188 protein-coding genes and 5 pseudogenes (1 of these 193 only partly in view) are annotated in these 217,448 nt (G+C 70.4%); 83 read left to right on the top strand and 110 right to left on the bottom strand.

Annotation, left to right across the window (positions count from 1 at the left end; genetic code table 11):
• The 3 genes from IF11_RS0125370 to IF11_RS0125360 form a co-directional block, all read right to left on the bottom strand.
• Positions 1-660, bottom strand: a 660-nt coding sequence (locus IF11_RS0125370) for a discoidin domain-containing protein (RefSeq protein WP_030354044.1), incomplete at its 3' end; no start/stop codon positions are given.
• A 186-nt stretch (positions 661-846) separates the two neighbouring features.
• Positions 847-1,638 (bottom strand): TetR/AcrR family transcriptional regulator, encoded by a 792-nt coding sequence (locus IF11_RS0125365; protein WP_051746194.1) that lies wholly within the window; start codon positions 1,636-1,638, stop codon positions 847-849.
• Between the two features lie 80 nt (positions 1,639-1,718).
• The gene (locus IF11_RS0125360) at positions 1,719-4,154 is read right to left on the bottom strand and encodes an RICIN domain-containing protein (protein ID WP_037728468.1); all 2,436 of its coding nucleotides are present in this window, start codon (positions 4,152-4,154) and stop codon (positions 1,719-1,721) included.
• 283 nt (positions 4,155-4,437) lie between these two features.
• On the opposite strand from IF11_RS0125360, the gene IF11_RS0125355 reads away from it, so the two are divergent.
• Both IF11_RS0125355 and IF11_RS0125350 read left to right on the top strand, forming a co-directional pair.
• Positions 4,438-6,504 (top strand): SpoIIE family protein phosphatase, encoded by a 2,067-nt coding sequence (locus tag IF11_RS0125355; RefSeq protein ID WP_030354041.1) that lies wholly within the window; start codon positions 4,438-4,440, stop codon positions 6,502-6,504.
• Positions 6,505-6,649: 145 nt separating this feature from the next.
• A complete protein-coding gene (locus IF11_RS0125350; protein WP_030354040.1) occupies positions 6,650-10,072 on the top strand; it encodes an AfsR/SARP family transcriptional regulator in 3,423 nt (1,140 codons plus the stop codon).
• Positions 10,073-10,074: 2 nt separating this feature from the next.
• Here the strand turns inward: IF11_RS0125350 and IF11_RS0125345 are convergent, their stop codons facing one another.
• From IF11_RS0125345 to IF11_RS0125330, 4 genes are all read right to left on the bottom strand, one after another.
• A complete protein-coding gene (locus IF11_RS0125345; protein ID WP_051746193.1) occupies positions 10,075-10,992 on the bottom strand; it encodes a siderophore-interacting protein in 918 nt (305 codons plus the stop codon).
• 63 nt (positions 10,993-11,055) lie between these two features.
• Positions 11,056-11,940 (bottom strand): substrate-binding domain-containing protein, encoded by an 885-nt coding sequence (locus IF11_RS0125340; protein ID WP_030354038.1) that lies wholly within the window; start codon positions 11,938-11,940, stop codon positions 11,056-11,058.
• Positions 11,941-12,081: 141 nt separating this feature from the next.
• Positions 12,082-12,741, bottom strand: coding sequence for a response regulator (locus IF11_RS0125335; RefSeq protein ID WP_030354037.1), 660 nt, complete (start codon positions 12,739-12,741; stop codon positions 12,082-12,084).
• A 2-nt stretch (positions 12,742-12,743) separates the two neighbouring features.
• Entirely contained in the window at positions 12,744-13,805 is a 1,062-nt protein-coding gene (locus IF11_RS0125330; RefSeq protein WP_078490909.1) for a HAMP domain-containing sensor histidine kinase, read from the bottom strand.
• 226 nt (positions 13,806-14,031) lie between these two features.
• Here IF11_RS0125330 and IF11_RS0125325 point away from each other — a divergent pair, with 226 nt between their 5' ends.
• The 3 genes from IF11_RS0125325 (at position 14,032) to IF11_RS0125315 (ending at position 16,557) form a co-directional block, all read left to right on the top strand.
• Positions 14,032-14,322 (top strand): DUF3040 domain-containing protein, encoded by a 291-nt coding sequence (locus IF11_RS0125325; RefSeq protein WP_030354035.1) that lies wholly within the window; start codon positions 14,032-14,034, stop codon positions 14,320-14,322.
• A gap of 450 nt (positions 14,323-14,772) precedes the next feature.
• Positions 14,773-15,258: a cation:proton antiporter regulatory subunit gene (locus IF11_RS0125320; protein ID WP_030354034.1), complete on the top strand. Its 486-nt coding sequence runs from the start codon at positions 14,773-14,775 to the stop codon at positions 15,256-15,258.
• Positions 15,259-15,264: 6 nt separating this feature from the next.
• On the top strand, positions 15,265-16,557 hold the full coding sequence (locus tag IF11_RS0125315) for a cation:proton antiporter (protein ID WP_030354033.1): 1,293 nt from the start codon (positions 15,265-15,267) through the stop codon (positions 16,555-16,557).
• A 142-nt stretch (positions 16,558-16,699) separates the two neighbouring features.
• Here IF11_RS0125315 and IF11_RS0125310 read toward each other — a convergent pair whose 3' ends face one another.
• Positions 16,700-17,275, bottom strand: coding sequence for a TerD family protein (locus IF11_RS0125310; RefSeq protein ID WP_030354032.1), 576 nt, complete (start codon positions 17,273-17,275; stop codon positions 16,700-16,702).
• 161 nt (positions 17,276-17,436) lie between these two features.
• Between IF11_RS0125310 and IF11_RS0125305 the strand changes: the two genes are divergently transcribed.
• Both IF11_RS0125305 and IF11_RS0125300 read left to right on the top strand, forming a co-directional pair.
• Positions 17,437-17,889 (top strand): BlaI/MecI/CopY family transcriptional regulator, encoded by a 453-nt coding sequence (locus tag IF11_RS0125305; RefSeq protein ID WP_030354031.1) that lies wholly within the window; start codon positions 17,437-17,439, stop codon positions 17,887-17,889.
• Between the two features lie 4 nt (positions 17,890-17,893).
• Entirely contained in the window at positions 17,894-18,877 is a 984-nt protein-coding gene (locus IF11_RS0125300; RefSeq protein WP_030354030.1) for a M56 family metallopeptidase, read from the top strand.
• A gap of 47 nt (positions 18,878-18,924) precedes the next feature.
• On the opposite strand, the gene IF11_RS0125295 is transcribed toward IF11_RS0125300, so the two are convergent.
• From IF11_RS0125295 to IF11_RS0125240, 11 genes and pseudogenes are all read right to left on the bottom strand, one after another.
• Positions 18,925-20,520 (bottom strand): SDR family oxidoreductase, encoded by a 1,596-nt coding sequence (locus IF11_RS0125295; RefSeq protein ID WP_030354029.1) that lies wholly within the window; start codon positions 20,518-20,520, stop codon positions 18,925-18,927.
• Positions 20,521-20,640: 120 nt separating this feature from the next.
• Positions 20,641-22,080, bottom strand: coding sequence for an FAD-dependent oxidoreductase (locus tag IF11_RS0125290; protein WP_030354028.1), 1,440 nt, complete (start codon positions 22,078-22,080; stop codon positions 20,641-20,643).
• Positions 22,081-22,368: 288 nt separating this feature from the next.
• Positions 22,369-22,779 carry a PTS-dependent dihydroxyacetone kinase phosphotransferase subunit DhaM gene (locus tag IF11_RS0125285; protein ID WP_030354027.1) on the bottom strand — a complete coding sequence of 137 codons (411 nt, stop codon included), beginning with the start codon at positions 22,777-22,779 and terminating at the stop codon, positions 22,369-22,371.
• On the bottom strand, positions 22,776-23,381 hold the full coding sequence (gene dhaL / locus IF11_RS0125280) for a dihydroxyacetone kinase subunit DhaL (RefSeq protein WP_030354026.1): 606 nt from the start codon (positions 23,379-23,381) through the stop codon (positions 22,776-22,778). Before dhaL ends, IF11_RS0125285 begins: the two co-directional genes overlap by 4 nt.
• A 100-nt stretch (positions 23,382-23,481) precedes the next feature.
• Positions 23,482-24,474, bottom strand: coding sequence for a dihydroxyacetone kinase subunit DhaK (dhaK, locus tag IF11_RS0125275; protein WP_030354025.1), 993 nt, complete (start codon positions 24,472-24,474; stop codon positions 23,482-23,484).
• Between the two features lie 315 nt (positions 24,475-24,789).
• Positions 24,790-25,062, bottom strand: a pseudogene (locus tag IF11_RS0125270) (aldo/keto reductase); the annotation flags it as partial.
• 121 nt (positions 25,063-25,183) lie between these two features.
• Complete coding sequence (locus IF11_RS0125265) at positions 25,184-25,648, bottom strand: RpiB/LacA/LacB family sugar-phosphate isomerase (RefSeq protein WP_030354023.1); 465 nt, start codon at positions 25,646-25,648, stop codon at positions 25,184-25,186.
• Between the two features lie 339 nt (positions 25,649-25,987).
• Positions 25,988-26,998 carry a LacI family DNA-binding transcriptional regulator gene (locus IF11_RS0125260; protein ID WP_030354022.1) on the bottom strand — a complete coding sequence of 337 codons (1,011 nt, stop codon included), beginning with the start codon at positions 26,996-26,998 and terminating at the stop codon, positions 25,988-25,990.
• A 246-nt stretch (positions 26,999-27,244) separates the two neighbouring features.
• Positions 27,245-28,012, bottom strand: coding sequence for a glucose 1-dehydrogenase (locus IF11_RS0125250; protein WP_030354020.1), 768 nt, complete (start codon positions 28,010-28,012; stop codon positions 27,245-27,247).
• A gap of 106 nt (positions 28,013-28,118) precedes the next feature.
• On the bottom strand, positions 28,119-28,322 hold the full coding sequence (locus IF11_RS0125245) for a cupin domain-containing protein (protein WP_051746192.1): 204 nt from the start codon (positions 28,320-28,322) through the stop codon (positions 28,119-28,121).
• Between the two features lie 67 nt (positions 28,323-28,389).
• A complete protein-coding gene (locus tag IF11_RS0125240) occupies positions 28,390-29,235 on the bottom strand; it encodes an SDR family oxidoreductase (RefSeq protein ID WP_030354018.1) in 846 nt (281 codons plus the stop codon).
• A gap of 270 nt (positions 29,236-29,505) precedes the next feature.
• Here IF11_RS0125240 and IF11_RS0125235 point away from each other — a divergent pair, with 270 nt between their 5' ends.
• From IF11_RS0125235 to IF11_RS0125215, 5 genes are all read left to right on the top strand, one after another.
• Complete coding sequence (locus IF11_RS0125235) at positions 29,506-30,375, top strand: helix-turn-helix domain-containing protein (RefSeq protein WP_030354017.1); 870 nt, start codon at positions 29,506-29,508, stop codon at positions 30,373-30,375.
• Between the two features lie 237 nt (positions 30,376-30,612).
• Positions 30,613-31,725, top strand: a complete 1,113-nt coding sequence (locus tag IF11_RS0125230) for an NADH:flavin oxidoreductase/NADH oxidase (protein ID WP_030354016.1) — start codon at positions 30,613-30,615, stop codon at positions 31,723-31,725.
• A 174-nt stretch (positions 31,726-31,899) separates the two neighbouring features.
• On the top strand, positions 31,900-32,886 hold the full coding sequence (locus tag IF11_RS0125225; RefSeq protein ID WP_240627647.1) for an NADP-dependent oxidoreductase: 987 nt from the start codon (positions 31,900-31,902) through the stop codon (positions 32,884-32,886).
• Between the two features lie 135 nt (positions 32,887-33,021).
• Positions 33,022-33,744, top strand: coding sequence for a nitroreductase (locus IF11_RS0125220; RefSeq protein ID WP_030354014.1), 723 nt, complete (start codon positions 33,022-33,024; stop codon positions 33,742-33,744).
• 74 nt (positions 33,745-33,818) lie between these two features.
• Positions 33,819-34,883 carry a zinc-binding dehydrogenase gene (locus IF11_RS0125215; protein WP_030354013.1) on the top strand — a complete coding sequence of 355 codons (1,065 nt, stop codon included), beginning with the start codon at positions 33,819-33,821 and terminating at the stop codon, positions 34,881-34,883.
• Positions 34,884-35,214: 331 nt separating this feature from the next.
• On the opposite strand, the gene IF11_RS0125210 is transcribed toward IF11_RS0125215, so the two are convergent.
• The 5 genes and pseudogenes from IF11_RS0125210 to IF11_RS0125185 form a co-directional block, all read right to left on the bottom strand.
• Positions 35,215-35,745, bottom strand: a complete 531-nt coding sequence (locus IF11_RS0125210) for an NAD(P)-dependent oxidoreductase (RefSeq protein ID WP_276311290.1) — start codon at positions 35,743-35,745, stop codon at positions 35,215-35,217.
• Positions 35,702-36,073 (bottom strand): DUF2255 family protein, encoded by a 372-nt coding sequence (locus IF11_RS0125205; protein ID WP_037728464.1) that lies wholly within the window; start codon positions 36,071-36,073, stop codon positions 35,702-35,704. Before IF11_RS0125205 ends, IF11_RS0125210 begins: the two co-directional genes overlap by 44 nt.
• Positions 36,074-36,142: 69 nt before the next feature.
• On the bottom strand, positions 36,143-37,120 hold the full coding sequence (locus tag IF11_RS0125200) for an aldo/keto reductase (protein WP_030354010.1): 978 nt from the start codon (positions 37,118-37,120) through the stop codon (positions 36,143-36,145).
• 79 nt (positions 37,121-37,199) lie between these two features.
• Positions 37,200-37,522: pseudogene (locus IF11_RS0125190) on the bottom strand (aldo/keto reductase); the annotation flags it as partial.
• A 25-nt stretch (positions 37,523-37,547) separates the two neighbouring features.
• Positions 37,548-38,315, bottom strand: coding sequence for an SDR family NAD(P)-dependent oxidoreductase (locus IF11_RS0125185; protein WP_030354008.1), 768 nt, complete (start codon positions 38,313-38,315; stop codon positions 37,548-37,550).
• 869 nt (positions 38,316-39,184) lie between these two features.
• Between IF11_RS0125185 and IF11_RS0125180 the strand changes: the two genes are divergently transcribed.
• Positions 39,185-40,051: an MmyB family transcriptional regulator gene (locus IF11_RS0125180; protein ID WP_030354007.1), complete on the top strand. Its 867-nt coding sequence runs from the start codon at positions 39,185-39,187 to the stop codon at positions 40,049-40,051.
• 128 nt (positions 40,052-40,179) lie between these two features.
• Here IF11_RS0125180 and IF11_RS0125175 read toward each other — a convergent pair whose 3' ends face one another.
• The 5 genes from IF11_RS0125175 to IF11_RS0125155 form a co-directional block, all read right to left on the bottom strand.
• The gene (locus IF11_RS0125175) at positions 40,180-41,316 is read right to left on the bottom strand and encodes an XdhC family protein (protein WP_030354006.1); all 1,137 of its coding nucleotides are present in this window, start codon (positions 41,314-41,316) and stop codon (positions 40,180-40,182) included.
• A 197-nt stretch (positions 41,317-41,513) separates the two neighbouring features.
• A complete protein-coding gene (locus IF11_RS0125170) occupies positions 41,514-43,706 on the bottom strand; it encodes a xanthine dehydrogenase family protein molybdopterin-binding subunit (protein ID WP_030354005.1) in 2,193 nt (730 codons plus the stop codon).
• A complete protein-coding gene (locus tag IF11_RS0125165; RefSeq protein WP_030354004.1) occupies positions 43,703-44,683 on the bottom strand; it encodes an FAD binding domain-containing protein in 981 nt (326 codons plus the stop codon). The genes IF11_RS0125170 and IF11_RS0125165 overlap by 4 nt, the downstream gene beginning before the upstream one ends.
• Before the next feature lie 12 nt (positions 44,684-44,695).
• Positions 44,696-45,346 (bottom strand): (2Fe-2S)-binding protein, encoded by a 651-nt coding sequence (locus IF11_RS0125160; protein ID WP_030354003.1) that lies wholly within the window; start codon positions 45,344-45,346, stop codon positions 44,696-44,698.
• Between the two features lie 675 nt (positions 45,347-46,021).
• The gene (locus IF11_RS0125155; RefSeq protein ID WP_037728461.1) at positions 46,022-46,903 is read right to left on the bottom strand and encodes a helix-turn-helix transcriptional regulator; all 882 of its coding nucleotides are present in this window, start codon (positions 46,901-46,903) and stop codon (positions 46,022-46,024) included.
• A gap of 100 nt (positions 46,904-47,003) precedes the next feature.
• On the opposite strand from IF11_RS0125155, the gene IF11_RS37910 reads away from it, so the two are divergent.
• Both IF11_RS37910 and IF11_RS42290 read left to right on the top strand, forming a co-directional pair.
• The gene (locus tag IF11_RS37910) at positions 47,004-47,519 is read left to right on the top strand and encodes a cyclophilin-like fold protein (protein ID WP_133243238.1); all 516 of its coding nucleotides are present in this window, start codon (positions 47,004-47,006) and stop codon (positions 47,517-47,519) included.
• A gap of 267 nt (positions 47,520-47,786) precedes the next feature.
• Positions 47,787-48,745 (top strand): annotated as a pseudogene (locus tag IF11_RS42290) (metallophosphoesterase); the annotation flags it as partial.
• Between the two features lie 146 nt (positions 48,746-48,891).
• Here IF11_RS42290 and IF11_RS0125135 read toward each other — a convergent pair.
• Positions 48,892-49,785, bottom strand: a complete 894-nt coding sequence (locus IF11_RS0125135; protein WP_030353999.1) for a helix-turn-helix domain-containing protein — start codon at positions 49,783-49,785, stop codon at positions 48,892-48,894.
• 478 nt (positions 49,786-50,263) lie between these two features.
• Here IF11_RS0125135 and IF11_RS0125130 point away from each other — a divergent pair, with 478 nt between their 5' ends.
• From IF11_RS0125130 to IF11_RS0125115, 4 genes and pseudogenes are all read left to right on the top strand, one after another.
• A complete protein-coding gene (locus IF11_RS0125130; RefSeq protein WP_338119905.1) occupies positions 50,264-51,445 on the top strand; it encodes an aldo/keto reductase in 1,182 nt (393 codons plus the stop codon).
• Positions 51,446-51,864: 419 nt separating this feature from the next.
• Positions 51,865-52,086 carry a hypothetical protein gene (locus IF11_RS43005; protein ID WP_338119906.1) on the top strand — a complete coding sequence of 74 codons (222 nt, stop codon included), beginning with the start codon at positions 51,865-51,867 and terminating at the stop codon, positions 52,084-52,086.
• Positions 52,087-52,101: 15 nt separating this feature from the next.
• Positions 52,102-52,263: pseudogene (locus tag IF11_RS43000) on the top strand (GTP cyclohydrolase I); the annotation flags it as partial.
• A 29-nt stretch (positions 52,264-52,292) separates the two neighbouring features.
• Entirely contained in the window at positions 52,293-52,673 is a 381-nt protein-coding gene (locus IF11_RS0125115; RefSeq protein WP_030353997.1) for an ArsC/Spx/MgsR family protein, read from the top strand.
• Between the two features lie 76 nt (positions 52,674-52,749).
• Here IF11_RS0125115 and IF11_RS0125110 read toward each other — a convergent pair whose 3' ends face one another.
• Complete coding sequence (locus tag IF11_RS0125110) at positions 52,750-53,427, bottom strand: helix-turn-helix transcriptional regulator (protein ID WP_030353996.1); 678 nt, start codon at positions 53,425-53,427, stop codon at positions 52,750-52,752.
• 271 nt (positions 53,428-53,698) lie between these two features.
• On the opposite strand from IF11_RS0125110, the gene IF11_RS42285 reads away from it, so the two are divergent.
• Together IF11_RS42285 and IF11_RS0125100 are read left to right on the top strand one after the other, a co-directional pair.
• Positions 53,699-54,151, top strand: a complete 453-nt coding sequence (locus tag IF11_RS42285; protein WP_240627648.1) for a hypothetical protein — start codon at positions 53,699-53,701, stop codon at positions 54,149-54,151.
• 112 nt (positions 54,152-54,263) lie between these two features.
• On the top strand, positions 54,264-54,830 hold the full coding sequence (locus tag IF11_RS0125100; protein WP_030353994.1) for an Rv1733c family protein: 567 nt from the start codon (positions 54,264-54,266) through the stop codon (positions 54,828-54,830).
• Positions 54,831-55,272: 442 nt separating this feature from the next.
• Here the strand turns inward: IF11_RS0125100 and IF11_RS0125090 are convergent, their stop codons facing one another.
• The 8 genes from IF11_RS0125090 to IF11_RS0125055 all read right to left on the bottom strand — a co-directional run bounded on the left by IF11_RS0125090 (position 55,273) and on the right by IF11_RS0125055 (position 64,060).
• Positions 55,273-56,775 (bottom strand): CehA/McbA family metallohydrolase domain-containing protein, encoded by a 1,503-nt coding sequence (locus IF11_RS0125090; RefSeq protein ID WP_030353993.1) that lies wholly within the window; start codon positions 56,773-56,775, stop codon positions 55,273-55,275.
• A 215-nt stretch (positions 56,776-56,990) separates the two neighbouring features.
• Positions 56,991-57,443 (bottom strand): hypothetical protein, encoded by a 453-nt coding sequence (locus IF11_RS0125085; protein ID WP_240627649.1) that lies wholly within the window; start codon positions 57,441-57,443, stop codon positions 56,991-56,993.
• A gap of 204 nt (positions 57,444-57,647) precedes the next feature.
• Entirely contained in the window at positions 57,648-58,553 is a 906-nt protein-coding gene (locus IF11_RS0125080; protein ID WP_030353991.1) for a M56 family metallopeptidase, read from the bottom strand.
• On the bottom strand, positions 58,550-58,915 hold the full coding sequence (locus IF11_RS0125075) for a BlaI/MecI/CopY family transcriptional regulator (RefSeq protein ID WP_030353990.1): 366 nt from the start codon (positions 58,913-58,915) through the stop codon (positions 58,550-58,552). The genes IF11_RS0125080 and IF11_RS0125075 overlap by 4 nt, the downstream gene beginning before the upstream one ends.
• Before the next feature lie 58 nt (positions 58,916-58,973).
• Complete coding sequence (locus IF11_RS0125070; RefSeq protein ID WP_030353989.1) at positions 58,974-61,103, bottom strand: heavy metal translocating P-type ATPase; 2,130 nt, start codon at positions 61,101-61,103, stop codon at positions 58,974-58,976.
• On the bottom strand, positions 61,096-61,497 hold the full coding sequence (locus IF11_RS36930) for an ArsR/SmtB family transcription factor (protein ID WP_240627656.1): 402 nt from the start codon (positions 61,495-61,497) through the stop codon (positions 61,096-61,098). The genes IF11_RS0125070 and IF11_RS36930 overlap by 8 nt, the downstream gene beginning before the upstream one ends.
• Before the next feature lie 161 nt (positions 61,498-61,658).
• Positions 61,659-62,891, bottom strand: coding sequence for a styrene monooxygenase/indole monooxygenase family protein (locus tag IF11_RS0125060; protein WP_030353987.1), 1,233 nt, complete (start codon positions 62,889-62,891; stop codon positions 61,659-61,661).
• A 140-nt stretch (positions 62,892-63,031) separates the two neighbouring features.
• Complete coding sequence (locus IF11_RS0125055) at positions 63,032-64,060, bottom strand: sodium:calcium antiporter (RefSeq protein WP_240627650.1); 1,029 nt, start codon at positions 64,058-64,060, stop codon at positions 63,032-63,034.
• A gap of 504 nt (positions 64,061-64,564) precedes the next feature.
• Here IF11_RS0125055 and IF11_RS0125050 point away from each other — a divergent pair.
• From IF11_RS0125050 to IF11_RS41015, 3 genes are all read left to right on the top strand, one after another.
• Positions 64,565-66,829 carry a heavy metal translocating P-type ATPase gene (locus IF11_RS0125050; RefSeq protein WP_051746189.1) on the top strand — a complete coding sequence of 755 codons (2,265 nt, stop codon included), beginning with the start codon at positions 64,565-64,567 and terminating at the stop codon, positions 66,827-66,829.
• Between the two features lie 147 nt (positions 66,830-66,976).
• The gene (locus tag IF11_RS0125045) at positions 66,977-67,615 is read left to right on the top strand and encodes a class I SAM-dependent methyltransferase (protein WP_030353984.1); all 639 of its coding nucleotides are present in this window, start codon (positions 66,977-66,979) and stop codon (positions 67,613-67,615) included.
• Between the two features lie 10 nt (positions 67,616-67,625).
• Positions 67,626-68,315 carry a hypothetical protein gene (locus IF11_RS41015; protein WP_157848446.1) on the top strand — a complete coding sequence of 230 codons (690 nt, stop codon included), beginning with the start codon at positions 67,626-67,628 and terminating at the stop codon, positions 68,313-68,315.
• Here IF11_RS41015 and IF11_RS0125040 read toward each other — a convergent pair.
• The 7 genes from IF11_RS0125040 to IF11_RS0125010 form a co-directional block, all read right to left on the bottom strand.
• Complete coding sequence (locus tag IF11_RS0125040; protein ID WP_240627657.1) at positions 68,217-69,716, bottom strand: NRAMP family divalent metal transporter; 1,500 nt, start codon at positions 69,714-69,716, stop codon at positions 68,217-68,219. The two genes, IF11_RS41015 and IF11_RS0125040, sit on opposite strands and share 99 nt — an antisense overlap.
• 488 nt (positions 69,717-70,204) lie before the next feature.
• Complete coding sequence (locus tag IF11_RS0125035; RefSeq protein ID WP_244888242.1) at positions 70,205-71,599, bottom strand: magnesium transporter MgtE N-terminal domain-containing protein; 1,395 nt, start codon at positions 71,597-71,599, stop codon at positions 70,205-70,207.
• A 3-nt stretch (positions 71,600-71,602) separates the two neighbouring features.
• Complete coding sequence (locus IF11_RS42275; RefSeq protein ID WP_030353981.1) at positions 71,603-71,812, bottom strand: hypothetical protein; 210 nt, start codon at positions 71,810-71,812, stop codon at positions 71,603-71,605.
• A gap of 18 nt (positions 71,813-71,830) precedes the next feature.
• Positions 71,831-72,208 (bottom strand): VOC family protein, encoded by a 378-nt coding sequence (locus IF11_RS0125025; RefSeq protein ID WP_030353980.1) that lies wholly within the window; start codon positions 72,206-72,208, stop codon positions 71,831-71,833.
• A 476-nt stretch (positions 72,209-72,684) separates the two neighbouring features.
• A complete protein-coding gene (locus IF11_RS0125020; protein WP_030353979.1) occupies positions 72,685-74,019 on the bottom strand; it encodes an ABC transporter substrate-binding protein in 1,335 nt (444 codons plus the stop codon).
• Between the two features lie 82 nt (positions 74,020-74,101).
• On the bottom strand, positions 74,102-75,073 hold the full coding sequence (locus tag IF11_RS0125015; protein WP_030353978.1) for a carbohydrate ABC transporter permease: 972 nt from the start codon (positions 75,071-75,073) through the stop codon (positions 74,102-74,104).
• Positions 75,074-75,076: 3 nt separating this feature from the next.
• On the bottom strand, positions 75,077-76,003 hold the full coding sequence (locus IF11_RS0125010) for a carbohydrate ABC transporter permease (protein ID WP_030353977.1): 927 nt from the start codon (positions 76,001-76,003) through the stop codon (positions 75,077-75,079).
• Positions 76,004-76,188: 185 nt separating this feature from the next.
• Here IF11_RS0125010 and IF11_RS0125005 point away from each other — a divergent pair, with 185 nt between their 5' ends.
• Both IF11_RS0125005 and IF11_RS0125000 read left to right on the top strand, forming a co-directional pair.
• On the top strand, positions 76,189-77,280 hold the full coding sequence (locus tag IF11_RS0125005) for a LacI family DNA-binding transcriptional regulator (RefSeq protein ID WP_030353976.1): 1,092 nt from the start codon (positions 76,189-76,191) through the stop codon (positions 77,278-77,280).
• Between the two features lie 249 nt (positions 77,281-77,529).
• On the top strand, positions 77,530-79,281 hold the full coding sequence (locus tag IF11_RS0125000) for a glycoside hydrolase family 35 protein (RefSeq protein WP_030353975.1): 1,752 nt from the start codon (positions 77,530-77,532) through the stop codon (positions 79,279-79,281).
• Positions 79,282-79,368: 87 nt separating this feature from the next.
• On the opposite strand, the gene IF11_RS0124995 is transcribed toward IF11_RS0125000, so the two are convergent.
• The 3 genes from IF11_RS0124995 to IF11_RS42270 form a co-directional block, all read right to left on the bottom strand.
• Positions 79,369-81,420: a glycoside hydrolase gene (locus IF11_RS0124995; protein WP_051746187.1), complete on the bottom strand. Its 2,052-nt coding sequence runs from the start codon at positions 81,418-81,420 to the stop codon at positions 79,369-79,371.
• A gap of 139 nt (positions 81,421-81,559) precedes the next feature.
• Positions 81,560-82,999, bottom strand: a complete 1,440-nt coding sequence (locus IF11_RS0124990; protein ID WP_030353973.1) for an RICIN domain-containing protein — start codon at positions 82,997-82,999, stop codon at positions 81,560-81,562.
• Positions 83,000-83,247: 248 nt separating this feature from the next.
• The gene (locus tag IF11_RS42270; RefSeq protein WP_240627652.1) at positions 83,248-83,688 is read right to left on the bottom strand and encodes a hypothetical protein; all 441 of its coding nucleotides are present in this window, start codon (positions 83,686-83,688) and stop codon (positions 83,248-83,250) included.
• 13 nt (positions 83,689-83,701) lie between these two features.
• Here IF11_RS42270 and IF11_RS42265 point away from each other — a divergent pair, with 13 nt between their 5' ends.
• Entirely contained in the window at positions 83,702-83,962 is a 261-nt protein-coding gene (locus IF11_RS42265) for a substrate-binding domain-containing protein (protein ID WP_051746185.1), read from the top strand.
• A gap of 46 nt (positions 83,963-84,008) precedes the next feature.
• On the opposite strand, the gene IF11_RS0124980 is transcribed toward IF11_RS42265, so the two are convergent.
• Genes IF11_RS0124980 through IF11_RS0124970 form a run of 3 tightly spaced genes read right to left on the bottom strand, consistent with a single transcriptional unit; the run spans position 84,009 to position 87,343 of the window.
• Positions 84,009-84,833, bottom strand: a complete 825-nt coding sequence (locus IF11_RS0124980; protein WP_030353972.1) for an HpcH/HpaI aldolase/citrate lyase family protein — start codon at positions 84,831-84,833, stop codon at positions 84,009-84,011.
• A gap of 30 nt (positions 84,834-84,863) precedes the next feature.
• On the bottom strand, positions 84,864-86,120 hold the full coding sequence (locus IF11_RS0124975; RefSeq protein WP_030353971.1) for an SLC13 family permease: 1,257 nt from the start codon (positions 86,118-86,120) through the stop codon (positions 84,864-84,866).
• Entirely contained in the window at positions 86,105-87,343 is a 1,239-nt protein-coding gene (locus IF11_RS0124970) for a CaiB/BaiF CoA transferase family protein (RefSeq protein ID WP_030353970.1), read from the bottom strand. The genes IF11_RS0124975 and IF11_RS0124970 overlap by 16 nt, the downstream gene beginning before the upstream one ends.
• Before the next feature lie 112 nt (positions 87,344-87,455).
• Here IF11_RS0124970 and IF11_RS0124965 point away from each other — a divergent pair, with 112 nt between their 5' ends.
• The 6 genes from IF11_RS0124965 (at position 87,456) to IF11_RS0124940 (ending at position 92,097) form a co-directional block, all read left to right on the top strand.
• Positions 87,456-88,349, top strand: coding sequence for a LysR family transcriptional regulator (locus tag IF11_RS0124965; protein ID WP_030353969.1), 894 nt, complete (start codon positions 87,456-87,458; stop codon positions 88,347-88,349).
• 56 nt (positions 88,350-88,405) lie between these two features.
• On the top strand, positions 88,406-88,978 hold the full coding sequence (locus IF11_RS0124960; protein WP_051746184.1) for a MaoC family dehydratase: 573 nt from the start codon (positions 88,406-88,408) through the stop codon (positions 88,976-88,978).
• Between the two features lie 279 nt (positions 88,979-89,257).
• The gene (locus tag IF11_RS0124955) at positions 89,258-89,626 is read left to right on the top strand and encodes a BlaI/MecI/CopY family transcriptional regulator (RefSeq protein ID WP_030353967.1); all 369 of its coding nucleotides are present in this window, start codon (positions 89,258-89,260) and stop codon (positions 89,624-89,626) included.
• A gap of 197 nt (positions 89,627-89,823) precedes the next feature.
• Complete coding sequence (locus IF11_RS0124950; RefSeq protein ID WP_030353966.1) at positions 89,824-90,864, top strand: C40 family peptidase; 1,041 nt, start codon at positions 89,824-89,826, stop codon at positions 90,862-90,864.
• A gap of 247 nt (positions 90,865-91,111) precedes the next feature.
• The gene (locus IF11_RS0124945) at positions 91,112-91,600 is read left to right on the top strand and encodes a DUF4396 domain-containing protein (protein ID WP_030353965.1); all 489 of its coding nucleotides are present in this window, start codon (positions 91,112-91,114) and stop codon (positions 91,598-91,600) included.
• Positions 91,601-91,761: 161 nt separating this feature from the next.
• On the top strand, positions 91,762-92,097 hold the full coding sequence (locus IF11_RS0124940; RefSeq protein ID WP_030353964.1) for an antibiotic biosynthesis monooxygenase family protein: 336 nt from the start codon (positions 91,762-91,764) through the stop codon (positions 92,095-92,097).
• A gap of 103 nt (positions 92,098-92,200) precedes the next feature.
• On the opposite strand, the gene IF11_RS0124935 is transcribed toward IF11_RS0124940, so the two are convergent.
• A complete protein-coding gene (locus IF11_RS0124935) occupies positions 92,201-93,094 on the bottom strand; it encodes an MBL fold metallo-hydrolase (RefSeq protein WP_030353963.1) in 894 nt (297 codons plus the stop codon).
• A gap of 190 nt (positions 93,095-93,284) precedes the next feature.
• Here IF11_RS0124935 and IF11_RS0124930 point away from each other — a divergent pair, with 190 nt between their 5' ends.
• Entirely contained in the window at positions 93,285-94,163 is an 879-nt protein-coding gene (locus IF11_RS0124930) for a LysR family transcriptional regulator (protein WP_030353962.1), read from the top strand.
• A 159-nt stretch (positions 94,164-94,322) separates the two neighbouring features.
• Complete coding sequence (locus tag IF11_RS0124925) at positions 94,323-95,318, top strand: helix-turn-helix domain-containing protein (RefSeq protein WP_030353961.1); 996 nt, start codon at positions 94,323-94,325, stop codon at positions 95,316-95,318.
• Positions 95,319-95,720: 402 nt separating this feature from the next.
• On the opposite strand, the gene arsB is transcribed toward IF11_RS0124925, so the two are convergent.
• Both arsB and IF11_RS0124910 read right to left on the bottom strand, forming a co-directional pair.
• A complete protein-coding gene (arsB, locus tag IF11_RS0124915) occupies positions 95,721-96,857 on the bottom strand; it encodes an ACR3 family arsenite efflux transporter (RefSeq protein ID WP_030353959.1) in 1,137 nt (378 codons plus the stop codon).
• Positions 96,854-97,168: an ArsR/SmtB family transcription factor gene (locus tag IF11_RS0124910; RefSeq protein ID WP_030353958.1), complete on the bottom strand. Its 315-nt coding sequence runs from the start codon at positions 97,166-97,168 to the stop codon at positions 96,854-96,856. Before IF11_RS0124910 ends, arsB begins: the two co-directional genes overlap by 4 nt.
• Positions 97,169-97,305: 137 nt before the next feature.
• On the opposite strand from IF11_RS0124910, the gene IF11_RS0124905 reads away from it, so the two are divergent.
• The gene (locus tag IF11_RS0124905; RefSeq protein WP_030353957.1) at positions 97,306-97,722 is read left to right on the top strand and encodes an arsenate reductase ArsC; all 417 of its coding nucleotides are present in this window, start codon (positions 97,306-97,308) and stop codon (positions 97,720-97,722) included.
• A gap of 36 nt (positions 97,723-97,758) precedes the next feature.
• Here the strand turns inward: IF11_RS0124905 and IF11_RS0124900 are convergent, their stop codons facing one another.
• The 9 genes from IF11_RS0124900 to IF11_RS0124860 all read right to left on the bottom strand — a co-directional run bounded on the left by IF11_RS0124900 (position 97,759) and on the right by IF11_RS0124860 (position 111,264).
• On the bottom strand, positions 97,759-100,080 hold the full coding sequence (locus IF11_RS0124900) for an FdhF/YdeP family oxidoreductase (protein WP_240627658.1): 2,322 nt from the start codon (positions 100,078-100,080) through the stop codon (positions 97,759-97,761).
• 118 nt (positions 100,081-100,198) lie between these two features.
• The gene (locus IF11_RS0124895; RefSeq protein WP_037728452.1) at positions 100,199-100,711 is read right to left on the bottom strand and encodes an SRPBCC family protein; all 513 of its coding nucleotides are present in this window, start codon (positions 100,709-100,711) and stop codon (positions 100,199-100,201) included.
• 353 nt (positions 100,712-101,064) lie between these two features.
• A complete protein-coding gene (locus tag IF11_RS0124890; protein WP_030353954.1) occupies positions 101,065-102,288 on the bottom strand; it encodes an SGNH/GDSL hydrolase family protein in 1,224 nt (407 codons plus the stop codon).
• On the bottom strand, positions 102,285-104,723 hold the full coding sequence (locus IF11_RS0124885; RefSeq protein WP_206300638.1) for a glycosyl hydrolase family 95 catalytic domain-containing protein: 2,439 nt from the start codon (positions 104,721-104,723) through the stop codon (positions 102,285-102,287). The genes IF11_RS0124890 and IF11_RS0124885 overlap by 4 nt, the downstream gene beginning before the upstream one ends.
• 160 nt (positions 104,724-104,883) lie before the next feature.
• A complete protein-coding gene (locus tag IF11_RS0124880; RefSeq protein ID WP_030353952.1) occupies positions 104,884-106,746 on the bottom strand; it encodes an alpha-galactosidase D in 1,863 nt (620 codons plus the stop codon).
• Positions 106,747-106,880: 134 nt separating this feature from the next.
• Positions 106,881-107,702, bottom strand: a complete 822-nt coding sequence (locus tag IF11_RS0124875; protein WP_030353951.1) for a carbohydrate ABC transporter permease — start codon at positions 107,700-107,702, stop codon at positions 106,881-106,883.
• Positions 107,703-107,800: 98 nt separating this feature from the next.
• Positions 107,801-108,745, bottom strand: a complete 945-nt coding sequence (locus IF11_RS0124870) for a carbohydrate ABC transporter permease (protein WP_030353950.1) — start codon at positions 108,743-108,745, stop codon at positions 107,801-107,803.
• A gap of 21 nt (positions 108,746-108,766) precedes the next feature.
• Entirely contained in the window at positions 108,767-110,080 is a 1,314-nt protein-coding gene (locus IF11_RS0124865; RefSeq protein ID WP_030353949.1) for an ABC transporter substrate-binding protein, read from the bottom strand.
• Positions 110,081-110,088: 8 nt separating this feature from the next.
• Entirely contained in the window at positions 110,089-111,264 is a 1,176-nt protein-coding gene (locus IF11_RS0124860) for an ROK family transcriptional regulator (RefSeq protein ID WP_037728449.1), read from the bottom strand.
• A 179-nt stretch (positions 111,265-111,443) separates the two neighbouring features.
• Between IF11_RS0124860 and IF11_RS0124855 the strand changes: the two genes are divergently transcribed.
• Complete coding sequence (locus IF11_RS0124855) at positions 111,444-113,576, top strand: alpha-galactosidase (RefSeq protein WP_030353947.1); 2,133 nt, start codon at positions 111,444-111,446, stop codon at positions 113,574-113,576.
• 59 nt (positions 113,577-113,635) lie between these two features.
• Here IF11_RS0124855 and IF11_RS0124850 read toward each other — a convergent pair whose 3' ends face one another.
• Positions 113,636-114,502, bottom strand: coding sequence for a helix-turn-helix domain-containing protein (locus IF11_RS0124850; RefSeq protein ID WP_030353946.1), 867 nt, complete (start codon positions 114,500-114,502; stop codon positions 113,636-113,638).
• A gap of 200 nt (positions 114,503-114,702) precedes the next feature.
• Here IF11_RS0124850 and IF11_RS0124845 point away from each other — a divergent pair, with 200 nt between their 5' ends.
• Positions 114,703-115,740 (top strand): alcohol dehydrogenase catalytic domain-containing protein, encoded by a 1,038-nt coding sequence (locus tag IF11_RS0124845; RefSeq protein ID WP_030353945.1) that lies wholly within the window; start codon positions 114,703-114,705, stop codon positions 115,738-115,740.
• A 13-nt stretch (positions 115,741-115,753) separates the two neighbouring features.
• Here IF11_RS0124845 and IF11_RS0124840 read toward each other — a convergent pair whose 3' ends face one another.
• Positions 115,754-116,371 (bottom strand): TetR family transcriptional regulator, encoded by a 618-nt coding sequence (locus tag IF11_RS0124840; RefSeq protein WP_030353944.1) that lies wholly within the window; start codon positions 116,369-116,371, stop codon positions 115,754-115,756.
• Between the two features lie 167 nt (positions 116,372-116,538).
• On the opposite strand from IF11_RS0124840, the gene IF11_RS0124835 reads away from it, so the two are divergent.
• The 3 genes from IF11_RS0124835 (at position 116,539) to IF11_RS0124825 (ending at position 119,970) form a co-directional block, all read left to right on the top strand.
• The gene (locus IF11_RS0124835) at positions 116,539-117,285 is read left to right on the top strand and encodes an NADPH-dependent F420 reductase (protein ID WP_030353943.1); all 747 of its coding nucleotides are present in this window, start codon (positions 116,539-116,541) and stop codon (positions 117,283-117,285) included.
• Positions 117,286-117,443: 158 nt separating this feature from the next.
• Positions 117,444-119,036, top strand: coding sequence for an SMI1/KNR4 family protein (locus tag IF11_RS0124830; protein WP_240627653.1), 1,593 nt, complete (start codon positions 117,444-117,446; stop codon positions 119,034-119,036).
• Positions 119,037-119,181: 145 nt separating this feature from the next.
• Positions 119,182-119,970, top strand: coding sequence for a COG4705 family protein (locus tag IF11_RS0124825; protein ID WP_240627654.1), 789 nt, complete (start codon positions 119,182-119,184; stop codon positions 119,968-119,970).
• A 124-nt stretch (positions 119,971-120,094) separates the two neighbouring features.
• Here the strand turns inward: IF11_RS0124825 and IF11_RS0124820 are convergent, their stop codons facing one another.
• From IF11_RS0124820 to IF11_RS0124780, 9 genes are all read right to left on the bottom strand, one after another.
• Complete coding sequence (locus tag IF11_RS0124820) at positions 120,095-121,204, bottom strand: glycoside hydrolase family 19 protein (protein ID WP_030353940.1); 1,110 nt, start codon at positions 121,202-121,204, stop codon at positions 120,095-120,097.
• Positions 121,205-121,489: 285 nt separating this feature from the next.
• Positions 121,490-122,179 carry a DUF1775 domain-containing protein gene (locus tag IF11_RS0124815; protein ID WP_240627655.1) on the bottom strand — a complete coding sequence of 230 codons (690 nt, stop codon included), beginning with the start codon at positions 122,177-122,179 and terminating at the stop codon, positions 121,490-121,492.
• 98 nt (positions 122,180-122,277) lie between these two features.
• Positions 122,278-122,700, bottom strand: coding sequence for a hypothetical protein (locus IF11_RS0124810; RefSeq protein WP_157848445.1), 423 nt, complete (start codon positions 122,698-122,700; stop codon positions 122,278-122,280).
• 429 nt (positions 122,701-123,129) lie between these two features.
• A complete protein-coding gene (locus IF11_RS0124805; protein ID WP_030353937.1) occupies positions 123,130-123,534 on the bottom strand; it encodes a hypothetical protein in 405 nt (134 codons plus the stop codon).
• Complete coding sequence (locus IF11_RS0124800; protein WP_030353936.1) at positions 123,531-125,597, bottom strand: heavy metal translocating P-type ATPase; 2,067 nt, start codon at positions 125,595-125,597, stop codon at positions 123,531-123,533. Before IF11_RS0124800 ends, IF11_RS0124805 begins: the two co-directional genes overlap by 4 nt.
• 169 nt (positions 125,598-125,766) lie before the next feature.
• Complete coding sequence (locus IF11_RS0124795; RefSeq protein WP_051746182.1) at positions 125,767-127,308, bottom strand: hypothetical protein; 1,542 nt, start codon at positions 127,306-127,308, stop codon at positions 125,767-125,769.
• Between the two features lie 244 nt (positions 127,309-127,552).
• Positions 127,553-128,110 carry a GNAT family N-acetyltransferase gene (locus IF11_RS0124790; RefSeq protein ID WP_051746181.1) on the bottom strand — a complete coding sequence of 186 codons (558 nt, stop codon included), beginning with the start codon at positions 128,108-128,110 and terminating at the stop codon, positions 127,553-127,555.
• A 136-nt stretch (positions 128,111-128,246) separates the two neighbouring features.
• On the bottom strand, positions 128,247-129,062 hold the full coding sequence (ddaH, locus tag IF11_RS0124785) for a dimethylargininase (protein ID WP_030353933.1): 816 nt from the start codon (positions 129,060-129,062) through the stop codon (positions 128,247-128,249).
• 140 nt (positions 129,063-129,202) lie between these two features.
• Positions 129,203-129,694 carry an Lrp/AsnC family transcriptional regulator gene (locus IF11_RS0124780; RefSeq protein ID WP_030353932.1) on the bottom strand — a complete coding sequence of 164 codons (492 nt, stop codon included), beginning with the start codon at positions 129,692-129,694 and terminating at the stop codon, positions 129,203-129,205.
• Between the two features lie 229 nt (positions 129,695-129,923).
• Between IF11_RS0124780 and IF11_RS0124775 the strand changes: the two genes are divergently transcribed.
• Complete coding sequence (locus IF11_RS0124775) at positions 129,924-131,819, top strand: LamG-like jellyroll fold domain-containing protein (protein WP_030353931.1); 1,896 nt, start codon at positions 129,924-129,926, stop codon at positions 131,817-131,819.
• A 76-nt stretch (positions 131,820-131,895) separates the two neighbouring features.
• Here IF11_RS0124775 and IF11_RS0124770 read toward each other — a convergent pair whose 3' ends face one another.
• Both IF11_RS0124770 and IF11_RS0124765 read right to left on the bottom strand, forming a co-directional pair.
• Positions 131,896-132,309 carry a hypothetical protein gene (locus IF11_RS0124770; protein WP_051746180.1) on the bottom strand — a complete coding sequence of 138 codons (414 nt, stop codon included), beginning with the start codon at positions 132,307-132,309 and terminating at the stop codon, positions 131,896-131,898.
• Positions 132,310-132,478: 169 nt separating this feature from the next.
• A complete protein-coding gene (locus tag IF11_RS0124765; RefSeq protein ID WP_030353929.1) occupies positions 132,479-133,132 on the bottom strand; it encodes an N-acetylmuramoyl-L-alanine amidase in 654 nt (217 codons plus the stop codon).
• A gap of 250 nt (positions 133,133-133,382) precedes the next feature.
• Between IF11_RS0124765 and IF11_RS0124760 the strand changes: the two genes are divergently transcribed.
• Positions 133,383-133,997: a GNAT family N-acetyltransferase gene (locus IF11_RS0124760; protein WP_078490907.1), complete on the top strand. Its 615-nt coding sequence runs from the start codon at positions 133,383-133,385 to the stop codon at positions 133,995-133,997.
• Positions 133,998-134,094: 97 nt separating this feature from the next.
• Here IF11_RS0124760 and IF11_RS0124755 read toward each other — a convergent pair whose 3' ends face one another.
• From IF11_RS0124755 to IF11_RS0124740, 4 genes are all read right to left on the bottom strand, one after another.
• Positions 134,095-134,709 (bottom strand): DUF305 domain-containing protein, encoded by a 615-nt coding sequence (locus IF11_RS0124755; RefSeq protein ID WP_030353927.1) that lies wholly within the window; start codon positions 134,707-134,709, stop codon positions 134,095-134,097.
• A gap of 117 nt (positions 134,710-134,826) precedes the next feature.
• On the bottom strand, positions 134,827-135,294 hold the full coding sequence (locus IF11_RS0124750) for a DUF6153 family protein (protein ID WP_078490906.1): 468 nt from the start codon (positions 135,292-135,294) through the stop codon (positions 134,827-134,829).
• A 101-nt stretch (positions 135,295-135,395) separates the two neighbouring features.
• A complete protein-coding gene (locus IF11_RS0124745; protein ID WP_078490905.1) occupies positions 135,396-136,460 on the bottom strand; it encodes a FecCD family ABC transporter permease in 1,065 nt (354 codons plus the stop codon).
• Positions 136,457-137,548, bottom strand: coding sequence for a FecCD family ABC transporter permease (locus tag IF11_RS0124740; protein ID WP_030353924.1), 1,092 nt, complete (start codon positions 137,546-137,548; stop codon positions 136,457-136,459). The genes IF11_RS0124745 and IF11_RS0124740 overlap by 4 nt, the downstream gene beginning before the upstream one ends.
• 115 nt (positions 137,549-137,663) lie before the next feature.
• Between IF11_RS0124740 and IF11_RS0124735 the strand changes: the two genes are divergently transcribed.
• On the top strand, positions 137,664-138,725 hold the full coding sequence (locus IF11_RS0124735) for an ABC transporter substrate-binding protein (RefSeq protein WP_030353923.1): 1,062 nt from the start codon (positions 137,664-137,666) through the stop codon (positions 138,723-138,725).
• 100 nt (positions 138,726-138,825) lie between these two features.
• On the opposite strand, the gene IF11_RS0124730 is transcribed toward IF11_RS0124735, so the two are convergent.
• On the bottom strand, positions 138,826-139,410 hold the full coding sequence (locus tag IF11_RS0124730; protein ID WP_030353922.1) for a TMEM165/GDT1 family protein: 585 nt from the start codon (positions 139,408-139,410) through the stop codon (positions 138,826-138,828).
• A gap of 455 nt (positions 139,411-139,865) precedes the next feature.
• Here IF11_RS0124730 and IF11_RS0124725 point away from each other — a divergent pair, with 455 nt between their 5' ends.
• Positions 139,866-140,495, top strand: coding sequence for a COG4315 family predicted lipoprotein (locus tag IF11_RS0124725; RefSeq protein ID WP_063759223.1), 630 nt, complete (start codon positions 139,866-139,868; stop codon positions 140,493-140,495).
• Positions 140,496-140,714: 219 nt separating this feature from the next.
• On the opposite strand, the gene IF11_RS0124720 is transcribed toward IF11_RS0124725, so the two are convergent.
• Positions 140,715-141,644, bottom strand: coding sequence for a DUF2382 domain-containing protein (locus tag IF11_RS0124720; protein WP_030353920.1), 930 nt, complete (start codon positions 141,642-141,644; stop codon positions 140,715-140,717).
• A gap of 339 nt (positions 141,645-141,983) precedes the next feature.
• Here IF11_RS0124720 and IF11_RS0124715 point away from each other — a divergent pair, with 339 nt between their 5' ends.
• The 5 genes from IF11_RS0124715 (at position 141,984) to IF11_RS0124695 (ending at position 145,968) form a co-directional block, all read left to right on the top strand.
• A complete protein-coding gene (locus IF11_RS0124715; protein ID WP_030353919.1) occupies positions 141,984-143,057 on the top strand; it encodes an NAD(+)/NADH kinase in 1,074 nt (357 codons plus the stop codon).
• A 10-nt stretch (positions 143,058-143,067) separates the two neighbouring features.
• Complete coding sequence (locus IF11_RS0124710; protein WP_051746178.1) at positions 143,068-143,634, top strand: DUF6328 family protein; 567 nt, start codon at positions 143,068-143,070, stop codon at positions 143,632-143,634.
• A gap of 121 nt (positions 143,635-143,755) precedes the next feature.
• A complete protein-coding gene (locus IF11_RS0124705; RefSeq protein WP_051746177.1) occupies positions 143,756-144,421 on the top strand; it encodes an ArsR/SmtB family transcription factor in 666 nt (221 codons plus the stop codon).
• Positions 144,422-144,427: 6 nt separating this feature from the next.
• Positions 144,428-145,156, top strand: a complete 729-nt coding sequence (locus IF11_RS0124700) for an SRPBCC family protein (RefSeq protein WP_030353916.1) — start codon at positions 144,428-144,430, stop codon at positions 145,154-145,156.
• Between the two features lie 137 nt (positions 145,157-145,293).
• Positions 145,294-145,968 (top strand): HAD family hydrolase, encoded by a 675-nt coding sequence (locus IF11_RS0124695; RefSeq protein WP_030353915.1) that lies wholly within the window; start codon positions 145,294-145,296, stop codon positions 145,966-145,968.
• Between the two features lie 43 nt (positions 145,969-146,011).
• On the opposite strand, the gene IF11_RS0124690 is transcribed toward IF11_RS0124695, so the two are convergent.
• The 3 genes from IF11_RS0124690 to IF11_RS0124680 all read right to left on the bottom strand — a co-directional run bounded on the left by IF11_RS0124690 (position 146,012) and on the right by IF11_RS0124680 (position 149,743).
• The gene (locus tag IF11_RS0124690) at positions 146,012-147,070 is read right to left on the bottom strand and encodes a PHP domain-containing protein (RefSeq protein WP_030353914.1); all 1,059 of its coding nucleotides are present in this window, start codon (positions 147,068-147,070) and stop codon (positions 146,012-146,014) included.
• A 355-nt stretch (positions 147,071-147,425) separates the two neighbouring features.
• Positions 147,426-148,079: an LAETG motif-containing sortase-dependent surface protein gene (locus IF11_RS0124685; protein WP_165840615.1), complete on the bottom strand. Its 654-nt coding sequence runs from the start codon at positions 148,077-148,079 to the stop codon at positions 147,426-147,428.
• A gap of 431 nt (positions 148,080-148,510) precedes the next feature.
• Positions 148,511-149,743, bottom strand: coding sequence for an aromatic acid exporter family protein (locus IF11_RS0124680; protein WP_030353912.1), 1,233 nt, complete (start codon positions 149,741-149,743; stop codon positions 148,511-148,513).
• A gap of 173 nt (positions 149,744-149,916) precedes the next feature.
• On the opposite strand from IF11_RS0124680, the gene IF11_RS0124675 reads away from it, so the two are divergent.
• Positions 149,917-150,468, top strand: coding sequence for a ferritin-like domain-containing protein (locus IF11_RS0124675; protein WP_030353911.1), 552 nt, complete (start codon positions 149,917-149,919; stop codon positions 150,466-150,468).
• A gap of 334 nt (positions 150,469-150,802) precedes the next feature.
• Entirely contained in the window at positions 150,803-151,021 is a 219-nt protein-coding gene (locus IF11_RS0124670) for a hypothetical protein (protein ID WP_030353910.1), read from the top strand.
• Between the two features lie 52 nt (positions 151,022-151,073).
• Here the strand turns inward: IF11_RS0124670 and IF11_RS0124665 are convergent, their stop codons facing one another.
• Positions 151,074-151,577 carry a GNAT family N-acetyltransferase gene (locus IF11_RS0124665; RefSeq protein WP_030353909.1) on the bottom strand — a complete coding sequence of 168 codons (504 nt, stop codon included), beginning with the start codon at positions 151,575-151,577 and terminating at the stop codon, positions 151,074-151,076.
• Positions 151,578-151,850: 273 nt separating this feature from the next.
• Here IF11_RS0124665 and IF11_RS0124660 point away from each other — a divergent pair, with 273 nt between their 5' ends.
• A complete protein-coding gene (locus tag IF11_RS0124660) occupies positions 151,851-152,600 on the top strand; it encodes a DUF4118 domain-containing protein (RefSeq protein WP_030353908.1) in 750 nt (249 codons plus the stop codon).
• Positions 152,601-152,651: 51 nt separating this feature from the next.
• Here IF11_RS0124660 and IF11_RS0124655 read toward each other — a convergent pair whose 3' ends face one another.
• Complete coding sequence (locus IF11_RS0124655) at positions 152,652-153,110, bottom strand: nuclear transport factor 2 family protein (protein ID WP_030353907.1); 459 nt, start codon at positions 153,108-153,110, stop codon at positions 152,652-152,654.
• 150 nt (positions 153,111-153,260) lie between these two features.
• Between IF11_RS0124655 and IF11_RS0124650 the strand changes: the two genes are divergently transcribed.
• The gene (locus IF11_RS0124650; RefSeq protein WP_030353906.1) at positions 153,261-153,815 is read left to right on the top strand and encodes a TetR/AcrR family transcriptional regulator; all 555 of its coding nucleotides are present in this window, start codon (positions 153,261-153,263) and stop codon (positions 153,813-153,815) included.
• A gap of 105 nt (positions 153,816-153,920) precedes the next feature.
• Positions 153,921-155,162, top strand: coding sequence for a D-mannonate dehydratase ManD (gene manD, locus IF11_RS0124645; RefSeq protein WP_030353905.1), 1,242 nt, complete (start codon positions 153,921-153,923; stop codon positions 155,160-155,162).
• A gap of 26 nt (positions 155,163-155,188) precedes the next feature.
• Here manD and IF11_RS0124640 read toward each other — a convergent pair whose 3' ends face one another.
• Positions 155,189-156,541 (bottom strand): DUF2252 domain-containing protein, encoded by a 1,353-nt coding sequence (locus tag IF11_RS0124640; protein WP_037728439.1) that lies wholly within the window; start codon positions 156,539-156,541, stop codon positions 155,189-155,191.
• Positions 156,542-156,795: 254 nt separating this feature from the next.
• On the opposite strand from IF11_RS0124640, the gene IF11_RS37895 reads away from it, so the two are divergent.
• From IF11_RS37895 to IF11_RS0124585, 11 genes are all read left to right on the top strand, one after another.
• Positions 156,796-157,692: a TetR/AcrR family transcriptional regulator gene (locus IF11_RS37895; RefSeq protein WP_051746176.1), complete on the top strand. Its 897-nt coding sequence runs from the start codon at positions 156,796-156,798 to the stop codon at positions 157,690-157,692.
• A gap of 4 nt (positions 157,693-157,696) precedes the next feature.
• Positions 157,697-157,939 carry a hypothetical protein gene (locus IF11_RS0124630; RefSeq protein WP_030353902.1) on the top strand — a complete coding sequence of 81 codons (243 nt, stop codon included), beginning with the start codon at positions 157,697-157,699 and terminating at the stop codon, positions 157,937-157,939.
• Positions 157,940-158,076: 137 nt separating this feature from the next.
• Positions 158,077-159,330: a methyltransferase gene (locus IF11_RS0124625; RefSeq protein ID WP_030353901.1), complete on the top strand. Its 1,254-nt coding sequence runs from the start codon at positions 158,077-158,079 to the stop codon at positions 159,328-159,330.
• A 139-nt stretch (positions 159,331-159,469) separates the two neighbouring features.
• Positions 159,470-159,865: a TOBE domain-containing protein gene (locus tag IF11_RS0124620; RefSeq protein ID WP_030353900.1), complete on the top strand. Its 396-nt coding sequence runs from the start codon at positions 159,470-159,472 to the stop codon at positions 159,863-159,865.
• A gap of 76 nt (positions 159,866-159,941) precedes the next feature.
• Positions 159,942-160,757 carry a molybdate ABC transporter substrate-binding protein gene (gene modA, locus IF11_RS0124615; RefSeq protein ID WP_030353899.1) on the top strand — a complete coding sequence of 272 codons (816 nt, stop codon included), beginning with the start codon at positions 159,942-159,944 and terminating at the stop codon, positions 160,755-160,757.
• Between the two features lie 42 nt (positions 160,758-160,799).
• Positions 160,800-162,746 (top strand): ABC transporter permease, encoded by a 1,947-nt coding sequence (locus IF11_RS0124610; protein ID WP_030353898.1) that lies wholly within the window; start codon positions 160,800-160,802, stop codon positions 162,744-162,746.
• 79 nt (positions 162,747-162,825) lie between these two features.
• On the top strand, positions 162,826-163,779 hold the full coding sequence (locus IF11_RS0124605; RefSeq protein ID WP_030353897.1) for a LysR family transcriptional regulator: 954 nt from the start codon (positions 162,826-162,828) through the stop codon (positions 163,777-163,779).
• 102 nt (positions 163,780-163,881) lie between these two features.
• Positions 163,882-165,045 carry an NAD-dependent formate dehydrogenase gene (locus tag IF11_RS0124600; protein WP_030353896.1) on the top strand — a complete coding sequence of 388 codons (1,164 nt, stop codon included), beginning with the start codon at positions 163,882-163,884 and terminating at the stop codon, positions 165,043-165,045.
• Between the two features lie 178 nt (positions 165,046-165,223).
• Complete coding sequence (locus tag IF11_RS0124595; protein ID WP_030353895.1) at positions 165,224-167,155, top strand: potassium channel family protein; 1,932 nt, start codon at positions 165,224-165,226, stop codon at positions 167,153-167,155.
• 124 nt (positions 167,156-167,279) lie between these two features.
• Positions 167,280-167,480 (top strand): hypothetical protein, encoded by a 201-nt coding sequence (locus IF11_RS0124590; RefSeq protein ID WP_030353894.1) that lies wholly within the window; start codon positions 167,280-167,282, stop codon positions 167,478-167,480.
• Between the two features lie 372 nt (positions 167,481-167,852).
• Positions 167,853-168,887: a phosphatidylinositol-specific phospholipase C domain-containing protein gene (locus tag IF11_RS0124585; RefSeq protein ID WP_030353893.1), complete on the top strand. Its 1,035-nt coding sequence runs from the start codon at positions 167,853-167,855 to the stop codon at positions 168,885-168,887.
• Between the two features lie 206 nt (positions 168,888-169,093).
• Here the strand turns inward: IF11_RS0124585 and IF11_RS0124580 are convergent, their stop codons facing one another.
• Positions 169,094-170,647, bottom strand: coding sequence for an ATP-dependent DNA ligase (locus IF11_RS0124580; RefSeq protein WP_030353892.1), 1,554 nt, complete (start codon positions 170,645-170,647; stop codon positions 169,094-169,096).
• 130 nt (positions 170,648-170,777) lie between these two features.
• Here IF11_RS0124580 and IF11_RS43255 point away from each other — a divergent pair.
• From IF11_RS43255 to IF11_RS0124565, 3 genes and pseudogenes are all read left to right on the top strand, one after another.
• A pseudogene (locus tag IF11_RS43255) lies at positions 170,778-171,071 on the top strand (oxygenase MpaB family protein); the annotation flags it as partial.
• Positions 171,072-171,237: 166 nt separating this feature from the next.
• Positions 171,238-173,568 (top strand): serine/threonine-protein kinase, encoded by a 2,331-nt coding sequence (locus IF11_RS0124570; protein ID WP_030353890.1) that lies wholly within the window; start codon positions 171,238-171,240, stop codon positions 173,566-173,568.
• Between the two features lie 113 nt (positions 173,569-173,681).
• On the top strand, positions 173,682-175,214 hold the full coding sequence (locus IF11_RS0124565; RefSeq protein WP_030353889.1) for a phytoene desaturase family protein: 1,533 nt from the start codon (positions 173,682-173,684) through the stop codon (positions 175,212-175,214).
• Between the two features lie 121 nt (positions 175,215-175,335).
• On the opposite strand, the gene IF11_RS0124560 is transcribed toward IF11_RS0124565, so the two are convergent.
• On the bottom strand, positions 175,336-177,216 hold the full coding sequence (locus IF11_RS0124560; protein ID WP_078490903.1) for a serine hydrolase domain-containing protein: 1,881 nt from the start codon (positions 177,214-177,216) through the stop codon (positions 175,336-175,338).
• Positions 177,217-177,436: 220 nt separating this feature from the next.
• On the opposite strand from IF11_RS0124560, the gene IF11_RS0124550 reads away from it, so the two are divergent.
• On the top strand, positions 177,437-178,543 hold the full coding sequence (locus tag IF11_RS0124550) for a calcium:cation antiporter (RefSeq protein ID WP_030353887.1): 1,107 nt from the start codon (positions 177,437-177,439) through the stop codon (positions 178,541-178,543).
• 59 nt (positions 178,544-178,602) lie between these two features.
• Positions 178,603-180,141 carry a fatty acyl-CoA synthetase gene (locus IF11_RS0124545; protein ID WP_051746175.1) on the top strand — a complete coding sequence of 513 codons (1,539 nt, stop codon included), beginning with the start codon at positions 178,603-178,605 and terminating at the stop codon, positions 180,139-180,141.
• A 21-nt stretch (positions 180,142-180,162) separates the two neighbouring features.
• Here the strand turns inward: IF11_RS0124545 and paaK are convergent, their stop codons facing one another.
• A complete protein-coding gene (gene paaK / locus IF11_RS0124540; RefSeq protein ID WP_030353885.1) occupies positions 180,163-181,449 on the bottom strand; it encodes a phenylacetate--CoA ligase PaaK in 1,287 nt (428 codons plus the stop codon).
• A gap of 189 nt (positions 181,450-181,638) precedes the next feature.
• Between paaK and aroQ the strand changes: the two genes are divergently transcribed.
• The 5 genes from aroQ to IF11_RS0124515 all read left to right on the top strand — a co-directional run bounded on the left by aroQ (position 181,639) and on the right by IF11_RS0124515 (position 186,996).
• Entirely contained in the window at positions 181,639-182,265 is a 627-nt protein-coding gene (gene aroQ, locus IF11_RS0124535) for a gamma subclass chorismate mutase AroQ (RefSeq protein ID WP_078490902.1), read from the top strand.
• Positions 182,266-182,357: 92 nt separating this feature from the next.
• Entirely contained in the window at positions 182,358-182,600 is a 243-nt protein-coding gene (locus IF11_RS0124530) for a DUF397 domain-containing protein (protein ID WP_030353883.1), read from the top strand.
• A gap of 105 nt (positions 182,601-182,705) precedes the next feature.
• On the top strand, positions 182,706-183,206 hold the full coding sequence (locus tag IF11_RS0124525; RefSeq protein ID WP_030353882.1) for a hypothetical protein: 501 nt from the start codon (positions 182,706-182,708) through the stop codon (positions 183,204-183,206).
• 149 nt (positions 183,207-183,355) lie between these two features.
• Positions 183,356-185,704 (top strand): glycoside hydrolase family 95 protein, encoded by a 2,349-nt coding sequence (locus IF11_RS0124520; RefSeq protein ID WP_078490901.1) that lies wholly within the window; start codon positions 183,356-183,358, stop codon positions 185,702-185,704.
• 185 nt (positions 185,705-185,889) lie between these two features.
• The gene (locus IF11_RS0124515; RefSeq protein ID WP_030353880.1) at positions 185,890-186,996 is read left to right on the top strand and encodes a baeRF3 domain-containing protein; all 1,107 of its coding nucleotides are present in this window, start codon (positions 185,890-185,892) and stop codon (positions 186,994-186,996) included.
• A 131-nt stretch (positions 186,997-187,127) separates the two neighbouring features.
• Here IF11_RS0124515 and IF11_RS0124510 read toward each other — a convergent pair whose 3' ends face one another.
• Together IF11_RS0124510 and IF11_RS0124505 are read right to left on the bottom strand one after the other, a co-directional pair.
• Positions 187,128-189,104 (bottom strand): N-acetylmuramoyl-L-alanine amidase, encoded by a 1,977-nt coding sequence (locus IF11_RS0124510; RefSeq protein WP_078490900.1) that lies wholly within the window; start codon positions 189,102-189,104, stop codon positions 187,128-187,130.
• 307 nt (positions 189,105-189,411) lie between these two features.
• Positions 189,412-190,542 (bottom strand): aminoglycoside phosphotransferase family protein, encoded by a 1,131-nt coding sequence (locus tag IF11_RS0124505; protein WP_030353878.1) that lies wholly within the window; start codon positions 190,540-190,542, stop codon positions 189,412-189,414.
• A 231-nt stretch (positions 190,543-190,773) separates the two neighbouring features.
• Here IF11_RS0124505 and IF11_RS0124500 point away from each other — a divergent pair, with 231 nt between their 5' ends.
• A complete protein-coding gene (locus IF11_RS0124500) occupies positions 190,774-192,267 on the top strand; it encodes a DNA-binding protein NsdB (RefSeq protein ID WP_030353877.1) in 1,494 nt (497 codons plus the stop codon).
• Between the two features lie 57 nt (positions 192,268-192,324).
• Here IF11_RS0124500 and IF11_RS0124495 read toward each other — a convergent pair whose 3' ends face one another.
• The 4 genes from IF11_RS0124495 to IF11_RS0124480 all read right to left on the bottom strand — a co-directional run bounded on the left by IF11_RS0124495 (position 192,325) and on the right by IF11_RS0124480 (position 195,956).
• A complete protein-coding gene (locus tag IF11_RS0124495) occupies positions 192,325-193,740 on the bottom strand; it encodes a PP2C family protein-serine/threonine phosphatase (protein WP_030353876.1) in 1,416 nt (471 codons plus the stop codon).
• 198 nt (positions 193,741-193,938) lie between these two features.
• Entirely contained in the window at positions 193,939-194,532 is a 594-nt protein-coding gene (locus tag IF11_RS0124490) for a TetR/AcrR family transcriptional regulator (RefSeq protein WP_030353875.1), read from the bottom strand.
• A complete protein-coding gene (locus tag IF11_RS0124485) occupies positions 194,529-194,891 on the bottom strand; it encodes a DUF1304 domain-containing protein (RefSeq protein ID WP_030353874.1) in 363 nt (120 codons plus the stop codon). The genes IF11_RS0124490 and IF11_RS0124485 overlap by 4 nt, the downstream gene beginning before the upstream one ends.
• Positions 194,892-195,122: 231 nt before the next feature.
• Positions 195,123-195,956 (bottom strand): endonuclease I family protein, encoded by an 834-nt coding sequence (locus tag IF11_RS0124480; RefSeq protein ID WP_030353873.1) that lies wholly within the window; start codon positions 195,954-195,956, stop codon positions 195,123-195,125.
• Positions 195,957-196,310: 354 nt separating this feature from the next.
• Here IF11_RS0124480 and IF11_RS0124475 point away from each other — a divergent pair, with 354 nt between their 5' ends.
• The 3 genes from IF11_RS0124475 to IF11_RS0124465 are packed head-to-tail and all read left to right on the top strand — an operon-like array spanning position 196,311 to position 201,252.
• On the top strand, positions 196,311-197,612 hold the full coding sequence (locus tag IF11_RS0124475; protein ID WP_030353872.1) for a ricin-type beta-trefoil lectin domain protein: 1,302 nt from the start codon (positions 196,311-196,313) through the stop codon (positions 197,610-197,612).
• Complete coding sequence (locus IF11_RS0124470; RefSeq protein WP_030353871.1) at positions 197,609-199,003, top strand: ricin-type beta-trefoil lectin domain protein; 1,395 nt, start codon at positions 197,609-197,611, stop codon at positions 199,001-199,003. The genes IF11_RS0124475 and IF11_RS0124470 overlap by 4 nt, the downstream gene beginning before the upstream one ends.
• A 17-nt stretch (positions 199,004-199,020) precedes the next feature.
• Positions 199,021-201,252: an RICIN domain-containing protein gene (locus tag IF11_RS0124465; protein ID WP_078490899.1), complete on the top strand. Its 2,232-nt coding sequence runs from the start codon at positions 199,021-199,023 to the stop codon at positions 201,250-201,252.
• A 114-nt stretch (positions 201,253-201,366) separates the two neighbouring features.
• Here IF11_RS0124465 and IF11_RS0124460 read toward each other — a convergent pair whose 3' ends face one another.
• Both IF11_RS0124460 and IF11_RS0124455 read right to left on the bottom strand, forming a co-directional pair.
• Positions 201,367-202,422: a tartrate dehydrogenase gene (locus IF11_RS0124460; protein WP_030353869.1), complete on the bottom strand. Its 1,056-nt coding sequence runs from the start codon at positions 202,420-202,422 to the stop codon at positions 201,367-201,369.
• A gap of 70 nt (positions 202,423-202,492) precedes the next feature.
• A complete protein-coding gene (locus IF11_RS0124455; protein ID WP_037728436.1) occupies positions 202,493-203,410 on the bottom strand; it encodes a LysR family transcriptional regulator in 918 nt (305 codons plus the stop codon).
• A 127-nt stretch (positions 203,411-203,537) separates the two neighbouring features.
• Between IF11_RS0124455 and IF11_RS0124450 the strand changes: the two genes are divergently transcribed.
• On the top strand, positions 203,538-204,437 hold the full coding sequence (locus IF11_RS0124450; protein WP_030353867.1) for an alpha/beta fold hydrolase: 900 nt from the start codon (positions 203,538-203,540) through the stop codon (positions 204,435-204,437).
• 82 nt (positions 204,438-204,519) lie between these two features.
• Here IF11_RS0124450 and IF11_RS0124445 read toward each other — a convergent pair whose 3' ends face one another.
• Positions 204,520-205,002: a hypothetical protein gene (locus IF11_RS0124445; protein ID WP_030353866.1), complete on the bottom strand. Its 483-nt coding sequence runs from the start codon at positions 205,000-205,002 to the stop codon at positions 204,520-204,522.
• 299 nt (positions 205,003-205,301) lie between these two features.
• Positions 205,302-207,020, bottom strand: a complete 1,719-nt coding sequence (locus tag IF11_RS0124440) for a PHP domain-containing protein (RefSeq protein ID WP_030353865.1) — start codon at positions 207,018-207,020, stop codon at positions 205,302-205,304.
• A gap of 509 nt (positions 207,021-207,529) precedes the next feature.
• On the opposite strand from IF11_RS0124440, the gene IF11_RS0124435 reads away from it, so the two are divergent.
• On the top strand, positions 207,530-208,303 hold the full coding sequence (locus IF11_RS0124435; RefSeq protein WP_030353864.1) for a polysaccharide deacetylase family protein: 774 nt from the start codon (positions 207,530-207,532) through the stop codon (positions 208,301-208,303).
• 31 nt (positions 208,304-208,334) lie between these two features.
• Here the strand turns inward: IF11_RS0124435 and IF11_RS0124430 are convergent, their stop codons facing one another.
• Positions 208,335-209,288 (bottom strand): hypothetical protein, encoded by a 954-nt coding sequence (locus tag IF11_RS0124430; protein WP_240627542.1) that lies wholly within the window; start codon positions 209,286-209,288, stop codon positions 208,335-208,337.
• 211 nt (positions 209,289-209,499) lie between these two features.
• On the opposite strand from IF11_RS0124430, the gene IF11_RS0124425 reads away from it, so the two are divergent.
• Positions 209,500-209,817 carry a UBP-type zinc finger domain-containing protein gene (locus tag IF11_RS0124425; RefSeq protein ID WP_051746173.1) on the top strand — a complete coding sequence of 106 codons (318 nt, stop codon included), beginning with the start codon at positions 209,500-209,502 and terminating at the stop codon, positions 209,815-209,817.
• Between the two features lie 59 nt (positions 209,818-209,876).
• Here the strand turns inward: IF11_RS0124425 and IF11_RS0124420 are convergent, their stop codons facing one another.
• From IF11_RS0124420 to IF11_RS0124390, 7 genes are all read right to left on the bottom strand, one after another.
• Positions 209,877-210,629, bottom strand: coding sequence for a VOC family protein (locus IF11_RS0124420; RefSeq protein WP_030353861.1), 753 nt, complete (start codon positions 210,627-210,629; stop codon positions 209,877-209,879).
• 185 nt (positions 210,630-210,814) lie between these two features.
• A complete protein-coding gene (locus IF11_RS0124415) occupies positions 210,815-211,354 on the bottom strand; it encodes a DUF4232 domain-containing protein (protein ID WP_030353860.1) in 540 nt (179 codons plus the stop codon).
• A 172-nt stretch (positions 211,355-211,526) separates the two neighbouring features.
• On the bottom strand, positions 211,527-213,191 hold the full coding sequence (locus IF11_RS0124410) for a serine/threonine-protein kinase (protein ID WP_030353859.1): 1,665 nt from the start codon (positions 213,189-213,191) through the stop codon (positions 211,527-211,529).
• Between the two features lie 44 nt (positions 213,192-213,235).
• Entirely contained in the window at positions 213,236-214,342 is a 1,107-nt protein-coding gene (locus tag IF11_RS0124405; protein ID WP_030353858.1) for an ABC-2 transporter permease, read from the bottom strand.
• Positions 214,343-214,415: 73 nt separating this feature from the next.
• Complete coding sequence (locus IF11_RS0124400) at positions 214,416-215,255, bottom strand: sulfite exporter TauE/SafE family protein (protein ID WP_030353857.1); 840 nt, start codon at positions 215,253-215,255, stop codon at positions 214,416-214,418.
• An 82-nt stretch (positions 215,256-215,337) separates the two neighbouring features.
• On the bottom strand, positions 215,338-216,630 hold the full coding sequence (locus IF11_RS0124395) for an MFS transporter (RefSeq protein ID WP_030353856.1): 1,293 nt from the start codon (positions 216,628-216,630) through the stop codon (positions 215,338-215,340).
• 8 nt (positions 216,631-216,638) lie between these two features.
• Positions 216,639-217,448 carry the 3' portion of a PLP-dependent cysteine synthase family protein gene (locus IF11_RS0124390; RefSeq protein WP_030353855.1) on the bottom strand. It continues 306 nt past the right edge of the window, so only the last 810 of its 1,116 coding nucleotides appear in the window; the start codon falls outside the window, past its right edge; it ends in the stop codon at positions 216,639-216,641.

Raw genomic sequence — 217,448 nt, 5'->3', positions numbered from 1 at the left:
CGACTCCTGCTGACGGAAGATCTCGTCCAGCCTGCCCTGGATATTGGGCGTCGACGGATCGAAGACCACCACATTCGGCCCGAGATCACCACCGCCCGGGATCGGGTCGCTGCCGCCCGAGGTGCCGCCGAAGACCTGGAACTCCCAGAGCGAGTAGCCCCATTGGGTGGCGCGCGCGGTGCCGTACATCCGGACGTAGCGGGCGTTGCCCGAGACGGTGAGCGTTTCCGTGCCGCCGGGCCCGGTGGTGGTGGAGTACGCGGTGGTCCAGCTCGTGCCGTTGGTGGAGAACTCGACGCGGTACGCCGTGGCGTACGCGGTCTCCCAGCGCAGGACGATCTGACTGATGGCGGCGGTGGCGCCCAGGTCGACCTGGATCCACTGCGGATCGGACGCCGCGCTCGACCAGCGGGTCCCGTTGTCGCCGTCGACGGCCCCGGTGGCGGGGGTGCCGGCGTTCTCCTGGCTGGAGGCGGTCACGGGCTTGCCCTGGGAGAGCAGGGTGGGCGCGGCCTGGGCGGAGGTGCCGGGGATGAGGAGTAACAGGGACGCGATCAGGGTGGCCGCGAGGGAGGCGGCCAGTCCGCGTCGGCGCGCGGGTCGCCGACGCGCGGGCGAGGGTCTGCGGAACACCGGTGAGGCGAGCGGAGGAGCGTGCATGGGCAAGTCTCCTGAGTGTCGGGCAATGCGGGAGGCACGGTGGGAGAGAGCGCTCGGAGAGCGCTCTCTGAGTACCGGTGATGCTTCTCCCGTGTTTCGTACACGTCAAGAGTTGTGCGCGAACCCGCCGGGGCTGGTTCTATGGCGGACAGGAAATTACGGTCGGGGCACGGCCGTTGTGGGTATTCATGTCGCGTCTCGGGTGGGCGTCGGTTCAAGATCTGACGACGGGGGTGCGCCGGTGGTGTCCGGCGCGTTCGACACGCGCTCCAGCCACTCGCTCAGCAGTGTGGTCTCAGCGGTGGTCAGGGCCTTGGGCGGCGACTGCCGGACGAGTGCTCCCAGGCGTGCCGCGGCGGCCGGGGTGTCGGCGGGGGCCGGGCCGTCGGCGGAGGCCGTGGTCGCGTCCTGGGCCGCGGTCTCCCCGTACATCGCCTCCGGAGTGAAGACGGCGGCGTGCGCCGCGTCGCGCACCCGCCGTGACATATCGGGGTCCTTGAAGGTGGCGGGGCGGCCGACCAGCATCAGGGCCACACCGACATTCGCCGACATGACCATCTGGGCGGCGAGCTCGGGGGAGATCCGCAACTTGCCCTGGGCCGCGGCTCGTTCGAGATCGCGGGTGAGGATCTGATGGGCCTCCAGAGCGGAGGCCGGCGGCTTGCGCATCAGTGGGGAGTTCATCAGCCGGTACAGATTGGGATTCGCCAGCGCGAACGCCACATGGGTGTCCCAGCCGTCGCGCAGATCCTGGATCGGATCGGCTCCCGGCTGATGTAGGCGCTTGGTCGCCAGGTAGGCGTCGAAGCCATGGTCGACCACGGCGGAGAGGAGCCCCTCCTTGTCGCCGAACTGCCGGTAGAGCACCGGCGCGCCGACCTGGGCGGCCTCACAGACCGCGCGTGTGGAGATATCGCCGTTCGGCGACTTCGCCACAAGATCGGCGGCCGCCTCCAGAATGCGTGTGCGCGTGCTCATGGAAGAGATGCTATCAACCAGGGCGTAGCGTTGCTATCGCGGTGACGCGGGAATCGCTACGCCCCGGCCCGACCGTCCTGTCAGAGCAGCTTCCACAGGTGATCGTCCGTGCCGTTGTCGTCGAACTGGACCACCTGGGCACTGTTGGCGGTCGACATTCCGTCGACGCCCAGCACCTTCCCGCTGTGCTTGTTGCGGATGCGGTACCAGCCGTCGCCGCTGTCCAGCAGCTGCCAGAGATGGTCGTCGGTCCCGTTGTCCGCGAACTGCACCACCGGTGCGCTGTTGGCCGTGGACATGCCGTCGACGCCGAGCACCTTGCCGCTGTTCCCGTTCCGGATCAGGAACCAGCCGTCGCCCTCGTCGGTCAGCTGCCAGGCATGGTCCGCCGTACCGGAATTGTCGAACTGCACCACCCGGGCGCTGTCGGCCAGCGACATTCCGTCCACGGCCAGGACCTTCCCGCTGTGCTTGTTCTGAACGCGGTGGAAGGCGGGTTCGGGCGTCCAGGGACGGCCGTCGGGGTTCGCGGTCGGGAAAGTGGTGACACGGAGCCTGGCCGCTCCCATGGGGATGAGCGTGACCCGCTCCACCGCCGAGGTGCTACGGGCCGGGCTGTCCTGAACGGGAGTGACGACCCGCTGATTGTCCGCGACCCACTCGGTGATCCGGCGGGCGGGGGCGGTGATCCGGACCGGTGTGCCCTCCTGGGTGAAGGGATCGCCGGTCAGCGGACCGCTGTCGGCGGAGAACCGCAGATCCGCGGGCGGATCCGCGGGCCCGTCGGTGGCGAGGCCGTAGTTCCACGGCCCGCTCGCGTGCACGGCGAGTTCGGGGAAGTCGTCCGTCCCCGCGTAGCGCTCGTACCGTTCGCCGATCCGCAGGGAATAGGTCAGCGGGCCGTGGTCGATGCTGACGGCGCCGTGGTTGTCGTCCCAGCGGCGCACGGTCGTGCGCTGCGGCAGTCGCAGCGCCACCCGGTCACCGTCGCTCCAGGTGCGGTCGACCCGTACGAAAGCCGGGCCCGCTGGGGCGGCTGTCCGCCGCCCGTTGACGGAGAGTTCGGGCTGTTCGCACCAGCCGGGAATCCGCAGATGGAGCGGGAAGCGGAGAGGGCGCGGGGTGGAAATGGTGAGGGTGACCGTCTCCTTGAAGGGGTAGTCGGTGTCCTCGGTGACGGTGATCTCCGTGCCGTCGGCGACCTTCGCGCGGACGCGGCTCGCCGCGTACATCGCGGCGGCCAGCCCGCGGTCGGGGGTCGCGAGCCACAGCTCCTCGGTGAAGTAGGGCCAGCCCATGCCGTAGTTGTGCGGACAGCAGCGGTACTGGTCGACGCCGGGCTGGTACGACTGCATCGCGAAGCCGTTCTGGAACTGCCCTTGGTTCTTGCGGGAGTTGTCGAGATCGACGCTGTTGGCGGAGGTGATGTAGTGCACGCCCCGGCCCCAGGGGTCCGTGGCGGCCGGGAGCATGTTGAAGGCCAGCTCCTCGCAGCGGTCGGCCCACACCGGGTCGCCGGTGATACGGGTGAGCAGTTCATGGCTGGCCATGAACTCGACGATTCCGCAGGTCTCGAAGCCCTGCCGGGGGTCTCCGAATCCAGGCCTGGCGTTCTCGTCCCCCGCGAATCCGCCCCCGGGGAACTGGCCGTAAGAGCCCATGATGGTGGCGTAGTTGCGGTAGGTGGACCGGGTGAGCTCGGCGGACCCCGAGCGCAGGGCGTACTGCGCGGGCTCGCGGAAACCCTGCGCGATATTGACATTGTGCAGATCGGGGAAGTGGTCGACCCAGTTCGCGCCGTGCGTATGCATGGTGTCGGCCAGATCGAGAAGGAACGGCTCGCGGCTGCGGTTGTAGACCCACATGGCGATGTCGAGACCGTCGCCCCAGCGTTTCGAGACCCAGCTGGAGTTGAACGCCCCGGGGCCCTGCGCGTTCATATAGCGGAGGAAACGCACGAGGAACGGCACGATCCGCTGGTCGCCGGTGAACTCCTCGTGCGAGCGCAGCGCCTGGAGCAGCGGCAGATAGGGCCAGAAGTCGGGGCCGCCGTTGAGCGCGGTACGCAACCGGGTGGGGCCGAAGAAACCGTCCGGCCGCTGCGTGGCCAGGATCGCGTCGATCCAGCGGCGGCTCGTGGCGAGGGCGTCCCCGTCGCCGGTGAGCGCGGCGAGGCTGACGTATCCGCGCAGCCAGTAGGTGACTTCCTCCCAGCCGTCCTTCTCCGGGTGGACCCAGCCGGATTCGTCGAACCGCAGGAAGTGGGAGATCTCGGCGTAGCGGCCGAAGAGCCCGTCGAGGAGGAGGCGCAGCTGCCCCGAGAGCCAGCCGCGGGCCGTGACGCTGCCGAGGGGGAGCTTCTGGAAGGCGGTGGGGGCGAGCGGCGCTGCGTTCGGCGCGTACCAGCCGCCGCGTGCCGGAGCGACGGCGGAGGCGGAGGGCGCTAAGGGGCCGAGGAGGGCCCCGCCGCTGACCGCGAGGGCGCCGGTGTGCAGAAAACGTCGTCGGTCGAGCATGATCAGGGACTCCCATCCATGTCAGTGCCGAGCTGTACAACGTTAAAAAGAGCGGGAGTTGGCATCACAGCACGCGGCAGTCGCTCTGTCCAGGCGCGGGGCGGACGTCATACGACTGTCCGGCGCTCCGGCGACCCGGACCGGATGCGGTTCTACCGGTTCGCCCCGCATCTCTCGCGGCGTTTTGCCGGGAAAGTTACGCTACATGCGTTCGAGCGCCACGAAACTCAGTGAGGAGCCCGGCCGGCTGACCGGGCTCCCAGCCCACCTCCGGAGCGGGCGCATGGCAGGACGCGATCGGGACCGGGACCGGCCGGTGATCGGTGCGGACGAGAGACTCGCACTGAACCGCATGGGCAGCTTCGACTGGGACCTCGAAAGCGGGGCCTTCGAGCTCGATGCGGCGGGCCTCGCTGTGTTCGATCTGCGCCCCGACGAGTACGACGGCGTCGCCGAGACCCTGACCTCACGCGTCCCCCGCGAGGAGGGCCTGCGCCTGCAAGCCGTGGTGGACGCGGCGATCCGGAGCGGCCGGACCTCGTACGGCTCGTATTTCCAGCTGATGCGCCGCACCGGAATGCGGCAGTGGACCCATACGAGGGGCCGCATCCTGCGCGACGAGCAGGGCCGCCCGTACCGGATCGTCGGCATCGTACGGAACGCCACGGCGGACCTCTCCGAATTCACCGTGGTCAACCCGGCGGAAACGGGCCGTACGGGCATGACCGGCATGGTCCACAGCGCCACGGACGCCCTCTCCCGGGCGATCACCGTGGACGATGTCGCCGCCGCGCTGACGGGCGCGGGCGGTCTTGAGCACTTCGGCGCCGACGGACTCGCGCTCGGCCTGGTGGAGGGCGGCGCCCTGAAGCTCATCGCGCTGGCCGGCGAGTCCATCGAGGTGCTCGACGACCTGCGGCTCCACCGCCTCGACGGCTCCCTGCCGCTCGCCGAGGCGGTCCTGAACCAGCGGCCGAGGTTCGTCAGCTCACTGCGCGATCTGGTGGTCGACCGTTTCCCCCGCCTGCGGCCGTACGTCCGGGGCCTCGGCGCCAACGCGGCGGCCTTCCTGCCGCTGGTCGCCCAGGCCCGCTCCATCGGCTGTCTGGCGCTCTTCTACCGGCGGCGTACGCACTTCTCGACCGAGGACCGCAACATGCTGATGGGCCTGGCGGGCATCGTGGCCCAGTCCCTCCAGCGCGCCATCCTGTTCGACCAGGAGCGAGAGTTCGCCACCGGCCTCCAGGCGTCCATGCTGCCCCGCGACATCCCGGAGTTCCCCGGCGCCGAGATCGCGGTCCGCTATCACGCGGCCTGGAGCGGCAGAGAGGTCGGGGGCGACTGGTACGACGTCATCACCCTGCCCCGGAGCCGGGTCGGCATCGTGATCGGTGATGTCCAGGGGCATGACACACACGCCGCCGCCATCATGGGCCAGCTCCGTATCGCCCTGCGCGCCTTCGCGGGCGAGGGCCACGCGCCCGCGACCGTCCTGGCGCGCGCCTCACGCTTCCTCGCCGAGCTCGACACGGAGCGCTTCGCGACCTGCGTATACGCCCAGGTGGACCTGGCCACCGGCGGGATACTCGCCGTACGGGCCGGCCATCTCGGTCCGCTCGTCCGGCACAACGACGGCAGAATCGGCTGGCCCCATCTGCGCGGCGGACTGCCCCTGGGGTTCGCCACGGCCTTTGGACAGGAGGACTTCCCTGAGACCCGGCTCGACCTCGTACCGGGCGAGACCCTGGTGCTGTGCACCGACGGGCTGGTCGAGGAGCCGGGCAGCGATATCTCGGCCGGGATGGACGCGCTCGCCGAGATGGTACGGACCGGCCCCGGGCGGGCGGGCGCGCTCGCCGACCATCTCTCGGAGCGGCTGTGGGAGCGCTGGGGGACGGGCGACGATGTCGCGCTGCTCGTACTGCGCCGCCGCCCCGATCCCGGCACCGACCAGGCGCCCCGTCTCCACCTGTACGTCCACCAGGCGGACCCGGAGGGCCTGGTCGAGAGCCGTGCCGTGCTGCGCCAGGCGCTGGCGGACTGGGGGCTGGCCGAGCTCATCGACGATGTGGAGCTGGCCGCGGGCGAGCTGCTGGTGAATGTGCTGCTCCACACCGAGGGCGGCGCGGTGCTCACCCTGGAGGTCCTGCCGGAGCCGGTGCGCCGCGTACGTCTGTGGGTCAAGGACCGCTCCAGCGTCTGGCCCCGCCGCCGGGAGCCGGGCGAGGCGGCCACCTCCGGACGGGGGCTGCTGCTGGTGGACGCGGTGGCCGCGCGCTGGGGGGTCGAGCCGCGCGGGGACGGCAAGGCGGTCTGGTGCGAGTTCCGGCCGGAGAGCGGGCGGGTCTGAGGACGGCGGACGGGGCTGAGGGCGGCCAGGCATGGAGCGCTGCTCTTACGAAGCAGATGTCGGCGTACGGAGCTGAGGCGGCGAGGACGCGCAGGGCAGGCCTCAGCGCGGCGTCCCGCGTCCGGGCTGCGGGGACAATGGGCCTGTGACCTACCGCTATCGCGTGCTCGGCACCACCCGGGCCGTTCGACAGGACGGGACCGAGGTGCCGCTCAGCGGGGCGCGGCTGCGGGCGCTGCTGAGCGCGCTCGCCGCCGCCGGGGGCCGGGTCGTGGGCACCGGACAGCTGGCGGACCAGATCTGGGGCGAGGACGCGCACGCGCCCGCCGATGAGATCGCCGCTCTCCAGGCGTTGGTGGGGCGGGTACGACGGGCCCTCGGGAGCGCGGCCGTGGCCTCGGCGCCCGGCGGCTACCGGCTGAACGCGCAACGCGACGACATCGATCTCTTCCGCTTCGAACGGCTCGCCGCCGAAGGCACCGCGGCCCTCGGCGCCGGCGATGCCCGACAGGCGGCCACGGTGCTGGACGAGGCCCTGGCGCTCTGGGACGGGCCCGCGCTCGCGGACCTTCCCGGCCGGGACACCGACCCGCGGGCCGTACGCGCCGAACAGCGGCACGCGGAGGCCCGCCGCGCCCGGCTGGCCACCGACGTCGCGCGGGGCAGGCCGGAACAGGCCCTGGCCGGTCTCGCGGCCCTCACCGCAGGGCAGCCGCTCGACGAGCCGCTCCACGCGCTCCGTATCCGGGCCCTGCGTGCGGCAGGCAGGCCGGCCGAGGCCCTCCAGGCGTACGAGGAGATACGCACCCAGCTCGCCGAGCGGCTGGGCACCGGACCCGGCCGTGAGCTGCGCGCCCTGCATGCCGCGCTGCTGGCCGATGACGAGCCCGTGCCCACCGCTCCGGCGGCCTCGACGGCATCGGCCCCGGAGCCCGCCTCCCTGCCCGCTCCGGCCGGCCGGGCCGTCCCCGGCAATCTCCGGGCCCGTCTCACCTCCTTCGTCGGCCGCGAGCCGGAGCTGGCCGCGCTCGCCGCCGAACTGCCGGCCGCGCGGCTCATCACGCTGACCGGCCCCGGCGGCGCCGGAAAGACCCGGCTCTCCCTCGAAGCCGCCCGCGCGGCGGCCGGGGCATGGCCGGACGGTGTGTGGCTGGCCGAGCTGGCGCCCGTACGTGACCCCGCCGCCGTGGCCGAGACGGTGCTCACCGCGCTCGGCGCCCGCGAGACCGTGGTACGGGGCCCGGCGGCCGGGGACGGCGCGCCCCGAGACCCGCTGACGCGGCTCGCCGAGTACTGCGGACCGCGCCGGCTGCTGATCGTGCTCGACAACTGCGAGCAGGTGATCGACGCCGCCGCCGGGCTGGCGGAGACGCTGCTCACCGGCTGCCCCGGGGTGAGCGTGCTGGCCACCAGCCGCGAACCGCTCGGCGTGCCGGGCGAGTCCGTACGGACCGTCGGGCCCCTGCCGCAGGACATGGCGCTCCAGTTGCTCGCCGAACGCGGCGCCGCCGCCCGGCCGGGATTCCGTACCGCCGACGACCCGGTCGCGTGTGCCGAGATCTGCCACCGGCTCGACGGACTGCCGCTCGCCATCGAGCTGGCCGCCGCGCGGCTGCGCGCGTTCGAGCCGCGGCAGCTCGCGGACCGGCTGGACGACCGCTTCCGGCTGCTCGGCACCGGCAGCGGGGCCCGGACCGTCCTGCCGAGACAGCGGACCCTGCGGGCCGTCGTCGACTGGTCCTGGGAGCTGCTGACCGAGGGCGAACGGGCCGTACTGCGCCGTCTGTCGGTCTTCTCCGGCGGCTGCGCCCCCGCCGAGGCGGAGGCCGTGTGCGGGGAGAACGGCGAGGACGGGAACACGCTCGGGCTGCTCGTCTCCCTCATCGACAAGTCGCTGGTCGTCGCGGACCCCGGGGGCGCGGACGGTATGCGCTACCGGCTGCTGGAGACCGTCGGCGAGTACGCGGCCGAGCGGCTGGACGCGTCGGGGGAGCGGGCGGCCGTCGAGCGCCGTCATCTGGCCGCCTACCGTGAGCTGGCCCGTACCGGCGACCCGGAGCTGCGCGGTCCGCGCCAGGCCCGGCTGCTGCGCCGGTTCGAGCGGGAGCACGACAATCTGCGTACCGCGCTGCGCACCGCCGTCGACCGCGGGGAGGAGCAGGAGGCGATCTGTCTGGTGCTCTCGCTGAGCTGGTTCTGGCAGCTGCGCGACCACCAGCCCGAGGCCAGGGCCTGGTTCACCGCCGCCGCCGCGCTCGGTCCCGATCCCTTCCTGGCGCCCGTACGCCCTGCCGTACCGCTGACCGAGCCGTGCACGGCGCTCGCGCCGCCCTGGCCGGAGGAGCAGCTGTGGGAGGCGCGGCGTGGAGCGCGGCTGCTGGTGCTGGCGAGCGGCGGCGAGGCGGATGTCTCCGGGCCGGATGTCTCGGGGCCGGCCTGGCCCGGTACGACGGCGCGGCTGCGCGCGATCGTGGCGGCGTACCGCCCCGGACTGCCGCAGATCTGCCGCCAGCCGGGAACCATGTGGTTCATCGCCAAGCTGATGGTGGGGGACTACCCCGGGATCGGCGCGGCCCTGGACGCACAGGTGCGGGCCTGCCGGGAGCGGGGGAGCGGCTGGGATCTCGGGCTGGCGCTGATGCTCAGGGCGCAGCTGGCGGGCGGCCGTCCCGACGGGGCGGCCGGAGCGGCGCGTGACGCGGACGAGGCGCTGGCCCGGTTCGAGCGGGCCGGGGATCTCCACGCGATCGCCCAATCCCTCTGGGCGCGTGGTGAGTTGTACGAGTACCAGGGGCGGTACGAGGAAGCCGCCGCCGACTTCGCACGCGCCATGGAGAGCTGCGCTCCGATCGGTGCGTACGGCCAAGTGCCCCTGTTCAAGGCCCGGCTGGCGTCCGTACGCCAGGAGTCGGCGGGTGACCCGACTGCGGAACAGGCCGCCGAACGGCTGCTGGTCGAGGCGGTGGAGGAGGCCGCCGAGGCGGCGGGGTACGCCGAGGGTACGGCCCGGCTGCTGCTCGCCCGGCGCTATGGACGCACCGGCCGGACGGATCAGGCACGTACGCAGCTGCGCGCCCTGGAGGCGGGCGTGGCGGGAGAGGGTGCGGCGAGGGAAGGTGCGGCGGGGGAGAGCGCGGCGGCGGAGAGTGCCGCCTTCGCCGAACAGCCGTTCCTCGGTGGTGTGGTCGAGGGCATGCACGGCTGGCTGGACTGTCTGGAAGGGGAGTTCGAGCGGGCGCGGGAGCGTACCGCCCAGGCCGTACGGCGGCTGGACAGCCTGGCCTATCTGGTCACCCCGCATCTGATTATCCATCAGTTCCCTTGCGCGGCCTGGGCCAAGGCCCGGCTGGGGGCCGCCGAGGACGCGGCGCGGCTGCTCGGCGCGTACGCCCATCACCTCGCCCTGCCGGAGGGTTTCCGTCTCGGGACCCTTCCGTCCGTCCCGGACACGGAGATCCTCGCCAGAGCCGAAGCGGCGGTACGCGCGGCGCTCGACGAAGCGACGTACGCCCGCGCCCGCGGCGAGGGCGCCGGCCTCCCGGTGAAGGAGGCCGCCGCCCTGATCTGACGCTACGTCAGATCAGCTGCGTCCGACAGGCGTTCGCGCGCCTCCGCGAGATCCTCCTCCGTCGGGGCGTCGTCCTGGGCGAGGTCGAGCCGCCAGTAGCCGGAGAAGTGGACCGACCGCTTGTCGAGCCCGCGCTCTTCGACGAGATGACGCCGCAGCGCACGGACCGCGCCCGCCTCGCCGCCCAGCCAGGCGAGGACCGAGCCCGCCGGGAACTCCGCGGCGCGCACCGCCGCCACCAGCGGGCCGCCGCGCCCGGCGGGCGCCCCGCCGCGGTGCAGCCAGTGCACCGTCACCTCACCCGCCGTGTCGAACCGCTGCTCCTCCGTCGTGTCCACCACCTCGACATACGCCACCGCACGGGCGCCTGCCGGCAACGTCTCGACGAGGGTGCCGATCGCGGGCAGGGCCGTCTCGTCGCCGGCCAGCAGCAGCCAGTCGGTCGTGCCCAGCGGTACGGGTGTGGCGAAGTACGCGGACGGTCCGAACATGCCCAGTACGGCACCGGGCGCGGCCCTCCGCGCCCACGAGGTCGCGGGGCCCGTCCCAGCGCCGTCACCGTCGCCGTGGAGGACGAAATCGATGTCGATCGTGGCACGCAGCGGATCGTGCGACCGGACGGTATAGCTGCGCGTCCAGGGCCGCTCCTCCTCGGGAATCGCCTGGAACGCGCCGTACCACCGCATCACATCGCCGTCCGTACCGGCCTCCGGCAGCCGTGGGACACGCTGCCCCGGCCTCGGGAAGTACAGCTTCACCTGCTGATCGGGCCCGTCCAGCGTGAAGTCGGCGAGGGAGGGGCCGCCGAAAGTGACGCGGGCCATGTGCGGCGAGATCCGCCGGACCCCGGTCACTTCGACGGTCCGTACCGGCAGCGCCCGTGGTGCGCCGCCGCCTTGCTGAGGTGCGTTGTCTGTCATACGGGCAACGCTGGCAGCCGGCTCCTACACGCCACCGACAGCGCGCCTACACCGAGGACGCTCCTACGCGCCGGCCGCGTCGACGCCGTCCACGGCGTCAGCGACGGTGTGGAGGAACCGCGCGTGCGCGCGGTGGCTGCCCGGCGCTTCCGGGTTCCACGGCACGATCCGCGCCCGCTCCTCGATGGCGAGCCAGTGCGCGTTGCCCCGGAGCGCTTCGCGCGGCGCGGCGTTCGCGCGTACGTCCGCGAGCACGATGTCCGGCTCCAGCGCGGCCGCCTCGGCCCATTCGGCCGTACGCCAGTTGGCCCCGCCGCCCTCCTCGGGCTCGATCAGCGCCACCCCCAGTTCGCTGACGGCGCGTAGATCGGGCCAGGTCAGGGGCCGGGCCAGATACGCCGTTTCCGGTCCCGCCGCCGAGAGGGCCAGCACCCGGGGCGCGCGGGGGCGGGCCGCCGAGGCGCGCAGCCGGGCCTCCGCACGCTCCAGATCCTCCTCCGCGGGCCGGAGCGGCGTACGCAGCGAGCGGGCCAGCGCGGTGAACCGGTCCCTGATCCCGTCGAGCGAGCGATCCTTCCCCACATCGAGGACGACGACGGGCACCTGCTCCTCCAGATGCTTGGCCGCCTCCGGGTCGATGCCGTAGACCTGTCCGCCGCCGTAGCTGACGGCGACGACGAGGTCCGGCTCGGCCGCGAACAGGGCGTCCAGATCGAGGGCGCTGCCCGCGCCGAAGGAGCGCAGTTCGGCGAGGGGCAGCTCGCCCGCCTTCGCCGGATCGGGGGTGTCCCCGTCATGGTGGGATCCGAAGATCCCCAGGGGACGCAGACCGTGGTCCCAGAGGGTCGCGCCCGCCTGTATGTAGGCCACCACCCGCGTCGGGTGGCTTCGTGCCACGGTGAGATGGCCGCGGTCGTCAGTGAACTCCCAGCTGTTGCCCGGGTTCATGCCTCGCCTCGTTCCGCTCGTGTTGGTGCGGTGTCCTGGGCGTCGAATCCGTACGCGGGTTCGCACGGGCGCCACCCACTCTCTGCCCAGCACGGGGCGCGCGGACTCCCGCCGCGTGCCTACAGCGGTCCCGGCGCGGGGTTACGGCTCGATCAGACCGGCCCGGATCGCGTAGCGCGTGAGCTCCAGCCGGTCCCGCAGCCCGAGTTTCTGGAGGAGGTTGGCGCGATGGCGCTCGACGGTCTTGGCGCTGATGACCAGGATCCCGGCGATCTCCTTGGAGGTGTGTCCCTCGGCCACCAGCTTGAGGATCTCCTCCTCGCGGGGCGTGATGGCGCTGTCCGGGATGCTGTCGCCCTGTCGTACCCGGTCGAGGTAGTTACGGATCAGAGCGGTCACGGCCCCGGGATAGAGGAACGGTTCGTCGCGCATCGCGGCCCGGCACGCCTCCACCAGGTCCCGGTCGGCGACGGACTTGAGGACATAGCCGCTCGCGCCGGACTTCAACGCCTCGAAGAAATACTGCTCGTTGTCGTACATGGTCAGCATCAGGATGCGGATCTCGGGCTGGAGTCTGGCGAGTTCGCGTGCCGCCTGGAGGCCGGTCATCCGCGGCATCGCGATATCCAGGATGGCCAGGTCGGGCCGGTGGGCGCCGGCCATCTCGATGGCCTCCGCGCCGTCGCCCGCCTCGGCGACGACCGTCAGATCCGGTTCGTTGTCGAGGATCAGCCGGACTCCCCGGCGGACCAGGGCGTGATCGTCCGCCAGGAGGATGCGGGTCTGGGTGGCCTCGGGCATGGTCAGTCGCTCCCCTTGATCTCGTCGCTCCTGGAATTCTCGGAACTCCTGGAGCTCCGTTCGCTGTTGTCGATTTCGCCGCCGTCTCCGCTGTCTCCGGCGTCCTCCCTGATCGGCACGCGCAGCCGTACGTCCGTTCCGCCGCCGGTTCCACCGCTCCGCGCGCGGCCCCGCCCCACCGACAGCTCGGCGCCGATGAGCAGCGCCCGTTCGCGCATCCCGCGGATGCCCGCGCCCTCCGTCGCCGTACCGATCCCGCGCCCGTCGTCCCTGAGCCGCAACTCCACGCCCCCGGTGGTGCGCCGGAGCGTGATATCGACCTGCCGCGCGTCGGCGTGGCGCACGATATTGGTGAGACCCTCCTGCGCGACCCGGTAGAGCACCAGCTCGGCGTCCTCGCCCAGCCGGGGCAGCGCGCTGTCGAAGCCGCGCCGCACGGAGAGGCCGGAGTGCGTGGTGATCTCGCTGGTCAGCGCCTTGAGCGCGCTGATCAGACCCAGCTCCTCCAGCACCCCGGGGCGGAGCCGGCGGGCGATCCGGCGGATCTCGTCCAGACTGTCCCGGGTCGTCTCCTGCACATGGCGCAGTTCGTCGCGCAGCGGTACGGGCGCCCGGTCGGCGACGCGCTTCAACTCAAGCAGCACGGCCGTGAGCGTCTGGCCGATCTCGTCGTGCAACTCCTGGGCGATCCGGCGGCGTTCGGCCTCCTGGGCGGAGAGCGCGAGCCCGCTGCTGGCGGCCCGCTCGGCCTCCAGCCGGTCGAGCATGGTGTTGAACGTCCTGATCAGATCGGCGATCTCGCCATGCCCCGATACCGCGGGCCTGCGGCCGGGTCGCAGCAGATCGGTCGTGGTCATGGCCCGGGTGAGCCGTTGCAGCGGAGCGAGTCCGATCCGCAGCAGCGCGGCGTTGGCGACGAGCATGGCCGCCAGCCCCAGGACCATGATCAGGGCTTCCGTGAGCAGTACGGGGGCGGAAACGGTGACGGGACCGAGCAGCAGCAGGGCGGTGGCCGCGAACAGGACCGCGGCGTTGAGCAGAAAGATCCGCCAGAACAGGGACACGGAACGCGGCCTCCTCGCATTAGACGCCCCCTCACTATCGCCCGCCCGGAGAGAGCCGTCCGACAGCCGCCCCGCGCTCCCGCCCTCCATGGGGGGCGTACGCCCGCGTGTCTACATGTCGGCCACCCCCGGATTTGGGTGTCGGCTCCGATGGCGGCGGGGTGCCCCGGCGGGTGATCGTGTGAAGGAACCGAGATCGTGTGAAGGACCCGACGGGAGGGAACTCGTGGCAGCCTTCGAAGACCGGCGACTCGGCGATCTCGCCGCGCAGCTGCGCCAGGACGACCCCCGGTTCGCGCGCGCTCTGGAGACCGGCTCCCCCTGCCGTCCGCGTGAGTACCGGCACGGCGTCGCCTGGCTGCTGCTGGCCGTCGCGCTCGGCGGATTCGTGCTGGGCATCGTCGTGGGCCATGGACTTCTCATCGCCGGCGGACTGGTACTGGCCGGGCTGGCCGCCCATCTCTTCGACCCCGACCGGGGCCGCGTCCGGCAGGGCATCGCCCGCACTTCGGAATAGCCCTTCCCACACTTCCGAATAGCCCTTCAGAAATAGCCACTTTTCAGGGCGAACCGCTCTTTTCCTCCCGTAAAGCCCAATCGCCACATTTTATTTTACGTTAAAATGGTCGGCGGGTGACCAACGCTCCCTTGGTGTTGGTGTGCCCATGGCAGCGATTCTGGGCGAACGGTCGGTCACGCGGGGCTTGAGGGGGCGGTTTCCATATGCGCGCTCCCCTGCCTGTCCGCCGCGCCGGGTCGACTGACGCCGCGTCAGTACCGTCACGGGTGCCCTTACCGGAGCTTCCCGCACCGGCGCCTTCCGCAGCGGTGCTTCCGCACGGCGCATGACGCAGAATCCCTGTCCGGTGGTGGGCGGCGCACCGTCCCGCCCGACCGCCAGGCCGGCCCGTCCAAGGGGCCGCCGTGCCCGCACACCCTCACGCCACGCCCGCATGGAGCGTTCTCTATGGAGCCCACAGCTCACGTCAGCAAAACCGCCCTGCCCGGGGTCGGTACCCGCTACGACCTCAGCACCGAGGCGGGCAAGCATCTGTCGGTCGTCGTGCACCAGGACGGCCGGCGCATTCTCGCCTTCCACGATCCCGAGGACGACGACAACTGCCGGGACGCCGCGACGCTCGCCCCGCACGAGGCGACCGCGCTCTCCAAGCTCCTGACGCCCGATCCCGTCGCGCATCTGCACCAGCACCTCGAAATCGATCTGCTCACCGAGCACATCCAGATCACCAAGCGGTCCCCGTACGCGGGCCGGACGCTCGGCTCCGCCCAGGTGCGCACCCGTACGGGCGCCTCCATCGTCGCCGTCCTGCGCCGTACCGACGCCTTTCCCTCACCCACCCCGGACTTCCGCTTCGCCCTGGGGGACACGCTCGTCGTCGTCGGCACCCGGGAAGGCGTGGACGCCGTCGCCGAACTGATCACCGGAGGATAAGCGCCCGTGCACGAGACCACCGCACTGCTCATCGAACTCGGGGCCATCATCCTGGGCCTCGGGATACTCGGCCGGCTCGCGGGCCGAGTGGGCTTCTCCGCCATTCCGCTCTATCTGCTCGCCGGGCTCGCCTTCGGCCACGGCGGGCTGCTGCCGCTCAACGCGAGCGAGGAGTTCGTCGCCACCGGCGCCGAGATCGGCGTCATTCTGCTGCTGCTCCTGCTGGGGCTGGAGTACAGCGCCTCCGAACTCGTCTCCAACCTCAAGACCCAATACCCCTCCGGCATCGTCGACTTCGTACTGAACGCCGTACCGGGCGCCGCCGCCGCGCTGATCCTGGGCTGGGGTCCGGTCGCCGCGGTGGCCCTGGCCGGTGTGACCTGGATCTCCTCCTCCGGCGTGATCGCGAAGGTCCTCGGCGACCTCGGCCGGCTCGGCAACCGCGAGACGCCCGTGATCCTCGGTGTCCTGGTCATCGAAGACCTCGCCATGGCCGTCTATCTGCCGCTTCTCACCGCGCTGCTCGCCGGACTCAGCCTCGCCGGCGGGAGTCTGACGCTGCTGATCTCGCTCGGTACGGTCGGCGCCGTCCTCTATCTGGCGCTGCGTCACGGCCGGCTGATCAGCCGCGCGGTCTCCTCCGACAACCCGGAGATGCTGCTCCTGGTCGTCCTCGGTCTCACGGTCCTGGTCGCCGGAGTCGCCCAGGAACTCCAGGTCTCCGCCGCCGTCGGCGCGTTCCTCGTCGGTATCGCGCTCTCCGGCGAGGTCGCCGAGGGCGCGCACAACCTGCTCGCCCCGCTGCGCGATCTGTTCGCCGCCGTCTTCTTCGTCTTCTTCGGTCTGAACACCGACCCGGCCGCCATTCCGCCGGTCCTCGTACCGGCCCTGATCCTGGCGACCATCACCACGCTGACGAAGATCGGCACCGGCTGGTACGCGGCCAAACGGGCGGGAGTACGGACCGCCGGCCGCTGGCGCACCGGTGGCACGCTCGTGGCGCGCGGTGAGTTCTCCATCGTCATCGCCGGACTGGCGGTCGGGGTGGAGCCGAGGATCGGGCCGCTGGCCACCGCGTACGTACTCATCCTGGTGATCCTCGGCCCGCTGGCGGCCCGCTGGACGGAACCCTTGGCCCGGCGTCTTACGCGCAGGCCCGCGCCCGCTGCGCCCGCCCCGGCCGCTGCCGCCGCTGTGCCCGTATCGCCGGAGGCCGGGGTCGCCCCGCCCGTGGCGAAACCGCCCGTAGCGGAACCGCCCGCCACGGAAGCGAACGACGCGGCGCCCAGCCGCCCCTGAGCCCGGTCCTGGCTCCGCCCGGCGGGCCCGGCTCTGTCCGGACCCGGGCGGAGCTCAGACCGGTTCGGCTCCGGAAGACACGAAAACGGGGCACAGGACGCACGCCCTGCGCCCTGTGCCCCTGCGGTGCCGGTGCCGGGTGTCAGACCCCGACGCCGAAATCTGCCGCGATACCGGCGAGACCGGAGGCGTACCCCTGGCCGACCGCGCGGAACTTCCACTCGGCCCCGTTGCGGTACAGCTCGCCGAAGACCATCGCCGTTTCGGTGGCCGCGTCCTCGCTCAGGTCGTAGCGGGCCAGCTCGGCGCCGCCCGCCTGGTTGACCACCCGGATATACGCGTTGCGGACCTGCCCGAAGGACTGCCCGCGCGACTCCGCGTCATGGATCGACACCGGAAAGACGATCTTGGAGACCTCGGCGGGCACACCCGCCAGATTGACCTTGACCGTCTCGTCGTCGCCCTCGCCCTCACCGGTGAGGTTGTCCCCGGTGTGCTCGACCGAACCGTCCGGGCTGGTCAGGTTGTTGTAGAAAATGAAGTGCTGATCCGACGCGACCTTGCCGGACTCGTCGACCAGCAGGGCGCTGGCATCCAGGTCGTAGTCCGTGCCGGTCGTCGTACGGACGTCCCAGCCGAGGCCGACAAGGACCGCCGTCAGTCCTGGTGCCTCCTTGCTGAGCGAGACATTGCCGCCTTTGGACAGGGAAACTCCCACGCTGCTCCTCCTGAGCTGAGCCGAACCGGTGACCGGAACTGAAATCTACAGGACTGTAGAAGAGTCCGGGAGTGCCCCTCGTGCGAGCGCGGGGCACGCCGGGCTCAGTAGCATGGACGACCTGCCCCCGTGATGTGGCGGCGCGGCGGGAGGGAGACATCGTGAGGGTGCACGGCAGTCCGGACGAGCGTCCTCGCCGGCGCGGCCAGGGCGAGCTGGAGGCCCAGGTACTCGCCGCGCTGCGGCAGGCGCCGGGGCCCGTCACGGCCGCCTGGGTGCAGGACCGGATCGGCGGGAAGCTCGCGTACACGACGGTGATGACCATCCTGACCCGGCTCCAGGCCAAGCGTGCGGTGACGCGGGAGCGCGCGGGCCGCTCCTTCGAGTGGCGCGCGGCCTCGGACGAGGCGGGGCTCGCCGCCCTCCGGATGCGCAAGGTGCTGGACGGGGAAGCGGACCGCGAGGCCGTACTGGCGCGGTTCGTGACCGCGCTCTCGCCGGACGACGAACGGCTGCTGCGCGATCTGCTCGTCCTGCCCGAGGACGGCCCGGAAGCCGGCGCCGACCCCGGCCCCGACCGTGTTTCCGATGCCGAGGACGGGGCGGGGGCCTGACGGAATGGGGATGTTCGTCTTTCTGCCGCTCGTCCTGCCGCTGACCGCACTGCCCATCGCGCGCCTGGCCGAAGTCCATCTCCATCCCCGTGTCGCCACCCGGCTGCTGTCGGCGCTGGCCGGCGTCCTCGCGCTGTGCAGCACCCTCTGTCTGGGGCTGCTGGTGGTGGTCGGCACGGCGCAGCTGCCCGGCAATCCACTGCCCGACGGCTGGTCGGACCCGGAGGTCAGGGAGGCGGTCCCGTACGACGAGATAGCGGGCAAGGCGGCCATCGTTGCCCTGGCCGGGGTCGCCGTCAGCTGCGCGGCCGCCGCCGGACGCCACCGCCGGGTACGCCGCCGCGCGCACCGCGCGCTGGCCGGGCTGCCGGATGGCGAACTCGCCGTGCTGACCGACGACGCGCCGTACGCCTACGCGCTGCCCGGCCCCCGGGCCGCGTCAGGGCCCGCCGTCGGCTCCGGCGTCGCCGCGCGGGGGCGGATCGTGGTCTCCACGGCCATGCTCGCGTGCCTGGACGCTCAGGAACGTACGGCCCTGATCGCGCATGAGCACGCGCATCTCAGCGGCCGGCACCACCGGTTCCTGCTGGCGGTACGGCTCGCCGCGCGGGCCAATCCGCTGCTGCGGCCGCTCAGGTCGGCGGTCGCGTACACCACCGAGCGCTGGGCGGACGAGGAGGCGGCCAAGGTCACCGGCGAGCGCACCGTCGTGGCCCGCGCCATCGGCAAGGCCGCGCTGATCTCCCGGGCCACCCCCACGCCGACTCTGGCCGGTTTCGCGGCGTCGGGACCGGGGCCGGGACCGGTCCCGCGCAGGGTGGCCGCGCTGCTGGGGCCCGAGCCCTCGGCCGTCCGCTGGCCACCGATGTTCACGGCGGTGGGGCTGGCGGTCTGGGCGGCGGCTGCCGGAACGCTCGGCTCCGCCCTGTCCTCGGCGAACGCGACCGTCACGCTCTTCCTCGTACTGAAGGCCGCCACGCCCCTCTGACCGAAGCCCGCGCCCCTGTGACCGCGTCGATGCCGGTGCCCGCGCGGTCAGGTCCGCGCGGGCTCTCCGGCTTCGGCTTCGGCCCCGGCCGCTTCATGCGCCTCGGCCGCCCGCGCGATATTGCGGGCCATCCCGCCGAACACCACCGCGTGGAACGGCGAGACGCTCCACCAGTACGCGTGCCCCAGCAGCCCCTGCGGATGGAACAGCGCCCGCTGCCGGAACACCGTACGGTCCTGGTCGTCCCGGTCCACGCGCAACTCCAGCCAGGCGAGCCCCGGCAGCCGCATCTCCGCGCGCAGCCGCAGCAGCCGGCCCGGCTCGATCTCCTCCACCCGCCAGAAGTCCAGCGAGTCACCGACCCGCAGCCGCGCGGCGTCCCGTCTGCCCCGGCGCAGCCCGACCCCGCCGACGAACCGGTCGAGCCACCCCCGTACCGCCCAGGCCTGCGGGAACGAGTACCAGCCGTTGTCGCCGCCGATGCCCTCGATGACGCGCCACAGCGATGCGCCCGACGCGTGCACGGTCCGTTCGCGGCGGTCGGTGTAGAGGCTGCCGCCCGCCCAGTCGGGGTCGGTGGGCAGTGGATCGCTCGGCGCGCCCGGTACGGACGCGGACGACCAGCGGGTGGACACCCGCGCGTCCTGGATGCGCCGCAGGGCCAGTCCGACGGCGCGGTCGAACGGGATCGGACCTCCCGGCGGATCGGGGAGGTAGCGCGTGATGTCCCGTTCATGGCAGACGACCTCATGGCGCAGGGACTCCGCCAGCGGCCGGGCGATCGAGCGCGGGACCGGAGTCACCAGACCGATCCAGTGGCTGGACAGCCCCGGTGTCAGGACGGGCACCGGAAGGATGAGCCGCCGGGGCAGCCCGGCCACCGCCGCGTACCGGCGCATCATGTCCCGGTACGTCAGCACCTCGGGGCCGCCGATGTCGAAGGCCCGGCAGACCTCGGCGGGCAGCCGCGCGCAGCCCACGAGAAGGCGCAGCACATCGCGGACCGCGATCGGCTGGATGGACGTACGCACCCAGCTCGGCGTCACCATCACCGGCAGCCGCTCCGTCAGATAGCGCAGCATCTCGAACGAGGCGGACCCCGAGCCGACGATGACCGCGGCGCGCAGCACCACGGTCGGCACTCCGGAGCCGAGGAGGATACGGCCGACCTCGGCGCGCGAGCGCAGATGCGGGGAGAGTTCGCGCTCCGGGACCCCGGCCGGGGTGAGACCGCCGAGATAGACGATGCGCCGTACGCCCGCGGCCCTGGCCTGCTCCGCGAAGATCTCGGCGGCCCGGCGGTCCGTGGCCGCGAAGTCCCGTCCCGTACCCAGCGCGTGGACCAGGTAGTACGCCACGTCGATGCCGTCCATGGCCGCCCGGACCGACTCGGGGTCGGTCACATCGCCCCGTACCACCTCGGTACGGCCGGCCCAGGGGTGATCACGCAGCTTGTCGGGCGACCGGGCCAGGCAGCGCACCGTATGGCCCGCGTCCAGCAGTTCGGGCACCAGCCGGCCGCCGAGGTAGCCCGTGGCGCCGGTGACCAGGCAGCGCGCCTGCTCGCCGGATTCGAGGCCGGGCTCCGCGCTCGACGCCGCCCGCGCCGAGGCGGTCGGGAGGTCCGACTCGTCCGATGTCATGCGCCACACCCCGCTCCTGGAGTTTCCGTTCGCGTTCCTCAGGAGTGAGCCTGTGCCCGGAACGGACGGTCGGCAAGGCGGCGGCACACCCGCCGCCGGGGCCGACGGGACATCGCGCGCTTATACGGTCTCCGGCCGCCGCGGCGGATCCGCCGGTGCCGGCAGGGGAGGTCCGAACAGCACCGCGCGCGCCACTCGCGGCGCGAAGAGCCCGCTGACCGGCGCGGTCAGCGCGCACGCGGCGCGGAACGCCGCTCCGACCACCGGATCGCCGGGCGCGCGGTCCACCACCCGTGCGACATACCAGGCGCCGGGACGGTCCATCGCCCGCGTCCGCGCCGCGTTTCCGGTCGCCCCGGGCAGCTCCCTGTCGGCGCCGGCCGCGATGTCCCAGGCCTGGCGCGCGGCCCCGAGCACCGCCCGCTGTACGCGCCGGGTCGTCGGCGTACGGCGGGGGTCGGCGAGCGCGTCACGCAGCGCGAGCGCGCCGAGCGCGGCGACCGCCATGCCCTGCCCGTACACCGGATTGAAGGCGCACAGCGCGTCGCCGACGGCGAGGAACCCGGCGGGCCGGCGCCCGGGGAGGTCGTAGCGCCGCCGGACATTGGCCGTGGCGCGGAACGTGTGCGCGGCCGACTCCGGCTGGGCCTTCAACAGCCAGTCGTGCAGCACCGGATGGGGGAGCAGGGCAGCGAACTCGGTGAACGCGGCCTCGTCCGAGGGCGGTTCGCTGCCGCGCAGGCCGGAGAGCGTGACGAGATAGCGGCCGTCCTCGATGGGCAGGGCGACCGCACCGTGCGGCTCGCCACGGCCCGGGATGAAGTAGTAGCCGGGGCAGTCCGTCCCCTCGATGGACTCCGGCGCGCGATAGAGCCGGGTCGCGTAGGCGAGTCCGGTGTCCAGCGTCTCCTCGTGGGCGGGCTCGGCGCCGATCCCGGCCAGCCAGTCGGACGCGTGGGTGGCCCGTCCCGAGGCGTCCACGACCAGATCGGCGGTCATCGACCGTACGTCGAGACGGCCGCGGGTCCCGCGCTCGCGCAGCCGTACGCCCCGGACGCGGGCCGCGTCGCCCATCAGCCCCACGACCTCCGTGCCCTCCAGGAGCGTGATCCGCCGATCGGCCAGGACCCGGCGCCGGATGAGCCACTCCAGCACGGGCCGGGTGCCGGTGAGGAGATGGACGGTGGAGGGGGTACGTCGGTAGAAGCGGCCGTTCTGCCACTGCGCCAGGTCGCGCGGCATGCCGACCCGGGGCGCGCCGTGCTCGCGGAGTTCGGCCACGATCCCGGGGAGCAGTTCCTCCAGCGCCCGCCGGCCGCCTTCCAGCAGGACATGGGTATGACGGCTCTGCGGGACGCCCGCCCGGGGCTCCGGTCCTTCGGGCAAGCGGTCGCGTTCGACGACAGTCACCCGGTCCGCGTGGGCGCTGAGCGTCCGGGCCGTCAGCAGGGCCGCGATGCTCCCGCCGACGACCACGGCGTGGCGGGTCCGGCGGTCCGTGGAGCCGGCCCGTCCGTTCCCGCCGGCCGGGTCCGTCTCCACGTCCGCCACGTTCACCATGCTGGTCCCTCCCGGTCATGCCGGCGCCAACAGGGCTGTCGGCGCCGCCGATCCGTGAGGGTTCAGTATTCCTGCGAGGTGATGCGCGGATCACGGCGACTATGCGCCGTTTTCATCGCTTTCCCCGCCACGCGTCCGCGCGCCCACGCGTCAGCTCGGCCGGGTCGTCCCGGTACGCCGGCTCGCTCCCGGGTCATTTGCCGGGGCACTCACCGGCTCACTCGCCGGGTCATCCGCCGGGCACGCGCTCGGTCACTTGCCAGGGCACGCGCTCGGTCACTCGCCGGGTCATTCCTTGCGGTACTGGTACGCCTCCGCCGCCGCGGCGGCCACCGCGTCCAGGTCGCCGCCGGCCGAGGCGGTGACCAGCGCAGCCACCGCGCCCTCCACGAAGGGCGCGTCCACCAGCCGGGCGCCCTCCGGCAGTTCGTCCCCCTCGGCGAGCAGCGACTTCACCGTCAGCACGGCGCTGCCGAGATCCACCAGGATCGCGATCCCCGCCCCCCGGTCCACCTCCGCGGCGGCGGCCACGATCAGCTCTGAGCTGGTGCCGAGCCCGCCGTCCGGAGTGCCGCCCGCCGCCGCCACCGGAGCGGTCGCGCCGCCGCCCGCCAGCCCTTGCGCCAGCGCGGCGACGGCCACGGCGACCGGCCCGCTGTGCGACACCAGCACGATGCCCACCGGCGCCTCGATGCTCATTCCGTCGCCCCCGCCGTTTGCGCGAGCGCGCCGATCAGCAGGGCGGAGGAGGTGGCCCCCGGATCCTGGTGCCCGATGCTCCGCTCGCCCAGATAGCTCGCCCTGCCCTTGCGCGCCTGGAGCGGCACGGTCGCCAGTGCCCCTTGGTCCGCCGCTTCCGCCGCCGCCGCGAACGAGGTGCCGAGCGCCTCGACCGCGGGCTCCAGCGCGTCCAGCATCGTCTTGTCGCCGGCCTTCGCCCCGCCCAGCTGGGCCACCGCCGCCACCCCCGTACGCAGCGCCTCGGTCAGCTGCGCGGACGTCACCTCGGTGGCGTCGCCGAGTGCCTTGCCCGTACGCCGCAGCAGCGTCCCGTACAGCGGCCCGGACGCGCCGCCCACCGTGGAGATGAGCTGGCGCCCCGCCAGTATCAGTACGGCGCCCGGCCCGGCCGGCTGCTCCTTCTCCAGTACGGTCATGACCGCCCGGAAACCGCGCTGCATATTGCTGCCGTGGTCCGCGTCGCCGATGGCCGAGTCCAGCTCGGTGAGCCGGTCCGCCTCACGCTCCACGGCTGCCGCCGCCGCGGTCAGCCAGCCGCGGAAGAAGCCGGTGTCGAGCATCCGGCCGGGATTCTGATCGGTCACGTGATCTCCTCGCCCCGTGGGTCGTTCGCTGCCGACCCTGCTGTCCGTCCCTGCCGTGCCCGGTTCCCCTCGGTACTCAGCGGCCCCAGCGGAGCGCGGCGGTCTCCACCGGTGCGTCCCACAGCCGCAGCAGCTCCTCGTCGACCTGGCAGAGAGTCACCGAGCAACCTGCCATGTCGAGCGAGGTCACATAGTTGCCGACGAGCGTACGGGCCACCGGTACGCCCCGCTCGCTCAGGACCCGTTGCACCTCGGCGTTGAATCCGTAGAGCTCCAGCAGCGGCGTGCCGCCCATGCCGTTGACCAGAGCGATCACCGGGCTCGACGGGCGCAGATCCTCCAGGACCGCGTTCACGGCGAAGTCCGCGATCTCGTGCGACGTCATCATCGCGCGCCGTTCACGGCCGGGTTCGCCATGGATCCCGATGCCCAGCTCCAGCTCACCCTCGGGCAGATCGAAGGTCGGGCTGCCCTTGGCGGGCGTGCTGACGGCGGTCAGGGCGACACCGAAGCTCCGCGCGCTCTCGTTCACCCGCCGGCCGATCGCCTCGACCCGCTCCAGCGGCTGCCCCTCCTCGGCCGCGGCCCCCGCCAGCTTCTCGACGAACAACGTGGCACCCGTACCGCGCCGCCCCGCCGTATAGAGACTGTCGGTCACCGCCACATCGTCGTTGACCAGCACCTTCGCGATCTGAACGCCCTCGTCCTCGGCCAGCTCGGCGGCCATGTCGAAGTTCAGGACGTCCCCGGTGTAGTTCTTGACGATGAACAGGACCCCGGCCCCACTGTCGACCGCGGCGGCGGCCCGCACCATCTGATCGGGCACGGGGGAGGTGAACACCTCACCGGGACAAGCGGCGGAGAGCATTCCGGGCCCGACGAACCCGCCATGCAACGGCTCATGCCCGGACCCACCCCCGGATACGAGCCCCACCTTCCCCGCGACGGGCGCGTCGCCCCGTACCACCACACGGTTGTCCACATCGACGGAGAGCCCGGGATGCGCGGAGGCCATACCCCGCAGGGCATCCGCGACGACCGTCTCCGGCACATTGATGAGCATCTTCAAGGGTGCCTCCTAAGTAGAGTGGCGGACACGCCTCTGACCAGCGTTTTTGCAGGTCAGGTCACATGTGGGTTGCTCTGTGATCTCGGCGGTCCCAGGCGCTTCGAAGCGAGGTCCGGCGGTACTGATGCTGACTTTCCTGATGCATCGTCAGCTCCTGGTCGGGCGGTCGGGCGGCGGTTTGCCGCCCGGTTCCAGTATCGATCGAACCCGGCCAGGTGGCACGGCATACGACGTAATGGTGGGGAGGTGTATGCCTCTCCCTGGAGTCGTCCGCGCCGCGGATCGGTTTCACGTTGCTCAGCGTGAGGGGAAGCCGTAATGGGTGTGCGGCTTCGGCACCCGGACCGCACCCACAGCGCCGAGGTCGGCTGCGTGCTGGAGTTTGGCGAACTGCCAGGCGTACATCGAGGAGGCGCCGATGGTGCGGACCTTGCCGGCCTTGACGATGTCGTGGAGGGCCTCCATGGTCCCTTCGACCGGGGTCTCGTCGTAGCGGTGGATCTGGTAGCAATCGATGTAGTCGGTGCCGAGCCGGGTCAGGGAGGCGTCGATCTGTTCGAGGATCGCCTTGCGGGACCGGCCGTCGCCGCCGCGTCGGCCGACCTGTCCACTGTGCAATGACGGACGCGCTCACGCGCCTTCAGCGGTACCGGCCCGAGCTCAGGTACCCGGGAAGACGCACTGTCAGAACCGGCGTGCCGACTCCGTTTCACTGGTCGAGTTCGCGGGCCGACCTCAGTTCCAGTTCACGGAGCTTGGCGACCCGGCGGACGGTGTCCACGTCGTTGTCGAACCTCGCGCCGAGGAACGCCTCGATGACCGCGCCCGCCATCGCGGGACCGATCAGCCAGGCGCCCATCGCGATGGCGTTGGCGTCGTCGTGCTCGACGGCCTGGTGGGCCGAGTACACGTCGTGTCCGAGACCGCAGCGGATCCCGGCGATCTTGTTCGCCGCCATGAGGGCACCAGCGCCCGTACCGCACACGAGCACAGCACGGTCGGCCTCACCGGTACGCACGGCGTCGCAGGTGGCGAAGGTGATGTCGGGGAAATCGACCGGAGCGTCGCTGTCGGTGCCGCGGTCGAGCACCTGGTGACCGAGGCCCTCCAGGATTCCGCGTACGTGCTCCTTGAGCGCGTATCCGGCGTGATCGTTACCCAGAGCGATTCGCATAGGTCAGTCCTCGGGAGAGATTGGCGGGACAGATGGGTTGGCGGAGCTGGAGGAGCCAGGAAGGCGACTCCAACGACAGGAGGCCGGCCGAAGGGCTCCGTCATGCCGGAGTCCTTCGGCATCGGGCTGCTGGCGGCGAAGACAGGGGGCATGGGTATCCCCCGCTCATGACGCGGACGGCATGAAGCGATACGGGACGGCGAACACCCCCGGGGATGCCTGCTCCCTGATGCGTACAGAAGAACAGTTGTGGTGTGGAGGCAGGCAGGAGGAGGGCTGGGGCAGGGCAGGTTCGCTGCCCTGGCGGGCGAGCTGCTCAGTCCTGCCGACGAGGGCCGCTTACGCTTCCCCGCACGTCCCACCCGACGACGCGCGTACGACGAGACGTGCCGGCAGGACCACCGAGGAAGGCGCGCCGCCCTCGACGACGTCGAGGAGCAACCGCATCGCCGTCGACCCCATGGCCTCGGCGTCGTGCGACACGACGGTGAGTGGCGGGTCGAGTTCGGAGAACCACTCGATGTCGTCGAAGGCCACCAGGTCGACGTCCACGCCGATCCGCAGCCCCCGGCGGCGCAGCGTGCCGAGCGCCCCCACTGCCATGAGGCTGTCCGCGGCGAGCAGCGCGGTCGGCGGTCGCCCGCCGGACAGCAGTCTTTCCGCGGCCGTGTAGCCGCTCGCGGAACGGAAGTCCCCGGAGGTGATCAGCTCGGGATCGCTGTCGAGTCCGTAACGCCGGACGGCGTCCACGAAGGCATCGTGGCGGGCACGGCCGGTGGAGATGGAGAAGGGACCACCGATGTATCCGATGCGGGTGTGTCCGCGGTCGGCGAGGTGGGCGACAGCCTGGTCGATGCCGCCGGCGTTGTCGGTGGTAACACTGGGCACCTCGAATCCTTCGACGGTCCGGTCGACGAAGACGAGGGGCACCTTCGTGGCAAGGGCGCGCAGATTGGCGCTTCCCTCGCCCTGCGGAGCGATGATGATGCCGTCGACCCGCTGGGTCAGAAAGCTCTCCAGATAGGTGTCCTGCTGCCGGGGGTCCTCGTTGGCGTTGGCGAGCAGGGTGACGTACGACGAGCGCAGCGCGGCCTGTTCGGCCCCGTGCGCGACGTCGGCGAAGAACGGGTTGCGCACATCGGAGATGAGCAGTCCGACCGTCTGAGAACGGGCGGAGCGCAGGGAACGGGCGCGGGCGTCGGGCCGGTAGCCGAGATCTTCGACAGCGGCCCGGACGCGCTCGCGGGACTTGGCGGACGTGGAAGGGTTGCCGGAGAGCACTCGTGAAGTCGTAGCGACGGACACGCCGGCGCGCGCGGCGACGTCCTTGATGGTCACGGTGCTGTCCATGGGCCTCTCGATCGCGACGAGGGTTGTGTGGCACCTGCTGTCCGGAAACGATTCCGTGGAAACGATTCCGGTCAGGATCCTGAGGGCTTTCCCCGCAGTGCGTCAAGGGGTTGGACCGTTCTTCTGCGTCCGAGTGCGGTCATCGAGCGCCAGCTGTTCGCAGATCCGGCAACACGTCGTCGAGCAGCCGCAGTTGCCGGCCGACGTACTGATCGTCGGCCGGCTGTTGCGGACCTCATCCGTTGGTCAGTGAGCGGTGAAGCCGCCGTCGACCGGCAGAGCTACGCCGACCACGAGACTGGCGCCCGGGCTGCACAGCCAGAGAACGGCCGCGGCGATCTCGTCCGCGCGCCCCAGCCTTCCGATCGACTGCTCTTTCATGATCTCCGCCATGGCTTCGGCCTGGTTCTCGACCATGTCCGCGGCCATGGGAGTGTCGATCACTCCGGGGCATACGGCGTTGATCCGGATTCCCTTGGGTGCGTATTCGACTGCGGCGCTCTTGGTCAGGCCGATCACGCCGTGCTTGGACGCGTGATAGGCAGCGCGCTGCGGCATGCCCAGCAGCCCGCCCAGCGAAGAGCAGTTGACGATGACGCCGCTGCCTTGTTCCCGCATCTGGCGGAGCTCGTGCTTCATGCCGGCCCAGACGCCGCGCAGGTTGACCGCGTTCACGAAGTCGAAGTTCTCGGCCGGCTCGTCGGCCGCGTCCATCGGTGGCACTTGCACACCGGCGTTGTTGAACGCCATGTCCAGGCGGCCGAACGTCGTGACCGCGCGTTCCACCATCGCGGCCGTCTGGCTTTCGTCGGTGACGTCGCAGGTGACACCGATCGCCCGGTGGCCGTATGACGCCAGTTCCTCGGCCGCGGCCCGGACTGCGCCGTCATCGACATCCGCCAGCACGACAGCGGCGCCGGCCTCGGCGAAGGCCTGGGCTGTCGCGAGCCCCATACCGGACGCCGCGCCGGTGACGAGCGCCACCTTGTTCTCGAAGTTGTAGGTCGGGTTCATGGTGTGCGTAGCTCCAAACGCCGGCCGGCTTGGTGTCGACCAGTCAGAGAAGGGGCGTGGTGTGACATGCCGCCGCGCAGCTCGGGCCGGGGTCCGAGCCCCTGGATCAGCGGCGGGTGCTGCGGCGCGGGCCGCTGTACTCGTCGTCGGCCACGTGCTCGAACCAGCTGCTTTCCGGTCCCGCGTCGGGGCCGGGGTTCTCCCACAGGGCGAAGTGGGTCATGAACTGGCCGGGGGCGGCGCCGTGCCAGTGAGCCTCGCCCGGGGGCGTGTGGATGATGTCGCCGGGGTGAGCTTCGAGGAACTCCATCGTGCCTTCTTCGAAGAGTGCGGCCGCCGCTTCACGCGGCAGCGAGGCAGGCGGCCGCTCGGGGCGTTCAGGCGTGGGTGTCGTCGTAGCCCAGGTCGCCGCCGAGTTCGCGGGAGGCTTCGGCCTGGGCGAGGAGTTCCTGGGCCTTGGCCGTCACGCCTTCGATGGCGTCGGCGCCTGCGACGAAGCGCAGCAGGGGCTTGCTCTGGCCGGCGATGGTGAGCAGGGCGCGGGCGAGCTTGGCGGGGTCGCCGGTCTGCTGGCCGTTCATGCTCTTCCAGGCCGCGACGGTGGCCGTGGTGCGCTCGGCGTAGTCGTCGATGGTCGGCTCGGGCCAGATGGTGGAGCCGTCCACAAGGAGTTCGGTGCGGAAGAAGCCGGGCTCCACGACCGTGGTGTGGATGTTGTAGGGCTCGACGTCGTAGCGCAGGGATTCCATCCAGCCCTCGACACCGAACTTGGAGGCGGCGTACGCGACGCAGAACTCCTGGCCGATCAGACCGGCGGAGGAGGAGAGGGTGATGATGTGGCCGGCGCGCTGCTTGCGCAGGATGGGCAGGACGGCGCGGGTGACATTCATCGGACCGAAGAGGTTGGTCTCGATCTGCTGGCGCATCTGCGCGGGCGTGATCTCCTCGAAGTAACCGGCGAAGAAGTTGCCGGCGTTGTTGACCAGGACGTCGATGCGGCCGAAGCGGTAGACGGCGGCCCGCACTGCGGCCTCGGCGTCTTCCAGGCTGGTGACGTCCAGCTTGGTGACCAGCAGGTTGTCCTGGGGACCGCCGAGAGTCTTCTCGACCTCTTCGGGGCGGCGACCGGTGGCGACGACCTGGTGGCCGGCCGCCAGGGCCTCGCGGACGATGTCGGTGCCCAGACCACGTCCGGCGCCCGTGACGAGAATGACCTTGCTCATGAGTGTTCCTTTCAGATGCCGTATCCGACACCCGGTGTGGTGCGGTGACGATGCGTGGCGCAGCCAACGAGGCCATGTGTCCGGCCATCGGCGGGGCGATCAGGGGCGCAGCGGGGGTTTCCGATGCCCTGGCCGGTTCCTCCGCCCGCCTCATCGACTTTCGCACCTTCACCGACATTCGCAAAGGGGAGAATTCCTTACCCGGAGGAAAGGTTCCAGGTATAAATTCCTACCCCTCATTGCCGGTCGATTCGGTGTCACACTGGCGATATGACTCGCAACGCGCATCTCAACGAGCTGGGCGAGTTCCTCAAGACACGCCGGGCCGAACTGAGCCCCCGCGCGGTGGGCCTGCCCGAGACGGGCGGCCTGCGGCGGGTCAAGGGACTGCGCCGTGAGGAAGTCGCTCAGCTCGCCGCCATCAGCACCGAGTACTACACCCGCCTTGAGCAGGGCCGCATCCAGGCCTCGGGGCCGGTGCTGGCCGCTCTGGCGCAGGTACTGCGGCTGGACGACGACCAACGGGACTATCTCTTCGAACTCGCCGGCAAGGACCAGGCCCGGCCTCGCCGTCGTGCCGTGCAGAAGGTGCAGCCCACGCTGCAGCGCCTTTTGGACAACCTGATCGACACGCCGGCCATTGTTCTGGGCCGTCGTACGGACATCCTCGCCTGGAATTCTCTGGCCGCCGCCTTGATGTCCGATTACGCGGAAATCCCGGAGAAGAAAAGAAACCACACACGGATTCTTTTCACCGATCCCGCGATGAGGACGTTGTACGCGGACTGGGAGGAGGTCGCTCACACCACCGTGGCGCAGCTGCGGATGCAGGCCGCCAAGTATCCCGACGACCCCCGGCTGGCCGCCCTCGTCGGAGAGTTGTCGGTGCAGGACCCGGATTTCCGCCGTTGGTGGGGCGACCACCATGTCGCCGCCCGCACGATGGGCACCAAAATCTTCCACCACCCTGTGGCCGGCGAACTCACCCTCGACTGGGACACCCTCACCGCCGGCATCGACGCCGAGCAGCAACTCGTCGTGCTGACCGCCGAGCCCGGCACCCCTTCCCACGACGCGCTGCGCATCCTCGCCTCCTGGGCCACAAACCAACAGCAGCCCGTACCCGACACCACCACCTGACCACACCCGTATGGCCCAGCCCGCGACCGTCGAGGGAATGCGGCGCACCCGCCATCGGCGATCCATAACCACGTGGTCTGTCCTGCGCGAAGGCCGTGTCGTGGCGCACCGTCGCGTCACTGACACCTCTGGCGGCTCGCCCGCGCGCGGGCTGCCGGACCGTACGCAGCCCCCCGTACCCCCCAAGCCGTTGCCCGCCCCTGGGCCAGTACATCCCACATCGATGAGGAACCACCCGTGAGTACCCTGTTCACCTCCCTGGCCCTGCGGTCACTTGAGATCCCCAACCGCATCTGGACGTCCCCGATGTGCATGTACTCCGCCGCCTCGGACGGGCCGGAGACCGGGGTGCCGACCGACTTCCACCTCACCCACCTGGCCGGCCGGGCCGCCGGCGGCGCCGGGCTGGTGATGGCAGAGGCGACCGGGATACGGCCCGACGGGCGCATCACCCCCTGGGACCTGGGCCTGTGGAACGACCGCCAGCAGCAAGCGTTCGCCCGCATCACCGCAGCCATCCGCTCCCACGGGTCGGTCCCGGCCATCCAGCTCGGTCATGCCGGCCGCAAGGCATCCGTCGACAAGCCCTGGCTCACGGGCGGGTACATACCCGAGGCCGAGGGCGGCTGGCAGACGGTCGCGCCCAGCCCGGCGCCGTTTACCGGACGGTCGGTGCCGCACGAGCTCACGGTGGACGAGATCCAGCAGCTGGTACGCGACTTCGCCGAATCGGCCAAGCGCGCGCTGGCCGCTGGCTTCCAGGTGGTCGAGTTGCACGGCGCCCACGGCTTCCTGATCAACTCCTTCCTCTCTCCGGCCTCCAACCACCGCACCGACTCCTACGGCGGCAGCTTCGAGAACCGCCTGCGCTTTCCCCTTCAGGTGGTCGACGCCGTACGCCAGGTGTGGCCCGAGGACCTGCCGGTCTTCTTCCGCACGTCGGCCACGGACTGGCTGACCGAGAATCCGCAGGACGAGCGCGAGGGCTGGACCGGCGACGACACCGTCCGCCTCGCCAAAGAACTCCAGTCCCACGGCGTCGACCTGCTGGACGTGTCCACCGGCGGCATGGTCCCCGACGCGACGATCCCCGTCGGTCCCGGCTATCAGGTGCCCTTCGCCGCCCGGACGCGTGCGGCGACCGGGCTCCCCACCGGCGCCGTCGGCCTGATCCTGGAGCCCGGCCAGGCCGAGGACATCGTGGCCACCGGACAGGCCGACGCCGTCCTGCTCGGCCGCGAACTGCTGCGCAACCCCTACTGGCCCCAGCACGCCGCACTCGAACTCGGCGCCGAGCCCCGCTGGCCCGAGCAGTACGGCTACGCCGTCCGACGGCGCGGCAAGCGCTGAGAGGTGGGCCGGCTCCCGTGCAAGCCCAGGTAGCTCCGCTACAAGGGCTCCCGGCCGCCTTGCGATCACACGCACCGGACGCCGCTCCGACCGGGCAAACATTGCCGGTCGCGGCACTAGCCAAGGGGCGCCGGGTGAGCCGGCCGTCGGCACCCACGGAAGGAACACCTCCTCATGAGCACAAGGCAGTCCCCCTCCATGAAAGCGATCGGCCTCCACACTTACGGCGGCCCGGAAGTGCTGCACACCGTCGAGCTTCCCGAACCGCACGCCGGCCCCGGCGAGGTGCGGGTACGGGTACGTGCCGCCGGGGTGAATCCGGCCGACGCCATGCTCCGCGACGGCTCCCTTGCCGAGTGGTACCGGGATCTCGAACCTCCGTTCATTCCCGGCATGGACGTGGCGGGAACGATCGACGAGATCGCGGACGACGTCAAGGCCACGTACGGGCTGTCCGAAGGCGAGCCGGTGATCGGCATCGTCGACAATCACGGCCGTCACGGCGGCTACAGCGAGTACGTCGTCCTTCCGGCCGCGTCCGTCACACGTCAGCCGGCCGGCACGACGTTCCCCGAGGCGGCGTCGTTCCTGATGAATGCGCTGACCGCCCGGAGCGTCCTGGACGCCCTCGCCCTCGTGCCCGGCTCGACGCTGGTCGTCACCGGAGCCGGCGGCGCCGTCGGCGGCTACGTCGTCCAGCTCGCCGCCGCAGAGGACCTGCGCGTCGTCGCGGTGGCTTCGGCGCACGACGAGGAGTGGCTGCGTTCCCACGGCGCCGACATCTTCGTCGCGCGCGGCGACGACATCGCGCAGCGCGTACTGGACGTTGTGCCCGGTGGAGCCGACGCGGTCGCGGACGGCGCCATGCTGCACGACCGGATCGCGCCCGCGATCCGCGACAACGGCCAGATCGCGGTCCTGCGTTTCTGGGACGGCGATCCCGGCCGCGGCATCACCGTGCACCCCGTGAACGTCCGCTCGCGCGCAACCGACCAGCCGGCCATCACCCGGCTGCGCGAACAGGCCGAATCGAGGGAGCTCACCCTCCGAGTCGCGGCGACTCTGCCCGCCGACCGGGCTCCCGAGGCTCATCGGCTGCTTGGGAAGGGCGGCCTGCGGGGGCGGCTCATCCTCGAATTCCCGCCCGCAGTAGCCATGTGAAAGGCATCGCGGGAGTCCAGAGACCGAACGTCAGCCGGAAGGCGCCTGCCGCACGGCAACACGTGCGTACGTCCCATCGAGGCACGGGCATCGCCGTGCTGCCACCCCGTCCACCCCGTCCGCAAGAGGAGCATTGTGTCTGGCGACACCCTTTCCTTCGCCGAGGCCGTCCGGGCCCGTCACGCCGTTCGCGCGTTCCTGCCGGATCCGTTGCCCGCCGCGCAGATCCGCGGCGTGCTGGAGGACGCCCGGATGGCCCCCTCCAACTGCAACACCCAGCCATGGCAGATCCACATCGTCTCCGGCCGGCAGCGTGATCTGCTGAGCAAGGAGCTTCTGCGGGCCGAAGCCGCCGGTGAAGTGTCCGGCGACTTCACCTTCGACCAGAACGAGTACTTCGGCCCGTACGCACAGCGCTCCGGGCACCAGGCCAAGACCCGCAACGACGCCCTGGGTATCGCCCGGTCGGACCGCGAAGCACGCCGCGTGGCGGACCGGCGCAACTTCGCGTTCTTCGGCGCTCCCCACGTGGCCATGCTCTTCGCTCCCGCCTTCGGTGACGGCGTGCGCGTGGGCGGCGACATCGGCATCTACGCCCAGACCTTCCTGCTCTCCCTCGCCGCCCGGGGACTGGGCGGAATCCCTCAGACCGTGCTGGGCCTCTACGCCGACACCGTCCGCGATGTCCTGGACGTTCCCGACGACCTGAAGCTGTTCTTCGGCATCTCGTTCGGACACGAAGACCACGCGTCCCCGGACAACAGCTACCGCCTCGACAGGGTCCCGCCCCAGGAGAACGTCATCACCCACGACACCCCTGGCCTGTTCGACAACCACCCATCCCCCAACCCCGCCTGACCGGTGGCCGGTGGCCGACGGCGCTACGCCGGGCCGGCCGGACCCCGTGAAGACCACACGAAAGGAAGTGAGCCATGAAGGGCTACGTCATCCAAGAGAAGGGCCGCGCCGACTGGCAGGAGGTCCCCGTACCGGAGATCGGACCGTACGACGCCCTGGTCCGCCCGACCGCGGTGGCGACCTGCACGACGGACGTGCATCTCATCGACTCGCTCTCGCTCCCGAACGCGCTGGGCAAGGTCATCGGCCACGAAGCGGTCGGGGTCGTCGAACGCGTCGGCGACCTGGTCACCGACTTCGCCCCCGGAGACCGTGTCGTTCTTCCCGCCGGGCTGGCCGACTGGCGCCACCCTCGGGCGCAGCGAGGAGAGGGCAAGTTCCACCAGAGCAAGAGCCCCTACTTCTCCGACGACCCGACCAACGGCGGGTGGTTCTCCGAGCTGGTGAAGTGCTTCGACGCCGACTCCAACCTGGCGCACATCCCCGACGGAGTCACCGATGTCCAGGCCGTGTCCGTCGACGACATGGCAGCCACCGGATTCACCGGCGTCGAGCGGATGGAGATCCAGTTCGGTGAGGTCGTCGTCGTACTGGGCGTCGGGCCCGTGGGGCTGATGGGAGTGGCTGCCGCGGCGCTCCGAGGGGCCGGCCGCATCATCGCCGTCGGCTCGCGCCCGAACACGATGACCCTCGCCACGCGGTACGGGGCGACCGACCTCGTCGACTACAAGAAGGGTGACGTTTACGAGCAGATCATGACGCTGACCGGCGGCACGCAGGTCGACAGCGTGCTCGTCGCCAGCGGCGGCAACGCGAGTGACCAGATCGGCACGGCCATGAGACTCACGAAGTTCGGCGGCCACGTATCGGTGGTCTCGGGATTCTTCGACGACGAGACCGTGACCATCCCGATGAACGTCTGGAACTACGGAGTGATGGAGAAGTTCCTCACCGCGGCTCAGGCCAACCAGGGCAGGGACTACATGGAGCGCCTCCTGCTCCTCATCGCCAACGGCAAGCTCGACACCCAGCCCCTCGCGACTCATGTGCTGCACGGCTGGGACGCGGTCGGGCAGAGCCTCGAACTGATGCGCAGCCGCGACCAGACCGTCGTCAAGCCGGTGGTCATCGTCGGCTGACGGCAACCGTGAGGTGAACGCCGACCGGGAAGGCACGCGTGGCGCCCCCAGGCCTCCGGGCAGGCACCACGCCTGCACGCCGGCGTCGCCGCCACTGCCGGGGTGGAGTGCGGCTCGGCATCCGCGGTCCCTCGTGTGCCGGAGGGCGTCGGCGCCCACCGGCCGCGCGGCAGGCTCTCCAGGAATTCGAGGGCGCCGGGGAGCGCGGTGGTGGCGGCCGCGGCCTCGACCTCCAGGCGGTCGATCGCGGCGAGCGCGGCCGGTCGTTCCTCCGGGTCGCTCACCAGGAGCGCAACAGTGTCGGCCGATCGGCGGCCGTGCCCCATGGCGGTCACCTGCTCCGGAGGCAGGTCACGGGCCGATTGCGATAGCGGCCGACCAGTTCACGGGCGGCGCTCTGCATACGGACGGGTGGAAGCCCCTGGGCGAGGAGTGTCAGGTCATCGAGGACCATGTCGCCGATGGCCTGGAAGGCCTCCGGCATGCCGCCCGCACGATGTGCGGAGAGCACCAGACCGTCGAGATCGCGGACAGGGTCGTCAGCGGCGACCGGTTCCTCCGGCCATACGTCGATGCCGGCGAGCAGGCGCCCGCGCGCGACATGGGCGAGCAGCGCCGGGTAGTCGACGACCGGTGCGCGGCTGACCAGGACGAGGCGTGCGCTGTCCGGCAGCAGTTCGAGTTCGCGTTCTCCGATCAGATGGCGGTTTTCGTCCGTGACGGTGGCCAGCACGAACACGAAGCGGCTGCGGGACAGGGTCTCGTCCAGCGAGGCGGGCAGCACACCGTGTTCATGTGCCGCGGGGCAGTGGCGGGATTCAGCGGGGTGAGATGCGGACTGTCGCCGATTTCGGTCCGTCACCCCGCATGATCGGCACGGCTGGGCTGCCCGGGTACTTTTCCTCGTAGGCGGCGTCGACAGCGGTGTCGACGTCGCTGCCGACGGGTTCGAAGGTGACCTCGTAGTCCTTACCGGCAACGCGTACGCGACCGGCCTTCTGGCTGACGGCCGCCTGATACCACGTCGACCGCTGTCCGTTGGCGGCACGCACGTAGACATCGCCCTCGACGACGAGTGCCCAGGTCTGGGTCGGGGTGCCGTAGGTGGCGCCGTCCTCACGGAACGGGGAAACGAAGAGATCCGCGTTCTCGGCGATCGCACGAAGCTGTGTCCGGCTCCAGGAACTCATGCTGGTTCTTCTCTCAGGGGTGCGGGTCTGCTCTTCGGGCCGACTAGGTCCTGTCCGGCCGGACAGGACCTAGAAGTAGGTGGGCTCGCGCAGCACGTAGTGCTCCTCAAGCGCGGTCACCTCGTCGTCGGTGAGGGTGATGTCGAGCGCCGCCACGGCGGCGGGCAGGTGGTGGTCCTTGGTCGCGCCCACGATCGGGGCGTCGACCACCGGGTTCTTGAGCACCCAGGCCAGCGCGATCGTGGCCATCGACACTCCTCGGTCCTTCGCGATGCGCTCAACCGCGTCGATCGTCGGCTTGTCGCTGTCCTGCCACAGCGGGCGCCCGTCGAAGTCGGTGCTCGGGTTGTCCTTGCCTCGCTGGGTGTCGTTCACGCCCCACGGCCGTGCGACGACGCCCGCGGCCAGCGGACTCCACGGCAGGCTCCCGACACCCTGGTCGGCCAGCAGGGGAAACATCTCCTGCTCTTCCCCGCGCTGCACCAGGTTGTACTGGTCCTGCATGGAGACGAACGTCGTCCACCCGTTCAGCTCGGCAGCGTGCTGCATCTTGGCGAACTGCCACGCGAACATGCTCGATGCGCCGAGGTAGCGGGCCTTGCCCGCCTTGACCACGTCGTGCAGCGCCTCCATCGTCTCTTCGACCGGAGTCTGCGGGTCGAAGCGATGGATCTGGTACAGGTCGACGTAGTCGGTGCCGAGGCGGGTGAGCGACGCGTCGACCTGCTCCATGATCGCTTTACGGGACAGCCCGGAGCCTCCGGGGCCGTCGTGCATGTGCTGGTGGACCTTGGTCGCCAGCACGATGTCGTCGCGCCGCGCGAACTGTTTGACCGCCCGGCCGACGATCTCTTCGGAGGCGCCGAAACTGTAGATGTTGGCGGTGTCCCAGAAGGTGATCCCCAGGTCGAGTGCCTGCTGGAAGAACGGTGCGGCAGCCTCGTAGCCGAGGGCCCACTTCTCCCGGGATCCGTCGCCGAACCCCATGGTTCCCAGGGCGATACGGCTGATGGTGAGGCCCGAAGACCCCAGACGCGTGTGTTTCATTGCCTCCTCCTTCGAGGGGTACGGCGTCGGCGGTGAGGGGTCAGCGGTCGATGCTGGCCATGTTCGCCTCGTCGTGGCGCTCGCCCGAGGCCGGGGCGTTGCCGGCGCTGCTGTCCGTCACGCCGGGGCCGCCACCGGAGTGGGAGACGAGACCGAACTTCGTCGCCACGACGACGCCGTCACGCCGACCTTCGATGGCCTTGCCGACGATTCCTCGCTGTGGAAGGGGCCGTAGATCTCGGCGGTGTCGATGTGGGTGACCCCGAGGTCCAGTGCCCGGTGGATGGTACGGATCGACTCGTCGTCGTCGAGGCCACCGCCCCTCGTGTAGGTGCCGGCCATGGTCATGGCGCCCAGGCCGATGCGCGAGACATCGAGCCCGCCCAGTGATACGTGCTTCATCGCGTTCTCCTTGTCGTCGTGGTCCTCAGGCCTGGTCGGTGGGCATGACCCAGAGCTCGGCGATCGAGGCGCGCCGAGGCCGGGTCACGATGTAGGCGACGCCGTCGGCGATGTCATCGGGGACGAGGACCTCGGTCTGCTCGTAGAAGGTGCCGATCGCTTCGCGGACCTCGGGCTTGTGGTCGTTGTGGGAACCGAGTTCGGTGTCGACGCCGCCCGGCTCCAGGACACTGACGCGGACGTGCCGCTGGGTGACTTCCTGTCGCAGGGACTCGGTGAAGCCGTTCACGCCGAACTTGGTGAGGTTGTAGACGCCGTAGCCGTTCCAGGCGACGCGTCCGGCAATGGAGCTGATGTTGACGATGTCGGCGACCCGGCGCGGTCCGTCCTCAGCGGCCTCAAGCAGGTGGGGCAGGGCGGCGCGGGTGGTGTAGAGCAGGCCCTGGACGTTGATGGCGAGCATCCGCTCCCACTCCTCGACGTCAGCGCCGACGACGGGCCCGAGGAGCATGAGACCGGCGTTGTTGACCAGAATGTCCAGCCGTCCGAAGCGCTCGACGGTCTGCCGCACGGCGGCCTCGGCCTGGGTGCGGTCGGTGATGTCCGCCTCTACGACCAGGGCGGTGCCGCCGGCCTTCTCGATCTCGGCGGCCAGCTCTTCGAGACGGGCCTTGCGACGGGCCACGAGCGCCACAGAGGCGCCTCGCTCGGCGAGCCGGCGGGCGGTGGCGGCGCCAATTCCGCTGCTCGCGCCGGTGATGAGAGCGACGGTACCGGTCAGATTCGTTGCCATGGGTGCTTCTCTTTTCTGAACATATGAAATGAAGGAGTGAGCGGCGGGGCATCACGGCAGTCACCCCGGCCGACCGCGATTGGCGTAGGCATCTGGGCGGGGCAGTCGCGGCCGTTCCGACGGGAAGGCAGCGCCGAGCCGTCTCGTCCTTACCGGGGCCGCCGCGGCAGCGCCTCCCGACGCGGATGCTCCCCGGTCGGCCACCGGGGCAGATCGGGTCTGCGTCGCGCGTGCTCATTCGTTGTGCACGGACCGTTGCCTGTCTGATCCGGCGGGGTTATGACTCCCGGGGAGAAGAACGCCGGGCCGGCAACCGTCTTTCCGATCTGCGATGGGCACACATGTAACGGTGCCATCGCCTCCCGGACGCGACAATGGGAGAGATCTTTCCGGGTATAAAACCCTGCCCCCCAGCGAATTACCCGAAGAAGGGGGCTTGGCTGTCATGAACGCGGCTCCGCATCTCGATCGAGCGGCCGGGATCTTACGGCTCAGCATGTCGAGTCGAGTCCCGGGCCCGTGCGCCTGTACACAGTCCGTGCAATCGAGAACGCAGGATCGCTACAAGCCCTCGTGAACTGTGCCGCCGGCATCCGTCGCAATCCTCCGACCGCCCCGGCTGTCCAACGCGAGAGTTCAGTCAACCCCAAATGAATCCGCACGGGTGCAGGGGGCAGATTATTCGACCCGCATGTCGGTGGCTACGAGAATGCAGAAGGTATCGCGTCCCCTCGGATTTCCCCGTTTCCCTGATTACCACGACCGGAAAAATGGACACCGATCACGTACTGGAGACGCATGTTCCAGGTATAGATCTCTACCCCCCAGCCGAGCTGTGCAGGAGCGGCTTCCGCAGTACCGTGACCAGCATGAGCAGGGACGCACACCTCAGTGAGCTGGGTGAATTCCTCAAGGCCCGGCGCGCCGAGTTGAGCCCTCGTGCGATGGGTCTGCCCGAGAGCGGCGCCCTGCGGCGGGTCCCGGGCCTGCGCCGGGAGGAGGTGGCGCAACTGGCCGCGATCAGCACCGTGTACTACACGCGCCTGGAGCAGGGCCGGATCGAGGCCTCCACTCCGGTCCTGCTAGCCCTGGCCCGGGTGCTGCGTCTGGATGAGGACCAGCGCGATTACATGCTCCAACTGGCCGGGAAGGAGAACGCGCGGCCACGTCGGCAGGCGGCGCAGAAGGTCCGGCCCCCGACGCGGCGACTCCTCGACAATCTCACCGACACCCCCGCCCTCGTTCTCGGCCGCCGTATGGACATTCTCGCCTGGAATTCCCTCGCCGCCGCCCTGATGACGGATTTCTCCCAGATTCCGGAGGAGCATCGCAATTCTGTGCGACTGGTCTTCACCGATCCCGCTTTCAGGGAATTGTATGCGGACTGGGAAAGCTCCGCGCGTAACACCGTGGCATTTCTGAGGATGGAAGCAGCGGATAACCCGGGCGATCCGCGCATGACCGCACTCGTCGATGAGTTGTCCGAACGGGATCCTCAGTTCCGGGAGTGGTGGGCCGCCCGCCACGTGGCCCACCACTCGACGGGGACGAAGATCTTCCGCCATCCCGTGGCCGGCGACCTCACCCTCGACTGGGAGGCCCTCGCCTGTCCCACGGATCCCGACCAGCAACTCGTCATCTTGACCGCGGAGCCGGGCACTCCCTCCCACGAGGGGCTGCGTTTCCTCGCCTCCTGGGCCGCCAACCACGAGCCGAGTGCTGACGCCGCAAGCTGATCGTGACGTCATCCGGTCAAGGATCACCCTGCCACCTGTTGTACGAAGTTCGGCGCGAATTCTGTGCGAGGGGAGAACTTCCTTCTACGCGATGGGCATTCCCTGCTTTGCGGTGGGCAGGTCGCGCGTTATGCGGCCGGGGAAAGAGCTCCCGGCGCAGGGTGGTGGATGGGTCCGGTGCTGCGGGACAGGGGCAGGCCGGTGCCGAGGTGGGTGTGGGCGATGATCTCGGCGGTGATGGAGGTCGCTGTCTCCTCGGGGGTGTGGGCGCCGAGGTCAAGCCCGATCGGGGAGCGCAGGCGGGCCAGTTCATCGACGGTTACGCCGGCTTCTCGCAACGCCTTCAGCCGGTGGTCGTGCGTGCGCCGGGAGCCCATGGCGCCGACGTAGCCGACCGGGAGGCGGAGGGCCAGGCGCAGCAGGGGAATGTCGAACTTGGCATCGTGGGTCAGGACGCAGATCGCGGTGCGGGCGTCCACCTCGGTCTGCTCCAGATAGCGATGCGGCCAGTCGACGACGACATCGTCGGCGTGGGGGAAGCGGGCGGGGGTGGCGAAGACGGGGCGGGCATCGCACACCGTCACTCGGTAGCCGAGGAAACGACCGGCCTGGCTCAAGGCGTCGGCGAAGTCGACGGCGCCGAAGATCAGCATGCGGGGACGGGGCACGCGGGTGTGGACGAGCACGGACAGCTTCTCGGGGCAGGCGTCGGTGTCGCCGCCGACCTCGGTACAGGCAGTGCGGCCGGCCCGCAACAGTGCGCGCGCCTGTGCCGCCACTGCCCGGTTCACGGTCTCGCTGTCGAGGGTTCCGTGGTACGTGCTGACGTCACCGAGGAGGGAAAGGCCACGGCCGAGGAGATGCTCGGGGCCGTCCACGATCTGGGCGACGGCGGCGGGCCGGCCGCGTACGACTGCTTCGAGCGATGCGGTGAGATGGGACCGGTCCGCGGGGGTCACGCGATGCACCAGGACTTCGATTTCGCCGCCGCAGGTGAGGCCGATGGCGAAGGCGTCGTCGTCGGAGTAGCCGAACCGGGCTCGTGTCGGGGTACCGCGGTCCGCCAGCACCTGTTGGCACAGGTCGTAGACGGCGCTCTCGACGCAGCCGCCGGAGACGCTGCCGACTACGTGGCCGTCGGTGTCAACGGCGAGGGAGGTGCCGGGTGGCAGAGGCGCGCTCCCGCGGACCTGGACGACGGTGGCGAGGGCGAAGGAGCGGGCCTCGCGGCACCATTCGTAGAGCGTGTCCGCGATGTTCAGCATGGGCGGGTCTCCATGTGGCGGGCGACGTGAGAGATCGGTTGGGGCGGGCCGCCACCGAGTCGTCGGGGGTGAAAGTGACACGGCGGCGGCCCCAGAAGCCCGGCGGCGGACCGCGGTAAGCCGCCGGGCGGTCGTGGGGCACCCTGATGGCCGTCTCTCCATGAGCCGGCCACCCGGGTGCTCTGTCGGGCCTTTGTTCAGAGCAGGGCTTCGGCGGTGATGGGCAGCTCGCGGACGCGGCGGCCGGTGGCGTGGAAGACGGCGTTGGCGATGGCGGGTGCCACGCCGATATGGACGACTTCCCCGAGTCCTTTGACTCCGATGGGGGCGGCTTCGAGGTCCTCGCCGTCGATGAAGATCGCCCGCAGGTCGGGGATGTCGGCGTTGACGGGGACGAGGTAGTCGGCGAGGTTGGCGTTGACGATACGGCCGTCGCGGTGGTCGGTGACGGTGTGTTCCAGCAGGGCTGTGCCGATGCCGCCGACCATGCCGCCGAGCGCCTGGCTGTCGGCGAGCTTGGGGCTGATGATGCGGCCCGCGTCGCAGACACCGAGCATCCGCCGGACCCGTACCAGGCCCAGGCTCGCGTCGACGGCGACTTCGGCGAACGTCGCGCTGTAGGCGTACATCGAAAACCGGGACTCGCCGGGTTGGAAGGACCCGAGCGTTTCGAGGTGGGTGCGCTCATTGCGTGCCAGCAGCCGCTGGTAGGTCTCCCCGCGCACCGGGTTGTCCTTCACGTGCAGTCGGCCCGCGCGGACGACGATGCCGTCGGGATCCACGCCGTACAGCGGTGATTCCCGGTCTTCGACGGCGAGCCGGATCGCCTGCCGTCGCACCGTGTCGCAGCCGTCCTGGACGGCGGATCCGACCGTGCCCATGGTCTGTGAACCGCCGTGTGGAGGGGTCGGCGGCATGCGGGAGTCGCCGAGCCGGAAGGTCACGTTGCGCATCGTCAGTCCGAGGGCGTCCGCGGCGACCTGGGTCATGGAGGTGTAGGTGCCCGGGCCCATGTCGCTGGTCCCGGACTCGATCAGCGCGGTGCCGTCGGCGTCGAGCCTGACCCGGGCCTGCGCCGGACTCCGCAGGACGTCGTACACGCCGGTGGCCATGCCGGTGCCGATCAGCCAGTCACCGTCGCGGGTGGAGCGGGGTTTCGGGTTGCGGCGGTGCCATCCGAACTCGCGGGCGCCGGTGGTGTAGCAGTCGCGCAGCCGCCGGGTGGAAAACGGCAGCCCGCTGGACTCGTCGTCGTCGGGCTCGTTGCGCCGGCGCAGTTCGATGGGGTCGACGCCTATTTCGTGGGCGAGTTCGTCCAGCGCCGACTCGATGGCGAAGGAGGCGTTGGCGTAACCGGGACCGCGCATCCAGGTCGGCGTGTTCACGTCCAGCGGCACTCTGCGGTACGTCTGGCTGACGTGGGGCATGCTGTAGAGCATCCGCCCCGCGACCAGGATGGCCTCCGTGAAATCCTCGTAGGTCGAGGTCTCTGCTCTCACATCGTGGGTCATCGCGGTCAGGCGCCCGCGACGGTCGCTGCCCAGGCGCACGCCGTACTCGTACACGGGCCGGTACCCCACGGCGAAGTACAGCTGTTTGCGCGTCAGTACGAGCTTGACGGGGCGGCCCACCTCGCGTGCGGCGAGGGCCGCTACCGTGACGTTCGGCCACGTCCGCACACCGGTGCCGAACCCGCCGCCGACGAACGGCGAGATGACGCGCACCGACTCCGGAGGAAGTCCGAATACGGAGGCGAGTTCGTTCTGGGTGCCGAGCACCCACTGGGTCTTGTCCCACAGGGTGAGCCGGTCGCCGTCCCAGCGGGCGACGGTGGCCTGCGGCTCCATCGCGTTGTGATGGTTGCGAGCCGTCCGGTAGGCCATCTCCAGCCGTACGGCGGCGGATCCGATCGCCCCGTCCGCGTCGCCACGGGCATAGGTCGCGGGTTCGTTCGTACGGTCGCTGCCGCTCATATCGGTCGACGGGCTCTGCGCGTCGTAGCCGATCTTGACCAGGCTCGCTGCGTGCTGCGCGGTCTCCAAAGCCGTGGCCACGACGACGGCGACCGGCTGGCCGTGGAAGAGGACCTTGTCGTCCTGGAAGACCCGCAGCCGCCGGCCCGGCGGGTTGTTCAGGTTCGGGTCGTCACGGTAGGCGAGCCTGGGTGCGTTGAGGTGGCTGATGACCTTCAGTACGCCGGGCAGGGCGAGTGCTGCCCGGGTGTCGATGCCGGTGACGCGCCCGCGGGCGATGGTGCTGTCGACGACGACCGCGTGGACGGCACCCTTGATGTCGTGGTCGGCGGCGTACGTCGCTCTCCCGGTCACCTTCAGGCGTCCGTCCACCCGGGACAGCGGAGCGCCGACGGCTGCCTGGGGCTGCGGGCTCACTTCGTACCTCCTACGGTGCGCAGCTGGCGTTCGACGGTGCGTTTGAGGAGTGCGATCTTGAAGCGGTTGTGGGCCAGCGGGCGGGCGCCGTCCGCCGCCCGCTCGGCCGCTTGGGCCCAGAGCCGGGCCGAGGGCCGCTCGCCGACGAGGTGCTGCTCGACGGTGGGGAGCTTCCAGGGCACGGTGCCCACGCCACCGGTGGCGATCTTCGCTTCCCGGATCACTCCACCACGGATGTGCAGGGCGACGGCCGCCGAGGTCAGGGCGAACTCGTAGGACTGCCGGTCGCGGACCTTCAGGTAGCCGGACTTGAGAGGACGCGGGTGAGCCGGGATCTCCACGGAAGTGATCAGCTCGCCCCGGCGGAGCGCCTGTTCGCGGTCGGGGGTGCTGCCCGGACGCAGCAGGAAGTCCGCGAAGGGGAGGCTGCGTTCGCCGTCCGGGCCCATCAGGTTGACGGTCGCCTCCAGGGCGGCGAAGGCGACGGCGGCGTCGGAGGGGTGGGTGGCCACGCAGGCGTCGGACGTGCCGAGGATGGCGTGAGTGCGGTTGTAGCCCTCCCGTGCCGCGCAACCCGATCCTGGCTCACGCTTGTTGCAGGCGGCCGTCACATCGCGGAAGTAGGTACAGCGGGTGCGCTGCATGATGTTTCCGCCGATGGTGGCCATGTTCCGCAACTGGGCCGACGCGCTCAGCTCCAGCGCCTCTGAGACGACCGGATAGGTGGTGCGGACCTTGGTGTGGGCGGCGGCCTCGGCCATCCGCACCAGCGCGCCGATACGCAGACCGCCGCGTTCGGTGACGGTGACCTCGCGCAGCGGCAGATCACTGATGTCGACGAGGCTTTCGGGGCGTTCGACGGTCTCACGCATCAGGTCGACGAGGGTGGTGCCGCCGGCGATGTAACGCCCGCCGCGGCGGCCTGCGTTGAGGGCCTCGCGGGTGTCGGAGACCTTGGTGAAGGTGAAGGGATACACGGGGACCTGGCCTCATTTCCCGCGGGCGGTCTGCTCGACCGCGCGCACGATCTTCACGTAGCAGCCGCAGCGGCAGATGTTCCCGCTCATCCACTCCCGGATCTCTTCCGCCGAGCCGGTGTGGCCCTCCTGGATGCAGCCGACGCCGGACATGATCTGCCCCGGGGTGCAGTAGCCGCACTGGAAGGCGTCCTGCTCGACGAACGCCGCCTGGAGCGGGTGCAGTTCACCGTCCTCGCCGCCCGGAGCGAGCCCTTCGACGGTGGTGACCTCGGCGCCTTCCAGGCGCACTGCCAGCGTCAGACAGGAGTTGACCCGGCGGCCGTCGACCAGCACGGTGCAGGCGCCGCACGCACCGGCGTTGCAGCCCTTCTTCGAGCCGGTCAGGCCGAGGTGTTCGCGCAGCAGGTCGAGCAGCGAGGTCCGGTTGTCGACCGTGATGGTGTGCCGCTTCCCGTTGACCGTCAGCGAGACACGGCCGCTGGGGGTTGCTTCGGCGGCAGCCGCTTCCTCGACGCCCAGCGGGGGCGGCCCCGCGACCAGGCCGCCGGCCACGGCGATGCCGCCGACCGCGGTGGTCGTCGCGATGAACGTGCGCCGTGACGGCGCCGAGGCGGGCCCGGTGGGGGAAGGAACATCTGACTCGGTAAGTTCAGTTGACATGCGTACGCTTTCGGGTCGGCGGAAGGTCGTTAGCCTTATTCGTCGGCGTGCCCGGAGGCAGAACCCGCTTCGTTGTCATTGCCGGCGCGTATCCGGCCCTGTTTGTCAGATGCCTCGCAGGACGCGGCGCCAGGCCTCGGGAAATTCGCCCAGCTGACAGAGATGCGCGTGGCTGGTCATGACCGGCAGTTTGCCATCACCTGGCCCTCTCGTGGGGGGGAGAGTTTTCTGCCTGGATGTCTGAACACCAGGGTGGAATCCTTGGCCAATCTCTCTGTGGCACGAGCACCCGCGCGGGCTTTCCGGGGAGCTTTCCGCCGGCGGAATGCTCCGCACCTACCTGTTCGCATCCGCTCGACGAGAACTCCGAGCCCGGCTCCGGCCAGGCGCGAGCTGTGCAGGGCCGCTCGACGTTATTCGCGGGGTTCTGGACCGTAGGTGAGGAAAGATATTCCGGAACTACACCGGCGAACGAACCTCGACGAAGCACACGGAGATGTCCTCCACCGGCGGTTGCCCCAGCCCAGCGTCGAGGCTTGGTATTGGCCCGGTCGGCCGGTACCGCGCGCTACCTGGCCTACGCGCTGAACGGGACCGCCGTCACCGAACGTACGCCTCGACGGGACCCGTCGGGCGGAAAACCGGGCGACTCCTGCCCGCCGGTAGTCCCTGGTCTCACGCCTGGTCGGGTCTCGCCAGGGCGTCGGCCGGATCGTGGGTAGCGGCCCAGCCGGCGAGCAACCGCAGCGCGTCGTCGTTGGGTGAGCCCGCCTCGGCGCTGAAGACGACCAGGGCAAGCCCCGGGTCGGCGGCCAGGTCGAAGACCTCGTAGGACAGGTGCAGGACGCCGACGACGGGGTGGTGGATGTGCTTGAGTCCGGTGCGGTGCAGGTGTACGTCGTGTGAGGCCCAGCGGACCCGGAAAGCTTCGCTGCGGGTGGACAACTCCCCCACGAGATCGGTCAGTGCCCTGTTGTAGGGGTCGCGTCCGGCTTCGGTGCGCAGCAGGGCCACGCTGTTGTCGGCAGCCCGCTCCCAGTCGACCCAGAAGTCGCGGGCGCGCGGGTTGAGGAAGTTGAACCGGGCATGGTTGACCGGCCGGGCCGGTTCTGCGAACACAGGTGCGAACAACGCCTCCGTGAGGGGGTTCGCCGCGAGGACATCCAGACGTCCGTTGTGAACGAAGGCCGGCAACTCGCCCATCCCGTCGAGGACGCGTGCCACGCCGGGCCGGACCTTCTGGGCGGAAGGCTGACGGCGGGCACGGCGCGGGGCACCCGCGGCGCGGGCGAGATCGGCCAGGTGCGATCGCTCAGCGTCATCAAGCCGCAACGCTCGGCCGAGGGCATGCAGCACGCTCTCGGAGACGCCGCTGAGGTCGCCGCGCTCAAGCTTCGCGTAGTACTCGACGCTGACACCTGCGAGCTCGGCGACCTCGCTGCGGCGGAGGCCCGGCACGCGCCTGGTGCGGCCGTGGGGCGTCAGGCCGGCGTCTTCAGGGGTGATCCTTGCGCGTCGGGAGTTAAGGAAGGCTTTGACCTCTTCGCGGTTGTCCACGCCTTCAGCCTAGAAGAAGCCGGTCCGCGCAGAGGTGTGCTGTCAGTACACCTCTCAGCAGTGACTTCCTCGCCGAGCCGGCCTGAGATCGACTGGGACCATGAAGAAAGCTCTCGCCTCCGTGACCGGGGCGGCGACTGCGGTCGCCCTCGCCGCGTGCTCCTCCAACACAGTCGCCGACTCCACCGGATCACCCTCAGCGACCACCGAGGTCTCCTCGCCCGGGTCCCGCTCGTCCGCAGGCGCTGACGCGTCGGTGAACGAGGGCACGCCCATCACGTTCACGGTCGGAGACCGCACCATCAGGGCCAGGCTCAATAACAGTGATGCCGCCCGGGATTTCGAGGAAATGCTGCCGGTCACTTTGCCGTGGTTCCGGAACCTGGATATCGAGTACATCTCCGAGCTGTCCGACCCGCTGACCGAGACGGGGCCTTTCTATACCGATGTCCAGCCCGGTGACATTGTTTACTACAATCCACGTGACAGCGTGACCATCATCTACGAGCCGACCAGCTCAGTCCCGACCCTCACGAAGATGGGCGAGATCACATCTGACGTGAGCGTCTTCGAAGACCTTCCCGCGAACGTAGACATGCGGATCGAGGCCGGGTGACGCTCCACTTGTCCACGCGCCACGGCCGCTCATGCGGGTCCATCGGCCGTGATGCCGTCATCGCGAACCGAGCAACCAGGTAGAGAACTCTCCCTCCCACGCGGCGTGTGTCCAGTGCCAAGCTACGTACGACGCTGTGCCCCGCTCGGATGCGGGGTTCTGCGGGCTGGGCGCGCACTGCGTCGTGGCCCATGGGACACGGCTGTTATCAGGCCGTAGTGGGACTCATCGTCCCGAGGACGTCTCCAGGAAAGGGCCTGCTCGGCCGTGATTTTCGTCTTGATGCTCGTCAGACTCGTCGTGCTGGCGGCGTTCGGTGCGCTCCACTGGTACGCGTGGCGTCGCCTGGTGCGCGACACGATGCCCCGGGGCTCGCTCCAGCGGCGTGCCGGGAGCGTCGTTTTCGTGGCCGGGCCTCTGCTGACGGGCGGCACGCTGGTGGCCGAGAGACCCTGGGTCCCCTTCCTTCTCGAACAGATCCTGGCCTGGCCCGGATATCTGTGGATGGTTGTATTCCTGTACTTGCTGCTCACGCTGCTGGCGGGCGAGGCAGTCCGGCCTTTGCTGCGACGGTGGCTCGCACGACGGGACGCTGGAGCAGCTGCGAAGGAGCGGGCGCGCCGGTCCATACGGCCCCCTGTGGCGGGACGGCCCGGTGAGTCCGGGGCACAGCGGGGCGAGGAACTCGCCGCCGTCGGCCCGCGTCGGTCCCTGGCGGTAGCGCACGGCGGGTCCGGTACCGCGGGGGACACGCCGGAGCCCGTCGCGGTGGCCGAGCACCGGCGTGCACCGGCGTCCGCGCCTTCGCTACCCGGCCCGTCGGGCCTGTCCCGCCGCCTCTTCGTCTCGCGCGTCGTGGGCGGTACGGCAACGGCCGTTGCCGTCGGCACCGTCGGCTACGGGACCGCCAGTGTGCTGCGCGGTCCCCAGGTGAAACGCCTCACCATCCCGCTGGCCAAACTGCCTCGTAGCGCACACGGGTTCCGGATCGCTGTGGTAGCGACATCCACCTGGGCCCGATTCCGGGCCGCGGTTTCGCCCAGCGGGTCGTCGACACCATCAACGCGACCCAGCCCGACCTGATCGCCGTCGTCGGTGACCTGGTCGACGGCAGTGTCGAAGACCTCAGCCCGGCCGTCGAGCCGCTCGCCGGGCTGCGGGCTCGACACGGTACGTACTTCGTCACCGGGAACCACGAGTACTTCTCAGGCGCCGAGCCATGGGTTGGGATCAACCTTCTCGTCTTCCCACACATCTGCCGACGCTGTCGCAAGCCGACACGATCGAGGCCCTCTGCGGGAACGCGTCCGCGCAATGACCAGAAACCAGCGCGCGGAAGCACCGTCAGATTTCCGACAGGACAGTCCGGACGTCAGCGGCGCCTGCGGTCCGCACGCGGCTCGGCCAGAGCGTCGGTGGGCTGGTGGGTGGCGACCCAACTGGCGAGGACCCGAAGGGCGTCGTCGTGGGACGACCCGGCTTCGGCGCTCAGGGCGGTCAAGGTCAGACCGGGGTCGGCGCACAGTTCCATGGTCTCGAAGTTCAGGTGCAGGTCACCGACAACAGGGTGATGGAAGTGTTTGAGTCCGGTGCGGTGCAGGCGCACGTCGTGCGCGGCCCAACGGACACGGAACTCGTCGCTGCGGGTCGACAGTTCCCCGATGAGGTCGGTCATCGCCCTGTCGTACGGGTCGCGGCCGGCTTCGGTCCGCAGCACGGCCACGGTGTCGTTGGCGACCTGTTCCCAGTCGAGCCAGAAGTCGCGGGCACGAGGGTCGAGGAAAGCGAACCGGGCGTGGTTGGCCGGGCGGGCGGGGTCTGCGAAGAACGGTGCGTACAGCGCTTGGGCGAGGGGGTTCGCGGCGAGGACGTCGAGGCGCGCGTTGTTCACGAAGGCCGGCACCTCGGTCATCAGCTCAAGGATGCGCGCCACGCCGGGCCGGACCTGCTGCGTGGAGGGCTTGCGACGGGCACGGGGTGCGGGGCCGGCTGCGCGGGCGAGGTCAGCCAGGTGTGCCCGTTCGGCCTCGTCGAGCCGCAGTGCTCGGGCGAGGGCGTCGAGGACGCTGCCGGAGACGCCGCTGAGGTTGCCCCGTTCGAGTTGGGCGTAGTACTCGACGCTGATCCCGGCCAGGTCGGCGACCTCGTTGCGGCGCAGTCCGGGCACCCGCCGGTTGCGGCTGTAGTGCTGCAGGCCGGCCTGCTCAGGGGTGACCCTGGCCCGGCGCGAGCTGAGGAAGGCCTTGGCCTCGTCACGGTTGTCCACCACTCAAAGCTAGGCGGGATTCCAGGGACGTGGGGTGGGCTGTCAGTACACGTTCCAGCAGTGACTTCTTCACGCTCCCGGCGGCCGGTTGCATGGTCTGCACCGGGGGACACGGACGACACGGACGACACGGACGACACGGACGACACGGCATCTGAGGTTCAGTGATGGTTACCCAGCCGGGCCCTACACCCGTGCGGCGACGAGGCGAAGGACCGTACGACGAATACCGAGACCGCCCGGCCGGGTGATGTCACCTCGGCTGCGCACGCCCGCGTCGTCTACGAAGCGTCGGCCACGGCTGTGCCAACTGGCATCCCGCCTCAAAGGGGCCACGCCCATTCGGCATCTGCGTCTTCACACCAGGCATAACCGCAAAACCTACGTACGAAGGTGATCGCGGACCGCGCATCGGGTGAACGCTCCGCGAAACACTTTCGCCGATAGCCATTTCAAACCGCCAAAGAGGAGACCCGTTATGAAGAATCGCAAGCACGAAACAGAATCGAATAATCGAGATGGCGGCGCCTTCAGCCGCCGCAACTTCATGGCGAGGACCGGTCTCGTCGGGGCCGGGCTGGTCGTCGGAACATCGCTCCTGTCCGCCTGTTCGGATCAGTCCCCGGTCAGCAGCAGCCGGAGCAGTGAAAGCGCCACTCCCAAGGGCCGCGGAATGAAGACGCGAAAGCTCGGAGAAATGGAAGTGTCGGAAATGGGGGCCGGTGCGATGAGTATTAGTGCCAACTACGGGCCTCCTGCCGACATAAACCAGGGAATCAGGGTTCTTCGCGAGGCCCATGAAAGGGGTGTCACGTTCTTCGACACCGCCGAAGTGTACGGCCCGCACACAAGCGAGGAGTTGGTGGGGCAGGCACTCGCACCCCTCCGCGACGAGGTCAGGATCGCGACCAAGTTCGGCTTCGACAGCAAAGCGAAGAGCGGACTCAACAGCAGGCCGGACCGCATCAGGGAAGTGGTTGAGGGATCACTCAAGCGGCTTCGGACCGACCGCATCGATCTCTATTACCAGCACCGGGTGGATCCGGACGTGCCGATCGAGGACGTGGCCGGTGCGGTCAAGGAACTCATCGCGGAAGGAAAGGTTTTGCACTTTGGTCTCTCCGAGCCGAGTGCCAGAACAATCCGACGGGCGCATGCCGTTCAACCCGTCACGGCGATCCAGACGGAATACTCGCTGATGGAAAGGGACCCGGAGAAGAACGGTGTGCTTGCGATCTGCGAGGAGCTGGGAATCGGCTTCGTTCCGTGGGGGCCCATGGGAATGGGGTACCTCACGGGCACAATAAATGCCCGCTCAAAGCTGGATCCGAAAACAGACATTCGAGCAACATTCGACCGCTTCTCTCCGGAAAATCTGGCTGCCAACATGCCGGTCGTCGACCTGCTCAGGCGCATCGCGAAGAGTGAGAACGCGACGCCTTCCCAGGTCGCCCTGGCCTGGCTCCTCGCGCAGAAGCCGTGGATTGTTCCGATCCCGGGCACCCGGAACCCGAAGCACCTGAACGAGAACCTGGGCGCACTCAACGTTCAACTGTCACCCGGGGACCTCGGCGAAATCGAAACCGCTTTCGCCGGAATTGAAGTATACGGCGAACGCATGAATGAAATGCAGATGCAGATGGTCGACCAGACAGTGTGACCATCGGGCATCAACCTCGGCGGCCGCAGCGGCGTGTGCGGCGGACCCGGATGATATCGCCGGCTTCCGGGAGACTTCGCCGCTGCGGACCGATGCGATGGACCCTTCGGACCTTGATGTCCTGTTGCTCGTGATCGAGGGAACCGGGTGGCTCGGCACTGGTGCGAGCCGCCGGCCGATGGGGGCCCGGTCGGTGGTGTGGCTGCCCCGCGTCGCGCCGCGGGCTCTGACGGCCGGACCTGACGGGCTGGTCTGCCTCACCGTGTATCAACGGCGTCAATAACGGCGACCGCCTGCACACCGACGTCTCCGTCGGCTTCGGCACCCGATCGGCGCTCTGCCGGCCGGACCGTACGGACACCCGTTCGCACCGGCGGCAGCCACCGGCCCGGCCGACTCCCGCCCCCACGCCCCTGCACGTGGTTCACGAGACCGCCGGCATCGACCTCGCCGCCGCCGAGGACGCCGCACGCGACTTCCTCAATGCCCTCGGCGCCTCCACGGACAGCGAGAGCATGCAGGGCGCCCCCGGGCGGATGGTCCGCGCCCACGCCGAACTCGTCCTGGCCCGCGCCATTCCGGTCCGATGCCGCCCGCACGTCCGGGAACGCCTGACCAAACGGATCGCCGACTGGCTGTGATCCCAACTCGACCCCAAGGGTGTCGGTGTCATCATCGAGGTCGAACACACCCGCATGACCCTGCGCGGCGTCCAGGCCGGCGGCTCCTCCACCATCACCTCTACCCTGGTCGGACGGCTGCGCCACGACCTCGGCTCCCGGGCGGAGTTCCTCGCCCTGGGCGGCGTCAGCCACTGACCGTCACCGCGACCCCAAGGACCGGCCCCGTGGAAATCTGGATCAACCCCGCCTGCTCGAAGTGCACGTCGGCACTGTCCGTGCTGGACGCGGAGGGCGCCGAGTACACGGTGCGGCGCTACCTCCAGGACCCGCCCACCGTCGCGGAACTGGAAGAGCTCCTCACCCGGCTCGGGCTGGAACCGTGGGACATCGCCCGTACCGGCGAGATCGCCGCGACGGATCTCGGCCTTCACACGTGGAGCCGTGAGGCCTCCGACCGCACGCGGTGGATCACCGCCCTGGCCGAGCACCCGTCACTGATCCAACGGCCGATCATCACCGCCGACGACGGCACCGCCGTGGTCGCCCGGACCGACGCGGCCATCCGCTCCGTCCTGTCGCCGACGCCGGAGTCAGACCCCGCCTGACAGCTCCGGCGCACTGTCCGGCGGTGAGGAGTACGACCATGATCAGCGGTGCCACCCCCGATCGACCGGACAGGACCTAAGCGACAGGAACGGAGGTCAAGTGGGCCAGGCAGACCTCGGGTTGGGCGAACGGTTCGAGCCGGGTGGCGGCGACGGGGGCGCGTAGCTCCGCCAACGCGCCTTGCAGCATGCCCAGGTGGAGTGGGCACAGGATCTCCTGGAATTCCTCGGCGAGCTCCAGGAACGGGCAGTGGCGCAGACGGATGCTGGGGGGTGTCTCACCGTCGCCGCCGTCGACGGCCGGGTCGAAGCCCAGCTCCGCGAGCAGTCCGGAGACCCGCTCCACCGCTTCACTGTGGCTCACCTGATGGAACGGTGGGGCCGGGTCGATCAGGTGCCGCCCCCAAAGACGGCCCGTCTCCATGGCCGCGGGCCCGGCGTCCGGTCCTGTCGACGCGAGCTGGCTCAGCAGGATCCGTGCCAGCAGCTGGTAGCCGCGCTTCCCGCCACGATCCATCCCGCGGCGGGGAGCGTAGACGGTGCGAGGACGTCCCGGTCCGGAGGATTCCTCCCGCTCCCGCTCCACCGCTCCTTGGGTCACCAGTGCGTCCAGGTGGAAGCGGGCCGTGTTGGGATGTATCCCGACCCGCTCGGCGATCTCGGTGACGCCCAGTGGAGTGCCGGCATCGCGCAACGCGTCGAGCAACGCACGGCGGCGCGGGGTTTCCCGATCGCGCTCGGGCTCACGAGCCATGTCTGTCCCCACTTACCTTTCTTGCGGCAGTTCGGCGATGAACCGGACGAAAACCGGATGAACGAGACGAACGGATGGTCCCGCCCGGTGTGTCCCGGCGTTGCGCCGTCGGGCGAGCCGAGAGGGTCAAGAACTCGCTGTGGACCTGATGGTAATCCTCTGTCGTCGGCAGGCTGTTGGACGATGATCGCCCAGGTCGCGGCGTGCTCAGCGATCCCCACTATACATTTTTACTAATCGCACATGTAATAATGGTGCGAATCTGAACGGCATGAGAGGGGACGCTGTGACGCCGGCATCCGACGCGGACGCAGACGAGCCGCCCCTGGCCGAGCGAATCGCGGAGCCCACCCCCAGCGTGCTGTGTGACGTCCGAGAGTTGGCCGCTCTCCTCCCCGCTCCGGCCGGCGCCCTGTGGAAACTCGCCGAAGGCGGAAGGCAACTGGACGCCAACCTTGTGCACCTTCCGTCCCACCAAGGCGTCGAGGCCCATGCCGAAACGGAATTGGATGTCCTTCTCCTGGTCGTCGCCGGCACCGGCGTACTCGGAACCGCCGAAGGAACCGAGCCCCTCGCCGGGGGCACCCTGATCTGGTTGCCACGGGGAAGCGTCCGCGGTATCACCGCACACGCCGAGGGGCTTTCCTACCTCACCGTCCACCGACGCCGTCCCGGCATACAGATCCGACCGTCCGAGGATGGAGCACCCTCCCACGCCCACTGACGCCTGCGCGAGAGCATCCCTTCGCCCGCCCGCCCGCCTGCCTGCCCCCGCCGCCGAACGTACGCACGACGCGCGGCACATCACGTCAGTCTCCGCGAGAAGGAGTCCGGTCATGAGGACCAGCCGGAAGTTCTGGCGCTGGCGCCGAAACCCTCTCAAGCGCGGTACCGACCGGGCCGAGGCATGGGCCGTGCTCATCTCAGGTCTCTTGCTGGTGGTCGGTGCGCCCCTCGCCGGTGTGGCCACAGGCATGAGCGTGGCGGCATCGGGCCCCCGCCTCCCCGCGGACTGGTACAGCGTCTCCGCCGTTCTCACGCAGAAAGCGCCGGCGCCTGCGCCTGCGGACGAAGTGAGCCGCTCCGACCAGGTGCGGGCTACGGTGGAGTGGCGCACCGCGGACGGAAGCCGGCGCCGCGGACTCGCCTGGGTGATGCCCAACACTCCCGCCGGCCGTCATACCATCGTCTGGCTGGACGGCACGGACAGGATCCGGGACAGCCCTCACCGGGGACTACAGATGCGTGCCCTGGCCTTCGGCACCCTGGCCGCCACGGGAACGGCGGCCCTGGCCACGGCCGGCTTCGTACTCGTTCATGTCCGCCTGGCCAGGCGCCGCGAGTCGCAATGGGACCGCGAATGGCGGGAAGTCGGGCCGAAGTGGCGCCCCCATCGCACCTGAGCGACGGCTGAACCGGAAGACCGCTGCCGACTCAGGCTGCCTGCAACGGTTCCGCAGTTCCGCAGTTCCGTGAGGCTGGCCATCACCGCGGGCTTCGGCTACACCGCGCCGCTCTACGTCGGCGCCGGTATCCTCCTGACCTCCGTCATCGTCATGGCCGTTGCCGCACACCAAGCCAGGTCGCACCAGGCCGGGGTCACACCGAGCCAGGTCCCCCGCGCAGCAGACTGACCACTGCGGGTACAGCCGGATACGGGCGCGGATCAGCACGTCGCGGAAGTCCCGCCGGCCGAAGCCCTCTCCGCCGACCTCGGCGTGGAGATTTCCGACCGGCGGGCCGGGCCACCCGCCGGGTGGAAACGGCCGTGGCTACGTCGTCCCCGGAACGACTACCGCCGCGGCCACCGTCATCCGGTTACGCGCCTGATCGCTCGCGCGCTCCTCAGCGGACCTGGATGAAGACGGGGTTCGAGTAGAACCACAGGTCGTCCCAGGGGCTCTCCTGACCGTCCGCGAGCGGTTCGGCCTCGTCCGTACTCGTGCCGCGCACGCGCGCGTAGAGGTCGCTCTCCACATTGCGCAGGGTGTGCCGGATGACGTACTCCTTCCCCTGCTTGCGCCAGTCGCTCGGGCCGAACCGGGCCACCACCTTCGTGGTCGGGTTGGTGTCTGTGTCGAGGCTGGCGCTCGGCCCGGTGATCTGACCCACGATCAGGTCGACGCGCCGGACCTCCGGACGGTCACCGTTGGCGTTCTTGCCCTCCAGCGGCCGGAACTTGATCTCGATCTCAACGTCGGTACGGTTGCGGCGGCTTACGGTGAGAGTCTCGCCCATGGCGGCGTCGCTACCGCGGTTGCTCGCGGTCAGATCGAGACTGGTGATCAGATCCCCGGTCCCGACCCAGATCCGGCCGTTGCGGAGCCCGTCCATGATGTCGGCGTAGTCCTGCCTGGCCAGCACATGCGTCTTGCTGTACTCGCCCGGCCAGAAGTCCGAACCGCCGCGCGTCCAGTGCACATGCGAGTCCGATGTCGCGGTGATCCACCAGCGCCGGCCCTCACCGAGCAGCGCGTCCCAGAGTCCGCCGACGCGCGCCGTCATCTGGTCGAAGCCGCCGTGGGTGGGGTAGTTGCCGTAGCCGCCGCGCGCGCCGTCGTTGAGCGGGCCGGCCTGGTGGCCGGGAGCGCCCTCGAAGCCGACGTAGATCTCCGGTGCGGCGTTGTTGCCGTTGCGGAACTCCCGCGGTGTGTCCTGCCCGTACACACCGAGACCGGGCGCCGAGCGTGAGGCGTGGTGGGCGATCACCAGCGGCTTGCGCCTCATGTCCTTCGCGGCCTTGAGGAACTCGATCATCTTGGACTCGGTGTCACGGCCACTGTCGGTGGGGAACGCGTCGTATTTGGCGAAGCGGCTCTCCAGCTCGAACAACTGCTGTGCCTCGTCGCTGTGGTGAGGAATCATCAGCGTGTGGTGGTCCAGAGCCGGAGCGTCGAACTCCATCCCCCAGAACTGGAGGACCCCGGGCACGAGTACGCGCGAGCGCAGCAGGTCGGGGTAGGCCTGCTCCAGGTTGACCTTCGAGTGCGTCGGCCCGCCGTGGTCGGTGCACATCACCCAGCTGAGGCCGAAGTGCTTGGCCATGATCGCGTTGGTGACGATCGGGTAGACGGCGTCGGCACCCTTACGGAACGTCGGAGGGTTCGTCGACGTGTCGAACGCGCCACTGTACTCCGAGTGCACATGGTGATCGCCGGCCCGCCACACCCGGTTGCGGGAGTCGTCGGACTTCCCGCGCTCGCGGTCCTCGGCGTCGGCGGCCCACGCGGGGCCACCGCCCACCAGCGGGCTCGCGGCCGCCAACGTCGCCCCGACGCCCGCGAATTTGACCAGCCGGCGCCGCGAGAGCGCCGCGTACTCAGGATCTTCGCTGTTCCTGTCCTTCACGATGGAACCTCTCGTTCAACAGCTCAAGGGGGGCGATCACCGAGCCTGGGACAACAAACCGAACGCTGTGTGAACAGAGGCCGGGAGCATGGAAAACAGCCGTCTCCAGCACTCCTGAAACGCGCGCGACCTCACGTTGCCCCAGAGGCGTGCGCCTCTGCCCGACGATGGCCCACGGGCCGCACCGGCCACATGCGCGCACGGGCTGATTGCCTTCAGCCACTGGGACTTGAGGCCGCGGGCGAGTTCATGCCGCGCAGTTGCCGGAGGTCACCGCCGACCTTCGCACGGAGCCGCTTGAGGAGCTCCGGCTCGGCTCCGATGGTCCATCTCGGGCCGACGAGATAGGTGCCGCCGTACATGCTCGCGGCGTCCAGCCACGACCGTTGGAACTTCTCGGCCGGGAACGTCGTCACGATCCAGCTGCCTTGTGCGGTGGTGCATACCCCTTCGCGCAGTTCATCGGCCTCCATCCGTATATCGGCGTCGCAGCCGGTAAGGGAGGCGATCTTCTCAATGTCCGCGGGTGCGGCGGCGGGAGGGCTGTCGGCGCGCGTGCTGGGACGGGTGGCGCCCTGGGTGTCGGCAGGGGCTGTTGAGCAGCCCACGATGAGCGCAGGCAGGAGCAGGGCCGCGGTGTGTGCGCGGTGTGTACGAGCGGTCGTCACCGGTCGTCCCTCGTTTCGTGGGGTGAGTTCGGGGCGTGCCACGGGGTACGGGCGGGCACGGCCAACTGTTCATCCGATGAGGGGTGCGAAGGGGCGGGAGGCTGCCACGTACGCGGGTTGGGGCACCGCGCCGGTGCGGCGGAGGCACCGCCGGATCCGCCGGGCCCGGGTGGAGCCGGCGGACGGCTGAGTGTGTTCGGTCTGTCAGCCCAGCCCGGGAGGGCACGCGAGGAGCAGGGGGAGCAGGGGCGTCATGACGGCGGTAGCGGCCATGACCCCGCGGAGAGCTGGGTGCGCACACCGCGCCGGCCCCAGGATCCGCCGGAGCCGGACGAGCGCCGTAGGGCCTCCGGCGGACAACGTGCCGCGAGGTGCCGCGCCTCCTGACGCCATCTCGACCATGGCTGTGGCCAGCACCCCGTGCGGATAACTGCGCAGAGCCCGGTCGTCGGCGGCCATCTCCAGCAGAAGCGGAATCTGCTCACGGAGGTGCCGGGCCAACGGCAGCCGGCGAAAGACGGTGGCGAACGATTGGGCGGCGACGAGTACCAGGTGGTGACGGCAGGCGATATGCGCCCGCTCATGTTCGACCACAGCGCCGAGTTCCGCTCTGGAGAGCAGCTCAACCGCCCCTGTACTGAGGACGATCCTGGGACGGCGGCCCGGGAGACAGTAGGCGGCCGGTACCCCGTGGTCGATCACCGTGGCACGCAGTCCCGCCGACGGACGGCCGACCTTGTCCAGGATCCTGCGGTGACCGTTGCGCGCCCCGCGTGCGCGCAACGCGTGGAAGGCGAAACTCACCACGTGGGCGGCCACCACGACCGCCGAGGCGGCGATGCCGACACGCTCCACCGCTCCCGCGCCGGTGGTGGGCCCGATCCCCAACGCCACCTGGCACGAGTAAAGGATGCCGTGCAAGTGCGCCTGAGGGGTGGCGAGATGAAGCGCGGCAAGGGCGACGCACAGGGAGAAGGAGGCCGCGAACGCGATCCACACAGTCGCGGCGAGCGCGGGGGAGCGGTGCGGCCAGCTGCTCCGCAGCATCACACGCGGTGCGACCCAGCCAACGGCGGCCGCGTAACCCAGGAGCGCGGGAGCGGCGTTCATTCGGCCGTACGGTCGGCGGTCCTGAGCGCCTCGCGCAACGCGGCCACTTCCTCGTCGGTCATCCGCTCGACGAAGTACGCCAGAGCGGCCGGCCGGTCCTCGCTGGCTCCCAGCGCGTCTTCCATCAGAGCCGCCGAGTACGCCTCCCGGCTGCGCACCGGTGTGTAGAGCCAGGCACGGCCCTGCTTCTCCCGGGTCAGCCAGCCCTTGTTGTAGAGGATGGTGGCCACGGTCATCACGGTCGAATAAGCCGACGGCCGACGTGTGTTGATGTCGTCGACGACTTCACGGACTGTGGCGGGTCTGCCCCACTTCCACAGGCAGTCCAAGATCTCGGCCTCAAGATCCCCCAGCCACCGCATACCCCGTGTCCTCTCCGCAACCGCCTCCGCGTCAACGGCCATGATAGGCGTCGTCGGTTCACGAGTTGTCCACCGCCCAAGGGTGGGAATCGCAGGAATCACCGCAGCAGCCGCCCGCGGTCGACGGCGTGGCGACACTGACACTCAGGGGCAGCAGTGCCTTCCCGCCGCTGTCCGGCGCCGGTACTTGGGCGGGGACACGGGCGGGGACACGGGCGGTGGCCGTCGCCTGGTGCGGGGTGCGCAGTGGGGCATGACGCGGCAGGCGGTTCTTGCGTCCGGCGCGGATGCCGTTGCCGATGACCAGGACCTCGGCCAGCTCGTGGGTGGCGACCACGGCGGCCAGGCCCAGGACCCCGGTGGCGGCCAGTGGCACCAGGGCGGCCAGGATGGCGCCGGACATCAGAAGGTTCTGCGTGAAGATGAGGCGCGCGGCACGGGTGTGGGCGATCGCGTCCGGGAGGCGGCGCAGGTCCTCGCCCATGAGCGCGATGTCCGCGGCTTCGATGGCGACATCGCTGCCCATGGCGCCCATGGCCACACCGGCTTCGGCCGTGGCGAGTGCGGGGGCGTCGTTGATGCCGTCGCCGACCATGGCCACCGGGCCAAGGGCCTTCAACTCGCTGACGATCCGTGCCTTGTCCTGGGGGAGCAGTTCGGCGCGGACGTCGGTGATCCCGGCAGCGGCGGCTATCGCGGCGGCGGTGCGGGAGTTGTCGCCGGTGAGCATGACCACCGCCACGCCCTGACGCTTGAGCATGGCGACCGCTTCGGCTGCCTCGGGGCGGACTTCGTCGCGTACGGCGATGGCACCGAGCAGTTCGCTGTCGTGCTCGACAAGGACCACGGTGGCTCCGGCGTCCTGGAGTCGGGTCGCCTCGCCCGCGAGAACGCCCGAGTCGATGAAACCGGGCTTGCCCAGCCGGGCCTTGCGCCCGTTGACCGTGCCACGCAGCCCGTTGCCGGGGATCGCTTCCACGTCACTCCCGGCCGTCACCGCTGTGGTGCCGACGGCGGCGAGGACGGCTGAGGCGAGCGGGTGCTCACTGCGGGCCTCCAGCGCGGCGGCCACGGCCAGTACCCGGCCTCGGGCGACGCCCGGCGCGGCGGTCACCTCGATCACGGTGGGTTCGTTGCGGGTGAGGGTGCCGGTCTTGTCGATGGCGACGACCTTGACCTTGCCCAGGGCCTCGACGGCGGCGCCCCCCTTGATCAGTACGCCGGCCTTGGAGGCGGCGCCTATCGCGGCGACGACCGCGACCGGCACGGACAGTGCGAAAGCGCACGGTGCGGCGGCCACCAGCACCACCAGGGCCCGTTCGAGCCACACGCCGGGGTCACCGAACAGGCTGCCCAGCGCGGCCACGAGGGCGGCGAGCACGAGGACGCCGGGTACCAGCGGACGGGCGAACCTCTCGGCAAGGCGCTGGCTGGAGCCCTTGCGTTCCTGCGCCTCGTGCACGATGTGCACCAGGCGGGCGAGGGAGTTGTCCTCGGCGCCGGCGGTGACCGTGATCTCCAGTACGCCCGCGCCGTTGACGGTGCCGGCGAACACCTCGGAGCCGGGCCCGACTTCGACCGGCACCGACTCGCCGGTCACCACCGAGGTGTCCAACGCGCTGCGCCCGGACACCACCACACCGTCGGTGGCGATCTTCTCGCCGGGGCGTACCAGCAGGGCATCTCCGACGCGCAGATCGGCGGGGGCAACCTCGGTCTCGGCACCGTCACGCAGCACGGTCGCGGTGGGCGGCACCAGGTCCAGCAGGGCGCGCAGCCCGTGCTGGGTACGGGCCACGGCGTAGCCTTCCAGGCCCTCGGCGATCGAGAACAGGAACGCCAGCGTGGCGGCCTCACCGAACTCGCCGAGCGCCACCGCGCCGACGGCGGCGATCGTCATCAGCAGTCCGACGCCCAGCCGACCACGCAGCAGCGCGCGCAGCGTACCCGGCACGAAAGTGGCCGCGCCGACAGCCAGGGCTGCCAGCTCCAGGCTTGTGGCCCAGACACCGGACAGGAACAGAGAGACCAGAAGCAGCACGCCGGCGAGGGCGGCCGCCCGCAGTTCCCCGACCTGCCACACCGCGGCGGGTGCGCCGGGGGTCCCGGTGGCGTTCTCGTCGCGCGCGCCGGTGGTGTGCGCCGTGGTGCGGCTGCGGCTGTCGGTTCCGCAGCAGGCTTCAGCCATGACGTATCTCCGGATCCTCGGTGAGGGCCTCGTCAGCCGCGCAGGAGTAATCGTCCGGCGCGCACGTCTGCTCGGACGTGTCCTGGGGGTCGACCAGCAGCACCAGCGCGGCCAGGTCTGCCAGCGCGTGCGCGAGCTTGGGGTCGGCCAGTTCGTAGCGCACCCGGCGCCCCACCGCCACGGTGCGTACCAGGCCGCAGCCTCGCAAGCAGGACAGGTGGTTGGAAACATTGCCGCGGGTCATGCTCAGACGCTCGGCCAGATCCGACGGATACGCCGGCGCTTCCAGCAGAGCCAGCAGCAGCCGACGCCGGTTCTCATCCGCCAGCGCCGTGCCCACCCGGGCCAGCGCGGCCGCGTTCACCGCGACGGCGGGGCCGCTCGTATGACTCATCTCCATGGAGATGACGGTACAGCAGTTGCTGAATTAAGCACAGAGTGAATCAATGGTCTGCGGTAAGCGTGATCTGCGGTAAGGGTGAGCGATGCGGACGAGGGCGTTGATGATGCCGGAGGCGGCGACGGCGATCAGGCACCATCCGCTGTCGGTGGCGGTCAGCTGCCGGTGGCCGATGCGAGGTAGGCGTCGGTCGCGGCCGGGTCCGCGAGCCAGTTCGCGAAGTCGGACGGGTCGGCGTAGACGTTCGCGAACCGGCGGGCGACCGCCTCGTGGGTGACCGCCGCGGACAGGACTCGCAGCATGTGCTCGGGCAGGGGTTCCAGCATCATGCTGGTGAAGGCGGTGGTGTGCCGGGCGTGGTCCCAGAACACGTCGAACGTGCGCCGCATCCATGCCGGGTCGAAGGGCCCCTCGCCCTGTTCGAGGATCGCGTCGAGGTAGATGTCCGCACAGCGTGCCGCGTTGTTGGCGCCTTGTCCGGTGACCGGGTCGTTGACGACGACGACGTCCGCCATGCCGAGCACATGGGTGTCCGGGGAGAGGCGGGCGACCGGGTGCCGGACCGCGGGAGTGACCGCTCCGTACAGAGTGGCGTTGGAGTCGGTCGGCTCGGCCGCGGCGCAGAGCTCGTACTCCTGCGGAAGGAAGGCGCGCAGCAGGTCGAGGGACCGGGTGAGGTGGTCCTGCGGTGATGGACGGTCCTGCCAGCAGTCCAGCGGGCCGCCGGGCACGGCTTCCCACAACAGGGTGGTGCATGGGCCGCTGGTGGTCAGAGCCGGCTGGAGGAAAACCTCGCCCACACCCGGCACGACGTGAATGCGCACCTCGGTCCGCGCCGGGCTGCCGGGCGTCCGCACCCCGTGCAGATACACGCACGAGAGCGTGCGCAGCGGCCGGCCGAAGCGGGGCCGCCGGCTGTCGCGCGCGAAGATCTCCGCCAGCTCGCCCCGACCCGCCGCGACCAGCGTCAAGTCCCTTTCCGATGCGATCCGTTCGAGCTCTGTCGCATCGATCGCCCGATGGATGACCCGGCCACCCCTGGCCTCGAACAACTCCAGCCAGCCGGCCATCTTGACCCGTTGGTCGACGGACTGCTGTGGCTCGTCCAGCGGTCCGGTGAACGCCAGTGCTTCGGCGCCCGGGCCATCCGTGACGGTCGCCCGGATGGCCCGGACCACCGGTGCCTGCCGCTGCCAGAGGTTCAGCCCGGCCTCACGTTCGATCCGCAGCGCGGGCCCGAACATGGCCTGGGTCGACATCACCCGCCCCGCCCGGATCCGCCGTGCGTCACGGGCCGTGATCACGGTCACGTCATAGCCTCGCGCGAGCAGGCCGAGCGCGAGCTGGAGCCCGGCCTGCCCCGCCCCGACGATCGCGATCTCACGCATGCCGACTCCCTGATCACGGATACCAACGGGGACCGTGCCCAGTCCGCCACCGCGTGAACGATCGTCACGGCTCGGCGGTTACGACCGTAGGCGGAGCGCCGTGCAGGGCAGGTATACGTTGCTCGTTGCTCGTTGCTCGTTCAGGACAGGATCGGGATGAGTCCGACGGCGAAGACGAGGTAGAAGCCCGCCGCGACGGCGAGGCGCGCGGGCGTGAGCCTGTGAGCGCGCATGGTCAGCAGGAGATAGACGATCGCGGCCATGGTGATCAGACCGGACCACAACAGCGCACCGTCGAACTTCCAGGTGGTGAACAGCAGGCCCAGGCCGCTCGGCACCGTCGCCTGGATCATCATGGCGCCCGAGATATTGGCCAGCGCGAGCTGAGTCTTGCCCTGCCGTACCCAGATGACCGCGTTCATGATCTCCGGGAGCTCCGTGGCGATGGGGGAGAGCAGGAGCGCGGTCACCGCGGACGACAGCCCGAGCATCGGGCCGATGGCGTCCAGCTGCTTCACGAACAGCTGCGACGCGAAGAAGATCACGGCGAGCGTGGCCAGGGTCTGGGCCACCACCGCCCACGTGGCCGGGGAAGCGGCCTTGGGCTGGAACTTCAGCGGCTCCAGCTCCTCGTCCTCTCCGTCCGCCTCCCGTCCGCCGCGCATCTCCCGCCAGAAGTACGCCGCGTAGGCGGCGAAGAACACAATGCCCAGGACCGGCTTGAAGGCGAAGGCGACCAGACCGAGCGCGACCTTCACGATGAAGATCGGCAGGAACCACTTCTGGTCCTTGGCCAGCCGCTTCATGTCCTTCGCATCGCCCAGTGCCTCGTCGTCCGGGCCGCTCACCGGCCTGCCGGCTTCGGGCATGCCGGTGCCGGCCAGGACCTGCACGCGTTCCCTGCGGCGCTTGAGGAGCAGCATTCCGCCGGTGACGCCGTAGGCGACGGTGGCCAGCGCGAGGGGGCCGCCCATCGCCGCTCCGACACCGATGTTCTTGGCTTCTTCGGTGGCGCCCGTGGTCACCGCGACCAGGGTGACCACCGATTCGGGCAGCGCGGTGCCGAAGGCGGCGAGGATCGTGCCGACCGCCATCTTCCCGACGTTGAGGCGCGCGCCCAGCCACTCCACCGCGTTGACGAACCACTCGCAGGAGAGATAGATCGCCACCGCACACACAATGAGCAGTACGAAATGGATCACAGGTACCGTCCGGCTTCCCCGCACCGGCGGGGGCTTCGAGGACGGTCGGCGCGGGGAGCGGCGGAACGGCTTCGACCCCGCCGACGCGCACTTAATGTCGTCGACAAAGGGCCGAAGGTCTCGCCCGCCCGCATCCTCACGGATACGGGCCCGGCCACCGGGAACCCGGGGGTTCCAGTGTGTCGACGACCGGTTCGCGGGGCTACTCCCCTTCGCAGCGGCCCACTGTAGCCCACCACGCCTTCGAGCCGGAACGAAGGTCTGCCGGCCCTGCGTGGCCGGTACGGGACTCGTGAAGGCTACGAGGCGGATGAAGCCGAGCACCGGAACCGGTTCGTCCGTGGAGACGCGGTAGCACGCGGAGATCGGCCGGACAGGACCAGGGCGACGGCTGTGGCGCCCCGCCGGCGGGCAGGGCCTCGCGGTCGTCGCCCCCGCGGGCCGAGAATGGAACAGGAAGGAGCCCCCACCATGGCGACGACGGAGACCGGCACAGGCCACCCCGTAAAGCTGGCGATCACCGGTATGACCTGCGCCTCATGCGTGGCGCGCGTCGAGCGGAAGCTCGGCAAGCTGCCCGGGGTCAGTGCCACGGTGAACCTCGCGACCGCGACCGCGCATGTCACACGGGAGAGCCCTGACGTCGGGGTGGCGGAGTTGGTGGCCGCCGTCCAGGCCATCGGCTATGGGGCGGAAGTGGCCGGGGCCGAGGAGGAGGCCGCGGCGGCTGACACGGAGAGCGTGGCGGTCGACACGGAGAGCGCGCACATAGCCGGACTGCGTCGTCGGCTGATCGCCTCGGCCCTCCTGGGGCTGCCCGTGGTCGTCGTGTCGATGATCTCCGCGCTGCACTTCGCGGGCTGGGAGTGGGGCGCGCTGGCCCTGGCGACTCCGGTCGTCGCATGGGGTGCCTGGCCGTTCCACCGGGCAGCGGCGCTGAACCTGCGCCACGGGTCGGCGACGATGGACACCCTGGTCTCGCTCGGGGTGCTGGCCGCCTACCTGTGGAGCGCGGGCACCCTGATCGCGGGCGGCGCGCAGCTGTATCTGGAGGTCGCCGTTGTCCTGACCGTCTTCCTGCTGGCCGGCCGGTTCTTCGAGGCGCGGGCCAAGCGGCGGGCCGGGGACGCGATCCGGGCGCTGATGGACCTGGGTGCCAAGGACGTCGCGGTGCTCCGTGACGGCGGTGAAGTACGTATCCCGGTCGAGGAGTTGGCCGTCGGCGATCTCTTCGTCGTACGTCCCGGGGAGAAGATCGCCACCGACGGGGAGGTCGTCGAGGGCGCCTCGGCGGTGGACGAGTCGCTGCTGACCGGGGAGAGCGTGCCGGTGGAGGTCGAGCCGGGCGCGGCCGTCACCGGAGCCACCCTCAACAGCCACGGCCGACTGGTCGTACGGGCGACACGGGTGGGGGCGGACACCAAGCTGGCGCAGATCGCCGCACTGGTGGAGCGGGCGCAGACCGGCAAGGCCGCGGTCCAGCGACTGGCCGACCGGATCTCGGCGGTCTTCGTGCCGGTCGTCATCGCCCTGGCCGTCGGCACGTTCGCCGTCTGGCTGCTGATCGGGGCCTCCGCCGCCACCGCGCTGACCGCCGCCATCGCCGTGGTGATCATCGCCTGTCCCTGCGCGCTGGGGCTGGCCACGCCCACCGCGCTGATGGTCGGCACCGGGCGCGGCGCCCAGCTCGGGCTGCTCATCCGCGGCCCTGAGGTACTGGAGTCCACCCGGAGCATCGACACCGTCGTCCTGGACAAGACCGGCACCGTCACCGAGGGCAGGATGCGTCTGGTCGACGTCGTATCCGCCGAGGGCGAGCAAGCGGACGAGGTCCTGCGGCTGGCCGGTGCGCTGGAGGACGCCGGCGAGCACCCCATCGCCGCCGCGATCTCCGCCGCCGCCCGCGAACGGCTGGGCGATCTCCCGCCGGTGACCGGCTTCGCGAACACCCAGGGCCGTGGCGTGACCGGCCAGGTCGAGGGCCGCACCGTCTTGGCGGGGCGCGCTTCCTGGCTGGACGAGCAGGCGAAGCCCTTGCCCGCGGAACTGGCCGGCGCACGCGACAGGGCGGAGGCGGAAGGTCGTACCGTCGTCTTCGCCGCCTGGGACAGGCAGATACGTGGCGCACTCGTGGTCGCCGACACCGTGAAGGCGACCAGCGCCGAGGCGGTGGCCGACCTGAAGCGGCTCGGGCTCACGCCCATCCTGCTGACGGGTGACAACACGGCGGCGGCCCGCGCTGTGGCGGCCGAGGTCGGTATCGACACGGTGCTCGCCGAGGTCCACCCCGAGGACAAGGTCGCCGAGGTCCAGCGACTTCAGAGCGAGGGCCGGGTGGTGGCGATGGTCGGCGACGGCATCAACGACGCCGCGGCGCTGGCCCAGGCCGACCTGGGCCTGGCGATGGGTACCGGCACCGACGCGGCGATCGCCGCGTCCGATCTGACGCTGGTACGGGGCGACTTGCGGGCGGCGGCAGACGCCATCCGCCTTGCCCGCCGCACCCTTCGTACGATCAAGGCCAACCTGTTCTGGGCGTTCGCCTACAACATCGCCGCGCTGCCACTGGCCGCCCTCGGCTTCCTCAACCCGATGATCGCCGGAGGGGCGATGGCGTTCTCGTCGGTCTTCGTCGTCTCCAACAGCCTGCGGCTGCGCGGCTTCCAGCCCCTGGTAGCCGGCCCGCTCGAACGCCCCGACCAGAGCCGCACGGCCTGCGCCCTGACTCGTCAGTGAGGCCGCGTCCTCACAACGCCGGTACGGACAGAGCCCCGGGCGGAGCGGTGTTCGCGCGCCGCACTGGACGCCCCGTGAGGCGACTCCTAAGTTTGTCGGGTGAAACGGGCGGAGGCCCCTTCCGCCGCAGAACGAGGAGAGCGCGCCATGGCCCGAGCGATCTCGCACCCGCTGTTCGCCCGTATCTATCCGCGCATCAACGCCTTCGCCGAGGCGCACGGTTCCATCGATCACCGCCGGGAACTCCTCGCAGGCGTACGCGGCCGGGTGATCGAGATCGGGGCGGGTACCGGCGCGAACTTCCGGCACTATCCGTCCGAGGTGGAACAGGTCGTCGCGGTGGAGCCGGAGCCCAGGCTGCGCGCACTGGCCGAGCGTGCGGCCGCAGAGGTCACCCTGCCCGTTGACGTGGTGGACGGCCGGGCCGAGCACCTGCCGGCGGCGGACCACCACTTCGATGTGGCGATCATGTCGTTGGTGCTGTGCACCATCGCGGACGTGTCGGCCGCGCTCGACGAGGTGCTACGCGTCGTCAAACCGACCGGAGAGCTGCGCTTCTACGAGCATGTGAGGTCCCCGCGGCTCCGGCAGTTCCGGGTCCAGCGGACCGTCAACCCGCTGTGGCGACTGGCCGGTGGCGGCTGCAACCTCACCCGCGACACCGAACAGGCGATCACCGGGGCCGGGTTCACGGTCAAGGACATCCGCCGCTTCGACTTCCTCATCAACGGCCGGGCCGGCCTGGCGTCCCCCTCGATCATCGGGACCGCCCGCCCGTCCGGCTGAGCAGGGGCTCGTGCTGACCGTACCGACGGTCCGCGTCAGCTCCGACCTCGCGGACAGCACCCTCAATACCAAACGCCCCTGCCGGGATAAAACGCTTGAGTCGGGACTGCGGGACAATGGGGGAGTGGCGGAGGAACGGCACCGGGGTGTCTCGCGGCTCGGTCGGCATCGGGAGGGCATCGCCCTTTTGGCGGTGCTGGTGCTGGCCGTGCTGGCGGAGGTCGCCGTGAGCGTGGGGCCCGCGTCCGACCGGCCGCTGGTGGGGGTGGCTGTTTCCGGTCTGCTGGCTGTGGTGCTTGTGATCGGCATCGGTTGGCTGTGCGGCCACTGGTGGTACGTGGCGCGGCACCGTTCTCGGCCGGAGCGGGGCGGCGGGGACGAGGACGTGCGCTTCACCGACGAGGCTCTGGCGGGTTTCCCGTTCGCCGAGGTCAGCGAGCGGCTGGGACAGTGCGACACAGCCCGGATGAACCGCGTGTACTCCTCCTGGGTCCTCGCGAGCCATGGTCATGACGCGGAATGGATCGTCCGCTGTCTGGACGTACCCCTTGATGTCGCCGAGGTCCTGGTGGGAGCCGCGAACAGGAGGCTGCGGACCTCCTCAGGCGCCCCCGAGGCGGACCGCCTTGAAGAGCAGGAGCAGGACGCTGAGGATCAGGTAGCCGCGCAGCACCGTCATCCCCAGCCTCGTGCCCGGTGACCATCGCACGGGTTTGAGCAGTGTGACGGGTGGCATGCGCCAGGCGAGTTTGTCGGCGTGCGTCATGACCGGGGTCCGGGGCCGGGGCGAGCGGCGCCGGGCGGTGAACATGGTCGCCGCCGCGGTGGCCAGGCCGATGACCAGCGCGATCGCGAGCCATGTGACGAGACGGGCGACGTCAAGGGCCGGGAAGAGCGTGGTGGCCATCAGGGTGCCGGACAGCAGCAGCAGTACGGCGATGATGACGGTGGCGAGTGCGTTCAGCCACCGAGGGTTGACCCAGGGACCCAGGACCTCGGAATCGTTGCACAGCAGCAGAAGGAACACGCTCGCCGAGGGCAGCAGCAGCCCCGCCAGCGCCTGCACGGCTTCCGTGATGAGCCCCAGCGGCGCTCCGGGGATGAGGACGATGGCGGCGGCGACCAGGACCAGCAGGCTGTACGAGGTGTAGAACTGCTTGGCCTCGCGGAAACCGCGGTGCAGGGAGTGGCGGAGATTGAAGACATCTCCGAAGGCGTAGCTGGTGGCCAGGGTGACCGCCGCCGCGCCGATGATGCTGGCGTCCAGGAGGATGACGGCGAACATCGCCCCCAAGGCGTGCTCGTGCCGACCCAGTGCGTGCGCGATTCCGGCGGCGTCGGTGAAGTGGCCCTGTGCGCCGGTGCCCCGGACAGCGAAGTCGGCGACCATCATCAAGGCCGCCGCCCCGGCCACGACCACGAGGGCGCCGATGGCGGTGTCGGCGCGTTCGTATCCGATGAAGCGGGGGGTGATGCGTTTGTCGATCACGTTGGACTGCTGGAAGAACAGTTGCCAGGGCGCGACCGTGGTGCCGACGACCGCGATGATCAGCAGTACGGAGTTGCTGCTCATGCCCCCCTCGACGCCGGGGACGACGAAGTCGTGTGCGGCCTGTCCCCACCGGGGCTCGGACAGCAGCGTCAGCGGGACGAGCAGCAGGCTCAGCGCCATGAAGACGAACATCGCCCGTTCCCAGCGGCGGAAGGAACCGCTGGCCACCACCGCGATCAGGATGATGGCGGCGGCCGGTACGGCGACGTACCGCGACAGGCCCAGGTAACCGGCGGCCAGTGAGACACCGATGAACTCGGTGACGATCGTCAGAAAGTTCAGCAGGAAGAGATCACCGGCGCTGAACCAGCCCCAGAACCGGCCGAACCGTTCCATGATCAGCCGAGCGTGGCCCACGCCGGTGACCGCGCCCAGCCGTACCACCATCTCCTGGTTCACCACCAGAACCGGGATGAGCAGGAGCAGCACCCACAGCAGCGAGTATCCGTAGTCCTGGCCGGCCTGGGCATACGTGGACACGCCGCCCGCGTCGTTGTCACCGATCATGACGATGAGCCCGGGCCCGACAATCGCCAGCAGCGTCAGCATGCGCGTTTTCACACCGGGACGGCCGCCCTCACCGGCTGTGTTCGGGACGCGGCCGAGAGCTCCGCGGATCTCGTCCGGAGGGGCCGGGCCCCGTACCGTGCCGGGCCGTCTCCCCTCAGCGGCAGGCGGCAGAGGACGAGGGGCGGCTTTCTCCTGCCCGGTCTCGGCACGGTGCCCCGGCCGGCCCGGCGGACGGGACCGCTCCGGGGCGTGGGGCTGCTCCGGGGCGTGGGGCTGCCCCGGTTCCTCCGGAGGGTGGGGTCCTCCTTGTCTCTCCGGAGGGCTTTCGGCGGCGGCCGGGCGCTCCGGTGCGGCTGGGGTGGCGGGTCCCGGCGCCGGATGAGCGCCGTCGAGCGGACCTGCGTGGTCGGGGAGCTTCGGAGACGGAGGAGGCTTCGGAGACGGAGGGGGCTTGGGGGAGGGAGGAGGCTTCGGTGGCGGGGGCCGCTCCGGACGGTGATCGTCACCTTCGGGCGCTTCGTCCTCGCTCACGGGGAAGCGGGACTCTCGCGCTCGGGACGGCCCGGCGGACGCGGTGCGTGGCCACGTCGGCGCCAGTCCGACGGAATGATCACTTCCAGAACGTCATCGACGGTGATCACACCCAGGATCCGCTCCTCGTCATCGACGACCGGAACGGTCAGCAGGTTGTAGTCCGTCATCAGGAGGGCAACGTCCTCGATGTCGGTGTCCGGTACGACGCGCACCGGGTCGGCGTCCGCCAGTTGTTCCAGCCGTGCCGCCGGATCCGCTTGCAGGAGATCCACCAGCGTGACCGCCCCCGTCAGCCGATCTCCGTCGCCGATCAGGTACACGGTGGTCAGCACCTCGGGCTGCAGGGCACGTGATCCGCCCGCCTCCCGCAGCGCCTCGGCGGCCGTGATGCCGGGCGCCGCGGTGAGTACGTCCAGGGCCATCAGACCCCCGGCACTGGAGGGATTGAAGCCCATCAGTGTCAGCACTTTGACGCGCTGTCTGGCCGGCAACGCGTCGAGCACGGGCTGCCGCCGGGCCTGCGGCAACTCGTTCACAGCGTCCGTGGCGTCGTCGGCGCGCATCCGGGCGATCACCTTCGCGATCTCGGCGTCGGACCGCTCACGGAGCAGGCGGATCTGCGAATCAGGCTCCAGTTCCTCGAACACATCGGCTTCGAGCTCCGGGTCGCTGTGGACCGTCTGGAGAATCTCGTGGGACTCGGTACGACTGGCCTCTTCGAGGAGATCGGCGATGTCCGCCGGCTTCAGCCGGCCCAGCCGCCCGAACACACTCCTGACCCGGGCGGAACGCGCGTGACCGATGAGAGGCTCGAAAGACTTCCAGTCCCTCCAGTCCCTCCGGTCGTGCTCGCCGTCACCACCGCCGAACAGACGCGCGAGTCGCCGCGGCCGATGTGTGTTCAATCCGGTGACCACCAGGCCCTCGGACGTCCGCTCCAGGACGAGGTCGTAGGCCCGGACGAACTCGGCCGCCGGCACATCGATCACCCGATGGCCCAGAACATCCGCACGCAGCAGCACCTCCCCCTCACGCCGCTCGAAGCCGCCCAGGTTCACCCTCCGGCTGGTCAGTGTGATCCCTTCGGCCTCCCAGCTCGCCACCTGCTCCCCGGGGAGGAAGACCTCCCGCCCGCCCAGCCGCGCGACAAGACCCGTGACCAGTGGGTAATTCCGGCCCCGCAGACGCACGATGACATCGGAGAGACGGCCCACCGTCTCACCGCCTTTACCCAACAGCGGCCGACGCAGCAGCTCCGCCAGATACAAGTCGCGACCCACAAGCCCAACGTAGGCGCAGCGGCCGGAACCGCAATCGAAGACGCGGCCATCCAGCCCCCTCCTCACCTTCCCGCCGAACGGCGCGCGCCCGCGGCAGGGCGGTGTCACGGATCAGGCCGCTGCCTGATGCTCCATGGGCGGGGGATCGTCCTCCAGCCCGCAGGTCGTCAGGGCCTGGAGAAGCTGGGCGCGGATGTGGCTCCCGGTGGGGCGCTCGCACCGCAGGTGCACGGTGGCGCGCAGGCCCGCCATCCGGGCGCGCCACCGCCGCTCCACTCCGATCAGGGCGCCGCAGGCCACGCCGGTGGCGAGCCGGAGCAAGAAATACCTCCAGCGCCCTCAGTGCCGAACCAGGCAGAAAGGATGCCCCGCCGGATCCGCGTAGACGCACCAGCCCCGACCGTCGGCGTCGGCATCCAGCACGGTCGCGCCCAAGGCCAGAACCTTTTCGTGGGCCCGGTCCAGGTCCGGAACACCGAAGTCCAGATGGAACTGCTGAGGCCGGTCCGGGTCAGGCCACCGCGGCGGCCGGTAATCCGCTACCCGCTGGAAGGCGAGCACCAGACCAGAGGGCGAGTGCAGCGTCGCCCAGTCCTCGTCGAGCGCCCACCGACGGTCCTGCTGATTGACGGCGCCGCCGAGTAGAGACTGGTAGAACTCCGCGAGTTGCCCCGGATCGGGGCAGTCCAGTACCACGCACTGCAGGTCAGCGATCACGACCAGATCTTAAGCGGCCACCGGAAAGGGCCGCACGGACCTTGTGCGTGCCGAGCCCGCCCACGCCTCGCAGGTGCCCGTGGACCGGACTTCCCGCACGCGCCGGCGAAACGGTGACGATTTGTGTGCGAACTGCACAAGATATGAACTCTACTGGACAGGTCCATGCGTGTCCGCCCGTGGTTTGATTGCCTGGTAGGTGCACGGACAAGGGCGCACCGGCCGAACTCACCGAGCCGTTCAGCGCCGTTGGTGTGGACGTCATCCGCGCCTGACGTCCGGGACTCGTCGTCCCCGGGCCCTTGGCCCCTTCCTTTTACCGGCCCGTCACTCCTGGGTCCGGCCATTCGTGCGAGGTCGTAGCCGGAAGGCAGGACTGTCACCGAACCCCCGGCATGGGGCCGGTTGCGCGGATCGGAGCGTGAGCGGGCGGCCGTGCCGGAGGGGTCCGGTACGGCCGCTCGTTCATGAACGGGCTACTTGTTGACGCTGAACCCTTGGTCGGTGCCGTACTTGATACTCGCCCGCTGCCAGTCCTCCAGCCCCTTGCTCAGGGGAGTCGAGGAGATGTACGCCTTGCCCACGGTGTCGTTGAAGACGGAGTTCGCGTAGACCTGGTACGGCAGGTACGACCAGCCGGCGCCGACGTTGTTGGCCGAGTCCGCGAAGATCTTGTTGGCCTGCTGGCCGCCGAAGTAGGGGAACGCGGTCTCCAGGAACGTCTTCGACCCCAGGTCCGCCTTGGTGGCGGGGAACGAGCCCTGAGCGACGCGGGCCGAGGCGCCGGCGCCTGTGGTCGCGTACTCGATGAAGGCGTAGGCCAGTTCCTTGTTCTCGGCGGCCTTCGGTACGGCGAGGGAGCTGCCGCCGTTCTCGGCGCCGGCCGTGTCGCCCTTGGTCCACTGCGGGAGGGGGGCCACCCGCCAGTCACCGGAAGCGGACGCGACGCCCGAGGTGAAGTTGGCGGGCATCCAGGCGCCTATGGACAGCGTGGCGATGCTGCCGTCGGCCAGGCCCTTGTACCACTCGTCGCTCCATGAGGTGACCGGAGCGAGCAGGTCCTCATCGAGCAGCTTCTGCCAGGTGTTCGTGTACGTCTTGGTGCCGGCGTCCCCGAAGTCGATCGAGACGTCGGTGCCGTCGGTCTTGTAAGGGCGGCCCCCGGCCTGCCAGATGAGGCTGGTGGTGGCGCCCGCGTCGCCCGTGTCGTTGGTGATGAAGATCTTGGGGTCGGCCTTGTGCAGGGTGCGCGCCGCCTCGACGTACTCGTCCCAGGTGGTCGGGACCTTGGCGCCGTGCTTGTCGAAGACCTTCTTGTTGTAGAACAGCGCCATGGGGCCCGAGTCCATCGGCAGGGCGTAGATGGACTTGTCGTACTTCACCGCATTCCATGGACCGCTGGTGAAGGTCTTGTCGTACGCGGTCGCTCCGTAGCCGGCGAGGTCCTCCACGGACTTGCCGATGGCGAACTGGCCGAGGGCGTAGTACTCGATCTGCGCCACGTCGGGGGCGCCCGAGCCGGCGGCGATGGCGTTCTGCAGCGCGGTGTACTGCTTGTCGCCGGTGCCGGCGTTGACGAGCTCGATATCGACCTTGGGGTACTTCTTCTCGAAGTCGGCCGCCACTTTCTTCAGTGTGGGTTCCCAAGCCCACACCGTCACCTTTCCGCCCTTGTCCAGTGCGGACTTGACGTCCTCGGGGCCACCGCCGCCGTCGGCCGGGTCGGACGAGCCGCAGGCGGTCGCGCCGAGGGCCATCACGCAGGCCATGGCGACGGCACCGAGAAGCCGGCGGGTGCTGTTCGTTCTCATGGGTGGTGCTCCTGGTTCGGTATGCGGGTGGGAGAGGGGACAGAAGCGGGGAACGGGACGGGAAGAGCGGGTGGGGGCGGGGTCATTCCTTGACGCTGCCCGCGGCCAGGCCGGACTGCCAGTAACGCTGGAGCAGGAGGAAGATCGCGACGATCGGCACGATCGTGAGCAGGGAGCCGGTGATGATGAGATCGAAGACGGCCTCGCCGCCCGCCGTCTGTGCCTGGGCGTTCCAGGCGTTGAGCCCGAGCGTGAGCGGGTACCAGTCCGGGTCCTTGATCATGATCAGCGGCAGAAAGTAGTTGTTCCAGGTCGCGACCATGGAGAACAGCAGCACGGTGACCGTGCCCGGCATCAGCAACGGCAGTGCGATGCGGAAGAACGTACGCAGCTCGCCGGAGCCGTCGATGCGGGCCGCTTCGAGGAGTTCGGCGGGTACGGCCTCGGCGGCGAACACCCACATCAGGTAGAGCCCGAACGGTGAGATGAGTGAGGGGATGATGACGGCCCAGGGGGTGTTGGTCAGTCCCATACCGCTGAACATCAGGAACGTCGGCACTGCCAGGGCCGTGCCCGGTACGGCCACGGCCCCGATGACGACCGCGAACACGGCGCGGCGGCCGGGGAATTCGTATGTGGCGAGTGCGTAGCCGCCGAGGACGGCGAGGACCGTGGCGCCACCCGCTCCCACGGCGACGTACAGCAACGTGTTCAGCAGCCAGCGGACGAAGACGCCGTCGTCGTAGGTCAGCGTGCGGGAGATGTTGTCCCAGAGGTTGAAGTCCTTGCCGAACCACAGTCCGAAGGAGTCGAGCAGGCCCTTCTGGTCCTTGGTCGCGTTGATGACCAGCCAGGCGAGCGGGAGCAGTGTGTAGACGAGGACCAGCCCGACCAGGAGGGTGAGAGGGACGCTGGGGCGGGGGTTGAGCGGGGTGTGGGGGCGACGGCGGCGGGGCGGGACCGGGGCGCCGGCGGCGTGGGCCGTCCCGGGGGAGCCGGTCGGTTCCGTGGGGTCGGTGGAGTTCGAGGGGATGCTGGAGACGTGCGCGCTCATCGCTCAGCCCTTCCGCATGCCGCGCAGCTGGACGGCGTAGGCGATGATCGCGGTGATGACACCCATCACGATCGCCACGGTCGCTGCGTAGTTGTGCTGCTGGCCGGAGAAGGACAGCGAGTAGGTGTAGAGGTTGGGAGTGAAATCGCTCGTGATCGCGTTCGGGGCGAGCTTCTGCAGAATGCTCGGCTCGTTGAAGAGCTGGAAGCTTCCGATGATCGAGAAGATCGTGGCGATGACCAGGGAGCCGCGGATGGCCGGCAGCTTGACCGAGGTCACGACCCGCCACTCGCCGGCTCCGTCGATCGCGGCCGCCTCATACAGCGATCGTGGGACGATCTTGAGCGCGGAGTAGAAGATCAGCATGTTGTACCCCACGAACTCCCAGGTCACGATGTTGCCTATGGAGGCGAGCACGAGCGAGGGGGAGAGTGGGTCGGGCAGAGAGACGCCGAAGGTGTCGTTGATGTTGCCCACCAGGCCGAATCTGGTGCCGTAGATGAAGCCCCACATGAGGCTGGCGACCACGGCCGGCACGGCGTACGGCAGGAAGATCGAGATACGGAAGAAGCCCTTGCCGTACAGCCGGCCGCTGTCGATCGCGAGCGCCACCAGCAGCGCGATCCCCAGCATGATCGGCACCTGTACCGCCAGGAAGAGTCCGACCCTGGTCAGTGCTTCCCAGAACCGCGCATCGGTCAGCGCCTGGGTGTAGTTGTCCAGGCCCACGAACGACGTGCCACCGATCAACCGATCGCGGAATAGGCTCAGATACAGGGCGTATCCGATCGGCGCGAGGAAGACGAGCGCGAAGACGGCGACGAACGGACCGGCGAATCCCCAGCCGGCGAGGGCCTGCTTGCGGACGTGGAATCGCGCTCGTGGACGGGGTGGTGATACTGCCTTCGCGGGCGTCGGCAGGAGCGTCATGGCTGGTTCCTTGTGTCGGTGGGCCGACCGGTCCGTAGAGAGGGAGGGAGAGGGCCTTCGGGCCGGGAAGGGCCCGGCGGAGGCTGGCCCGATGGGAAATGTTTACGTAATCATCGGTAGCGTGATGGTGACACTCCCGTTGGGGGGCGTCAAGAACGAAGCGGTAGTGAACGGAAGGGATTTCGATGACGGAGAAGGACACGGCCGCTCTCGCGAAGACGGCCGACGGTGGGGACCGGCGCGCCGCGAAAGGGCGGCAGCGCCGCGTCTCGATGGCGGACGTCGCGCGGGTCGCCGGCGTCTCGTCGCAGACGGTCTCCCGCGTCTCCAACGGAGACCCGGCCGTCATCGAGAACACCCGGCAGCGGGTGCTGGACGCCATGAAGGAACTCGGCTACCGGCCCAACAGCGCAGCCCGCGCCCTCAAGCGCGGCGACTTCCGGACCATCGGCGTCATCACGATGAGCCTCTCAAGCACCGGCAATGTGCGGACCTTGGAGGCCATCGCGAGCTGCGCGTCCCGCGCGGGGTACGCGGTCACGCTGATCCCGCTCGACGCGCCGACCCAGGACAACGTCAGAGGAGCGTTCACGCGGCTCGACGAGCTCGCGGTGGACGCGGTCGTCCTGATCATGGAGGTGCATCTGCTCGACACGACGTCGCCGGCGCTGCCGCCTCATGTGAAGGTCGTCGTCGTGGACTCCGACGCCGGTGACCGGTTCCATGTGGTGGACACCGATCAGCAGGGGGGCGCGCGTACGGCCGTGCGGCATCTGCTGGAGCTCGGCCACGCCACGGTCTGGCACCTGGCAGGACCCGAGGAGTCGTTCGCGGCGGGCCGTCGCGAGGTCGCCTGGGAGGCGGCGTTGCGTGAGGAGGGGCGCGAGGTGCCGCCGCTGCTGCGCGGCGACTGGACCCCCGAATCCGGCTACGAGGCGGGCCTCCGGCTGGCGGAGGAGCCCGACTGCACGGCGGTGTTCGTGGCGAACGACCAGATGGCCCTGGGTGTGCTGCGGGCGTTGCACGAGCGCGGCAGGCGCGTGCCGGAGGAGGTCAGCGTCGTGGGTTTCGACGACATAGCGGAGGCCGCCTCCTTCATCCCGCCGCTGACGACGGTCCATCAGGACTTCGCCAAGGTCGGGGAACTGTGCGTCGACGCCGTTCTGCGGGAACTGCGCGGTGAGACGGTGGAGGGCGGTACGACGCTCGTACCGACCCGTCTGGTCGTCCGCCGGAGCACGGCCGCGTGCCCGCCGGACACCGCGGGGAAGAGGTGACGAGAACTGGGGCCGCGCGGGTGCGGCGGTGCCCCGGCTGCTCGCGTGCCGGGGTGGGTCCGGCCGGGTGTATTCGGGGAGATGCGGAGGAGCGCTGAGCATGGTGATGTTCGGAATCTCGGAAGGGGCTACGGCTCAGGGGCTTGCCATCACTGACGTGTTTACGTAAACATGCCTGTGAGGTACGGCTCCCCGCCGGTTCGCCACGCCTCCACCGTGCATCCCCCTTCAGCACAGGAGCAGCAGCACATGCCCGTTCTTCAGATCGACGACGGCGGATTCCGCCTCGACAGCGAACCCTTCCGGCTCCTGTCCGGCGGGCTGCACTACTTCCGGGTCCATCCCGCGCAGTGGGCCGACCGACTCCACAAGGCCCGCCTCATGGGCCTCAACACCGTTGAGACGTACGTCCCGTGGAACCTCCACCAGCCGCGGCCGGACCTGTTCCGCATGAACGACGGACTCGATCTGCCCGCCTTCCTCGATCTCGCGGCCGCCGAGGGCCTCCATGTGCTGCTCCGTCCCGGGCCCTACATCTGCGCCGAATGGGAGGGCGGCGGCCTGCCCTCCTGGCTGCTGGCTCAACGCGGTATCCGCCTGCGCACCCGCGACCCCCTCTTTCTCTCCGCGGTCGACGACTACTTCACCCGGCTTCTCCCCCCGCTCCTGCCCTACCTCGCCACGCGCGGCGGGCCGGTACTCGCCATGCAGGTGGAGAACGAGTACGGGGCCTGCGGGGACGACACCGCCTATCTGGAACACCTCGCCGGCTCACTCCGCCGGTGCGGTGTCGACGTACCCCTGTTCACCTGCGACCAGCCCGCCGACCTGGAGCGCGGCACGCTGCCGGGGGTCCTCGCGACGGCCAACTTCGGCACCCGCTCCACCCAGAACCTCGCCGCCCTGCGCGCACACCAGCCGAACGGCCCCCTGCTGTCGGCCGAGTTCTGGATCGGCTGGTTCGACCGCTGGGGCGGCCACCACGTGGTCCGCGACCCCGACCAGGCGGCCCGGGAGCTGGACGAACTGCTGGCGACCGGGGCTTCGGTCAACTTCTATATGTTCCACGGCGGCACGAACTTCGGCTTCACCAACGGCGCCAATGACAAGCACACTTATCGGCCCACCGTCACCTCCTACGACTACGACGCGCCTCTCGACGAAGCCGGCGACCCCACTGAGAAGTTCACCGCCTTCCGCGAGGTCATCGCCAAGTACGCGCCGGTCCCCGCCGGTCCCGTGCCCGCGCGCTCGGCCAAACTCGCTCTCCCCTCGGTGCCGTTGACCGAGAGCGCCGGCCTGCTGGACTGCGCTCCGGCCCTCGGGGACGCCGTCGAGTCCTCCCACCCGCTGACGATGGAACAGCTCGGGCAGGACTTCGGATTCGTCCTGTACGAGACCGTCCTGCCGGCCCCGGGGCCCGTGCTCCTTGAGCTGGAGCAGGTCCGCGACCGCGCTCAGGTCTTCCTCGACGGGCAGCCCGTCGGCGTGCTGGAGCGGGAGAACCACGAGCACGCCCTCGCCTTCACCGTGCCGCGCTCCGGCAGCGTCCTGAGCCTGCTCGTGGAGAACCAGGGCCGCGTCAACTACGGGCCCGGCATCCATGACAGGAAGGGGCTGCCGGGCAAGGTGCTGCTGGACGGTACGGAGCTCGCCGGCTGGACCAGCCGGCCGCTGCCGCTGACCTCCCTGGACGCGATTCCGTTCGCCGGCACCGCCACCGCACCGAGCGGTCCGCATTTCCACCGCGGCACCTTCGAACTGGCCGAGGTGGCGGACACCTTCCTCCACCTCGACGGCTGGACGAAGGGCAACGCATGGATCAACGGTTTCGCGCTGGGCCGCTACTGGTCCCGTGGACCCCAGCGGTCCCTGTACGTTCCCGGCCCCGTGCTGCGCGCGGGCACGAACGAGATCGTCGTGCTCGAACTGCACTCCGCCCACCGCGCGCGTACCGTCGACCTCCGGACGACGCACGACCTCGGCCCGACCGAAGAGTAGGGCCGGAGTCTTGGCACGGCACACGGCACACGGCACACGGCAACGGGCGCGGGCACCGACTTCAGCGTCGGTGCCCGGCCGTTCAGGTCAGCCCAGCCCGGGCTGCCGGTCGGTGCCGCCGTCGCCGGGGAGGGTCCAGGACTGATTGCTGCCCGTCGTGGGCTGGTAGACGCCGACGGGCGCTCCGTCGCCCGTGGCGGCCCCGGTGACGTCGAGGAGCTTGCCGGTGGCGTTGTTGATCAGTGTGGCGTGACCGTCGCCGGTGGTCGAGCGCATCCACTTCTGCCGGGCCGACGATGATCCGGGTGTGGCGAACCCGAGCACTTCTTCCGACGTCGCGAGGGCCTCGCCCGTCTTGACGTTGGTGATGCGGTAGGCGGCCGTGCTGCTCCAGTCGGCCGGGGACAGCTTGGTGAAGGTCCACCGCTGGGCGGGGTCGGAGGGGTCGGGAGTGCGCTGCACCGGCGTGCTCCTGCCGTTCACGGTGGCGACGGCGAGCGCCATCCCGCTGTTGTCGTTGACCAGTTGGCGGGGTACGCCGGTGGGAGCCGTGGTGGCCGCGGTGTTCACGCCGGCGACTCCCAGCAGTACGAAGGTCGTGACGGAACCGGCGCCGACAGTGACCTTCAGGGTTTTGCCCACCGTCGTGACGTCGCTCTCGCGCTGGAGGTTCTTGGTGGCGTCGGTGGTGTAGCGCTCGACGGGGGCGCTGCCGACGCTCCTGAACCCGTCGAGGTTCAGGGTGAGTTCCTGATCCGCGCCGGTGGGGTTGGTGTGGACGACGACGGCCCCTTGTCCGCCCGGGCGCAGCGCGGCCAAGGTGCCGTCGCCGTCGGTGTTGATGACGCGGGCGCCCGGACGGACGAAGCGGCTGTAGTTGGCCATCGCCCAGTACTTCTTGTTCTTGCGCAGCGGCTCGGTGGCGGCGTCCGCCGGGGTGAAGTCGGTCTGGATCAGGCCCCAGTTGGAGTTCTCGTGGGCCGGGGTCATGTTCTCGTAGTCCTCGATGGCCTGCCACAGCACCCAGGCCCGGGGTTCCAGCTCCCTGATGTCGTCGTTGATGCGATCGACCAGGTCGAGCGCGGGGCTCATGTCGGTGAAGCTCTGAGGGACGCTGCCACCGACGTCCACCTCGGACATCCACAGCGGGGTGGCCGCGGCCTTGGCGATGTCACGCACGCCGGTCCGGCCGTTCGTTCCGTAGGTGTGCGTGTTGAGCCGGCCGACGGCGTCGCGGACGGCTGGGACGTACGACTCCCAATTGGTGCGGAACAGTGCGGGGTTCGTCTCGTCCATGGCCGCGATCGGAGTGGTGATGCCCTTCGCGTCCAGCGTGGCGCGCAGTGTGGAGATCATGCGCGCCTGCGAAGCGGGGTCCCAGTGCGAACCCTCCTGGCGGCCGCCGGCGCGCCAGTAGTCGGTGTTGGGCTCGTTGACCGGGGAGAGGGAGTCGAATGTGACGCCGGTGGAGTTCTGCGCGCGCTGGAGGGCGCCGGAGAGATAGGCGGCGAACCGCTCGTACTGGTCGGAACGGAGATTGTCCTGCCGGCCGTTCACCGCACCGGAGACGCGCCCGCTGTTGGTCATGAAGTACGGGGCGGAGTTGGAGAACGCCTCGAAGGTCTTGGCGCCGCGCGCCTTGGCCGCGGTGAGCCACCAGCGCTGGTTGGCGTCGGTGTCCGGGTTCCAGTGGTCCGGGTCGGCCGGGTCCCACCAGTCGGGTGCCTCGGGACCGGGCCGGTTCCAGTAGCCGGGGACCGCCGCTCCAGCACGCATATAGGGGGCGGTCTCGGGGCTGTCGCCGCCACCGATGTTGTAACGGGCGATGGTGAACCCGAGCCCGTTCGCCCCGTAGAGGTCATCGGCCAGCCGGTTGCGCTGGGCGTCGGGCCATCCGCCGGTGACATTCGCGAACCAGGCGAGGGCGGTGCCCCATCCCTGGAACGGCGGCTGCTGGTAGCTGGGGTCGAGACGGACGGTCACCGTCCCGGCCGTGCTCGCGGCCGTCGCTGGAGGTCCGGTGAGGCCGGTGGCGGCGAGGGCGGCCGCGGCGCCGGCGGCGGCGAGGGCCGCACCGGGCAGGCGGAGACCGGGGCGAGGGCGGGGACGGGACGCTGATGGCTTGCGGGTGGGGAACACGTACTACTCCCTGGTCAGTGGGGGCTGTGCCGGGCGGCGGCGGGACCTGCTCCGAGGCTCCGCCGAGGCGCACCCCGCGCCGGGAGGCGCGGGGCACACGGGGTGACGCGGGGCTCCGGGCAGGGGAAGCCGGCGCCGGTCAGGAGGCCGACCGTCGCCACTTCTGGTTGTCACCGGTGTTGCACGTCCACTGAACGAGCGGTGTGCCGTCGGCGGTGGACTGGTTGGTGACATCGAGACACTTACCGCTGTGCCGGGCGGCGAGTTGTACGGTCGTGCCGGTCTTCCGCACGGTCCACACCTGGTCGGATCCCTCGTCGCAGGTGTACTGGACCACAGCGGCGCCGTCGCTCGTGGAGGCGCCGCGGACACCGAGGCACTTGCCGCTGTGGCGCAGCACGATCTGCACCGTGTCGGCGCCGCGGCTCTTCAGCCAGAACTGCTGGTTGACGGCGTTCGTGCCGCAGGGCCACTGGATCAGGGCGGCCCCGTCCGCCGTGGATCGGTCGGCGGTGTCGGCGCACTTGCCGCTGTGCACGGCCGTCAGCGTCTCCCACGTGCCGAGGCCTTGTACCCTGCCCGCCGCGGTGTCGATGCTGATCTGCGGGAAGTAGTCCATGCGCATCGTGGTCCCGGTGGGGAACTCCAGCGGCAGCCAGACGTACTGGGAGTCGTTGGCCGTGCCGCCCATGGAATTGCCCCAGCGGTCGCCCATGTACAGGTACGACGTGCCCGAGGTGCCCTGGACAGACAGGACGTACGCGGTCTGGGAACCGTAGGCCGTGGAGTCGCCGATGTCCCGCAGACCGCTCCAGGTGCCCGTGACGCTGGTCGCCGTGCCGTACTTCTGCTGGTTCGGCGACCAGCCGGTCGCACCGGAAGTCAGCAGGAAGTAGACGCCGTTGCGCTTGAACATGGCCGGCGCCTCGCGCCACTGGCCCGCCCAGAGCTTCTGGACCTGCGACTCCACCGCGGTGTAGTCGGACGTCAGCCGGTAGACGTGCAGGTCGGCGTTCTCGTTGGCGGCCGAGATCATGTACCCGGTGCCGTCGGTGTCGACGAAGGTGGTGATGTCACGGGACATGTGGCCCTGCGGACGGAAGCTGCCCCGCCAGGTGTAGTCACCGTCCACGGTCGAGGAGACCGCGACCGCGGCACGCGCCTCGGAGTAGTCGGTGGCGCTCTCCTTGTGCATCCACATCACGAACTGGCCGGTCGCGCTGTTGTACATGACCTTGGGCCGCTCGATGTTGGCGGACCGGAGCTCCGGGTCGGTGGCCTGGGTCAGGACGTGGTTGCGGAACTCCCACGACTTCAGGTCGGTGGAGCGATAGGCGGAGACGTACCGGAAGGAGTTGTCGGCGTTCCGGTTCTCGCCGAACCAGTAGTAGTACTGGCCGACCTTGACGACCCCGCCGCCGTGGGCATGCACGGGGTCGCCGTTCGGATCGGTGAACTGGGTGGCGTTGACGACGGGCACCGGGGCCGCCTGGGAGGTGCCCATGGCGCTGAGGAGAGACAGAAGGAGGGCGGACAGAACGGCGACAGCCATCACCGCTCCGGGGAGCTTGCGTCGCATGATCGCGTACCTCATGTCTGTTCGGTGGACAGGGCAGGACCGCGCGTCGGCGCAGGAGGAGCCGGCCGATGACGGGGGCGGCGCACACGGCGGTGCTGAAGTGCGCGCAGCGAGAAGAAGCCCGGGGGCAGAGCCCCCGGACTGCCGGGGGGTGTACGACCGCCGCGTTACCTCGGATGGATCGCCCTTCCATGTTCGCGTTAACACGAGCGGTTCGGGGGAGAGTTTGGGAGCGGTATCCGGGCCTGTCAAGGACTTTGGACAGGAACGCGCTGTCCGCGATGCAGACCCTCGGCTACCGCCCGGACACGGCGGCCCGCGCGCTGGTGACCGGCAGGTTCGGCGCCCTGGGTGTCGTCAGCTTCGACGTCGGCGCCCACGGCAACGCCAGGACGCTCGCCGCGATCGCCGACGCCGCGCGCGAGGCCGACTTCTCCGTGAACTTCATGGGCGTACGGGCGCAGACCGAAGCCGCCGTACGGCAGGCGTTCCAGCATCTGATGCTGCAGTCCGTCGACGGCATCGTGCTGGTCGAGTCGCAGATGCTCGACACCCCGTCCCCGCGTCTGCCGCCCACCATGCCGGTGGTCGTCGCCGACGGCGACACCGGACACCGCTACCCCCACGTCGACTTCGACCGGGCCCATGGCGCCCATAGCGTGCTCGCCCACCTGCTCGGCCTCGGCCACCGCACGGTCTGGGATGCGCGCGCTGCACGAGGCCGGTCGCGACGTACCCGGCGACATCAGCGTGGCCGGGTTCGACGACATGGCCGAGGCCGCGTTCTTCCAGCCGCCCCTGACCACCGTGCGCCCGGACTTCGATGTGGTGGGACGACACCGCGTCGCCCTGCTGCTCGACCAGATCGACGGCGCGACGGACGGACCGCGCCGGATGGCGGTGGAGCCCGCCCTCGTGGTGCGCGCCAGCACCGCGCCCCCGCCCGCCGGGCGTACGGCCTGAAGAGGGCGGCCACGCCCCACGCGGCGCCGCAGTCACAGGAGGCTTCTCATGCGCCGGCCAGGGACAGTACGTGCCGGGCTCGCCGCAGGAGCGGCAGATCGACCATCTGTCCGTCCACGCGTACCGCCGCGCCGTTGCTGTCACCCCCTGCCCGCACCACACGTCGAGCCCACCGGATCTCGTCGTCACCGGGCTGCCATGCACGGTGCACGGTGGCGATCTGACGCGGATGGACACACAGCCGGCCGCCGAATCCCAGGGCCCGGCTTCGTCTCGATGAGGATTCCAGGGCTTCCAGGTCATCCAGATGGGTGAAGACCCCGTCCAGCGGGGCCGGCAGGCCGGCCGCCCGTGAGGCGTTCACCAGGGCGGAGCGGGCCCAGAGCAGTTCCGGCTCGTCCGGCTCGGACGGTGTGATGCCTGTGTCGAGGGCGTAGTCGATGCTGCCGAACAGCATCCGTGCCACCTGCGGAAGACCGGCGATCGCCGCGGCCTCGCGCAGGCCGATCGCGTTCTCGACCAGCGCCAGCACGGGCATCCGGTGAGGAAGCCGCTCGATCACGGCGGCCACTTGCGGTGCGGTGGAACTCTTGGGGAGAACAACACCGCGCAGCGCCGTGCCCTCGGGAAGAGCGGCAAGAGCGGCGAGATCATCAGCATGCCAGGGGGTACCGACAGCGTTGACGCGCACCAGCCCGGGGCTGTGTGCCAGCCAGGCGACCGCCGCCTCGCGGGCCTGGGCCTTGCTGCCCTCGGGGACCGCGTCTTCCAGATCGAGCAGGACGGCGTCCGCACCGCTGGACGCGGCCTTGGCGAAGCGTTCGGGCCGGTCGCCCGGGACAAACAGCATGGTTCGCTCTGAGAACCGCATGATGGTTTCCTTTGTCAGGCCGGTCAGGGGTCAGATGACCACGAAGATGAGCCAGGCGCTGATGGGAGCCAGCACGCACACACCCGCTCCCCAGCGCAGCAGTCCGCGGTAGGCGTCATCCCGTTGGTGCTCAGGGGTGTTGGCGACGACCAGGGCACCGTTGGTGGAGAAGGGGCTGGCATCGACCACAGTGGCCGCGGTGGCCAGGGCGATCACCATGCCGGTCGTCCCGATGGCCCCGGAGGCGAGGAAGGGAACCGCCAGCGGCATGAGAGCGCCCAGAATGCCGGTGGTGGAGGCGAACGCGGAGACAACGCCGCCCACGTAACAGATGATCAGCGCGGCGAGCAGCGGCGCGCCGATCCCCGCGATCATCCGCCCCAGGGAGTCGACGACGCCCAGGCTCTGCAGGAGCGCGATGTAGGTGACGATCCCGCAGACCAGCAGGACCACGGGCCAGGCGATCTCCTGGGACGCCTCGCGGGCTGTGCGCCGGAACAACAGAGCCAGCGCGGCAGCGAGCGACAGGGCGAGAAAGCCGGTGTCCAGGGAGAAGACGGTGGTCCCCAGTACCAAGGCGAGCATCGCACCCAGTGTTGTCGCCTGTTCCGCTCCCAGCGTGACCGCGGAAGCTACGGGGCCTTCGGAGCCGGAGCCGGAGCCGGGGCCGGAGCCCGCCTGCTGTGGGGTACGCCGGCGCCCGAAGACCAGCTGAGTGACGACGCCGACGGCGACGTTGAAGGCGAACGTGCCGGCGAACAGCTGCCAACTGCTCGCGTGCAGACCATTGTTGTCGAGGGTGGAGTTGACGATCCCGCCCAGGATGCCGGTCGGCGCGAAACTGCCGGCCGCAGCCCCATTGACCGCCATCAGACCGACAAAGAGAGGGTTGACGCCCTGCCGCACGGCGAAGGTGATGCCGATGGGTGCGACGATGGCGACGGCCGCGGGAGACGCTGCCCCCGTCGCACACAGCAATGCGGCCAAGCCGAACAGGACCCAGGGCATGATGGCCAGGCGCTCGCCGGTTCGCCGCATGGCGGCATGCACCAGCCACTCCACGGTCCCGTTGACCCGCGCTATCCCGAACAGGAATGTCACCGCGACAAGGACGACGAACATCTCCGCGGGAAACCCGTCCAGCACCTGCTGGGGAGTGCGGCCCAGCCAGACACAGCCCAGCAAGAAGGCTGCCACCAGGGCCAGTACGCCCATGTTCAGTCCCCGCAGACTGGACAGTGTGAAGACGGCTGCGAGCACCAGCACGCCGATCAGTTCTGTGGGCATCGCGCACCTTCCTCACGCGTGCCGGCCCGGGAGGCGCTGAGCCAGCTGAGGACAGCCTCGGTGTGCTCGCCCAGCGCCGGAACGGGCCTCAGACGCGCAGGGCCGTCCGCTTCGCCGTGGAGGGTGACCGGCGGAATCAGCCCCGTCAGTGGTCCGACAGGGCTGTCGAAAGAAGCCCAGCGTCCACGCTCGCGCAACTGGGGGTGGTCACTGAACTCCCGTATGCCGCGCTGACGTGCGTAGGCGATCCGCGCCTCCTCCAAGCGGTTCACCAACTCCTTGCCGGAGAGGCTTGCCGCCATCTCGCGTACCAGCCCGTCGAGTTCGGCCCGGTGGGCCACACGGTCGGCGTTGCCGGTGAACCGGCTGTCATCGAGCAGATCTTTACGGCGCAGGACGGTCTCGCAGAACGAGGCCCACTCCCGCTCGTTCTGCAGCCCCAGCACGATGGTCTGCCCGTCCCGTGTGACGAAGGGACCGTAGGGAGCGATCGTGGCGTGGCCGGCACCTGTTCGTGCCGGCGCCGTCCCCCCGTAGCGGGTGTAGTACTCGGCATAGCCCATCCACTCGCCCAGCGCCTCCAGCATGGAGACCTCGATCTGGGACCCGCGGCCGGTACGGGTCCGTTTCAGCAGGGCGGTGAGGATGCCGGAGTAGGCGTACATCCCGGCGCAGATGTCGGCGATGGACAGGCCGACCTTCGACGGTGTGTCGGGGGTGCCGGTGATGGACAGCAGTCCGGCCTCACTCTGCACCAGGAGGTCGTAAGCCTTGCGGTCCCGGTAACTGCCGCTGCTGCCATAGCCGGAGATGTCGCAGGTGATCAGACGGGGATGGCTGAGAGCGAGGGCAGTGTGCCCGATACCCAGCCGCGCGGCGGCACCGGGAGCCAGGTTCTGGACCAGGACATCGGCCCGGTCGACCAGATCACGCAACTGCCGGTTGCCCTCCGGCGAGCGGACATCGATCTGCACACTCTCCTTGCCCCGGTTGAGCCAGACGAAATGGCTGGACATGCCGTGCACGGTACGGTCGTAGCCGCGCGCCAGATCACCACTGCCCGGTCGTTCGATCTTGATGACGCGCGCGCCCAGATCGGCGAGCTGCCGTGTCGCGAACGGGGCGGCGACGGCCTGCTCAAGTGATACGACGACCAGCCCGGCCAGCGGGCCGGTCGTGCCGTCGGGCGCAAGGCCGTCCTCGGGGGAATGCGGCTCGGACATGGGGTCCCTCCCATGGAGTCCTGATGGATGTGAGGACACTTTCCGGCCACGAGCGCCCGCTGTGAAATGACGAAACTCTCCACAGTCCATGCGCCAGGCGTATAGTCCGTGCATGGAGATCAGGGAGCTGCAATGGTTCACGGCGCTGGCCGAGTACGAACACGTCACCCTGGTCTCGGAGCGGATGAACATTTCCCAGCCGACACTGTCCCGGGCGATCAGGCGGCTGGAGGCCCGCGTCGGCGTGCCACTTTTCGACAGGCATCAGAACAGGTTGCGGCTGAACAAGTACGGCGAGGTCTTCCGCGCTCACGCCTTGCGTGCCATCGCTGAGATCGAGACGGCGGAGCAGCGCATCGCCACACTGGTCGACCCGGACGCGGGCACCGTGGCGCTCGGATTCCTGCACTCCTACGGGACCTGGCTGGTGCCCGAACTGCTCTCCGGATACCACTCCGTCGCCCCGCGGACGACGTTCGAATTGCGGGGCGATGCCGCCGACTCGGTGGTGGACGGTGTCCGGCGCGGGCGTCTGGACATGGGTTTGACCAGTCCGCGGCCGGCCGGGGACGACCTCGTATGGATACCGCTGAGGGAGGAGCCGCTGTGCGTCCTCGTTCCGGCCGGCCACCGCCTGGCCGCGCGGCGGCGGGTCAAGACGGCCGACCTGGCCGAAGAGTCCTTCGTCGCGCTGCAACCGGTCTTCGGTCTGCGCCAGATCACCGACAGGCTCTGCGCGGCTGCCGGCTTCACCCCGCGTGTCACTCTGGAAACCACGGAACTGAGCACCCTGCGCTCGCTGGTCGGGGTGGGCCTGGGCGTTGCCATCACGCCCACCACGGGCGGCCCGGTGGACCGGCGGGGCCCTGTCGTCGCGGTCGCCCTGGACGACGCGGAAGCCGTACGCACAGTAGGAGTCATCACTCCCGTGTCGGGTGTCCGCTCGCCCGTGGTCCAACGCTTCCTCGACTACGTCTGCTCCGCTTCCCATGCGCCGCACGCATAGTGCCGGTGAAAACTTTCTATTTCACAGACGTCTTCAGGACTCCGAACAATGAACGCATGACCACCCTGAGCCGCACAGAGGACACATCCGCACCGCAGCCCGTGACGGGCTGGACCGGCCGGTACTTCGAGGACTTCACCGTCGGGGACGTCTACCGGCACCCCCTGGGGCGCACCGTGCTCGAAACCGACAACTCATGGCTGACCCTTCTCACGCAGAACACCGCCCCCTTGCACTTCGACCGGCACTACTCAGCCGGAACACACTGGGGCAGACCACTCGTGGACTCCACCTTCACACTGGCACTGGTCACCGGACAGAGCGTGACCGACGTTTCTCAGCACGTGATGGCCAACCTCGGCTGGGACCGCGTACGCCTGCCCAATCCCGTGTTCGAGGGCGACACCATCTACTCCCAGTCCGAGGTCCTCGGGGCCCGGGAGTCGAAGAGCCACCCCGAAACAGGGATCATCACCGTTCGGACGATCGGCTACAACCAGACCGGCGTCATCGTCATCACGTTCGAGCGGACCCTGATGGTCTACCGCCGGGGCCATGGCCCCACCTTCGCCGCCGTGGAGCCCGTCTGGGACGAACGATCCCGTAAGGCAGCCGGCCTGGGTGAGTGATCCCGCCGCACGGCAGTTTGGAGCGATACGGCTTGAGCAGGACCGGCGCGCCGGACCGAACCGGCGGGTATTCCGTCGCCCTTGGCGATGACGAATGTCTTGCGCTCCAGTGGGGGCACACGTCGGGTCCGCGTGTTGGGCATGCCCCCCCCGCAACCCCCTCGCCGTGACCGCACGGACCCGGCGCCGACGCGTGCGTACTCCATGTCCGCGGGGACGCCTGACAGGCTCCCGTCTACTATGGTCTTGCGTACTCGACGGCGAAAGGAAACCAAGGGCATGCGGCGGCTGGGGGACCTTGAGGCGGAGATCATGGACCGCTTCTGGACATGGAACCGTCCGGCGACGGTGCGTGAGGTCGTCGACGACATCAACAGGGTTCGCCCCGTCGCGTACACCACGGTGATGACCGTCACCAACATCCTCTACTCCAAGGGCTGGCTGCTGCGCGACAAGCAGGGCCGCGCATGGTTGTACACGACGGTGCGCAGCCGTGAGGCTTATGCGGCCGCGCTGATGGAGGACGGTCTGGGTGCCAGCAAGGACCGTCCGGCGGCGCTGGTCCACTTCGTCGAGAACATGTCCGAGGACGAGGTCACGGCCCTGCGCAAGGCTCTGCGGAACGTAGGACGACAGGCCAAGCAGTGAACGCGGCCCCGCGCTCCGAGTCCAACTCCCTTGGAACTAAGTAACTTAGCGTTGTAGTATCCATGACCGTACCTTCGTGCGGTCGATCACCCGTCCGGGTGACGGCGGAGGTGTCGCCGTACTTACGCGTCGGGGCGGGTGCCGAGGTAGCAGGGTGCTGTCCCGGCAGGCGGCCGAGGAAGAAGGAGACCGCCTCAGTGGCGTCCCACCGTCGTCCTAAGCAGTCCAACCAGGCGTACGCGTCCGTGCTCACCGCGACAGCCGCGGCTGCCGTCGCCCTCTCCGCGCAGCCGGCTTCGGCCGACCCGCTGCCGGACCCCAATAAGAAGGGTGTCCAGGCCAAGGTCGACCGCCTGTACGAGCAGGCCACGCAGGCCACCGAGAAGTACAACGGGGCGAAGGAGAAGGCCGGTGAACTGCAGAAGCAGGTGGACGCGCTGCAGGACACCGCGGCCCGTAAGCAGAACGGTCTCAACGAACTGCGCAACCGGCTCGGTTCGATAGCCGCCTCCCAGTACCGGGGCGGAGGTCTGGACCCGTCGATTCAGCTCCTGCTGACCTCTGATCCGGACGGTTACCTTGAAAAGGCTTCCGCTCTTGATCAGTTGAGTGCCCGGCAGGTCGCCGCGATCGAGCAGTACCAGTCGCAGCAGCGCGCTCTTCAACAGCAGCGCAGCCAGGCGGCGGAGAAGCTCAAGGATCTCAAGGACACCCGCAAGGAACTCGGGGACAGGAAGAAGGAGATCCAGGGCAAGCTCGCGGAGGCGCAACGGCTCCTCAACACCATGACCGCCAAAGAACGGGCCTCACGGGCCGCCGAGGAGGAACGCGCGAACCGTTCCAGCGACCGGGTAAGCCTGGGAAACGAGGCCAGCGCCTCCCAGCGGGCCGCCGAAGCCTTCAACGCGGCCAAGAGCCGGGTCGGCCTGCCCTATGTGTGGGGGGCGTCGGGGCCGAATTCCTTCGACTGCAGCGGGCTGACCTCCTGGGCGTTCAATCAGGCGGGGGTGACCATACCCCGTACCTCGCAGGCCCAGGCCAACGCCGGTACCCGGATCAATTCCCTGAGCGCGCTCAAGCCCGGTGACCTCATCATCATGCGCACGGATCTGAGCCATGTCGGGTTCTATGCCGGAAACGGGCAGATCCTCCACTCCCCGAAGCCCGGCGCTCAAGTGCGCTACGAGTCGATCGCGCGGAGCGGCATGCCGTTCATGTGGGGCGTACGCATCGGGTGAACAGCGGCAGCACGGCAGTTGTGGCGGGCAGAGTCCCGTAGCGGAGGGGTACGGGCAGGGGCCCGTACCCCTCTGGTATGGGATCCATAGGAATCCGCCCTGGGTGCGCACAGTCACCCTTTCGAGATGTCCCTCACCCCTCATCGCCAGGTCCTCACCTCTTGGAGGTGCATACCCCATAGGGGTATAGTGACAGCCGTGCCCGGGAGACCGGCAGACCCGGCATGCCGCACAGGGGAGACAGGTCATGGAGCACTCCGCGCATCACGCGCACACCACGCACGAGCACGCCGCGCACACCACCACGACGTGGAGCGGTGCCGCGAAGGCGACGCTGCACTGCCTGACCGGGTGTGCCATTGGTGAGATCCTCGGCATGGTCATCGGTACGGCCCTGATGTGGGGGAACGTGTCGACGATGGTGCTCGCGATCGGGCTGGCGTTCGTCTTCGGATATTCCTTCACACTGTTCGCCGTGCGCCGGGCCGGGCTCGGGTGGAAGGCCGCGGTCAAGGTCGCGCTGGCCGCCGACACCGTGTCCATCGCCGTGATGGAGCTGGTCGACAACGGCATCATCGCGGCCGTCCCCGGGGCGATGGACGCGCATCTGTCCGACGCCCTCTTCTGGTCCGCGCTCCTGGGGGGCTTCGCCGTCGCGTTTGTGGTCACCACGCCGGTGAACAAGTGGCTGATCGGCCGCGGCAAGGGTCACGCCGTCGTCCACGCCTACCACTGAACTCGCCTGAGCCACCGGGACGTTGAGCGGGGAGGGCGGGTGCGACGCATGTCGAAGGGTTCGTTGCCGCACTGCCACAACGCCTACCACGGCGAGGCCGGGATGATGGCGAACGTGGCCTGCCGGGCCTGACCCGCGACGCGCTGAGGCAAGATGGAGTCATGAGCATCGTCAAGATCAATGTGCTGCAGGTTCCGGTGGAACAGCGTGAGGTGCTGGAGAAGCGCTTCGCGTCCCGCGCGGGGTCGGTGGAGAACTCCGACGGATTCGAGTGGTTCGAGCTGCTGCGCCCGGTCGAGGGCACCGACCAGTACCTCGTCTACACGCGCTGGCGCAGCGAGGCCGACTTCCAGGCATGGATGGAGGGTCCGATGAAGGCGGCCCACCAGCGCGGCGGAGACGGCTCCCCTCAGCAGAAGCCCGCGGCTTCCGGCTCCACTCTGTGGTCCTTCGAGGTGGTCCAGCAAGCCGCCCCCAAGGCCGCTGACAGCGAGTGACGCACTGAGTCGCAGGGCCCGAGGGCGGGGTGGTGACCGCGGCCGATCCCGCCCTCATGGAGGTCGGCTGCCGCATCTTCTGGTGAGGACCGGTGGCGTCGTCTCAGGCGGGGTGTTCGGAGCAGAGGCAGCCGACGCCCTTCTCGATCCAGTCCCGGCCGGCCCAGTCCGGGTGCCGCTCGATCATCAGCGCCGAGACCTCGTCGATGATCGTCCGCTCACTGACCGCGGAATCGCGGCGGATCCACGTCTCGTCACGCAGGAGCCGCAGGTAGTCGCGTACGTCCGCCAGCAGTTGCGGCCCGCCGACCTCGCCGTGACCGGGCACCACGACCTCCGCGCCCTCGGCTGCCAGGCGTCGCATCACGCTCAGCCAGCGGGTGCCCGAGACGTCGGTGTCGTACGGCGGGAACCACGGGAAGATGGCGAACTGACCGGCCTCCGCGAGGTCCCCCGTGAACAAGACGTCCGCATCCGGCACCCTGACCACCTGGTCGCCCTTGCTGTGCGCCCGGCCCGTGGCCCGTAGCCGCACGACCCGGCCTCCCAGGTCCAGGTCGTACGACTGCTCGTAGACGACATCGGGCTGTGCGAGCGTGACTCCCTCCAGCTGACGCGCGACCGGCTCGCCGAGTCCCTTGAACATGTCGATATAGCCGGGGCCCTTCACCTTCAGATCCTCGGCCTGGGCCTGGTTGATCAGGAACGTCGCCTCACCGGCGAAGGTCTGTGCGCCGAACGCGTGCTCGGGGTGAAAGTGCGTCGTGGTCAGGAAGAGCCGACGCCCCTTGGCGTAACCGGCCGCGAACTCCAGCACCTTTTCCGCGTTGCCGGAACCCATGCCCGTCTCGACGACCAGAACGGAGTCCCGGCCGCCGATGATGCCGATGTTCGGCACGAGCTGGACCTGCCGGTTCGGGATGACCACCAGGTCACGGGCGAGTTCCTGTATGTCAGTGACGTGTACGACGGGGTCCGGCATGGTGTGTTCGGCCATCGTGGCTCCTCGGTTGTGCTGACAATCGCGCCGCGCCCGGCGCCGGCACCTCGTACCAGCACCTTGTGCGGTGGCGTTCGGTACCTGTCGCGGCAGGTCGGTTCGCGTGGCACCAGTCCAGCGCGGCGGTGTCCGGGGCGTCCAACACCCGTTTCCCCGCCCCGATACCGTGCGGGTATCGTTGCTGCTGATGGACCTACGCACGCTGCGCTACTTCGTGGCGGTCGCCGAAGAGCTGCACTTCGGCCGGGCCGCCGTGCGACTCCACATGACCCAGCCACCGCTGAGCCGGGCCATCCAACAACTGGAGACCGACCTCGGCTGCACCCTGCTGCACCGCTCACCCAGCGGTGTCGCGCTCACCACCGCCGGGGCCGCGCTCTACGACGAGGCGCGCACCCTGCTGGCCCAGGCCGAACACGTCCGTACGCGGGTAACGGCCGTGGCGGGCGCCGCCACCCTCACCGTCGGCACGCTCGCCGACAGTGCCGAGCAGGCCGGTACGCGACTGGCCGCCGCGTACCGGCAACGCCACCCCACTGCTCGCGTCCGTATCCGCGAGGCCGACTTCACCGACCCGACCGCCGGACTACGGACCGGACTTGTCGACGTGGCCCTGACCCGGGCACCCTTCGACACCACCGGCATCACCATCCGCGTCCTGCGCTCCGACCCCGTCGGTGTGGTCCTGCGAGCCGACGATCCGCTCGCCGACCGCGAGAGTCTGCGCCTGGACGAGCTCGCGGACCGGCGCTGGTTCCAGCTGCCCGAAGGGACCGATCCCGCCTGGCGGGCCTACTGGAGCGGCCCCCCGGCCGCCGCCGAGCGAGGCGACGGCCCGGTCGTGCGGACGGTGCACGAATGCCTGCAGTCCATCCTGTGGGACGGCACCGTGGGCCTGACATCGCTCGCGCACGCCCTTCCCGAGGGCCTCACCTCCGTCGCCCTGACCGACAAGCCATCCAGCGACCTCGTCATCGCCTGGAACAGCACCGACACCAGCCCGCTCATCCGCTCCTTCGTGCATGTCGCCACAGCCGTCTACGGGGCGGCCCGAAAGACGACGTAGCGATGGACGGGCGGCGCCCGCCTGGCGGGGACTTCCGGAGGCTGTTGGCGAACGGCCTGGTCGGAGCCTTGTACGGATGTCTGTGCGGACCGTGGCCAGTGCCGGACAAGGTCCGGAAGTGACCTTGTCCGGCCATATGGATCTGGCCAGGATGTGGGCATGCGGAACCAGGGGGAATTGAAGCCACACGAGGCACAGGACGCCGTCGAGTTCGTCGCCCTGCTGCGGCGGCTCAAAGAACAGTCGGGCCTCACTTACCGGCAGTTGGACGAGCGCGCCGCCGCGCTGGGCGAGGTGCTGCCACGCAGCACGCTGGCCGAAGTCCTGAGACGGCAGACATTGCCGCGTCCGGAGATGCTGGCCGTGTTCGTACGGCTCTGCGGCGATGGGCCTCGCGTCGAGGAATGGCTGGAGACCCGGGAACGCATCGCGGCCGGCGGCCCGCCGCACGCTGACCCGGTTCCCCTGCCCCGGTCTGCCGCATCGGGTACCGCGACGGAGACCGCGGCCACCGGCACGTCACACTACGGGGCTCCGCTCCCCGGGACATCCGAGGGCGCCCTGTCCACCTCGCGACGACGGCGCCTCAACACCCCTGCGGGATGGAGCGCGGCCGTGGCCGTCGCTCTCGCGCTGGCCTCAACGTCGTGGTTTCTCATGCCGGATGGCGAGTCCACACCGACGGCCGGCCCCGTGGCGGAGGGCTGGTCCCGGATCCGTCCGGTCGGTTCCCCCAGCCTCTGCGTGACCGAAGGACGCCAACGCAGCGGCGCCTACAAGAACGCGATCGCCGTCCAGCGTTCCTGCGCCCAGGCCGTGCCGCCCCGCACCTTCGTGAAGGCGGTCGGCGACGGTACGTACTACATCCAGTGGGACCATCCGGACGAAGGCGTCGGCTGTCTCACCGTGCTGGAGAGCGGTCCCGCCAAGGGACTCCTTGAGCCGTGGGAAGACTGCTCCAGCAGCCGACTCTCGCAGCACTTCCGGATGGAACCGGTCAACGGGCCTCGTCAGGGGGCCTATCGACTCCGCCCGGCCCATAGCGGCCTGTGCGTGGGGATCAACGACTCGGAAGTGGGGGCCTCCGCCGCCGAGGTGATTCAGCAACCCTGCACAGGAAAGAGCGATCAGGAATTCTATATCGAGGCGGTATGAACGGTCGGGACAGCGGAGAGGGCGCAGCACCCGTGAACCGACTCGGGCGCGCGCACGGTCACCGGACCGCTGCGACGGCCCGTTTCGCGGACTGAGAGGATGGTGCGGACCGCACAACAGAAGGAGGGGGATGAGCATGCTCGTGCTCGTCTTGTCCGGCGTCCTCGTGCTCGCCATCGGAGGGTGCGTCTGCGTCGTGTGGGCGGCGCGGGGCGGGCCGCGCTGGGTGCGGGCTGTGGCCGCCGGGACCCGGATGGCGGGCGAGCTTGTGAGCCGGTCCGGGCGTACGAACCGGAGTACGGGCGGGAGCGCCGACTCAGACGCGTAACGGACCGTCCGAGCACGGGGGAAACCGTAGTGCGGTTACGGGCAGCAGCCCTGCCGGACGAGGGCTTTTCTCGGCTACGGCCGCGCGGAATCCGTCGCTGCCGACGGTGTGTTCGCGAGGGCCGGGGCGGCGAATTTCCTTCGCCAGGCGAGCGATACGTACACGAGCGCGATCAGGACCGGTACCTCGATGAGGGGGCCGACGACCCCGGACAGAGCCTGTCCGGAGGTGACGCCGAAGGTGGCGATGGCGACCGCGATGGCCAGTTCGAAGTTGTTGCCCGCCGCGGTGAACGCCAGCGTCGCGGTGCGGTCGTAGGCCAGCCCGAGGCCCTTGCCCAGGAGGAAGGTGCCGAAGAACATGATCGCGAAGTACACCAGCAGGGGCAGCGCGATCCGGGCGACGTCCAGCGGCTGCGAGGTGATCGTCCTCCCTTGCAGGGCGAAGAGGATGACGATGGTGAAGAGCAGGCCGTACAGCGCCCACGGGCCGATCTTCGGCAGGAACGTCGCCTCGTACCCCTCGCGGCCCATCCTCTTCTCGCCGATCCGGCGGGTGAGGAAGCCGGCCAGCAGGGGGACGCCGAGGAAGACGATCACGTTGAGCGCGATGTGCCAGACGGGAACGTCCAGGCCCTGGCCGTCGCCCAGGCCCAGCCACTGGGGCAGCAGGTCGAGGTAGAACCAGCCGAGCAGGCCGAACGCGACAACCTGGAATACGGAGTTGAGGGCGACGAGCACGGCGGCGGCTTCGCGGTCGCCGCAGGCGAGGTCGTTCCAGATGATGACCATGGCGATGCAGCGGGCGAGACCGACGATGATCAGGCCGGTGCGGTACTCCGGCAGGTCGGGGAGGAAGATCCAGGCCAGCGCGAACATCACGGCCGGGCCGACGATCCAGTTGATGACCAGCGAGGAGGCCAGCAGCTTGCGGTCGCCGGTGACCGAGTCGAGCTTGTCGTAGCGGACCTTGGCCAGGACCGGATACATCATGATCAGCAGACCCACGGCGATCGGCAGGGAGATGCCGCCGATCTCCACCTTGGCCAGGGCGTCATCGAGTCCGGGGATCAGCCGGCCGAGGCCGAGGCCGAGCGCCATGGCGAGGAGGATCCACACGGCCAGGAAGCGGTCGAGTGTGGAGAGCTTCGCGACGACCGTACCCTCGCCGGAACCGGCGGGTGCGGTGGTGGCCGGTTCGGTGCTGGTCACGGGCAGGCCCTCTTCGTGTCGGCGGACCGGGTGGCGCGAGCGGTCGCGGCGAGCGCCGTGAACGATCCGGCCAGGGTCTCCAGCACCTCGGGGCACAGCTTGTAGTAAGTGAAGCGTCCGCACGGCTCGGTCTCCACCACTCCGGCCTCGCGCAGCACGCGCAGGTGGTTGGAGAGGTTGGTCTGCTTCGCGCCGGTCTCCTCGACCAGGTGCGTGGTGCAGAGGGTCTCGTGGGCGAGCAGGGTCACGATCTGGAGCCTGAGCGGGTCGGCCAGTACCCGGATCAGGTCAGTGTCGACTGACGTCATCATGCGCTGATACTCTCACATCAGTAGCGACTGACGCCATCCAGTGCTGATGTCCTGTGCGACTGAACTCGTTGCGAGCCCCGTGAAGCCGACGAGACCCGTGAAGCCGGCGAAGCCCGCGAGACAAGAGAGACCGTCTGATGTCCGACAAGCCTTCTGTGCTGTTCGTCTGTGTCCACAACGCCGGCCGTTCCCAGATGGCCGCCGCCTGGCTCACCCATCTCGCCGGAGACCGCGTCGAGGTCCGCTCGGCCGGCTCCAACCCTGGCGACGCCGTCAACCCGGCCGCGGTCGCGGCGATGGCGGAGGTCGGTATCGACATCTCCGCCGAGACCCCAAAGATCCTCACCGTGGACGCCGTCAAGGAGTCCGACGTCTGTATCACCATGGGCTGCGGCGACACCTGCCCGGTCTTCCCGGGGAAGCGCTACCTCGACTGGACGCTGGACGATCCGGCCGGGCAGGGCGTCGAGGCCGTACGCCCCATCCGCGACGAGATCAGGAAGCGCGTCGAAGGACTGATCGCCGAGATCGCGCCCGGGGCCACCGCGCGCTGATGACGAGCACCGGGGATCCGCGCCGGGCGGTCACGATCACGCGGACGCACGGGGCGCGGCCGCCTGTAGGGGAGAGGGTTCGAGGCGGATGACGACCCCTTTGGACGTCGGGGTGTTGCTGATCTCCGCGACGCTGTCCAGGGGCACCAGCACATTGGTCTCCGGGTAGTACGCGGCGGCGCACCCCCGTGCCGTCGGGTACGAGACGAGCCGGAAGCCGTCCGCGCGCCGTTCGACGCCGTCGTGCCACACACCGATGAGGTCGACCTGAGCGCCATCGGTGAGTCCGAGCGCCCGGATGTCGGCCGGGTTGACGAGCACGATGCGCCTCGACCCGTGGATTCCGCGATAGCGGTCGTCCAGCGTGTACGGGATGGTGTTCCACTGGTCATGGGAACGCATGGTCTGGAGCAGCAGATGGCCATCGGGGACCTGCGGCATCTGGAACTCGTTCGTGGTGAAGAGCGCCTTGCCGCTCGGGGTCGGGAACACCCCTTCGTTCACCGGATTGGGGAGTCCGAAGCCTCCGGGCCTGACCACGCGCTCGTTGAAGTTCTCGAACCCCGGCACGACGCGGGCGATCCGCTGCCGGATGAGGTGGTAATCCGTCTCGAACCCGTCCCACGGCACGTCCACCTTGTCGCCGAGGGTGTGGCGGGCGAGCTGGCTGAGGATGGCCACTTCGCTGAGCAGCATTCTGGAGGCGGGTTCGAGGCGCCCATGCGAGGCGTGCACCTGACTCATCGAGTCCTCGACGGTGACGAACTGCTCTCCGCCCGCCTGCCTGTCCTTTTCGCTGCGGCCCAATGTCGGGAGAATGAGCGCGATTTCTCCGCAGACCGTGTGCGAGCGGTTCAGCTTGGTCGAGATATGCGCCGTGAGCCGGCACCGGCGCATCGCGCTCTCGGTGATCCTGCTGTCGGGCGTCGCGCGTACGAAGTTGCCGGCCAGCCCGAGGAAGATCTTCGCGCGGCCGTCGAGCATGGCCCGGATGGAATCCACCGTGTCCCAGCCGTGCTCGGCGGGCGGGGTGAACGAGAATTCGCGGCCCAGCGCGTCCATGAATTCCCGCGGCATCTTCTCCCAGATGCCCATGGTGCGGTCTCCCTGGACATTGCTGTGGCCGCGCACCGGGCACGCGCCGGCGCGGGGGGTCCCGATATTTCCGCGCAGCAAAAGGAAATTGACGATCTCCCGGATCGTGGGGACGGCATGCTTGTGCTGGGTCAGGCCCATCGCCCAGCAGACGATGATCCGTTCACTGCCCAGAACCACGTCGCGCAGTTTCTCGATCTCCGCGCGCGTGAGTCCGGTGGCCGTGTGGACGTCCTTCCACGACAGTTGTCGAATGTGTGCGGCGAACTCGGTGAAGCCGCTGGTCTGGTTCTCGATGAACTCGTGGTCGAGCACCGTACCCGGACGGGCGTCCTCGGCCTCCAGCAGCAGCAGATTCAGCGCCTGGAAAAGCGCGAGATCGCCGCCGACGCGGATATGGAGGAACTGATCGGCGATCCGGGTGCCCCGGCCGATCAACCCGCGGGCCTTCTGCGGGTACTTGAACCGGATGAGACCGGCCTCGGGCAGTGGATTCACGGCGACGATACGGCCGCCGTTGCGCTTGGTCTGCTCCAGCGCGGTGAGCATGCGCGGGTGGTTGCTGCCCGGGTTCTGGCCCACCAGAAAGACCAGATCCGAGTGGTGGATGTCCCGGAGGCTCACATCCCCCTTGCCGACGCCCAGAGTCTCCTTCAGTGCGGCACCGCTCGACTCGTGGCACATGTTGGAACAGTCGGGCAGATTGTTGGTGCCGAAGGCGCGCGCGAACAGCTGGAGTACGAACGCCGCCTCATTGCTGGCCCTCCCCGAGGTGTAGAAGATCGCCTCGTCCGGGGAGTCCAGCCGGCGCAGCTCCTCGGCGAGCAGACCCAGCGCCTCGTTCCATGTCACCGGCTCGTAGTGGTCGGAACCGACATGCTTCACCATGGGCTCGGTGAGCCGGCCCTGCTGATTGAGCCATTGGTCCGACTTCCCGGCCAGCTCACTGATCGAATACTGTTCGAAGAATGTGGGCGTGATCCGGCGCGACGTGGCCTCGTCGTTGATGTGCTTGGCGCCGTTCTCGCAGTACTCGTTCCGCTTACGGTGCCCCGGCGCGGGATCCGGCCACGCGCAGCCCGGACAGTCGAACCCCTCGGTCTGGTTGATGTTCAGCAGGGTCAGGGCGGTGCGCCGGGGCGAGGTCTGCTCCAGTGAGTACTCCATCGCGTGCGCCACCGCGGGCACACCGGTCGTCCAGGTCTTGGGCGGAGTGATGTGCGGCTTGTCACCGCCGGGGTCGTCCACCGGTGGTTTCCTCAGCACAAGTCTCAGCCTTTCGTTCGGTCCGCACATCAGGTCCCCACACTCAGATCAACAAGCACAATCAGATCCGCACGCGCACTGAGATCCACACGCACACTCAGGTCCACTCGCACCATCAGCCCGTTGGCCAGGTGGGAACCGGCGGCGAGCCCTGTGCGGGGTCCGGCCGTACGCGACCGGACCGGATCTCGCCCCGCCAGCAGCCGGTCTCCCGCCCGTGACCCTCGATGAACTCCTTGAAGGACTCCATCCCCCGGTGGACGCGGCGCCGCGCGAGATGGAGGGCGCTTCCGGTCTTCTCGACCACACCGCACGCCGTGAGGTCCAGCCGCAGGCTGACCCGCGTACGCACGGGGCCGAGGGATTGGAACGTGACGGTGCCCTCGTGCCGGGGCTCGGTCAGCGTGCGCCAGGCCAGCCGCTCGTCGGGCCGCTGCTCCACGATCTCCGCGTCGAACTCATGGGTGACCGCGCCGACTCGGGTGACCCAGTGAGTCAGGGTGCGCTCGGGATGATCGATGCGCTCCACGCCCTCCAGGAAGCGGGGGAAGCTCTCGAACTGCGTCCACTGGTTGTAGGCGGTCCGGACGGGAACATCGACGTCGACCGACTTCTCGATGATGGTCATGCTGACCTGTCCTCTGCTGCGCGTCACAGGGCGGATCGCGTCCTCACCAGGAGTTCTTCCGTCATGAGGATCAGGATTTCCCATTAGATACCGGGACAGGTCGCTGCGCATGTCGTACATGACCGCTCCGTCCGGCACGGCGGGCTTGCGCTGAGCGGCCCGGGCGAATAGACCCCGATCGTCGTGCTCAGCGAGCCGGGCGGCGGCGACGCGGGACGCCGGATCGTGGCGGGGCTCCGCTCACGGACGCGCGGCCGCGGCGAGGTCCTGCGCACGACCGGGGCCGGAGGGGACGAAGTATCCGCGTCCGTGACCGGTCCCCGGCCGTCGGCTCACGCACCACTGCCCGTCGCTCAGCCGACGCACCGCAGCGCGGACAGATCGACGGCGTCGGCCATCGCCTGCATGCCCTTGTCGTTCGGGTGGAGATGGTCGCCGCCGTCGAAGAACGGCAGGATCCGCTGCTGGTCGTAGGGGTTACGGGTGATCCGGTCGAAGTCCGTCACGGCGTCGAACGCGCCGCTGTCCCTGATCCAGTCGTTGACCTCCTGGCGTACGGCCTCGCCCTCGGCGTCGTACTCGTACCAGCCCTTGAACGGCATGACGGTCGCGCCGACGACACACTTCCCCTCGGCGTGCGCCCGGTCGATGATCTGCCGGTAGCCGGCGATCAGTGCGTCCGCCGTGACACCGGTGTGGGCCTTGATGTCATTGATGCCCTCGAACAGGAAGACCGTGCTGACCCCGGGCTGGGAGAGCACATCACGCTCCAGCCTGTTCAGCGCGGACTCGCCGGCCCCGTCCGCGAGGACCTTGTTGCCCGAGATGCCCTCGTTCGCGACGCCCTTCACGGTGCTGCCGGACGCGGCCCGGAGCCGCCGGGACAGATAGTCGGGCCAGCGCCGGTTCCCGTCCGTGGTCGAGGCCCATCCATCGGTGATGGAGTCCCCGAGGGTCACCACCGCGCCGGTCTTCGCGGACGTCTCCACGCTGACGGCGTCCAGCCAGTACCAAGAGCCCATCGGATCGGTCCAGTTGGCCGCGCTCTCCTCTGCGGTGTGGTCGCCGGCCGCCGCGTAGGAGGTCTGCATGGCCATGCCGTGACCGGTTGTCGGCCCCCGCGCACCCGTCACATACAGACTGACGACGAGGTCGCTCTCGGCGGCCAGCCTCCCGGGCAGCGGATCGCTGAGCACGGTCTCACCCGCCGGTACGGTGACGGACGCGGCCCGGCCGAACGTCAGCTGCCGGTTGGAGCCGCGGACCAGCTCGGCCCCCTGCTTCCGCAGCCCCGCGTAGGCGCTCGCGAAGGTGACCGGGTGATCGCCGAAGGCGTTGGAGAGCCGGATGCGCAGGTCCGTACCACCGACGCTGGTGCGTACGATCAGGCGGTAGCCGCGGTCGGCGGGGCCGGGGCCCTGCTTGTCCGCGCCGGCGCCCCAGGTGACCACGGTGTGCGTGCCCTGTCCGGCTTCCTGCGCCGTCTGCTCCGCTTGCGCCGGTGAGGTGGCGGTCAGCGGCCCGCAGACCGCCATGACCAGCGCGCACACCACTCCCACCGCCGAGTTGGCCCTCATCCGAGGTTCCGCAGGGTGACGGACTCACCGGGCTTGAGGCCGATCTCGCGCGTGGTGCCACCGGCGACGACGGTCGTGCCACGGCCGCCCACGCTCTTCAGCGTCGCGCGGGTGACCTTGCCGTTCTTCCAGCTGACGTCGGCGACGAAGCCGCCCCGGACGCCCACGCCGGACACCGAGCCGGAGGCCGCCCAGGCAGCGGGCAGCGCGGGCAGCAGCTCGACGTGCCCCGGCCGCGAATAGACCAGCATCTCGATGATCGCGGCGGCGGTGCCGAAATTCGCGTCGATCTGGAAGATGCCGCGCCCCTGCTCGACCTCGTAGATGTCGAAGAGGTTCATCGCGCTGCCGTTGCCGCCGTTGGCCGACGGCTTCAGATTGTTGACGATGAGCTGGTACGCCTTCTCCGCGTCCTTCAGCCGCGCCCAGCACAGGCCGCGCCAGGCGTTGGCCCAGCCGAAGCTGTTCATGCCGCGCGCGTCGAGGAGAGCGGTCGCCCCGTCGACGATCTCCTTCGGTGTGGAGCCGTCGGGGCGGATCCGGTCGCCGGGGAAGAGCCCGACGAGCGGGGAGAGATGCCGGTGTGTGGTCTCGCCGAGGTTGTCGGGCGACATCCACTCCTCCAGCCAGCCCGTCTTCGGACTGACCACGGGCAGATACAGCCGCTCCCGCAGCCGGTCGACGGTCCTGCCGTAGCCGGTGTCGCGGCCCAGCGTCTCAGTTGTCGCGCGGTAGTTGTCGAACAGGTTCCACACCAGTTCCTGGGCGTAGGTGATGCCCTTGGCGTCGAGCGGACCGTGCTCGGGCGACCAGTCGCTGTCGGCGATCAGGACCTCGCGCGAGGCTCCGGAGGCGTCGGTGACGGTCGTGGTGAGGAGGCGGGCCTCCCAGAACTCCACGGCGCCCTTGAGGAGCGGGTAGATCTTGCTCAGGTACGCGCGGTCCTGGGTGTACTCGTAGTGCTCGAACAGGTTCTGGCAGAGCCAGGCGTTGCCGGCCGGGTGCCACCACCAGCCGCCACCACCGTACGGGTTGGTGGAGATGGCCACCGTCCAACCGGCGATCTCGCCACCGGAGTTGCGGTATCTGTTGGCCGGGCTGTTGAAAAGCCGCCGGGTGACGTCCGTCCAGGAGGGCAGCTGGGCGAGGCAGTAGTCGGCGAAGGCGTCGAAGCAGTCGGACAGACCCGCCCGGTCGGCCAGCCAGTAGTTCATCTGGATGTTGATGTCGGTGTGGTAATCGCCCATCCAGTCCGGGTCGTTGCCGTCCAGCCACAGACCCTGGAGGTTGAGCGGCAGGCCCCCGCGCGATCCGGAGATCATCAGATAGCGGCCGAACTGGAGGTAGGCGGCTTCGAGTTCCGGGTCGGGGACATTGTCCCGGTCGCGCGCCCGTACCCGTTCCCAGGTGTCCAGTTCGCGCTGTGCGGCGGACGAGGCGCCGAGGTCGATGCCGAGCTGTCCGAACACCGCGCGGAAGTCGGCGACATGAGTGCGCAACAGGCTGGTCGCCGAGTGGCCGGCCGCGTCGAGGACCTTGGTCCTGGCCAGGCGCTCCGGCTCCAGGGACGGGTTACGGAAACCCGCGGTCGCGTCGGGGGCGTAGTTGGTACCGCCGCTGACGACGACGGTGAGATCCTGGCAGCCGCTGAAGGTGATCGACGTACCGCGTACCCGGACCGTACCGGTGCTGCTGCGAGCGGTGACGGCCGCGCCGTACTTCAGACCATTGGCGAAGGAAGCGCCGAACGACGCGAAGCACTGGGCGCTGTTGGCGCTGGTGGACTCGGCGTGTGTGCCCGCGAGGGAGAGGGTGCCGGTGTACGCGCCGCCGCCGCGCTGGGAGAAGTGCAGGACGATGGCGTCGTCGGGACGGCTGGCGAAGATCTGCCGCCGGTAGGTGACACCGGAGAGGTCGTACGAGGTGGTGACCAGGCCCTGGGCCAGGTCGAGGGTGCGGCGGTAGTTGTGGACGCGGCCCAGGTCGTGGTCGGGGAGGGCGACCGTGAGCTCGGCGAGCAGTGTGAAGGAGCCGAAGTCATCGCGTCCGTAGGGGAATTGGCCGTCGCTCTGGAGTGTGTCGTTGAGCCCGCCGGTCCACAGGGTGGCGTCGGTGATGAGCAGGAGTTCGGCGGCGGGGTCATTGCTCGCGAGCGCCCCGAGGCGCCCGTTCCCGACCGGCAGTCCCTGCTCGATCATCGAGCCCGGCGAGCCGGGAGCCTGCCACCACAGCTGGTTCCTCGCGGCGTCGGCCGGGGACAGCGAGGGCGACTCGGTCGGGCGCGGAGGGGACGCCGAGGCGGAGAAGGCGGGCAGACCACCGAGCGCGGTGGCCGCGCCGGCGGCGGCGCCGAGCGCCAGAAAGCCTCTGCGGCTGGGGCGTTGGCGGTCATCGGGGGAGGGGGTGTGCGGGATGTCCACGGGTGTGCACTCCATATCCGGGGAAACGCGCAGGCGGGAACGACGGCTGCGGACCGTCGGTGTGACATCGGGAGATCACTCGGTGGGCGCCCGGGGCCGGTCGTAGGCGATGCGGGAGCCAGGCGCGGGGACCGGCGCGGGGCCCGGGGCGTGTCACCGGGCCCCGCGGGGTACGTCAGACGGAGCGCGGTACGTCGATCCTGTCGAGGTCCGGCGCGTATCCGCTGCCGCTGTCGAACGTGATGGTGTTGGAGCCCGCCTTCAGGGCCAGCTGGACACTGACGGTCTTCGCCGTGCCCCAGTCGCCGGTGGAGGGGAACTTCAGACTGCTGCCGTTACCGCTGTTGGAGGAGACGGTCACCGAGCGCGCGTCGCCGCTGACATAGGCGACCCGGACGGTGTAGATCCCGTCCTTCTGCACGGTGATGTCGTTGAACGTCAGCTTGCCGCCGGTGTAGAGGTTGCCGACCTTCTTGCCACCGGAGCAGGCGTCGCATCCGGCGAGGGAGGCGTTGCCCGTCAGTGTGTTCGCCGCGGACTCGGCCTCGTAACCGGTGGTGGGCAGCGCCTCGCCGCCGGGCTTGACGGTGAACAGCCGCGAGCCGTGTGCGGGCAGCGCCGCGGTGATCTTGTTCTTGTGGGGCCCGAGGTTCTCCTTGTTCCACAGGTCGCGCACGGAGGCGTTTCCGGTGAATCCGAAGGATGCCCAGTGGGCGGTGACGGAGGCCGGTGAGTCGCCGAGGTTGAACAGGGCGACGGTGTAGCTGCCGTCGGCGTTCCTGGTGCCCCAGACCTGCTGGTCGCCCATCGGGGTGACCGGACGTGCCACGGGCGAGTCGCTCTGGTCGACGGCGATGACCTCCCGGTTGGTCAGCAGCGAGACCCCGTAGCTGTCCAGCCTGGTGAGGTCGTCACCGGTGTACAGGGGCGACTTGCTGATGGCCCACAGGGTCATATAGCTCTGCCGCTCGGCCTTCGTGAGACCGTCCATCTCGCCGTTGCCGACATCGATCGCGTCGAAGTCGTTCCAGCCTCCCGGGCCCGCCTTGTCGCTCCACGCGGGCGCGTCGTCCCACCGGTCGTTGACCGAGTTCTCCCAGGTGACGAGGGTATTGCAGTAACACTCGATGTCGGTGTCGATGCGCCAGCCGTTGGAGTACCGCTTCCAGTCGGCGGCGTGGCCGATGTCGAGCGACCAGGAGAGCTGGAGGTGGATCGGGCGTCCGGTGGCGGCGATGGCCTTCTGCCAGGCGGCGACGTCGGCGACATTGTCGTAGTTGTCACCGGACTTGAACGAGCCGGGGCCCACGCCGTCCAGCTTGAGGAAGTCGTAGCCCCAGTCGGCGAACAACTGGGCCTGCGAGTCGATGTACTTCTGCGCGCACGGGTCGGCGAAGTCCAGCTTGTAGGAGCTGTCCCAGCCGTTGGTGGTCCGCAGGTCCGGGTGGACGATATCGGCGGTGGTGCAGCCGGGGGCGTTCCAGACCGGCACCTTTCCGTCGCCGTACGCCTCCTTCTCCAGGCCGACGGGCAGGTAGATGCCCGCCTTCAGACCCTTGGAATGGATGTGGTCCGCGACCGGCTTCATGCCGCGGGGGAACCGGACCGGGTCGTTCGTCTGTCGTCCGTACGGGTCGAACCCGGGCTTCCAGTCGTTGTCGCGCCACCAGCCGGCGTCGATGTTGACGCGGTCGTAGCCGTACTTCTTCAGCTTGGAGGCGAGGGCGTCCGTCTGCTTCAGCACGTTCGCCTCGGTCAGATAGCTGTACTCGCCGTCCGGGTTCAGCCCCGGGTACTTGGAGGACTGCATGCTCCAACTCGACCAGCCCATAAAGGGTTTGGCCGCGACGTCGGAGGCCGTGTCCGCTGTGGCGGTGGACGCGGCCGCCGCCGTGTCCCGGGCGGGAGACGTGGCCTCGGCGGCGGGAACGGCCGTGGCGAGACCGGCGGTGACGGCCAGGACCAGCATGGCTCTCATGGTCCGGCGCGCGGAGCCGGTCCGGGCTGCCGGCGGGGCGGGGTACGAGGATGACCGCATGGGGTCGCACCTCCTGTTGTCGGGTCACGGGGATCGCGCGGGTGGAACCGGGCAGGGGACGTGCGTTCCCGACGGTGCGGGCCGTCCGCTCACGTGCGGCGGCCGGCGAGTCGGCGGTACGTCGGGGCGGCTGCTCAGCCCTTGCCCGAGCCGATGGTGAGCCCGCTGATGAACTGGCGCTGGAGCGCGAAGTAGACCAGCAGAGTCGGGATCGCGGTCAGCAGGGCGCCCGCCGCGATGAGGTTCGGGTTGGTGAAGTACTGGCCCTCCAGATTGGCGAGGGCCGAGGTGATCGGACGCTTGTCACCGGTCTCGATCAGCGCGAGGGACCAGAAGAAGTCGTTGTAGATCCAGATGGATTCCAGCGTCGCGAGCGCCGCGAACGCCGGCCGGCACAGCGGCAGCACGATCTGGAAGAACTGGCGCCACACCGGAGCGCCGTCGACGAGCGCGGCTTCGAAGATCTCCTTCGGGATCGTCTTCATGTAGTTGCTGAGCACGAAGGTGCAGAAGCCGCACTGGTAGGCGATGTGAATGAAGATGATGCCCCAGAGCGAGTTGTAGACGAGCAGGGAATCGCTCATCCATGCCGGCAGCGGCACCAGCAGATACAGCCGGTACAGCGGCGTGATCAGCACCTGCGCGGGGATCAGGTTCCCCGCGGTGAAGAGGATCAGCAGCGCGATGTTCCAGCGGAAGTCGAACCGCGAGACGAAGAAGGCCACCGCCGCGGCGAACAGCAGGGTGCCGAGGACCGCCGGAATGGTGATGAGCACCGAGTTCCAGAAGAAGCGCGGCATCCCGGACTGGCTCCAGGCGTCCGCGAAGTTCCCCAGACCGATGCTGCGCGGCCAGGACAGATAGCCATGCTGTGTGGTGTCGGAGTAGGGCCGCAGGGACGTGTAGACGGCCCACAGCAGTGGGACGAGCCACAGCAGCGCGATGCCGCCGAGCATGAGGTGCCGTCCGGTCTGCCGCTTCGGCCCGCGGGGAGCCTCGGTGGTACGGGGGAGCGGGGCGTGTGACCGGGGGGCCGGCGGCGTGACGGTCGCGGTCACTGGTCCTCCTTGCGGAAGGTCTGGAAGAGGAAGGCGCCGATCGCCGCGAGGGAGACGAGGAGCAGGATGACCGCGAGGGCGGACCCGTATCCGATATGGCTGGACTCACCGATGATGTTGTCGGTGATGAGGAGGGACAGCAGCTCCATGCCGGGCTTGCTGCCGGTGCCACCGCCGAGTACGTAGACGATGTCGAAGGCCCGCAGGGACTCCATGACGGTGACGACGAGGACGATGATGTTGACCGGCTTCATGGCCGGCAGCACCACCCGCAGGAACGTCTGGCGTCCGTTGGCACCGTCGAGCGCGGCGGCCTCCTTCAGGGCCGGGTCGAAGCCCTTGAGCCCCGCCAGATAGAGAATCATGATGTAGCCGGCGTGCCGCCAGCCGGAAGCGACCAGTACGGCCCAGAGGTTGAGGTCGGGATCGCCCAGCCAGTCGATGTGGTGGCCGGACGACACGGCGCCGATCACGCCGTTCAGCAGCCCGTTGTCGGGGTTGTAGATGATCTCCCACATGAAGCCGACGACCGCGAGGGACAGCACCATCGGCATGAAGATGGCCGTCTGGTAGATCCGGGTGAAGCGGATCTTGCGGTCCAGCTGATAGGCGAGGAAGACGCCGAACGGGGCGGGCAGCAGCGCCGTGAACAGCAGCCAGATCACGTTGTGCTGGACGGCCGGCCAGAACGGCGGGTAATTGGTGAGGATCTGGTGATAGTTGTCCAGTCCGACCCAGTGGATGCCGGACAGGCCGATGCCGTCCCAGCTGGTGAAGGACAGACCGATGGAGGCCAGCGCCGGCAGCCACACGAAGACCAGCAGGGCGATCAGCGGGATGCCGACGACCACCGTCAGAAAGAGGCGGTCACCAGGACCGAGCCGGCGAGGACGGGGGTGAGCGCGCGACGGGGACCGGGGCGCGGTACGCACGGAGGACATGGTGGAACCTCTCCGGTGGGATCAGGCCGTGAAGAAGCGCGAGCGCTGCGACTCGATCTTCTTCAGCAGGGCCGAACCGTCGTCGGGGTGGTTCAGCCACTCGGTGAAGCCCGGCTCGACCACGGTGGAGATGAATCCCGGGTCGCTGTCGCGGTCCCCGAACTGGGTGATGTGCTTGGCGCCGGCGATGAGTTCGGCGGACTTCTTCTGGAGCGCGTTGTACGAGCCGGTGTCGGCGGCGGAGTTGACGGCGACATTGCTCGGGTCGACGCCCATATAGAGGTTCTCGGCCTTGGCGCCGCCGAGGAATTCGAGGAACGTGCGCGCGGCGTCCGGGTTCTTCGGCTTGCGGCTGAGCATGAAGCCGTCGGTGGGCGCCTCGACCGTGTCCTGACCGTACGCCGGGTCGATCTCCGGGAACGGGAAGAAGTCGATGTCGGAGCGCAGGGATTCGTCGGTGACCTGCTGCCCGAGGAAGAGACCGATGATCGCCATGCCGGACTTCTTGTCGAGCAGCGACTGCGCGGCGTCCTGCCAGGAACGGCCGCCCGCGCCCTTCTGGTAGTACGGGGTGAGCTCGCGCCACAGGTCGATGGTCCTGGCGGTGCGCTTGTCGGTCCAGGAGACCTGACCCCGCATCAGGGACATATGGAAGTCATAGCCGTTGGCGCGCAGATTGAGATAGTCGAAGGCGCCGAGGATGCTCCAGATGTCGCCGCCGCCGTAGCCGGACGCGATGGGGGAGAGGCCGTCCTTCTTCATCCGCTTGGCCAGCGCGGTGAACTGACTCCATGTCACCGGAATCTCGTAGCCGTACTGCTGGAAGACGCTCTTACGGTAGAAGACGGCCCACGGGTAGTTGTAGAGCGGGACGAAGTAGTACTTCCCGTCCTCACCCTTGGAGAGCTGCTTGGCGGCGTCGCTGTAGCCGGCGCCTATCGTCTCCCACACATCGTCGATGGGGCCGGCGAGGCCCTTCTTGGCGAAGTACTGCATGCGGTAGCCGGCGAACCAGGTGAAGACATCGTCCGGGGTGCCCTGGAGATAGGTGGAGATGCTCTTCTGGAACGTGTCGTGGTCGACGGTGTTCGTCTTGACCGTGAGCTTGCTGTCCTTCTCGAAGGCGTCCGTCACCGCGGCGTACGCCTTCTTCGGTGTGGCGTCCGCGCCGTTCGAGCCGAAGGTCACCGTCTTCGGGTCGGACGCGGCCCCTCCGCCGCAGGCGGCGAGGGCGGGCATGGCCAGGGCCCCGGCCCCGACACCGAACAGCCCCTGGACCACCCTTCTGCGGTGTGGACCCGCGGGGGTCCCGGGGGTGCGGCTCTGCAGCGTCATCGCTACTCCTATCGCGTGTCTGATCCGATGAAGGACTGGATCGCGGTGGCCGCGGCCCCGCGCGCCCACTCCTCGAAGGGCAGCGGACGTGTCATCACGTCACACTGCGCTGCGGTGCCGAAGGCGGACGCGGCGAACGCGTCGCGGATGCCCTCGGCGAACAAGTCGTATGCGGCCAGGCCCTCGCCGGAGATGATCACCCGTTCCGGACCGAGGACGTTGACCACCGAGCCGATGGCCCGGCCGATGGCCTCGCCGGCCCGTGCGTAGACCTCCCGTACCCCGGGGTCCCCGCCGTGGGCCAGTTCCAGCGCCTCGGCCGCGGTGGTCACCGGCCGGCCCGTGGCCTCCCGGACCCCGCGCAGGATCGCCGGGTCCGCCGCGATGGCCTCGACGCATCCGTTGTTGCCGCAGTGGCACGGCGGGCCGAGCGGGTCGATGGACAGATGCCCGATCTCGCCGGCCACGCCGTGCGCGCCCGACACCACCCGTCCATGCACCACCAGGCCACAGCCGATGCCGGCGCCCACGGTCACCAGGGCGAAGTCGGAGAGCCCGACCCCGGCCCCGAACCACTGCTCGGCGACGGTCAGCGCCCGTACGTCGTTGTCGACCGTGACCGGCAGACCGGTCGCGGTCCCGACGATCTCGGCGAGCGGGATGTCCCGCCACTCCAGGAAGGGCGAGTAGCGCACCACACCGTCCGTGCGGTCCACATCACCCGAGACGGCGAGGCCCAGCCCTCGCACCCGCACCCCGAAACCATCGGCCTCCAGGAGCAGTTCCCGCACCAGCGCGGTGAGGGCGGGGAGCACCGCCGCCGGCTCACGGTCCGTGAGCCGTACGTGCCGGGCGACCCGGATATGGCAGCACAGATCGGCCAGGACGGCGATGATCTCGTCGCCCGTCACCTTGATCCCGATGAACAGCGCCCGGCCCGCGTCGACCCGTACCAGATTGGCCGGACGTCCGAGAGCGGGCCGCGCCCCTTCGTCCACGTCCTCGACCAGATACCCGACCTCCATCAGCGGGCGTACCGCCTTGGTGACCGCGGCCGGGGACAGTCGGGTCCGCCGCGCGATCTCGGCCCGGGTGAGCGGGCCGTGGGACAGCACGGTCGTGAAGACCAGGGAAGCGGCCGGCGTCGTCGCCGGGACCGCCTCATGAGGAGTGGTTGAGCGCATGGCCGGAAAGCTAGGGTGATTCTTTTCTGCTGTCAATGAAAGAAGCAGACTTCATGTGGAGAACCTTCTGAGGGCACCCTCAGCCTGTAAAAGCCAGATTCAGTGGGGGTGTTGACAGTCGATCGAAGGAGAGGTTGGCTGCTCACCTCTCCTGTGGCGCTAATCGAACGCGAGGATCAATGTCTCTGATCTCCTTCGCCCCGGCCTCCGGGGTCTGGCTGCTCTCCACCGCGCGCACGTCGTACGCGCTGCGGATCGATGACACGGGAGCGCCCTGCCACCTCGCGTGGGGACCACGGCTGACCCTCGCGGCGGCCGGGGAGCTCGTACCCCCTCCGGCCGCGGAGATCAGCAGTTTCGAGGGCCGCCCGGCGGCCGGCGAGGAGTTGCCCGTCGACGGAGGCGCCCGGTACGGAGCACCCTCCCTGCGGGTACGGTTCGCCGACGGCACCCGCGCCTTCGAGTGGCAGCCCGTGGGCCACCGCGCCAGCGAACCAGCCTCCGGGACAGCTGAGTTGGCGTTGGAGTTCCGCGACCGCCACTACCCGCTGGCGGTCACCCTGCACTACCGCGTCCACGAGGACACCGATGTCGTCGAGCGCTGGACCGTACTGCGCAACACCGGCCGGGAACCGCTCGCGCTGGCCCGCGCGGATTCCGCGGCCTGGACGCTGCCACCGCGCGACGACTACCGGATCAGCCATGTCACCGGCCAGTGGTCGGCGGAGGGCGTGCTCCACCGGGAGCCGGTGCCGCACGGCGAGACCGTGCTCACCAGCCGGCGCGGCATTACCAGCCACCATGCCAACCCCTGGCTGATGCTGGACGCGGGCGAGGCCACCGAGGACCGGGGCGAGGTGTGGAGCGCGGCCCTGGCCTGGAGCGGAAGCTGGCACGTCACCGTGCAGCGCACCCCCGACGGACGTACGGCGTTCACCGGTGGAGCCGGACATGACGGTGCGTCACTTCCGCTCGGCCCCGGCGAGGAGTACGTGACCCCGCGCTACGCGGCCGTGTACACCGACGGTGGCTTCGGCGCGGCCAGCCGTGCCTGGCACGCGTACATCCTGGCCCATGTGCTGCCGCACCCCGAGGAGTTGCGCCCCGTACTGTTCAACTCCTGGGAGGCCACCGGCTTCGAGGTCGACGAGGCCGGACAGAAGGCGCTGGCGGCGCGTGCCGCGGAGCTCGGCGTGGAGCTCTATGTCGTCGACGACGGCTGGTACGGCGGGCGCCGCGACGACACGGCGGGACTGGGCGACTGGGAGCCGGCGGCCAAGGGCTTCCCCGACGGGCTCACCCCGCTGATCGAGGAGGTCCACCGGCTCGGTATGCGCTTCGGCCTGTGGGTGGAGCCCGAAATGGTCAACCCGGACAGCGACTTGTACCGCGCGCACCCGGACTGGGTACTGCACTTCCCGCACCGCACCCGCACCGAGCTGCGCCACCAGCTGGTGCTCAACTTCGCCCGGGACGATGTCGCCGAGTGGGCGTACGGCTGGCTGACGCGGCTGGTCGCGGACAACGGCATCGACTTCCTCAAGTGGGACATGAACCGCGCCTTCAGCGAAGCCGGCTGGCCCGGCCGCGAGAACGGCGAGGATGTGCTGTGGACGCGGTACACACACCACCTGTACGAGGTCATCGACCGGCTGCGCGCGGACCACCCGGGACTGCGGATCGAAACGTGCAGCGGGGGCGGCGGCCGTGTCGACCTGGCCATCCTCTCCCGTACGGACCAGGCGTGGCCGTCCGACAACACCGACGCGGCGGACCGGGTCTCGATCCAGCACGGTTTCGGCCAGATCTACCCGGCACGGACGATGGCGGCCTGGGTGACGGATGTGCCCAACCAGCTCACCGGCCGCTCGGTGCCGCTGCGTTACCGGTTCCATGTCGCGATGGCGGGGGTGCTGGCGGTGGGCGGCGATCTCGCGCGCTGGACGGCGGCGGAGCGCGCCCAGGGCGCCGAGTGGGTGGCGGAGTACAAGAAGGTTCGCCATATCGTGCAGCACGGCACGCTGCACCGGCTGCGCGGTCCCGTCGACGACGCGCCGTGCGCCGTGCAGTACACCACCATGGACCGGCGGGAGGCGTTCGTGCTGGTCTGGCAGCGGGCCCCGCGCCACGGCACCCCGCGCCCCGCCCTCAGACTCGCGGGCCTGGACCCCACGGCACGCTACCGGGACGCCCGTACCGGCGCCGTCCATCACGCGTCGGTACTGACCGGGTACGGGATCACGCCCGAACTGCCGGCCGGGGACTGGTCGAGCACGTCCCTGCATCTGATCAGGGTGGACGAGGAGGCGTAGGGGAATCGGAGGTCCCCGGCGGCAGGGGTTCCTGGCGGCAGGGACCCGGGCGGGCCGCGTCAGGTGCTGTCCGAGGCGGCCATCGGGTGGTCCGCGGCCCACGAGGCCAGGATGCGCAGTCCGTCGTGGGTGGGGGTGCCCACTTCGGCGGTCCAGATGACGAGCTGCTGGTCGGGGTCGGTGCTCGCGGTCAGCGTGTCCCAGTCGAGGGTGAGGTCACCGGCGACGGGGTGATGGAGCATCTTGGTGCCCACGCTCAGGGTGGCGACGTCGTGGGCGGCCCACCACTGGCGGAACTGCGGGTCCTGGACCGACAGTTCGCCCACCAGGGCGGTGAGGCGCGGATCGTCGGGATACTTGGCGGCTTCCATCCGCAGCTGGGCGGCGCACGTGCGCGCGACGGTCTCCCAGTCGCTGTACAGCGTCCTCATGGCGGGGTCGGTGAACACCAGCCGCACGTAATTGCGGTGCTTTTCCGGGATCCGGCCGAAATCGGTGACCAGAGCGGCGGCGAGCGCATTCCACGCGAGAATGTCCATGCGACGGCCCATGACAATGGCCGGAGTCGCGGTGAGGTCGTCGAGAAGCCGCTGCAATTGCGGCTGGACTTTCTGCAGCATGCGCCGCCGGGACCGTTTCCGGTCCTTTCCCGCCAGCCCGAAGAGGTAGTCGCGCTGGTCGTCGTTCAGATGCAGGACACGGGCGAGGGCGGCCAGCACGGGCGCGGATGCCTGGATGCGTCCCTGCTCCAGACGGGTGTAGAAGTCGGTGCTGATCGCTGCCAGCTGGGCCACCTCCTCCCGGCGCAGGCCCGGCACCCGCCGCGGCGTACCGCTGTCGGGCAGCCCCACTGTGCGGGGGCTGAGCTCGGCGCGCCGGGCGCGGAGGAACTCCCCCAGCTCATTGAGGTGTGCGTCGCGGTTCATGCGCACCAGTCTCGCACCGGCAGAGCCTCATGTGAGGGGGACAGTTTACTCCCAGGATGAATGCGTCCCAGGGAGGAAAGTCTCCCCTTTGCGGGCTGATGCGGGAATGCGATTCTGGAAATGAAAAGCGCGGCGAAGGTCGCCGACCCCGAACTTGACCACCGAAACCGATGAAACGCCACCACCAGGGAAGGTGCCTCATGCGAGCCACATTCATGTACGGTCCCGGCGATGTACGCGTGGAGAACGCGCCCGACCCCGTTCTGCGACAGCCCACCGACGCGATCGTACGTATCGTGCGCGCGTGTATCTGCGGCAGTGATCTGCACCCGTACCACAACATCCCGGCCTCCGAGCAGGGAACGCCGATGGGCCACGAGTTCCTGGGCGTGGTCGAGGAACTCGGCTCCGACGTCTCCGGGCTGAGGCGCGGCGATCTCGTCGTGGCCCCCTTCGCATGGGCCGACAACACCTGTGACTTCTGCCGCGAGGGCCTGCACACCTCCTGCCGCCACGGCGGGTTCTGGGCCGCGGGCGGCATAGGCGGCGGACAGGCCGAGGCGATCCGTGTCCCGCAGGCCCAGGGCACACTGGTGAAGCTGCCCGTCGGCGAGGACTCCGCTCTGCTGCCGTCCCTGCTGACCCTGTCCGATGTGTACGGCACCGGCTACCACGCGGCGAAGATGGCCAAGGTGAACCCGCGTACCACGGTGACCGTGATCGGTGACGGCGCCGTCGGGCTGATGGCCGTGCTGTCCGCCAAGCGGCTGGGCGCGGAGCGGATCATCCTCATGGGCCGCCACAAGGACCGTACCGACCTCGGACGCGACTTCGGCGCCACCGACGTGGTCGCCGAGCGCGGCGAGGAAGGCATCGCGAAGGTACGGGAGCTCACCGGCGGCGACGGCACCCACACGGTGCTGGAGGCCGTCGGATACATGAGCGCGTACGAGATGGCGGTCGGCGTGGTGCGTCCCGGTGGTGTGATCAGCCGCGTCGGTGTGCCGCAGTACGAGGACGCGCCGATCGGGTTCGGCAGCCTCTTCGGCCCCAACATCACCCTCAACGGCGGCCCGGCGCCGGTACGCGCCTACATAGACGAACTGCTGCCCGACGTCCTCGATGGCACGGTCGAACCGGGCCGCGTCTTCGACCGCACCATCGGCCTGGACGAGGTGCCCGACGGCTACCGTGCCATGAACAACCGCGAGGCCCTGAAGGTGCTCGTCCGCCCCTGAACCGCCCGCGTCGTCACCGAGGACTTCGTCCCGAAGGCGCCCGCGGTACGAGTGCGGCGAAGGCCTCGTCGAGCAGAGCGTCGAGGTCGAGCCGGCCGCCGGAGGCGGTCCAGTGGTTGACGGCGATGTTCAGGCAGTCCACCGCGGCGGCGGCCCGTACCAACGGGCCCAGGGCCGTGGGCCGCGCGTGGTCGGCCCGCTCGGTCAGCGCCTGGGCGAGGGCGGGGCGCCAGCCGTTCTGCTTCTCCTGGCTCCGCGCGCACAGCGCGGGGGTCTCCATGATCAGACGGGACATCGCGAGTGTGCCGGCCGCGTCGTGACGGTGGTGCTCGACCACGGTGTCCAGGGCGCGGCGGAGCGCCGTCCAGTCGTCCTCGTCCGCGGGCCGGGCCCGTAGCGCGTCGGCGAGCTGCTCGCCCTGGGCGTCGACGGCCCCGAGAACGGCGTCCTCTTTGGTGCCGAAGTAGCGCAGGAAGGTGCTGCGGGACACTCCGGCGGCCGCCGCCAGGTCATTGACGGTGACCTTGTCGAAGCCCTCGCGGCGGAACAGGTCGAAGGCCACCTGGGCCAACTCGGCCCGGACGGCGGCCCGTGCGATGTCTCTCGTATTCGTACGCGCTGCTCCGTTCACCCGGCGATTCTACCCCTCCTCCGAGTCCGGATTGCAGGAGTGAGTCATGGTGTCTACGATGACACTGAGTTCCACAAGCGATATGGGTTCTCAATGTCGCCCCTCTGATTCAGGTCGGGTGGGGAGGCGGTGAAGCCCGTCGCCCGCCGAAATGGAGACATGACACCGTGAACCAGACCCTCGGACTGATCGGCAGCGGCATGATCGGCAGCGCGCTGGCCCGCCTCGCCGTGGCCGCCGGCCTAGACGTCGTACTCAGCAACTCCAGCGGGCCCGAGGCCCTCGCCGGCCTCGTCGGCGAACTCGGCGAACACGCACGGGCGGCCACGCCCGCCGAAGCCGCGCGGGCCGGCGATCTGGTGGTGGCGACCGTACCGCTGCGCGCCTACGAGCAGCTCCCCGCGGCGGCTCTGGCGGGCAAGACCGTCATCGACACGATGAACTACTACCCCGAACGCGACGACCGGTTCGCCGAGCTGGACGCGGGGACGCTGACCTCCAGCGCCTTGGTGCAGCGACACCTCGCCGACTCCCACGTGGTCAAGGCGTTCAACAACATCGACTTCCGACGCCTGTTGACCAGCGCCCGCCCCTCGGGCGCCCCCGACCGCAGTGCCCTGCCCCTGGCCGGCGACGACGCCGAGGCCAAGGCGCGGGTGGCGCGGCTGCTGGACGCCCTCGGCTACGACGCGGTGGACACCGGCACGCTCGCCGACAGCTGGCGCAGCGAACCGGGCACGCCGGTGTACGTCCAGCCGTACATGGCGGCTCGGCCCGAAGGACTGAGCCAGGAAGAGACGCAACGCTGGTTCTTCGACACCCCGGGAGTCCCCGTCCCCGCCGACCGCGTGCAGGAACTGACCGCCACGGCGGTCCGCGGCCCGGCGGGCGGCGCCCGCGCGGCTCTCGCTTAGGTCCTGTCCTGGTGAGCCGGTGAGCCGATGAGCCGGTGAGCCCGTCGGCCGGCGGTGCCGGTGAGCAGGCGGCCCGCAACAGCCGCAGGCGGCGCACCGGCCGTCGAGAATGTGTGGTCCATCCGCTCTGTCGTACCCCACTGCGATGATGATCGGCGGTGTCGACAGGACGGGAGCAGGACATGGTGGAGCGGGTCGCGCGGCGGATAGCCGAGGAGATCGTCGCGAGCGCGCCTGAGGGGTGGACGCGGGCGGTGCTGGCCAGCACGGCGGGCCGGGGCGGCGTCTCGGTGTCCGGTGACTACACCGTCCCCGGCGCGCCCGGGAGACACAACCTCGTGCCCAGCCCCTTCGGGGAGCTGACCACGCTGGCGGAGGCGGTGCGGGAGATCCGGGGGTGGGCGAGCAGCAGCCTGGAGATCGCGTGCCGGCCGTCCGGAGAGTACGAACTGGTCGCCTTCTCGGACATCATCACCAGCCTGCGCGGCCGGGGCGGCGGTTTCCAGGCCGTCCTGGACCCCGGGTACCGGCTGCCCCAGCCCGGTGTTGAGCAGGGGGAGGACACGGCCGCCCCGGCAGGGGATCCGGAGCAGGCGGTGGCGCGGTTCCGCGCGTACATGGAGCGGCGCGCCGCGATCCTGGGGCGGCCGGAGCAGCTGCCGCCGCCCGCGTCCGCCGCCGCACTCGACGAGGCCGAGCGCCGCGTCGGCCGGCCCCTGCCCGCCGACCTGCGGGCCCTGTACGCGATCGCCGACGGCGACGGTCTCGGCATTGAGCACCGCTATCTGCTCGGAGGCAACGCCTGGCTGTCGCTGAAGCACCTGGTCTCCGTCCACGCCGACCAGCGCGAACGGCCCTGGTACGGCTGGGAGCTGGCCTGGGACTCGGTCGTCTTCGACGCCGATCCGTCCGACACGGTCCGGCGTTGCGGTGGGCACCCGGCCTGGCTGCCCTTCGCCTCCGGTGAGGACGGCAACTACCTGGCGGTGGACCTGGCCCCGGCCCGCAACGGCCGACCCGGCCAGGTCATCCGTATCGGCCGCGACTACGACGAGGGCCCGGCCTATGTCGCCGACTCGATCACCTCGCTGCTCGGCCACCACGTGGACCTGCTGGAGCAGGGCGCCTACGAGACGGACGACGACTACCTCTCCCTGCTGGAACCGGCCCGCGGGTTTGGCCCCCGGAGGATCATCGGCGAGATCCCCGCCACGATCCCGCCCGACCTTCAGGCCATCCACATCAATGACGCCGTCGGCCCGGTCGATCTCGCCCCGCTCACCGCCGCCCCGAACCTGCGACTGCTGCGCCTCAACCGCTGTGCCACAGCCGACCTGGCGCCGGTCCGCGCGCTGCCCGTCGAGTCCCTGCACGTCACCCTGGACGGCGGTGACCTGACCCCGCTCGAAGGCCACCGCGACCTCACCGCCCTGGACTTGGGGACCACCGCCCCCATCGACCTCGCCCCGCTGCGCACCGTCCCGAACCTGCGCGGCCTGGACCTCTCCCGGGCCGACGTCCGCGACCTGACCGTCCTGGCCGATCTCCGCGACCTGCGCTACGTGGCCCTCACCGCGCGGCAGTGGACCGTCCTGCTGGACGAGGGCAAGGCCCCGCTCACCCTCGCCGCCGCCCGCCTGGCCGACGACGACGCCCCACTTGACGAGGCCCTCACCTGGGCGGCCCGCCTCGGCCTGAACACCGCGGACGCGTTCCGTACCACCGGCACCCTCGGAACTGACGGCGGGTGAGTCCCCACTTCGCGATCCCGTGCACACGGAAGCCCCGGTCCCGCCGGCGCCGACGACCAACGTCAGTACGGTTGGGGAGCACGGGGCGCTTGGGCCCGTCCGTGTTCAGGTTGTTTTCAGTGTGTTCTGGGTTGACTCGTTCGCTATGACGCACAGCTCGCTGAAGACGATGAACAAGCTTCCCCAGGTGACCCTCATCTTCTGGATCATGAAGATCGCGGCCACCACGCTCGGTGAGACGGCCGGCGATCTGCTGGCGCAGACCATGAACGTGGGCTATCTCGTCAGCTCGGCGATCCTGGTCGGGCTGTTCCTGGTCAGCCTGGTCGTCCAGCTGAAGGTGCGCGCATTCCACCCCGCGCTGTACTGGACGGTCATCCTGTCCACCAGCACCGCGGGCACCACCATGTCGGACTTCATGAACCGCACCGCGGGGCTCGGCTATGCCAAGGGCGCGCTGGTGCTGATCTCGTTGCTGGCCGTGGTGTTCGTGGGGTGGCGGCTCAGCGGCTACTCGTTCGATGTGCAGGCCGTCGCGACGTTCAGGGGTGAGCTGCTCTACTGGACGGCGATCCTCATCTCCAACACGCTGGGCACCTCGCTCGGGGACTTCCTGGCCGACTCCTCTGGTCTCGGCTACTCCGGTGGGGCGCTGGTGGTGACCGGCGCGCTGGCGCTCATCGTGCTGGCGAAGTACCGGACGGGGATCTCCGACACCCTGCTGTTCTGGCTGGCGTTCATCCTGACCCGTCCTCTCGGCGCGACGGTCGGGGACTTCTTCAGCAAGCCGACCGCGAAGGGCGGCCTGGGGTACGGCACTGTGGGCGCCTCCCTCATCCTCGCCGCTGTGCTCGCCGCGCTGATCGTCCACACCACCCGGCGGCTGCGCAAGGCGGCCGTGCCGGTGGAGGAACCCGTCATGGTGAAGGTCTGAAGACCGCTTCCGCCGCTCTCCGTGACCCGATCCGGACGCGGCGACGGGAGCTGCCCGGCCCGTGGCCGGACAGCCCCCGAGGTCTTCATCGGGTTACGGGACCCTGTCCCGCTGGTCAGCGGGATCAGCAGTAGAGGTTGGCGCCCGGCGTGGTGCCGAGGATCGAGACGAAGCGCTGGTAGGCGTCGACCCGGCTCTGGACCTGGGCGGGGTTGCGGCCGTCGCACTCCAGGGAACCGTTGATGCTGCGGATCGTCTCGCCGAAGCCGCGCTGGTTGACCATCGCGTTGTGCGGGGTCATGGTGCCGGGACCGGACTGGGTGTTCCAGTACCAGAGGGCGGTCTTCCAGGCCACGGCCGCGTCGTTCTGCACGAGCCAGGGGTTGTTGAGCAGGTCGATGCCGAGGGCGTCACCGGCCGCCTTGTAGTTGAAGTTCCAGCTGAGCTGGATCGGGCCGCGGCCGTAGTACGCGGCCTGGCCCGCCGGGCAGCCGTAGGGCTGGCCCCAGTCGCAGTAATGCGGGTAGTTGGCGGTGTTCTGCTCCACGACATGGACCAGGCCGCCGGTCTCGTGGTTGACGTTGGCGAGGAAGGCGGCGGCCTCCTGGCGCTGGACGGTGTCACCGCCGGTCTTGGCGAAGGCGGGGTAGGCGCTGAGCGCGGCGGTCAGACCGCTGTAGGTGTAGAAGGGGTTCCGGCCCGGGAACATCTGGTTGAACTGGGCCTCGGAGACCACGAATCCGCCCGGACTCGGGTCGCCACCGCCGGTGGCCGGAGCCGACCACTTCTGGTTCGCGGCGCCGGTGCAGGTCCAGATCTGCAGCCGGGTGCCATTGGCCGAGTTGTTGCCGGTGACATCGACGCACTTGTCGGCCGCGATGCTGACGATGTCCCGCGCGGCGGTCACGACCCACCGCTGATTGGCGCCGCCGGTGCAGTCCCACAGCTGGAGCACGGCCCCGTCGGCGGTCGAATTGCCGGTGACGTCCAGACACTTGCCGAGAGCCCGGATGGTGCCGTCCGAGCTGACGTTCCACTGCTGGGCGCCGGTGCCGTTGCAGTCGTACAACTGCACGGCGGTGCCATTGGCACTCGAAGCGCCGGCCACATCGACGCACTTGCCCGCCAGCCCGCTGATCTGGCCGGTGGCCGCGGCGGCGGGAGACGCGGGGAGCACGCTCAGCAGACCCACGACGAGGGAACCGACGGCCGCGTACGCCGCCCTGCGGACCATGGAGCCGCGCCGCCGGGCGACCACGCGTCTCCAGTGAATTCTCATGCCCATGTCATACCTTTCGCGAGACGCACACAAGTGGGGGAGCTGACAAGGGAGTTCACTACTTGATTCAAGGTGTGAGCGAAGCGCGCGTCAAGGGCTTGGTATGGACCAATTACGGGTCCGTGCGGCCCGTGGAGAGCGGACTCGGTGGGGGCGCCGACGGGCCCGCGCCCCCACCACCTCGGTGTCGCCGGACGGGCGGCCGGCCTTCGCGGCGCGGACCGGCGTCGCCACGTCAGGTCAGGCCGAGTCCGCCCCGCCACGGCGGCGGAACCACCACAGCCCGCCGCCGATCAGCGCGACCGCCGCCACCACGAGAGCGGTGATCAGGACGGGGCTCGCCCCGTCGTCCGCCGCGACGGCCGTGGTGGTCTCGGCAGACGACGGCGTGTCCGCCGGTTCGCTCGCCGCCGGGCTGGACGGTGCGGCCGAGGAGGTCTCGGCGGTCGGAGTGGGACTGACCGGCTTGGCCCCGGGCGCCGCCGGCTTGAGTGCGAGGGTGGGCGCCGGGCTGCCGTGCTCGCCCTCCTTCGGCTCCTCCAGCTCGATCCACCGGTCGACGCGGCCGTCGCCGTAGCTCTGGAGGGTCTTGAAGGCCAGGGACTCGGCGTCCGGAAGCTGTCGTACGGTCACGGCGTACGCGACGTCCTTGCCGGTGGCGAGCGCGGGCCCGCCCACGGTGAAGCCCCGGTCCGTGACCGCGAACTTCCACCCCGCGGGCCCCTCCTTGTAGCGGACATCGGCCGGGGTGATTCCCTCGGGCAGGATCACCTCCAGCTCGGTGATGCCCGCCTTGTCGGACTCCGTCTCGGCGGTGAAGTCCAGGGTGACGTTCTCCGCGAGCGCCCTGGCGCCCGCCGCCTCGACTTCCACATGCGCGGACGCCGGAGCGGCGAGGGCGACCGAGGCCGCCAGGGCGAGGACGGTCACAGCGGACAGGCGGCGCACGGTGCGCGGCCGGTGGTGCGGGACATGCGTAACTCCCAAGAGGGTGAGGTCTTACGGGCACGTCGAAGCGCGCCCCGAGGTCAGCGGGAGGAAAGAGACCTCGGCGGGGGACCTCGGCGCACCACCGCGTGCGCCAGCACCAGCGAGGTGCGCGGAGGCGCCTGCGCCCGCGCACCCACGGGCCGCAGAACGCGCGGCGCGGGCGGTGACGGCGCGGCCGGGACCAGCCGTACGAACAACTCGGCGAGCACACCGCCGAGGTGCTCTCCGACGGACCGGCACGCGGCATCGGCCCGTTGCAGACACCACGCCACCAGCAGGGCCGCCGCGATATGCGCCGCCGTCATCGACACACCGTGGTGGCCCGCATGCCACGCCTCGTGCCCGTCGCGCGGTACGCCATGGTCCGACATCCCGTGCGGATCCGCGGCGGGGTGGCTCTCCGCCCGCGAGAGCCGTCCAGTACTGGGGAGACCCTCCGCCTTGCGATCGCCGCTCGGCATCCGAAGGAGGAATCAAGGCGCCGAGACGAAGAGAGCGCAGCGAACGTAGTGCACCAGACGCCGCGAGCCCCGCCCTCCGGGCGGACGGCGCTATGTGTCAGACAGGGCCTCGGCCCGCGGACGGCGGGCACCGTCAGGACGAAGAGCACCCCAAGCGCGGCCCACACACTCGGCCAGGGCACGGAATGTTCCGAAGCCACATGGTGTCCGGTCACCGCGAGTGCCGTACTGGTCGTGGCGAACACCGCGGCGCGGGCAGCCGCCACCGGCACACCGGTCAGCCGGCAGGACCTGGGGCTGACCCGGTGCGCGGTGCGGGAATCGCTCGTCCACGACATGGCGGCCCCATCATGGGGCATTGCCACCGGCCCTCGGAGCGGAGTTCCGGTATGCCCCGGAATCGGGACCGCCGATGAGGTGAGCGTACGGTCAGTCCTCAAACTCCCGCCGGACGCGGCGGGAAGGGGCGAAGGTGTAGAGATCGAGGATCTCGGGCGGGTCGGCCAGTCCGGGGCCGCCGTCCTTCACCCACGCGGTGATGTCCGCGGCGGCGTCGGGGTCGTTGACCAGGCCGAGCCAGACCGGGCGGCCACCGGCCCGGCGTCCCTCGGCCGAGGGCTGGATGACGACGACATTGGCGTGTTCGCAGGCGTCCAGGCAGTCGGTACGCCGTACGGAGGCCACATTCGCCAACGACGCGCGCAGATCGGTCAGTTGAGCGGCGTGGTCCAGGCGCGGGACTTTGGGGGTGCCGCAGCAGCAGCCCCGGCAGACGGTCACCGTGGGACGGGCCGCCCCCGGCGGGGTGGCGGCCTCGCGGCTACGGCGGCTCATCGGTCCTCCCCGGCGGATGTGGCGGCGCGGCGCCAGGCCGCGTCGCGAAGCAGACGCAGACCGTTGAGGCCCACGATAACGGTCGAGCCCTCATGCCCCAGGACACCGAGCGGCAGCGGCAGATGGCCGACGAGGTCCCAGATCACCAGGCCGGAGATGAACACCCCGGCGATGACGAGGTTCTGCACCACCAGCCGGCGGGCGGCGCGGGAGAGCGCTACGACAGCCGGCACGGTGGCCAGTTCATCGCGGACGATGACGGCGTCGGCGGTCTCCAGGGCGAGATCGGAGCCCGCCCGGCCCATGGCGAGTCCGGTGTGGGCGGCCGCCAGCGCGGGGGCGTCGTTGACACCGTCGCCGACCACCAGCACCTTACGGCCGGCCGCCTCCCGCTCCCGTACGGCCGCGACCTTGTCCTGCGGGAGCAGCCCGGCGCGGACATCGGTGATCCCGGCCTCCGCGGCGAGGCGGGCGGCGGCTCGCGGGTTGTCACCGGTCAGCAGCGCGGGGGCGGTGCCGGTCAGGGTGGTGAGGGCGGCGACGGTGGCGGCGGCGTCGGGGCGCAGCCGGTCCGCGATGCCCAGCACCCCGACGGGAACCCCGTCACACTGGACGAGGACCGCGGTGCGGCCACCGTCCTCCAACTCGCCCACGGCCATGGCCACGGCCGGTTCGGCGGCGTCCGCGAGGAGACGCGCGGGCGCGCCGACGGCGACCGTACGGCCGTCGACGACGGCGGTGACCCCGACGCCGGGGGCGGAGGAGAAGTCCCGTACGTCCGGGAGGACAAGGCCCCGTTCACGGGCGGCGGCGACGATCGCGCGGGCGAGCGGGTGTTCGCTGGGATGCTCGGCGGCCGCCGCCAGGCTCAGCACACCGTCCTCGGTCAGTCCGGCCGGTTCAGTCGCCCCGGTCAGTCCGGTCAGTCCGGTCAGTCCCGTCGGTCCGGTCAGTCCGGTCAGTCCGGTCGGTCCGGCACCGGTCAAGGGACGGACGTCGGTGACACGCGGGGTGCCTTCGGTGAGCGTGCCCGTCTTGTCCAGGGCGACGGCGTCGATCTGGCCGAGCCGTTCCATGACCACGGCGGACTTGACCAGAACGCCATGGCGTCCCGCGTTGGCGATGGCGGACAGCAGCGGTGGCATCGTGGCCAGCACCACGGCGCATGGAGACGCCACGATCATGAAGGTCATCGCCCGCAGGAGCGCGTCGGTCAGGCTCGCGCCGAAGGCCAGCGGAACGCCGAAGACCGCGAGGGTGGCGAGGACGATACCGACGGAGTACCGCTGCTCGACCTTCTCGATGAACAACTGGGTCGGCGCCTTGGTCTCGGAGGCTTCCTGGACCATCGCCACGATGCGGGCGATCACCGAGTCGGACGCGTCGCGCTCGACCTTCACCCGCAGCGAGCCGGTGCCGTTGAGGGTCCCGGCGAACATCTCGTCCCCGGACTCCTTGGGCACGGGCAGCGGTTCACCGGTGATGGTCGCCTGGTCCACCTCACTGGCGCCGTCCAGTACGCGGCCGTCGGCGCCGACCCGCTCGCCGGGGCGGATCAGGATGGTGTCGCCGACCATGAGGTCCTCCGTGGCGACGGTCTCCTCCCCGCCGTCGTCCAGCAGCCGGGTCGCGGTCGTGGGCGCGAGATCGAGCAGGCCGCGCACGGAGTCCGCGGTGCGGGCGGTGGCCAGGGCCTCCAGCGCGCCGGACGTGGCGAAGATGACGATCAGCAGCGCGCCGTCCATCACCTGGCCGATCGAGGCCGCGCCGATCGCCGCGACGATCATCAGCAGATCGACATCGAGGGTCTTCTCCCGCAGCGCCTGGAGCCCCGCCCAGGCGGGCTCCCATCCGCCGGTCACATAGGCGAGCGCGTAGAGCGGTCCCCAGGCCCACGCCGGGGCGCCGGTCAGTTGCAGGGGCAGCGCGATCAGGAAGAGGACCAGCGCCGCGGCGGCCCAGCGGGCCTCGGGCAGCGCGAACACGCGCGTACGACGCCGGGGAGCGGCGGCCTCTCGCGTGGCTGTCACCCGGGCCGGGCGATCGTTGAGGGTGAAAGACATGTGGGTGGGTTCCTCCACGGCGGACGGCACCGAGCGACCCGTCCATCATACAGGAACGAATGAACACCTCTTCATTTATTGCTGAGAGGTCAGGACCGCGAAGTCCCGCCCACCGGGGGCGGGCGGGACTTCCCCGTACCTCCTGGAAACCCTGGAAGTCCTGAAGGCCCTAGAAGCCTGTGCCGAGGCCCTCGACCACGTACGCGCACTCCGTGTACGTGTAGCCCGGTTCGATCTTGGTCGTGTCCGTACCGGTCGAGGCGGAACCGCCCGTGGACTTGTGCAGGAAGTAGGTCGTGCCGGCGGGCAGGCTGATCGTCTTGCTGGGGTAGTTCTTGCCGCCCTGACAGGCGCCGGCCGACGCCGCCACGGAGCTCTGGTACCTCTTGCACCCGTCGCACGCCTTGAGTTTGACGCTGCCGGTGACCGGGCCCGTGTAGAGGATCTCGACCGCTTCGGGGCTGTCGTTGCTGATGGTGACGGTGATGCCGCCGCCTGAGGCCATCGTGGGCAGACGCTTACCCGCGGCGGGCTCGTCCTGGGCTATCTCCGCGGCTATAGCGATCTTCTTGGCGCGCGCCCGGTTCTTGTCGTTCTTGTACGTGCCGGTGAAGTCGTTCATCGTGTCCTGCGCCTCGTCGAACTTGCCGTCCTTGTACTGGTCGACGCCGCACGCGTACGTACCGGACTGGACGTGCTTCCGCGCCTTCCCCGCGTCCTCGTCCAGGGCGGCGGACAGGCCCGCCGCGTCGCCCGGCAGGGCCTTCGCCTGCTCGGCGAGGTTGCGCATCGTCTCGTTGGCGGCGCACGGCTCGCCGCCCTTGAGGTCCTTGGCGACCTTGTCGATCGCGGAACTGACGGCCGGTTCGACCCGCGCTGCCTGCGCGGAGTGGGGGAAGGTGGTCAGCAGCTCATAGAGATGACCGCCGGTCTCCGCGCCGCCCGTCGCGCTGCCGAGACCGGGCAGCCCGCACTCGTAGAGCGAGGTGGCGAGCCGGTCGTCGGGCCAGCCGACCAGCGCACCGAGCTCCTTCTCGCCCATGGTGTCCGGCACCGACCGCAGATAGTTCAGCGGCGCGATCGCCTCGCAGTACTTCCGCTCGTCGTACGGAGCGCCGACCGTCTTGTAGTACGTGTTCAGCCGGTCGGGAACGCGCTTGGCGGCCCGGGAGTCCGCGTGGTCCCTGCTCAGGTCGCGGTAGACGCCCAGCGCCTTGGTGTAGTCCGGCTCGGCCGTCGTGAACGGCTTGCTCGTGGCGGTCCGTACGAGCCGGTCGGCCTGGTCGAGGCGGTCGAGGAGCATCTGCTGCGTGGCCTCCTCGCGCGCCCCGTCGTAGAGGACGACTCCGCCGACCGGCGCGGCGAGGAGTACGAGACCGAGCAGGACGGCGACGGGTGACCGCGGCGGCCAGGCCAGCGGGGTACGCAGCCCGCGGACCGCGCCGTGACCTGCGGCGAGGGCGAGGAAGACAAGGTACGCGGTGAGTACGCCACCGGAGACGCCGTCCGGCTCGGCGGGCAGGGCGATCACCAGCAGGACGACGGTCACGATCAGGCACACGGCCATCGCGAGCCGGCGACGCATCAGGGCGTAACCGAGCCCGAGGCCGGTGAGGTTGAGCAGGGCCACCGCGACGGCCCGCGCCGGGTCCGCGGGCCCGGGCGGCGGAGGCGGTGCGGCCGGCGGCTGGGCGGGCGGCGGGGGCACCACGAATCCCCCGGCTCCGCCGAACCCCCCGCCTCCGCTTCCGGGCCCACCGAATCCCCCGGCTCCGCTTCCGGTCCCGCCGAACCCTCCGGGCCCGGCGTTCCCTCTGTCCCCGCCCTGCTGATCCCAAGACATCGCGCCCCCCATTCCGATCGGGCGCGACAACGCGCCCGTCACCGAATTCTAGGGGCCAACCGCGCTGCCACACCTGTCGGTTGGGGCGCTGTCGACCGAGGCCGGCTCGGGTCTACGAAGCGGGTCCACGCACCGGATCCGGCGCCTGACGGAGTTCGCCCTCCAACAGCCCCATCGTGAACATGTCGTACCACTGACCGTCACGCCGGAAGGCGTGACGCAGCCTGCCCTCGTCGACGAAGCCGACCTTCTGGTAGACGCGGTGAGCGGCGTGGTTCTCGGTGACGACGGTCAGCGAGATCTTGTGCAGCCGCATCTTCTCGAAGCCGTAGCGGCAGACCGTCCGCATCGCGTCGGTGGCGTACCCGCGCCCCCAGTACTCCTTCTCACCGAGGTAGATGTCGAGCTTGGCGCACCCCGTCTCCGGATCGGCCTCGCGCAGCTGGACCAGCCCGATGAGATGCGTGTCCGCGAGCGCCTCGATCCCCAGGAGCACCTCGCCGTACGCGTTGCGTGGTCGCTCCTCCAGCCACCTTCTGACCCGGCCGAGCGGCTGGGCGTAGTCGTCGTTCATCCAGCGCATCACTTCGGGATCGTGGTTCCACCGCCACAGCGCTTCGGCGTCCGACGGGTCCATCGCTCGCAGCTTGACGAGGTCTCCGAGCACCATGTATGCCAGCCCTTCGCGTGTTTCATGATCGGCTTTCAGTGAACCCGCCAGTGGTAGCACGGCCGAACCCGGGGCTCAACCTGATAAGCCCCGTGTACGGCGGATCCCACTGGATGCCGATCACGCGCGTACGGACCTACTGCGTACGGATCTCCTGCGTACAGCATTTCACCCCGCCGCCGGCCTTCCGGAATTCCGAGAGATCCACCGGGACCGGACGGTATCCGCGGTCCGTCAGCGCCGCGATGAGGCCGGCCGCGTCCTGGGCGATGACCACATGGCGTCCGTCCGACAGGGAATTGAGGCCGAAGCATTTGGCGTCCTGTGCCGTCGCGATCACCGCGTCGGGGAAGAGTGATTTCAGCACGCGCTGACTTCCCGGCGAGAACGCGCCCGGATAGTAGGCGACATTGTTGTCGTCGAGCGCGAACAACGCCGTATCCAGATGGTAGAAGAGCGGGTCGACCAGGCGCAGGCCGACCGTGGGCACTCCGAAGAACTCCTGGGCCTCCTGGTGCGCCTGCGGCAGCGTACGGAACCCCGTCCCGGCGAGGAGCAGCCATCCCACCGGTGTGAAGTCACCCTCTCCCTCGCAGATATGGGCAGGCGTGCCCACCTCGAAGCCGGCGCTCTCGAACCACGCCCGGTAGTGACCGGATTCCGGCCGCCGCTCCGGTGCGAGAAAGTGCGCCCCGAACACCCTGCCGCCAAGCACCAGAGCGGAGTTGGCGGCGAACACCATGTCCGGCAGACCGGCGACGGGCGTCATCATCTCCACGTCATGTCCCAGCTCCCGGTATACGGAGACGAGGGTTTCCCATTGCCGTAGAGCCAGCGCGGAATCCACCGGCTCCTCCGACGTCATCCAGGGGTTGATGGCATAGCGGACCTCGAAATACTCCGGCGGGCATACCAGATAACGGCGCTTGGTCGCTGTCCGTCGTTCCCTCATGAACGGCCCTTTCGTAGAACCGGGGAGATTTCATGGAACCGGGGAGATGAGGACCAGAATATGGAGGCCCGGGACGCGCGAACAAGAGAGGAATGTTGCGCGGGAGTGCAACTCTGTTGCGTGTGAAGGCGCGTGAGCGGCTACTCGTTAATCCGTGAGAAGCGCCCCGAGCCCGCCTCGGGGCTGCTCGGCAGCAGATGGGACAGCACCACGAAGCTGTGCGTCTCCTTCACGAACGATTCCGCGCGGATCCGTTCGAGGACATCCTCGAAGTGCTCGACGTCGAGCGCCCTGATATGGAGGATCGCGTCGGCGCGTCCGGTCACGGTGACGGCCGACTGGATCTCGGGGTGGTTCCGTACAACCTCCGCCAGCCGCTTCGGCGGCGCGGCCCCCTCGCAGAACACCTCCACATACGCCTCGGTGTGCCATCCCAGCGCCGACGGTGTGACCACCGTGGTGAAGCCGGTGATCACCTCGTCCTCCCGCAACCGGTCCACCCGGCGCTTCACCGCGGGCGCCGACAGCCCGATGGACAGACCGATCTCCTTGAAACTCGCCCTGGCGTCGGCGATCAGCGCTGTGAGGATCTTGCGATCGAGGTCATCCAGGACAGTTCCGTGACGGCGCATCAGGAATCCCCTTCACTCGGGCGCACGCGCTGTCGCGCGGCCGTTGCGAAGATCTTCGTGCATCACCCCGGCGGCGTCAGCGGCCCACTTCGTGCCGAGTGGGCTCCTTCATGACGTGTGGACCGATTCGTGCGGCGGAGGGCGGCCCCCGTTCAGCTTCCTGCCATCGAGCGGACACGGCCGATCAGCACAGTGCAGCGGACACGGACATCCAGTACCTGGAGTGCGCATGAGTACGGCAGACAGCAGGAAGAATCTGGACAGACGGGCGCTGCTTCAGGCCGCGCTCGTCGTACCGGCCGCGGGCGCCGCCGCGACGGCGCTCGACACCGTACCGGCGCGGGCGGCGACAGCGACGGCGGCGGCCACGGCAGGGGGCGGCGGAGGCCGGTTCGACACCGAAGGCCCCCGGTTCGCGCTGGCCGTCCTTCCGGACACCCAGTACCTCTTCGACGCCGACAGCTCCGACCCGGCGCCGCTGCGCGAGACGTTCCGGTATCTCGTCTCGGAACGCGGCGAATCCAACATCGCGTTCATGACGCACCTCGGCGATGTCACGGAGCACGGCACCGGGGAAGAGATCGAACTCGCCGCCGACACCTTCCGTACCCTGCACGGCAAGGTGCCCTACAGCGTCCTCGCGGGCAATCACGACATCAACGGGTCCACGGACGACCAGCGTGGCGACAGCGCGTATCTCAAGGCGTTCGGGCCGAAGCGCTACTCCTCCATGCCGACCTTCGGCGGTGCCTCGCCCGACGGCTACAACAGCTACCACGTGCTGCGCGCGGCGGGCCGCGAGTGGCTGATCCTCGCGCTGGACTGGCGGGTGTCGGACCGGGGACTGCGCTGGGCGCGGGGCGTGCTCGACACGCACCCGTCGCTGCCCGCGGTGCTGACCACCCACGACCTCGCGTGGTCGGACGACGACGGCGCGGCCCAGCTGTCGGACAACGGCAAGCGGCTGTGGGACGGCCTCGTCCGCGGCAACGACCAGATCTTCCTGGCCCTGGGCGGTCACTACTGGCCGCCCGGCCGCACCGTACTGACCAACGACGCCGGTCATGACGTACACGTCCAGATCACCAACTACCAGGACCGCTACTACGGCGGCGCCGGGATGATCCGGATGTACGGCTTCGATCTGGCCCGCGGGGTCATCGACGTCGAGACGTTCTCCCCGTGGTTCCTCGCCCGCGATCCGGCGAAGCGGACACCCCTGGAGGCCGAGACCATCGAACTGACCGGCCCGGTCGACCGGTTCAGCCTGGATATCGACTTCGCCGAACGGTTCGCGAGCTTCGCCCCGGCCACCCCGCCCGCCCCGAGGCCCGCCTCCGCCGTGATGCCGCGCGGCACCGTCGCGTACTGGCGGTTCGACTCCTCCGGCCTGCCGGACGCCGGCCGGGCGGGCAAGCCCGTGACGGACGGCAGGGTCGCCCGTGACCTGACCGGCAACGGCAACGATCTGACGGTGCGTCGGCTCCACGCGAGCGGCGCCGACGCGCTGACCTGGTCGGCCGAGCACCACCTCGGCCAGCCGGCCCACGCGAGCCTGCGCTTCGACGGAGGGAAGGCCCCGGACCGCGGCGCGGTCCTCACCACCGCGGCGAACGCCCCGCTCAACAGCGCCACTTTCACCTCGGGTTACACCATCGAGACGTTCGTCAAGCTGCCGGAGCCGTTCGCGGGCGATCACGCCTGGATGGGGATCCTCAGCTGGGAAGGGCGCAACGGCGACGCGGGCAAGACGACCGGCTGGTCGCCCGACGAGCCGACGTGCAGCCTCAATCTCTCCCCGGAACGATTCCTCCAGTTCGTCGTCTACCCGCAGCTCCAGGACGCCGACCCCACCTCCTGGAGCCACGCCGTCCCGGTGGGCCGCTGGATGCATATCGCCCTCGTCAACGACGGCCGCCGTACGGTGATGTACGTCGACGGCTCGAAGATCGCGCGCAACCCGGCGCAGAAGTCGACCGGCATCGCCACGCTGGGCAAGCCCTTCGTCCTGGGCGCCACCCAGTTCGACGAGCGGTTCGGCCAGGGCTTCTACGGCTGGATCGGTGACACCCGCATCGTGAGCCGGGCACTCGCACCCAAGGACTTCCTGTCACCGTTCGTGTAACCCGGCCGTCCTCAGGGCCGGTCGCTGAGGCGCGGCCGCGCCGGACAGGCCGGTGAGCACGCTCCTCGCGGGACGGTCAGCACTGGCAGTACGGCACCGGCGACTGATTCTCGACGTAACGGGCCGCGACATAGCCGGGATGTGCGTCCCCGAGCAGGTACCAGAGGTTGTTGCCGTCCACGTTCTCGCCCCTGACCTTGCAGCTGAGGGGGATGACCGTACCGGGCCGCAGGCCGCCCAGATAGGCGGAGTGGGAGGTCGGCTCCTCACGGATGCTCAGGTTGATCCGGGAGACGACCTTGCCCTTGGGCTCTCCCAGGGGTGCCTTCGCGGACCGCGTGGCCGGGGGATCGCCCGCCGCGGAAGAGGCGGCGGGGGAACCGGCGGCCTGGGCGGCGCCGGCGGGTGCGGCGGCCAGCGGCCCGGAGCCGGCGATCACGAGTACGGCGAGAGCCGAGGCGACGCGTCGCCCGGTGCGCAGTCTGTACACGGTGTTCTCTTTCCCTTATGGGACATTGCCCCCTTCTTATGGCACACGGGACAGGAGGATCGCCAGACCGGAGGGGAATCCTCACCCGAACGGGTCGACGTGCGCGCTGTGTTCGGTGGCGCGGCCGGCAACGACCGCCGACCGCGCCCGTGGTGGAACGCCGGACCGGTCAGCTGTTGACCAGTGCGATGTACCGGTCCCAGTCCCAGAGCCGGCCCGGGTCGGTGTGCGTGGCGCCGGGAACCTCGCTGTGGGCGATGATGTGTTCGCGTGTCCTGGGGATGCCGTACCTGGCGCAGACGGCGGCGGTCAGCGCGGCGGACGACGCGTACATCGCGTCCGTGAAGTACTCCGGCTTGTCCACCCATCCCTCGTGTTCGATGCCGATGCTGCGGGTGTTGTAGTTCCAGTTGCCCGCGTGCCAGGCGACATCCTTCTCCCGTACGAACTGCCCGATATAGCCGTCGGCCGAGGCGACCATGTAGTGCGCGGAGACCTTCTTGGCCGGGTCCTGGAAGATCTTCCTTGCGTCGGGGAAGGTCTCCTGCGTCACATGGATGACGACGAAGTCGACCTGATACGTCGTCGGACGGCTGGACACCGTGTAGTTGGAGGTGCTGGCCGGGATCCAGTGGGTGGGCGGATAGGCGGCGGAGACGCGAGGCCCGGTGCCGGGGGCGTTCCGTTCATCGGGGTCGCGCCGGGCGTCGGCGGCCCGGGCGGTGGAGGCGGAGATCGTGGCGAGTCCCAGCGCGGCGGCGCCGAGACCGGCACCGGAACGGAGTAAGGCGCGGCGGGACGGTGTGGGGGAGTGGGCTTCCATGGGGTCTCCCGAAATCCATTGCCTGGAAGGGGTGACGCGCGTAGTGCGGTTCCATGCTGAACCTTTCGCATGGTCATGCCAATAACAGCCGGGCAAAGAAAGAAAGCGGCTCTCGGTCTGGACCTCTGGCGTACGCGGCGCATTCCAGGGGCGGTTCGGCGCACCGTCCCCGGCCCTCATCCTGTCGGCCGCCCGGATCCGCGCAAAGGGCGCCCTGCGTCCGGTGTGACGCGGGTGTAATACTCTCTCCATGGTGTCGCGAGTTACGCGTGTGGGTGAACGGTCGCGGGTGGGTGAAGGGTCGGCCGGTACGACGGTCTCGATCAGGCGGGCGACCGCGCGGGACGCCCGGCGGCTCACCCGGCTGGTCCGGGGCTCCCGCGCCTACGAGGGCCCGTACGCGCCGATGATCGCGGGGTACCGGGTCGGCCCCGACTACATCGAGACTCACCGGGTCTTCCTGGCCGTGGCGACAGGAGGGGCGGGGGGCGCCGCCGACGCCGTAAGCACCGACGCCGTACGCGCCGACGCCGTACGCGCCGATGAGCGGCTGCTCGGCTTCTACGCGCTCGTCCTCGATCCGCCGGAGCTCGATCTGATGTTCGTCGCGGACGCCGCCCAGGGGCTCGGTATCGGCCGCCGGCTTGTCGAGCACATGACGGACGAGGCGCGCGGCGCCGGACTCGACGCCGTCCGTGTCGTCTCCCATCCGCCCGCCGAGGGTTTCTACCGCAGCGTGGGCGCCCGCCGCACCGGCACCGTGGCCGCGAACCCGCCGGCCGTGATGTGGGACCGGCCCGAACTGGTCATCCCCGTTCCGGCCGGCGCGGCTCGTACGGGGAGAAGCGGAGCACCGCTCTCGTAGTGGTGCTCCGCTCCGGTCGCGGAGCGCCGCCCCGCGACCGGCCGGGGACCGCGCGTTCGGCGCGGCCCCCGGCCGACAAGGCCCCCGGGCCTCGGTACTACTTGTCGAGCAGGGTGTTCATCCGGGTGATCTCGGCGCTCTGGGACGTGATGATGGCGTCGGCCATGTCCTTGGCGCTCTGGTCGGCCCCGGCCGACTTCTCGGTCCTGGCCATCTCGACCGCGCCTTCGTGATGCTTGACCATCAGCTTCAGGAAGGCGGTGTCGAACGCCGGGCCCGACGCCTTCTCCAGCGTGGACATGTCGCTGTCAGCCATCATCCCGGGCATCGCGTGCCCGGAGTGATCCATGCTGCCCTGCGTCGGCACCTGCGCGTCCCAGGTCGTGAGCCAGCCGGACAGGGTCTTGATCTCCGGGTCCTGGGCCTTCTTGATCTCGGCGGCGAGCTTCTTCACCTCCGCCGAGGAGGCCCGGGTGGCGGCGAGGTCGGCCATCTCCACCGCCTGCCGGTGATGCGGGATCATGCCCTGCGCGAAGGACACGTCCGCGGCGTTGTGCGCCGAGCCCGCGGCCGAAGCCGGGGCGGACGCGGACGTCGAAGCGGTGGAGGACGGGCTTCCGTTGTCCCCGCCGCAGGCGGCGAGGGTGAGCGCGGCGGTGGTCACGGCCGCGGCGGTGGCGGCCCTGCGGGCCGCGCGACGGTACGAGGTCATGGTGGAACGACTCCTGTGCGTGGTGGGGGAGAAGAGGGCATGCCGAACGCGGCCACCGGGCCGGCGAACCGATCGACGCGATCGGCTCGGCAGCGGGGACGGCCGCGGGAGGGGCGCCTATATGCGCAGGAGCTGGAGTTCGCTCAATGAGGGAGGAGCCCGGTCGCCCGTCGTTGTCCCGGGAGCCTGGCGCAGCGCGGCGGCTACGTCGAGCGGTCCGGCGGGCAGTGCGGAGGCGAGCGGTGTCGGGAGCGCGGGACCGGCGCTGACACCGGCGGCGGCGCAGGTGGCGTCCGCGTGATCCAGATGCCCGCCGCCTCCGTGACCCTGATGTACGCAGTCCCCGTCCACCGCGCCGGCGGCCATGACATGACCGGAGGGTGCGGGTACGGGGGATGACCGCGGGCCCATGGCGGACCCCGAAGCCGTCGAGGCCGGAGCGGACGCGGCGTGCGCTTCCATCGAGGGAGCGGGCGACAGCCCGTGCATCGCCAGCAGACCGGTCATCACCGAGGCCACCAGCAGCAGAAGAAGAACCCGCGGCCCAGCGGGCCGGGTCCTGCTGCGTGATGACCATCGCTTCATCCGGTCATCGTAAACAATAGAGGGCGTCCAACATGACGCGGCCCGGCCGTCGGGGTGCGGCCTCTTCTCCCGGCTCGGTACGTGACGACCCGGACGCCGCCTCACCGGGGCCGGGCGCTCCTCTTCTCCCTGGACAGCAGCCACAGCAGATAGAGACCGCCGAGGGCGCCCGTGACCAGCCCCACCGGGATCTGGAAGGGGGACAGGACGCGCTGGGCCAGCAGATCGGCGGTGGCGAGGATCAGCGCACCCGTGAGCATGGCCGAACCGATCGGGGCGCCCGGGGCCCGGGTGATTCTGCGGGCCAGTTGAGGGGCCGCCAGCGCGAGGAAGCCGATCGGGCCCGCGACGGCGATGGCCGCGCCCGCCAGCGCGACCCCCAGCAGCAGACCGAGCGCACGGACGCGCGCGATGTTCACCCCGAGGGCGCCGGCCGTGTCGTCCCCCATCTCCATGAGGCGCAGTGGCCGGCCCACGGCCAGCGTCGCCGCGGCGAGTACGGGCAGCGCGAGCGCCAGCGGGGTGACCTGCGGCCAGGAGACGGCGTTGAGACTGCCGAACGTCCACGCCTTGGCGCTCTCCGCGGACTCCAGATCCGCGCGGGTGATGAGGAAGTCGTTGACCGACGCGAGCATCGCGCCCACGGCGATACCGGCGAGCACCAGCCGGTTGCCCGAGACACCGCGCGACGCGGTGAACGCGTACACGGCCACCGCGGTCACCAGCCCGCCGAGCACCGAGCCCGCGCCGACGCCGAGTCCGGCCGTACCGCCGCCGGCCAGGATGACGACGAGCGCGCCGCTGGTGGAGCCGGTGGTGAACCCGATGACATCCGGGCTGCCGAGGGGGTTGCGCGACAGGCTCTGGAACAGCGCCCCGGACAGCCCGAGGGCCGCGCCGACGAGCAGCGCGGCACAGACGCGCGGCAGTCGCTGGCCGACGATGATGAACCGGTCCGTCCCCGCTCCGCCACCGGCGAGTACGTCGAGGATCCGGTCCGTGTCGATCCGGTACGTACCGGTGAACACGCTCAGCGTCCACACCGCCGCGCATCCCAGCAGCAGAACGGCCGTCACGGCGGCGGTCCGGCCCGAGTAGCGCAGGGTGAGTTCTCCGGGGAGCCGCAGTACGCGGGTCGGGGCGGCGGTACGGTGCGGGGTCTTCACGCCGCGACCTCCTTGCGCCTGACGACGAGCCAGAGCAGCGCGGGGGCCCCGATGAACGCCGTGACGATACCGACCTCGATCTCGCCCGGCGGGGCGATGACCCGTCCGGCGATATCACTGACGAGCAGCAGGATGGCCCCGCCGGGCAGCGCGAAGGCCAGCAGCGGGCGCAGGTCGGGGCCGAGGACCAGCCGCAGCACATGCGGAACGACCAGCCCGACGAAGGCGATCGGCCCCGCGGCGGCGGTCGACGCGCCACAGAGCAGCATGATCGACAGGAAGCCGGCCGCGCGCACCCAAGGGACCCTGAGCCCGAGGGCCGCACCGGTCTCGTCACCCAGCGCGAGCGCGTTCAGGGACGGGCCGAGCGCCAGCGCGATGAGCGTGCCGACCAGGATGAAGGGGACCGCGGCGGTGAGCGCTTCCGTACCCCGGTTCTCCAGCGCCCCCACCACCCAGAAGCGGTAGGAGTCGAAGGCCGTGGTGTTGAACATGGTGATGATGCCCGTACAGGCCCCGAGACTCGCCGACAGCGCCGCCCCCGCCAGGACGAGCCGGGTGTGGTGGTGGCCGCGGGTGGCGCCCGAAGTGAGGGTATGGACGATCAGCGCGGCCAGGACCGCTCCGGCGAAGGCGAACCAGATGTAGCCGGAGACGCCGGTGACATGGAACGCGGCGATCGCGACCACGACCGCGAAGGAGGCGCCCGCGTTGACGCCGACGATGCCCGGCTCGGCGAGCGGGTTACGCGTGATGGCCTGCATGACGACCCCGGCCAGGGCCAGCGCGGCACCGACGACGACCGCGAGGACGGTACGGGGCATCCTCAACTGCCGGACGATGATGGCCTCCGGGCTCCCGTCGTCATGGAGCAGCACCCGAGCGACGGTCCCCAGGGGGATGCCCCGCGCGCCGACGCCCAGGCTGGTCAGTACGAGCAGGACGACGAGGGCGAGACAGACCACCAGCGCGGCGAGGTGTTTTCCGCGCCGAAGCCCGCCGGTCCGTGGGCGCGGGCCCGGCGGTTCGACGGTTCGCGGCCCGTCGGGGCGCCGCTCGCCGACCGGGGCCGCCGGCTCCGCTTCCACGGAACCCGCCTCTCCGGAACCGGCTTCTCCGGAACCCGCACCTCCGGATATGTGATCCATCGCATGACTGTCATACCTACTCATCCGCACTTAGGGAAGCCTAAGCTAATGCCTCGTGTACCGCTTCCGTGATCTCCCTCTCACCCGTCTCATCAGCGGCGCCGCCGTAGCCGGCACCCTGCTGCTCAGCGGCTGTTCCACCAACTCGACGGACTCGTCGGGCGATGGCGGGACGTCCGCGCCGCCGGCCACCCCGGCCGCGTCGACCCATACGGCGCCCCGCTCCGTGCCCAAGGGCATGGGAAGCGGCAAACCGGACGGGCAATTCCCGCGTACCGTCAGCCACTTCGAAGGCAGGACGACTCTTGAGGCCGCACCGAAGAAGGTCGTGGTGATCTCCACCGGGCAGGCCGACGCGCTGCTCACGCTCGGTACGGTGCCGGCGGGCTCGACCCGAGGGGACGGGGCGGATCTCGTCCCCCAGTATCTGAAGGACGACTTCCCGAAGGACGCCGCCCAGTTGGCGAAGGTCGTGGATGTGGGCTCGCGGGTCGACCCGAACCTGGAGACCATCGCGAACATCAAGCCCGATCTGATCCTGATGAACATCGCGGGCAAGAACGCCAAGACCCTCTACACCGCACTGACCGAGCTGGCGCCCACCATCGCCACCCAGGGCACGGGGCTGTACTGGAAGCAGGACTTCCTGCTCGTCGCCGACGGACTCGGCAAGACCGAACAGGCGCGGACGTACCTCGACACCTTCCACACCGACGCCGAGAAACTCGGCAAGCGTCTCGACAAGCCGGTGACCGTGTCCTTCCTGCGGCTGAACGGCGACCGGCTGCGGGTCTTCGGTGTGCCCTCGTTCACCGGCAGCATCGCCGAGGACGCCGGGCTCGGCCGTCCCAAGAGCCAGCAGTTGGACAAGACCTCCCAGAACATCAGCAATGAACAGCTGGACCGGGCCGACGCCGACTGGCTGTTCTACGGGGTCCAGGGCGACGGGTCCAAGGCGTCGGCGCTGACGAAGGCGCCGCTCTGGCCGACGCTGTCCGCCGTCGCGGGCAAGACGGCGATCCCGGTCGACGACGATGTCTTCTATCTCAACACCGGGCCCGCGGCGGCCCGCGATGTCCTCGCAGTGCTCGACCAGCATCTGGCCCCGGCCGCCTGAGAGCCGCTGTCCTGTCCGAATCCTGTCCGAAGCCCTGCCCGCCGGCCTTCACCGGTGGGCAGGGCTCTCCGCATTCGCCCGCTCTGCGCGTGGCGGGTCGTCAGCCCACGAAGATCTCGGTCACGGACCAGATCGCGAGCCCCAGCATGCACAGCCCGCCGATGCGCTGGACGGTCTTGAGGGGGACGCGGGTGGCGATGAACCGGCCGGCGAGCAGAGCCAGCGCGGATACGGACATGAGCGCGGCGGCCGAACCGATGGCGGTGGACCATGTGCCGTTGCTGGCCGCGAGGTTGGCGGTGGTGATCTGGGTGAGATCGCCCCACTCGCTGATGAAGACGGCCATGAAGGCGGTGGAGTAGACGGGCCAGAAGCCGGTGACCGTCTTCGTCTCGGTTTCCTCGTCCCCGTCGTCGCCTCCGCCGCGCAGCAGCATGAAGGCGCCGAACGCGAAGAGCGCGGCGGAGACGAGCTTGACGATCCAGCCGGGCAGCAGCCCGAGCAGACCGCCCGCGCCGACGGCGATGGCGACATGGACGAGGAACGCCGTCGACGTGCCGAACCACACATAGAGCGGGCGCATGCGCGTCCCCATGGCCAGGGACGCGAACATGGTCTTGTCGGGGAGCTCCGCAAGGAAGATCAGCCCGAAGGCGGTGACGATCGCCAGGGGGTCGAGATGCATTCCGGGTGGCTTTCTCTGAGGGCCGGGCCCGGATCTTCGCGAAGCCCCGTACGGAGCCAGGAGGACACTCGGCCCGGCACGACGGTGGTGCCCGCGAGACGCGGACACCGTCAATGCCTGACCGAAGGTCTCGCCCGCCCACCGATAGTGGGCCCGGCCACCGGGAACCCGGGGGTTCCAGTGTGTCGACGACCGGTTCGCGGGGCTACTCCCCTTCGCAGCGGCCCACAGTACCTCACCCGTCCGGAAGAGCCCAGGCCGGTCCACGCCAGGCCCCCGGGGCCCGTGCCGGGCGCCCGGCACGGGCCCCGACGCGTGCCTCTTCCGCGGCCGTGTACTCCGAACGGCTCTGTCCGGTGGCCCGCTTTCGGACCCTGTCGTGTAGTGGGTGCTGTGCCCGCGATCGGGCGGGCGCTGTGCTGCCCATGGGGCGGCCCTGAGCTGAGGAGACGTGCATGAGGATCAACACCAGGACAGCCGCCGCGGTGGCCGCGGCGGCACTCTGCGCCGGGGTGCTCGCCGGATGCTCCGACAGCGGGAGCGGATCGGCGTCCAAGGAGGAGGCCGCGGACTTCGTGGCGGCCTCGCCCTCCACCTCTCCGCCCTCGTCCATGACGAGCTCCCCGTCGGTGAACCCGTCCGAGGAAGTGGGCAAGGTATCCGTCAAGACCGGGCCCTTCGGAAAGATCCTGGTCAACGGCAAGGGCCATACGCTCTACCTCTTCGAGGCGGACAAGGCCAAGAAGTCCACGTGCAGCGGGGACTGCGTCGTCGACTGGCCGCCCGCACTCGTCAAGGGCACGCCGCAGGCGGGCACCGGTGTGAAGGCGAACCTGCTCACCACCACCACCCGCAGTGACGGCACCAAGCAGGCCATGTACAACGGCCACCCGCTCTACACGTTCAGGGAAGACACCAAGCCCGGCGAGACCAAGGGCCAGGACCTGACCGAGTTCGGCGCCAAGTGGTTCGTCGTCAGCCCCGAGGGCAAGGCCATCACCACCCCGCCGCAGAGCGCGAGCCCCACTTCGAGCACCAGCCCGAGCGAGAGCGCCAGCTCAAGCGCCAGCCCGAGCGCGAGCTGACGCTCCGTTCACCCACCCGGTCCACCGGTCCGAACGCTCGGAGAGGCCATGCCACTCACGCACGCTACGCGCCGGGCAGACCGTGCCGCCGGGCACCCTCGGCCCCGGGAGGCCGGCCACCCTCACCGGCACGACGGCGTGAGTGCGTATGGCCTGCCCCCGCCGGCCACGCGGACGTGGTGGGCGGGGGCGTGCGTATGCGGCCGGTCAGCGGCGGGGTCAGCGGCCGGAGCCGCGCCTGCCGCCCATGCCCGTGTCGGTCTGATCGGTGTCGTACTCGATCTGCTCCTTGCGGACCTCGGCCGAGACCTCCTTCTGCTCGGTCACCTTCTCCGTCTCCATGCGCACGCGCTCGACCGGGACGGACTCCTTGCGGATGACCGGCTCTTCGGCGTGCAGGGTCACTTCGGTCTGGGCCTCCCCGATGAGGGAGCCGCGAATACCGGTCCGGTCCTCGGGCGCGATCGCCTCGTGGATGACCCGGACCTCCTCATGGCTGAGCGGTACCGAGGTGGTCACGTTCTCGGTCACCACGACCTTGCGCAGCCGGGCGTGGCCCACTTCGTGTTCCTCGGTGCTGACGTACAGCTGCTCCTCGGACCGGATCAGCTCCTCGCCGTGCCGTTCCTTGCCCTCTTCGGGCACCGAGCCGCGCACCCCGGCCATGGGCCGTCCCGCGCCACCGGTGGAGGCGGCGCCGGCCCGCCCGCCGGTGGCCGTCCCGGCTCCCGTACGCCCCGTGCCGGAGGCCGCGCCCGCGGCCGTGCCGGAGGTCGTGCCCGTACCCGCGGCGGTGCCCGAGGCCATGCCCAGACCCGCGCCCGTGGCGGTCAGACCGTAGTGCTTGTAGAGCTGCTTCTCCTGACTCGGGTCCAGATGCTCGTCGGCGTCCAGCCGCGGAGCCTCCTTGACGGTCTCCTTCGCGTACGGCACGTGGATGTCCTCACCCGCGCGGCGGGCGCCGGACAGCGGGACGAGGCTTTCCTTCATGCCGAACAGACCGGTCTTCACGGTGACCCACTCCGGGCGGCCCGAGCGGTCGCCCACATAGACCTGGCCGACGTTGCCGATCTTGTCGCCGTCCTTGTCGTATATGGCCAAACCGTTGAGCCTGCTGGGGCTGTCGAACACGCCATCGGCTGACATCAGCGATCACTCCTCGCGTGGGGGAAGCGCGTCTGCGGGATCAGGCCCCTCACGGTCAGGCGCGCACGACTCCATCGCGCATCCGTCAGGGACCCGGGGCAACCGGGGCAGCGTGCCGGCACCGCCGCGGCCTGGCCCCGGGTGCCTCTCGGGCCAGCGCTCACGGTGGTCGATGCCGTGACAGGGGCATCCGAAGCTATCCGCCATTCGGGTGAATTCAATACGGGGCCGACCGGCCCCGGACGTCCCGCCGGGTGATCGGTGATCCTGGAAAGTGCGCGGCGGCTCCCGACCGCCGGAGTTGACGGATTCCGAGGGACCGGACGTACGGAGAGCGCGAGCATGTCTGTCGAACGCATCGGCCTCGTGGTCCACCGGGGCCGCCCCGAGGCCGTCGAGGCGGCGAGCGCCGTCCACGCCTGGTGCCGCGCGCACGACGTCCCCTGCACGGAAATCGATGTGTGGAAGGGCCACGAACCGCGCCACGGAGGCCAGGAGGAGGCCTCCGCGGCCGGCCATCCCGACCTCGTTCTGACCCTCGGCGGCGACGGCACATTCCTGCGCGGAGCCCGGATCGCGGCCAAGAGCGACGCCGCGGTGCTCGGGGTCGATCTGGGCCGGGTCGGGTTCCTGACCGAAGTCCCCGCGGAGAAGGTCACGAAGGCGCTGGACACCGTGCACGAGGGGCGCGCCGAGATCGAGGAGCGGATGACGCTCACCATGCGGGCGTCCCGCGTTCCGCAGATGCCGTCCGTCATGGAAGCGCTGCTGCGCTCCGGCCGCGTACCGACGCTGCCGCCGCCCCATGTCCGGCCGGACACCGCGGAGGGCGACGGCTGGGGGGTGGCGCTGGACATCGTCGCGGTCAACGATGTCGTACTGGAGAAGCTCGTCCGGGACCGGCAGGTCGCCCTGGGGGTCTATATCGCGGGCCGCCTGCTCGCCGCGTACTCCGCGGACGCGGTCATCGTCGCCTCCCCGACGGGCTCGACCGCCTACAGCTTCGCGGCCGGGGGACCGGTGCTCTCCCCGCACATGGACGCCGTGGTGTTCACGCCCGTGGCCGCGCACATGACCTTCGACCGCACGGTCGTGGCCGCGCCCGACGAACCGGTGGCCCTGCGGGTACTGCCCCACTCCGGGGAGGTGGCGCTCAGCATCGACGGGCAGTTGCGCGGGGTGATCGGGCCCGGCGACTGGGTCGGGGTGTACGGCGCCAAGTACCGGCTGCGGCTGGTCCGGATGGGCCCCACCGACTTCTACACCCGGCTGCGCGCCCGCTTCCGGCTCACCGACGCACCCGCGACGGCCGCCGACGGCGAGTCGGCCCCGCTGTTCCGCCCCAACACCCCGGTCCCGGACGACCTGGCCCATCTGCGTCTGCCACCGCCGCCTCGGACCGACGATTCATGGTGAGAGGCGAGCGGTGAGCGGAAGGAAGACGGGTGACGACGGCGTGACGGGACAGAGCGCGGAGGGCCATGGCCGGCACGAGACCGTCGAGGAGCGGGCGGACCGCCTCTGGGGCGAGCTGCTCCAGGAACTGCGGGTGGCGCAGACCGGAGTGCAGATTCTGTTCGGATTCCTGCTCACGGTCGTCTTCCAGGCGCGGTTCACCGAACTGTCGGACGCCGACAGAGCCATCTACACCGTCACGGTGATGCTCGGCGCGGGGGCGGTCGGCGCGCTGATCGGGCCGGTGTCGTTCCACCGTCTGCTGACGGGGCTGCGGTTGAAGCCGCGGATGGTCGTCTGGGCCTCCCGGCTGACCGTCGTGGGTCTGGCGCTGCTCTTCTGCACGATGGCCTCGGCCCTGCTGCTCATCCTGCGGCTGGCGGTGAACCACACCCTCGCGCTGTGGCTGGTCGGCGTGATGGCCGTGTGGTTCGTCCTGTGCTGGGGCGTACCCCCCGCGCTCGCCCGTCACGCGCGTGCGGAGCGCGGAGCGGGCGGGCCGGGCGAGGGGCCGGGCGGCGGTCGTACGGACGCGTGACCGCCGCCCGGTCCCGGCGGGGGAGGCGACGGTGGCCGTGTCAGTCGAGCCAGTGGAAGGGTCTCTCACCGACAAGTGAATGGTTCTGGACAGAAAAAGTTGTCGGTGAGAGAGTGGAGCCATGTTGGACGTGACCGTGATCGAGGACGCGGCGGCGGCAGCCGTCTCGCTGGACCCCATGAGAGCCCGGCTGCTCGCCGAGCTGGCCGTCGGGCCCGCGTCGGCGACGATGCTCGCCGGACGGGTCGGGCTGCCCCGGCAGAAGGTGAACTACCACCTCAAGGCCCTGGAGCGGCACGGCCTGGTGGAGCTGGCGGGTGAGCGCAGAAAAGGCAATGTCACCGAGCGGCTGATGCGGGCCACCGCGGCCTCGTATGTCATCTCGCCGCTCGCGCTGGCCGCCGTGCAGCCCGACCCGGCCCGGTTCCGCGACCAGCTCTCCGCGCGCTGGCTGCTCGCGGTCGCCGCGCGGCTCGTACGCGACGTGGGCGCGCTGATCACCGGCGCGACGAAGGCCCGCAAGCGGCTCGCCACGTACGCGCTCGACGGGGAGGTGCGCTTCGCCTCCGCGGCGGACCGGGCCGCCTTCGTCGACGAGCTGACCCGCGGCGTCAGCGCGTTGATCGCCAAGTACCACGACGCACACGCCGAAAACGGCCGCGATCACCGGATCGTCGTCGCGCTCCATCCCACCGTCAAGCCCGACGCCGTCACATCCGATGACGCCGACGCGCGGCTGCCCGAGCCGGCGTCCCCCACCACATCACCCTCACACGCACAGGAGTAGTCCGTCATGTCCAAGGAATTCGAGATCGTCCGCGAGTTCGAGGTGGACGCGAGTCCCGAGCAGGTCTGGGAAGCGCTCACCACCGGTACGGCGGGCTGGCTGTGGCCCATGGAGTACGAGCCCCGCGAGGGTGGCGCGGCGCCGCACGGCGGCACCGTCACGGCCTGGGACCCGCCGAGGCGGCTGACCGGCCGGGTCGAGAACGTCGAAGGGATGTCGCAGCAGACGCTGAACCAGCTCGACCATGTCATCGAGCCGCGCGAGGGCGGCGGTTCGTGGGTGCGGTACGTCCACAGCGGCATCCTCGTCGAGGACTGGGACAACCAGTACGACGGTGCCTCCAAGCACACCGACTTCTATCTGCACACACTGCGCCAGTATCTGCTGCACTTCACCGGACGCACGGCGGTGTTCGCCACCGTGGACGGACCCGCAGCCTCTCAGGCCGCGGGCGCGCTCGAAGTCGCGAGCCGGGGGCTCGGGCTGCCGGACGAGGTGGCGGAGGGGACGACCGTACGGATCGAGGCGCCCGGCGCGGGGCCCGTCGAGGCCGTTGTCGACTACCGCAATCCGTACTTCGTCGGTCTGCGCACCGACACGGCGATGTACCGGCTGTTCGGCAGGAACCACTTCGGCGCGCCGGTGGGGATCAGCGTGCACGACTTCGCGCCCGGCGCCGACTCCAAGGCGATCGAGGGCGCGTGGCGCAACTGGCTCGACGGTCTGTACGCGTAGGGCCGGTCGCTCACCCGTACGGCCCCGCTCAACCCGTTCCGGGCCGGGAGAAGACGGCATGATCAAGACGTTGCTCCAGGCATCCGGGGCGCCGGGGCGTGTCCCCGGGGCCCGACCCGAACGGGAACGGGACACACATGGCGACGCGCGCGGCACTGTTCGACATCGACGGAACGCTCGTCGACACCAATCACCTCCATGTGACCGCCTGGTGGGAGGCGTTCCGCCAGGCCGGGCATACGGTGCCGATGTCGGCAATCCACCGGGCGATCGGGCTCGGCTCCGGTGAGCTGATCGCGCATCTGCTCGGCGACGAGCGCGACCGCGGCCAGGACGCGCGGATCAGCGCCGCGCACACCACGCTGTACGGGACCTGTCTGGACCGGCTGCCCGCCTTCGAGGGGGCGGGTGATCTCCTGCGGTCGCTGGCCGACCGCGGCTGGCGGATCGTGCTCGCCACCTCGGCGGGCGAGGCCGAGATCACCGCGCTGCGCGCGGCGATCGACGCCGACGACGTCATCCTGGGGACGACGGGCGCGGACGACGTGCCGGCGGGCAAGCCCGCGCCCTACCCGGTCGACCGGGCGCTGGCACTGGCCGGAGTGCCCGCGGAGCTGGCGGTGTTCGTCGGCGACTCGGTGTGGGACATGGAGGCGGCGACCCGAGCCGGTGTCCGCCCCGTCGCCCTGCTGTCGGGCGGCATTCCGCGCGCCGCCCTGGAGTCCACGGGAGCCGTGGAGGTGTACGAGGATCCGACCGATCTGCTGGCCCGCCTCGACACCAGCCTGTTCGCCGAGCTGGACGGCCGCTGAGCCCCGCTCAGCCGTACGCACCGTACGGGCTCGGCGAGGGCGGTCAGCCCGAGGCCGGTGCCCGCCGGGTCCGCGTCCACTCCCGCAGCCCCTCGGCCGGCCAGGTGTTGATGACCCGGTCGGCGGGCACGTCGCACTCCTCCGCCCGCGCGCAGCCCAGGAGTTGCCAGTCGAGCTGGCCCGGCGCGTGCGCGTCCGTGTCGATGGCGAAGAAGACCCCGGCCGCCACCGCCCGGCGCAGCAGCCGACGGGGCGGGTCGAGCCGCTCGGGCCTGCTGTTGATCTCCACCGCGGTGCCGGATTCGGCGCACGCCTCGAACACCGCGTCCGCGTCGAACACCGACTCCGGCCGGCTGCCGCCCGACCCGCCGCGGTCCCGCCGACTCCGTCCGATGACCAGCCGTCCCGTGCAGTGCCCCAGCACATCGGTGAGCGGATTGCGGACGGCGGCGATCATGCGCCGTGTCATCGGAGCGGCGTCCATGCGCAGCTTCGAGTGGACGGACGCCACCACCAGATCGAGCCGGTCGAGCAGTTCCGGCTCCTGGTCGAGCGAGCCGTCCGGCAGGATGTCGCACTCGATGCCGGTCAGCAGCCGGAACGGCGCCCACCGCTCATTGAGTCCGGCGATCACATCGAGCTGCTCGCGCAGCCGCCCGGCCGTCAGACCCCGGGCCACGGTCAGGGTGGGGGAGTGGTCCGTGAGCACGGCCCATTCATGACCGAGCGCGGCGGCCGTCCGTCCCATCTCCTCGATGGGGCTGCCGCCGTCCGACCAGTCCGAGTGCAGATGGCAGTCACCGCGCAGCGCCGCGCGCAGTGTGTGTCCGCGCTCCGCGAGCGGCCCGGCGGCCTCCCGCTCCAGCCGCGCCAGATACTCCGGTACGGAGCCCTTCACCACGGCTTCGACGACCTGTGACGTCTTGGGACCGATGCCGCGCACCCGGCCGAGGGTGCCGGCCTCGGCGCGCCGCGCGACCTCGTCGGCGGGCATGTCCGCCACCACCGCGGCGGCGGTACGGAACGCCCGTACCCGATAGGTCTCGGCCCGCGAGCGCTCCAGCAGAAAGGCGATCCTGTCGAGAGCCTCCACCGGATCCATGGCGCCCCCAGTGTGTCGGTGGCCTGTCGGCGGGCTTTTCCGGTCCATTGTCCGCGCCGGGGTCACACCGCGCATGGCGAGGCCCCGCGAACGGGGGATGCCGCGGGGCCTCACACGGTGCGAGGAGTACGTCGGGGTGGCGCCCCACCGGGGCCGCCCGCCCGCTCCGTACCTCCTCGGCTTTTCTTCACACCACCTCTGCCGCGGGGAGTCCGGCCGACGCGCCCCTGGCGGGCGAGCAGTCGTCCGGTCCATGCCTCATGGCCGGGTCACCACTGTCAGGGCCGCCGAGTGTTGGCGGTGGAAGTCCGGACGGCGTCCGGCGTGGCGGCGGGGCGGTGTGTCGAGCGGTCGGTCAGTTGCCCGCGGTACGACGCTTGCGCGAGGCCCACATGATGCCCGCACCGGCGACCAGTACGACAGCGGCCGCACCGGCGATCAGCGGGGTGGCGCTGGAGGAACCCGTCTCGGCGAGGTCGTCCCCGGCCGGGCTCGGCTGCGACGAGGGAACCGCGGGCGCCGAGCTGCTGGCCTCGTCCGTGGGCGTGACCGTCGACGAAGGCGTCGGCTTGGGAGTCTCGGTGGTCGGCGTCTCCTCCGAAGGCGTCGGAGTCGGCGTCGGGGCCTCCGAGGACGGCGGCGGGGTGGACTCCTCGCAGACCGGAGCGGTCTTCGTCTCGTCCCTGGAGAACTGGTCGCCGTCGGCGGCCACCACGATGAGACGAACGCTCAGCTCGCTCTTGTGCTCGGGAAGTTCGAGCTTCTTGTGGAAGTCGTTCTTGAAATTCTCGGTGGGCAGCAGGTCCTTGCCGTCCACGGTGACCGTCACCGTGTTCTTGTCGCTGTTGCCGTAGGCGGTCAGGTCGAGGCTGACCTCGGAGCAGGTCACCGACCACGTCGGCGTGTGCGCGACGGCGGGAACGGCCGACAGGCCGACCCCGAGCGCACTTGCCGTAGCGACGGTTATGAGGGCGCTTCTGCGCCGCCATGATCCGCTGAATAGAGTCACAAAATCCTCCGCGATAACCGCGCCGCCCACGATGACGGCGCGCGCGCACAGTACCGCCATTCGGACCGGTCTCATCAACCGCCCCACCCAACTCGCCCTCTCCGCACACCCCATGGACCTGCTGAGACGCCGGAAAACGGGCCGCGCGGCGCGCGTGGGCGGCGGGAGCGAAGCCGCTGATCACATCCGGCCGCGCGGCCGGTTCCCGTCGTCCTCGCTGATGGCGCCCATGATTGCGGGGCGCGGAGGGGGCGGCCGACGGCTTCCCCGCCCGAATACACCTCGTCTCCATGTGTTCTCGGCAAAAACTCCGTCAATAATCCGGCCGGAGTTTCCCGTTGCTCCGCGAACGAGCGATTCACGCCACGGCGGTGGCCGGGAGAAGCCCAGCACCGCTGCGTCCATTCCTGGTTCGGTATATCGGCCGGCCTTTATCCGCGCGGCCCCGGCAGCGCTTCCCGTACCCATTGCCACACGGCGGCCAGCCGGGGGTATCGCTCACGCGTTTCGCGAGAGGCGCGGTCCAGCTCCTCCATCAACCGCTTGGAGCGGTTCTCCATGTCCAGCTCGTCCAGGATCCGGTCGATCTCCGCGAGCAGCGCGCCATGGAGCTGCCACTGACGGGGGTGGCGCTGGACGCCCTCCAGCAACAGCCCGGCCAGCCGTTCCCGGCTCACGCTCGCCGCTTCCAGATCCTCGGCGAGCCGTGACTCCGCGGTCTCGGCGCTCTGGCTGGCCTCCGTGGTGACCAGTACGGCGAAGCTCACGACGGCGTCGGCGACACGCGCCAGCAGTTCCTTCAGCGCGATCCCCACCTCCTGTGGGAACAGCGGCTCCTCCGTACGCTCCTTGGCGAGGTCGGTCAGTGTCCTGGCCAGTACGCGCAGCACCACCGTGCAGATCTCCAGCGTGTCGAGACCGGTACGCAGCACCACGCGGTGCAGCAGCCCCTCCTTGACCCGGGGGTTGAGCCGGACGCTGTCCTCGGCCTGCCGGAGATCCGCGTCCACCTCGCTGATGTCGTGGTCGAGCCGGCGCGCCTCGTGCAGCCGGTCGGCGGCGCGCTCGACCGGAGTGGGTTCCGTCAGCCCCTCCCCGATACGCAACAGCAACTGGCGCATACGGCGCGACAGATCCTCGATGGACTCGCCGGCGGTACGGACCCACACCGGCGGCACGAACAGGAAGTTGAACAGCAGCCCCACCACCGCGCCGATCAGCGTCTCCAGCACCCGGTCCCAGGCGGTGGACGCCACCCGTGTCACGCCGAGGACGAGCATCGCGCTGATCGCGACCTCCGGCACGAACTCGCTCACCCGGACCAGCCGCCCGACGATCAGCGAGGCCACGATGATCAGCCCCAGGCTCCACCAGGTCAGCCCGACCAGCACACTGAAACCGCTGGCGACCAGCACCCCCGCGACAACGGAGTTCACCCTGCGGATGCCGGTGGTCAGGGTCGAGTAGAGCGTGACCTGCACGACGAGCAGCGCCGTCAGGGGAGCGGTCAGCGGCGCGGGCTCGCTGCTCAGCCGCAGGGCGACGACATACGCGATCGTCGCGGCGGCGGCCGACCGCACCGTCTGTACCAGGACCGGCTGCGGGCGCCGCCCCTTCACCAGCTCGGCCACCGGCTCTCTCACGGCCTTTCGGACACGACGCACGACCTCACCCTTCCCGCGCCCGGCTCGCCCGGACCCCGCCCGCCGGTCCGATAGGGCCGTGTGGATGAGCGGGTACGCGAACCACAGCGGTCCGGGCGCGTACGGGGAAGGGACGGGGCAGGCGAAGGTTCACACACGCAATGCTCGTTGGGTACGAAAGGAAGTGCACGGCCATGGCCGAGTTCCTCACCGACATCGAGACCATCCGCGCGCGGGCGCGCCAGGAGATCGAGAAGGGGCCGGTGACGGACGCGTACGGAGCCGATGTCGGGCGTGTCATCCAGGTGCTGAACGAGGCGCTGGCCACGGAGATCGTCTGCACCCTGCGGTACAAGCGGCACTACTACACCGCGACGGGGCTGTACTCCGAGCCGGTCGCCGCCGAGTTCCTGGAGCACGCGCGGGAGGAGCAACTGCACGCGGACCGGCTGGCGCAGCGCATCGTCCAGCTCGGCGGGGAGCCCGATTTCAACCCGGACACACTGACGAAGCGGTCCCACGCCCAGTACGACGCGAGTGCGGACCTGATCGAGATGATCAAGGAAGATCTGGTGGCCGAGCGGGTGGCCATCGCGTCGTACACGGAGATCGCACACTGGCTCGGGCAGGGGGATCCCACCACCCGCCGGGTCTTCGAGGACCTGCTCGCGCAGGAGGAGGAGCACGCCGACGATCTGCGCGGACTGCTGGAGCGCCTGCCGCGGGCGTCGGGCGGCCGGGGTTGACGCCCCGACACCCCGACACGCCGCCGACGGGGGACCGGGCCACCCAAGGGCTCCCGGATGTGTGTCCCGCCGCCGCTCTCGCGTACCCTGAATCCGCTCCGTACGGGCATGCTCACCGACCGGTGGGCGATGCGCGGCCGGGCACTCTCACCACCCCGGCCCGCACCCGGTGGAACCGGCCGACGCGGTACGCCGGAGGAGCAGCCGGGACCGGAGGCGCCATGCTCCGGTCACCCGCGGTGATGCGGGACGGGGAATGATGAGGTAGACACCTTCCCAGCGGGTCGATCGGCATTCGGGCCGCGCGGCCGCTCGACTCTCCGAACGGTTGTGCATGCCTTCTTCACCGTCCCGTCAGGATCCGTCGCAGGAACCGAGCACGGGGGCCGCGCCGAACGCGCGTCCGCAGCATCACGACATCTTCCTCGAACCCCGCTACACCGTGGAGCTGCCCCCGCTGCCCGACGGCGAGGGGGAGGACGAGCCTTCCATGGACAGCGTGTTCGACCGGCCGCCGGCGCGCCGCCGTACGCCCACCGCGCGCCGCGGATAGCCGGGGACACGGCGCGGCGGCCCGTCCGTGCGGGCCGGGTGACACCGGATCATCACCCGGCCCGCTCGGCCCAGACGATCCCGTAGTACCTCAGCTGCTCGTCCTCCGCGACGAGCCGCATCCCCACCGCCGTCATCACGCGCTGGGACGCGGTGTTCTCGTGATCGGTGTCGCCCTGGACGCAGGTGATACCGCTCGCCCGCGCGAACCGCAGCAGTTCGCGCAGGGCCTCGGAGGCGTATCCCCTGCCGTGCGCCGACGGGATCAGGCCGTAGCCGATCGTGACGGTGAGGTTCTCGTCCGGGGCGCCGTGGAAGCCGAGTCCGCCTATGGCGCACCCGTCCTCGCGACGGCGGATCTCGTACGGGCCGAAGGGCTGGGGATCACCGGTGATCGCACAGGTCGTCAGATAACGTCTGGCGCCCACCATGTCGCCGTCGGCGGGATACCCGGGCGCCCAGAGGTCCCCGTCCGCCGGTTCGGCGGCGGCCACCCGCTCGGCCTCCAGCACGCTCAACGGATGAAGCACGAGCCGCTCAGTCACAAGATCGTCCATGACACGGAGACGTATCACGCGCCGCGGCGGCACCACAGGCGTTTCATCCGATGTGCATGCCCCGTCCGCCGCCGCGTCCGGCTCGGACGGCCGCTCCCGGGCGTCAAGATCGCGTCAAGGTCCGCGCGGCCGACGGCAGGGCCGCGTCAAGACACCCGGCGGCCCGAGTCCCCGGGGGCCGCCGGGGGAAGATTGATGGTGAGGGCCGTTGGGCGGCCTGAATCCGGCGGTCGGACGGATCGGTCCGGCGTACGAGGTACTGCGAGGTGGACCATGAGATTCCCGCTTCGCGACCGCATCGCACTCGGCGCGGCGCTGATCGCGCCCCTGGCGGTCGCCCTGTTGCTGCTGCCGCTCCGTTCGGGCATGGCGAGCGCCGACCTGGCGCTGATCCTCGTCGTGGTCGTCGTGGCGGTCGCGGCCATGGGCAACCGTCTCGCCGGCGCGCTGGCCGCGCTGTCGGCGGCCGTGTGGTTCGACTTCTTCCTGGCCCGGCCGTTCGAGCGGTTCAGTATCACCAGCGCGAACGACATCGTGACGGCGGTGCTGCTGCTGGCGGTGGGGCTCGCCGTGTCGCAACTGGCCGCCCACGCCCGGCGGCTGCATGTCATGACGGTGGTGGACGCCGGGCTGCTCGGCCGGATCCATGACACCGCTCGGCTCGCGCAGTCCACCGGCTCTCCTGACGCGGTGGTCGACCAGGTGAGCCGGCATCTCGTGGAGATCCTGCGGCTGCGCGGCTGCCGGTTCGAGTACGGCAGTCTGCTCGGCCATCCGGCCCGGCTGGAGCAGGACGGCACCGTGAGGGTGGACCGCAAACCGTGGGACATCGAACAGCTCGGCTGGCCCGAGGGCGAGATCGAGCTGCGGGCCTCGGGCGCCGGGCATTACGTGGGGCGGTTCATGCTCCGGCCCAATCCCGGCCTCGTACCGTCCAAGCAGGTGCGGCTGGTCGCCGTGACGCTCGCCGATGACGCCGGGGCGGCCCTGGACACGGCGGGCCCGGCCCTGGACACCGGCTGAGGCTCGACAGCTCAGCAGCTCAGCAGCTCAGCAGCTCTACGGCTCAGCGGCTCAGCGGAGGGGGAAGGGCACCCCGCGCTCCGCATCCGGCCGGCGGCCGAAGATCCGGCGCTCGCTCTCCTGGATCGGTACGTCGTTGATGCTGGCCTCGCGGCGGGACATCAGGCCGTGCGCGTCGAACTCCCACAGCTCATTGCCGTATGAACGCCACCACTGGCCTCCCGCATCATGGCTCTCGTACTGGAAGCGCACCGCGATGCGATCGCCCTCGAACGCCCACAGCTCCTTGCGCAGCGCGTACTCCCGCTCGCGCTCCCACTTCCGCGTCAGCAGCTCGACGATGGCGTCCCGGCCGGTGACGAACATGTCCCGGTTACGCCAGCGCGAGTCCTCGGTGTAGGCGAGCGAGACCTTCTGCGGATCGCGGGTGTTCCACGCGTCCTCGGCGGCCTGGACCTTCTGCTTCGCCGTGTCGAGGGTGAACGGCGGCAGCGGCGGTCGAGCACTCATCACGGGCTCCTTCTGGTGCGGACTGGTGGGGACTGCTTGCGGACCACAATGGAGAACCATCGTTCTCATCGCTCGCTGATACCGTAGAGAACGATGGTTCTCGGGTCAAGGAGCGAGAGGGCGAGGAGCGAGGTGGGGAGCGTGACGAGGTTGGACGGCGTGGCCGCCAGGGAACAGGCGCTGGACGCGGCGGAGCGGCTGTTCTACGCCCGGGGCGTGCAGAGCGTCGGCATGGACGACATCCGCGGCGCGTCCGGGGTATCGCTCAAGCGGCTCTACCAGCTCTTCCCCGCCAAGGATCAGCTGGTCGAGGCGTATCTCGCGCGGCGCGACCTCGTATGGCGGCAGCGGCTGGGCGAGCGGGTGGACCGCCACCGGGATGCCGAGGAACGCATCCTGGCGGTCTTCGACCATCTGCACGCGTGGTTCGGCGAGCCGGACTTCCGCGGCTGCGCCTGGATCAACGCGTACGGCGAACTCGGCGCCACCTCACCGCGCGTCGCCGCCCAGGCGCGGGCGCACAAGCTCGCCTTCAAGCGGTATCTGGCCGGTCTGGTGGCCGACGCGAAGCTGCCCCCGGGCACGGCCGATCAGCTCCAACTCCTCGCCGAGGGCGCCATGGTGACCGCCGCGATACTCGAAACGGCGGAACCGGCCCTCCAGGCGCGGGAGGCCGCCGCCCTGCTGACGCGGGCCGCGCGCTGAGGAGACCCCCGCCGAGGAGACCCTCTGGGGCGCGGACATGTCATGGGTCATTCTGGAGCGGTACGGCACCGCCACCCCTCTCGTACGACAGGAGCCGCGCCCGTTATGAAGATCACCGCTGCCGACACCATCGTCACCAGCCCCGGCCGTAACTTCGTCACCCTGCGCATCACCACGGAGGACGGCATCACCGGACTCGGCGACGGCACCCTCAACGGACGTGAACTGGCCGTCGCGAGCTATCTGTCGGACCATGTGGCGCCGCTGCTGATCGGCCGGGACGCGGCGCGTATCGAGGACACCTGGCAGTACCTGTACCGGGGCGCGTACTGGCGCCGGGGGCCGGTGACGATGGCCGCCGTGGCGGCCGTGGACACCGCGCTCTGGGACATCAAGGCCAAGGCCGCCGGCATGCCGCTCTACCAGCTGCTCGGCGGCGCCTCCCGCACCGGCGCCCTCGCCTACGGCCATGCCTCGGGACGCGACGTCCCCGAGATCCTGGACTCCGTACGTGCCCATCTGGCCCAGGGGTACCGCGCGATCCGTATCCAGTCCGGGATCCCGGGGCTGGACTCGGTGTACGGCGTGGCCGCGTCCGGCGCGGGCGGCGGCGACCGCTACGACTACGAACCCGCCCGGCGGTCGGGGGACGGGCCGCCGCGGCCGGTGGAGGAGGTGTGGGACACCCGCGCGTATCTGCGCCATGTGCCCCGGGTGTTCGAGGCGGTACGCGCGGAGTTCGGCCCCGAACTGCCGCTGCTGCACGACGGACACCACCGGATGACGCCCATCCAGGCGGCCAGGCTGGGCAAGGACCTCGAACCGTACGACCTGTTCTGGCTGGAGGACGCCACGCCCGCCGAGGACCCCACGGCCCTGCGGCTCGTCCGGCAGCACACCACCACACCGCTGGCCATCGGGGAGGTCTTCAACTCCCCGCACGATTACGGCGTTCTGCTGAGCGAGCGGCTGATCGACTACGTACGGTCGGCGGTCACGCATGTCGGGGGCGTCACGGCGATGCGCAAGCTGCTCGACCTGGCCGCCCTGTACGGCATCAAGTCGGGCATCCACGGGCCCACCGACATCTCGCCCGTCGGTATGGCCGCGGCGCTCCATCTCGACCTGGCCGTGCACAACTTCGGCATTCAGGAGTACATGCGGCACTCGGCCGGGACGCTGGAGGTCTTCCGGACCTCCTACCGCTTCGGCGAGGGGCTGCTGCATCCGTCCGATCAGCCGGGCCTCGGTGTGGAACTCGACGAGACGGCCGCCGCGCGCTTCCCGTACGCACCGGCCTATCTGCCCGTCAACCGGCTCACGGACGGGACCGTGCACGACTGGTAGCGGGCCGGGCACGGACATCAGGGGGGCTACCGGCGGCCCACCGGCCCGGGGCGGTCCTCCGGCAGCCGGCCCGCCGCGACGGCCGCGGCGAGCGCGGCATGGTCGGCCGCGTTCCGGTCGGCGTACCGCAGCGCGAAGTCGGCCATGGCGCGGTCGAAGGCGTCGGAGCCGCCGAGGTAGTGCGCGATGGCGATCCGGTCGCCGGACCGGGCGTGCGCGCGGGCCAGCGCCGCGCCGCACAGCCGCGCGTAGTCGTGCAGCAGGGGCGGCGACATGTCCTCGACGACGAGGGAGCTCTTCATGTCCCGCAGCTGACGCCAGTAGAAGTGCCGGCCCTCCGGCCCGGTCACCCACCCGAGGAAGATGTCGCTCGCCGCCTGGAGCAGCCGCTGTCCCGCCACCACCCGATGGCCCTGGTGCGGGTAGGCGCTCTGCTGCAGATGGGGTTCGAGTACGGACCGTTCCGCCTCCCTGATCTGGAGGAACAGCGGATCCCCGGCGTGCCGGCCCTCCAGCAGCACGATGTAGCAGCGCGTCCCGACGCTGCTGACGCCCACGACCTTGCGGGCCGCGTCGATGAAGCGGAACCGGTCGAGGAGTGTGCGCCGCTCCTCCGGGAGTGTGCTCCGGTAGCCGATGAAGATGCGGCGGAGCACGGCCATGTCGAGCCGGCTCACCGGTTCCAGCAGCGGCGGGTCGGGGGTGATCCTGCGCTGTCCGTCCGGTGCGTCGGTCAGCATGTCCAGCGTCCGCAGCCCGATGCGCTCCCCGGCGCGCGCCAACTGTGACTCGACGCGCTTGCGGTGTTCCGACCGCATGAGGGGAAGGATGTCCTCGGCGTCGAGACGCTCGTACCAGACGTCGAGTTCACCTCGGGCGGACAGCCGCCGCATCGAGGTCCGGTAGGCGGCGGACGCGGCCTGCACGGCCTGCCGGGTGTGAGCCTCGGAGTGGCCGTTCTCGCCGGCGGCGACCGCGATGCTCGCGGCGAGTCGCTTCACATCCCACTCGAAGGGGCCGGGAAGGGTCTCGTCGAAGTCATTGAGATCGAAGAGCAGCACGCGCTCGGGCGAGGCGAACACACCGAAGTTCAGCAGATGGGCGTCCCCGCAGAGTTGGACGGTCAGTCCCGTGCGGGGCTGGGTGGCCAGATCGGCGGCCATCACGGCGGCGGCGCCGCGCAGAAAGGCGAACGGAGAGGCGGCCATCCGCTCGTAGCGCAGCGGCAGCAGCTCGGGGACGCGGTTGGCGGTCTGGCGCGCCAGTACCGTGAGCGGATCGAGCCGGTCGGCGGCGGGTATCCACAGACCGTGCGAGGACCGGGACGCCTGTTTGCGTGCGGCCCGGCCGCGCTCCGCGCGGTCCGCGGGAGTGGTCATCACAGCCCCTCTCCCTCCGCTGGTCGGTGACGCGGTATCGCCGGTGTGCACGAGCATCGCGTTCCGGTGCCCGGGGAGCCCGGCGTGACGGCCATTCGGGTGGTTTTCACACGGGAATGCACCGCGACGGCGGACAGCGGAGCATTCTCGGATTACGGCGTGTCGGCCTGCGGCGCGTGCCATGCTCGATAAGCGCCCTTACCCCACGCGACATCGCAACACCGCACGTTCACAGGGCGATTCGGGGAGGTCGGATGGATCCGGTCCGGAAATCCACAGACACATCGCCCGCCGGTACGGGCCGGTCGCCCGCGCGTACGGGACCACCGCCCGCCGGGGCGCGCCCCTCGCCCGCTGGTAAGGGCCCACCGTCCGCCGGTACGGGCCAGTCGGCCGGTACGGGCCGGTCGGCCGGTACGGGCCCGTCCCCCGGGGATACGGCCCCGGCGCCGGACCGCACGGGCCAGACGCGCAGGGCACAGCGCCGCGAGCGGCTGCTCACGACCGCCACCGAACTGTTCATCACCCGCGGTTATCCGGCCACGTCCATCGAGCGGATCTGTGTCACCGCGCGGGTCTCCATCCGCGCGTTCTACGAGGAGTTCGAGGGGCGTGAGGCGCTGCTGATCGCGCTGCACAACGATGTCGCCCGTTCGGGCATGGAGGCCGCGCTGACGGTCCTCAGCGATCCCGCGACGGAGTCCGCGGACACCCGCGACAGGATCACGGCCCTGACCCGCGCCTATGTGGACGCCGTCACCGCCGATCCCGCGGCCACCCGGATCGCTTTCATCGAGGTCATCGGCGCCGGACGCGCGGTGGAGGACCACCGGCTGCTCTGGCGCGGCCTGTGGACCGACTTCCTGACCGGGGAGGCGGCGCGTGCCGTGGAGCGCGGCGAGGCCGTACGGCGCGACTACGCGCTCGCGATGGTCGCCCTGATCGGGGCGGTCAATGAGCTGGTCGGGCACTGGGCCCGTAACACCAGCGCGTTCTCGCCGCTGATGCTGGCCGACGAGCTCGTCCACCACGCGCTCGCCGTTCTCGGACTCTCCGTCGGCCCCGGTGGCCCCGGCGGCTCCGGCGTTCCCATGGACGGCGTCGCCCGGGTGGACGGCGCGCGCGGCGGCCTCGTGGACGAAGGGAAATGACGCGATGGCCGGACTCTGGCACCAGGTCCTGCGCACCATGTCCCAGCCGGGCGCGTCCCCCGACGACGACCTGCTGGCCCAGGCGGCGGCGGACATCGCGCTGCGCGAGCACCCCCAGCCGCCCCCCGACGCCCAGGTGGTGCTGGAGATCGCCCGCAACGAGTTCGCCGCCGTCCTCACGGTCGGGCAGGCGCGGGCGGCCCTGGACCGCGCGCGCCGGATGTCGAGGGGCGGGCCGGCCCGGTGAGCGAGCGGCCCGGTGAGCGAGCGGCGCGGCGGCAGGTGAACGGGGTGGTTACGGAGCGGGCCGAACCCGCGCTGAACAGGCACGGCGCGAGCCTCGGCGCGTACGCCCCGCTCCCGGACGGATAGCCTGTGACCACGATGAACCGTTTGACGACACCCTGGGGCGAGTTCGGCCTCACCCGATTCCCCGAGCATCCCCGCGACACGCTGCGCGCGTGGGACGCCGCCGACGAGTATCTGCTGCGGCACCTCGCGGGAGCCGAGGCGGGGCAGGGGGACGCCGGGCAGCCGGGCGACACGCCGACGGACGCGGGGCCGACGGGCGACACACTGGCAGGCACCGAACCGACGGACCTGTCGGGCACGGTGGTCGTCGTCGGGGACCGGTGGGGCGCGCTGACCACGGTGCTCGCCGCGCGCCGGCTCGAACAGCTCGGCGCGGACCCGCTCGTCCAGATCACCGACTCGTATCTCACCCAGCAGGCGACCCGCGCCAATCTGCGCCGGGCCGGCGTCGGCGGTGACTCCGTACGGCTGCTCTCGGCCAGGGACACCCCGCCGGAACGTGTCGACGTGCTGCTGATCCGCGTCCCCAAGAGCCTCGCGCTGCTGGAGGACCAACTGCACCGCCTCGCCCCGGCGGTGCATTCCGGGACCGTGGTCATCGGTACGGGGCGGGTCACCGAGATCCACACCTCCACACTCAAGCTGTTCGAGCAGATCCTCGGCCCGACCAGGACGTCGCTCGCGGTCAGAAAGGCGCGGCTGATCTTCAGTACGGCCGCGCCGGGGCGCACACGTACCGCCAGTCCCTGGCCGCACAGCTACGCGCTGCCGGAAGGGCTCGGAACCGTATCGGGCCGTACCGTCGTCAACCACGCGGGGATCTTCTGCGCCGAGCGGCTCGATATCGGTACGCGCTTCCTGCTGCGCAATCTGCCCCGGCGCCACGGCCCCGAGCATGTGGTCGACCTCGGCTGCGGCAATGGCGTGGTGGGGACGGCCATGGCGCTGGAGAATCCGGCGGCCAGGGTGACCTTCATCGACGAGTCCTTCTCGGCGGTGGCCTCGGCCGAGGCCACCTTCCACAAGAACGTCGATGCCGGGACCGCGGCGGAGTTCGTCCTCGGGGACAGCATGACGGACGTACCGGCCGGGACGGTCGATCTCGTGCTGAACAACCCGCCGTTCCACACCCATCAGGCGACGACCGACGCGACGGCGTGGCGCATGTTCACCGGCTCGCGCGCCGCGCTGCGGACCGGGGGTGAGCTGTGGGTCATCGGCAACCGCCACCTCGGCTATCACACCAAGCTGCGGCGGCTCTTCGGCAACTGCGAGACCGTGGCCGGCGATCCGAAGTTCGTCATCCTGCGGGCCGTCAAGCGCTGAGCCGGCCGCCGGGGCTTGGCCGGGTGACGGCGGTGATCGTGCCGGGGCTTTGGGGCTTCCTCCAGGCCGTCTCGCATCTGCGGTGGATGATCGTCTTAAGAATTGTATGTGCGAGCGAATACGGCCTATCTTGTCGCACATGCAGTCCTACACGATCGGTCAGGCGGCCCGGCTTCTCGGGGTGAGCCCCGACACCGCGCGCCGCTGGGCCGACGCCGGCCGGGTCGCGACCCATCGCGACGAGGGCGGGCGCCGTCTCATCGACGGCCGCGCGCTCGCGGCGTTCTCCATCGAGCTCGCGCAGAACGACACGGGCGAGGAAGACGTCTCGTACACCTCGGCCCGTAACGCGTTTCCCGGCATCGTCACCGCCGTGAAGCTCGGTGATGTCGCCGCCCAGGTGGAGATCCAGGCCGGTCCGCACCGGCTGGTCTCCCTGCTGACCCGGGAAGCCGTCGAGGAGCTGGGGCTTGAGGTCGGTATGCAGGCCACCGCCCGTGTGAAGTCCACCAGTGTGCATATCGACCGCGTGTGACCCGCGCCGCCCCCGGGGTGTCCCGGTACGCCGCGCCGCCGTGTCCCGCGCCGTCCTAGCCAAGGAGTCCACCCTCATGTCTCTCGCTCTCACCCGGCGCCGCGCCGCGACCGCGCTGATGACCGCCGCCCTGCTCGTGCCGCTGGCCGCCTGCGGCGGTGAAAGCGACAGCAAGAAGAACGCCGACGCGGGCTCCACCGCCGAGGCGTCGGCGAGCGGTGCCCCCGCTGCGGATCTGACCGTGCTGGCCGCCGCTTCGCTGACCGATGTGTTCAAGACGGCGGGCGCCGCCTACGAGAAGGCGAACCCGGGTACGAAGGTGAAGTTCTCCTTCGCCGGTTCGCAGGAGCTGGCCGCGCAGGTCAAGCAGGGCGCTCCGGCCGACGCGCTGGTCACCGCCGACACCAAGACCATGGACGGTCTACGGGGCGACACCGGCTCCCCGGAGATCATCGCCAAGAACCGGCTGGTGATCGCCACCGGCGAGGGCAACCCGGACGGGATCGAGGGCCTGAGGGACCTCGCCGACTCCAAGCTGAAGGTCGTCCTGGCCGCGCCCGAGGTGCCGGTCGGCCGCTACAGCAAGCAGGTGCTGGACGCCCAGAAGATCGTGGTCAAGCCGGTCTCGCAGGAGCCGAACGTGCGCGCCGTACTGAGCAAGGTCGAGCTGGGCGAGGCCGACGCGGGCATCGTCTACAAGACCGACGCCGCCACCGCGACCGACAAGGTCGACGCGGTCGAGATCCCCGACGCGCAGAACGCCATCGCCGACTACCCGGCCGCCACCCTCAAGACCTCCGAGCACGCCGACGCCGCCGCCGCGTTCGTCAGCTGGCTCAGCGGGCCCGAGGCGCAGAAGATCCTCCAGGACGCCGGGTTCCAGAAGCCGTGACACCCGCCCGGTGACCGGTAACTCCCGCTCCCAGGAAGCCCGATGAGACGCATGCGCAGCCGCGGCCGCGGCGCTCCCGTGGCCCTGGCGCTGCCCGCGCTGCTGGCGATCGCGTTTCTGCTGCTGCCCCTGACCGGCATTCTCGCCCGTACTTCCTGGGGCGATCTCGGGACGCATCTCACCGCACCCGGGGTGGTCCAGGCGCTGCGGCTGTCGCTGCTGGTCTCCTTCTGGGCGCTCGGTCTCTCCCTGGTGCTCGGGGTGCCGCTGGCATGGCTGCTGGCGCGGGTGAGGTTCCCCGGCAAGACGCTGGTGCGCGCGCTGGTCCTGCTGCCGATGGTGCTGCCGCCCACGGTCGGCGGGGTCGCGCTGCTGCTCGGCTTCGGGCGGCGCGGGCTGCTCGGGCCCTGGCTGGAGGACTCCTTCGGCGTCACCCTGCCCTTCCACACCTCGGGCGCCGTGATCGCCGCGACGTTCGTGGCGATGCCGTTCCTCGTCATCAGCCTCGAAGGCACCCTCGCCGGAATGCGGCCCGCGTACGAGGAGACCGCCGCGTCCCTGGGCGCCTCGCCGGTACGGGTGTTCCTCACCGTCACCCTGCCCATGGTCGCGCCGGGGCTCGCCGCGGGCGCCGCGCTGACCTGGGCGCGCGCCCTCGGCGAGTTCGGCGCCACGATCACCTTCGCCGGCAACCTCCCCGGCACCACCCAGACCCTTCCGCTCCAGGTCTATCTGCTGCTCCAGGACTCGCCGGAGGCCGCGACCTCGGTCTCCCTGCTGCTGCTCGCCATCGCCATGGCCGTACTGATCGCCTTGCGCGGACGCTGGACGGGTGTGACGGCCGACCGCGTACCGGGCCGTGCACCGCTGGCCGACGACACGGAAGCGGACGCCGCCCCCTCCGGGCCGGACGAGACCGTCCTCGCGGTGGACACGTCCCCCGCCCCGGCCGAGCGTTGGCGACTGCACGCGGAGGTCACCGGCTTCAACCGGCTCGTCCTGGACGCCGAGCCCGGTACGACCATCGCCGTCGTCGGACCCAACGGCGCCGGCAAGACGACGCTGCTGCGTGCCCTCCTCGGTCTCACCCCGCGCGCCCACGCCGAACTCCGCCTCGGCGACCGGGATGTGACCGCCCTCCCGCCGCACCGGCGCGGTGTCGCCTGGGTCCCGCAGGACGGCGCGCTCTTCCCCCATCTGAGCGCCCTCGCCAACACCGCGTACGGGCTGCGCGCCCATGGCGTCCGCCGCGCCGAGGCCCGCCGTACCGCGCGGGAATGGCTCGACCGGCTCGGCGTCGGGCATCTCGCCCACCGCAAGCCGCACCAGCTCTCCGGCGGCCAGGCGCAGCGTGTCGCACTGGCCCGCGCGCTCGCCGCCCGGCCCCGGCTGCTGCTCCTCGACGAGCCGCTCGCCGCGCTCGACCAGACCACCCGGGCGCGGGTACGGCACACCCTGCGCGGCCATCTCGACGGCTTCGGCGGGGTCTGTCTGATCGTCACCCATGACCCGGTCGAGGCCGTCTCGCTGGCCGACCGGGTCCTCGTACTCGACGACGGCAGAGTCCTCCAGGACGCCCCGCCCGCCGAGGTGACCCGTAACCCGCGCTCGCCGTGGGTGGCCCGGATGCTCGGGCGCAACGCCTGGCCCGGCAGATCAGGGCCCGCCGGGTTCGAACTCACCGCCGGGGGACGGCTGATCGTCGCCGAACCGCCCGCCGAAGACGCGGCGGCCCTCGCGATCATCGCGCCTGAGGCCGTCTCCGTGCACCGTGAGCGCCCCGGCGGCAGCCCGCGCAACGTCTGGCGGGGAACGGTACGCGAGATCACCGCACTCGGCAGTCGGCTCCGCGTCCTGATCACCTCGGACGAGGCCCCCGATCTGGTCGCCGAGATCACGCCGCAGTCCGCCGCCGAACTCGGCCTGGCCGACGGCGTATCCGTATGGACCAGTGTCAAGGCCACCGAGGTCACCCTCGTCGCCCTGTAAGACCGGGGCCGCCGGGGAGGTCCCGTCGGCGGCGCGGGCCTGACAGGGTGAAAACGCGGACCGAGCAGGGGAGCGAGCGATGTTGCTGCGTCAGCTGGAGTATCTGGTGGCACTCGCCAGGGAACGGCACTTCGCCCGTGCCGCGGCGGCCTGCTATGTGTCGCAGCCCTCGCTGTCCGCCGCGATCCGCAAACTGGAACACGAACTGGACGTGCCCATCGTCCGGCGTGGCCGCCGCTTCGAGGGGCTGACCCCCGAGGGCGAACGGGTGCTGCTCTGGGCGCACCGCATCCTCGCCGAGCGCGACGCCCTGCGCCATGAACTCTCCGCGATGCGCGACGGTCTGGCCGGCACCCTGCGGCTGGGCGCCATCCCCACCGCGCTGACCGCCGCCTCGCTCCTCACCACCCCCTTCGTGGAACGCCATCCCCGGACCCGGGTCTCGCTCGACTCCCTCTCCTCCCGTGAAATCGCCCAGCGGCTGGCCGAATTCGAGCTGGACATCGCGCTCACCTATCTGGACGACGACAGCCTCGGCCATGTCCGCAGGAGTCCGCTCTACGAGGAGCGCTATCTGCTGCTCACCCCGCACGACGGACCGATGACCGGCCGCCCGGCCGCCCGCTGGGCGGAGATCGCCGGGCTGCCGCTGTGTCTGCTCTCCCCGCAGATGCGCAACCGCCGCATCATGGACGAGTACTTCGCCGCCGGGGGCGTGAGCGCCGTGACCCCGGCCATCGAGACCGATTCCGTCGCCGGTCTGTACGCGCATCTCACGGCCGGCCACTGGTCGAGCGTCATCTCCCATGCCTGGCTTCATATGTTCGGGGTTCCCGACGGCATGCGCGTGATCCCGCTGGAGCACCCGGCGCACGGCCCGCGTGTGGGCCTGGTCATCGCCGACCGCAGCCCCGAACCCGTGCTGGCCAGAGCCCTGTTGGAGATCGCCAGGGAGGCGGGCGTACGGGAGGCGCTGGACCGGCTCCTGGACACCTATCTGAGCCCGGGGAGCCCGTCCGGCGATTCGGGATAGCCGCTTCCTATCCCGACATAGAAAGGTTCATTTTGACCATGACCCGGCGGCGCGAGGAGTGTGGAGACACCTTCCCGCAGCGACGAATGAGGAGCCGCAGTCATGGCAAAGGTGCTGTGCGTGCTGTACGACGACCCGGTCGACGGATACCCCAAGACGTACGCCCGCGACGATCTCCCGCGTATCGACCACTACCCGGGCGGCCAGACCACCCCCACCCCGCAGGGCATCGACTTCACCCCCGGGCAGCTCCTCGGCAGTGTCTCCGGTGAGCTGGGGCTGCGTACGTTCCTTGAGTCCCGCGGCCACAGCCTCGTCGTCACCTCGGACAAGGACCGGGACGGGTCCGTCTTCGACCAGGAGCTGGTCGACGCCGATGTGGTCATCTCGCAGCCGTTCTGGCCCGCGTATCTGACGGCGGAGCGCATCGCGAAGGCCGAGAACCTGAAGCTGGCCATCACGGCGGGCATCGGCTCCGACCATGTCGACCTCGACGCCGCCATCGCCAAGGGCGTCACCGTCGCGGAGGTCACGTACTGCAACAGCATCAGCGTCGCCGAGCATGTCGTGATGATGACGCTGTCGCTCGTACGGAACTACCTGCCCTCGCACCAGTGGGTCCTGGACGGCGGCTGGAACATCGCGGACTGCGTGGCCCGTTCGTACGACCTGGAGGGCATGCAGGTCGGCACCGTCGCCGCGGGCCGGATCGGGCTCGCCGTCCTGCGCAGGCTGGCGCCCTTCGATGTCGGGCTGCACTACACCGACCGCCACCGGCTCCCCGAGGCCGTCGAGCAGGAGCTGGGGCTCACGTGGCATGCCGGCGCCGCCGAGATGGTCCCGCACTGCGACGTGGTCACGATCAACGCGCCCCTCCACCCGGAGACGGAGGGACTCTTCGGCGACGAACTGCTCGCCACCATGAAGCGCGGCGCCTATCTCATCAACACCGCCCGCGCGAAGATCGCCGACCGCGACGCCATCGACCGCGCCCTGCGCAGCGGACAGCTCGCCGGGTACGCGGGCGACGTGTGGTACCCGCAGCCCGCGCCGGCCGACCACCCCTGGCGGACCATGCCGCACCACGGCATGACCCCGCACATCTCCGGCTCCTCGCTCTCCGCCCAGGCCCGCTACGCCGCGGGAACCCGGGAGATCCTGGAGTCCTGGTTCGCGGGGACCCCGCTGCGCGACGAGTATCTGATCGTCGACAAGGGGGCGCTGGCCGGTGTCGGGGCCCACTCGTACTCCGTGAAGAACACCTGACCGAGTTATCTGATTACGCGTCATAAATCCTCTGGGCGCGAGGATCTGACCTCGATCCAGCCGCTCCGGGCCACGCCCCTGGCCGGGGCGGCTGTGTCGCGTCCGCTCGCGCGTTCGGCACACTGGTGCCGTGTCCACACTTCCTCACCAGGTACAACAGGGCCCACCGGCAGGCCATATGGTCGTCTGCGGCGACGACACACTGGCCCACCGGCTGGCGGGCGAGCTGCGCGACGTCTACGGCGAGCGGGTCACGCTCGTCATCCCGCCGGTACGCCCCTCCCGCCTCCCGCCCGCACCGCTGGCCGGCCTGGGCAGAGCCTCGGCCTTCTTCGGACGGATGTCCGCGGCCATGGCCCGTACGGCGGCGACGCTCCCTGACCCGGCGGGGGAGGGGACCAGGAGACCGGACGGTCCGCGCGTCCTGGAGGCGGCGGAGCTCGACGAGGACGTCCTCGTGGACGCCGGGGTGGACGAGGCGGCGGCGCTCGCCCTCGTCCATGACGACGACGAGATCAATATCCGGGTCGCGCTCGCCGCCCGCCGGCTCAACCCTCAACTGCGGCTGGTCATCCGGCTCTACAACCGCAAGCTCGGCCAGCATCTGGAGGAGCTGCTCGACCAGGCGGCGGCCGTCGCCGTCCCCGGTCTCGACCGGGCGGCCCTGGACGCCACCACCACCGTCCTCTCGGACGCCGACACCGCCGCCCCCGCGCTGGCCGCCACCGCCGTCGCGGGGACCAGAAAGGTGGTACGCGCCGACGGCCTGCTGCTGCGAGCCGTGGAGCGCAACCCGCCGGGCCCCGGCGAGGTCGCCGACCCGGGTCTGTGCACCCTCGCCCTGCTCTCCGCCACGACCAACGACCCGGCGGGGGCGGAGGGTTCGGACAACAGCGGCCAGGACGGCCCGCGGCTGCTGCCCGACGACGCGAGCGCCGCCGCCGCCACCGGACGCGGCACGGTCGTACTGGAAGCCGTCTCGCACGCCGCTCCCGATCTGCCGCCGCGCCGGCTCGCGGGCCGGGGCGCCCCGCTCGCCTCGCTGTTCTCCCGCCGGCTGCGGTGGTCCTTCGCCGGGATCATCGCCGCCGTACTCGCCCTCGCGGTCGTCTCGTCGCTGGTCACCGGAGCCCATCCGCTGGGCGCGATGTACCTCACGCTGCTCGATCTCTTCGCCATCGGCGATCCGGCCGTCGGTGAACCCGCGCCCCGGCAGGTCATGCAGCTTCTCGCGATGGTCACCGGAATCCTGCTGCTGCCCGTGGTGCTCGCGGCGGTCCTGGAGGCGCTCGGCACGTTCCGTACGGCATCGGCGCTGCGCCGGCCGCCGCGCGGCATCTCCGGTCATGTCGTACTCCTCGGACTCGGCAAGATCGGCAGCCGGGTGCTCGTACGCCTGCGTGAGCTGGGCATCCCCGTGGTGTGCGTGGAGGAGGACCCCGACGCGCGGGGGATCGCGCTCGCCCGCAGCCTGCGTGTGCCGACCGTCCTGGGCGATGTGACCCAGGAGGGGGTGCTGGAGGCGGCCAAGATCGAGCGCGCGCACGCCCTGCTCGCCCTCACCAGCGTCGACACCACCAATCTCGAAGCCGCGCTGTACGCGCGCTCCATCGCACCTGATCTGCGGGTGGCGCTGCGGCTGTACGACGACGACTTCGCGACCGCCGTCTACCGCACCCTGCGCGCGGCGCATCCCGGGGCGCTCACCCGCAGCCGCAGCGTCTCCACCCTGGCGGCCCCCGCCTTCGCCATCGCCATGATGGGGCGCCAGATCCTCGGGGCCATCCCGGTGGAGCGCAAGGTGCTGCTGATGGCCGCCATCGATGTGGCGGGTCATCCGCGGCTGGAGGGGCGTACGGTCGCGGAGGTGTTCCGGCCGGGCGCCTGGCGGGTCATCGCGCTGGACACCGCGGCGCCGGGGGACCGGGTGCCCGATCTCGCCGACACCCGGCTGGATCACGAGGAGCGGCGGCCGGCCGGGCTGGTCTGGGATCTGCACCCCGGTTATGTGCTGCACCCCCGGGACCGGGTGGTGCTGGCGGCCACCCGCAGGGGTCTGGCGGAACTGCTCGGACGGCAGTCCGCCTCCCGGACCCGCCCGGCGGGGTGATCCACGGCCCGCGCGAGGACGGCGCGGCCCCCCGGCGCCGCCGCGTACCGGGGACGCGTACCGGGGATGCGGCGGGGCCTGGCGGGCACGAGAATGGCGAACACCGGATGAACGAGGAGGCGGCATGAACGCAGAGTCCACGGCGCAACCGGAGCCCGAGAGCGTGACCCCCGACCGGCTGCTGCACACCGGCGCGTACGACCAGGTCACGGCCGAAGATCTCGTGCTCGCCTCCGGCCGCGATCTCACCCCGGAGAACATCGAATGGGCCAGGCGCCGGCTGGCCGAGAGGGGCCGCGCGGCCATCGAGGAGCAGTTGCCGTAGCCGCATCGCCGTCGTAGCGCTTTCCCCGGACTGACCAGAGAGCGGCCCCGTCGGTGACGGGGCCGCGAGAAGCTGCGGGGCGTCGCGGACTCCCTGGCCGCCGAGGGCGTCACCGCCCGCGCCGGGTACCGGCTCGCCCAGGCGCGCGGCGCCTTCGAGGCCACGGCCCCGGGGCCGCACCACGGTCCTTCAAGGCGCGCCCCGCGCACCGAGCGCGCCCCACCGCGACCGGGCGGCGAGGGCGCGCTTCCCGCTGCCGTGGTCCCGCTGATCACATCCGTAAGCTCGCGTCCTCCCGCCCGTCACCCAACTCGCCTACGCTCACTCTCGGTTGACATGCCCAAGACATGCGCACCGGGAGGAACAAGGGACATGGCAAAGCTCCTTCGCACCACGGTGGCGGCCGGCGCGGTGGCCGTGCTCGCCTTCGCCAGCACGTCGGCCGGCGCCGCCGACACGGGCGGGCTGCCGTACCCCTCCACCACCGGGGTCGGTGTCCACAACGCGTACGAGAAGGCCACCTTCCCGTACTTCGCGGACGCGCTGGACTCCGGGGCCGGGATGCTCGAACTCGACGTATGGACCAATGTGTTCGGCGCCTCCTGGCGCGTGTCCCACAGCAATCCGCTGGGCAATGACAACAACTGCGCCAACGCCGCCACGGTGAGCCAGCTGCGTACCAACGCGAAGAACCGCGATCTGGCCGGCTGTCTGACCGACCTCAGGACCTGGCACGACGCCCACCAGGACCACCGGCCGGTCGTCATCAAGATCGAGATGAAGGACGGCTTCCAGGGGCAGGCCGGCCGCGGCCCCGCCGCCCTGGACACGCTGCTCAACAGCAAGCTCGGCGACGCGCTCTACCGCCCCGCCGACCTGGTGGGCGACCGCGCCGACCTCGACCAGGCGGCCCAGGCCGGCGCCTGGCCGACGCGCGCGCAGATGACCGGCAAGTTCATCGTCGAGCTGATCCCCGGCACGGTGGAGGAGCAGAACCCGCTCGACACCCTGTGGACCGACCGCGAGTACGCCACCCATCTGCGTGACCTCAAGGCGGCGGGCAGGCTGAGCGAGGCCGCGGCCTTCCCCGCCGTCCACAAGGCCGCCGCCGGTGATCCGCGCACCCGCTACACGGACGCGACGATCAGGCCCTGGTTCGTGTTCTTCGACGGCGACGCCTCCGCGTACGCGGCGGGCACGATCGACACCGCCTGGTACGCGCAGCGGAACTACTTCCTGCTGATGACGGACGCCCACAATGTCCCGCCGGCCATCGACGGCACCAGCCCCACCGAGCAGCAGGCCCGTGACCGGCTGACGCTGCTGGCGCAGCGGAACGCCAGCCTGATCTCGGCGGACTGGCGCGCGCTGCCGACGGTGCTCGCGACCGTCGTCCCGCGCGGCTAGTGCCGCGACGGGCAATGCTTGCCCGACGGGGCAATGCTTGCCGGGAGAGGCACCAGGTCCTGTAGTCCTGTCGCGGGGAGCCTCACACGTCCCGGGGCCGGTACCGCTCGCCGGCCCCGGGACTCGCCGGCCCCGGGACTCGCGGGCCCCGGGACTCGCGGGTCCCTCGGCCCGTCCGTACCGTGCGTCCCGTCCGTACGGTGCCGTCAACCCCGCTCCGCCACATCCCGGCCGTGCGCCGCGAGGACCGTCTCGACCGTGTCCGCCTCCGTCGCGGACTTGTCCTCGCGGTAGCGGACCACCCGGGCGAAGCGCAGCGTCACCCCCGCCGGATAGCGGGACGAGCGCTGGAGCCCGTCGTACGCGATCTCGACCACCAGTTCAGGACGTACGGTCACGGTGAAGCCGTCGTCACGGACCGCCAGTTCCCGCAGACGCTCCGTCTGCCACTCCAGCATCTGGTCCGTCAGCCCCTTGAACGTCTTGCCGAGCATCGCGAACGAGCCGTCCTGCCGCCGCGCGCCCAGATGCAGATTGGAGAGTCTGCCGGTGCGCCTGCCGTGCCCCCACTCCGCGGCCAGCACCACGAGATCCAGGGTGTGCACCGGTTTCACCTTCAGCCAGCCCGCCCCGCGCCGGCCCGCGCTGTAGGGGGTGTCGAGCGCCTTGATCACCACACCCTCATGGCCCCGGGCCAGGGTGTCGCGCAGGAACGCCTCGGCGGCCCGGCCCCCCTCCCTGGCCGCACTGGTGACCACGATCCGCCGTACGCGCATCGGCTCGGGAACCAGCAGCGTCAGTGCCTCGTGCCGCTCCGCGCACGGCAGTTCCAGCAGGTCCTCGCCCCCGGCGGCGAGGACATCGAAGAAGACGGGCGACAGCGGGACGGCCGCCGCCGCGGACCGTACGTCCATCCGCGAGCCGACCCGGCTCGCGATCTCCTGGAACGGCCTCGGTCTGCCCTCCGCGTCCAGCGCGATGACCTCCCCGTCCAGTACGAAACGGTCGCCCGGCAGTTCCAGGGCGATCGCCGTCACCTCGGGCAGCCGGTCCGTGATGTCGTCGAGCGTGCGGGTGAAGATCCGTACCGTCGGCCCGTCGCGGTGCACCTGCACCCGGATGCCGTCCAGCTTCTCCTCGACGGCGCACTCCCCGAGCCTGCCGATCGCCTCCGCGACACTCGTCGCGCTCTGCGCGAGCATCGGCAGTACGGGCCGCCCCACCGTCAGCAGGAACTCCTCCAGCACCCGCGGCCCCTCCGCCAGCAGCCGCTCCGCCACCTGCTGGAGGGAACCGGCCAGCATCACCGCCCGGCGCACCGCGGCGGCCCGCGCGCCCGAGGTCTCCGCCAGCGCCTCGACGGCGACGGCGTCCAGCGCGCCCTGGCGCACCTCGCCGGAGATCAGCCCCACCAGGAAGCGCTGCTCCTCGTCGGTGGCCGCGCCCAGCAGCTCCTGGACCAGCCGTCGGCGCTCGCCCTGCGCGCCGCGGCCCGCCACGGCCGCGAGGGTGGTGAAGGTGGCATCGACACGGTGCACGGTCAGCGTGGCGCGGTCCGCGGGCGGGGGCGGGTCCTTCAGCGCGTTCCAGCCGACCCCGATCCTGCCCTGCGGCAGCCGTCCGGCCAGATACGGAATGACGATCGGCACGTCCTCGGGTCCCGCTGTACGGAAGAGTCCGGCCAGCAGGGAGATCTTCCGGGAGCGCGCCGATGTCTCGGCGACCTCCCGGGAGACATGCGCGAGCGGTGCCAACAGCATGCTGCCATCGTGCTACGCCGCGCGCGGGTTTGCCCGTCCTGGCGGGGGCCGGGCCCAATTCCCCCTGGAACACGGGGCTAGCCTGGCTCTACGAACGTACGGCCGAGGGCAGGACCGCGGGAGGCGGGACATGAGCGAGACCGGCACCGGCGCCCCCGATCCCGTACCCGATTCCGCGCCCGATCCCGGGCTCTTCGGACCCCGATCCGTCACCTGGCAGCTGCACAGCGACCCGGTCATGTGGATCGCCGGGATCCGTGCCCTCTACCTCCAGGCGCTGCATCCCCGCGCGGTCCGCGGTGTGACCCAGAACAGCGACTTCCGGCATGACGCCTGGGGCAGGCTCCGCCGTACCGCCGGGTTCGTGGGCACCATCAGCTACGGCACGACCGAGGCCGCCGAGCGGGCCGGCGCCCGGGTCCGCGCATTCCCGCCCGGGTGCGGTGGCAGCTGCCGCCCCGGCACATTCTCCGGGCAATGGCCCGGCTCGGCCCCGACACCCGTCCCGCCCCGTACACACTCCGGGACGGTACGGCCATACTGGACGGGCCGGGGAGGGCGCAGCGAGGTGACGGGGGCGACAGCACGCGATGGCGGACACCAGGCTGATCCAGGGCCGCTACCGGCTGCTCGATCTGATCGGGCGCGGTGGGATGGGCGAGGTGTGGCGGGCCCGCGACGAGTCGCTCGGCAGACAGGTCGCGGTCAAGTGCCTCAAGCCGCTGGGCCCCCAGCAGGACCAGTCCTTCACCCGGATCATGCGGGAGCGGTTCCGCAGGGAGGCGCGGGTCGCCGCCGCGCTCCAGCACCGGGGCGTCACCGTCGTCCATGACTTCGGCGAGGACAACGGCGTGCTCTATCTCGTGATGGAGCTGCTCGACGGACGCAACCTCAGCCAGTTGCTGGAGGAGAACGAGCAGCATCCGCTGCCGGTGCCCCATGTCGTCGACATCGCCGAGCAGGTCGCGGACGCCCTCGCGTACACCCACGGCCAGGGCATCATCCACCGCGACCTCAAGCCCGCCAACATCATGCGGCTCACCGACGGCACGGTGAAGATCTGCGACTTCGGCATCGCGCGGCTCGGCCATGACATCGGCTTCACCTCCCGGCTGACCGGTACGGGCATCGCGATGGGCACCCCGCACTACATGTCGCCCGAGCAGATCGGCGCCGGCCATGTCGATCACCGCAGCGATCTCTACTCGCTGGGGTGTGTGCTGTACGAGATCGCCACCGGCGCCCCGCCGTTCGACCTGGGCGACACCTGGTCGGTACTGGTCGGTCACCGCGACACGATCCCGGAGCCGCCGCGCAAGCACCGCTCGGAACTGCCGGAGTTCTTCGACCGGCTCGTCCTCGATCTGCTGGCCAAGACGCCGGAGGAACGGCCCACCGACGCGGGGGACCTCCGGCGCAGGATCGGCGCGGCGCGCACGGCCCCGGCTTCGGGTCCGCCGGGCACGGTCCTCGGGGGTACGGAGCTCGGGAGCCCGGGTCCGGTGAGCACCGGTCCACACACGCCCCCGGCGTTCGCAGCGCGGGACGGAGACGCCGCGCCCTACCATCCGGACGGCGCGGGACCGCCGCCGGACGGTTCCCGGCTGCCGTCCTGGGCCCGCTCCATGACCACCGGCCACAAGGCGACCGGTGTGTCCGTGCTGCGGCCCACCCCGCCCGACCACACCGCGGGCCTCACCGGCGAGTGGACCCGCCCGGCCGATCCGCGCGCCACCACCGGAACGTATCCGGCCGCCGCACGGCCCACCCCGTCCCCCGAGCAGCTCGCGGTCCTCGTCAGCCGGCACAACGCCGGTCTGAGCCTGGGCCGGCTCGGCCGCTGGGAGGAGGCGGGCGAGGTGCACCGCGCGGTCGCCGCGGAACGTGAGCACGCCCTGGGCCCCGACCACCCCGACACCCTCGCCAGCCGGTACGAGGTCGGGTTCACGCTCAGCAGGACCGGGCGTACGGCGGACGCGCTGCGCGAGTTCACCCGCGTCGCGGAGGGGCGCGCCCGCGCGCTGGGCCCGGACCATCCGGACACGCTCGCCGCCCGCCAGGAGACGGCGTACGTACTGGGGCAGCTCGGCCGGCACTTCGAGGCCCATGACGTGTTCGCCGCGGTGCTCGCCTCGCGCGAACGCACGATGGGCCCCGACCATCCGGACACCCTGCGCTGCCGCCACAACCTGGCGTACAACCTCAGCCGGCTCGGGCGCCTGGAGGACGCGTACCGGCTGGCCCACACGGTGGCCGCGGCCCGCGCCCGGGTGCTCGGCGCCGGCCATCCCGACACGCTGGTCAGCCAGTACGAGGTGGCCTACGCGCTGGGGCGGCTCGGCCGCTGGCCGGAGGCGCTGGGCGCCTACCGTGAGGTCGCCGCGGTGCGCGCCCGCGCGCTGGGCCCCGACCACCCCGACACGCTCTCCGCGCGCTACGAGATCGGCATCAGCCTGGGGCGGCTGGGCCGCAGCGAGGAGGCGCTCGATCTGTACCGCGGGCTCGTCGCCGACCGCGTCCGTATCCAGGGGCCGCTGCATCCGGAGACCCTGCGGGCCCGGCACGGCTTCGGGGTCAATCTGGGCCGGCTCGCCCGCTGGGACGAGGCGCTCGCGGAGGCCCGTGAGGTGTGCGCGGCCCGGGAACAGGTTCTCGGCGCCGACCACCCCGACACCCTCGTCAGCCGCCGGGAGATCGCCGTCGGCCTGGGCTGGCTGGACCGCTGGCCCGAGGCCCTGACCGTCTACCGCAGGGTCGCCGAGGCCCGGCACCGGGTCCTGGGCGCCGTCCACCCGGACACCCTGGCGGCCAGGAACGACGAGGCGCACTGCCTGGAGCAGCTGGGACGGGGAGCCGAGGCGGTGGAGCTGTACCGCCAGGTCGCGGCGTTGCGCCAGCAGCACGGCACCAGGGGCCGCTGAGGGCCGTCCCAGCCGTCCCCGCCAACGCCCCGGCCCCCCGTACCCCTGGCCCCTTCCGTAGCCCCGGCCCCCGTACCCCTGGCCTCGCGATCATCCCCGTGTTACCAAGAGCCATGCCCGCACATGTCTCGTACGACGCCGTCATCGTCGGCGGCGGCCACAACGGTCTGGTCGCCGCCGCCTATCTCGCCCGCGCAGGGCGCTCCGTGCTGGTGCTGGAGCGCCTCGGGAACACCGGGGGAGCGGCCGTGTCCAGCCGCCCCTTCGCGGGCGTGGACGCCCGCCTCTCCCGGTACTCGTATCTGGTCTCCCTGCTGCCGGACAAGATCGTCAGGGAGCTGGGGCTGCGCTTCGCCGTCCGCAAGCGGACCGTCTCTTCGTACACCCCGCTCGGCGACGGCGGACTGCTGGTGGGCGAGGGGCGTACCCGCGACTCCTTCGCCGCGCTGACCGGCGGCGAGACGGAGTACGCGGCCTGGCGGGACTTCTACGGGATGACGGGACGGGTCGCCGGGCGGGTCTTCCCCACGCTCACCGAACCGCTGCCCACGCGCGAGGCGCTGCGCGCGCGTATCGACGACGAGACCGCCTGGCGGACGCTCTTCGAGGAACCGATCGGCGTCGCGATCGAGAAGAGGTTCCGGAATGACCTCGTACGGGGAGTGGTGCTCACCGACGCGCTGATCGGTACGTTCGCCGACGCCCACGATCCCTCCCTCGTCCAGAACCGCTGCTTCCTCTACCACGTGATCGGCGGCGGCACCGGGGACTGGGACGTACCCGTGGGCGGGATGGGCGCCCTCACCGACGCGCTGGCCGACGCCGCGCGGTCCGCGGGCGCCGAGATCCGCACCGGGCACGAGGCGACCCGGATCGACACCGACGGGACCGCCGCCGAGGTCTCCTTCCGCGCGGGCGACACGGAAGGCAGGGTGACGGGCCGTCAGCTCCTGGTGAACGCGTCGCCCCAGGCGCTCGCCGCGCTCCTCGGCGAGGAACCGCCCGCCCCCGCCGAGGGTGCCCAGCTCAAGGTCAATATGCTGCTGCGCCGGCTGCCGCGGCTGCGGGACGGGTCCGTCGATCCCCGGGAGGCCTTCGCCGGTACGTTCCATATCGCCGAGGGCTACGGGCAGTTGGCGACCGCGTACCGGGAGGCGGCGGCCGGCCGGCTGCCGCTCGCACCGCCGTCCGAGATCTACTGCCACTCCCTGACCGATCCGTCGATCCTGGGCCCCGGCCTGGCCGACCGCGGCTTCCAGACCCTGACCCTGTTCGGACTCCACACCCCCGCACGGCTGTTCGCGGGGGACAACGACGCCGTACGGGCGGAGCTGCTCGCCGCGACCCTGCGCCAGCTGGACGAGCGGCTGGCGGAGCCGATCGCCGACTGTCTCGCGGAGGACGAGGACGGCCGGCCCTGTATCGAGGCGAAGACACCGCTCGATCTCGAACGCGAACTGCGCCTGCCCGGCGGCCATATCTTCCACCGCGACCTCTCCTTCCCCTACGCCACCGAGGACACCGGCCGCTGGGGTGTGGAGACGGCGCACGCGAATGTGCTGCTCTGCGGCGCGGGCGCCGTACGCGGCGGCGGGGTCAGCGGAGTCCCCGGGCACAACGCGGCGATGGCGGCGCTGGGACGGTGAGTACGGGCGTCGCGCTGCCCGGGTGGTGAGTACGGGCCTCGCGCCGCCGGGGCGGTGAGTACGGGTGACGCCGATGCCCGGGCGGCGCGCGCGTGCGGGTGCGCCGCCCGGGCATGCGGGGTCAGTCCCGCGACGCCACCCAGCCGGCCGCCTCGATACGCGCCGCGTCCTTGCGCCGCGACTCGTCGAAGACCGGGCGCCCACCGTCCTCGACCCTCAGCCCGTCCACATACGCGCCCCGTCCCACGTACAGCCGGTCCGTCGTGTACCGCCAGCGCAGCCGTACCTCCGTATCGCGCCAGGCCGCGAGGTCCGCGGTCAGCCGGTGCCAGTCACGTCCCGACCAGCCCGTGGCCGAACCCGCCGGGTGCGCCAGCGGCTCCTGCCCGGCGCGTACGGTCGTGAAGGGCACCGGCCGCCAGCTGCTCCCGGCGTCGGCCGACGCCTCCAGGAACAGCCCGTCCGCGTCCGGCTCGGTGTCCCACCACAGCGCACAGCGCAGCACTCCGGCGCGGGCCGTGACCGGGGGGAGCGTCAGCGTGGCCGTCGTGGCGCTCGCCATGCCGGAGAACCACGCGGTACGGCCGTGCGCGGGCCGTACCGCGACGGCCCGCGCCATCCGGTTGGCCGTCGCGACGCGCGGCGCGCTGCCGGAGCGCCAGCTCCGTACGGGGTGCACCGAGTTGCCGAGCACGATCAGGAAGGAGTCGGTCGTCGGGTCGAGGACGAGGCTCGTGCCGGTGAACCCGGTGTGGCCCGCCGTGCTCGGGGTGGCCATCGCGCCCATGTACCAGTGCTGGTAGAGCTCGAATCCCAGTCCGTGGGCGTCGCCGGGGAAGCCGGAGTTGAAGTCGGTGAACATCAGCTCCACGGACTCGGGCCGCAGGATCCGGGCCCGGCCGTACGCGCCGCCGTTCAGCAGCGTACGGGCGAGGATCGCCAGGTCCCAGGCGCGGGAGAAGACCCCGGCGTGGCCCGCGACCCCGCCGAGGCTGTAGGCGTTCTCGTCGTGCACCTCGCCCCACACCAGCCCCCGGTCGAGCCCCGACCACGGCCGGCGCGCGTCCTCGGTGGCGGCGATCTTCGGTTTCCAGGAGGCGGGCGGGTTGTAGCGCGTGCGGTGCATCGCGAGCGGAGCGGTGATCTCGTCGTGGAGCAGGGCGTCCAAGGTGTGACCGGTGATCCGCTCCAGGATCAGCTGGAGCGAGATCAGATTGAGGTCCGAGTACAGATAGGCCGTGCCGGGCGGATTCACCGGGGCCTCGTTCCACAGCAGCTGGAGCTTGCCCTCGTACGTCGGCGCCGTATAGAGCGGTACCCAGGCGCGGAAGCCGGAGGTGTGCGTCAGCAGCTGGCGCACGGTCACGTCCTGCTTGCCCGCCCGCCCGAACTCCGGGAGATACGTGGTGACGCGTGCCGCCAGCTCCAGGGCTCCCCGCTCGATCTGCTGGACGGCGAGGATCGAGGTGAACAGCTTGGAGAGGGAGGCGAGATCGAAGACCGTGTCCTCGGCCATCGCGATCCGCCGCTCGGGCGGCAGCTCCACTCCGGTGTCGGTCTTCTCGTCGTACGCCGCGTAGCGCACGGCCGCACCGAGCGGCCGGTGCAGGGCGACCGTCCCCCCGCGCCCGGCGAGCAGGACGGCGCCCGCGTACCAGGGGTGCGCGGGGGAGGGGCCGAGGAAGGCCGTCGCTTCGTCGACCAGCCGGTCCAGCTGGCCGGGGAGGAGACCGGCACGCTCGGCGGAGCCGTGCCGCAGTGTCGTCCGTCTCGCGCCACCGGACCCGTCGCGCGGTCCTGCCGTGGTGGCGCGGGCGGAGCCCTCGGCGAACGGGATCGGCGCCACGGCCAGCGCCCCGCCCAGGGCCAGCACCCCGCTACCCAGCCTGCGCCGGCTTATCCCACCGGCCCGCGAGCCGGCCCGCGAGCCGGCCCGTCCGCCGTCCCCCGCGCCGCCCCCCGTACCGTCCGCTCCCCGTCCGCCCGCCCGGTCCTCCGCCATTCGGCAGCCCTCCCCTGAACGTCGTGTCTCTCGGGTACCAGGCCGTGTGTGAGAAGTCCCGTCTGCCCCGCGGGCGGACGACGCTACTTCTCACACACGGCCTGCCGTCAGGACCTCTTACCACAGCCGGACTGACACCGCATCACGGGCGACGCGACGGACCCGCCCGTCCGGCGCCGCCGCCGCGCGCACCATCTGCACCTCTGGCAGCGTGTGGCGCATGAGGACGAGCATCGGCATCAGGTCACTGGTGTCCCAGTGGACCGTGGTGGTGCCGCTGCTCGCGGTGGTCGCGCTGGTCCTCAGCTGGGGGCGCAGCCTGCCGGGCTTCGCGGTCGCGCTCGTCGCCCTCTGTCTCGCGGGCGCCGTGCTCGCGGCCGTGCACCACGCCGAGGTCGTCGCCCACCGGGTGGGGGAGCCGTTCGGCTCACTCGTCCTCGCCGTCGCGGTCACGGTCATCGAGGTGGCGCTCATCGTCACGCTGATGATCGACGGCGGCGACAAGACCGCCTCGCTCGCCCGTGACACGGTCTTCGCCGCCGTCATGATCACCTGCAATGGCATTCTCGGCCTCTGTCTGCTGGTCGGTGCGGTGCGCAGCAGGGTCGCCGTGTTCAACGCCGAGGGCACGGGAACCGAGCTGGCCACCGTCGCCACCCTGGCCACGCTCACGCTCGTGATCCCGACGTTCACCACCAGCAAGCCGGGCCCCGAGTTCTCGCCCGCGCAGCTGGGCTTCGCCGCGGTCGCCTCGCTCGTCCTGTACGGGCTCTTCGTCGCCGTACAGACCGTGCGTCACCGCGACTACTTCCTGCCCGTCACCCCGGAGGGGGGCGTACAGGAAGTGGATTCGCACGCCCCGCTGCCCACCCGCCGGGCGACCGTCCTGAGCCTGGTGATGCTGATCGTGGCGCTGATCGCCGTTGTCGGGGACGCGAAGGGGGTGTCCCCGACCATCGAGTCGGGGGTGGCGTCGGCCGGGCTGCCACAGTCCGTGGTCGGTGTGGTCATCGCCCTGCTGGTGCTGCTGCCCGAGACCCTCGCCGCCGTACGCGCGGCCCGCCGCGAGCGCGTGCAGACGAGCCTCAATCTGGCGCTCGGCTCCGCTATAGCGAGCATCGGTCTGACGATCCCGGCCATCGCGCTCGCCTCGATCTGGCTGAGCGGGCCGCTGGTGCTCGGGCTGGGGGCCGTCCATATGGTGCTGCTCGCGCTGACGGTGGTGGTGGGCGCCCTGACCGTCGCCCCGGGCCGGGCCACGCTGCTCCAGGGCGGGGTGCATCTGGGGATCTTCGCCGCGTTCGTCTTTCTGGCCATCAGCCCATGACCCGGACGAGAGCGTTCGGAGGGATTGACCCGCCGTGCGGCTGCCCGGAGGATCGCGCCATGAACGCCGAGGACCGCACCGCGCCCGAGTCCGGCGATTTCCTCCGGGAGTTGCTGGACAGCACCGTGGACGGCGTGGTGCGCCGTACCGCGGCCCGGGTGCCGGACCGCGTGGCCGTACGGTACGCGGACCGCACCTGGACGTACGCGGAGCTGGACGCGGCCGTCTCCACCGCCGCCGCCGAACTGCGCGGCCACGGTCTTGAGTACGGCGACCGGGTGGCGTCCTACGGCCACAATTCGGACGTCTATCTGATCGCCTATCTCGCCTGCGCGCGGGCCGGGCTCGTCCACGTACCGGTCAATCAGCAGCTCACCGGCGACGACCTCGGCTATCTCGTGAAGCAGTCGGGCAGCGCGCTCGTCCTCGCGGATCCGGGCCTCGCCGGACGGGTCCCCTTCGGCGTCCCGGTCCGCCCGCTGCGCGACACCGACGACTCGCTGCTCGCCGCGCTGGCCGCGCCGAGGCCGTACGACCGCGCCGGCGACCCGGGAGAACTGTCCCAGCTGCTCTACACCTCGGGCACCACCGCGCTGCCCAAGGGCGCCATGATGACGCACCGCGCCCAAGTACACGCGTACGCCAGCGCCATCGCCGCCCTGGACCTGCGGGAGAGCGACCGGCCGGTCCACTCGCTGCCGCTCTACCACTCCGCCCAGATGCATGTCTTCCTGCTGCCGTATCTCGCGGTCGGCGCGGAGAACACCATCCTGGACGCACCGGATCCGGGGACGATCTTCGATCTCGTCGGCGCGGGCCGCGCGGACAGCCTCTTCGCGCCGCCCACCGTATGGATCGGCCTCTCGCAGCACCCCGAGTTCACCACGCGCGATCTGACCGCGCTGCGCAAGGCGTACTACGGCGCCTCGATCATGCCGGTGCCCGTACTGGAACGGCTGCGCGCACGGCTGCCCTCGCTCGCCTTCTACAACTGCTTCGGACAGAGCGAGATCGGCCCCCTCGCGACGGTCCTCGGACCCGACGAGCACGAGGGCCGGATGGACTCCTGCGGCAGGCCCGTCCGGCACGTCGAGGCACGGGTCGTCGACGAGAGCGGCGAGGACGTCCCGGACGGTACGGCGGGCGAGGTCGTCTACCGGTCGCCGCAGCTCTGCGCCGGGTACTGGGACAAGCCGGAGGAGACGGCGGAGGCGTTCCGTGACGGCTGGTTCCACTCCGGGGATCTCGCCGTGCGGGACGCCGAGGGCTACTACACGGTGGTGGACCGGGTGAAGGACGTCATCAACTCCGGTGGGGTGCTGGTCGCGTCCCGGCAGGTCGAGGACGCTCTCTACACCCATCCCGGCGTCGCCGAGACCGCGGTGGTTGGGCTGCCCGACGACCGCTGGATCGAGGCCGTCACAGCCGTCGTCGTCCCGCGCGGCGAGGTCACCGAGGCCGAACTCCTCGCCCACGCCCGCGAGAAGCTCGCCCACTTCAAGGCCCCGAAGCGGATCGTGTTCGTGACGGCGCTGCCGCGCAACGCCAGCGGGAAGATCCTCAAGCGCGAGCTGCGCGACCGCCTCGGCGGTTCCTGAGCCACCGCTCGGGACCCGGGCTCAGTGGGGTCTGAGGTCCACGATCCGCTTGATCTTGCCCACCGAGCGCTCCAGGGTCTCCGGATCCACGACCTCCACCGCCACCGAGACCCCCACCCCGTCCTTGACCGCCGCGGCGATCGCCCGCACCGCGTCCGCTCGCTGCGCGGAGGTCGCGTTCGCGCGGGCCTCGGCCCGTACCGTCAGCGCGTCCATCCGGCCCTCGCGGGTCAGCCGGAGCTGGAAGTGCGGGGCCACCCCCGGCGTACGCAGCACGATCTCCTCGATCTGGGTGGGGAAGAGGTTCACCCCGCGCAGGATCACCATGTCGTCGGACCGGCCCGTGATCTTCTCCATCCGGCGGAAGACCCGGGCCGTACCGGGCAGCAGCCGGGTGAGATCCCGGGTCCGGTAGCGGATCACCGGCATCGCCTCCTTGGTGAGCGAGGTGAAGACCAACTCGCCCTCCGCGCCGTCCGGCAGCACCTCCCCGGTGAACGGATCGACCACTTCCGGATAGAAATGATCTTCCCAGATGTGCAGACCGTCCTTGGTCTCCACGCACTCCTGGGCGACCCCCGGGCCCATCACCTCCGACAGCCCGTAGATGTCGACCGCGTCGATCGCGAACCGCTCCTCGATCTCGCGCCGCATCTCCTCCGTCCAGGGCTCGGCGCCGAAGATGCCCACCTGGAGCGAGGTCGTACGGGGGTCCACGCCCTGGCGCTCGAACTCGTCGAGCAGCGTCAGCATGTACGACGGCGTCACCATGATGATCTCGGGGCGGAAGTCCTGGATCAGCTGGACCTGGCGGGCGGTCATGCCCCCGGACGCGGGGATCACCGTACAGCCGAGCCGCTCCGCGCCGTAGTGCGCGCCGAGTCCGCCGGTGAAGAGCCCGTAGCCGTAGGCCACATGGACCTTGTGCCCGGGGCGCCCGCCGGCCGCGCGGATCGAGCGGGCCACCACATCGGCCCAGGTGTCCAGATCCCGCTGCGTGTACCCGACGACGGTCGGCCGGCCCGTGGTGCCGCTGGAGGCGTGGATACGCCGTACCTCCGACTGGTCCACGGCGAACATCCCGAACGGATAGTTGTCCCGCAGATCGGCCTTGGCGGTGAACGGGAAGCGCGCCAGATCGGCGAGCGAGCGGCAGTCCTCGGGGCGCAGCCCCGCCCGGTCGAAGGCCAGCCGGTAGTGGCCGACGTTCTCGTAGGCGTGCCGCAGTGTGGCGCGCAGCCGCTCCAGTTGCAGGGCGGCCAGCTCCTCGCGGCTGAGCTGTTCCGCCGCGTCCAGCAGAGGTGTCATGGGCGCTCTCCCGGTCCCTCGGACAGTGCGGACATCCGATCGACCGATCATTCGGTTGATCGTCCCGGGATCAGTAATTCAGGAGTGCCGACGAGCGTCAAGAGCCGCGACACGGCCCACGTGGCGATTCCCCGCACACCGGCGGCCCCGCCCCTCTACGCTCGGAAACCCCACCCCGGAGAGGCCGCTGTGCGCCCGACCCCCTCGCGTCCGACCCCGTCCGTACGGCGACTGATCGCCTCGGCCGTGACCACGGCGAGCGTCGCCACCGTCCTGCTCGCGGGAGCCGGGACCGGCACGGCCCGTGCCGTACCCGCGGCAGCTCCGGGGCCGTACGCGCGCCTCTCCCCGATCGCCGAGCTGTCCGCGCGGCGGCTGGCCACCGCCGATCTGGTCGCGGCGGCGAAGTGGGGCACCGGCAGTCCCGTGGACGATCCCGTACGTGAGCGGCAGGTCCTGGACGAGGTCGCCCGGGAGGCCGGCGAGCTCGGGGCCGAGCCCGCCGCGACGGTACGGATCTTCCGGGACCAGATCGAGGCGAACAAGGACGTCCAGCGGGCGCTGCACCGCCGCTGGGACGCACGTCCGTCCGAGGCACCGTCCGTCCGGCCCGATCTCGCCGAGGTGCGCGCGGAGATCAACCGCGTCAGTGACGCGCTCGTACGGGCGATCGCGCGCACCATTCAGGACCGCGGCGCACCGTACTGCGGCGGTGTGCTGCTGGCCTCGGCGGTCGTGACGGGCGGCGAACTGCGGCTGGACGCCCCGCATATGACGGCGCTGCACCGCTCCCTCGGCTCCGTCTGCCGGCCCTGACCCGTCCCGCCCGCGCCTCGCGCCGCGGCCTGTCCGGGACCGACGCCGGTCGATAGGGTGACCCAGGGACGACGCAGCGGGAGGAGCAGGACGTGACTGAGAGCACCACCACCCATAAGCCGCTTTCGGGCTGGGAGAAGCCGGAACTCGATCTGAGCAACGCGGACTGGCAGTCGAGCAGCCGGGGTACGGGTGACGTCCAGATCGCCTTCGTCGAAGGGTTCATCGCCATGCGCAACAGCGGCCGGCCGGAGAGCCCGTCGCTGATCTTCAGCCCGGCCGAGTGGCGGGCCTTCGTGATCAACGCGCGCGACGGGGAGTTCGACCTCACCTGAGGGGACGGGACCGACGCGGCCGGCGAAGCGGACGGGGCGCGTCCCGGCTGACAGAGCGTGGGCGGCCGGCTCCGGTGAAGTGGCGCGAACCCGTACCATGGTGGGATGTCCTTTCTCCGCCGCCGCAGCGCCGCCACACCCGCGGGCCCGGACTTCGATGTCCTGGCCATGGATCCGGGTGACTGGCCCGGCAATCTGGGGGCGGGGCTGCTGCCCGCGCCCGATGGCAGCTGCCAGGGTGTCTTCCTCCGGTACGACCTGTTCGGTGGCCGCGGCCCCGCGATGATCATCGGCAATCTGCCCGCGGGGTCGCCCGCCCGCGAGCTGGCCGACGGGCAGATTCCGTTCGAGGTGGCCCAGCTGCTGCTGGCGCTGGAGAACGAGGAGCCGGTCGAGGTGACCGGCGCCGAGGACATCCCGGTGATGCAGGGGGACAACCTCCTGATCGTGCGCCGCCTCAAGCTCTCGGAAAGCCGGATCTCCTGCGTGCAGTTCGACCGCAGTGACGATGTGCTGGTGACCATCGCCAGCTGGGACCGGCCGATCACGGACGATCTCTACGCGCTGCTGAAGCCGCTGCCCGCGGAGCTGTTCCAGCAGGGCTGAGTCAGGGGTACAGCAGCGTCGAGCCAGGAGCCGATCGATCGCTCCCGCACGGTAACGACCACGGCCGGTACCGGCCAGGTCCACACCGGCGGGAGCGAATTTGTCATGTCCCTTGCCATTTCAGTCATCGGACTTTTACCGTGCCTGCCATGACCCCTGGGATGAGCCGCAGAACCACGATCAAGTCCGCGCTCGGGGCAACGGGCGCACTGACGCTGGGCATTCCGGCGATATTCGGAGCCGCAGCCGCCGTTAACCCCTCCGATGAATTGACGCTCAGGTATCAGGCACCCGCCGCCGACTGGGAGCGCGAGTCGCTGCCCATCGGCAGTGGCGCGCTCGGGGCGAGCGTGTTCGGCACCCTCGCCACCGAGCGCCTCACCCTCAACGAGAAGACCCTGTGGACCGGCGGCCCCGGGGCCGCCGGGTACGACCACGGCAACTGGACCCAGCCCCGGCCCGGAGTGCTCGCCTCCGTACAGCGGCGCCTCGACACGGAGGGCAAGCTCACCCCGGAGGCCGTCGCCGCCGAACTCGGCCAGCCGAAGCACGGCTTCGGCGCGTACCAGGTACTGGGCGATCTCGAACTGGCCGTACCGGGCGCCCCCTCGTCCCCCGACGGCTCCTACCGCCGTACGCTCGACCTCGCGTCCGCGCTCGCCGCCGTCACGTACACCCACCAAGGCGTCGCGTACACACGGGAGTTCTTCGCCTCCTACCCCGGCAAGGTCATCGTCGGCCGGTTCTCCGCCAACCAGCCGGGGAAGATCGGCTTCACCTTGCGCTACACCTCGCCGCGCACCGATTTCACCGCGACGGCGAGCGGCGACCGGCTCACCGTCAAGGGCGCGCTCCAGGACAACGGGATGCGGTTCGAGACCCAGATCCGGGTACGGACCGATGGCGGCCGGGTCAGCGCGGGGGCGAACGGCACCCTCACCGTCACCGGTGCCAACAGCGCCTGGTTCGTCCTCGCCGCCGGTACGGACTACGCCGATACCTATCCGCGCTACCGGGGCGCCGACCCGCACGGAGCCGTCACCAGCGCCGTCGACGCGGCCGCCGCCCGCTCGTACGACGCCCTGCGCACCGACCATGTGAACGACCACGGCGCCCTCTTCGGCCGGGTCTCGCTCGACATCGGCCAGCAACTCCCCGATCTGCCCACCAACCAGCTGCTGACGCAGTACACGGGGGGCACCGGCGCCGCCGACCGGGCGCTCGAAGCGCTGTTCTTCCAGTACGGCCGCTACCTGCTCATCGCCTCCTCGCGGGCCGGCTCCCTGCCCGCGAACCTCCAGGGCGTATGGAACAACGTCACCAACCCGCCCTGGTCGGCGGACTACCACGTCAACATCAACCTCCAGATGAACTACTGGCTCGCCGAGGTCACCAACCTCGCCGAGACCACGGCGCCCTACGACCGCTATGTCGAGGCGATGCGCGCGCCAGGCCGGGTGAGCGCGCGGGAGATCTTCGGCTCGGCCGGCTGGGTCGTACAGAACGAGACCAACCCGTTCGGCTTCACCGGCGTGCACAACTGGGCCACCTCGTTCTGGTTCCCGGAGGCCGCGGCCTGGCTCACCCAGCAGCTCTACGACCACTACCGGTTCAACGGCTCCACCGACTATCTGCGCTCCACCGCCTACCCGGTGATGAAGGAGGCCGCGGAGTTCTGGCTCGCCAATCTCCGCACCGATCCGCGCGACGGGAAGCTCGTCGTCACGCCCAGCTACTCACCGGAGCACGGGGACTTCACGGTGGGCGCGGCGATGTCCCAGCAGATCGTGCACGATCTGTTCACCAGCACCCTGGAGGCCGCCAGAACCCTGGGGGACGCACCCGACTTCCGTACCCGGCTGGAGACCGCCCTCGGCAGCCTCGACCCCGGGCTCCGTATCGGCTCCTGGGGCCAGCTCCAGGAGTGGAAGACCGATGTGGACAGCCGGACCGACGACCACCGTCATGTCTCGCATCTCTTCGGGCTCCACCCGGGCCGGCAGATCGTCGCGGGCAGTACGTGGGCGGAGGCGGCCAAGGTCTCGCTGACCGCGCGCGGCGACGGCGGGACCGGCTGGAGCAAGGCATGGAAGATCAACTTCTGGGCGCGGCTGAAGGACGGCAACCACGCACACAAGATGCTCTCGGAGCAGCTCAAGAGCTCCACCCTGCCCAACCTCTGGGACACCCATCCGCCCTTCCAGATCGACGGAAACTTCGGCGCCACCTCGGGGGTCGCCGAGATGCTGGTGCAGAGCCAGCACGGCCCGATCGAGATCCTGCCCGCCCTGCCGGCCTCCTGGCCGAACGGCCGGGTGACGGGGCTGCGGGCGCGCGGCGGTGTCACGCTCGACATCAGCTGGAGCGGCGGGAGGGCGAGCCGGATCACGCTGCGCGCGAGCCGTACGACGGACCTGACCCTGCGCAGCACGCTGTTGCCGGGCGGTGAGCGGGTCTTCCGGGCGACCGCGGGACAGACCTACGAGTTCACCCCGTAGGTCCAGGTCTCAGGTCCAGGTCTCGGGCCGGGGCCCCGCCCGCCGCACGGCCGGTGGGGCCCTTGGAGCCGAGTGGACCGCCCCTCCTGCGGAACCGGGCGGAATCGCGCAAGATGGATGCACGACTGGGGGCCGGCACGCGGCTGTCCGCCCGCCGCCGGACCTTCATCGAGCGAAGGGACAGCATGGACAGCAATGGTCTGAACCCCGACGTCCTGCGCGAGCTGCGTGCGCAGCGCACCTATCCGGCCGTGTCCCTGACGATGCCCACGCACCGCCGCGGGCCCCGCCACGAGCAGGACGCGGTACGGCTGCGCAATCTGCTCGCCGAGGCGGGACGCCGGCTGGAGGCCGAACCGGATCTGGACAAGCGGTCCCGTGCCGCGGTCAGAGGACAGCTCGACAAGGCCGTCGCCGAGGTCGATCTGCGCCATCTGCTCGACGGACTGCTGCTGCTCGCCGACGCCGGGGAGTTCCGGGTCTGGTATCTGCCGCGCGAGGTGCCCGAGCGCGTCGTCCTCTCCGACACTTATCTGACCCGGAACCTCGTGGCAGCCACCGCGCAGTCACGGCCGTTCTGGGTACTGGCGATCGCCGCCGACCGCGCGACGCTCTGGAGCGGATCCGGTGAGTCCCTGCGCGAGCACCGCGAGGACGGATTTCCCATGACGCCGCCGGAGGAGACCTGGGACGTCGAACGCGAGGAACGGATCGGCGACACCCCGAGCACCTTCACCGACGAGGAGACCCGCCGCTTTCTGCGGTCCGTCGACGAGGCCATGGGCGCGGTGCTGGCCCGGCGGCCCCGGCCGCTCCATCTGGTCGGCCTCGCCCCCGCGCTCGCCCTGCTGGACGAGGCGGGCAACGCCACGCACACGGCTGTCGGACGGCTGGTCAAGGGCGGTCTGACGGAAGGTCCCGCCCCCGTCCTGCTGAAGGAACTCCAGCCCGTGGTCGAGGAGTACGCGCGCCGGGAGATGGCCGAGGTACTGACCCGGCTGGACGACGCCAAGGGCCGGCGCACCTTCGCCGCCGGACTCGACGAGGTCTGGGAGTCGGTGCGCGAGAAGCGGGCCGATCTGGTCGCGCTCGAAGAGCGCTACCGCCGTACGGTCCGCGTCAGCGACGGCCATCTGATTCCGGTCGACGAGGCCGCCGTGGGCCCCGACGTACGCGAGGACATCGTCGACGAACTCGTCGAAGCGGCCCTGGACGGCGGCGCCGAGGTGGTGTTCCTCCCGGACGACGGGCTCGCCGCCCACGACCGCATCGCCGCTGTCCTGCGCTACTGACTCCGCGCTGCCGATCCGCGCGTACCCGCACACCCCGTCCCCGCATACCGGCGTACTCGCGCAGACAAAAGCCGGGCGTCACCGGCTCCCCCGTGGCCGGTGACGCCCGGCATCCCCCTGCCGGTTCGGTATCAGCGCGCCGGACGCACCTCCACATCGGCCGCCTTCACATAGGCGACCCGGTGCCCGAACTGGATCTCGTAGTACGTGTCATTGCCCCGCACCACCCGGTGTCCGGCGGTGTCGAAGGTCGGCGCGAAGTAGTACTCGCTCGGCGCCTCGGCGCCCACCACATAGCGCTGGCCTGCGAGCAGCTTGTAGGGGAACGCCGAGACCGTCTGGACCGGCACCCCCTCCGGATAGGCCCCGGCCTCCGGATAGGCCCGTCCGTACACCGGGATCTCCGCGAGCCCGGCCTTCGGCGTCAGCACCGGCGCCTTGGCGCCCACGGCGGTCGGGCTCTTACGCGGGTTGTGGAACCACGCCTTCTGGCCGAGGTACCAGATCGCCGTCCAGTCGCCCTCGCGCCCGGCGACCGCGTACTGCTGGCCGGTCGAGGCGCGGGCGCCCAGGTCGTTGACGTCGGTCGTGGAGTCCTGGCCGCCGGGCCGCAGCCCGATGTCCTTCACGAGCGGCGCGTCCTCGGCCGGCGCGGTGTGCAGCCGTACGGCGCCCGAGCCGTGCGGGGCGCAGGCCTGGCCCGCCTTCTCGCAGCCGGTGTACGACGGCTGGTTGGCCGCGTAGTCCGGACGGATCGTGACCACGGACGCGGCCGGCCCCGCGGTCGGCTCGAACGGCTTGCCGAGGAGCTGGAAGTAGTGCGCCCAGTCCCAGTAGGGGCCCGGGTCGGTGTGCATCCCGGGGATCGTCGCGGTGGTCGTGCCGGGCACATTGTCATGGCCCAGGATGTGCTGACGGTTCAGCGGGATGTCGTACTTCTTCGCCAGATACCCGACCAGCCGCGCGGAGGTGCGGTACATCGCCTCCGTGTACCAGGCGTCCGGCGCGGCGAGGAAGCCCTCGTGCTCCAGACCCACCGACTTGGAGTTGATGTACCAGTTGCCGGCGTGCCAGCCGATATCCTTGGTCGCCACATGCTGGGCGATATGCCCGTCGGACGAGCGCAGCGTGTAGTTCCACGACACATATTTCGGGTCCTGGATCAGCCTGAGAGTGGTGTCCCAGGAGCCCTCGGTGTCATGGATGATGATGTAGTCGACCGACTGGGACTTCGGCCGGTCGGCCTTGTCGTGGTTGCCGTAGTCGTCCTCGCCGAACTCCGCGTACGGCGCCGGGATCCACTCGCAGGCGACCGAGCTGGGACACTCGGCCTGCCCCGTGTCGGCCGTGCGCAGACCGAGCCGCGCGGTCTGCGCGGTGTCGGGTGAGACCTGGGGAGCCGCGCGCAGCGCCACCCGCTGGCCGCTGTCCGTCGTACGGCGCTCGCCGTTCCTGATCACGTCGTACACATCATCGGCGTACGTCGCGGCGGTAGCGGAGTCGTCCGCTCCGGAGAACCGGGCCACCGCTCCGTACCAGTCGGCCGGATCGCCGCTCAGCGGCTGTCCCAGCTCCCGCTGGGCCGCGGCCAGCAGCGCCGCGCCACCCCGGACATTGGCGGCGGGGCTCCGCCGCAGCTCCTTGGCGGGCAGCCCGGTCAGCTCGGCGGCGCGGTCCAGGGTGCGCAGCCGGGCGGGCAGTTCGGCGGCTTTGGGCAGCGCCGCCTCGGTGACGGTCTTCACCGCGCGCGACGTGTCCCCGCGCGGGTCCTCCGTACCCTCGGAGTGGTGCGGCGCGTCGGCGAGCGCGGTCCTGGCGTCGGTCAGATGCATCGGGCCGTAGCCGCCGGTGACGCTCGGGGCGCCGCTGTGCGTGTCCCAGCGGGACTGGAGATACGAGACGCCGAGCAGCACGCTCTGCGGCACCTGATACCGCGCGGCCGCGGCGGCGAACTCACGCTGCAACGCGCCGGATCCCGGCTGTTCCGCGGTGGCGGACGGAGCTGCGGAGACGAGGGGCAGCAGCAGCGCGGCGGACGCGACGACACCTCCCGCTCGCAGCGCGCGACCACGCGGGAATCTCGGTCGTGGGGGGACGGAACCTTGCAATGCAGCCTCCAGTGACGGGTGGTGCGCGAAGGGCCTGCCGGGCCGACTGGACCTACAGGGGTATCGGCTTCCGGACGATCCGTCAATCATCGGGCACGGAGGGGATTTCGCACGTCAGCGCGGGTATGACGGAGTTTCGCGGCGGTGGCGTCCGGGCCTGCGGCGCGTCAGTGGAATGGACCAATGATCAGACATCCCACCGCCGGGAGCGGCCCTTGCACGGCCGGGAGTCCCCCGGACGCGCCGCGCGCCCCGTGTGTCTGCACGGGGCGCGCGGGGCTGTTCGTTCTCGCTCGGTACGGCCGGATCAGCGGGTCCCGACCGCCGCGCGTACGGCCCGCCGGGCCATCGCGCAGTCGTCGTGCAGCCGCCTCAGCAGCAGCCGCTGCTCCTCGGCCGGCGTCAGACCGTTCTGCTGGGCGGACGCCGACGGGTGGGCGGCCGGGCCCGTACCGGATGACGGCGCCTCACGCAGCGCGCGCTGCACCGCCGTCTCGTACATCCGGATCTCCCGGGTCAGTACGAGCATCAGATTGACCAGGAACGCGTCCCGCGCCACCGGCCCACCGGCCTGCGCGAGCTGACTGATCCGGCGGCGCGCCAGCGGGGCGTCCCCGAGCACCGCCCACAGCGTCGCCAGATCGTAGCCCGGCAGATACCAGCCCGCGTGCTCCCAGTCGACGAGCACCGGACCCGCCGGGGACAGCAGGATGTTGGAGAGCAGGGCGTCACCGTGACAGAACTCCATGCCCTGTCTGGCACCGGCCAGACCGTGCAGCAGCTTCTGCAGATCGCCCAGGTCCCGGTCGGTGAACAGCCCCAGCTCGTGGTAACGGGCGATCCGCGACGCGTAGTCGAGCGGCTTGTCGAACAGACCGGCCGGGGGCCGCCAGGTGTTCAGCCTGGCGATCGCGCCCAGCGCGGCCCGCAGATCGGCGCGGGGCGGCGCCTCCACCGGATGGCGGGTCAGCGCGGCGGCTCGCCCCGGCATCCGCTCGATCACCAGCGCGCAGTTCTCGGGGTCCGCGGCGATCAGCCGGGGGACCCGTACCGGCGGCCGGTGCCGGACGAAGGAGCGATAAGCAGCTATTTCGTGCCTGAACCGTTCGGTCCAGACCGGGGAGTGGTCCAGCAGGCACTTGGCGACCGCGTTGGCGCGCCCGGTGGTTCCGACGAGCAGAACGGAGCGCCCGCTGCGCCGGAGCACCTGTACGGGGTTGAACTCCGGGCAGACCCGGTGCACCGCCGTGATCGCCATGCGCAGCTGGGCGCCCTGGGGGCCGGACACGTCGATTCTCCCGCTGAGCGGTTGGGTGACCGTCCCCGCCCTGAGCCGCGGCCGCCCCGCATGCGTGGGGTCCAGATACGGCCCGCTGCCGGGAGTGACCGTACGCTGCGACCGGGGCGGGGCGGACACGGAGGACGATGCTGTGTACATGGGCGATACAGATCCCTTCGTGTGCCGACGAATTACTCGCGCCTCCCGCCCGGCAGCCATGGGGCACCCTGGGGAGTACGTCCGGCTGCCGGGCCGGGATGGCGCGTTCCTACCTGACACCGTCGACCCCCTGGCACACGAGCTGGCGAAGCCTGGCGAACCGTGGCGAATAGTCGCCACGCATCTGACAGGCGGTTACTGTCAACTCAGCCGAGAACCTGGGGGCTTGACGTGAGCGGAGAACCCAACACCCGTCTGTCGGATCTGTTCGGCCTGGCCGGCTGGTCCAAGGGCGAACTCGCACGGCTGGTGAACCGGCAGGCGGCGGCCATGGGCCACCCCCAGCTGGCCACCGACACCTCGCGGGTGAGGCGTTGGATCGACATGGGGGAGACCCCTCGCGATCCCGTGCCGAGAGTGCTGGTAGCCCTGTTCACCGAGCGGCTCGGTCGTGTCGTGACCATCGAGGACCTCGGGTTCGTACGGAGCGGGCGCGCGGGGAAACGACGGGACGCCGGGAACGCGGACAACCCCGACGCCCTCCCCTGGGCGCCCGACCGGACGGCCGCGGTCCTCACCGAATTCACGGGAATGGACCTCATGCTCAACCGTCGCGGCTTGGTGGGCGCGGGTGCCGCGCTCACCGCAGGCTCAGCACTCACCAGCGCCATGCATGACTGGCTGCACTCCGACCCCGCACTCTCGTCCGACGCTCCCCGGATCGACGATCCCCTGAACGCCGAACCCGCCGGGTTCGACCGTTACGAGGCCGCCCCCATCGGGTCGCAGGAGATCGAGGCCCTGGAGCGCTCCGTCGAGGTCTTCCGCGCCTGGGACGCCGCCCGGGGCGGCGGACTCCAGCGCAAGGCCGTGGTGGGCCAGCTCAACGAGGTGGGCGGCATGCTCGCCTACCGTCACCCCGACCATCTCCAGCGGCGCCTCTGGGGCGTCGCCGCCAATCTCTCCGTACTCGCCGGCTGGATGTCCCACGACATCGGTCTCGAACCCACGGCCCAGAAGTACTTCGTCATCGCCACCCACGCGGCGCGCGAGGGCGGCGACCGGCCCCGCGCGGGCGAGGCCCTGTCCCGGGCCGCTCGTCAGATGGTCCACCTCGGCAGGCCCGACGAGGCACTCGATCTGATGAAGCTCGCGGATTCGGGCTCGGGCGAGGAGGCCCTGCCCCGCACGCGCGCCATGCTGCGCACCATCGAGGCATGGGCGCACGCGTCCATGGGCCACGGCCAGGCCATGCGCCGCACCCTGGGCGAGGCGGAGGAACTCTTCGCCGCGGACAAGCGGAACGTCCCGTCGCCCTGCTGGATGCAGATGTTCGACGAGGCCGACCTCCACGGCATGGAGGCCCTGGCCTTCCGTACCCTCGCCGACCATGAGCCCACGGCGGCGATCACCGCGCAGCAGCACGCCAAGCGGGCGCTGGAGCTGCGCGGCAACGGCCGGCAGCGGTCCAAGATCTTCGACTACATCTCGCTGGCGTCCGCCTGCTTCATCGCGGACGATCCCGAACAGGCCGACCGCTACGCGCGGCTGGCGCTGGTGTCGATGGGGGAGACCTCCTCGCACCGCACCTGGGACCGGCTGCGGGAGATGTACCGGCTCACCGGCCAGTACGCGGGGTACGAGAAGATCGACGACCTGCGCGAGGAGCTGAAGCTGGCCATGCCGAAGGGGCCGGCGAAGCGGACGGGGAAGGCGGATGTGTAGAGAACCACTTCCGGGAGACCGTGGAGACCCCCTTCCGGGAGCCCCCGGAGTTCCCTGTCAGCCGGGGATCCTGACGACCATCAGACAGGCGGCGTCCGCGCGTTCGGCCCCGTCGGACTTCTCGACGATCAGCTGAGCACACTCCCGCGCGGAGCGGAGCCCGGCCGTCCGGGGCGCCAGCTCGATGAGGCGCTCCCGCGTCAGTCCGTCGGTGTGCAGTACCAGCAGATCCCCGGGCCGGAGCTGGACTTCGGCCTGCTCGTACGCGGCCGCCGAGGTCGCCCCGAGCAGTACGCCGTCCGGCGGCGTCAGCGCGTGCCCCGCCCCGTCGCGGAACAGCAGCGGGGCGGGGTGGCCCGCCTGCGCCCACGAGAGGATCCGGGACTCCGGGTCGTAGCGGGAGCAGAGCGCGCTGCCCAGCGCGGGCTGTTCCGAGGTCTCCAGCAGCTGGTTGAGATGGCCGAGCAGGGCCCCGGGCGCGATGCCCGCCACGGCCATGCCGCGCACCGCCCCCAGCAGCATCGCCATCGAGGAGGCCCCGGCCACACCACGGCCGGACAGCTCGCCGATCGTCAACAGCGAGTCCCCGCAAGGAAGTTCCAGCGCGTCGAACCAGTGACCACCGGTCGCCGGGTGCGCCGCGTCGGGGAGCCGGCGGGCGGCCAGGTCCAGCGCGTCGGGCCCGCCCCTCGGCAGATACGAGGAGCCGTGCCACGCGGGGAGCACGGCCTCGTGCAACTCGGCCACCAGCCGGTGTTCGGTCTGCGCGCGATGGTGTTCGCGCCGGAGGGAGTCACGGGAGTCGCGTACGGTCTGCTCGCCGTGGCGCAGCGCGCTGATGTCGCGCAGCACCGCCCACATGGAGGCGGTGCAGCCGTCGGTGTCGAGGATGGGCTCGCCCATCATGTGCAGCGTACGGACCCGGCTGTCGGCCCTGACGATCCGGAACTCGCCGTCGATGGGCTTTCCGTCGATCAGGCAGTCCGTCACCATCGCGGTGAGCAGCGCCTGGTCGTCGGGGAACACCAGGGAGGGCAGTTCGTCGAGTGTCAGCGGCCCGCTCTCCGGCTCGCGCCCGAGGATCTGGAACAGTTCGTCCGACCAACTGACCTCGTCTGTCAGGAGGTTCCACTCCCCGCTGCCCACGCGGCCGAGCCGCGGCCCGGACAAGTCCTGGCCGGGGTCCTGGCCCGGGGCGGTGTCCCGCGTCGGGCGGTCACGCGTCTCGCCCGCATCCGGCCTGCCCGCCTTGAGCTGGTCCAAGTGGGAGCCCAGTTGGTCCAGTTGGCGTACCGCCAGGTCGCAGAGCGCGCGCTGCCAGCGCCAGAGCGTGTTGTCGTCGTCGGCCTCGGTGTCCCGGCGTACGGCGTCCACGTCACCGCGCAGCCGGCGGGTCCGGGTGATGAGCGCGTCCATCGTCTCCGGCTCGGCGGGCTGCGGAACGGGGTGGTCCGCGAACAGAGGGGACGGCATCTCGTACTCCGATACGGGGCGGCACGGCCTGTCGGTGGGGGGACCGCTACGACTGTCGCACAGGCGCCCCGGGCCCGTAAGGCGTTTGGCAACACTCGGGTCGATGGTGCCTTTGGCATATGCCGCAGGCCGTGTGTCTCGCATTCATGCATCCCTGGGCGGACCGGGCTTTCGCCGTACGCCCCCGAGGACGGCGCCTCAGGTGACCGGCATACGGTGGAGCGCCACCAGCAGCCGCCAGATCCGGGCCGCGATGCCCTCCGGAGTGTCCTCGATCAGCCCGTGCAGCCAGTCCGCCAGCACCCCGGCGAAGGCGGCCGCCACCGCCGACGCGATCAGCTCGGGCGCGGGCGCCCCCGCCAGGGTCCGCTCGACGCGGCTGCGCTCCCGCAGTTCACGGTGGAGCAACTCGCCGAGCGGGCCGCCCCCTCCCGGGCGCAGCAGCGTCCGGTAGAGCGCGGCATGCGGGGCGAGACCGGTGAAGAACGAGGTCAGCGCGGGCGGCGGGACACGCGGATCGGGGACGCCGCGCCAGGCGTGCAACGCGTCCACCGCCTCCCGTACCACCTCGGCGCAGGCATCGACCGCCAGCGCCTGAAGGTCGGGGTAGTGCAGATAGAACGTGGCCCTGCCCATCCCGGCCCGGCGCACCAGAGCGGCGACCCCGACCTCCTCGAACGGGCGCTCCGCGCAGGCGTCGAGCAGGGCCTGCCGGAGCCTGGCCCGGGTCCTGGCCGTACGGGGATCGCCCGCCGGCCCGCTCGCGTGCGGTCCTTCCGGTACGCCGGTCATCCCGCCGCCAGCACGGCGGCCAGGGTGACCGCGCCCGGCAGCGCTTGGACGAACAGGATGCGCCTGTTCGCGGTGGCCCCGCCGTACACACCGGCCACGACCACGCAGATCAGGAAGAAGATCTGTACGCGGTAGCCCGTCGGGTCCGCGGCGATCAGCCCCCATATCAGCCCGGCGGCCAGGAAGCCGTTGTAGAGCCCCTGGTTGGCGGCGAGGGGCGCGGTCGCGCGGGCCATGTCGGCGTCGAATCCGGACAGTTCACGGCCCGGCTTCCGCTCCCACAGGAACATCTCCAGCACCATCACATAGACGTGGAACGCGGCCACCAGGCCGACCAGGACATTCGCGGCGGTCTGCATGATCGGGATCTCCTGTGGATCGGGCGCTGCTGGACAGGTGTCCATGAAGCATAGACAGCTGTCCAGGAAGCAGCTCGCCCGGGGCAAGCCGAAGCCCCCGGGCGAAGCGTGTCCCGGGGGCTCGGCCAGCATTCCCCGCTGGGGGCGCTTGGAGTTAACGCGGCACAGTCTGGCACCGCGGGCGATCAGGCGCGGGCAGGCCGCGCCGTGATCACCGGACGGCCTTCACGATCACCAGATGGCCTCCACCCATTCCGGGTGGTCGATGAACGGGTTGCGGTTGTGCTGGAACTGGTCGTAGATGACCTGGTTGCGGCGCTGCTCGAAGGCGTCCGGCGGGTCCTCGTCGTTCCACTGCTTGAGTACGGACAGCTTCCCCATCGCGGGGCTCGATCCGTTGTTGACCCGCTCGTTGGGTTCGAGGTCGGGCCAGGAGTCGTCGCCCTCGTACCGTACGGCCATGTACAGGATCATCCGGGCGACATCGCCCTTCACCGCGTCGCGCGGCTCGAAGGAGTCGGAGTCCGTGTAGTTGCCGGGCGCGCCGGAGACCGCGCTGCCGCCGTTGTCGAAGTCCTTGTTCCCGCGAATGGAGTTGACGCTGACGTCCTCCGGGCGCAGATGGTGGACATCGGTGCCGGGGCCGGTCGCCTCGCCGAAGTCGCCGTGGGACTTGGCCCAGACGTGCTCGCGGTTCCACTGGCCCGAGTTGCCGCCGTTGTTCGACTTGGAGATGGACCGGCCGGTGTACAGCTCGATCACGTTCGACGAGTTCGCGGGATCCTGGTCCGTGGCCTTGAGCGCCGTCCAGACCTGGGCATAGGTGATCTTCGTCTGGTTCTTGATGATCGAGTGCAGCGACGACTTGAGCGCGGTGCCGGTCTTGCCGATGGCGCCCTGGTAGTACGTGTCGTCGAGCGCGGCGGTGGCCGTGGTGGACGCGGTGACCGACGCGGTCTCCTGGGAGGCGACGGCGGGTGCGGCTGCCGCGGTGGTGGCGAGCACCGCGGTGGCGGCGCAGAGAGCCAACAGCGTGCGTCGGGCGGGACGTTGACGACGGGACATGGGGGATCTGTCCTCTCCGGCGGGACCACCGCGACGCACGGCCACAGGGTGGGGGCGGCGCGGCGCATGGTCGTGAAGTAACGGTTCAGCGGGAGCCTTCCACAGGGCATGTGTTCGTGTGTGAACGGCCGGTGTCAGTCATGTGCAGGTCAAGTTCAGCGGCCCGTTCGGTGTCGTGTCGCCCGGTTGCGGGGGGTCTGCGTTCATATGGATGCGCCGCGGACACGAATCTGGTCAACTTTGGTCCATACCAGCTTCTTGACGACCCCTCGTGCCCTCCCTTAAATCAAGTATTGAAATAAGCGTCCGAGGTGGCTCTCCCCGAAGCTCCCCGGCCGTTGCGGTGTCATGTGCATGCCCCCCACTCGAAGTGATGTGATGACTGTGCGAATCCCTATGGGACGCCGGATGGCGCTCTACGCGCTCGCTCTTCTCTGCTGTTCCAGCCTGGCGGCGGCGGTCCCCGCCGTCGCGGCCCCCGTCCCCGAGCCGACGCCCGCCGCGGTCGGGGCGGCGGCGGTCACGTTCTCCGACGACTTCAACGGCGCCGCCGGCTCGGCCGTCGACGGCGGCAAGTGGCAGATCGAGACCGGCGACAACGTCAACAACCACGAGCGGCAGTACTACACCGCCGGCAACAACAACGCCGCCCTCGACGGCCAGGGCAACCTGGTCATCACCGCGCGCAAGGACAACCCCGGCAACTACCAGTGCTGGTACGGCCGGTGCGAGTACACCTCGGCCCGGCTCAACACGTCCGGGAAGTTCACCTCGACCTACGGACGGGTCGAGGCCCGGATGAAGGTCCCGCGCGGCCAGGGCATGTGGCCCGCGTTCTGGATGCTCGGGAACGACATCGGCAACGTCGGCTGGCCCAACAGCGGTGAGATCGACATCATGGAGAACGTCGGCTTCGAGCCCGGCACGGTCCATGGCACCCTGCACGGTCCCGGCTACTCCGGCTCGGGCGGCATCGGCGCCGGCTACACCCTGCCGAACGGCCAGGCCTTCGCCGACGCCTTCCACACCTTCGCCATCGACTGGTCGCCCAACGCCATCACCTGGAGCGTCGACGGCAACGTCTACCAGACGCGCACCCCGGCCGATCTCGGCGGCCGTACCTGGGTGTTCAACAAGCCCTTCTTCATCATCCTGAACCTCGCGGTCGGCGGCTACTGGCCCGGCGACCCCAACAGCAGCACACCGTTCCCGTCCCAGCTCGTCGTCGACTACGTGCGCGTCAGCACGAACGACGGCGGTTCCGGCGGCACCGCGGGCACGATCACCGGACTCGGCGGCAAGTGCGTGGACGTGGCGGGAGCCAACCCCGCCAACGGCACGCCCGTACAGCTCTACGACTGCAACGGCTCGGCCGCCCAGCAGTGGACCGTCGCCTCCGACGGCTCGCTGCGCGCGCTCGGCAAGTGCCTGGACGTGAAGGACAACAGCACGGCGGACGGGGCGCAGCTCCAGCTGTGGGACTGCAACGGCGGCGGCAATCAGCGCTGGGCCGTCCCGGACGCCAGAGACATCGTGAACATCCAGGCCGACAAGTGCATGGACGCGACCGGCAACAGCTCCGCCAACGGCACCCGGCTGCAGATCTGGACCTGCACGGGCGCCGCGAACCAGAAGTGGACGGTGAACCGCGGATGACGACGGTACGCACCCTCCGCAAGCCCCTCAGATCCCTCGCCCCGCTGGCCGCGCTGCCTCTCGTGATCGGCGCGTCGCTCCTCACCGCCCCCACCCCTGCCACCGCGGCGGCCGCCGCCGTCGGCACGATCACGGGTCTGGGCGGCAAGTGCGTGGACGTGGCGTCCGGCAGCTCCGCCAACGGCGCGGCCGTACAGCTCTACGACTGCAACGGCTCGGCCGCCCAGCAGTGGGACGTCTCCTCCGACGGCTCGATCCGGGCCCTCGGCAAGTGCCTCGACGTCAAGGACAACAGCACCACGAACGGCGCGCAGCTCCAGCTGTGGGACTGCACGGGAGGCGCCAACCAGAAGTGGACCGTCTCGGCGGCCCGCGACATCGTCAACACCCAGGCCGACAAGTGCATGGACGCGACCGGCAACAGCTCCGCCAACGGCACCCGGCTGCAGATCTGGACCTGCACCGGAGCCGCCAACCAGAAGTGGACCGCGCCCTCGGGCGGCGGCAACCCCCCTCCCAGCGGCCCCATGGCGGTCGCGCCGTACCTCTACAACGGCTGGGGCAGCCCGCCGAACCCGACCACCGTCATGAACGCGACCGGCGTGAAGTGGTTCACCCTGGCGTTCGTGCTCAGCAACGGCTACTGCAACCCCCAGTGGGACGGCGGACGGCCGCTGACCGGCGGAGTGGACCAGCAGACCATCAATACCGTGCGCGGCGCGGGCGGCGATGTCATCCCGTCCTTCGGCGGCTGGAGCGGCAACAAGCTGGAGAGCTCCTGCTCCAGCGCGGGTGAGCTGGCCGCGGCCTACCAGAAGGTCATCAACGCGTACGGCCTCAAGGCGATCGACATCGACATCGAGGCGGCCGCGTACGACAGCCCCACCGTCCAGCAGCGCACCGTCGACGCGCTCAAGACCATCAAGGCCAACAACCCCGGCATCAAGGTCTATGTCACCTTCGGCACCGGGCAGAACGGTCCTGACACCAGTCTGATCAACCGCGCGGCCGCCGCCGGACTCACCGTCGACAGCTGGACGATCATGCCGTTCAACTTCGGCGGCGCCGGCCAGAACATGGGCACGCTCACCACCCGCGCCGCCGAGGGCCTCAAGAACGCGGTCAAGAACGCGTACGGGTACAGCGACGACCAGACGTACCGCAGCATCGGCATCTCGTCGATGAACGGCATCACCGACAACAACGAGACGGTGACCGTCGCGGACTTCCGCACCATCCTCGCCTACGCGCAGCAGCACCATCTGGCCCGGCTGACCTTCTGGTCCGTCAACCGCGACCGGCCCTGCACCGGCGGCGGAGCCGACACCTGCTCCGGCGTGAGCCAGCAGGCGTGGGACTTCACCCGCGTCTTCGCCCAGTACGCCGGCTGACCGGGCGAGGAGCCTCCATGAACCGACACCCGTACGGCGGCGGGCAGCCCCGCCGCCGGCTCTTCCCGCTCACCCTGCTGCTGACCGTGGTGGCCCTCTGCGCCTCCCTGATCGGTCTGCCCCAGCAGGAGGCCGCCGCGGGCACCACCGCGGCGGCGGCCCTGCCCACCGGCTGGACCACCATCAGCAACAAGGGCAACGGCAAATGCGTGGACGCCCGCGCCGCGGCGACCGGCAACGGCACCGCCGTGCAGCAGTACGCCTGCAACGGCAGCCTCGCGCAGAACTGGTCCCTCACGGAGACCGGCGCCGGCTATGTCAGGGCGGGCAACCGCAACGCCGACAGCCAGGTCTGGGACGTCACCGACGTCTCGGCCGCCGACGCCGCCACGATCCAGCTCTGGACGTACGGCGGAGGCAACAACCAGCAGTGGCTGCCGGTGGCGGAGGCCGACGGCGCCTACCACTTCGTCAACCGCAACAGCGGCAAGTGCCTCGACGTACCGAGCGCCTCGACCGCCGACAGCGTCCAGCTCCAGCAGTACACCTGCAACGGCTCCGCGGCCCAGTCCTTCCGGGTCCAGGCCGCCGATCCGCCGGCGCCCCCCGGCACCCCGGATCTCGGGCCGAACGTCGTCGTCTTCGATCCGTCGATGTCGGCCTCCTCGATCCAGAACCGGGTGAACGCGACCTTCCAGCAGCAGGAGACCAATCAGTTCGGGGCCCAGCGCGCGGCCTTCCTGTTCAAGCCGGGCACATACGACGCCGATGTGAACGTCGGCTTCTACACGCAGGTGGCCGGCCTCGGGCTCTCGCCGGACGACGTCAATATCCGGGGCGCCGTCCATGTCGAGGCCGACTGGTTCCCGCCGCAGAACGCCACCCAGAACTTCTGGCGCAGCGCCGAGAACCTGTCCGTCACCCCCACCACCGGCACCGACCGCTGGGCCGTCTCGCAGGCCGCCCCGTACCGCCGGATGCATGTCCGCGGCAACCTGGCGCTGGACGACGGCGGCTGGGCCAGCGGCGGATTCATGGCCGACTCGAAGGTGGACGGCCAGGTCAGGTCCGGCTCGCAGCAGCAGTGGCTGTCCCGCAACACCGAATGGGGCAGCTGGACCGGGTCCAACTGGAACATGGTATTCGTCGGCGCCCAGAACGCGCCCGCGAACAGCTTCCCCAACCCGCCCTACACCACGGTCGACCAGACCCCGCAGGTGCGGGAGAAGCCGTTCCTGTACGTCGACGCGGCCGGCGCCTACAAGGTGTTCGTGCCCGCGCTGCGCGCCAACTCGAAGGGAACGACCTGGTCGGGCGGTGCTCCGGCGGGTACGTCGCTCCCGCTGGACCAGTTCTACATCGCCAAGCCCGGCGCGACGGCCGCGGACATGAACGCCGCGCTGGCGGCGGGCAAGAACCTGCTCGTCACCCCCGGCGTCTACCACCTCAACCAGACGCTGAGGATCACCCGTCCCGACACCGTCGTCCTCGGGCTCGGCCTCGCCACCCTCATCCCGGACAACGGCATCACCGCGGTGTCGGTGGCCGATGTGGACGGCGTCAAGGTGGCGGGTCTGCTCATCGACGCGGGCACGGTCAACTCCCAGCGGCTGATGGAGGTGGGCGCCGACGGCTCGAACGCGAGTCACGCCGCCAACCCCACCTCGCTGCACGATGTGTTCTTCCGCATCGGCGGCGCGGGCGTCGGCAAGGCGACCACCAGTCTGGTCGTCAACAGCCGTGATGTGATCGGCGACCATATGTGGATCTGGCGCGCGGATCACGGCAGCGGGGTCGGCTGGAACACCAACACGGCGGACACCGGTCTGATCGTGAACGGCGCCGATGTCACGATGTACGGCCTGTTCGTCGAGCACTACCAGAAGCATCAGACGATCTGGAACGGCAACGGCGGCAGAACGTACTTCTACCAGAACGAGATGCCGTACGACCCGCCCAGCCAGGCGGCCTGGATGAACGGCGCGACCCAGGGCTACGCCGCCTACAAGGTGGCCGACTCGGTGACCAGCCATCAGGCGTACGGGCTCGGCAGCTACTGCTTCTTCAACGTCAACAACAGCGTGACCGCGGAGCACGCGTTCGAGGTGCCCAACAACGCCAATGTCCGCTTCCGCAACATGGTGACTGTGTCGCTCGGCGGTACGGGCACCATCCGGCATGTCATCAACGACCGGGGAGGCCCGTCGAACTCGTCCACCAATGTGGCCAATCTCGTCAGCTATCCCTAGGCACCGGCCTGCGGACGGACCGATGAGAAGGAACACCCCGGGCACCGGCGCGACATGAGGGTGCCCGGGGTGTTCCCGTTCCTGGCCTCGGGGTGCTCCCCGGGCATGCCCCGCTCAGAGCCGTGCGAGCAACTCCGTGGTGAACTCCTCGGTGCTCGCCGTACCTCCGAGATCGGGGGTACGGACCGAGGTCGCGGCCAGGACGGCCGCCATCGCGTCCGTGACCCGCGTGGCCGCCTCCGGATGGCCGAGATGGTCGAGCATCATCGCCGCCGACCAGATCGCCCCGAGCGGATTGGCGATGCCCAGGCCCGCGATATCGGGCGCCGACCCGTGTACGGGCTCGAACATCGACGGGAAGTCGCCCTCGGGGTTGAGATTGGCGGCCGGGGCGATCCCGATACTGCCCGCGACGGCGGCGGCCAGATCGCTGAGGATGTCGCCGAAGAGATTCGATCCGACGACGACATCGAAGCGCCGCGGATCGAGGACGAACTTGGCGGCGAGCGCGTCGATGTGCTCCTGGTCCCAGGACACCCCGGGGTGGTGCGCGGCCCGCTCGGCCACCAACTCGTCCCAGAACGGCATGGTGTGCACGATCCCGTTGGACTTGGTCGCGGAGGTGAGCCGGCCCGCGCGGCGGGCGGCGAGCGTAAAGGCGTAGTCCAGCACCCGGTTGACCCCGGCGCGGGTGAACACGGCTTCCTGTACGGCCATTTCCTCGGGGAAGCCGCGGTTCAGCCGGCCGCCGATCTCGCTGTACTCGCCCTCGACGTTCTCCCGTACCACCACGAAGTCGACGGAACCGGGCTCGGCCGAGCGCAGCGGGCTCTCGACCCCCTCGAAGACCCGGATGGGCCGTACGTTCACGTACTGCCGGAAGCCGCGGCGGATCGGGATGAGCAGACCCCAGAGCGAGACATGGTCCGGCACCCCGGGGTAGCCCACGGCGCCCAGGAGGATCGCGTCGTGCTCGCGGAGCCGGTCGAGACCGTCCTCGGGCATCATCGCGCCCTCGCGCAGATGGCGTGCGCAGGACCAGTCGAACGACCGGTAGGTGAAGGAGACCCCGTGCTCGGCGCCGACGGCGTCCAGGACGCGGCGGGCCGCCGGAACGACCTCGGTGCCGATGCCGTCACCGGGGATCAGGGCGATGCGGTGGTTCGTCATGTCCGGTAGTGGAGCAAGCGCGCCCGTCTGCCGTCCAAGACGGAGAATCGATGTGCCTTATAGGCGTTCGTTATGCGTCCTCCCCGGCACTCCTCCCCGGCCCCTCGTCGTCGGTGGCCGCCATGGCGCACTCCAGGAAGGCCCGCGCCGCCGGGGTGAGTGCGGAGCGCCTGCTGACGAGCGCGACCTCCAGCCCGGTCGGCGGATCGATCTCCAGCACGAGGGCGCCCGCCCGTTCTGCGACACCCCGCCATGAGTCGGTGACCACCGCCATCCCGACACCGCTCAGCACCAGCGGCAGGATCGCGACCCGGTGCTCCGTCTCCACCGCGATGGTCACCGCCGCGCCCGCGGCGCGCAGATCGTCCACGTACCCGCGCATTCCGGTGCCCTGCTGGCCCACGATCAGCCGCTGACCCGACAGCTGCTCGCGCCGCACCGCGCGGCCGGCCGCGAACGGGCCGTCCGGGGGAGTGAGCAGGACGAACCGCTGCTCCATGACCGGGTACGAGCGCACCTCGCCCCGCGGCAGCGGCCCCGGCGAGGCGAGCAGCCCCAGCTCGGACACGCCCGTACGCACCTTCTCCGTCACCTCGCGCGGGGTGAAGGCCGCCTGGACGACCACCGACACCCCCGGATGGTCGGCGGTGAAGCGCCGGATCATGCCGGTCAGCGGCTCGATCGCCTGCGAGGGCATGGCCGCCACCTCGACCCGGCCGGTGCGCAGCCCATGCACGGACTCCACACTGGCCCGGGCCAGCCGCAGACCACGCACGGCGGCGCGCGCCGGCTCGATGAGGGCCGCCCCCGCCTCCGTGAGCACCGCTCTGCGGCCGATCCGGTGGAACAGCTCGCTGCCCAGATCGCGTTCCAGCGCCCGTACGGACTGCGAGAGGGAGGGCTGGGAGAGATAGAGCGCGGAGGCGGCCCGGTTGAAGCCGCCGTGGTCGACCACGGCCAGAAAGTACTCCAGCTGTCTGACATCCATCGCGCTGCCTCCGCACTGCGTCCACGCTCGCCCGGGAACATCCCCGCGCCTCCTGATAGGACACACCTATAAGCATGGCCGTCAACCGGTCTTGGACGGGCGACCGCCGGGCTGCTGTGATCGGGCCATGAACGATCTCCTGCCCGCCACGTTCTCCCGCCGGACCGTCGACGCCGACGGCGTCCGGATCCACACCCGTGTCGCGGGCGAGGGGCCTCCCGTCCTGCTGCTGCACGGCTATCCGCAGACGCATCTGATCTGGCACCACGTGGCACCGCTGCTCGCCGCCACCCACACGGTGGTGCTCACCGATCTGCGCGGCTATGGCGACAGCGACAAGCCCCCCTCGGATCCCGGGCACACCGCCTACGCGAAGCGGACGATGGCGCGCGACCAGCTCCTCGTCATGCGGGAACTGGGCTTCGACCGCTTCGCCGTCGCCGGCCACGACCGCGGCGGCCGGGTCGCCCACCGGCTCGCGCTGGATCACCCGGAAGCGGTATCGGCGCTCGCGGTCCTGGATATCGTGCCGACGCGCCACGCGTTCCGCCACGCCGACGCCGACTTCGGGCGCGGCTACTACCACTGGTTCTTCCTGGCGGCGGGGAACGGCATCCCGGAGCATCTCATCGGCGCGGACCCGGACTTCTGGGTCCGTACCCGCATGGGCGCGCGGCACCACGGGGGCACCCCGTTCGCGCCCGCCGCGCTGGATGAGTATGTGCGCTGCTTCTCCGACCCGGCCGCGATCCACGCCTCCTGCGAGGACTACCGGGCCGCCGCCGGGATCGATCTGGTGCACGACGAGGAGGACGCCGCCGCGGGGCGCCGGATCGCCTGCCCGGTGCTGGCGCTGTGGGGCGAGCACAGCTTCGTCGGGCGGCATTACGACGTACAGGCCGTCTGGCGTGAGTACGCCGACGAGGTACGGGGACAGGCGCTGCCGTGCGACCACTACGTGCCCGAGGAGGCGCCCGGCCGGACCGCCGACCTGCTCGCCACGTTTCTGCGCGGCGGCGGGCAGTGAGCGTGCGCGGCCAGGAAGCGGCTCCGGAGGCGGCTCCGGAGGCGGCTCCGGAGGCGGTTTCGTAGGCGGCTCCGGATGCGGCTCAGGAGGCCGGTTCGACCTCCAGGAAGCGCCGTCGGCGCGGCCCCCGGTAGAGCAGGGCCTCCCACCCCAGGCGCGTCAGTACGCCGGCGCACTCGGTCAGGGCCCGCTCCTCGTCCTGGGCGGCCCCGCCGCCGTGCGGGCCGAGCCACTCCACCCGTACGGCGGCGGGCGGCTCGGCCGCGTGTACGCGATACCCCGTCGCGACGCGCTGCCCCGCGTCGTCCACCGCGGACGCCGGCAGACCGGCGGCCTCCAGCGCGAGCGCGACGGCGCGCACCGGCCGCCGCCGCTCCCACTGCGCGGGAACCGCCGCCGGATCACCGGTCCCGGTGTTCGTCAGTCGTCTGATCTGGAGCAACCCCTCGAACGCGACCAGGACTTCGGCCGCCCGTGCCTGGGGCGTCGTACCGCACACCGGGCCGTCGCCCGTGGCCGCCTCGAAGCCGCCGGGCCGCTCCGTCCCCTCGTCTCCGCTCGCCATCCCCGCCGCCGTCCCTTCCGCCCTGTTCCCCGACCGGCCCGTGCCCGGCCCCCTCATGTGCCTGGACCCCTCATATGCCTGGACCGACAGAAGACCCCGACCGGACGGGGGACGCCGGTCGGGGTCGTCAAAAGGGAGAGCATGGATGGCGGTCGCCTCGCGGCGATGGGCTCCATGGGGCTTCAGCCGAACGATCTTCCCCATGGGCAATTCTTATATGGGGCCCGGGGACTCAGTTCCATCCACACCCTCACCAGGTCCAACGGCGGGCCCCCGCCGATTGTTCCCGGGGCGTGCGATCAGGACGGAAGCACCCAGATGGGGTTCGAGTAGAACCACAGGTCCTTCCACGGGTCGGCGTCGCCGACCACGTCCAGCGCGGGGCCCACGGGGTCGACGGCCGCGCCGTTCGGCCCCACGGCGGTGCGGTTGCCATCCGTGCCGCGCAGCCGGACGTAGAGCGGCCCGGAGACCCGGCCCAGCTTGTACGTCAGCCGGACGGTGCCCGTCGACTTGTTGACCTCGAAGGACTTCGCGACCCTGGCGGTCGGCGCGGTGAAGGTGTCCTTGTCGTGGACGTGGCCCGTGACGTCGCCCTGGATGACATCGACCCGCGCCAGCTTCGGCACGAACTGCGCCCAGTTGGCGCCGTTGGCCAGCGCGATGTCGATGGACAGCTCCACGTCCGTACCCCGCTTGACGTGCAGCGCGCCGCCGAGCGTGGCCCAGCGGCCGCCGCCCTTGACCCGGGCGTCCAGACCGCTGATCAGACCGCCGTGGTCGACCCAGATCCGGCCGGCCCGCATACCGTCCATGACCGCCGCGTACGAGAACCGGTCCGCGCCGACATGCGTACGGCTGTAGTGGCCCGGCCAGTAGTCGCCCTTGCCGAGGTCGAGGCCGGTTCCGTAGACGGGGTCGGAGTGCTTGCCGTTCGCGTTGAAGTTGTCGTCGGGCCCGATGACGGAGGGCTCGGCGTACACGCTGTGCGAGTCCGAGTTGGCGGTGATCCACCACGGCTTGCCCTCGGCCAGCAGGCTGTCCCAGAGACCGCCGACCGTGGAGGTCATCCAGTCGAAGCCGCCCCAGGTGCGGTAGCTCTCCGGCGGGTACGCGGCGAAGGAGTTGGCGTTGGGCCCGTTCTCGTAGTAACCGCGGCCACCGCCGCTGCCGTACGGCTTCGGCAGACCGGCCGCCTGGTGGCCGGGGGCGCCCTCCATGCCGATGGCGATGGGGTGGTCGGCCGAGGTGGCGTCGCGCCAGCCGCGGATCTCGTGGGGCGAGTCGATGCCGTTGCGGGCCGGGTGGTTGGCGAGCATCACGGCGTCGTCGACCTTGCGCCGGCGCACCTGGTCGGCGAGGAACTGGAGCCCGGAGACGGCCAGCGCCTCATTGGTGGCGTTGGAGGAGCTGGGGTGCAGGCTGCCGTCGTAGTCGGTCTCGAACTTCTTCAGCACCTCCACCTCGTTGCGGCCCGGGTGGACGAAGACCGTGGCGTGCTCGGCGCCCGGGATGTTCCACTCCAGGCCCTGGAAGACGAGCTGGTCCTTGTAGGTCTCGCGGGCTTCCTTGATGTCCGGGTTGACCTTCTCCACACCGATCTTGGCGTGCGCCGCGCTGCCGTGGTCGGTGATGACCATCCAGTCGAGACCGTGCGCCGTGCCCTGGCGCACCTGGTCGACGACGCGGTACTTGCCGTCGCTGCTGTACTGGGTGTGGATGTGGTGGTCGCCCGCCAGCCAGAGGAAGCCGTCGCTCTTGCCCCGGCCGGCCGAGCCGCCGGAAGCGACCGACTGCGCGGCGGCGGCGGTGGCCCCGCCCAGCACGCCCGCCCCGGCCAGGCCCGCGCCGAGCAGACCGGCGCGGCGCAGCATCGAGCGGCGGGACAGCTGGCTGGGCGACAGCTCACTGTCCGGCACGTCGGCGTCGAGCGCCGGGGGCAGGGGGCCGGTGTCGGCCTGATGGTGGTGCGTGTGGTCGTGTGCGTGGTCGTGCGGGTGGTGATGGCCGTGGCCCATTGCTGCTCCTCGCCGATGCCTGTGATGCCCAGCGGGTCAGATGTTCGATTGCTGGGATGAAGGCGTGGTGACGGGGATCCGTACGCGCCATGTTGAATGCCGTACGGAATGCCGGGCCGGGGCGCGTTGACGCAGGTCGTACGTGGTGCGAGCACCTTCACCAAACATCCGGGAGTGAGGGGAGCCCCACTATGCACTGCGTGTATACGCGCTATGTATAGTGCGGGTATGTCATTCGGCCATGCCCTGTCCGGGTCGCTGCACCCTGCTCCGCCCTGCCCGCTGTCCGCGTCGGCGTTCCGTCGTGTACGTCGCGTGTTCGGCGTGTTCGGCCTGTTCCGCATGGCATAGCCGGCTCGCCGGGCCTCCGGGCCGCGGCCGAACCGACGTCATCCGGCGCGCCGTTCCGCGCGCCGGCTCCCACCCGGGCCCGGTGTGGGGCTCAGTGCTGCGCGACTGAAGCCCTCTGTCTCTCACGGGTCACTCAGCCATCGCAAGAGGGATTTGTCATGCCAAAAAACACTTCGTCACTCGGCCTGAGGGCGGCGGGCGCCCTGGCGGCGGTCGCCTCGCTCGCCCTGGTGCTGAGCGGCTGCTCCGCGTACGACGCCGACTCGCCCGCCGACGCCAGAGGCGACGCCAAGAACGGGGCGAAGGTCGCGGCCGGTGCGGTCGACTGCGCGAAGGAGCGTTGTATAGCCCTGACCTTCGACGCGGGACCGTCCGAGCACACCCCCGGGCTGCTCGACATCCTCAAGAAGGAGAAGGTCCCCGCGACCTTCTTCCTGCTCGGCGAGAACCACGTCGTCAAGCACCCCGACCTCGTGCGCCGTATCGCGGCCGAGGGCCATGAGGTGGCCAACCACACCTGGTCGCACAAGATCCTCTCGGACCAGGACCCCGACTCCGTACGCCAGGAACTCGCGCGTACACAGGACGCCATAGCGGAGATCACCGGCCACAAGCCCACCCTGATGCGTCCGCCGCAGGGCCGTACCGACGACGAGGTCGCGAAGGTGAGCCGCGAGCTCGGCCTCGCGCAGATCATGTGGAGCGCCACCGCCAAGGACTACTCGACGACGGACTCCGAGCTCATCAAGAAGCGCATCCTCGACCAGGCGGACCGCGACGGCATCATCCTGCTGCACGACATCTACGACGGGACCGTGCCCGCCGTCCCCGGGATCATCGAGGAGCTGAAGAAGCGCGGCTACACGTTCGTCACGGTTCCCCAGCTGCTGGCGCCGGGACACGCCGAGCCGGGGAAGGTCTACAAGCCCTGACCGCGCGGGCGCGCGCCGGGCGGCAAGGGGCTCAGGACGGGAACTCGCTCTCGGGGACCTCGCTGGTGGTGGCGTTGCCGCCGATTGTCTTGGCCAGCGAGAAGGTCAGCACGGTGTACTGCGTACCCCCGCTGACCTGCACAGTTCTGAAGTCCGCCGTGTCGTCGAACTTCTCGAAGGCGCAGTCCCTGGTGAAGGACTTCTTCGAGGAGTTCCAGTCCGAGCCCGAGGTGAAGTAGACGGTGTACGAGCCGTCGCCGACGCGGCGCACCGTCGTACTGGCGCCCTTGCGTATGTACACCGTGAACGCGGTCTTCTTGCCACGGGTCAGGGAGACCACCGCGTCGGAGTCCGTGCCGTTCTTGACGGTCAGCCGGCCCAGCCCGCCCGACCGGGCGTCCTTCACGAAGGCGCCGTTGCCGAGCCGGCGGTGCTGCGGCTTCTCGGTGCGGGGCAGCTTCAGCCGTACGGGGTAGCCGAGGCCGGTGAGCGTGGTGCTCGCTTCCCTGACGCGCCGGGGGCCGTCCGCCGAGCCCAGTTCGACGCGCGGTGAGGTGGCACAGCGTCCCTCGCCCGCCCCCGCGTCGGCCAGGCTCCGACTCAGATCGCGCAGCGAGGCGGCGAGAGTGGCGTTGCCGGTCACGGCGTCATCAGGGGTGTCGGCCGTCTCCAGCCCGCCGGCGGCGGTGGCGGCCGCGGTGGAGGCCGTACCGAGCGCCCGCTCCAGGGCACGGCCCTCGCTCGCGCGGTCGACCGCGCGCAGGGCCTTGTCGAGCGGGCCGAGCGTGGTGTCCAGCGCACCGCGGTACGCGGCGGGGTCGACGGTCGGCGTAGGACTCGGCGTGGGAGTGCTGACCGCCGCCGGGGACCCGGAACCGCCGCCGCTGTCACCCCCCGAGCCGCACGCGGTCAGCGGCAGCGCCAGTGCCAGGACCACACCCGCGGTCGTGGCCCGTCCCGAAATGCGCGTGCGTAGGTCACTCACCCTGCTGCCCCGTTTCCCCCCGCCCGCCCCCCGGCGAGCACCGAATGTCCAGGCTTCTCCGGTGCCGGACGGCTGTCAAGACGCCGCCGGGTGCGGCCCCGGTTCCCGTCCTGCTGGCGGTGGCGGGGGACCGGTCGTACGGTGAAAAAAGGGCGACTGACTCGAAGTGACCTGTGCGAGTGACCTGTGCGGTCGGACGGGCGGCGGCGTGATGACGAACGGCGGAGAGCGCGTGAGCGGGTTCATCTGCGGTCATCTCGCGGATGTGCAGCCGGTGACTCCGGACAGCCCGGACACGTGTACCGAGTGTGTGGCCATGGGCGACACCTGGGTGCATCTGCGGGAGTGCCAGAGCTGCGGCCACATCGGCTGCTGCGACTCCTCCAAGAACAAGCACGCGACCGCGCACCACAACGCCTCCGGGCACCCGCTCATCCGCTCGTACGAGCCGGGTGAGGGCTGGTGGTGGTGTTACGAGGACGAGGTCGTCTTCGAGGTGGAGGGCGTACCGCCGGTACGGCCGGCCTGACCGGAGGACTGAGCCGACGACTGAGCCGAACCGGGCTCAACGGGACGTCGGCCCGCGCGTCAGCGCGACGTCACGGTGAACAGCGCGCCGTCCGGATCGCGCAGCGTCGCCTCCACCGGGGCCGGCGACGCGTCCGGCGGCGAGAGCAGCGCGCCTCCGCCGTTGAGCGCCGCCGCCACCGAACCTGACACCTCCGGCACCCGGAAATACACATGCCAGCGCGGCCGGATCCGCGGGTCGGACGTGGCCTGTACGCCGCCGCCGCGGATCTTGGCGACCACGTGCTCGTCCTGCCGCAGCACCGCGTGATCGTGTTCGCGGACGAGCGTGAAACCGCCCTCGGTCTCCGGCGCCCAGCCGAGGACCTGGCTGTAGAACCTGGCCGCGTCATCGGTGTCGCGGGTGCGCAACTCCAGCCAGGCCGGGGCGCTGCCGCGCCCCACGGTCCAGTCGGAGCGCACCGCGCCCTCCCAGATGCCGAACGCCGCGCCGTCGGGGTCCGTGGCCAGCGCCGCCCGGCCCGAGTGGAAGGCCAGCGGCCCCACCGCGACGGTCGCACCGCGCTCCCTGATCCGGGCCGCGGCCTTGTCCACATCGGCCACCGCGAAGTACGGCGTCCAGGAGACGGCGACCTGAAGTGAGGCCGCCAGCGCGCCGATGCCCGCGACCGGCATCCCGTCGGAAAGGGCGACACAGAAGTCGTCCCCCAGCCCCGCCGGCCGGTAGGTCCAGCCCAGCACATCGCCGTAGAAGGCCTGAGCGGCGGGCAGTTCACGGGAGAGCAGCGTCACCCAGCAGGGAGCTCCGGCCACCGTCTGTGAATCAATCTTGTCCCGCTCCACACCGCTCACTCCACCCTCGCCCCGACTGCTGTCACTCTCTGCTGTCACTGCCTACTGCCCCCGTTCGATGCCCCTACTCTGCCAGGCCCGGCACCACTTCCCCGCCGCGGGCAGCGGTCCCGGGGGCCCGCGGGCACGTGGACCCCCGGCACAACTCAGCGCCGGGCGGCGGCCAGAGCGGCGTCCGCCTTGGCGCGGGTGGGCTGCCAGAGCGTCGTGACCGGCTCCCACACGGGGATGCCCGCGGGCGATCCCAGGGAGGCGGCGTCGAACCGTGCGCCGTAGTGCGAGGGGTCGCCCGCGACCGTCAGATACGCGACCGTACGGGAGTCCTCGGCGGCCGGGTCGATGGTGCGCACCGCGGCGTACGCGGTCCCTCCGGCGGCGAGCCTGTACGGCGCGCTCTCCACCGGCGGCACGGGCTGGGCCGCTCCGTCCAGGTCCCCGAAAGTGATGGTCGGGATACGGTCCACCACGCAGGCGCGGCCACTCTTGTTGGTGACGCCGATACGGACCTGGTTGACCGCGCCGGACGCTGTCGCGGTGACCTCGACCACGCTTTCGCGGCAGGTGGCGAGGGCCGCGGGCGCGAAGACCTCGTCAGGCGCGGGGACGGCGGCCGTGGCGCCGGTGGCGAGCAGGAGCACGGTGAGGGCGGCGGCCGCCGGGGCGACGAGGGCAGGACGGATACGCATGGACGGTTTCCCCGTTTCGGTCGATCGGTGGCGAGAGTGGCACAGCGCCGGACGGCGGTTCGTCCAGCATTGGTCGTGCTGTGCCGCTCGCCTGAGATGACACGCGAACGGCCGTGGTGGTTGTACTGTCCCGGCGAGATTCGATCACGGGATCGCCATCTCCGACGGCGCGTCAACCACCGTTCCGGGGAACGGAGTCCAGCACCTTGCCGGATCTGCTCGCGGCCAGGTAAGCGGCGCCGTAGTCGTCCACCACGTAGACGAGCAGAACGGGCTGATCGTCGGCGAAGACCCACGCGGGGTCCACGATCACATAGCGGCTTGTCGGTTTGTCGACATCGAGGTCCTTCTCGGCGGTCCGGAGCAGACCGGGAAGCGCGTCCCAGTCGAACGAGGTGAGGTCCACCGTCCGCTTGCCGGCGGTGAGCGTGCCGCCCGCGCCCTGCCGGGTGGCCTCGCCGTCCCGGTACTGGAACGTGTCGTAGAGCCGCTTGTCGTCCGGGACCGGGGCCTCGGCGGAGGCGTAATCGTCGTACACGACGAACCTGTTGACATCCGTACCGCCCATCACGGGTTTCAGCCCGGCGATCACGCTCCTGATGGCCGACGGCGAGAGAAGGGAGCCAGGGGACTTCTCGCGAGACGACGCCGACGCCGACGGGGTCGGGGCCGAGGACGGGGTCCGCAGCGGGGCGGAGGGCTCGGGGGCGCCGGTCACGGTCCGGTCGCCGCCGGGGGAGGCCCCGTCGGCGGCGGAGTCCCCGGGCCACGGCACCAGCGTCCAGAGCAGCACACCGGCGAGGCCGGCTCCTGCGACGGCGACGGCGACCGGCATCCCGCGCCCGATGCGCCGCCTCCCGGCCGGCACGGGCACGGCCGGTACGAGCGGCGGTGGCACGAGCGGCGACGGCGACCGGTGGGCGAGCGTCACGGTGTCCACCGTTCCGGCCGCGAAGCCGCCCTGTCGGCCGCCATGCTCCGGCCGTCCCGGCCCCTCGGCCTCCGTAACGGACCCGAGCATCCGGTCCAGTTCGGCCGCGTCCGGCCGGGCGCCCGTGTCCCGGTTCAGCAGCGCCACCAGTACGGGGGCGAGCGGACCTGCCTGGACGGGGGGCGGTATCTCCTCGTCGAGCACCGCCGCGAGCGTGGCGAGCGTGGTCGCCCGTCGCAGCGGATGCCGGCCCTCGACCGCGACATACATCAGCATGCCCAGCGACCACAGATCGGAGGCGGGGTTGCCCTCGTCGCCGCGGATGCGCTCGGGGGCGATGTAGTCGGGGGAGCCGATGAGTTCACCGGTCGCGGTCAGCGCCGTGGACTCGCGCAGCGCCGCGATACCGAAGTCCGTGAGGACCGGTCGTCCGTCGGCGCGCAGCAGGACATTGGCGGGCTTCACATCCCGGTGATGGATCCCGGCCGCGTGCGCCGCGCGCAGCGCCGCCAGCACACCGCGTCCGATCCCGGCGGTGTCGCCCGGGGTCAACGGGCCGTGCGCGAGCCGCTCCTGAAGCGACGCTCCCGGCACCAGCTCCATGACGATCCAGGGATGGGCCACCTCGGCCGCGTCCACGATGTGATGGATCGTGACCACGTTCGGATGGTCGATCCTGGCCAGCGCGCGTGCCTCCCGCAGCACCCGCTCGCGGAGCGTCCTGGCGGCCGCCGGATCTGCCGCGAGCATGGCCGGATCGGGGGGCCGTACCTCCTTGAGCGCCACCTCACGGTGGAGCGCCAGGTCACGGGCGCGCCACACCATGCCCATGCCGCCGCTGCCGAGCCGGCCGAGCAGCTCGAACCGTCCGTCGATCACCCGTCGTTCGGGACCCCCTGCGTTCATGGCGCTCAGGGTACGAGCCTCCCGAAGGGACGCTCACACCGCGCTCACACCGCGCTCGCACCCGCTCCCGTTCCCGGGGCCGTACCGGCGTGCGCCGGGTTGTGCTCCCGGCCGCCGGGGTGCCGTCGGCGCCAGGACCAGAACACGGCGAGGGACACGAACGCCCAGCCCGCCAGTACGGCGAAGGGGAACACATGCTGGGCGTTGCCGAAGTACACCGCGGTGTGGTTGGCGTTGATGGAGGCGCCCGGTGGCAGCCACCGTCCGATGTGCCCCAGTAAGGAGGGCAGCAGCGGCCAGGAGACGGCCCCGCCGGACGAGGGGTTGCCCAGCATCACCAGCAGCACCCAGGTCGGCAGCATCGCCCACCGGCCCATGAGGGTGTTGAACATGGTGAAGACCATCCCGGACGTGAACATGGTGAACGCCAGGATCAGCCACGATTCCACAAACGGCAGATGGAGCGCGCCGAGCCACCAGTCGACCACCGAGGCGATCGTGAACGCGCCGAGCAGGGAGTACGCGGCGGTGAAGGCGATCCGTTCCCAGGGGTTCAGCTCGGACGCGTGGATGCTCAGCTGAATCGCCCCGATGAAGCCGATGACCACGGCGGCGAGTGAGACGTAGAAGAGCGCCAGCCCGCGCGGATCCCCCTTCTGGAGCGGCTTGACATCGCTGATCCGTACGGGGACCCCGGCGGCCCTGGCCACCGGCAGGGCCGTCTCCGTGAGCAGCTGCGCCACGGATGCCCCGGCCGCGCCGGCCACCGCGAAATCGACGCGGTCCGTACGGAACGTCAGAATCGCGAAGACCTCCTGCTCCTCCACCCCGCGCCGCGCCGCCGCGTCACTCGGATAGCGATGGAGTTCGAGCGAACCGTTGAGGGCCTTCTCCATGCCGCTCACGAAGGCGGTGGCGTTCGCGGTGCCGGTAGGGCCCACCACGGCGGCGGGGATCCGGTGGGGCGTCGGATTCGCCATGTTGTACGTGTAGGAACCCGCGAAGAGCCCGGCGGCCGCGGCGAGGATGAAGGTCAGGACGATCGCGGGGAGGAAGGGCGAGGCGGTGAAGGCGGACCAGCGCTCGCCCATGGTCCGATGTCTGCCGTGCGCACCGCCGGAGCGTGGGTGACCTTCATGATCCGCGTCCATGAAGGCACCGTAAACCACTCATATCGGAAGAGTGCCGCATATTGTCCGCCCCTCAGGCGGTGAGGCGCGGGGTTCAGCGCAGCAGGAGTTGCAGACCGCCGAGGACGGTCGCCCCGATCACCAGCCGCTCGAAGAGCCGTTGGTCGATCCGGTCCACACACGCCTTGCCGATGAGGGCGCCCGGAAAGACGAAGAGCACCAGAGCGGCGTCCAGCAGCAGGGAACGGCCGTCGACCAGGCCGAGTCCCACGCTGAAGGGCAGCTTGGAGGTATTGACGATCAGGAAGAACCACGCGGAGGTGCCCAGGAAGCCGAGCTTCCGGAACCCGGCGGAGAGCAGATAGAGCGACATGACGGGGCCGCCGGCGTTGGCGACCATGGTGGTGAAGCCGCCGAGCACACCGTACGAACGTGCCGTGACGCGACCGGCGGGCGACGACGCCCCCGGGCCGCTCTTCTCGGAAACCGCTCCCGTCTCCTCGCCCGTCTCCTCCCCCTCCCGTGGCTCCTTCGCACTGTCCGCACTGTCCGCCCTGTCCGCCCTGTCCGCGCCGCCGCGTCGTCGCCAGATCGTGACGCCCGCCATCAGCAGCAGGATCGCGCCGATCGAGGTGCGGACAGCGGCGTCATCGGCCCAGAGCAGGAAGACGGTGCCCGCCCCCACCCCCGCGGCGACCGCGGGGAACAGCCGCCACAGGGTCGGCCAGTGGGCATGGCGCCGGTACGTGAGCACGGCCACCACATCACCGACGATCAGTATCGGCAGCAGCACGCCCGTCGACTCACGCGCGGGCAGCACGGCGGCGAACACGGCCAGACTGACCGTATTCGCGCCGCTCACCGCGGTCTTCGAGAAGCCCACGAGCGCCGCCGCCGCGGCGAGCGCGGCAAATCCCCACCAAGATATGTCCATTTCGGCAACCGATGGTATGCCCCGGTGCGGGACCGCCGCCGGGCGGACGGCGCTATTTGTCAGACAGGGCCTAGGAGCGGACTCACCCCGGCACGGGCCGGACCCCCGGGGCGGTCAGCCGGCCGCCGCGCGCCAGCGCGAACACCGCTCCGGCGCAGGCCAGGCCCGTACAGGTCAGCACTGCCCACGGCAGCCAGCGGGCATCGTGGCGCTGTGCCACATCCCACAGCGCCCCCGTGCCCAGATTGCCGAGCGTGATACCCAGCCCGGAGACGGTGTTGTAGAGGCCGTAGTGGGTGGCGACCAGCCGGTCGCCCGAGAGCGCGACGACCGTGTCCATCTCGAACGGATAGACCACCGCGCTCCCGACGGCCAGCGCGACGACCGCCGCCACCAGCGCGACGAGCGTCCACAGCCACGCCGTAGGCCCGTCACCGGCGGGGACCAGGGCCGGTGGGACGAACGCCAGCCCCATGACGGTCAGCCCCCGCACCAGCGCTCCCCGCGCGCTCCAGCGGCGCGTGGCCCAGCGTGTCAGCCGCGTCTGCCCCACCACCGCCACGGCGGCCGAGATCACGAAGAGCGCGCCCGTGGCCTTCTCGGCGGCCGGTCCCAGCGCGTCGGCGGCGGCCAGCGGCAGGGCCAGATAGACCTGGAAGGTCAGTACGTACGAGCCGATCATCGCCAGCGAGAACAGCAGGAACGGCCGGTTGACCAGCACCGTGCGCCATTGCGTGAGCATCCCCGGGGACCGTTCGTCCCCGCTCTTCCCGCCGCCGCCGCGGGCGGGCAGCGCGCGCCACTGGAGCACGGTCAGCGCGGCGAAGATGACCGCCGCGACCACGCACACCAGCCGGAAGTCGGCGGCGAGCAGGACGAGACCCACCGGCGGTCCCAGCAACATTCCGGCCTGGTAGTAGACGTTGAAGACCGCGAAGGCCTCGACCCGCCGCTCGCCCGCCTCGGCCGCCAGATAGGCCCGTACCGCCGGATTGAACAGCGCGCCCGCGAATCCGGTCGCCGCCGAGGCCACGATCAGCGCGGGCAACTGGTCCACCCATCCCAGCAGCGCGAAACCGCCCGTGCGCAGCAGGCAGCCGGCCATGATCGGCGCCTTGTAGCCGAAGCGGTCCGCGAGAGCGCCGCCGATCAGGAACATCCCCTGTTGCGAGAGCGTGCGTACGCCGAGCACCAGACCGACCGCCCAGGCGGCCAGCCCGAGCCCGCCGGCCAGATGCGCCGCGAGATAGGGCATGAGCATGTAGAAGGCGAGATTGATGGCGAACTGGTTCGCCATCAACAGGCGTGCCGCGGGCGGAAAGGACCGGGTCGTGGCCCACAGGCCCGTCGTACGAGCGGTCGTCGGCGCTGCCATGGAGCCCTTCACCGGGCCACCCCCGCCAGGCCGCCGCCGGCCTCCGGGCCGGCCGTGGCGAGCGGGTCCACCACCGTGGTGCAGCGCGTCCACCGGGTGACGGTGCGTTCGCCGGGATGCGTGATCTCCCTGGGATGATCGGCGGGCCGGTGGTCCAGCAGTCCGTGCTCACGGCAGTACGTGTCGTCGAACACGGTCCCGACATACCGCTGTGGCCCGTCCGGGAAGACCGCCACGATCCGCTCGCCGGGCGGCCGGGCGCCGGCCAGCCAGCGCGCGACCAGGGCTACGGCCCCGACGCTCCAGCCGCCCGTCGCGTAGCGCGCCCGCGCCAGGGAGCGCGCGGCCCAGACCGCCTCCGGCGCGGCCACCCAGTGCACCTCGTCGAAGAGGCCGTACGCGACATTGCGTGGATGGATGCTGCTGCCCAGACCACGCATCAGCCGGGGCGCCGCGGGCTGGCCGAAGATGGTCGAGCCGGTGGTGTCGACACCCACCACACGCAGGGCGGGGAAGTGGTGGCGCAGCACAGTGGCAATTCCGGCGGAGTGCCCGCCCGTACCGACACTGGCCACGAGTGTGTCGATCCGGCCCAGTTGGGACACCAGCTCAAGGGCGAGCGGACGGTACGCGGCCACATTGTCGGGGTTGTGGTACTGATCCGGGCACCAGGAATCCGGATACGCGGCGAGCAGCTCCGTCACCCGCCGTCGGCGGGCCTCCTGCCAGCCGCCCACCGGATGCGGCGCCCGTACCAGCTCGATGTCCGCGCCGTACGCCGTCAGCAGCCCGGTCATCAGCGGTTCCATCCCCGGATC

The sequence above is a fragment of the Streptomyces scopuliridis RB72 genome, from assembly GCF_000718095.1.
Lineage (GTDB): Bacteria > Actinomycetota > Actinomycetes > Streptomycetales > Streptomycetaceae > Streptomyces > Streptomyces scopuliridis.
The sequence above is the reverse complement of the archived record's forward strand: the minus strand, read 5'-3'. Positions and strand labels throughout refer to the sequence as shown.

Coding starts and splice junctions, on each gene's coding strand:
- IF11_RS0125365 (WP_051746194.1), bottom strand. CDS start 1,638: ATGAGCACGCGCACACGCATTCTGGAGGCGGCCGCCGATCTTGTGGCG.
- IF11_RS0125360 (WP_037728468.1), bottom strand. CDS start 4,154: ATGCTCGACCGACGACGTTTTCTGCACACCGGCGCCCTCGCGGTCAGC.
- IF11_RS0125355 (WP_030354041.1), top strand. CDS start 4,438: ATGGCAGGACGCGATCGGGACCGGGACCGGCCGGTGATCGGTGCGGAC.
- IF11_RS0125345 (WP_051746193.1), bottom strand. CDS start 10,992: ATGACAGACAACGCACCTCAGCAAGGCGGCGGCGCACCACGGGCGCTG.
- IF11_RS0125340 (WP_030354038.1), bottom strand. CDS start 11,940: ATGAACCCGGGCAACAGCTGGGAGTTCACTGACGACCGCGGCCATCTC.
- IF11_RS0125335 (WP_030354037.1), bottom strand. CDS start 12,741: ATGCCCGAGGCCACCCAGACCCGCATCCTCCTGGCGGACGATCACGCC.
- IF11_RS0125320 (WP_030354034.1), top strand. CDS start 14,773: ATGGAGCCCACAGCTCACGTCAGCAAAACCGCCCTGCCCGGGGTCGGT.
- IF11_RS0125300 (WP_030354030.1), top strand. CDS start 17,894: ATGGGGATGTTCGTCTTTCTGCCGCTCGTCCTGCCGCTGACCGCACTG.
- IF11_RS0125295 (WP_030354029.1), bottom strand. CDS start 20,520: ATGACATCGGACGAGTCGGACCTCCCGACCGCCTCGGCGCGGGCGGCG.
- IF11_RS0125290 (WP_030354028.1), bottom strand. CDS start 22,080: ATGGTGAACGTGGCGGACGTGGAGACGGACCCGGCCGGCGGGAACGGA.
- IF11_RS0125285 (WP_030354027.1), bottom strand. CDS start 22,779: ATGAGCATCGAGGCGCCGGTGGGCATCGTGCTGGTGTCGCACAGCGGG.
- dhaL (WP_030354026.1), bottom strand. CDS start 23,381: ATGCTCGACACCGGCTTCTTCCGCGGCTGGCTGACCGCGGCGGCGGCA.
- IF11_RS0125265 (WP_030354023.1), bottom strand. CDS start 25,648: ATGCGAATCGCTCTGGGTAACGATCACGCCGGATACGCGCTCAAGGAG.
- IF11_RS0125260 (WP_030354022.1), bottom strand. CDS start 26,998: ATGGACAGCACCGTGACCATCAAGGACGTCGCCGCGCGCGCCGGCGTG.
- IF11_RS0125250 (WP_030354020.1), bottom strand. CDS start 28,012: ATGAACCCGACCTACAACTTCGAGAACAAGGTGGCGCTCGTCACCGGC.
- IF11_RS0125245 (WP_051746192.1), bottom strand. CDS start 28,322: ATGGAGTTCCTCGAAGCTCACCCCGGCGACATCATCCACACGCCCCCG.
- IF11_RS0125240 (WP_030354018.1), bottom strand. CDS start 29,235: ATGAGCAAGGTCATTCTCGTCACGGGCGCCGGACGTGGTCTGGGCACC.
- IF11_RS0125235 (WP_030354017.1), top strand. CDS start 29,506: ATGACTCGCAACGCGCATCTCAACGAGCTGGGCGAGTTCCTCAAGACA.
- IF11_RS0125225 (WP_240627647.1), top strand. CDS start 31,900: ATGAGCACAAGGCAGTCCCCCTCCATGAAAGCGATCGGCCTCCACACT.
- IF11_RS0125215 (WP_030354013.1), top strand. CDS start 33,819: ATGAAGGGCTACGTCATCCAAGAGAAGGGCCGCGCCGACTGGCAGGAG.
- IF11_RS0125205 (WP_037728464.1), bottom strand. CDS start 36,073: ATGAGTTCCTGGAGCCGGACACAGCTTCGTGCGATCGCCGAGAACGCG.
- IF11_RS0125200 (WP_030354010.1), bottom strand. CDS start 37,120: ATGAAACACACGCGTCTGGGGTCTTCGGGCCTCACCATCAGCCGTATC.
- IF11_RS0125185 (WP_030354008.1), bottom strand. CDS start 38,315: ATGGCAACGAATCTGACCGGTACCGTCGCTCTCATCACCGGCGCGAGC.
- IF11_RS0125180 (WP_030354007.1), top strand. CDS start 39,185: ATGAGCAGGGACGCACACCTCAGTGAGCTGGGTGAATTCCTCAAGGCC.
- IF11_RS0125175 (WP_030354006.1), bottom strand. CDS start 41,316: ATGCTGAACATCGCGGACACGCTCTACGAATGGTGCCGCGAGGCCCGC.
- IF11_RS0125160 (WP_030354003.1), bottom strand. CDS start 45,346: ATGTCAACTGAACTTACCGAGTCAGATGTTCCTTCCCCCACCGGGCCC.
- IF11_RS37910 (WP_133243238.1), top strand. CDS start 47,004: ATGAAGAAAGCTCTCGCCTCCGTGACCGGGGCGGCGACTGCGGTCGCC.
- IF11_RS0125130 (WP_338119905.1), top strand. CDS start 50,264: ATGAAGAATCGCAAGCACGAAACAGAATCGAATAATCGAGATGGCGGC.
- IF11_RS0125110 (WP_030353996.1), bottom strand. CDS start 53,427: ATGGCTCGTGAGCCCGAGCGCGATCGGGAAACCCCGCGCCGCCGTGCG.
- IF11_RS42285 (WP_240627648.1), top strand. CDS start 53,699: ATGAGAGGGGACGCTGTGACGCCGGCATCCGACGCGGACGCAGACGAG.
- IF11_RS0125100 (WP_030353994.1), top strand. CDS start 54,264: ATGAGGACCAGCCGGAAGTTCTGGCGCTGGCGCCGAAACCCTCTCAAG.
- IF11_RS0125080 (WP_030353991.1), bottom strand. CDS start 58,553: ATGAACGCCGCTCCCGCGCTCCTGGGTTACGCGGCCGCCGTTGGCTGG.
- IF11_RS0125075 (WP_030353990.1), bottom strand. CDS start 58,915: ATGCGGTGGCTGGGGGATCTTGAGGCCGAGATCTTGGACTGCCTGTGG.
- IF11_RS0125070 (WP_030353989.1), bottom strand. CDS start 61,103: ATGGCTGAAGCCTGCTGCGGAACCGACAGCCGCAGCCGCACCACGGCG.
- IF11_RS36930 (WP_240627656.1), bottom strand. CDS start 61,497: ATGAGTCATACGAGCGGCCCCGCCGTCGCGGTGAACGCGGCCGCGCTG.
- IF11_RS0125060 (WP_030353987.1), bottom strand. CDS start 62,891: ATGCGTGAGATCGCGATCGTCGGGGCGGGGCAGGCCGGGCTCCAGCTC.
- IF11_RS0125050 (WP_051746189.1), top strand. CDS start 64,565: ATGGCGACGACGGAGACCGGCACAGGCCACCCCGTAAAGCTGGCGATC.
- IF11_RS0125045 (WP_030353984.1), top strand. CDS start 66,977: ATGGCCCGAGCGATCTCGCACCCGCTGTTCGCCCGTATCTATCCGCGC.
- IF11_RS0125040 (WP_240627657.1), bottom strand. CDS start 69,716: ATGCTGACGCTGCTGGCGATTGTCGGGCCCGGGCTCATCGTCATGATC.
- IF11_RS0125020 (WP_030353979.1), bottom strand. CDS start 74,019: ATGAGAACGAACAGCACCCGCCGGCTTCTCGGTGCCGTCGCCATGGCC.
- IF11_RS0125015 (WP_030353978.1), bottom strand. CDS start 75,073: ATGAGCGCGCACGTCTCCAGCATCCCCTCGAACTCCACCGACCCCACG.
- IF11_RS0125010 (WP_030353977.1), bottom strand. CDS start 76,003: ATGACGCTCCTGCCGACGCCCGCGAAGGCAGTATCACCACCCCGTCCA.
- IF11_RS0125005 (WP_030353976.1), top strand. CDS start 76,189: ATGACGGAGAAGGACACGGCCGCTCTCGCGAAGACGGCCGACGGTGGG.
- IF11_RS0125000 (WP_030353975.1), top strand. CDS start 77,530: ATGCCCGTTCTTCAGATCGACGACGGCGGATTCCGCCTCGACAGCGAA.
- IF11_RS0124990 (WP_030353973.1), bottom strand. CDS start 82,999: ATGCGACGCAAGCTCCCCGGAGCGGTGATGGCTGTCGCCGTTCTGTCC.
- IF11_RS42265 (WP_051746185.1), top strand. CDS start 83,702: ATGCGCGCGCTGCACGAGGCCGGTCGCGACGTACCCGGCGACATCAGC.
- IF11_RS0124980 (WP_030353972.1), bottom strand. CDS start 84,833: ATGCGGTTCTCAGAGCGAACCATGCTGTTTGTCCCGGGCGACCGGCCC.
- IF11_RS0124975 (WP_030353971.1), bottom strand. CDS start 86,120: ATGCCCACAGAACTGATCGGCGTGCTGGTGCTCGCAGCCGTCTTCACA.
- IF11_RS0124970 (WP_030353970.1), bottom strand. CDS start 87,343: ATGTCCGAGCCGCATTCCCCCGAGGACGGCCTTGCGCCCGACGGCACG.
- IF11_RS0124965 (WP_030353969.1), top strand. CDS start 87,456: ATGGAGATCAGGGAGCTGCAATGGTTCACGGCGCTGGCCGAGTACGAA.
- IF11_RS0124960 (WP_051746184.1), top strand. CDS start 88,406: ATGACCACCCTGAGCCGCACAGAGGACACATCCGCACCGCAGCCCGTG.
- IF11_RS0124955 (WP_030353967.1), top strand. CDS start 89,258: ATGCGGCGGCTGGGGGACCTTGAGGCGGAGATCATGGACCGCTTCTGG.
- IF11_RS0124945 (WP_030353965.1), top strand. CDS start 91,112: ATGGAGCACTCCGCGCATCACGCGCACACCACGCACGAGCACGCCGCG.
- IF11_RS0124940 (WP_030353964.1), top strand. CDS start 91,762: ATGAGCATCGTCAAGATCAATGTGCTGCAGGTTCCGGTGGAACAGCGT.
- IF11_RS0124935 (WP_030353963.1), bottom strand. CDS start 93,094: ATGGCCGAACACACCATGCCGGACCCCGTCGTACACGTCACTGACATA.
- IF11_RS0124930 (WP_030353962.1), top strand. CDS start 93,285: ATGGACCTACGCACGCTGCGCTACTTCGTGGCGGTCGCCGAAGAGCTG.
- IF11_RS0124925 (WP_030353961.1), top strand. CDS start 94,323: ATGCGGAACCAGGGGGAATTGAAGCCACACGAGGCACAGGACGCCGTC.
- IF11_RS0124910 (WP_030353958.1), bottom strand. CDS start 97,168: ATGATGACGTCAGTCGACACTGACCTGATCCGGGTACTGGCCGACCCG.
- IF11_RS0124905 (WP_030353957.1), top strand. CDS start 97,306: ATGTCCGACAAGCCTTCTGTGCTGTTCGTCTGTGTCCACAACGCCGGC.
- IF11_RS0124895 (WP_037728452.1), bottom strand. CDS start 100,711: ATGACCATCATCGAGAAGTCGGTCGACGTCGATGTTCCCGTCCGGACC.
- IF11_RS0124890 (WP_030353954.1), bottom strand. CDS start 102,288: ATGAGGGCCAACTCGGCGGTGGGAGTGGTGTGCGCGCTGGTCATGGCG.
- IF11_RS0124885 (WP_206300638.1), bottom strand. CDS start 104,723: ATGGAGTGCACACCCGTGGACATCCCGCACACCCCCTCCCCCGATGAC.
- IF11_RS0124880 (WP_030353952.1), bottom strand. CDS start 106,746: ATGCGGTCATCCTCGTACCCCGCCCCGCCGGCAGCCCGGACCGGCTCC.
- IF11_RS0124875 (WP_030353951.1), bottom strand. CDS start 107,702: ATGCTCGGCGGCATCGCGCTGCTGTGGCTCGTCCCACTGCTGTGGGCC.
- IF11_RS0124870 (WP_030353950.1), bottom strand. CDS start 108,745: ATGTCCTCCGTGCGTACCGCGCCCCGGTCCCCGTCGCGCGCTCACCCC.
- IF11_RS0124865 (WP_030353949.1), bottom strand. CDS start 110,080: ATGACGCTGCAGAGCCGCACCCCCGGGACCCCCGCGGGTCCACACCGC.
- IF11_RS0124860 (WP_037728449.1), bottom strand. CDS start 111,264: ATGCGCTCAACCACTCCTCATGAGGCGGTCCCGGCGACGACGCCGGCC.
- IF11_RS0124855 (WP_030353947.1), top strand. CDS start 111,444: ATGTCTCTGATCTCCTTCGCCCCGGCCTCCGGGGTCTGGCTGCTCTCC.
- IF11_RS0124850 (WP_030353946.1), bottom strand. CDS start 114,502: ATGAACCGCGACGCACACCTCAATGAGCTGGGGGAGTTCCTCCGCGCC.
- IF11_RS0124845 (WP_030353945.1), top strand. CDS start 114,703: ATGCGAGCCACATTCATGTACGGTCCCGGCGATGTACGCGTGGAGAAC.
- IF11_RS0124825 (WP_240627654.1), top strand. CDS start 119,182: ATGACGCACAGCTCGCTGAAGACGATGAACAAGCTTCCCCAGGTGACC.
- IF11_RS0124820 (WP_030353940.1), bottom strand. CDS start 121,204: ATGGTCCGCAGGGCGGCGTACGCGGCCGTCGGTTCCCTCGTCGTGGGT.
- IF11_RS0124810 (WP_157848445.1), bottom strand. CDS start 122,700: ATGCCGAGCGGCGATCGCAAGGCGGAGGGTCTCCCCAGTACTGGACGG.
- IF11_RS0124805 (WP_030353937.1), bottom strand. CDS start 123,534: ATGAGCCGCCGTAGCCGCGAGGCCGCCACCCCGCCGGGGGCGGCCCGT.
- IF11_RS0124800 (WP_030353936.1), bottom strand. CDS start 125,597: ATGTCTTTCACCCTCAACGATCGCCCGGCCCGGGTGACAGCCACGCGA.
- IF11_RS0124790 (WP_051746181.1), bottom strand. CDS start 128,110: ATGGTGCTCGGAGACCTCGTCAAGCTGCGAGCGATGGACCCGTCGGAC.
- ddaH (WP_030353933.1), bottom strand. CDS start 129,062: ATGAGGGAACGACGGACAGCGACCAAGCGCCGTTATCTGGTATGCCCG.
- IF11_RS0124780 (WP_030353932.1), bottom strand. CDS start 129,694: ATGCGCCGTCACGGAACTGTCCTGGATGACCTCGATCGCAAGATCCTC.
- IF11_RS0124775 (WP_030353931.1), top strand. CDS start 129,924: ATGAGTACGGCAGACAGCAGGAAGAATCTGGACAGACGGGCGCTGCTT.
- IF11_RS0124765 (WP_030353929.1), bottom strand. CDS start 133,132: ATGGAAGCCCACTCCCCCACACCGTCCCGCCGCGCCTTACTCCGTTCC.
- IF11_RS0124760 (WP_078490907.1), top strand. CDS start 133,383: ATGGTGTCGCGAGTTACGCGTGTGGGTGAACGGTCGCGGGTGGGTGAA.
- IF11_RS0124755 (WP_030353927.1), bottom strand. CDS start 134,709: ATGACCTCGTACCGTCGCGCGGCCCGCAGGGCCGCCACCGCCGCGGCC.
- IF11_RS0124750 (WP_078490906.1), bottom strand. CDS start 135,294: ATGAAGCGATGGTCATCACGCAGCAGGACCCGGCCCGCTGGGCCGCGG.
- IF11_RS0124730 (WP_030353922.1), bottom strand. CDS start 139,410: ATGCATCTCGACCCCCTGGCGATCGTCACCGCCTTCGGGCTGATCTTC.
- IF11_RS0124725 (WP_063759223.1), top strand. CDS start 139,866: ATGAGGATCAACACCAGGACAGCCGCCGCGGTGGCCGCGGCGGCACTC.
- IF11_RS0124715 (WP_030353919.1), top strand. CDS start 141,984: ATGTCTGTCGAACGCATCGGCCTCGTGGTCCACCGGGGCCGCCCCGAG.
- IF11_RS0124705 (WP_051746177.1), top strand. CDS start 143,756: ATGTTGGACGTGACCGTGATCGAGGACGCGGCGGCGGCAGCCGTCTCG.
- IF11_RS0124700 (WP_030353916.1), top strand. CDS start 144,428: ATGTCCAAGGAATTCGAGATCGTCCGCGAGTTCGAGGTGGACGCGAGT.
- IF11_RS0124695 (WP_030353915.1), top strand. CDS start 145,294: ATGGCGACGCGCGCGGCACTGTTCGACATCGACGGAACGCTCGTCGAC.
- IF11_RS0124690 (WP_030353914.1), bottom strand. CDS start 147,070: ATGGATCCGGTGGAGGCTCTCGACAGGATCGCCTTTCTGCTGGAGCGC.
- IF11_RS0124675 (WP_030353911.1), top strand. CDS start 149,917: ATGGCCGAGTTCCTCACCGACATCGAGACCATCCGCGCGCGGGCGCGC.
- IF11_RS0124670 (WP_030353910.1), top strand. CDS start 150,803: ATGCCTTCTTCACCGTCCCGTCAGGATCCGTCGCAGGAACCGAGCACG.
- IF11_RS0124665 (WP_030353909.1), bottom strand. CDS start 151,577: ATGGACGATCTTGTGACTGAGCGGCTCGTGCTTCATCCGTTGAGCGTG.
- IF11_RS0124660 (WP_030353908.1), top strand. CDS start 151,851: ATGAGATTCCCGCTTCGCGACCGCATCGCACTCGGCGCGGCGCTGATC.
- IF11_RS0124655 (WP_030353907.1), bottom strand. CDS start 153,110: ATGAGTGCTCGACCGCCGCTGCCGCCGTTCACCCTCGACACGGCGAAG.
- manD (WP_030353905.1), top strand. CDS start 153,921: ATGAAGATCACCGCTGCCGACACCATCGTCACCAGCCCCGGCCGTAAC.
- IF11_RS0124640 (WP_037728439.1), bottom strand. CDS start 156,541: ATGACCACTCCCGCGGACCGCGCGGAGCGCGGCCGGGCCGCACGCAAA.
- IF11_RS37895 (WP_051746176.1), top strand. CDS start 156,796: ATGGATCCGGTCCGGAAATCCACAGACACATCGCCCGCCGGTACGGGC.
- IF11_RS0124630 (WP_030353902.1), top strand. CDS start 157,697: ATGGCCGGACTCTGGCACCAGGTCCTGCGCACCATGTCCCAGCCGGGC.
- IF11_RS0124625 (WP_030353901.1), top strand. CDS start 158,077: ATGAACCGTTTGACGACACCCTGGGGCGAGTTCGGCCTCACCCGATTC.
- IF11_RS0124620 (WP_030353900.1), top strand. CDS start 159,470: ATGCAGTCCTACACGATCGGTCAGGCGGCCCGGCTTCTCGGGGTGAGC.
- modA (WP_030353899.1), top strand. CDS start 159,942: ATGTCTCTCGCTCTCACCCGGCGCCGCGCCGCGACCGCGCTGATGACC.
- IF11_RS0124610 (WP_030353898.1), top strand. CDS start 160,800: ATGAGACGCATGCGCAGCCGCGGCCGCGGCGCTCCCGTGGCCCTGGCG.
- IF11_RS0124605 (WP_030353897.1), top strand. CDS start 162,826: ATGTTGCTGCGTCAGCTGGAGTATCTGGTGGCACTCGCCAGGGAACGG.
- IF11_RS0124600 (WP_030353896.1), top strand. CDS start 163,882: ATGGCAAAGGTGCTGTGCGTGCTGTACGACGACCCGGTCGACGGATAC.
- IF11_RS0124595 (WP_030353895.1), top strand. CDS start 165,224: ATGGTCGTCTGCGGCGACGACACACTGGCCCACCGGCTGGCGGGCGAG.
- IF11_RS0124590 (WP_030353894.1), top strand. CDS start 167,280: ATGAACGCAGAGTCCACGGCGCAACCGGAGCCCGAGAGCGTGACCCCC.
- IF11_RS0124585 (WP_030353893.1), top strand. CDS start 167,853: ATGGCAAAGCTCCTTCGCACCACGGTGGCGGCCGGCGCGGTGGCCGTG.
- IF11_RS0124580 (WP_030353892.1), bottom strand. CDS start 170,647: ATGCTGTTGGCACCGCTCGCGCATGTCTCCCGGGAGGTCGCCGAGACA.
- IF11_RS0124570 (WP_030353890.1), top strand. CDS start 171,238: ATGGCGGACACCAGGCTGATCCAGGGCCGCTACCGGCTGCTCGATCTG.
- IF11_RS0124565 (WP_030353889.1), top strand. CDS start 173,682: ATGCCCGCACATGTCTCGTACGACGCCGTCATCGTCGGCGGCGGCCAC.
- IF11_RS0124560 (WP_078490903.1), bottom strand. CDS start 177,216: ATGGCGGAGGACCGGGCGGGCGGACGGGGAGCGGACGGTACGGGGGGC.
- IF11_RS0124550 (WP_030353887.1), top strand. CDS start 177,437: ATGAGGACGAGCATCGGCATCAGGTCACTGGTGTCCCAGTGGACCGTG.
- IF11_RS0124545 (WP_051746175.1), top strand. CDS start 178,603: ATGAACGCCGAGGACCGCACCGCGCCCGAGTCCGGCGATTTCCTCCGG.
- paaK (WP_030353885.1), bottom strand. CDS start 181,449: ATGACACCTCTGCTGGACGCGGCGGAACAGCTCAGCCGCGAGGAGCTG.
- IF11_RS0124525 (WP_030353882.1), top strand. CDS start 182,706: ATGTCCTTTCTCCGCCGCCGCAGCGCCGCCACACCCGCGGGCCCGGAC.
- IF11_RS0124520 (WP_078490901.1), top strand. CDS start 183,356: ATGACCCCTGGGATGAGCCGCAGAACCACGATCAAGTCCGCGCTCGGG.
- IF11_RS0124515 (WP_030353880.1), top strand. CDS start 185,890: ATGGACAGCAATGGTCTGAACCCCGACGTCCTGCGCGAGCTGCGTGCG.
- IF11_RS0124505 (WP_030353878.1), bottom strand. CDS start 190,542: ATGTACACAGCATCGTCCTCCGTGTCCGCCCCGCCCCGGTCGCAGCGT.
- IF11_RS0124495 (WP_030353876.1), bottom strand. CDS start 193,740: ATGCCGTCCCCTCTGTTCGCGGACCACCCCGTTCCGCAGCCCGCCGAG.
- IF11_RS0124490 (WP_030353875.1), bottom strand. CDS start 194,532: ATGACCGGCGTACCGGAAGGACCGCACGCGAGCGGGCCGGCGGGCGAT.
- IF11_RS0124485 (WP_030353874.1), bottom strand. CDS start 194,891: ATGCAGACCGCCGCGAATGTCCTGGTCGGCCTGGTGGCCGCGTTCCAC.
- IF11_RS0124480 (WP_030353873.1), bottom strand. CDS start 195,956: ATGTCCCGTCGTCAACGTCCCGCCCGACGCACGCTGTTGGCTCTCTGC.
- IF11_RS0124475 (WP_030353872.1), top strand. CDS start 196,311: ATGCCCCCCACTCGAAGTGATGTGATGACTGTGCGAATCCCTATGGGA.
- IF11_RS0124470 (WP_030353871.1), top strand. CDS start 197,609: ATGACGACGGTACGCACCCTCCGCAAGCCCCTCAGATCCCTCGCCCCG.
- IF11_RS0124465 (WP_078490899.1), top strand. CDS start 199,021: ATGAACCGACACCCGTACGGCGGCGGGCAGCCCCGCCGCCGGCTCTTC.
- IF11_RS0124460 (WP_030353869.1), bottom strand. CDS start 202,422: ATGACGAACCACCGCATCGCCCTGATCCCCGGTGACGGCATCGGCACC.
- IF11_RS0124455 (WP_037728436.1), bottom strand. CDS start 203,410: ATGGATGTCAGACAGCTGGAGTACTTTCTGGCCGTGGTCGACCACGGC.
- IF11_RS0124450 (WP_030353867.1), top strand. CDS start 203,538: ATGAACGATCTCCTGCCCGCCACGTTCTCCCGCCGGACCGTCGACGCC.
- IF11_RS0124445 (WP_030353866.1), bottom strand. CDS start 205,002: ATGGCGAGCGGAGACGAGGGGACGGAGCGGCCCGGCGGCTTCGAGGCG.
- IF11_RS0124440 (WP_030353865.1), bottom strand. CDS start 207,020: ATGGGCCACGGCCATCACCACCCGCACGACCACGCACACGACCACACG.
- IF11_RS0124435 (WP_030353864.1), top strand. CDS start 207,530: ATGCCAAAAAACACTTCGTCACTCGGCCTGAGGGCGGCGGGCGCCCTG.
- IF11_RS0124425 (WP_051746173.1), top strand. CDS start 209,500: ATGACGAACGGCGGAGAGCGCGTGAGCGGGTTCATCTGCGGTCATCTC.
- IF11_RS0124415 (WP_030353860.1), bottom strand. CDS start 211,354: ATGCGTATCCGTCCTGCCCTCGTCGCCCCGGCGGCCGCCGCCCTCACC.
- IF11_RS0124410 (WP_030353859.1), bottom strand. CDS start 213,191: ATGAACGCAGGGGGTCCCGAACGACGGGTGATCGACGGACGGTTCGAG.
- IF11_RS0124405 (WP_030353858.1), bottom strand. CDS start 214,342: ATGGACGCGGATCATGAAGGTCACCCACGCTCCGGCGGTGCGCACGGC.
- IF11_RS0124400 (WP_030353857.1), bottom strand. CDS start 215,255: ATGGACATATCTTGGTGGGGATTTGCCGCGCTCGCCGCGGCGGCGGCG.
- IF11_RS0124395 (WP_030353856.1), bottom strand. CDS start 216,630: ATGGCAGCGCCGACGACCGCTCGTACGACGGGCCTGTGGGCCACGACC.